General features: G+C 64.1%; 203 protein-coding genes, 6 tRNA genes, 3 rRNA genes, 3 pseudogenes and 2 riboswitches (2 of these 217 cut by a window edge). Of the genes and pseudogenes, 86 read left to right on the top strand and 129 right to left on the bottom strand.

The window, feature by feature from the left end:
- The 4 genes from groL to ACUYMZ_RS05695 all read right to left on the bottom strand — a co-directional run.
- Positions 1–447, bottom strand: the start of a protein-coding gene (gene groL, locus ACUYMZ_RS05710) for a chaperonin GroEL (RefSeq protein ID WP_426006159.1). Its footprint begins 1,179 nt before the window's first position; the window shows 447 of its 1,626 coding nt (coding positions 1–447); the start codon lies at positions 445–447; the stop codon falls past the left edge of the window.
- Positions 448–754: 307 nt separating this feature from the next.
- Positions 755–958 carry a cold-shock protein gene (locus tag ACUYMZ_RS05705; RefSeq protein ID WP_426006158.1) on the bottom strand — a complete coding sequence of 68 codons (204 nt, stop codon included), beginning with the start codon at positions 956–958 and terminating at the stop codon, positions 755–757.
- Positions 959–1,113: 155 nt separating this feature from the next.
- Positions 1,114–1,734, bottom strand: coding sequence for a LytR C-terminal domain-containing protein (locus tag ACUYMZ_RS05700; protein ID WP_481602388.1), 621 nt, complete (start codon positions 1,732–1,734; stop codon positions 1,114–1,116).
- Positions 1,735–1,782: 48 nt separating this feature from the next.
- Positions 1,783–2,118 (bottom strand): DUF3263 domain-containing protein, encoded by a 336-nt coding sequence (locus ACUYMZ_RS05695; RefSeq protein ID WP_426006156.1) that lies wholly within the window; start codon positions 2,116–2,118, stop codon positions 1,783–1,785.
- A 108-nt stretch (positions 2,119–2,226) separates the two neighbouring features.
- Here ACUYMZ_RS05695 and ACUYMZ_RS05690 point away from each other — a divergent pair, with 108 nt between their 5' ends.
- Both ACUYMZ_RS05690 and ACUYMZ_RS05685 read left to right on the top strand, forming a co-directional pair.
- Entirely contained in the window at positions 2,227–2,994 is a 768-nt protein-coding gene (locus ACUYMZ_RS05690) for a uracil-DNA glycosylase (protein WP_481602387.1), read from the top strand.
- Between the two features lie 486 nt (positions 2,995–3,480).
- Positions 3,481–4,320, top strand: coding sequence for a siderophore-interacting protein (locus ACUYMZ_RS05685; protein ID WP_481602386.1), 840 nt, complete (start codon positions 3,481–3,483; stop codon positions 4,318–4,320).
- A gap of 6 nt (positions 4,321–4,326) precedes the next feature.
- Here ACUYMZ_RS05685 and ACUYMZ_RS05680 read toward each other — a convergent pair whose 3' ends face one another.
- The 9 genes from ACUYMZ_RS05680 to ACUYMZ_RS05640 form a co-directional block, all read right to left on the bottom strand.
- Positions 4,327–5,814 carry a threonine/serine exporter family protein gene (locus tag ACUYMZ_RS05680; protein ID WP_481602385.1) on the bottom strand — a complete coding sequence of 496 codons (1,488 nt, stop codon included), beginning with the start codon at positions 5,812–5,814 and terminating at the stop codon, positions 4,327–4,329.
- A 19-nt stretch (positions 5,815–5,833) separates the two neighbouring features.
- Positions 5,834–7,153 (bottom strand): peptidoglycan bridge formation glycyltransferase FemA/FemB family protein, encoded by a 1,320-nt coding sequence (locus tag ACUYMZ_RS05675; protein ID WP_481602384.1) that lies wholly within the window; start codon positions 7,151–7,153, stop codon positions 5,834–5,836.
- A gap of 96 nt (positions 7,154–7,249) precedes the next feature.
- Positions 7,250–8,338 carry a lipid II:glycine glycyltransferase FemX gene (locus ACUYMZ_RS05670; protein WP_481602383.1) on the bottom strand — a complete coding sequence of 363 codons (1,089 nt, stop codon included), beginning with the start codon at positions 8,336–8,338 and terminating at the stop codon, positions 7,250–7,252.
- 169 nt (positions 8,339–8,507) lie between these two features.
- Positions 8,508–9,329 (bottom strand): DNA/RNA non-specific endonuclease, encoded by an 822-nt coding sequence (locus ACUYMZ_RS05665; RefSeq protein WP_442424758.1) that lies wholly within the window; start codon positions 9,327–9,329, stop codon positions 8,508–8,510.
- Between the two features lie 38 nt (positions 9,330–9,367).
- Complete coding sequence (locus ACUYMZ_RS05660) at positions 9,368–10,780, bottom strand: L-serine ammonia-lyase (RefSeq protein WP_481602382.1); 1,413 nt, start codon at positions 10,778–10,780, stop codon at positions 9,368–9,370.
- 202 nt (positions 10,781–10,982) lie between these two features.
- Positions 10,983–11,369: a glycine cleavage system protein GcvH gene (gene gcvH / locus ACUYMZ_RS05655; protein WP_426006148.1), complete on the bottom strand. Its 387-nt coding sequence runs from the start codon at positions 11,367–11,369 to the stop codon at positions 10,983–10,985.
- A gap of 54 nt (positions 11,370–11,423) precedes the next feature.
- Positions 11,424–12,557, bottom strand: a complete 1,134-nt coding sequence (gene gcvT, locus ACUYMZ_RS05650) for a glycine cleavage system aminomethyltransferase GcvT (RefSeq protein ID WP_481602381.1) — start codon at positions 12,555–12,557, stop codon at positions 11,424–11,426.
- A gap of 11 nt (positions 12,558–12,568) precedes the next feature.
- Complete coding sequence (gcvP, locus tag ACUYMZ_RS05645; protein WP_481602380.1) at positions 12,569–15,415, bottom strand: aminomethyl-transferring glycine dehydrogenase; 2,847 nt, start codon at positions 15,413–15,415, stop codon at positions 12,569–12,571.
- Positions 15,416–15,597: 182 nt separating this feature from the next.
- Positions 15,598–15,694: riboswitch (glycine riboswitch) on the bottom strand.
- Positions 15,695–15,788: 94 nt separating this feature from the next.
- Positions 15,789–16,328, bottom strand: coding sequence for a TetR/AcrR family transcriptional regulator (locus tag ACUYMZ_RS05640; protein ID WP_426006145.1), 540 nt, complete (start codon positions 16,326–16,328; stop codon positions 15,789–15,791).
- A 74-nt stretch (positions 16,329–16,402) separates the two neighbouring features.
- Here ACUYMZ_RS05640 and ACUYMZ_RS05635 point away from each other — a divergent pair, with 74 nt between their 5' ends.
- The gene (locus ACUYMZ_RS05635) at positions 16,403–17,953 is read left to right on the top strand and encodes an MFS transporter (protein WP_481602379.1); all 1,551 of its coding nucleotides are present in this window, start codon (positions 16,403–16,405) and stop codon (positions 17,951–17,953) included.
- A 69-nt stretch (positions 17,954–18,022) separates the two neighbouring features.
- On the opposite strand, the gene ACUYMZ_RS05630 is transcribed toward ACUYMZ_RS05635, so the two are convergent.
- Positions 18,023–18,838, bottom strand: a complete 816-nt coding sequence (locus ACUYMZ_RS05630) for a sigma-70 family RNA polymerase sigma factor (RefSeq protein WP_426006143.1) — start codon at positions 18,836–18,838, stop codon at positions 18,023–18,025.
- A 223-nt stretch (positions 18,839–19,061) separates the two neighbouring features.
- Between ACUYMZ_RS05630 and ACUYMZ_RS05625 the strand changes: the two genes are divergently transcribed.
- Positions 19,062–19,559: a flagellar protein FlgN gene (locus ACUYMZ_RS05625; protein ID WP_426006142.1), complete on the top strand. Its 498-nt coding sequence runs from the start codon at positions 19,062–19,064 to the stop codon at positions 19,557–19,559.
- Here the strand turns inward: ACUYMZ_RS05625 and csrA are convergent.
- The 26 genes from csrA to ACUYMZ_RS05495 all read right to left on the bottom strand — a co-directional run bounded on the left by csrA (position 19,530) and on the right by ACUYMZ_RS05495 (position 40,795).
- On the bottom strand, positions 19,530–19,805 hold the full coding sequence (gene csrA, locus ACUYMZ_RS05620) for a carbon storage regulator CsrA (protein WP_426006141.1): 276 nt from the start codon (positions 19,803–19,805) through the stop codon (positions 19,530–19,532). The genes ACUYMZ_RS05625 and csrA overlap by 30 nt on opposite strands.
- A 4-nt stretch (positions 19,806–19,809) precedes the next feature.
- Entirely contained in the window at positions 19,810–20,850 is a 1,041-nt protein-coding gene (locus ACUYMZ_RS05615) for a hypothetical protein (protein ID WP_481602378.1), read from the bottom strand.
- The gene (locus ACUYMZ_RS05610; RefSeq protein WP_481602377.1) at positions 20,828–22,876 is read right to left on the bottom strand and encodes a flagellar biosynthesis protein FlhA; all 2,049 of its coding nucleotides are present in this window, start codon (positions 22,874–22,876) and stop codon (positions 20,828–20,830) included. Before ACUYMZ_RS05610 ends, ACUYMZ_RS05615 begins: the two co-directional genes overlap by 23 nt.
- Positions 22,873–23,958, bottom strand: a complete 1,086-nt coding sequence (locus ACUYMZ_RS05605) for an EscU/YscU/HrcU family type III secretion system export apparatus switch protein (protein WP_481602376.1) — start codon at positions 23,956–23,958, stop codon at positions 22,873–22,875. Before ACUYMZ_RS05605 ends, ACUYMZ_RS05610 begins: the two co-directional genes overlap by 4 nt.
- A complete protein-coding gene (locus tag ACUYMZ_RS05600; RefSeq protein ID WP_481602375.1) occupies positions 23,958–24,716 on the bottom strand; it encodes a flagellar biosynthetic protein FliR in 759 nt (252 codons plus the stop codon). Before ACUYMZ_RS05600 ends, ACUYMZ_RS05605 begins: the two co-directional genes overlap by 1 nt.
- Before the next feature lies 1 nt (position 24,717).
- Complete coding sequence (fliQ, locus tag ACUYMZ_RS05595) at positions 24,718–24,993, bottom strand: flagellar biosynthesis protein FliQ (protein WP_387438055.1); 276 nt, start codon at positions 24,991–24,993, stop codon at positions 24,718–24,720.
- Positions 24,993–25,787: a flagellar type III secretion system pore protein FliP gene (fliP, locus tag ACUYMZ_RS05590; protein ID WP_481602374.1), complete on the bottom strand. Its 795-nt coding sequence runs from the start codon at positions 25,785–25,787 to the stop codon at positions 24,993–24,995. Before fliP ends, fliQ begins: the two co-directional genes overlap by 1 nt.
- Before the next feature lie 95 nt (positions 25,788–25,882).
- Positions 25,883–26,386 carry a flagellar biosynthetic protein FliO gene (gene fliO / locus ACUYMZ_RS05585; RefSeq protein ID WP_481602373.1) on the bottom strand — a complete coding sequence of 168 codons (504 nt, stop codon included), beginning with the start codon at positions 26,384–26,386 and terminating at the stop codon, positions 25,883–25,885.
- Complete coding sequence (gene fliN / locus ACUYMZ_RS05580) at positions 26,387–27,091, bottom strand: flagellar motor switch protein FliN (protein WP_481602372.1); 705 nt, start codon at positions 27,089–27,091, stop codon at positions 26,387–26,389. It abuts the gene before it with no gap.
- A complete protein-coding gene (locus ACUYMZ_RS05575; RefSeq protein WP_481602371.1) occupies positions 27,088–27,984 on the bottom strand; it encodes a flagellar motor switch protein FliM in 897 nt (298 codons plus the stop codon). Before ACUYMZ_RS05575 ends, fliN begins: the two co-directional genes overlap by 4 nt.
- Before the next feature lie 66 nt (positions 27,985–28,050).
- Positions 28,051–28,869, bottom strand: a complete 819-nt coding sequence (locus ACUYMZ_RS05570; RefSeq protein WP_426006133.1) for an OmpA/MotB family protein — start codon at positions 28,867–28,869, stop codon at positions 28,051–28,053.
- Complete coding sequence (locus ACUYMZ_RS05565; RefSeq protein ID WP_481605820.1) at positions 28,866–29,639, bottom strand: motility protein A; 774 nt, start codon at positions 29,637–29,639, stop codon at positions 28,866–28,868. The genes ACUYMZ_RS05570 and ACUYMZ_RS05565 overlap by 4 nt, the downstream gene beginning before the upstream one ends.
- Positions 29,640–29,688: 49 nt before the next feature.
- Positions 29,689–29,970 carry a flagellar FlbD family protein gene (locus tag ACUYMZ_RS05560; protein WP_481602370.1) on the bottom strand — a complete coding sequence of 94 codons (282 nt, stop codon included), beginning with the start codon at positions 29,968–29,970 and terminating at the stop codon, positions 29,689–29,691.
- Positions 29,971–30,102: 132 nt separating this feature from the next.
- Positions 30,103–31,275 (bottom strand): flagellar hook protein FlgE, encoded by a 1,173-nt coding sequence (locus ACUYMZ_RS05555; protein WP_442424744.1) that lies wholly within the window; start codon positions 31,273–31,275, stop codon positions 30,103–30,105.
- 39 nt (positions 31,276–31,314) lie between these two features.
- Positions 31,315–31,722, bottom strand: coding sequence for a flagellar hook assembly protein FlgD (locus ACUYMZ_RS05550; RefSeq protein ID WP_481602369.1), 408 nt, complete (start codon positions 31,720–31,722; stop codon positions 31,315–31,317).
- 18 nt (positions 31,723–31,740) lie between these two features.
- Positions 31,741–33,369, bottom strand: coding sequence for a flagellar hook-length control protein FliK (locus tag ACUYMZ_RS05545; protein WP_481602368.1), 1,629 nt, complete (start codon positions 33,367–33,369; stop codon positions 31,741–31,743).
- A complete protein-coding gene (locus tag ACUYMZ_RS05540; RefSeq protein ID WP_481602367.1) occupies positions 33,369–34,013 on the bottom strand; it encodes a C40 family peptidase in 645 nt (214 codons plus the stop codon). The genes ACUYMZ_RS05545 and ACUYMZ_RS05540 overlap by 1 nt, the downstream gene beginning before the upstream one ends.
- Positions 34,010–34,435, bottom strand: a complete 426-nt coding sequence (locus ACUYMZ_RS05535) for a flagellar FliJ family protein (protein ID WP_481602366.1) — start codon at positions 34,433–34,435, stop codon at positions 34,010–34,012. The genes ACUYMZ_RS05540 and ACUYMZ_RS05535 overlap by 4 nt, the downstream gene beginning before the upstream one ends.
- A complete protein-coding gene (locus ACUYMZ_RS05530) occupies positions 34,432–35,745 on the bottom strand; it encodes a FliI/YscN family ATPase (protein WP_481602365.1) in 1,314 nt (437 codons plus the stop codon). Before ACUYMZ_RS05530 ends, ACUYMZ_RS05535 begins: the two co-directional genes overlap by 4 nt.
- Positions 35,742–36,341 (bottom strand): FliH/SctL family protein, encoded by a 600-nt coding sequence (locus ACUYMZ_RS05525; RefSeq protein WP_481602364.1) that lies wholly within the window; start codon positions 36,339–36,341, stop codon positions 35,742–35,744. Before ACUYMZ_RS05525 ends, ACUYMZ_RS05530 begins: the two co-directional genes overlap by 4 nt.
- Entirely contained in the window at positions 36,331–37,353 is a 1,023-nt protein-coding gene (gene fliG, locus ACUYMZ_RS05520) for a flagellar motor switch protein FliG (RefSeq protein WP_481602363.1), read from the bottom strand. Before fliG ends, ACUYMZ_RS05525 begins: the two co-directional genes overlap by 11 nt.
- Positions 37,350–38,984 (bottom strand): flagellar basal-body MS-ring/collar protein FliF, encoded by a 1,635-nt coding sequence (gene fliF / locus ACUYMZ_RS05515; protein ID WP_481602362.1) that lies wholly within the window; start codon positions 38,982–38,984, stop codon positions 37,350–37,352. The genes fliG and fliF overlap by 4 nt, the downstream gene beginning before the upstream one ends.
- Positions 38,984–39,283, bottom strand: a complete 300-nt coding sequence (fliE, locus tag ACUYMZ_RS05510; RefSeq protein ID WP_426006123.1) for a flagellar hook-basal body complex protein FliE — start codon at positions 39,281–39,283, stop codon at positions 38,984–38,986. Before fliE ends, fliF begins: the two co-directional genes overlap by 1 nt.
- Complete coding sequence (locus ACUYMZ_RS05505; protein ID WP_426006122.1) at positions 39,283–39,675, bottom strand: flagellar basal body rod protein FlgC; 393 nt, start codon at positions 39,673–39,675, stop codon at positions 39,283–39,285. The genes fliE and ACUYMZ_RS05505 overlap by 1 nt, the downstream gene beginning before the upstream one ends.
- On the bottom strand, positions 39,675–40,016 hold the full coding sequence (locus ACUYMZ_RS05500; protein WP_426006121.1) for a flagellar basal body rod protein FlgB: 342 nt from the start codon (positions 40,014–40,016) through the stop codon (positions 39,675–39,677). The genes ACUYMZ_RS05505 and ACUYMZ_RS05500 overlap by 1 nt, the downstream gene beginning before the upstream one ends.
- A gap of 137 nt (positions 40,017–40,153) precedes the next feature.
- On the bottom strand, positions 40,154–40,795 hold the full coding sequence (locus ACUYMZ_RS05495) for a cyclodeaminase/cyclohydrolase family protein (protein ID WP_481602361.1): 642 nt from the start codon (positions 40,793–40,795) through the stop codon (positions 40,154–40,156).
- Between the two features lie 383 nt (positions 40,796–41,178).
- Here ACUYMZ_RS05495 and ACUYMZ_RS05490 point away from each other — a divergent pair, with 383 nt between their 5' ends.
- On the top strand, positions 41,179–42,417 hold the full coding sequence (locus tag ACUYMZ_RS05490) for an IS110 family RNA-guided transposase (protein ID WP_481602290.1): 1,239 nt from the start codon (positions 41,179–41,181) through the stop codon (positions 42,415–42,417).
- A gap of 45 nt (positions 42,418–42,462) precedes the next feature.
- On the opposite strand, the gene ACUYMZ_RS05485 is transcribed toward ACUYMZ_RS05490, so the two are convergent.
- From ACUYMZ_RS05485 to ACUYMZ_RS05470, 4 genes are all read right to left on the bottom strand, one after another.
- A complete protein-coding gene (locus ACUYMZ_RS05485; protein WP_442424736.1) occupies positions 42,463–42,744 on the bottom strand; it encodes a hypothetical protein in 282 nt (93 codons plus the stop codon).
- Positions 42,734–43,159 (bottom strand): flagellar export chaperone FliS, encoded by a 426-nt coding sequence (fliS, locus tag ACUYMZ_RS05480; RefSeq protein WP_442424735.1) that lies wholly within the window; start codon positions 43,157–43,159, stop codon positions 42,734–42,736. The genes ACUYMZ_RS05485 and fliS overlap by 11 nt, the downstream gene beginning before the upstream one ends.
- Before the next feature lie 2 nt (positions 43,160–43,161).
- On the bottom strand, positions 43,162–44,544 hold the full coding sequence (gene fliD, locus ACUYMZ_RS05475; RefSeq protein ID WP_481602360.1) for a flagellar filament capping protein FliD: 1,383 nt from the start codon (positions 44,542–44,544) through the stop codon (positions 43,162–43,164).
- 86 nt (positions 44,545–44,630) lie between these two features.
- On the bottom strand, positions 44,631–45,467 hold the full coding sequence (locus ACUYMZ_RS05470) for a flagellin N-terminal helical domain-containing protein (RefSeq protein ID WP_426006115.1): 837 nt from the start codon (positions 45,465–45,467) through the stop codon (positions 44,631–44,633).
- Positions 45,468–45,692: 225 nt separating this feature from the next.
- On the opposite strand from ACUYMZ_RS05470, the gene ACUYMZ_RS05465 reads away from it, so the two are divergent.
- From ACUYMZ_RS05465 to ACUYMZ_RS05450, 4 genes are read left to right on the top strand one after another with little or no spacing between them, the layout of a single operon-like run.
- On the top strand, positions 45,693–46,175 hold the full coding sequence (locus tag ACUYMZ_RS05465; RefSeq protein ID WP_481602359.1) for a flagellar protein FlgN: 483 nt from the start codon (positions 45,693–45,695) through the stop codon (positions 46,173–46,175).
- Positions 46,176–46,188: 13 nt separating this feature from the next.
- A complete protein-coding gene (gene flgK / locus ACUYMZ_RS05460) occupies positions 46,189–47,610 on the top strand; it encodes a flagellar hook-associated protein FlgK (RefSeq protein WP_481602358.1) in 1,422 nt (473 codons plus the stop codon).
- 3 nt (positions 47,611–47,613) lie between these two features.
- Positions 47,614–48,501: a flagellar hook-associated protein FlgL gene (flgL, locus tag ACUYMZ_RS05455; protein WP_481602357.1), complete on the top strand. Its 888-nt coding sequence runs from the start codon at positions 47,614–47,616 to the stop codon at positions 48,499–48,501.
- Positions 48,498–48,884: a flagellar assembly protein FliW gene (locus ACUYMZ_RS05450; protein ID WP_481602356.1), complete on the top strand. Its 387-nt coding sequence runs from the start codon at positions 48,498–48,500 to the stop codon at positions 48,882–48,884. The genes flgL and ACUYMZ_RS05450 overlap by 4 nt, the downstream gene beginning before the upstream one ends.
- A 76-nt stretch (positions 48,885–48,960) precedes the next feature.
- Here ACUYMZ_RS05450 and ACUYMZ_RS05445 read toward each other — a convergent pair whose 3' ends face one another.
- Together ACUYMZ_RS05445 and ACUYMZ_RS05440 are read right to left on the bottom strand one after the other, a co-directional pair.
- A complete protein-coding gene (locus tag ACUYMZ_RS05445) occupies positions 48,961–49,170 on the bottom strand; it encodes a hypothetical protein (protein ID WP_481602355.1) in 210 nt (69 codons plus the stop codon).
- A 61-nt stretch (positions 49,171–49,231) separates the two neighbouring features.
- Positions 49,232–50,212, bottom strand: a complete 981-nt coding sequence (locus tag ACUYMZ_RS05440) for an NAD(P)/FAD-dependent oxidoreductase (RefSeq protein ID WP_481602354.1) — start codon at positions 50,210–50,212, stop codon at positions 49,232–49,234.
- A gap of 86 nt (positions 50,213–50,298) precedes the next feature.
- On the opposite strand from ACUYMZ_RS05440, the gene ACUYMZ_RS05435 reads away from it, so the two are divergent.
- The 4 genes from ACUYMZ_RS05435 to ACUYMZ_RS05420 all read left to right on the top strand — a co-directional run bounded on the left by ACUYMZ_RS05435 (position 50,299) and on the right by ACUYMZ_RS05420 (position 54,711).
- Positions 50,299–50,880, top strand: coding sequence for a helix-turn-helix domain-containing protein (locus ACUYMZ_RS05435; RefSeq protein WP_481602353.1), 582 nt, complete (start codon positions 50,299–50,301; stop codon positions 50,878–50,880).
- A gap of 227 nt (positions 50,881–51,107) precedes the next feature.
- Positions 51,108–52,139, top strand: a complete 1,032-nt coding sequence (locus ACUYMZ_RS05430) for a nitrilase-related carbon-nitrogen hydrolase (RefSeq protein ID WP_442424728.1) — start codon at positions 51,108–51,110, stop codon at positions 52,137–52,139.
- Entirely contained in the window at positions 52,136–53,176 is a 1,041-nt protein-coding gene (locus tag ACUYMZ_RS05425; RefSeq protein ID WP_481602352.1) for an agmatine deiminase family protein, read from the top strand. Before ACUYMZ_RS05430 ends, ACUYMZ_RS05425 begins: the two co-directional genes overlap by 4 nt.
- The gene (locus ACUYMZ_RS05420) at positions 53,173–54,711 is read left to right on the top strand and encodes an APC family permease (protein ID WP_481602351.1); all 1,539 of its coding nucleotides are present in this window, start codon (positions 53,173–53,175) and stop codon (positions 54,709–54,711) included. The genes ACUYMZ_RS05425 and ACUYMZ_RS05420 overlap by 4 nt, the downstream gene beginning before the upstream one ends.
- 104 nt (positions 54,712–54,815) lie before the next feature.
- On the opposite strand, the gene ACUYMZ_RS05415 is transcribed toward ACUYMZ_RS05420, so the two are convergent.
- From ACUYMZ_RS05415 to ACUYMZ_RS05395, 5 genes are all read right to left on the bottom strand, one after another.
- Positions 54,816–55,361, bottom strand: a complete 546-nt coding sequence (locus ACUYMZ_RS05415; RefSeq protein ID WP_426006104.1) for an AMIN-like domain-containing (lipo)protein — start codon at positions 55,359–55,361, stop codon at positions 54,816–54,818.
- 296 nt (positions 55,362–55,657) lie between these two features.
- Positions 55,658–55,960: a DUF4193 domain-containing protein gene (locus ACUYMZ_RS05410; protein ID WP_426006103.1), complete on the bottom strand. Its 303-nt coding sequence runs from the start codon at positions 55,958–55,960 to the stop codon at positions 55,658–55,660.
- 401 nt (positions 55,961–56,361) lie between these two features.
- On the bottom strand, positions 56,362–57,564 hold the full coding sequence (gene lhgO, locus ACUYMZ_RS05405) for an L-2-hydroxyglutarate oxidase (protein WP_481602350.1): 1,203 nt from the start codon (positions 57,562–57,564) through the stop codon (positions 56,362–56,364).
- 142 nt (positions 57,565–57,706) lie between these two features.
- Positions 57,707–58,198, bottom strand: a complete 492-nt coding sequence (locus tag ACUYMZ_RS05400) for a DUF805 domain-containing protein (RefSeq protein WP_426006101.1) — start codon at positions 58,196–58,198, stop codon at positions 57,707–57,709.
- Between the two features lie 152 nt (positions 58,199–58,350).
- Positions 58,351–59,499 (bottom strand): MFS transporter, encoded by a 1,149-nt coding sequence (locus ACUYMZ_RS05395; protein ID WP_481602349.1) that lies wholly within the window; start codon positions 59,497–59,499, stop codon positions 58,351–58,353.
- 181 nt (positions 59,500–59,680) lie between these two features.
- Here ACUYMZ_RS05395 and ACUYMZ_RS05390 point away from each other — a divergent pair, with 181 nt between their 5' ends.
- The 3 genes from ACUYMZ_RS05390 to ACUYMZ_RS05380 all read left to right on the top strand — a co-directional run bounded on the left by ACUYMZ_RS05390 (position 59,681) and on the right by ACUYMZ_RS05380 (position 61,286).
- Positions 59,681–60,139 (top strand): MarR family winged helix-turn-helix transcriptional regulator, encoded by a 459-nt coding sequence (locus ACUYMZ_RS05390; RefSeq protein WP_481602348.1) that lies wholly within the window; start codon positions 59,681–59,683, stop codon positions 60,137–60,139.
- Between the two features lie 154 nt (positions 60,140–60,293).
- The gene (locus tag ACUYMZ_RS05385; protein WP_426006098.1) at positions 60,294–60,545 is read left to right on the top strand and encodes a hypothetical protein; all 252 of its coding nucleotides are present in this window, start codon (positions 60,294–60,296) and stop codon (positions 60,543–60,545) included.
- A 9-nt stretch (positions 60,546–60,554) separates the two neighbouring features.
- A complete protein-coding gene (locus ACUYMZ_RS05380) occupies positions 60,555–61,286 on the top strand; it encodes a DUF72 domain-containing protein (protein WP_481602347.1) in 732 nt (243 codons plus the stop codon).
- Positions 61,287–61,329: 43 nt separating this feature from the next.
- Here ACUYMZ_RS05380 and ACUYMZ_RS05375 read toward each other — a convergent pair whose 3' ends face one another.
- Positions 61,330–62,982: a RecQ family ATP-dependent DNA helicase gene (locus ACUYMZ_RS05375; RefSeq protein ID WP_481602346.1), complete on the bottom strand. Its 1,653-nt coding sequence runs from the start codon at positions 62,980–62,982 to the stop codon at positions 61,330–61,332.
- Positions 62,983–63,190: 208 nt separating this feature from the next.
- Here ACUYMZ_RS05375 and ACUYMZ_RS05370 point away from each other — a divergent pair, with 208 nt between their 5' ends.
- Both ACUYMZ_RS05370 and ACUYMZ_RS05365 read left to right on the top strand, forming a co-directional pair.
- Positions 63,191–64,402: a cation:proton antiporter gene (locus ACUYMZ_RS05370; RefSeq protein WP_481602345.1), complete on the top strand. Its 1,212-nt coding sequence runs from the start codon at positions 63,191–63,193 to the stop codon at positions 64,400–64,402.
- 92 nt (positions 64,403–64,494) lie between these two features.
- A complete protein-coding gene (locus tag ACUYMZ_RS05365) occupies positions 64,495–65,388 on the top strand; it encodes a glucose 1-dehydrogenase (protein ID WP_426006094.1) in 894 nt (297 codons plus the stop codon).
- Between the two features lie 58 nt (positions 65,389–65,446).
- Here the strand turns inward: ACUYMZ_RS05365 and ACUYMZ_RS05360 are convergent, their stop codons facing one another.
- Entirely contained in the window at positions 65,447–66,001 is a 555-nt protein-coding gene (locus ACUYMZ_RS05360) for a TOPRIM nucleotidyl transferase/hydrolase domain-containing protein (RefSeq protein WP_481602344.1), read from the bottom strand.
- Positions 66,002–66,126: 125 nt separating this feature from the next.
- Here ACUYMZ_RS05360 and ACUYMZ_RS05355 point away from each other — a divergent pair, with 125 nt between their 5' ends.
- A complete protein-coding gene (locus ACUYMZ_RS05355; protein ID WP_426006092.1) occupies positions 66,127–66,336 on the top strand; it encodes a hypothetical protein in 210 nt (69 codons plus the stop codon).
- A gap of 22 nt (positions 66,337–66,358) precedes the next feature.
- On the opposite strand, the gene ACUYMZ_RS05350 is transcribed toward ACUYMZ_RS05355, so the two are convergent.
- Together ACUYMZ_RS05350 and ACUYMZ_RS05345 are read right to left on the bottom strand one after the other, a co-directional pair.
- Positions 66,359–66,435: transfer RNA gene (locus tag ACUYMZ_RS05350), tRNA-Thr, on the bottom strand.
- Between the two features lie 215 nt (positions 66,436–66,650).
- A complete protein-coding gene (locus ACUYMZ_RS05345) occupies positions 66,651–67,529 on the bottom strand; it encodes a DsbA family protein (RefSeq protein WP_426006091.1) in 879 nt (292 codons plus the stop codon).
- A gap of 167 nt (positions 67,530–67,696) precedes the next feature.
- Here ACUYMZ_RS05345 and ACUYMZ_RS05340 point away from each other — a divergent pair, with 167 nt between their 5' ends.
- From ACUYMZ_RS05340 to ACUYMZ_RS05320, 5 genes are all read left to right on the top strand, one after another.
- Positions 67,697–69,178 (top strand): alpha,alpha-trehalose-phosphate synthase (UDP-forming), encoded by a 1,482-nt coding sequence (locus ACUYMZ_RS05340; protein ID WP_426006090.1) that lies wholly within the window; start codon positions 67,697–67,699, stop codon positions 69,176–69,178.
- Positions 69,168–69,989, top strand: a complete 822-nt coding sequence (otsB, locus tag ACUYMZ_RS05335; protein ID WP_426006089.1) for a trehalose-phosphatase — start codon at positions 69,168–69,170, stop codon at positions 69,987–69,989. Before ACUYMZ_RS05340 ends, otsB begins: the two co-directional genes overlap by 11 nt.
- Before the next feature lie 200 nt (positions 69,990–70,189).
- The gene (locus ACUYMZ_RS05330; protein WP_426006088.1) at positions 70,190–71,272 is read left to right on the top strand and encodes an ABC transporter ATP-binding protein; all 1,083 of its coding nucleotides are present in this window, start codon (positions 70,190–70,192) and stop codon (positions 71,270–71,272) included.
- Positions 71,273–71,355: 83 nt separating this feature from the next.
- The gene (locus ACUYMZ_RS05325; protein WP_481602343.1) at positions 71,356–72,957 is read left to right on the top strand and encodes a beta-N-acetylhexosaminidase; all 1,602 of its coding nucleotides are present in this window, start codon (positions 71,356–71,358) and stop codon (positions 72,955–72,957) included.
- Positions 72,954–74,369 carry a DUF4032 domain-containing protein gene (locus ACUYMZ_RS05320; protein ID WP_426006086.1) on the top strand — a complete coding sequence of 472 codons (1,416 nt, stop codon included), beginning with the start codon at positions 72,954–72,956 and terminating at the stop codon, positions 74,367–74,369. The genes ACUYMZ_RS05325 and ACUYMZ_RS05320 overlap by 4 nt, the downstream gene beginning before the upstream one ends.
- Before the next feature lies 1 nt (position 74,370).
- On the opposite strand, the gene ACUYMZ_RS05315 is transcribed toward ACUYMZ_RS05320, so the two are convergent.
- Complete coding sequence (locus ACUYMZ_RS05315) at positions 74,371–75,054, bottom strand: GntR family transcriptional regulator (protein ID WP_481602342.1); 684 nt, start codon at positions 75,052–75,054, stop codon at positions 74,371–74,373.
- Between the two features lie 245 nt (positions 75,055–75,299).
- Here ACUYMZ_RS05315 and ACUYMZ_RS05310 point away from each other — a divergent pair, with 245 nt between their 5' ends.
- Positions 75,300–76,529, top strand: a complete 1,230-nt coding sequence (locus tag ACUYMZ_RS05310; RefSeq protein ID WP_481602341.1) for an amidohydrolase family protein — start codon at positions 75,300–75,302, stop codon at positions 76,527–76,529.
- Positions 76,530–76,532: 3 nt separating this feature from the next.
- On the opposite strand, the gene ACUYMZ_RS05305 is transcribed toward ACUYMZ_RS05310, so the two are convergent.
- The 10 genes from ACUYMZ_RS05305 to ACUYMZ_RS05260 form a co-directional block, all read right to left on the bottom strand.
- The gene (locus ACUYMZ_RS05305) at positions 76,533–77,015 is read right to left on the bottom strand and encodes a pyridoxamine 5'-phosphate oxidase family protein (RefSeq protein ID WP_481602340.1); all 483 of its coding nucleotides are present in this window, start codon (positions 77,013–77,015) and stop codon (positions 76,533–76,535) included.
- Positions 77,016–77,096: 81 nt separating this feature from the next.
- Positions 77,097–78,542, bottom strand: coding sequence for an FAD-binding oxidoreductase (locus ACUYMZ_RS05300; RefSeq protein WP_481605818.1), 1,446 nt, complete (start codon positions 78,540–78,542; stop codon positions 77,097–77,099).
- Positions 78,543–78,679: 137 nt separating this feature from the next.
- Positions 78,680–79,210, bottom strand: a complete 531-nt coding sequence (locus tag ACUYMZ_RS05295; RefSeq protein WP_481602339.1) for a GNAT family N-acetyltransferase — start codon at positions 79,208–79,210, stop codon at positions 78,680–78,682.
- Entirely contained in the window at positions 79,194–79,688 is a 495-nt protein-coding gene (locus tag ACUYMZ_RS05290; RefSeq protein ID WP_481602338.1) for an SRPBCC domain-containing protein, read from the bottom strand. Before ACUYMZ_RS05290 ends, ACUYMZ_RS05295 begins: the two co-directional genes overlap by 17 nt.
- 88 nt (positions 79,689–79,776) lie before the next feature.
- Positions 79,777–79,893, bottom strand: a 5S ribosomal RNA gene (gene rrf, locus ACUYMZ_RS05285).
- Between the two features lie 142 nt (positions 79,894–80,035).
- Positions 80,036–83,183 (bottom strand): 23S ribosomal RNA (locus ACUYMZ_RS05280).
- 586 nt (positions 83,184–83,769) lie between these two features.
- Positions 83,770–85,295, bottom strand: a 16S ribosomal RNA gene (locus tag ACUYMZ_RS05275).
- The 16S, 23S and 5S rRNA genes sit together here, the layout of an rRNA operon.
- 470 nt (positions 85,296–85,765) lie before the next feature.
- Positions 85,766–89,431, bottom strand: a complete 3,666-nt coding sequence (locus ACUYMZ_RS05270; RefSeq protein WP_481602337.1) for a 1,4-alpha-glucan branching enzyme — start codon at positions 89,429–89,431, stop codon at positions 85,766–85,768.
- Between the two features lies 1 nt (position 89,432).
- Complete coding sequence (gene treS, locus ACUYMZ_RS05265) at positions 89,433–91,229, bottom strand: maltose alpha-D-glucosyltransferase (RefSeq protein ID WP_426006079.1); 1,797 nt, start codon at positions 91,227–91,229, stop codon at positions 89,433–89,435.
- Positions 91,229–93,316 carry an alpha-1,4-glucan--maltose-1-phosphate maltosyltransferase gene (locus ACUYMZ_RS05260; protein WP_481605816.1) on the bottom strand — a complete coding sequence of 696 codons (2,088 nt, stop codon included), beginning with the start codon at positions 93,314–93,316 and terminating at the stop codon, positions 91,229–91,231. The genes treS and ACUYMZ_RS05260 overlap by 1 nt, the downstream gene beginning before the upstream one ends.
- 125 nt (positions 93,317–93,441) lie before the next feature.
- Here ACUYMZ_RS05260 and glgP point away from each other — a divergent pair, with 125 nt between their 5' ends.
- Complete coding sequence (gene glgP / locus ACUYMZ_RS05255; RefSeq protein WP_481602336.1) at positions 93,442–96,069, top strand: alpha-glucan family phosphorylase; 2,628 nt, start codon at positions 93,442–93,444, stop codon at positions 96,067–96,069.
- Positions 96,070–96,145: 76 nt separating this feature from the next.
- Here glgP and ACUYMZ_RS05250 read toward each other — a convergent pair whose 3' ends face one another.
- The 3 genes from ACUYMZ_RS05250 to glgX are packed head-to-tail and all read right to left on the bottom strand — an operon-like array spanning position 96,146 to position 98,868.
- Positions 96,146–96,505, bottom strand: coding sequence for a barstar family protein (locus ACUYMZ_RS05250; RefSeq protein ID WP_481602335.1), 360 nt, complete (start codon positions 96,503–96,505; stop codon positions 96,146–96,148).
- Positions 96,506–96,511: 6 nt separating this feature from the next.
- On the bottom strand, positions 96,512–96,727 hold the full coding sequence (locus ACUYMZ_RS05245; RefSeq protein WP_481602334.1) for a hypothetical protein: 216 nt from the start codon (positions 96,725–96,727) through the stop codon (positions 96,512–96,514).
- Between the two features lie 26 nt (positions 96,728–96,753).
- Entirely contained in the window at positions 96,754–98,868 is a 2,115-nt protein-coding gene (gene glgX / locus ACUYMZ_RS05240; RefSeq protein WP_481602333.1) for a glycogen debranching protein GlgX, read from the bottom strand.
- A gap of 121 nt (positions 98,869–98,989) precedes the next feature.
- Here glgX and ACUYMZ_RS05235 point away from each other — a divergent pair, with 121 nt between their 5' ends.
- Positions 98,990–99,799, top strand: a complete 810-nt coding sequence (locus ACUYMZ_RS05235) for a carbon-nitrogen hydrolase family protein (RefSeq protein ID WP_481602332.1) — start codon at positions 98,990–98,992, stop codon at positions 99,797–99,799.
- A 335-nt stretch (positions 99,800–100,134) separates the two neighbouring features.
- Here ACUYMZ_RS05235 and rlmB read toward each other — a convergent pair whose 3' ends face one another.
- The 6 genes from rlmB to ACUYMZ_RS05205 form a co-directional block, all read right to left on the bottom strand.
- Positions 100,135–101,127 carry a 23S rRNA (guanosine(2251)-2'-O)-methyltransferase RlmB gene (gene rlmB / locus ACUYMZ_RS05230; protein ID WP_426006074.1) on the bottom strand — a complete coding sequence of 331 codons (993 nt, stop codon included), beginning with the start codon at positions 101,125–101,127 and terminating at the stop codon, positions 100,135–100,137.
- Between the two features lie 90 nt (positions 101,128–101,217).
- Entirely contained in the window at positions 101,218–102,696 is a 1,479-nt protein-coding gene (cysS, locus tag ACUYMZ_RS05225; RefSeq protein ID WP_481602331.1) for a cysteine--tRNA ligase, read from the bottom strand.
- 35 nt (positions 102,697–102,731) lie between these two features.
- Entirely contained in the window at positions 102,732–103,073 is a 342-nt protein-coding gene (locus ACUYMZ_RS05220) for a hypothetical protein (protein ID WP_481602330.1), read from the bottom strand.
- Positions 103,066–103,590 carry a 2-C-methyl-D-erythritol 2,4-cyclodiphosphate synthase gene (gene ispF, locus ACUYMZ_RS05215; protein ID WP_481602329.1) on the bottom strand — a complete coding sequence of 175 codons (525 nt, stop codon included), beginning with the start codon at positions 103,588–103,590 and terminating at the stop codon, positions 103,066–103,068. Before ispF ends, ACUYMZ_RS05220 begins: the two co-directional genes overlap by 8 nt.
- Complete coding sequence (gene ispD, locus ACUYMZ_RS05210) at positions 103,590–104,372, bottom strand: 2-C-methyl-D-erythritol 4-phosphate cytidylyltransferase (protein ID WP_481602328.1); 783 nt, start codon at positions 104,370–104,372, stop codon at positions 103,590–103,592. The genes ispF and ispD overlap by 1 nt, the downstream gene beginning before the upstream one ends.
- A gap of 66 nt (positions 104,373–104,438) precedes the next feature.
- On the bottom strand, positions 104,439–104,921 hold the full coding sequence (locus ACUYMZ_RS05205) for a CarD family transcriptional regulator (protein WP_237429851.1): 483 nt from the start codon (positions 104,919–104,921) through the stop codon (positions 104,439–104,441).
- Between the two features lie 293 nt (positions 104,922–105,214).
- Here ACUYMZ_RS05205 and ACUYMZ_RS05200 point away from each other — a divergent pair, with 293 nt between their 5' ends.
- A complete protein-coding gene (locus tag ACUYMZ_RS05200) occupies positions 105,215–105,751 on the top strand; it encodes a hypothetical protein (protein WP_426007485.1) in 537 nt (178 codons plus the stop codon).
- 81 nt (positions 105,752–105,832) lie between these two features.
- Here ACUYMZ_RS05200 and ACUYMZ_RS05195 read toward each other — a convergent pair whose 3' ends face one another.
- Positions 105,833–106,513 (bottom strand): winged helix-turn-helix domain-containing protein, encoded by a 681-nt coding sequence (locus ACUYMZ_RS05195; protein ID WP_481602327.1) that lies wholly within the window; start codon positions 106,511–106,513, stop codon positions 105,833–105,835.
- Positions 106,510–107,769, bottom strand: a complete 1,260-nt coding sequence (locus ACUYMZ_RS05190) for a sensor histidine kinase (RefSeq protein WP_481605814.1) — start codon at positions 107,767–107,769, stop codon at positions 106,510–106,512. Before ACUYMZ_RS05190 ends, ACUYMZ_RS05195 begins: the two co-directional genes overlap by 4 nt.
- A gap of 198 nt (positions 107,770–107,967) precedes the next feature.
- Here ACUYMZ_RS05190 and phoU point away from each other — a divergent pair, with 198 nt between their 5' ends.
- Positions 107,968–108,621, top strand: coding sequence for a phosphate signaling complex protein PhoU (gene phoU, locus ACUYMZ_RS05185; protein ID WP_481602326.1), 654 nt, complete (start codon positions 107,968–107,970; stop codon positions 108,619–108,621).
- A 64-nt stretch (positions 108,622–108,685) separates the two neighbouring features.
- Here the strand turns inward: phoU and ACUYMZ_RS05180 are convergent, their stop codons facing one another.
- Positions 108,686–109,432: a phosphoglyceromutase gene (locus ACUYMZ_RS05180; RefSeq protein ID WP_426006067.1), complete on the bottom strand. Its 747-nt coding sequence runs from the start codon at positions 109,430–109,432 to the stop codon at positions 108,686–108,688.
- A gap of 243 nt (positions 109,433–109,675) precedes the next feature.
- On the opposite strand from ACUYMZ_RS05180, the gene ACUYMZ_RS05175 reads away from it, so the two are divergent.
- The gene (locus ACUYMZ_RS05175; protein ID WP_481602325.1) at positions 109,676–110,509 is read left to right on the top strand and encodes a class I SAM-dependent methyltransferase; all 834 of its coding nucleotides are present in this window, start codon (positions 109,676–109,678) and stop codon (positions 110,507–110,509) included.
- Between the two features lie 53 nt (positions 110,510–110,562).
- On the opposite strand, the gene ACUYMZ_RS05170 is transcribed toward ACUYMZ_RS05175, so the two are convergent.
- Positions 110,563–110,904, bottom strand: a complete 342-nt coding sequence (locus ACUYMZ_RS05170; RefSeq protein ID WP_426006065.1) for a DUF2516 family protein — start codon at positions 110,902–110,904, stop codon at positions 110,563–110,565.
- A gap of 10 nt (positions 110,905–110,914) precedes the next feature.
- Positions 110,915–112,099, bottom strand: a complete 1,185-nt coding sequence (locus ACUYMZ_RS05165) for a trans-sulfuration enzyme family protein (protein ID WP_481602324.1) — start codon at positions 112,097–112,099, stop codon at positions 110,915–110,917.
- Between the two features lie 73 nt (positions 112,100–112,172).
- Between ACUYMZ_RS05165 and tmk the strand changes: the two genes are divergently transcribed.
- From tmk to ACUYMZ_RS05150, 3 genes and pseudogenes are all read left to right on the top strand, one after another.
- On the top strand, positions 112,173–112,829 hold the full coding sequence (tmk, locus tag ACUYMZ_RS05160) for a dTMP kinase (protein WP_426006063.1): 657 nt from the start codon (positions 112,173–112,175) through the stop codon (positions 112,827–112,829).
- On the top strand, positions 112,826–113,977 hold the full coding sequence (locus tag ACUYMZ_RS05155; protein WP_426006062.1) for a DNA polymerase III subunit delta': 1,152 nt from the start codon (positions 112,826–112,828) through the stop codon (positions 113,975–113,977). The genes tmk and ACUYMZ_RS05155 overlap by 4 nt, the downstream gene beginning before the upstream one ends.
- A gap of 8 nt (positions 113,978–113,985) precedes the next feature.
- Positions 113,986–115,612, top strand: a pseudogene (locus tag ACUYMZ_RS05150) (alpha/beta hydrolase).
- A 15-nt stretch (positions 115,613–115,627) separates the two neighbouring features.
- Here the strand turns inward: ACUYMZ_RS05150 and ACUYMZ_RS05145 are convergent.
- A complete protein-coding gene (locus ACUYMZ_RS05145) occupies positions 115,628–116,359 on the bottom strand; it encodes an HAD family hydrolase (protein WP_481602323.1) in 732 nt (243 codons plus the stop codon).
- Positions 116,360–116,572: 213 nt separating this feature from the next.
- On the opposite strand from ACUYMZ_RS05145, the gene ACUYMZ_RS05140 reads away from it, so the two are divergent.
- From ACUYMZ_RS05140 to ACUYMZ_RS05130, 3 genes are all read left to right on the top strand, one after another.
- Positions 116,573–116,645: transfer RNA gene (locus tag ACUYMZ_RS05140), tRNA-Thr, on the top strand.
- A 255-nt stretch (positions 116,646–116,900) separates the two neighbouring features.
- Complete coding sequence (locus tag ACUYMZ_RS05135) at positions 116,901–118,259, top strand: hemolysin family protein (RefSeq protein WP_481602322.1); 1,359 nt, start codon at positions 116,901–116,903, stop codon at positions 118,257–118,259.
- Positions 118,252–119,292, top strand: coding sequence for a hemolysin family protein (locus tag ACUYMZ_RS05130; RefSeq protein ID WP_481602321.1), 1,041 nt, complete (start codon positions 118,252–118,254; stop codon positions 119,290–119,292). Before ACUYMZ_RS05135 ends, ACUYMZ_RS05130 begins: the two co-directional genes overlap by 8 nt.
- A 24-nt stretch (positions 119,293–119,316) precedes the next feature.
- Here ACUYMZ_RS05130 and ACUYMZ_RS05125 read toward each other — a convergent pair whose 3' ends face one another.
- From ACUYMZ_RS05125 to ACUYMZ_RS05105, 5 genes are all read right to left on the bottom strand, one after another.
- Entirely contained in the window at positions 119,317–120,834 is a 1,518-nt protein-coding gene (locus tag ACUYMZ_RS05125; RefSeq protein WP_481602320.1) for a carboxyl transferase domain-containing protein, read from the bottom strand.
- On the bottom strand, positions 120,835–122,064 hold the full coding sequence (locus ACUYMZ_RS05120) for a CaiB/BaiF CoA transferase family protein (RefSeq protein ID WP_481602319.1): 1,230 nt from the start codon (positions 122,062–122,064) through the stop codon (positions 120,835–120,837).
- A gap of 15 nt (positions 122,065–122,079) precedes the next feature.
- Entirely contained in the window at positions 122,080–123,306 is a 1,227-nt protein-coding gene (locus tag ACUYMZ_RS05115; protein WP_481602318.1) for an amidohydrolase, read from the bottom strand.
- Positions 123,307–123,351: 45 nt separating this feature from the next.
- The gene (locus tag ACUYMZ_RS05110; RefSeq protein ID WP_426006054.1) at positions 123,352–124,086 is read right to left on the bottom strand and encodes a hypothetical protein; all 735 of its coding nucleotides are present in this window, start codon (positions 124,084–124,086) and stop codon (positions 123,352–123,354) included.
- A 61-nt stretch (positions 124,087–124,147) separates the two neighbouring features.
- The gene (locus tag ACUYMZ_RS05105; protein WP_426006053.1) at positions 124,148–124,906 is read right to left on the bottom strand and encodes a DUF5058 family protein; all 759 of its coding nucleotides are present in this window, start codon (positions 124,904–124,906) and stop codon (positions 124,148–124,150) included.
- Positions 124,907–125,189: 283 nt separating this feature from the next.
- On the opposite strand from ACUYMZ_RS05105, the gene ACUYMZ_RS05100 reads away from it, so the two are divergent.
- A complete protein-coding gene (locus tag ACUYMZ_RS05100) occupies positions 125,190–126,644 on the top strand; it encodes an amidase (RefSeq protein ID WP_481602317.1) in 1,455 nt (484 codons plus the stop codon).
- On the opposite strand, the gene ACUYMZ_RS05095 is transcribed toward ACUYMZ_RS05100, so the two are convergent.
- A complete protein-coding gene (locus ACUYMZ_RS05095) occupies positions 126,631–127,578 on the bottom strand; it encodes an AsnC family transcriptional regulator (protein WP_481602316.1) in 948 nt (315 codons plus the stop codon). The genes ACUYMZ_RS05100 and ACUYMZ_RS05095 overlap by 14 nt on opposite strands.
- 165 nt (positions 127,579–127,743) lie before the next feature.
- Between ACUYMZ_RS05095 and ACUYMZ_RS05090 the strand changes: the two genes are divergently transcribed.
- The 4 genes from ACUYMZ_RS05090 (at position 127,744) to ACUYMZ_RS05075 (ending at position 133,541) form a co-directional block, all read left to right on the top strand.
- Positions 127,744–128,343 carry a TetR/AcrR family transcriptional regulator gene (locus ACUYMZ_RS05090; RefSeq protein ID WP_481602315.1) on the top strand — a complete coding sequence of 200 codons (600 nt, stop codon included), beginning with the start codon at positions 127,744–127,746 and terminating at the stop codon, positions 128,341–128,343.
- A 334-nt stretch (positions 128,344–128,677) separates the two neighbouring features.
- Positions 128,678–130,174 carry an aldehyde dehydrogenase family protein gene (locus ACUYMZ_RS05085; protein ID WP_481602314.1) on the top strand — a complete coding sequence of 499 codons (1,497 nt, stop codon included), beginning with the start codon at positions 128,678–128,680 and terminating at the stop codon, positions 130,172–130,174.
- Entirely contained in the window at positions 130,175–131,827 is a 1,653-nt protein-coding gene (locus ACUYMZ_RS05080; protein ID WP_481602313.1) for a GMC family oxidoreductase, read from the top strand.
- A gap of 145 nt (positions 131,828–131,972) precedes the next feature.
- A complete protein-coding gene (locus tag ACUYMZ_RS05075; RefSeq protein WP_426007483.1) occupies positions 131,973–133,541 on the top strand; it encodes an APC family permease in 1,569 nt (522 codons plus the stop codon).
- 120 nt (positions 133,542–133,661) lie between these two features.
- Here ACUYMZ_RS05075 and ACUYMZ_RS05070 read toward each other — a convergent pair whose 3' ends face one another.
- The 7 genes from ACUYMZ_RS05070 to ACUYMZ_RS05040 all read right to left on the bottom strand — a co-directional run bounded on the left by ACUYMZ_RS05070 (position 133,662) and on the right by ACUYMZ_RS05040 (position 140,006).
- Positions 133,662–134,501 (bottom strand): aldo/keto reductase, encoded by an 840-nt coding sequence (locus ACUYMZ_RS05070; RefSeq protein WP_481602312.1) that lies wholly within the window; start codon positions 134,499–134,501, stop codon positions 133,662–133,664.
- A 137-nt stretch (positions 134,502–134,638) separates the two neighbouring features.
- The gene (locus tag ACUYMZ_RS05065; RefSeq protein WP_426006034.1) at positions 134,639–135,079 is read right to left on the bottom strand and encodes a hypothetical protein; all 441 of its coding nucleotides are present in this window, start codon (positions 135,077–135,079) and stop codon (positions 134,639–134,641) included.
- Between the two features lie 8 nt (positions 135,080–135,087).
- The gene (locus ACUYMZ_RS05060) at positions 135,088–135,732 is read right to left on the bottom strand and encodes a bacterial proteasome activator family protein (protein WP_442424850.1); all 645 of its coding nucleotides are present in this window, start codon (positions 135,730–135,732) and stop codon (positions 135,088–135,090) included.
- A gap of 90 nt (positions 135,733–135,822) precedes the next feature.
- Positions 135,823–136,014: a YbdD/YjiX family protein gene (locus ACUYMZ_RS05055; protein ID WP_426006032.1), complete on the bottom strand. Its 192-nt coding sequence runs from the start codon at positions 136,012–136,014 to the stop codon at positions 135,823–135,825.
- Positions 136,014–138,284, bottom strand: a complete 2,271-nt coding sequence (locus ACUYMZ_RS05050; protein WP_481602311.1) for a carbon starvation CstA family protein — start codon at positions 138,282–138,284, stop codon at positions 136,014–136,016. The genes ACUYMZ_RS05055 and ACUYMZ_RS05050 overlap by 1 nt, the downstream gene beginning before the upstream one ends.
- Positions 138,285–138,460: 176 nt before the next feature.
- Positions 138,461–138,994: a PadR family transcriptional regulator gene (locus ACUYMZ_RS05045; protein ID WP_426006030.1), complete on the bottom strand. Its 534-nt coding sequence runs from the start codon at positions 138,992–138,994 to the stop codon at positions 138,461–138,463.
- A gap of 28 nt (positions 138,995–139,022) precedes the next feature.
- The gene (locus tag ACUYMZ_RS05040; RefSeq protein ID WP_426006029.1) at positions 139,023–140,006 is read right to left on the bottom strand and encodes an NAD(P)H-quinone oxidoreductase; all 984 of its coding nucleotides are present in this window, start codon (positions 140,004–140,006) and stop codon (positions 139,023–139,025) included.
- 101 nt (positions 140,007–140,107) lie between these two features.
- Here ACUYMZ_RS05040 and ACUYMZ_RS05035 point away from each other — a divergent pair.
- The 4 genes from ACUYMZ_RS05035 to ACUYMZ_RS05020 all read left to right on the top strand — a co-directional run bounded on the left by ACUYMZ_RS05035 (position 140,108) and on the right by ACUYMZ_RS05020 (position 146,542).
- Positions 140,108–140,198 (top strand) — tRNA-Ser (locus ACUYMZ_RS05035).
- Positions 140,199–140,335: 137 nt separating this feature from the next.
- Positions 140,336–141,121, top strand: a complete 786-nt coding sequence (locus ACUYMZ_RS05030; protein WP_481602310.1) for a VOC family protein — start codon at positions 140,336–140,338, stop codon at positions 141,119–141,121.
- Between the two features lie 181 nt (positions 141,122–141,302).
- Complete coding sequence (locus tag ACUYMZ_RS05025) at positions 141,303–141,794, top strand: septum formation family protein (RefSeq protein ID WP_426006027.1); 492 nt, start codon at positions 141,303–141,305, stop codon at positions 141,792–141,794.
- 221 nt (positions 141,795–142,015) lie between these two features.
- Positions 142,016–146,542 carry an ExeM/NucH family extracellular endonuclease gene (locus tag ACUYMZ_RS05020; protein ID WP_481602309.1) on the top strand — a complete coding sequence of 1,509 codons (4,527 nt, stop codon included), beginning with the start codon at positions 142,016–142,018 and terminating at the stop codon, positions 146,540–146,542.
- A 53-nt stretch (positions 146,543–146,595) separates the two neighbouring features.
- Here ACUYMZ_RS05020 and ACUYMZ_RS05015 read toward each other — a convergent pair whose 3' ends face one another.
- Positions 146,596–148,533, bottom strand: coding sequence for an FAD/NAD(P)-binding protein (locus ACUYMZ_RS05015; RefSeq protein ID WP_481602308.1), 1,938 nt, complete (start codon positions 148,531–148,533; stop codon positions 146,596–146,598).
- A 60-nt stretch (positions 148,534–148,593) separates the two neighbouring features.
- Here ACUYMZ_RS05015 and ACUYMZ_RS05010 point away from each other — a divergent pair, with 60 nt between their 5' ends.
- Together ACUYMZ_RS05010 and ACUYMZ_RS05005 are read left to right on the top strand one after the other, a co-directional pair.
- A complete protein-coding gene (locus tag ACUYMZ_RS05010) occupies positions 148,594–150,792 on the top strand; it encodes a prolyl oligopeptidase family serine peptidase (RefSeq protein ID WP_481602307.1) in 2,199 nt (732 codons plus the stop codon).
- 70 nt (positions 150,793–150,862) lie between these two features.
- A tRNA-Ser gene (locus ACUYMZ_RS05005) sits at positions 150,863–150,951 on the top strand.
- Positions 150,952–151,030: 79 nt separating this feature from the next.
- On the opposite strand, the gene ACUYMZ_RS05000 is transcribed toward ACUYMZ_RS05005, so the two are convergent.
- Both ACUYMZ_RS05000 and ACUYMZ_RS04995 read right to left on the bottom strand, forming a co-directional pair.
- Positions 151,031–152,464, bottom strand: coding sequence for an MFS transporter (locus ACUYMZ_RS05000; protein ID WP_481602306.1), 1,434 nt, complete (start codon positions 152,462–152,464; stop codon positions 151,031–151,033).
- 180 nt (positions 152,465–152,644) lie between these two features.
- Positions 152,645–154,810, bottom strand: a complete 2,166-nt coding sequence (locus ACUYMZ_RS04995; protein ID WP_481602305.1) for a RecQ family ATP-dependent DNA helicase — start codon at positions 154,808–154,810, stop codon at positions 152,645–152,647.
- 125 nt (positions 154,811–154,935) lie between these two features.
- Between ACUYMZ_RS04995 and ACUYMZ_RS04990 the strand changes: the two genes are divergently transcribed.
- The 4 genes from ACUYMZ_RS04990 to ACUYMZ_RS04975 all read left to right on the top strand — a co-directional run bounded on the left by ACUYMZ_RS04990 (position 154,936) and on the right by ACUYMZ_RS04975 (position 158,729).
- Entirely contained in the window at positions 154,936–156,354 is a 1,419-nt protein-coding gene (locus tag ACUYMZ_RS04990; protein ID WP_481602304.1) for a phosphomannomutase/phosphoglucomutase, read from the top strand.
- Between the two features lie 12 nt (positions 156,355–156,366).
- Positions 156,367–156,864: a hypothetical protein gene (locus ACUYMZ_RS04985; RefSeq protein ID WP_481602303.1), complete on the top strand. Its 498-nt coding sequence runs from the start codon at positions 156,367–156,369 to the stop codon at positions 156,862–156,864.
- 23 nt (positions 156,865–156,887) lie between these two features.
- Entirely contained in the window at positions 156,888–157,397 is a 510-nt protein-coding gene (locus ACUYMZ_RS04980; RefSeq protein ID WP_426006019.1) for an RrF2 family transcriptional regulator, read from the top strand.
- A gap of 174 nt (positions 157,398–157,571) precedes the next feature.
- On the top strand, positions 157,572–158,729 hold the full coding sequence (locus ACUYMZ_RS04975) for a globin domain-containing protein (protein WP_481602302.1): 1,158 nt from the start codon (positions 157,572–157,574) through the stop codon (positions 158,727–158,729).
- 89 nt (positions 158,730–158,818) lie between these two features.
- Here the strand turns inward: ACUYMZ_RS04975 and ACUYMZ_RS04970 are convergent, their stop codons facing one another.
- The gene (locus ACUYMZ_RS04970) at positions 158,819–160,645 is read right to left on the bottom strand and encodes a phosphoenolpyruvate carboxykinase (GTP) (RefSeq protein WP_426006017.1); all 1,827 of its coding nucleotides are present in this window, start codon (positions 160,643–160,645) and stop codon (positions 158,819–158,821) included.
- A gap of 284 nt (positions 160,646–160,929) precedes the next feature.
- On the opposite strand from ACUYMZ_RS04970, the gene ACUYMZ_RS04965 reads away from it, so the two are divergent.
- Positions 160,930–161,003: transfer RNA gene (locus ACUYMZ_RS04965), tRNA-Arg, on the top strand.
- A gap of 135 nt (positions 161,004–161,138) precedes the next feature.
- On the opposite strand, the pseudogene ACUYMZ_RS04960 reads toward ACUYMZ_RS04965, so the two are convergent.
- The 4 genes and pseudogenes from ACUYMZ_RS04960 to ACUYMZ_RS04945 form a co-directional block, all read right to left on the bottom strand.
- A pseudogene (locus ACUYMZ_RS04960) lies at positions 161,139–162,304 on the bottom strand (IS30 family transposase).
- 225 nt (positions 162,305–162,529) lie between these two features.
- Entirely contained in the window at positions 162,530–163,480 is a 951-nt protein-coding gene (locus tag ACUYMZ_RS04955) for a fumarylacetoacetate hydrolase family protein (RefSeq protein ID WP_481602301.1), read from the bottom strand.
- On the bottom strand, positions 163,477–164,262 hold the full coding sequence (locus ACUYMZ_RS04950; RefSeq protein ID WP_481602300.1) for a cyclase family protein: 786 nt from the start codon (positions 164,260–164,262) through the stop codon (positions 163,477–163,479). Before ACUYMZ_RS04950 ends, ACUYMZ_RS04955 begins: the two co-directional genes overlap by 4 nt.
- Positions 164,255–165,493 carry an MFS transporter gene (locus ACUYMZ_RS04945; RefSeq protein WP_481602299.1) on the bottom strand — a complete coding sequence of 413 codons (1,239 nt, stop codon included), beginning with the start codon at positions 165,491–165,493 and terminating at the stop codon, positions 164,255–164,257. Before ACUYMZ_RS04945 ends, ACUYMZ_RS04950 begins: the two co-directional genes overlap by 8 nt.
- A gap of 144 nt (positions 165,494–165,637) precedes the next feature.
- Here ACUYMZ_RS04945 and ACUYMZ_RS04940 point away from each other — a divergent pair, with 144 nt between their 5' ends.
- Entirely contained in the window at positions 165,638–166,270 is a 633-nt protein-coding gene (locus ACUYMZ_RS04940) for a TetR/AcrR family transcriptional regulator (RefSeq protein WP_426006013.1), read from the top strand.
- Between the two features lie 152 nt (positions 166,271–166,422).
- Here the strand turns inward: ACUYMZ_RS04940 and ACUYMZ_RS04935 are convergent, their stop codons facing one another.
- Positions 166,423–167,151, bottom strand: coding sequence for a FadR/GntR family transcriptional regulator (locus tag ACUYMZ_RS04935; RefSeq protein WP_426006012.1), 729 nt, complete (start codon positions 167,149–167,151; stop codon positions 166,423–166,425).
- Between the two features lie 323 nt (positions 167,152–167,474).
- On the opposite strand from ACUYMZ_RS04935, the gene ACUYMZ_RS04930 reads away from it, so the two are divergent.
- From ACUYMZ_RS04930 to ACUYMZ_RS04870, 13 genes and pseudogenes are all read left to right on the top strand, one after another.
- Positions 167,475–169,097 carry an ABC transporter substrate-binding protein gene (locus ACUYMZ_RS04930; RefSeq protein WP_481602298.1) on the top strand — a complete coding sequence of 541 codons (1,623 nt, stop codon included), beginning with the start codon at positions 167,475–167,477 and terminating at the stop codon, positions 169,095–169,097.
- 98 nt (positions 169,098–169,195) lie between these two features.
- A complete protein-coding gene (locus ACUYMZ_RS04925) occupies positions 169,196–170,152 on the top strand; it encodes an ABC transporter permease (protein WP_481602297.1) in 957 nt (318 codons plus the stop codon).
- 3 nt (positions 170,153–170,155) lie between these two features.
- Entirely contained in the window at positions 170,156–172,267 is a 2,112-nt protein-coding gene (locus tag ACUYMZ_RS04920; protein WP_481602296.1) for a dipeptide/oligopeptide/nickel ABC transporter permease/ATP-binding protein, read from the top strand.
- On the top strand, positions 172,264–173,061 hold the full coding sequence (locus ACUYMZ_RS04915; protein WP_426006009.1) for an ATP-binding cassette domain-containing protein: 798 nt from the start codon (positions 172,264–172,266) through the stop codon (positions 173,059–173,061). The genes ACUYMZ_RS04920 and ACUYMZ_RS04915 overlap by 4 nt, the downstream gene beginning before the upstream one ends.
- A 37-nt stretch (positions 173,062–173,098) precedes the next feature.
- On the top strand, positions 173,099–174,016 hold the full coding sequence (locus ACUYMZ_RS04910) for a dihydrodipicolinate synthase family protein (RefSeq protein WP_481602295.1): 918 nt from the start codon (positions 173,099–173,101) through the stop codon (positions 174,014–174,016).
- A 6-nt stretch (positions 174,017–174,022) separates the two neighbouring features.
- A pseudogene (locus ACUYMZ_RS04905) lies at positions 174,023–175,013 on the top strand (ROK family protein).
- A gap of 10 nt (positions 175,014–175,023) precedes the next feature.
- The gene (locus ACUYMZ_RS04900) at positions 175,024–175,710 is read left to right on the top strand and encodes an N-acetylmannosamine-6-phosphate 2-epimerase (RefSeq protein WP_426006006.1); all 687 of its coding nucleotides are present in this window, start codon (positions 175,024–175,026) and stop codon (positions 175,708–175,710) included.
- 120 nt (positions 175,711–175,830) lie between these two features.
- Positions 175,831–177,288, top strand: a complete 1,458-nt coding sequence (locus tag ACUYMZ_RS04895) for a dihydrolipoyl dehydrogenase family protein (protein WP_481602294.1) — start codon at positions 175,831–175,833, stop codon at positions 177,286–177,288.
- A gap of 70 nt (positions 177,289–177,358) precedes the next feature.
- Positions 177,359–178,120 (top strand): ABC transporter ATP-binding protein, encoded by a 762-nt coding sequence (locus ACUYMZ_RS04890; protein ID WP_481602293.1) that lies wholly within the window; start codon positions 177,359–177,361, stop codon positions 178,118–178,120.
- Positions 178,117–180,153, top strand: coding sequence for a YhgE/Pip family protein (locus tag ACUYMZ_RS04885; protein ID WP_481602292.1), 2,037 nt, complete (start codon positions 178,117–178,119; stop codon positions 180,151–180,153). The genes ACUYMZ_RS04890 and ACUYMZ_RS04885 overlap by 4 nt, the downstream gene beginning before the upstream one ends.
- Entirely contained in the window at positions 180,150–180,785 is a 636-nt protein-coding gene (locus ACUYMZ_RS04880) for a TetR/AcrR family transcriptional regulator (protein ID WP_442424674.1), read from the top strand. The genes ACUYMZ_RS04885 and ACUYMZ_RS04880 overlap by 4 nt, the downstream gene beginning before the upstream one ends.
- A 90-nt stretch (positions 180,786–180,875) precedes the next feature.
- On the top strand, positions 180,876–181,484 hold the full coding sequence (locus tag ACUYMZ_RS04875) for a hypothetical protein (protein WP_481602291.1): 609 nt from the start codon (positions 180,876–180,878) through the stop codon (positions 181,482–181,484).
- Positions 181,485–181,824: 340 nt separating this feature from the next.
- Positions 181,825–183,063, top strand: coding sequence for an IS110 family RNA-guided transposase (locus tag ACUYMZ_RS04870; protein ID WP_481602290.1), 1,239 nt, complete (start codon positions 181,825–181,827; stop codon positions 183,061–183,063).
- 7 nt (positions 183,064–183,070) lie between these two features.
- On the opposite strand, the gene ACUYMZ_RS04865 is transcribed toward ACUYMZ_RS04870, so the two are convergent.
- The gene (locus ACUYMZ_RS04865; protein WP_481602289.1) at positions 183,071–184,018 is read right to left on the bottom strand and encodes an EamA family transporter; all 948 of its coding nucleotides are present in this window, start codon (positions 184,016–184,018) and stop codon (positions 183,071–183,073) included.
- A gap of 72 nt (positions 184,019–184,090) precedes the next feature.
- On the opposite strand from ACUYMZ_RS04865, the gene ACUYMZ_RS04860 reads away from it, so the two are divergent.
- The 3 genes from ACUYMZ_RS04860 (at position 184,091) to ACUYMZ_RS04850 (ending at position 186,676) form a co-directional block, all read left to right on the top strand.
- A complete protein-coding gene (locus ACUYMZ_RS04860) occupies positions 184,091–185,011 on the top strand; it encodes a LysR family transcriptional regulator (RefSeq protein ID WP_481602288.1) in 921 nt (306 codons plus the stop codon).
- A gap of 115 nt (positions 185,012–185,126) precedes the next feature.
- The gene (locus tag ACUYMZ_RS04855; RefSeq protein ID WP_426007482.1) at positions 185,127–185,450 is read left to right on the top strand and encodes a hypothetical protein; all 324 of its coding nucleotides are present in this window, start codon (positions 185,127–185,129) and stop codon (positions 185,448–185,450) included.
- Between the two features lie 68 nt (positions 185,451–185,518).
- Positions 185,519–186,676 (top strand): IS30 family transposase, encoded by a 1,158-nt coding sequence (locus ACUYMZ_RS04850; RefSeq protein ID WP_481602287.1) that lies wholly within the window; start codon positions 185,519–185,521, stop codon positions 186,674–186,676.
- A gap of 49 nt (positions 186,677–186,725) precedes the next feature.
- Here the strand turns inward: ACUYMZ_RS04850 and ACUYMZ_RS04845 are convergent, their stop codons facing one another.
- Positions 186,726–187,250 (bottom strand): SixA phosphatase family protein, encoded by a 525-nt coding sequence (locus ACUYMZ_RS04845; RefSeq protein ID WP_426005995.1) that lies wholly within the window; start codon positions 187,248–187,250, stop codon positions 186,726–186,728.
- An 86-nt stretch (positions 187,251–187,336) separates the two neighbouring features.
- Positions 187,337–188,200: a winged helix-turn-helix domain-containing protein gene (locus ACUYMZ_RS04840; protein WP_426005994.1), complete on the bottom strand. Its 864-nt coding sequence runs from the start codon at positions 188,198–188,200 to the stop codon at positions 187,337–187,339.
- 647 nt (positions 188,201–188,847) lie between these two features.
- Between ACUYMZ_RS04840 and ACUYMZ_RS04835 the strand changes: the two genes are divergently transcribed.
- The 3 genes from ACUYMZ_RS04835 (at position 188,848) to ACUYMZ_RS04825 (ending at position 192,234) form a co-directional block, all read left to right on the top strand.
- On the top strand, positions 188,848–189,588 hold the full coding sequence (locus ACUYMZ_RS04835) for a response regulator transcription factor (protein ID WP_481602286.1): 741 nt from the start codon (positions 188,848–188,850) through the stop codon (positions 189,586–189,588).
- Between the two features lie 96 nt (positions 189,589–189,684).
- Positions 189,685–191,091, top strand: coding sequence for a sensor histidine kinase (locus ACUYMZ_RS04830; protein ID WP_481602285.1), 1,407 nt, complete (start codon positions 189,685–189,687; stop codon positions 191,089–191,091).
- Positions 191,092–191,224: 133 nt separating this feature from the next.
- Positions 191,225–191,386: riboswitch (cyclic di-AMP (ydaO/yuaA leader) on the top strand.
- Positions 191,387–191,391: 5 nt separating this feature from the next.
- On the top strand, positions 191,392–192,234 hold the full coding sequence (locus tag ACUYMZ_RS04825) for an aggregation-promoting factor C-terminal-like domain-containing protein (protein ID WP_481602284.1): 843 nt from the start codon (positions 191,392–191,394) through the stop codon (positions 192,232–192,234).
- 112 nt (positions 192,235–192,346) lie between these two features.
- Here the strand turns inward: ACUYMZ_RS04825 and ACUYMZ_RS04820 are convergent, their stop codons facing one another.
- From ACUYMZ_RS04820 to upp, 4 genes are all read right to left on the bottom strand, one after another.
- Positions 192,347–193,732 (bottom strand): pyridoxal phosphate-dependent decarboxylase family protein, encoded by a 1,386-nt coding sequence (locus tag ACUYMZ_RS04820; RefSeq protein WP_481602283.1) that lies wholly within the window; start codon positions 193,730–193,732, stop codon positions 192,347–192,349.
- A gap of 38 nt (positions 193,733–193,770) precedes the next feature.
- Positions 193,771–194,460 carry an HAD-IA family hydrolase gene (locus ACUYMZ_RS04815; protein WP_481602282.1) on the bottom strand — a complete coding sequence of 230 codons (690 nt, stop codon included), beginning with the start codon at positions 194,458–194,460 and terminating at the stop codon, positions 193,771–193,773.
- A gap of 45 nt (positions 194,461–194,505) precedes the next feature.
- A complete protein-coding gene (locus ACUYMZ_RS04810) occupies positions 194,506–194,883 on the bottom strand; it encodes a glyoxalase superfamily protein (protein WP_481602281.1) in 378 nt (125 codons plus the stop codon).
- Positions 194,884–195,455: 572 nt separating this feature from the next.
- Positions 195,456–196,091 (bottom strand): uracil phosphoribosyltransferase, encoded by a 636-nt coding sequence (gene upp / locus ACUYMZ_RS04805; protein ID WP_400335806.1) that lies wholly within the window; start codon positions 196,089–196,091, stop codon positions 195,456–195,458.
- Positions 196,092–196,113: 22 nt separating this feature from the next.
- On the opposite strand from upp, the gene tadA reads away from it, so the two are divergent.
- The gene (tadA, locus tag ACUYMZ_RS04800; RefSeq protein WP_481602280.1) at positions 196,114–196,674 is read left to right on the top strand and encodes a tRNA adenosine(34) deaminase TadA; all 561 of its coding nucleotides are present in this window, start codon (positions 196,114–196,116) and stop codon (positions 196,672–196,674) included.
- A gap of 3 nt (positions 196,675–196,677) precedes the next feature.
- On the opposite strand, the gene ACUYMZ_RS04795 is transcribed toward tadA, so the two are convergent.
- The 3 genes from ACUYMZ_RS04795 to ACUYMZ_RS04785 are packed head-to-tail and all read right to left on the bottom strand — an operon-like array spanning position 196,678 to position 199,095.
- Entirely contained in the window at positions 196,678–197,679 is a 1,002-nt protein-coding gene (locus ACUYMZ_RS04795) for a glycosyltransferase (RefSeq protein WP_481602279.1), read from the bottom strand.
- A complete protein-coding gene (locus ACUYMZ_RS04790; RefSeq protein ID WP_481602278.1) occupies positions 197,680–198,078 on the bottom strand; it encodes a 6-pyruvoyl trahydropterin synthase family protein in 399 nt (132 codons plus the stop codon).
- 3 nt (positions 198,079–198,081) lie between these two features.
- On the bottom strand, positions 198,082–199,095 hold the full coding sequence (locus ACUYMZ_RS04785) for a zinc-dependent alcohol dehydrogenase (protein WP_481602277.1): 1,014 nt from the start codon (positions 199,093–199,095) through the stop codon (positions 198,082–198,084).
- Positions 199,096–199,210: 115 nt separating this feature from the next.
- Between ACUYMZ_RS04785 and ACUYMZ_RS04780 the strand changes: the two genes are divergently transcribed.
- Positions 199,211–199,300, top strand: a tRNA-Ser gene (locus tag ACUYMZ_RS04780).
- A gap of 56 nt (positions 199,301–199,356) precedes the next feature.
- Here the strand turns inward: ACUYMZ_RS04780 and ACUYMZ_RS04775 are convergent.
- Together ACUYMZ_RS04775 and ACUYMZ_RS04770 are read right to left on the bottom strand one after the other, a co-directional pair.
- Positions 199,357–199,767 (bottom strand): peptidoglycan-binding domain-containing protein, encoded by a 411-nt coding sequence (locus ACUYMZ_RS04775; RefSeq protein WP_442424663.1) that lies wholly within the window; start codon positions 199,765–199,767, stop codon positions 199,357–199,359.
- A 119-nt stretch (positions 199,768–199,886) separates the two neighbouring features.
- Positions 199,887–200,237: a hypothetical protein gene (locus ACUYMZ_RS04770; RefSeq protein WP_481602276.1), complete on the bottom strand. Its 351-nt coding sequence runs from the start codon at positions 200,235–200,237 to the stop codon at positions 199,887–199,889.
- Between the two features lie 133 nt (positions 200,238–200,370).
- Here ACUYMZ_RS04770 and ACUYMZ_RS04765 point away from each other — a divergent pair, with 133 nt between their 5' ends.
- The 6 genes from ACUYMZ_RS04765 to ACUYMZ_RS04740 all read left to right on the top strand — a co-directional run bounded on the left by ACUYMZ_RS04765 (position 200,371) and on the right by ACUYMZ_RS04740 (position 208,976).
- Entirely contained in the window at positions 200,371–200,838 is a 468-nt protein-coding gene (locus ACUYMZ_RS04765; RefSeq protein WP_481602275.1) for a hypothetical protein, read from the top strand.
- A gap of 97 nt (positions 200,839–200,935) precedes the next feature.
- Positions 200,936–201,553, top strand: a complete 618-nt coding sequence (locus ACUYMZ_RS04760; RefSeq protein ID WP_481602274.1) for a hypothetical protein — start codon at positions 200,936–200,938, stop codon at positions 201,551–201,553.
- 84 nt (positions 201,554–201,637) lie between these two features.
- Positions 201,638–202,357: a YcnI family copper-binding membrane protein gene (locus tag ACUYMZ_RS04755; protein WP_481602273.1), complete on the top strand. Its 720-nt coding sequence runs from the start codon at positions 201,638–201,640 to the stop codon at positions 202,355–202,357.
- A 107-nt stretch (positions 202,358–202,464) separates the two neighbouring features.
- Entirely contained in the window at positions 202,465–203,100 is a 636-nt protein-coding gene (locus ACUYMZ_RS04750; RefSeq protein WP_481602272.1) for a DUF4232 domain-containing protein, read from the top strand.
- Between the two features lie 55 nt (positions 203,101–203,155).
- The gene (locus tag ACUYMZ_RS04745; protein ID WP_481602271.1) at positions 203,156–208,135 is read left to right on the top strand and encodes an Lhr family helicase; all 4,980 of its coding nucleotides are present in this window, start codon (positions 203,156–203,158) and stop codon (positions 208,133–208,135) included.
- Positions 208,128–208,976, top strand: coding sequence for a DNA-formamidopyrimidine glycosylase family protein (locus ACUYMZ_RS04740; protein WP_481602270.1), 849 nt, complete (start codon positions 208,128–208,130; stop codon positions 208,974–208,976). The genes ACUYMZ_RS04745 and ACUYMZ_RS04740 overlap by 8 nt, the downstream gene beginning before the upstream one ends.
- Here the strand turns inward: ACUYMZ_RS04740 and yczE are convergent.
- Positions 208,973–209,602, bottom strand: coding sequence for a membrane protein YczE (gene yczE, locus ACUYMZ_RS04735; protein WP_481602269.1), 630 nt, complete (start codon positions 209,600–209,602; stop codon positions 208,973–208,975). The genes ACUYMZ_RS04740 and yczE overlap by 4 nt on opposite strands.
- Before the next feature lie 60 nt (positions 209,603–209,662).
- On the opposite strand from yczE, the gene yczR reads away from it, so the two are divergent.
- The gene (gene yczR, locus ACUYMZ_RS04730; RefSeq protein WP_481602268.1) at positions 209,663–211,120 is read left to right on the top strand and encodes a MocR-like transcription factor YczR; all 1,458 of its coding nucleotides are present in this window, start codon (positions 209,663–209,665) and stop codon (positions 211,118–211,120) included.
- A 126-nt stretch (positions 211,121–211,246) separates the two neighbouring features.
- On the opposite strand, the gene ACUYMZ_RS04725 is transcribed toward yczR, so the two are convergent.
- Positions 211,247–211,936: an SRPBCC family protein gene (locus ACUYMZ_RS04725; RefSeq protein ID WP_481602267.1), complete on the bottom strand. Its 690-nt coding sequence runs from the start codon at positions 211,934–211,936 to the stop codon at positions 211,247–211,249.
- Complete coding sequence (locus ACUYMZ_RS04720) at positions 211,926–212,561, bottom strand: ArsR/SmtB family transcription factor (RefSeq protein ID WP_481602266.1); 636 nt, start codon at positions 212,559–212,561, stop codon at positions 211,926–211,928. The genes ACUYMZ_RS04725 and ACUYMZ_RS04720 overlap by 11 nt, the downstream gene beginning before the upstream one ends.
- A gap of 151 nt (positions 212,562–212,712) precedes the next feature.
- Between ACUYMZ_RS04720 and ACUYMZ_RS04715 the strand changes: the two genes are divergently transcribed.
- Entirely contained in the window at positions 212,713–213,642 is a 930-nt protein-coding gene (locus ACUYMZ_RS04715) for an RluA family pseudouridine synthase (RefSeq protein WP_481605811.1), read from the top strand.
- 27 nt (positions 213,643–213,669) lie between these two features.
- On the opposite strand, the gene ACUYMZ_RS04710 is transcribed toward ACUYMZ_RS04715, so the two are convergent.
- Positions 213,670–214,209, bottom strand: a complete 540-nt coding sequence (locus ACUYMZ_RS04710) for an O-acetyl-ADP-ribose deacetylase (protein WP_481602265.1) — start codon at positions 214,207–214,209, stop codon at positions 213,670–213,672.
- Between the two features lie 53 nt (positions 214,210–214,262).
- Between ACUYMZ_RS04710 and ACUYMZ_RS04705 the strand changes: the two genes are divergently transcribed.
- Positions 214,263–214,922, top strand: coding sequence for a DedA family protein (locus ACUYMZ_RS04705; RefSeq protein ID WP_426005959.1), 660 nt, complete (start codon positions 214,263–214,265; stop codon positions 214,920–214,922).
- Here the strand turns inward: ACUYMZ_RS04705 and ACUYMZ_RS04700 are convergent.
- The 8 genes from ACUYMZ_RS04700 to ACUYMZ_RS04665 all read right to left on the bottom strand — a co-directional run bounded on the left by ACUYMZ_RS04700 (position 214,919) and on the right by ACUYMZ_RS04665 (position 224,401).
- A complete protein-coding gene (locus tag ACUYMZ_RS04700; RefSeq protein WP_481602264.1) occupies positions 214,919–215,224 on the bottom strand; it encodes a hypothetical protein in 306 nt (101 codons plus the stop codon). The genes ACUYMZ_RS04705 and ACUYMZ_RS04700 overlap by 4 nt on opposite strands.
- Before the next feature lie 29 nt (positions 215,225–215,253).
- A complete protein-coding gene (gene ppc / locus ACUYMZ_RS04695; RefSeq protein WP_481602263.1) occupies positions 215,254–218,052 on the bottom strand; it encodes a phosphoenolpyruvate carboxylase in 2,799 nt (932 codons plus the stop codon).
- Between the two features lie 116 nt (positions 218,053–218,168).
- Positions 218,169–218,456, bottom strand: a complete 288-nt coding sequence (locus ACUYMZ_RS04690; RefSeq protein WP_481602262.1) for a hypothetical protein — start codon at positions 218,454–218,456, stop codon at positions 218,169–218,171.
- Between the two features lie 22 nt (positions 218,457–218,478).
- A complete protein-coding gene (locus ACUYMZ_RS04685; RefSeq protein WP_481602261.1) occupies positions 218,479–219,603 on the bottom strand; it encodes a hypothetical protein in 1,125 nt (374 codons plus the stop codon).
- Positions 219,600–220,874, bottom strand: coding sequence for a glycosyltransferase family 2 protein (locus tag ACUYMZ_RS04680; RefSeq protein WP_426005952.1), 1,275 nt, complete (start codon positions 220,872–220,874; stop codon positions 219,600–219,602). The genes ACUYMZ_RS04685 and ACUYMZ_RS04680 overlap by 4 nt, the downstream gene beginning before the upstream one ends.
- Positions 220,871–221,785, bottom strand: a complete 915-nt coding sequence (locus tag ACUYMZ_RS04675; protein WP_481602260.1) for an ATP-grasp domain-containing protein — start codon at positions 221,783–221,785, stop codon at positions 220,871–220,873. Before ACUYMZ_RS04675 ends, ACUYMZ_RS04680 begins: the two co-directional genes overlap by 4 nt.
- On the bottom strand, positions 221,785–222,699 hold the full coding sequence (locus tag ACUYMZ_RS04670; protein ID WP_426005950.1) for a PIG-L deacetylase family protein: 915 nt from the start codon (positions 222,697–222,699) through the stop codon (positions 221,785–221,787). The genes ACUYMZ_RS04675 and ACUYMZ_RS04670 overlap by 1 nt, the downstream gene beginning before the upstream one ends.
- Before the next feature lie 106 nt (positions 222,700–222,805).
- Positions 222,806–224,401 (bottom strand): sigma-70 family RNA polymerase sigma factor, encoded by a 1,596-nt coding sequence (locus ACUYMZ_RS04665; protein WP_481602259.1) that lies wholly within the window; start codon positions 224,399–224,401, stop codon positions 222,806–222,808.
- A 367-nt stretch (positions 224,402–224,768) separates the two neighbouring features.
- On the opposite strand from ACUYMZ_RS04665, the gene ACUYMZ_RS04660 reads away from it, so the two are divergent.
- From ACUYMZ_RS04660 to ACUYMZ_RS04650, 3 genes are all read left to right on the top strand, one after another.
- Positions 224,769–225,305 carry a hypothetical protein gene (locus ACUYMZ_RS04660; protein WP_481602258.1) on the top strand — a complete coding sequence of 179 codons (537 nt, stop codon included), beginning with the start codon at positions 224,769–224,771 and terminating at the stop codon, positions 225,303–225,305.
- Between the two features lie 86 nt (positions 225,306–225,391).
- Positions 225,392–226,732, top strand: coding sequence for an Ig-like domain-containing protein (locus tag ACUYMZ_RS04655; RefSeq protein ID WP_481602257.1), 1,341 nt, complete (start codon positions 225,392–225,394; stop codon positions 226,730–226,732).
- 193 nt (positions 226,733–226,925) lie between these two features.
- Entirely contained in the window at positions 226,926–227,762 is an 837-nt protein-coding gene (locus tag ACUYMZ_RS04650) for a DUF1684 domain-containing protein (RefSeq protein ID WP_442424646.1), read from the top strand.
- A gap of 4 nt (positions 227,763–227,766) precedes the next feature.
- On the opposite strand, the gene ACUYMZ_RS04645 is transcribed toward ACUYMZ_RS04650, so the two are convergent.
- Positions 227,767–229,053, bottom strand: a complete 1,287-nt coding sequence (locus tag ACUYMZ_RS04645) for an acyl-CoA dehydrogenase family protein (protein WP_481602256.1) — start codon at positions 229,051–229,053, stop codon at positions 227,767–227,769.
- Positions 229,050–229,501 carry the 3' portion of an SDR family NAD(P)-dependent oxidoreductase gene (locus tag ACUYMZ_RS04640; protein ID WP_481602255.1) on the bottom strand. Its footprint extends 346 nt past the window's final position, so only the last 452 of its 798 coding nucleotides appear in the window; its start codon lies beyond the right edge, outside the window — the gene reads right to left on this strand; it ends in the stop codon at positions 229,050–229,052. The genes ACUYMZ_RS04645 and ACUYMZ_RS04640 overlap by 4 nt, the downstream gene beginning before the upstream one ends.

The following is a 229,501-nucleotide window of genomic DNA, read 5'->3' as shown; positions in this document are numbered from 1 at the left end:
GATGGAAGCCGTGGCTGCGATCTCTTCCTTGGTCTCGATTTCCTTGGCGGAGGCCAGGAGTTCGCTGATGACGGCGTCAACAGCCTTCTCGATGCCGCGCTTGAGGGACAGCGGGTCGGCGCCGGCTGCAACGTTGCGCAGGCCTTCCTTGACCAGTGCCTGGGCGAGGACGGTTGCGGTGGTGGTACCGTCGCCAGCGACGTCGTCCGTCTTCTTGGCAACTTCCTTGACCAGTTCCGCACCGATCTTCTCGTAAGGATCGTCCAGCTCGATCTCCTTGGCGATGGAAACGCCATCGTTGGTGATCGTGGGGGCGCCCCACTTCTTTTCGAGGACGACGTTGCGTCCACGCGGGCCGAGGGTAACCTTGACGGCGTCAGCAAGGGTGTTCAGACCCCGCTCGAGGCCGCGGCGTGCCTCTTCATCAAATGCAATGATCTTGGCCATAACGGCGGTAGTCCTTTCGGGACAGTCGTTAAGAAGGTACCTGTCGGATGGGATGCCCGCGACGGACGGTCCTTTGCTTACGGCCTCTGTATGCCCCGCGCGCCGGACCTCATCCCACCAAGGTGTTTCTTGGTCCTCCCCCGCACCAACTGGAGGGAGCGCCGGCCGAAGCCGGTACACCGTTAGCAGTCAGTACCAAGGAGTGCTAAATCAATAATTAGCACTCGACCGTGGAGAGTGCAAGCAGGGGCGCCATCCAGAGCCGCAAAATTCCGTGTATTCAGCCAAGAGCGGAGGCGCGGTACTGTCAGGCGACGCGGACACTTTCTGCTTGGGGGCCCTTTTGTCCTTCTCCGAGCTCGAACTCCACCCGCTGGCCTTCCTCGAGGGCCCGGTAGCCTTCCATCTGGATAGCGGACCAATGTACAAAGACGTCGTCCCCGGAATCATCAACAGTGATGAAGCCGTACCCTTTTTCGGCGTTGAACCATTTCACGGTTCCCAAAGCCATGATGCCCACACTTTCACAGTAGCCAAGACCGGCGGCCGGGATCTCCGGACCGGAATCAATCCACTGTAACCACAGTCACTGTCGTGGCGCTGCGCTGCCGGCCGGGGGCTGCTGTTTTGTTATTGAGGCTTAACCGGAACGATGGGCAGCAAGTGCTACTGGTAGCCCGGGCCTACAACAACCACCAGGGGCTGCTGGACGTCCGGGGACTCCACCACGTTAGTGATTCCCAGGAGCGTGGCCAACGCGTCAGCATTGGCCTTTTGCCCGGGAGCGTTGTAGAAGATCACTGATGCCTGCTGCGGAATGCCGCCCCAGTTGCCCACCGTGCCAAGTGCCCAACCGTCACCTTGCACCAAACCGGCCACGCGGCCGGCAAGGCCGGCCGTGGAGGTGCCGTTGTACACAGCAACGGCCGTGGTCTTGTCCAGGGGCGCACCGGACGGGGTCGCGGAGGGAGTGTCGGACGGTGTTTCGTTGGGCGTGGGTTCTCCGGAAGCCACGGGAGCACTGCCAGACTCAGTCGGCGAAGCGGAAGGTGCGGCAGAAGTTTCCTGGGGTGCCGGCGTCGAAACGCTGGACGAAGCGCCGGGTGCCACCAGTCCCAGGCGCGGAAGGATGAGGAACGCAACCAGGCCGAGCACCAAGGCCACGGCGCCGACGGTCAGGATCGGCCAGAGCGAAGGGCGGGACGTTTCCTGGGATTCGCGGTGCACGCCTTGCCGGGTGCTGTTTTGCGGAACCCGGTCGAATTCATCCTTGGCAAATTTGGTCATGGTGAAGCGTTGTCCTTGCTGGTTGCTGCTGACGGTCAGCCTGGCGGTTTACGCGTCGGACCCCAAACGGCGCGCTGTCCGCGCGCGTTGGCGGGACGTACGTAGTCTACGCAGTCTCTTGACCAGCATGGGATCGTGGGCCAGCGCTTCCTCGGTATCGATCAGCGCATTAAGGATCTGGTAGTAATGGGTGGCGGACAGGTCGAACAGCTCCCTGACCGCTTGTTCCTTGGCCCCGGCGTACTTCCACCACTGGCGCTCCAAGGCCAGCATCTGCTGGTCCCGCTCACTGAGGGGCGAATCGCTGCGGACGCCCACCGATAGGTCATCAAGAGCAAAACCGGTGGTCTGCTGCGCCATTGGTTCCTGTGCTGGTTCTGCCATGGCACACTCCTTGGACGCTGGTTGGCGAAAATGTCTCACCCCCATGTTACGGGTGAATAACAACGGTGTCATTCACAGCCCCCGGGCACAGCGATGGACAATGGCTGGATGACTGGCGAGCATGCACTCTTCGACCTTGAACCTGCAGGCACCTCCGGGCCGGGTTTCGGTGCCCTGCCGGACCTGCCGCTGGAAAGCCTGGTGGCTGCCGATTGGGCCTACGCCCTGCGCCCCGTGGAGCAGGAGCTCCGCAGCGCGCTGGCGTTCGTTGCAGGGCAGGCAGCCGGCGGGGTCCAGGTCCTTCCGGCCGCCAGCAACCTCCTTCGGGCCTTCCGCACCCCTTTGGCGGACGTCAAGGTTTTGATTCTGGGCCAGGACCCGTACCCGACGCCAGGTCACGCCGTCGGGCTTTCCTTCTCGGTGTCGCGCCAGACGAGGCCCATCCCCCGCAGCCTCGCCAACATCTACCGCGAACTCCACGACGACCTCGGCCTGCCGCCCCGGATCCACGGCGACCTCACCGCCTGGAGCGAGCAAGGCGTGCTGCTGCTGAACCGTGTCCTCAGCGTCGCCGCCGGCAGCGCAGGCTCGCATCGGGGCAAGGGCTGGGAGGCCATTACGACGGCGGCAGTCACCGCAGTCGCCAACCGCACCGACACGGCGGGCCGCCGGAGCCCCCTGGTGGCCGTCCTCTGGGGGAAGGACGCCGAGGGTGTCGCGCCGTTGCTGAACGGTGCGCCCATTGTGGCGTCCGCGCACCCCAGTCCGTTGTCTGCTTCGCGGGGATTTTTCGGCTCCAAGCCCTTCAGCAGGGTCAATCAACTGCTGAAGGAACAGGGCGCCGAACCAGTCGATTGGGAACTCCCGGTCCTTTAAGCCCCTGGCGGCTCCTCTCTCACATCCCATCAGTGTCCGTCTAACGGTGGATTCGGGTGGTGGCGAATGAGTGAGACAGCGGGTGAAAGCCAACCAAAGGTAGAGGTTCGACGACGCCACCGACGCAATTCTCGGACCGCGCCCTTCTCCGCCGCGTGCACCCGTAACGACTTCGGGCCGCGCCCTTTTCCGCCGCGTGCACCCGTAACGACTTCGGGCCGCGCCCTTTTCCGCCGCGTGCACCCCAGACGACTTCGGGCCGCGCCCTTTTCCGCCGCGTGCACCCCTAACACCGGACGCGTGAGGCGGAAATGGGTGCGGCGGCGCGGGACGGGGAGGTGAGGTGAGAGAGCATCCCCGGAAACCGGTGTTTAGGTGAGAGAGCATCCGCAGAAATCGGTGTTTAGGTGAGAGAGGGTCGGGTGGGGATGTAACGTTCGACTCATACCCAGCCCGCCTCCAGCTGATTAGCTTAGGCTGACCTATATGACTGCCCTTCCCGTCACATCGTCAGCCAACCGAAACACGCGTCCGCAGGTCAATCTGACCGTCCTGCGAACAGAACGGCTTTCGCCCCACATGGTGCGGATCGTAGCGGGAGGTCCGGGCTTCAGCGATTACACGAACAACGCGTTCGTGGACCGTTACGTCAAGATCGTCTTTCCCCAGCCGGGCGTGGACTACCAGCTTCCCCTGGACCTCTGGGAAATCCGCGACTCCATGCCGCGTGAGCAGTGGCCGCACACCCGCACCTACACGATCCGCTGGGTTGATCCCGAGGCGCAGGAGTTGGCGATCGACTTCGTGGTTCACGGCGATGAAGGCCTTGCCGGACCGTGGGCTGCGGCTGCGAAGCCGGGCGACTCACTGGTTTTTACCGGTCCCGGTGGTGCCTACAATCCGGCACCCGAGGCGGACTGGTACCTGTTCGCCGGCGACGACGCCGCCATCCCCGCCATCGCAGCGTCCATTGAGGCCCTGGCTCCGACGGCACGTGGCTACGCTTTCCTGGAGGTGGACAGCACGGATGACGTTCTCCCCATCCAGGCACCGGCCGGTGTGGAGGTGCACTGGCTGCTACGCAACGGGGTACAGGCCGGATCCAGCGACCTCCTCCTCAATGCCCTGCGTACGCTTGAGTGGCTGCCCGGACGGGTGGATGTGTTCGCACATGGCGAGCGTGGCTACATGAAGGGCCTGCGCGAGGTCCTCTTTGTGCAGCACGGCCTGGAACGCTCCCAGGTTTCCCTGTCCGGTTATTGGGCGCAGGGTCGCGTGGAGGAAGTGTTCCAGGCCGAGAAGAAGCTTGCCATCGGCAAGATCTAGCAGTATCTAGCGGCGCCGTACGCGTCGCCGCTCGTTGCTGGACAGGCCCTTGGTCAGGGGCCGGGCGAGGTTGTCGCCCAGGACAATGCCGGCGGCAACGCCCAGGACTATGGCCGTGGCATTCAGCATGCCGCCGGCACCCAGGAGGATATCCGACTCCTCGGTGGTCAGAAGGTACATCGAGCGGAAAATGGTCAGCCCGGGCAGCAGGATCAGGGCGGCAGGAACGGCGACCACCAATTGCGGGGCACCCAGCTTCAGGGCGACCACCCTGCCCAGCAGTCCAATGACGACAGCTGAGATGGCAGGCGCCAAACGGTCGCCGAGGCCGAGCTCGCCTGCCCCCCACAAGACGAAGAAGCCCACCAAGCCGACTGCTGCCGTCGGGAGTAAAAGCCGCATCTGGGTTTGTTCGGTGATACCGATCGCGGCAACCGCCACGGCGATCAGGATCGCCTGTCCCCACAATGGATAGGCGGGCGGGAATGTATTGGTGACATCCAGAACTTCGCTGCCCATCAGCGTTCCGGTCACGACAGCGACGGCGATGCCCGCCACGATCGCACCGAACGTCAGCAGCGTGGAGAGGAATCGTCCGGCCGCGGTGACCGGGAAGCCGTTGATGGCGTCCTGGACCGAGGAGACGAGTCGTCCGGTTGGAAGCAACAGCAGGATGCCGCCGGCTACGACGATTGATGGGGCAATGTCAGCACCTGCCCACCTCAGCATCAAGGCAATGAACGTGACCAGGAACGAGCACGACATGGTGACGAAGAAGTCCGGGGTGCGCCAGCGTCCCAACTGCCGGGCCACCAGACTGATCAGAAGATTGGAGGCGAAAGCGAGGGCAGAGGCTCCCGGGCCGCCACCCAACACACCGACGAAGACGGCGGCGAAGACGCCGAAAGCCACCGTGACCATCCAGCGCGGGAACGGCTTGGCACTGCGGGTGATCTCGTTGAGGCGACGCACGGCTTCATCGCGCCCCACTCCCCCGGCCACGATGTCCGTGACCAGTTGGTGGACCTGCGCCAGGCCGGCGTAGTTGTTGGTCCAGGACCGCACCACCCGGATCAAGGTGATGGGCGTCTGGTCCTTTGGCGCATAGTTGATGGCCACCGACTGGTTGGTGATGTCCACTTCAACGTTCTTCAGCCCCAAGGCGGCCGTCACGGCGATCATGCTGGTTTCGACTTCGAGCGCGCCTGCGCCGTAGCGGAACATCGCCTCCGCCAGGTGCAGGGCGAAGTCGATCGTTTTGCGGGCAGAGGCATCGACTCCGGCCGCCTGGATGGTGGGGTTGGCGTAGGGGCTGCCTGCCAGCCGGTCCACGATGTTCATGGGCGCGGTAGGCGGGCTGTCCCCCTGGACCAGCCGCATCAGCATGCGCTTGGCGTTGGCGTTCTGCCGAACCTGCGATGGGCGCAGCGGTTGGGTCTTGGGCAAGCCGTCCGTGTGAGGCCTGCCGCCGTTGCCCTCCGGGCGTTCAGTCACGCAGCATTCCTCCTTTGCATCAGTTCTTCCTGAGGAACTTTCCAATCACCGGCAATTGCTCCGGCTTCCGCAAGTTTCCCAGAACGGTCTGGGCGGCTCCTGCGAGCTTCCTGACCGTGCGGTACGCGGTGTATTTGACCGGGCTTACCGGCATAACAAAGTCGCCGATCAACTGGACGACTTCGCCGCCGAAGCCCTTCTTGAACTCGTACCCACCATGGCCGGTTTCATCCTGCCCCTGGATACCAAAGGTTCCATAGAAGTTGTAGCGCGAGTAGCCGTTGTTGAGGGCGTGCAGCATCATTCCCCAATAAAGGGACGTTGCCCCGTTGAAGTAGATGTAATCCTGGACCGTGCCGCCGATGACGCACGTGAGCTCATCGCCGGAGCACGCGAAGTGGATCGCGGCCACCGTTGCCACGCCCACGGAGTCCGGGAAGCGTTCGATGTCCTTGAGGCTGCGTTCATAGCTGTCCACCAGGTCCTGGACGACCTTGACCCGGTTGGCTTTCTTCTTGCTGCCGGTTTCCTCGACCTCCCGTTTTAGGTCCGCCAGCGTCTTGGACTCCGCGTCGAGGCGCTCGGTGATGGAACGGCGGTATTCCGGGATGTTGATCTTGGCCATCATGAGCTTGGTGAACTCATCGGAAGTGTTGCGGAGCAGTTGCTCGTAGTACCCGCGTTCCCGGTAGGTGAAGCCCTTTTCGTCACCGGCCGTCTTGAGTGCATTGTAGAAATCGTCCAGCGTTTCCAGCGTGGCCTGTTCCAGGTAGACGCCGTTCTTCTCCGCTTTTCGGATGGCCTTCCGGGTGCGGTAGTTCATGCCCATGATGAGCTCTTCGGAGTCCGCAACCCCGTCCAGGGTCTTAATGAACATCCAGTTGATGTTGGCGAAGTTCATGTCGAAGCCCTGGTGCTTGAACCCGAGACCTTCAAGTTCCTTAAGAAGCGGCCGGTTGTCTTCGACCTCCGGGTGCTCCGCGCCGTCCTCGTCGCGTGCGAGGTACTTGACGTTGGGCGAGATGCGCAGCTCCGCCGCTTTTTTCTCTGCCGCGTGCTTCTTAAGGAGCTCGACGACGGGCCTCACCGCTGCGGCGTCGCTGTAGTCCATCAGTGGTCCCTTGGCGCACTCAGCAACCTTGTAGCCGAGACGGTTGGCGGTGTAGACGAGCTTTCCGGCGGCAATGAGGCTGCCGCCGCGGGTGACGCCGAAGAGCTCCACTTCCTGACCGCGCGCTCTCTGGAAACGGGTGAGGTCCATGGATTGGATGAAGCTCGCTTGTGGGTGTCCCTTGGCGAAGGTCTCGAAATCAGCGTCACTGAGAATTACGAATTCCATGTCGGTTCCAGCCTCGATCGGAGTCAAAGAAAATACCTCATCTTGTTGGATGTGCACCCGTTGGTGGCCGGGGCGGGCCGTGCTTCGGGTTGCGGTCTAGTAGAACTGTCCACCGGTGCGCATGGTTTCGAGTCGGCGGAAGACTTTCTCCGCACCTTTGAGCCACAGTTTGTACCGGACAGGTCCCAGAACGAGGTCGTAGCAGCCCACGAAGTCCGTGACGGTCTTGGTGAAGCTGGTTTTAAAGGATCCCAGTCCGTACAACGGATGGGACTTGTCCTTGATGCTTGCAGAAGGGGGTGTGCCGCAGAAGTCGTACTCCACGCAACCCAGTTCCTGCATGCGCTGGATGGCGGCCCACTGGACCAAGTGCGAGTCACCGTATTGCTTGCGGTTCTGGGTGGAGCCGCCGTCTTTGTAGGTGGCCTTGGAGCCGTAGTTGATCACGAACGCACCGACGCTGGGCTGGCCATCCTCGTAGACAAAAAAGAACTGACCTTGGCCCCTGCTGCTGAATCCGCCCCAGAACGCGGCGTAGTACTCGTAGCTCCGCAGAGGCATGGCGCCTTTGGCATTCACCGTGTTCTGCATGAGGGCATAGAGCTTGCGGTAACTGTCCTCGCCGGCTTCTTCCTGGACTACCTCGCAGCCCTCGCGCTCCGCGCGGCGAACTGCGTTGCGGGCGCGCGATGAGATGCTCCGCAGAACCTCGTTGGCGGGCGCAGAGATGTCCAGAACAGCTGTGAAGTCGTTCGACTGGATGTTGGGGGCCTTAACCAGGCCGGAAGCCTTTAGTTGCGCAGTCACTTCAGGTGACTCCACGACGTCGGGCTCTATCTTGATGGTGAAGACGTTCAGTTTATGTTCTTTCGCCAAACGGGCGACGGCGTCCAGCATCGGCTTGATGTCCTCGACGGACTCGGCATCGGGGCCCTTGATCAGGTACCAGAGGCGTCCCAGGACAGGAAACTTCTTCTCCAGCAGCAGGTTGTAGCTGGAGTATCCGGCGGTCTCGATGACGAGCCGGCGGACCAGCCAACCGTTCCCGTCCTTCACTGCAGCATAGGCGTCCGACTGCAGCATGTTGCCGCCGTTCGGGTTGGCAGTGACGTGCTTGTCCCAGTTATCGATTTCCTCGGCGGTGGCAAAGCGGGCAGTAAATTCTCGCAAGGTGGCCGTGTCCAATCTCAGGGTTCAGTGCAGGGTTCAAGCGGTGTTCAGGCATAGTGCGCATGCGGACATGCAGAATCAAGTCTATCGGGCATGGGTATATGACCCGATTCCCGGGTAGCGGCGCTCCGGCGCACATCAGTGATGCTTCTTGGGAGAGCCCAGAGCCAGGCGATCATCCGGGTCAGAGCCGGATCTGTTCCATGCTCTCCAATTGGATGGCCTTGGGGGCTTTCCCCAATTCCCGCTGGCCGCTGGCGAGCCGATCGGCGTTGGTCAGCCGGCTCAGGCTCAGCCCGGTCAGGTCTGCGATCTCACCGACAGGAACCTGGAAAGTCCTGAACGGACCAAGGGGTGGCGGTTCTCCCTCCAGGAGGCGCTGCGTCAGAGCCTTTTTCAACTCAACCTTGCCCAACAGTGGCGACTGGTCCAGCACGAAGCCGGCAGCGCCGAGCGTTCCATCGTTGGTCCAAGCTGCGATTTTCCAGAATCTTTTGGGGATCTTCACGCCCCTGTATTCGGAATCGTCGTCGGCAAAGACCGGCCCGGTGAACACGCTGAGCTTGGCGTCGTGCGCGTCGGCGTGGCCCAGCACATGGTCTTCCAGCCCTACCCAAAGTTCCTTGCCTTGGTTGAAGTCATCCACTTGGGGTGCTGCATTGGTGAATGCGAAAGTGTCCTGATTCGCTTTCTTGGCCGTAGCAGCATCGCCCCACACCGGATCGAGCCGCCGCACCAGGTGTCCCCGATCGAAGGCGTTGTTCTTGTAGACGTCCGGCCCCGCCTGCTGCTCCCGGGGTATGCGCTCGTCAAAATGCCACGTGCCCTCCCGGGCCAAAGGATTCAGTTCCCTGCCGCTGATGTTGACTCCAACAATCGCCGCGAGCTTCCGGGCAGCCCGGAAGCGCACGGAGAAGTGCGTGTAGTCCAACAAAGTAGTCGTTGCCGACGGACTGGGCAGCTCCAGGCGTGCCCGCAAGAAATCCCGGTCATATCCCCCGCTCATGCATACAGCATGGCACTAGGCACCGACAGCGAACAGACTCAGCATTCGACGACGTTGACGGCGAGGCCGCCCATCGCGGTTTCCTTGTACTTGTGGGACATGTCCTTGCCGGTCTCGCGCATCGTGACGATGACCTCGTCCAGGGAGACCCGGTGCGTGCCATCACCCCACAACGCCATCTTGGCGGCGTTGATCGCCTTCGCCGCAGCAATCGCGTTCCGCTCAATACACGGAATCTGCACCAACCCGCCAATCGGATCACACGTCAAACCCAGGTTATGTTCCATCGCGATCTCCGCCGCGTTCTCCACCTGAGCCGGAGAACCACCCATCACCTCAGCCAACCCCGCAGCAGCCATCGACGACGCCGACCCCACCTCACCCTGGCACCCCACCTCGGCACCGGAAATCGAAGCCTGCTCCTTGTACAACACCCCCACCGCACCAGCAGCAAGCAGGAACCGCACCACCACATCATCCCGGTCAGCCTGCGAGGCCTGATCCATCCCCGGGGCGTAATGCAACGCGTAATACAGCACCGCCGGGATAATCCCCGCCGCACCATTGGTCGGAGCCGTCACCACCCGCCCACCGGAAGCGTTCTCCTCATTCACCGCCAGGGCGATCAGGTTCACCCACTCCTGCCAATACTTCGGATCATTGCGGTCCTTGTCCTCCTTCAACAACCGCTCCAACCAATCAGGCGCACGACGCTTCACCCGCAAACCGCCCGGCAACACACCCTCACGCTTCAGACTGGTCTCAACGCAGGCCTCCATCACAGACCAGATATGCAAGAGCCCTTCCCGGATCTCCTCCTCCGACCGGGACGCCCGCTCATTGATCAACATGATGTCGCTGATCCGCAAGCCCTTGGACGAGCACCGCCCCAGCAACTCCGCCGCCGTCCGGAACGGCAACGGCAACTCAGCCTTGGACTCCTCCAACTCAGCCCGCGCCGTGTCTTCCTCGCCCTCACGGACAATGAACCCACCACCCACCGAGAAAAACGTCGCCTCCCTCAGCACGTTCCCCTCAGCATCAGAAACAGCGAACTTCATCCCGTTCGTATGCCGCGGCAACACCGTCAACGGATGCAACACCATATCCTCCACCGCATACGGCAACTGGACACCGTCACCGGAAGCACCGGCCAGATTTAAAACACCCGTCTCAGCGATCGCGGCAAGCCGCTCCTCCACTTCCTCGGGGAGGATCAGCTCAGGGTGGTAACCCTCCAAACCCAGCAACGTTGCTGTCATGGTTCCGTGGCCACGCCCGGTCGCCGCCAACGAACCATACAAATCAACCCGCAACGAAGCCACCGAGCCGAGAACCCCCTCGTCCTTCAACTCGCCGGCGAACACCGCCCCGGCACGCATCGGCCCCACAGTATGCGAGCTCGACGGGCCAATGCCCACGGAGAACAGATCGAAAACACCAACAGCCATAGCCGGGATCCCTTTTATACAGCTTGAAAACGGTCCGGCAGATGGTCCTGCCGGATGGCCGCTACCGCTTGTGGCGGAAGACGACCGAAGTACGACGCCGGATGGCCCCCAAAGGCGGCAATCCGGCGTCGCAATTTTATTGAGTTACTACAAGTCCACGCTACGCCTGCCAGCGACGGTGGTGCCCTTCGGAACGGGCGGCTTAACCCAGGTCTCCGCCGTTCTTGGAGGCGTATTCCTCTGCCGACAGCAGCGGGCCGTCAGACTCGGCAGCGACCTTGAACAGCCATCCCTGGCCGTAGGGGTCGTTGTTGATGAGTGCGGGGTCGGACACAACGGCGTCGTTGATCTCCGTGACCTCACCGGTGACGGGCGAGTACAAGTCCGAGACGGACTTGGTGGACTCAACCTCGCCACACGTCTCGCCTGCAGTCACGGTGGAACCGACCTCGGGCAGGTCGACGTACACGATGTCACCCAGCGCGTCGGTGGCAACCTCGGAGATGCCAACAGACACCGAGTTTCCCTCCCCACGCAGGACCCACTCGTGTTCGTCGGAGTACTGAAGTTCAGGCGCTACTTTGGGCATTCTGTTTCCTAACTGTGGTTGATCAAAAACTATGACAGGCTCGGGCCTGCCTAACTACTTTTGGCGCTTGTAGAAAGGCAGTGCGACTACTTCGAACGGCTCGGGCTTCCCGCGAAGGTCTACATCCACAGCAGTCCCGGGCTCGGCCAAAGCAACGTCCACATAAGCGAGGACCACAGGGTACCCGAGCGTCGGGCTCGGCTGGCCGGAGGTCACTTCGCCAACAACGGCTCCGTCCTTCACTACGGGGTAGTGCGAGCGGCCGGCACGTCGACCCAGGCCCTTGAGGCCCACGAGCTTGCGACCAGTAGAGGAACCCGCGCCGGAGGCCTTTAAGGCAGCGAGTGCTTCCTTGCCAACAAAGTCGCCTTCCTTGGACAGCGCCACAACGGGCCCAAGTCCGGCAGCGAACGGATTACCTTCGCGGGAGAGCTCGTTGCCGTACAGGGGCATGCCGGCCTCGAGGCGCAGGGAGTCGCGCGATGCAAGGCCTGCCGGAACCAGTTCACCATCCTCCGCAACAGCCGAAATCGCCTGCCACAGCGCGGCGGCGGATTCGTTGGGGACGAAGATCTCGAAGCCGTCTTCGCCGGTGTAGCCGGTGCGTGCCAGCAGCAGGTCCTGTCCGGAGCCGGCCACCAGGAAAGTCACCTCGACTGCGGCGTAGTACTTCAGTTCCGTGACCAGCGGGTGCTGCTCGGCCGGAACCAGGCGCAGCAGGATCGCTTCCGCAAGCGGCCCCTGAACGGCGATCAACGACGTCGACGATGAAGCATCCTCGACCACGACATCAAAGCCCGCGGCGCGCTGCAGCAGTTCAGATGCGACCACAAAGGCATTGCCGGCGTTCGGCACCACCAGGAATTTATCGGCACCACGACGGTACACAATCAGGTCGTCGATGATCCCGCCGTCTTCCTGGCAGATCAGGGAGTACTTGGCTTTTCCGTCGGCCATGGCGGAGATCTTGCCCACCAAGGCGTAATCCAAAAACTCCGCTGCCTGCGGTCCGGTGACCCAAACTTCGCCCATGTGGGAGAGGTCGAACAGGCCGGCGGACTTCCGGACGGCGTGGTGTTCAGCCAGCTCGGAGGTGTACTTAAGCGGCATCTGCCACCCACCGAAGTCCGTGAAAGACGCGCCGAGCTTCTTGTGCTCCTCGTAGAGGGCTGTGTGCTTCTCAGTCATTGCCATTTCCCTTAGTTCTCGAACGCTTCGATTGGCGGGCAGGAGCACACCAGGTTGCGGTCGCCCGCTGCACCGTCGATGCGTCCCACCGGCGGGAAATACTTGTCCTGCTTCAGGTGGTGGACGGGGAAGGCGGCCTGCTCACGCGGGTACGCGCGGTCCCAATCGGAACTTACGACGGCGGCTGCCGTGTGGGGTGCGCGGCGAAGCGGGGAATCCTGCACGGAGAAGTCGCCGTGGGCCACCTGGTCGATTTCCTTGCGGATGGTGATCATGGCTTCGATGAAGCGGTCGATCTCCACGAGGTCCTCGGACTCCGTGGGCTCCACCATGAGGGTGCCGGCAACCGGGAAGGCCAGCGTGGGCGCGTGGAAACCGAAATCGATGAGGCGCTTGGCCACATCTTCCGCGGTAACGCCGGTCTTGGCCGTCAGTTCGCGCAGGTCCAGGATGCACTCGTGGGCCACCAGGCCGGCTTCGCCGGTGTAGAGGACCGGGAAGTAATCGTTGAGGCGTGCTGCGATGTAGTTCGCCGCCAGCAGTGCGGACTTGGTTGCTTCAGTGAGGCCCTGGCCCCCCATGAGCTTAACGTACGCCCAGGAAATCGGGAGCACACCGGCCGAGCCGAAGCGCGACGCCGAGATCGGGACATCGTTACCTTCGGTCCAGGAGGCAGCATCCCCCGGCATGAACGGCGCGAGGTGTGCCTTGGCAGCAACCGGGCCAACGCCGGGTCCGCCGCCGCCGTGCGGGATGCAGAAGGTCTTGTGCAGGTTCAGGTGGGACACGTCGCCGCCGAACTTGCCCGGCTGTGCCAGGCCAACGAGTGCGTTGAGGTTGGCGCCGTCGATGTAGACCTGTCCTCCGGCCTCGTGGACGGCGTCGCAAACCTCGCGAACGTCGGCGTCGTAAACACCGTGGGTGGACGGGTAGGTGATCATGATCGCCGAGAGAACGTCGCGGTTGGCTTCGATCTTCGCCTTGAGGTCAGCGTGGTCGATGGTGCCGTCAGATGCGGTAGCGACAACAACGACCTTCATGCCGGCGAGCACAGCCGAGGCGGCGTTGGTGCCGTGGGCCGAAGCCGGGATCAGGCAGACGTTGCGCTGCTGGTCACCCCGGGAGTGGTGGTAGCCACGGATCGCGAGGAGGCCCGCGAGCTCACCCTGCGAGCCGGCGTTCGGCTGGATGGAGACCTGGTCGTAACCCGTGATCTCGGTGAGCTGGGCTTCGAGGTCTGTGATCAACTCGCGCCAGCCAGCGGTCTGGGAGTCCGGGGCGAACGGGTGGATCGAGGCGAACTCGGGCCAGGAAATGGCTTCCATCTCAGCGGTGGCGTTGAGCTTCATGGTGCACGAACCGAGCGGGATCATGGTCCGGTCCAGCGCGAGGTCGCGGTCGGAGAGCTTGCGGATGTAGCGCAGGAGCTGGGTCTCGGAACGGTGCGTGTTGAACACCGGGTGCTGCAGGTAATCGCTGGAGCGCTCAACGGAAGCTTCGAGCGCGAAACCCTCCACGGATTCCAGTACCGGGGCGCCGAACACTTCAAGGACACCGCCGACGATGTCGGCTGTAGTGGTTTCATCAACCGAGATACCCACAGTGTCCGCGTCGACGCCGCGCAGGTTGATGCCGCTGGCCTCTGCGGCAGCGACGAGCTCGGCGCTGCGGCCCGGTACGCGGACCGTGATGGTGTCGAAGAACGAACCGTGCAGGACCTCGACGCCGGCGGCCCTCAGGGAGGCGGCAAGGGTGCGGGCGTGCTGGTGCGCCGTCTCGGCGATTGCCTTCAGTCCCTCGGGACCGTGGTAGACCGCGTACATCGAAGCGACGATCGCGAGCAATGCCTGCGCGGTACAGATGTTGGACGTGGCCTTCTCGCGGCGGATGTGCTGCTCACGGGTCTGCAGCGCCAGGCGGTAGGCGGGGACACCGGCGTCGTCCTTGGAAACGCCCACCAGACGGCCCGGCATGGAACGCTCCAAGCCCTTCTGGACGGCCATGTAGGCGGCGTGCGGGCCGCCGAAGAACAGCGGCACGCCCAGTCGCTGGGCGGAACCCACGGCGATATCGGCGCCCTGCTCGCCGGGAGGAGTGATGAGGGTGAGCGAGAGAAGATCGGCTGCGACGGTGACCAACGCGCCCCGCTCTTTCGCCGCGGCGATCACGGCGGAGTGGTCGAAGACTCGGCCGGAAACGCCCGGCTGCTGGAGGACGACGCCGTTGATGGCACCTTCCGGGAGGCCGAGGGAAAGATCAGCGACCTCAACCTCGAAACCGAGGGCCTCGGCACGGCCCTTCACGATCGCGATGGTCTGCGGCAGGCAGTCGGCGTCCAGGACGGTCTTGCCATCCTGGGCAGCCTTGTTCTTGTTGGCCCTGCGCATCATGAGGACGGCTTCGGCCACGGCGGTGGCTTCATCCAACAAGGACGCGTTGGCGATCGGCAGGCCAACAAGGTCCTGGACCATGGTCTGGAAGTTCAGAAGTGCCTCAAGACGGCCCTGGGAGATCTCGGGCTGGTACGGGGTGTAAGCGGTGTACCAGGCAGGGGACTCGAGGATATTGCGGCGGATCACCGGCGGGGTAATGGTGTCGTAGTAGCCCTGGCCGATCATCTGTACGGCCGTCTTGTTCTTTGCGGCCAGCTTGCGGAGTTCCGCCAGGACCTCAACCTCGGAAAGGGCGTTCTGGAGGGTCAGCGCCACGTCCTGGCGGATGTCGTTGGGAACCGCGGTGTCAACGAGCGAATCGACGGAGTCGTATCCGACGGACTTCAGCATGGTTTCAACGTCGGCCTGGCGGCGGGCACCGATATGCCGGTCAACGAAGGTGGTGGAGGCAGAACTAACCGTCACGAAGGAACTCCAATACTTGGGCGGCGCGTGGGTACGCCGCAGCTACTCGGGTTCCTCCCCGCTCTGTATTGGACCTGAGAGTTTCCGCGCGTTGTCTGCACAACGATCGCTTGCACCGTCGGTGAGCACGGTAGGCCCGCGCCGGTGGTGACGCGTTCCTGCCTGCTGCTTTCCAGAGTTGCCTCGCCGCGGCGGTGCATGGGCCTGAGAGATTCCTGGGGAGGGTTTGCTCCTACGGCGCCTGCATCACGTACTGCAGGACTCTCCCGCCGCAGATCAAAGGCTTGTTCAGTTGTCTGTGGGCGCTGGGAAGGCGCGCCACAAGGCTTAATTGTCCTACGCGGCGGGCGCCGCCGCAAATGGTGCAGGCGGCCTATGCCCGCAGGCGCTCCAGCACCTTCAGGAGAATCCCGACGTCGGCCTCCCGCCTGCCGTCGCCCGTCTCCTGGCCGCCCTCGAACATCGCGTTAAAGTACAGCCCATCCCCCATGTAGCTGACAGCCTTGGCCACGTCGGGCCCCACATCCTCAGCCAGGACATCCAGCCACTGTTGCTGGATACCGGCGAACCGCCGTCGTGTTTCCTCATGGGCGACCTCCGCCAACCGGGTCGCCGCCACGAAGGCCCGGTCCATGGGCGTCCCCGCCCACAACGAAGAGCGGATGAAGTAGGCAGCCGCTCCATCGGGAGCAGCTTTCATCTGTTCAATGTCTTCCTGCGCGAGGTTGTCGAGGCGTTCCAACAGCGCCGCGATCAGCGCCTCCTTGTTAGGAAAGTGGTAGAGCAGCCCGCCCTTGGAGACACCGGCGCGCTTGGCTACGGCGTCGAGCGTGGCGGCCCGTTCGCCGACCTCGATCAGGAGGGCTTCGAAGGCATCCAGGACCGAGTCCTTGGCTACTGGTTTTCGTGGCATGGGTTCCATCATCCCCTATTGCTGTGGGCATTCCGAAGTTGAAACTATACCGTCCAGACGGTACAGTTATTGCCATGTTCACCCAGTCTTCGACCCCAGCAACCCCTGTCCGCCAGCAGTCCGCGCAGGACCGGGCACCGTGGCGCGACTGGGCAGCACTGGCCCTGCTGATGGTCCCGGTGCTGCTGGTCGCCGTCGACAACACCGCCCTCACCTTTGCTCTTCCGGAAATCGCCCGGTCCCTGGAAGTTGGCGGTGTCCAGTTGCTCTGGATCGTGGACTCCTACCCGCTGGTCCTGGCCGCCCTGTTGGTCTCCATGGGCAACCTCGGCGACAGGGTCGGACGACGGCGGCTGCTCATGATCGGCAGCACGGGCTTCGCGGCGGTGTCGGCTGCTACAGCGTTCGCGCCGTCCGCCGAGTGGCTGATTGCCGGCCGCGCCGCCCTGGGCGTCTTCGGCGCCATGCTGATGCCCTCCACCCTCTCCTTGATCCGGAACATCTTCACGGATCCCAACCGTCGCAGGCTCGCCATCGCGGTGTGGGCCGCCGGCTTCTCCGGAGGCGCTGCGCTGGGCCCCATCTTTGGTGGCTGGCTGGTGGAGCACTTCTGGTGGGGTGCCGTGTTCCTCGTGGCGACCTTCCTGCTGCTTCCCTTGCTCGCTCTCGGCACCACGCTCATCCCCGAGTCCAAGGACGCCAATCCCGGCCGGGTGGACGTGCCCAGCATTGCGCTGTCCATCCTGACCATGGCGCCGTTCGTCTATGGCATCAAGGAATCCGCCGTCCATGGCTTCGGGGCGACCGCCCTGGCATTCATGGTGTTTGGCCTGGTCATGGGCACAGTGTTCGTCCGGAGGCAGCGCCTGTTGGAGAACCCCATGCTGGATGTCCGCCTCTTCGGCAACAAGGTGTTCAGCACGGCGATCGTGGCCAACGTCCTGTCACTGTTCTCCATGACCGGGTTCATCTACTTCTTCGCCCAGCACCTGCAGTTGGTGGAGGGGCAGTCCCCCATGGAAGCGGGCATCGCCATGATTCCGGCCCTGCTCGCCACGATTGTTGCCGGACTGTTGGTGGTGCCGCTGGTCAAACGGATCAGGCCTGGATTCGTGGTCGCCGCCGGCCTGAGTTTCAGTGCCGTGGGCTACCTGGTGGTTGTGGTGGGAGACCACGGACACGGGCCGGTGTTCCTGCTGTCCGCCCTGACCATCCTTGCCGTTGGCGTGGGAGCAGCGGAAACAATCTCCAATGACCTGATCCTGTCCTCCGTCCCGGCCGACAAATCCGGAGCCGCATCCGCCATCTCCGAAACGGGCTATGAACTCGGATCCCTGCTGGGCACCGCAGTGCTCGGTTCCATCCTGACGGCGTCTTACCAGCACAACCTCGTCCTGCCCGAAGGCCTGTCCAGCCAAGCCGCCGGAAACTCCGGGGAGACACTGGCCGGAGCCGTGGATGCAGCCGCGGCTCTCCCTGCACCCTTGTCTGATGCCCTCACCTTGGCCGCCCGGGTCGCCTTCGAATCCGGCGTCCACATCACGGCGGCGATCGGGCTGGTACTGATGGCTGGAGCGGCAGTGCTTGCCGCCGTCGTACTCCGCAGGGTGCCCAAGGCGCACTAACGGCGCGTCCAGGCAGTCGCAGCAGGAAGCCCGGGCCATCCCACGGCCCGGGCTTCCGGCTGCCTGCTGCTAGACGGCTTGATTGAGCGAGGACCCAAGGCCCAGGCCCCGGGTGATCCCTCCGGTGGTCGCCGTGGCCAGCGCAGCCAAGTAGTCATTGCGTCGCCGGGCGGTGATTCGGGATTCAGGTTCAAAGGGCTGGTCGGGGTTGTCCGCGTAATGGGCTGCCAGGCCGTCGCGCATGAGGCGGATGCCCTCGGCCCGCTGCTGCGACACTGCGGCGTGGGTCGAACCGAGTTCCTCGGCAAGGTCCTTCACGGAACGGCCGGCAAGGTAGATCTCCTGGATCACGAAGCGCATCTTCTCCGGAAGGGAGTCGACGGCGGCCCGCAGATACTTGATGCGCTCGTCCGCGAGGACAGAGTGTTCAGGGGACGGAGCGCCGGAGGCCACGGTATCTGCCACCACCTCGTCCAGCGAACTGAGCGTCCGGGCGGCATCGGCCAGGGCAGCTTCCACATGGCTGCGTTCCACGCCCAAGGCAGAGGCCAACTCCGGCACCGTGGGAGTACGCCCCAGCACGCCGGTGAGGGTTTCCTGGACGGCCATGGTTTCCTTGATGCGCTTCCGGGCCGAACGGGTGGCCCAGTCGCTGGCCCGCATCTCGTCAGCAAAGGCACCGATGATCCGACGGCGCGCAAAGGCACCAAAAGGAACACCGAGATCCGGATCAAAAGAATCAGCGGACGCAATAAGGGCCAACGACCCCACGGAAGCAAAATCGTCGCGCGATAAATGTGACGCACGCGCGCAAAGGTCAGAGACCAGGTAACCAACGAGCGGAAGGTGCTGCAACACCAGCTCGTTGCGCTGTTCGCGATTCAAATGTAAGTCCCCCCATGAGACCGGATTATTGAGTTGCAACGGACCCTGAACAGCTGTTCCACCGGCGCCGGGAGACCAATCACGGCGACGTTTCAGGACTTCGTCCAGGTACGTGTTCAGTGAACATATCACCTGAAAACGACTCTGCGTGTACGCTCGACACAAGAAACCAAAAAGCCTGCTAAATCGTCATTCAGGCTTTGCAATAAATGATTGGGGAACCGTGGGGGCGGACGAACTGTCGGCAACGCTGTGGCGTGAGCGAAGGCAACTGGATTTCCTGCTTTTTCTCCTGGAAACACAGCTCCTGCATCTCCGGGCAGGCAACTGGCACCGGTTGAATTTCACTGCCACCGAACTTGAAAAGGTTCTGGAAAACCTCCGTTTCGAGTCCCTTGCCCGCGGCGTGGAGGCCGCCTCTTTGTCGGCCGAATGGAAGGCTCCCCACCACACCACTTTGCCCGGCCTGGTATCTGCAGCGCCGCCTGGACCGTGGCCGGGACTTTTGGGCGAGCATCTGCAGGGCATGGCGGAATTACAGGCAAAGATCGACAACGCGGCCTCGGATAATGCGGCAGCCCTTCAGGCCGGGCCGCCGCCCGGGGCTCCCGGCCCGGACGAACTCGCGGACCTTGCCGTGCAGGCCAATGTTGGCCGGGCGCTTGCGGCGGTTAGCGCGGCATCTCTTCCGTCACTGCGCGATTTCCTCGGGCCTGCCTGACGGGACGTCCTTGCGGGCGGCTGGGGGTTGGAGGCCGGCCAGGAGCTGTTCGGCGTCGGGTCCCGCCTGGGCTGCGGCGAGGTTGGCGGCCGCGATCGCCTCCACCACCTCGCTGCGCTGGATGGAAACACCCCGGGGCGCCTCGATGCCGATGCGCACGCCATCACCCCGGCCCTCCATGACGGTGATGACAATGTCGTCGCCGATCATGATTTTCTCGCCCGGCTTGCGCGTCAGTACCAACATGCTCTCAATGTACCTTTCCCAGCGTGGCTGCTGCTGCGGGCCTGCCATCGACCCATCCCACCGGAAGGCCGAGTTCGTTGACGGTTTCGGGCGTGCCGGTCTGCGCGGCTCCAATGACCGCGAGCGCGTCGACGGCGATTGACTCACCGGCCAGGCCGGCGCGCAACGCGCCCGACCACCCTGCGGTGTCCTCTGCCTTCATCCGGGCGTCGGCCACGACCCACACCTGATCGGGCGCCAGCAGTGCAATGCGTGACGCCTGGCCGGGCGCATCCTCGGCAATCCCCAGCCCGTAAGCAACCACAACGGTATGGCCGGTCAGAACGGCCTGTGCGCGTGCCGCCGTCGCGCTGTGCCGTCCGTCCACGTGGAGGTGGCCGAACGCGGTGAGCTCCCCTGCCGTCCTCACGTCGGCGCCGCCTGCGGCCTGTGACATCTGCAGCGCAACGTCCAGGGCGTCGTCACCCAGGCCCAGGAGCAGGACCAGATCGCCGTCGCCGGCCAGGAGTTCGGGCACCTTGGCAAACGCAGCGCTCGACGGCGGCAGCGTCACCACCGAGGCCGGCGGCACCGCCGGGGGCAGGGCCGGCGGGGGCTCGGCCGGCGGCGCGGATGTCCGTTCCAGTTCCTTGCCCAGTTGTTCCAGCAGCCCGGCGAAATCCGGCGAGGCCGTCGACACGGGGGCAGCCGCAGCGCCGGCGGAGGGCCTGGCCCGGTGCAGGTGAAGCTCCTCGGCGTCGGCCCGTTCCAGCAGCGCTGCAATGGCGGTGCCGTCCAGGTCATGGGCAGAACCGGGGTCGCGTGGGTGCTGGGCAGCCTTGACCGTCATGGCAGGCGCCCCGGGGACCTCCGCCGCAGCCTGCCCTGCAGGCTTGTCGCTGACTTCCACTGTGGCCTCGATCCGGTTGGCCGCGAACAGTCCCACGATTCCCGGATTGGTGACTTTTTCGGCAGCCACAATCCGGGCACCGGGCCCGTAGTGCTGCAGCGCCTTGGCCCGGATCGCTTCCAGGGAGGACCCCTTAAGCGTGTAGCGCTTCGGCATAGCGCACCACCCCCACGGTCTCGATGCGCAAATGGGCCGAGGTGACTTCCCGATACGACAGGACGGGGACACCGCCGTCGGGGGCCGCCACCAGGCGACGCACGGCGGGGCGCAAGGCAGGCGCGCACACCAGCACCGCTTGGCGGCCCGCCGCCGCGGCTTCCTCCACTGCGGTTTTGAGGGACGCCAGGACGCCGTCCAGTTTGGCTTGCCCCATGACGATCTGGGCTCCACCTTCCGCGGGTCTCATGTCCTCCAACATGGACTGCTCCAGGAGGGGGTCGATCATCACCACATTGAGCACCCCTCCGTCCAGGTACTTGGCCGCCAGTGCAGGCCCCAAGGCGTTCCGGGCCGACTCGATCAGGGCCTCCGGGTCGGTTGATACCTTGGCGCGCAGGGCCAGGGCTTCGTAAATCCGGGGAAGGTCGTTGATGGGCACTTGTTCTTCCAGGAGGCCTTCGAGGACACGCTGGATTTCGGCCAGGGAGAGCAGCCCCGGCGTGAGTTCCTCCACTGCGGAGGGACTCTGCTTGCGGACGCCTTCGGTGAGGACGCGTACGTCTTCGCGGGTCAGGAGCCGGGCGGCGTTGGCCGTGATGATTGACGACAAGTGGGTGACCAGCACGGAGACACGGTCAATGACGGTGGCACCGGTCATCTCGGCACTGTGCCTCATCTCCGTGGGCACCCACTTGCCGCTCAGGCCGAACACCGGTTCCACGGTTGCGCTCCCGGGAAGGGCGTCCAGGAATTCGCCGAGGGCCAGGAGCTTGCCCGACGGCGCCACTCCCCTTCCAGCCTCAACGCCGGCGATGCGGATGGCATAGGTGGAAGGTGGCAGGTCCAGGGCGTCCCGGGTCCGGACGGGCGGGACCACGAGGCCCAGTTCCATGGCGATCTTGTGGCGGAGGGAGCGCACCCGGGCCAGGAGGTCGTCGGAAGCGCCGGAGACGATATCCACCAGATCCGGGGCGAGCAGGATCTCCACGGGGTGGATCCGCATCTCTTCCATGAGCCTCTCGTTCGGGTCTTCCGCAGCTTCCACAGCGGCGTCCTCGGCCTCCTGCGCACTGGCACGTGACTTCTGCAGGGCGGTCGCCCGGCGTGAGGCAAACACCAGCAACGCACCCACCAGGAGGAACGGCAGGATGGGCATGCCGGGGATGAAGGCCATGCTGGCTGCGGCCAGGCCTGCGATCAGCAGCGCGTTGGGCGACTGCATCAGCTGGGAGGACGCCGTCCGCCCCATGTCTTCCTCGGCGTTGGACCGGGTAACGATCATGCCGGTGGAGACGGCCATGAGGAGGGCGGGGATCTGGGTGACCAGGCCGTCCCCCATGGTGAGCAAGCCGTACGTGTTCAGGGCATCGCCGGCTTCCATGCCACGCTGGAGCACACCAATGGCGATACCGCCCACGAAGTTGATGATGATAATGATGATGCCCGCGATCGCATCACCTTTGACGAACTTGGAGGCACCGTCCATGGCACCGTAGAAGTCGGCCTCGGCGGAGACCTCGGCGCGGCGTTTCCGGGCTTCGGCGTCCGTGATGAGCCCCGCGTTCAGGTCGGCGTCGATGGCCATCTGCTTGCCCGGCATGGCGTCCAGGGTGAAGCGCGCCCCGACTTCGGCCACACGCTCGGCACCCTTGGTGACCACCACGAACTGGATGACCACCAGGATGAGGAACACCACGGCACCGATGATGAGGGAACCGCCCACGGTGACCTTGCCAAAGGCCTCGATGACCTGGCCGGCGAATCCCTGCCCCAGCACCAGTCGGGTCGAGGCGACGTTGATCCCCAGGCGGAAGAGGGTGGCCACCAGCAGCAGCGAGGGAAACACCGAGAAGTCCAGGGGCTTCTTCACGAACATGCTGGTCAACAGGATCAGCAACGCCAGCAGGATATTGCACACGATCAGGAAGTCGAGCAACGGCGCCGGCAGCGGAACCACCAGGAGCAGCACGATCCCTACGATCCCCACGGGGACGGACAGCCGGGCGAACCTGTTGTTGTTCATGGCTGGAAACTCTCCTTCATGCGATGGATTCCCCGTGCTGCTCCCCGGGTCTTGAGCGACATCACGAACGCAAGAACAGCAGCCACGGCGCGGTAGAGTTCCACGGGAATCTCCTGCCCCAGCCCGCATGCCGCATGGACAGCCCGTGCCAAGGGAATGTCCTGGACCATCGGCACCCCTTTGCTTTCGGCTTCCTCCCTGATGCGGGCGGCGATGATTCCCGCACCTTTCGCCACGACGCGCGGTGCCGAGGTGCCGGCGTCGTACTTCAACGCAACTGCCACGTGCGTCGGGTTCACCAAGACCACATCAGCCTCCCCGATCGCAGCGATCATGCGGTTCCGGCTCATGCTGAGCTGCCGTGAGCGGCGCTGGGACTTCACCAGCGGATCGCCGTCGGTGTTTTTGTTCTCGTCCTGGACTTCCTTCCTGGACATCCGGGTCTTCTTCCGGTTGCGCCGCATCACCACGAAGATATCGGCGGCTGCCAGCACCAGCCCTGCAGCCACGGCGAACTGGATGAGAGCCCCGATCCCGCCCGCGGCAGCGGCGAGCACGCCCGCCACCGGCAAGCCGCCGGCCGTCAGGAGCACGGGCATCAAGCCCTGGATCACGGTGTACAGGACAAGACCCACGACGGCGGTCTTCAGCAGCGCCTTCACCCCGCCCCACAGCGCCTCGGCACCGAACATCCGCTTGAAACCGGCAAGCAAGTTGAAGTGCTCGAACTCCGCACGGAACTTCTTGAAGCGGATACCGCCCTGCAGTGCGGAACCGGCCAGGACCACCACAGTGACCACCAGCAGCAAGGGGCCAAGGATCCCGGCAAGGGACCCCAATCCCGCTTCGAGGGCAGCCACGGCCTTTCCGGGGTCGGGATCGTTCATGACGCTCTTGACCGTGAAGAGTTGGTCCACTGCGGCGTTTGACGCGTGGTCGATGGTGGCCGGAAGCATCGCCGCAGCGCCGCCAACGGCGAGCCAGGCCAGCAGGTCCTGCGACCTTGAGAGCTGGCCCTTTTCGCGGACCTCGCGCATGCGTTTGTCCGTGGCTTGTTCGGTTTTCTCCTGGGAGTCCGCCACTAGCCCACCCCCAGGACAGTTCTTGCGGCCAATTCGGCCAGCGATGCGACCAGGCGCGGCAGGGCCAGGAAGAGGAACCCTGCCAGCGCCAGCGTAATGAAGACTTTCAACGGGAAGCCGAGGGCGAAGGCATTCAGTGCCGGAGCCACGCGCGTGAGGAGACCGAGTCCGACGTCGGCCAGCACCAGGACAACCAGCAAGGGACCGGCGATCTGGACGGCGGAGATGAACATTCCGGTGACGGCACCAACCATGGCGTCCACGGGTTTGCTGAGGTCGATGCCGCCGGCGAGCGGCAAGGCGTTGAAGCTGCCGGTGAGCCCTCCGATGACCAGCTGGTAACCGTCCGAAGCGAAGAGGAGGGCCAGCGCGGCCATCTGCAGCAAACGGGTGAACTGGGCCCCGTTGACCATCATTTGTGGATCGAAGGCCTGGGCCATCTGGAATCCGCTGAAAAGGTCGATCAAGCTTCCCGCGGACTGGATGGCGGCGAACACGGCCATCACCAGGAAGCCAAGGACCAGGCCGGTGACAAGTTCCAGGACTATTGCGGTGATGAATCCCGCGGTGTCTTTGGGGATGGCATCGGCGGAAAGACGCTGCGAGACGGCCAGGCCCAGACCTATGCCGAGCATGGCTTTGATTCGCGCGGGGATGGCGTGGTGGGCGAAGGGAGGCGCCACCACCAGGAAGGCCGTCATGCGTACCGAGGCCAGCAGCAGGACCTGGATCCACGACTGGTCGATGGGAATGTCCACCTCACGCGCCACCGATCAGTCCGGGGATGCGGGTGAAGAGCTCGTTGGTAAAGGTGACCATTTCCGAGATCATCCAATGCCCGCAGACCACCAAGGCGATGGCCACGGCGACAGCCTTGGGCACAAAGGACAGCGTTGCCTCCTGCAACTGGGTGATGGACTGCAGGAGGGAAATGGCCAAACCCACCACCAGGGCGGTGACGAGCGTGGGCGCGGCCAGCTTGGCGGCGACAATCATGGCCTGGAGGCAGATGTCCAGGACTGCGTTGGTATCCATCAGCCGCTCGAATAGCTCTGGATCAGGGACGTGATCACCAGGCCCCAACCGTCAACCAGGACGAACAAAAGGATCTTGAAGGGCAGGGAAATCATCACCGGCGGAAGCATCATCATGCCCATGGACATCAACGCTGCCGAGACCACGAGGTCAATGACCAGGAAAGGAATGAAAATCACGAAGCCGATGATGAAGGCAGCCCGCAGTTCGGAGATCATGAACGCCGGGACCAGGGTCTGCAACGGGACGGCTTCGGGGTTGGCCGGGTTCTCCATGTTTGCAGCCCGCGTCATGAGGGCGATGTCCTCTTCCCGGGTATGGGCCAGCATGAAGTGCTGCAGCGGCGTCCAACCCGCGGACATGGCTCCGTTGAAGTCCAGGCCGCCATTCAAATATGGCTGCACCGCCACCGTGTTGATGTCCGAAACGACCGGCCACATGACGAACAAGGACAGGAAGAGGGCCAGGCCGGCCAGGACCTGGTTGGGCGGGATCGCCGGGAGAGACAAGGCATTGCGGGTCATGGCCAGCACCACGAAGATCTTGGTGAAGGACGTCATCATCAAAAGCAGCGCCGGAGCCACGGACAACAGCGTGATGCCGATCAGGGTGACCACGGCCGAGGAAGGCGTTCCGTCCAGGCCGTTGATGTTGATGCTGACGTTACCGCCGGATCCCGGGTCCGCCGGAGAGGTTGGCGGAGTGGGCTGCGTGGGGTCGATGGGCGCAGCGTTCGCCGCAGTCGTTCCAAGCCACAGCAAAACCGCAGTGAAGAGGACGGCCGACAGCGCCACAAGCCACACCCGGTTGGTCAGCCAGGGCCGTGCTGTCGCTCCCGGCCGCGCTGTTGCCCGGCCGGCGCCGGGGACCCCGGAACAAGCGGAACGGATCAATTGCGGCGTCCCCTGAAGGCATCGGAGGCCTGGCGCCACGTGGAGGCAGAAAGGATGGAGCCGTGCAGCGGATGGGTCTGAGCAGGCGTGCCACGATGCAGTTCAGCCCGACGGCGGACCACGGGAATCTGTCCGGTCACCAGTTCAGTGCGGGGCACCTGGTCCCCGGACGCCTGCCGGAAAAGCTGGGCGAAGCTTTGTTCCCCGATGACCTTCGGCTGGACGGGTTCGATGTCGTCCGCGGGCACTGCCGGAGCATCGCTGCTGTGCAGCACCGTGACATTGTGCTCGGTCACGCCCAACAGGAATCGTTTGTCCCCGGCATCGACCACCACCACGGAAGCCTTCTGGCCCACAGCCTGGCGGCTCACCACGGACAGCGTGGAATCGGCACGACGCCGTCCCTTGCCTTTACCGAGCCTGCGCTGCAGGAGCCAGATCACTGCCAGCACGGCACCGAGGGCCACCACCACCCGCAGCCCGAGGATGAATGAATCCATCTACAGCGTTCCCTCTGCCCCGTCCAGGATGCGGGTGATCCGGACAGCGTAGTCCTGGTCCACCACAACTACTTCCCCATGGGCAATCAGGCGTCCGTTGAGCAGGACATCGGCAGGTGCGCCCGCGGATCGGTCCAGTTCGATCACCTTGCCCGGTTCCAGCGCAAGGGCGTCCCGCACCGACATCCGGGTCCGGCCGATCTCCACGGTCAGCGCCATTTCCACGTTGCTGATGAGGCCCAGGCGGGCACCCAGGTCATCCTGCCCGCCCCGGGAGGAACCGCCGTCGTTATCCCGCACGCGGACAGCGAACCAGCCGAATGCCGTTCCCCCGTCACTGAGCTCGAACACCACCGTGGACGGGTCCTGCAGCAGCCCGGCGGCATCTTCCTCCCGCAACTCCCCCAGCACGCCGGCGTCGAACGCTGATGCGGCCTGTTCCAGAGCGGGACGCAGGACGTCGCCGGCTGAAATCTGCGCGCCCGCAACGGCGCCCCCGGCAGGGGCGAGGAACGAGTTGTCCACGAGCAGGAGAGCAAAATCGGCCGTGGAAGCTCCCACGAATGTTGCAGTCACCGCCGGTGACGCATACGGAGCGGCAACGTCGGCAGGAACGATGCCCGCCACGGTCAGCAGCGAGGAAGCCGGCAAGTGCTGCGCCAGTCGTTCCGCTGCCGCTTCCTGCAGGGTCAAGGTAATGCTCATCGTTGGTGCTCCTCGGTAGTGACAATGACAGCGGCGGCCCGCGACCCGTGGCGGGCAGCGGCCGCGGTGGCCAGGCGGGTGCCGTTGATGGCGACGTCGAACGGCCGGTTCTCCAGGTGCGGCAGCGGCAGGACATCGCCGACGGCGAGGGCCAGGATCTGCGCGGGAGTCACCTGCGCTGGGGTCAACTGGATGGCGACATCCACCGGCACCTGGGCGAGTTGGGCCCGGACGAGGGCCTCGTTGTCGAGGCTGTGGACCGTGGGATTGACATCGCCCAGCCTGGAGAGGAGGACATCTGCCGGAACAGCCAGCGTGGACGCGCACTGGGTCCCGCCCACGTTCACGCTGAATCCGGCAACGATCATCAGCTCGGACGGCGCGGCAGCCTGGGCGAACTGGGAGTTGTACTGGATGCCATCCATGGTCACGGACTGCGTCAAGAGGTTGCCGAGGGAGTACTTCAGGTCCTCAAGGACTTCCTCCACCATGCGGCTGAGAAGGGCGTGCTCGATCTGCGTGAACTTGCGTTCCGGGACGGCCGAGTCCGTGGAACCACCCAGCATCCGGCTGAGCCAGGTCAACGCCGCGGTTGCCGGGAACTGGATGACGAGCCGGGAATCGGTGTCCTCGATCCGGCACAACACCATGGACGTGACCGAGGGCAACGAAGCAGAGTACTCGTCGTAGCTCTGCATGCTGAGGTGTTCCAGGGTCGCCGTGGACTTGAGCCGGACCTTGGCCGTCAGCTGGGTTCCCCACTGGCGGGCGAACGTCTCGAACGCGACTTCCAGGACACGGCTGTGCTGGCGTGGCAAGGTGGTGGGCCTGCGGAAGTCATAGACGTCCACAGTGCGCTGCCGGTCCGCCGCGCGATCTTCCTGTTCTCCCACGGACGGCACTATCGGCCCTTAAGTTGCGGACGTAAGGCGATTTTTCTGCCGGTTTCAGACGGGCGGCTACTTGGCCTTTGCCGCCGCGGCTGAATCCTTGGTCTGTTCTTCCAGTGCGTTGGGAATCAATGCACGGATGTCCTCCGGACGGTCGGAGACGAGCACAATGTCAACGCGACGATTGAGTTCCATGAGCTCTTCCGTGGAGTCGTCCGTGACCTGCCTGGCTGCACCGAAAGCCACCGCCCCTATCCTGCCCGGTGGCATGCCGGATTGGTCCACGAAATATCGCAGGACATTCACCGACCTCGCCGCTGAAAGTTCCCAGGTGGAGGCATAGGCGGTATAGCCCTTGGCTGCGTGGCCCTCAATCATTACTTCCAAGCCGGACCCAACTACGGTAGGTGCAATGGCCTTCAGGATCTGGAGGGCTTTGGGTGTCAGGTCCGGCATGTCCGGTTGGAAGAACGTCTGCGAGCCAACGAGCTTGACCGTGAGTCCGCGCTCCCCCACTACGAACTCCACGTTCTTATCCAGCCCCTGCGACTGAAGCTGGGCCTGCATGGTCCCTTGGAGGGCGGTGAGCTTGGTGACTTCCTGGGTCGCCAGGTCCAGCGGCGAGAAACCCTCTCCGTTGGCCGTAGTCAGTTCGCCGGGAACCACCACGCCACTGGCGGTATCCACTTTCTGGCTGATCTCCGTACCGAAACCCGTGGCCAGGGAATTGCGGAGCTTCTCGAACTTGATCTGGTCCACCGACGACATGGCAAAGAGCACGATGAACATGCACATGAGCACCGTGACCATATCCATGTAGGAGGCCATCCAGCGTTCGTCGACGTGGTGCTCTTCGGGTTGCGCCCCACGTTTCCTGCGCGACCTCATGCGGCCCTGGAGGCTGTCAGCTTGCCGGTCTTGCCGCCGTCGTTGGTTTTGTTGTTCGCGTCCTTGGCCTTGCCCTTGGGGTCGGCCGGAACCATGGCGCGCAGGCGTTCGGCGAGCAGCAGCGGCTGGGTGCCGTTTTGTACCGCGAGGAGGCCTTCCATGAGGAGGTTCATCCGCTCCACCTCAAGCTCGGACAGGCGCTTGAGCTTGGAACTGATCGGGAGCCAGATGAAGTTGGCAGACAGGAGGCCCCACAGGGTGGCAACGAAGGCTGCCGCGATCATCGGTCCAAGATGGTCCGGCGAGGAGAGGTTTTCGAGCACATGCGTCAGCGAGACCACGGTTCCGATAATGCCGATGGTTGGCGCATACCCGCCCAAGGCCGCGAAGAACTTGGAGGCCACATGGTCCGCGCGCATGCGGGTGTCGATCTCGTCTTCCATGAGGAGCCGGAGTTCCTCGGCGTCGGTTCCGTCCGCAATGTTCTGGAGCGAGCGCGCCAGAAACGGATCCTTGGCACTGTTGGCTTCCTCCTCCAGGGACAGGAGTCCATCGCTGCGGGCCTTTTCCGCGAGGCGGACCAGCTCATCGATGCTCGCACCGGCCTTGGCGGGCTTGCCCACGAAGACCTTGGGGACCTGCTTGAACGACTGGATGACATCGGGGAGGGTGTTCCCGGCCAGCCCCACGGCAATGGTTGCGCCGAACACCAACACCATGGGCGCAGGGAGGAGCAGGGACATCAGGTTGGCATGTTCCAGGGTGACCATGACCACCACGGAGGCAAAGGCGAGCAGCAGGCCGATGATTGTCACAGGGCTACCTTCCGTTTCGGGGAGTGGTCGGGTTTTCCGGTTCCGTGGACGCCGGTGGCACCAGGCTGAGCGGGTAGCCGACGGTCCGCGGCAGGTCCTGCGCCCGCCGCAGCACACCCGCACGGTATTCCGCGATCAGTTCCACCACCTCAACCAGCGATTCGCGCACCACGTAAGCGGCGCCGTCGAGCGTCACCAAATGGGTGTCCGGGCTTTCATGGATGCGCTCCAGGATGTCCGGATTGACGGCGAAACGTGTGCCGTTGAGGCGGGTGACAACGATCATGTGCTGTTCTGCTTTGGCTTGGGGTGGGTGTACTTCCTACCATCGGCCGGTCGCGGCGCAGCGTTAGGGCCTGTTAACGAAACCTGCCCCTGCCCTCCCTGATGGAGAGGACAAGGGCAGGAATCCAAGGATCTAGCGCTTCAGGTTGCTCAGTTCCTGGAGAACTTCATCCGAGGTGGTGATGATGCGGGCGTTGGCCTGGAAGCCGCGCTGGGCCACGATCAGGTTGGTGAACTCCTGGGACAGGTCCACGTTGGACATCTCCAAGGAACCCGAGCTGAGGGAACCCAGGCCTGCGTCGCCGGGAACACCCAGCTGGGCTGCACCCGAATTGGCCGTGGCAACGTAGGACGACCCGCCGGCCTTCTCAAGGCCCTCGGCGTTGGTGAAGCGGGCCAAGGCAACGCGGGCCAGGACCTGCGTGCTGCCGTTGCTGAAGGCACCCACCAAGGATCCGTCGGCAGCAAGGGTGAACGACTCAAGTTTGCCGGCCTCCGCCCCGTTGTGGCCTGTGACCGTGAGGGTGCTCATCTGCGCAAACCCGGTGACAGCGCCGAGATCCACGGTGATCCCGCCAACGGTCAAGGATCCACCGGAGGTCAGTGCACCGTTGGCGAAAGTGAGGTTGCCCGAACCCGTCGCACCGTTGGCGTCGGCGCCCGCCACGCTCCATCCGGTGTTCGTGCGGCTGAAGGTGAGGGTGAGGGCACGTTCTGCACCGTTGCCGTCAAATACCTTGACCTGCCGCTCCAACGACGTGCCCACGGCTGCGTCGGACGGCAGGTTCCCGCCCAGGGCTGCCGTTGTGGTTGCCACCGCCGGAGCCGTCGTGTTCGGGGACAACGTGATCGGCCCCGTGAGTCCTCCAACGTTCAACGCGCCGTTGGCGGCGGACCAGCCCTGGAGGATGCCGCCGTCGGGCGCGGTCAAGCGGCCCGCAGCATCCAGCTGGAAGTTGCCCGCACGCGTGTAGAACTGCTGGGTTCCCTTCGCGGTGACGAAGAAGCCCTCACCCGAAATCATCAGGTCGGTCCCACGGCCCGTGCTCTGCGATGAGCCCTGGCCAAAATTTGTGCTGATACCGGCCACCCTGACTCCCAGGCCCACCTGTGCGGGGTTGGAGCCACCGGCCTCGGGCTGCGGCGCTGCAGCACCCTGGGTCAGCTGGGACAAGGTGTCCTGGAACTGCGCTGAGGAGGACTTGAAGCCCGTGGTGTTGACGTTGGCAATGTTGTTGCCGGTGACGTCGAGCATGGTCTGGTGGGCGCGGAGGCCGGAAATTCCGGAGTACAGCGAACGGAGCATGGTGTTGCCTTTCTTCGGGGGTCTGGGTGTTGTCTGTGCTTAGGCGGTGATGCCGGTAATGCTGTCCAAGGGCACCTTTTGGTCGCCGACGCTGACCAGCGGAACCCCGTCAGCGAAGGACACGGAGCTTGCTTTTCCCGAGCCTGTGGTTCCGTCAGCGAGCGCGTAGTCCACGGTGGTGCCGATAATCTGCGCGGCGGCCATGCGCATCTGCAGGGAGAAGCTCTCCTTGGACCCCGCGGTGAGTTCGGTCATTTTCTCCATCATGGACAGCTGTACCGACTGGCTCATCATCTGGTTGGTGTCCATGGGGGCGCTGGGATCCTGGTACCTCAGCTGCGTCACGAGGAGCTTCATGAAAACCTCGGAGTCCATCGTCTGGACGGGCTTGCGGACGGTTTGGCCGCTGTTGGCCTGGACAGCACTGGGGATGGCTTCGATGGTCATGCTGTTCTCTCCTTCACATCAGACGAGGATGTCCAGTTGGTTGGGGCTCTGTGCTTGTTGCGGGTCAGGTGCTGTTTCCACTGCCTCTGTTGGACCGGAACGCAAGGTGCCGTGGTACCCGGCGTGCCCATGCTGCCTGCTGCCCGCTCCCGTGTCCTTGGGGGCGTCCTGTGGGCTGTTCTGCGACGACAGGCTCAGGCTCGCCCCGGAATCCTCCAGGCCGCGGCGCAATTCCGGCAGCACGTGGCGAACGGCTTCCCGGCCTGCGTCCCCGGCGGCGAACAACTCGATCCGCACACCCGTGCTGTCGATGTGCGCCCTCACCGTCAGCGGACCCAGCTCCTCGGGTGAGACCTGCAGCGTCATCACGTGCTCCCCCGGATTGCCCGATGCCAGCGTAAACAGGGGTTGGGCGAGCTGGTGGGTCAGGGGCTGGTGCGGGGTCGGTGGTTGCGGCTGCATGCCTGGGTGCGGTTGGGCATGAAGTACGACGCCGGGAGCTGCCTGCGTGGGTGCGGGGACTCCCGGTGTGGCTGGCTGGGGGACGCCGGGGGCTGGCTGGATTGAAGCAGCATCGGCTGGCTCAATGCCGGGCTGCCGGGTGTGGTGCGCGCCGAACATCGGGACCAAGTTGTGGGCTTTGCTTTCCGGTTCGGTTGCTTCGGCGGCTATTGCGTCCGTGGCTGCGGGTGCGTAGCCGGAGAGCGGCGATCCGGCTCCCCTGCCGGCAGGCGTGCTTTCCTGCGGGAAGGCACTCCCTTGGGCCCCGTCAGGCATGGCACTGGCTGTTCCGGGCCCCGGCATTCCGGTGGCACCGGCCTTGCCCCCTTCGACGGACACTTGCGCACCGGCGGGCCGGAGTCGTCGTGCGGGAAGGGAGTCGTCCACGTCCGGCGTTGCTGCGACGCCGGTGTCTCCTACCGCAATACCCTGGCCCGCCTCGATGCCCGGCTGCTGCAGGTCATGCCGCGCGAGCGGCACACCCGGCAGTGAACCCACGAATTGGTCATGCGTGGCCTCGGCTGAGCCGGTGCGAGCGGACGTTACGCCAGCCGTTCCCCCGGGCGTTGCCCCGACTGAAGCCAAGGGTACGTCTGCGAAAACTCCCGCCGGTTCGATGCCTTGCTGCGGGCTGGACGCCAGGAGTCGCCTAACGGGCAGGGACTCATCGAAACGGCCAGGAATTCCGAGGCCGGGATCTCCTGCCAAGGACTCCCCTGCAGCAACACCCTGACCCGATTCGCTGCCCGGCTGCAGGTCATGCGGTATGCCTGGGCCCAGGGCGGTCGGTGCCGTTGGGGCTAAGACAGGTACCGCCGGAATCGCAGGGGCGGACACAGGTGCGGCCCCGGCCTGTAGTGGACCCGCCGCATATGCCGCTGTGGCAGCACCGGTGGCCGTGGCTTCCCGTGCATCGGAGGGCAGGAGTCGCTTGACGGGCAAGGATTCGTCCAAACGGCCAGGCACTTCACCGGCGGGCGCTCCAACCGACGAATCGCCCTCCACAGATGCCGGTCTGAGCAAGGCCCCGAGGATCGCATCGAAAGCCGCAGCATCCGAAGGTCCGGAAGCTCCAGCCGCTCCGGGACCCGCGGGAGCGCCGGAACCGGCTTGAACGCCACCGGCAAAGAAGGAAGCCACCTGCATCAAGCACCCCCGGCCGGGACGATCCTGCGAATGGACGTGAGGTTGGAGTACTTCTCCCAGGCATCCCGGATCTGGATGGTCTGCCCGGGCACGGGAGCATCGATAGCCTTGCCGTTGCCCAGGTAGATGGAGATGTGCTCGCCCCCGTAGCTGACCAGGAGATCCCCTGGCTTGGCCTCGGCAAGGGACGCAACCGGTGTGCCTTTCTGCATCTGGTCGCTCACCACGCGGGGCAGCTCCACGCCGAGGTCCTTGAACACGCGCTGTACAAAGCCGGAGCAATCCATGCCCACGGACGGGTTGGTCCCACCCCACACGTAGGGCACCCCGATGTACTTCTTGGCCGCAGCAACCACGGCGTCGCCCGTGGCTCCCCCGCCTCCGGAGACGGTGGCAGCGGAGCCCTGGACCGGCGTCGTACTTCCCACGGCGGACAGGACGGAGGCGGCGCCGGACGTCCCCATCGCCGAACTGAGCGCCGCAGCGAACGGAGCAGCGCCTGCCGATGCCGCCAGGGACGACGAGGACGCTGAAGACGCCGAAGCCGCCGCAGCTGATGAGGCAGCGGCCGAAGACCGCTCCGCCAACTGCTGCAGCGAGGCCTCGATGCTCTGGATCCGGCCCAGTGCTTCAACCATGCTCATGAGCCGGCCTTCCTGTGCCACGCTGTGGAGGCGATCTCGTCCAGGGCACCCTGTTCTGCCCGGAGCTCTGAAGCAACCAGGGCCGTGTCGTGCCGGGTTTCCAGTTTCTCGAGCCCAACAGCCCGGCGGCGCGCCTCAGTGTAGTCAGCCTGCGCAGCGGCAGCCTCGAGATCCGCGGCAGCAGCCAGGGCGTCAAGCTCCGCGAGCATGCTCTGCGCGGAGGCACGTGCTGCAGCAACCCCTATAAGTGAGGTGGAATCAACCACGGTCCCGGCCGAATCTGCAATCGCTGACCGCGCCTCCGCCCGGCGCTCGCGCAGTGAGGAAGACCGCGAGTTCGCCGCAGCCACCCCTGATTCCGCGGCCTTCTGCTCGGCCTGCCGAAGCCTCAACAACCCGGCCAGGGAGAACTGTCGGTTCACGCTGCTCCTTCCAAAGCAAAGTGGGTGGAGAGTCGGGAAAGCCAGGCCCACGACTCGCCGAACAGGGAGGACGTGTCCATGCCCTGGCGCAGGAACTGGTTGATGGCAGCCTCGTTGTCCAGGGCCGCGTCCACCAGCGGGTTGCTGCCGTGCCGGTACGCTCCGACGTCGATCAGGTCCTGGGCGGAACGCCGTGCGGCGAGGACCCGGCGCAACGCGACGGCGAGCGCGGTGTGCGCGGGATCGTTGACTTTGGACGCCACGCGGGACACCGATCCCAGTACGTCGATGGACGGGAAGTGCCCTGTGACCGCGAGTTTCCGGTCCAGGACCACATGTCCGTCCAGGATCGAGCGGGCGGCGTCGGCAATGGGCTCGTTGTGGTCGTCGCCGTCCACCAGCACCGTGTAGATCCCGGTGATGGAGCCGGCTTCCGCGGTTCCGGCCCGTTCCAGGAGCCTCGCCAGGACGGAAAAGGTCGACGGCGGGTAGCCGCGTGTCGCGGGCGGCTCACCTGCTGAGAGTCCGATCTCCCGCTGGGCCATGGCCACGCGGGTCAGGGAATCCATCATGAGCACCACGTCCTGCCCGGCTTCACGGAACGACTCCGCGATCCGGGTTGCGGTGACCGCGGCGCGAAGGCGCATGAGGGCAGGCTCGTCGGAGGTCGCAACCACCACCACGGACCGGGCGAGCCCTTCAGCACCCAGATCGTCTTCCAGGAACTCCCGCACTTCGCGTCCGCGCTCGCCCACCAGCGCAATCACGGACACTTGGGCATCGGTTCCGCGGGCCACCATGGACAGCAACGAGGACTTGCCGACGCCCGAGCCGGCGAACAGGCCCATGCGCTGCCCGCGCCCCAGGGTACAGAGCGTGTCCAGCACACGGACCCCGGTCTGCAGGGGCGTATCGATGCGGGCACGGAGCATGGCATTGGGTGCCTCCTGGTCCGACGGCACCCGGTTGGCGACGGACAGCGGCCCTTTCCCGTCGATCGGCCGGCCCAGCGCATCAAGGACCCGCCCCAACAACCCTTCGCCGGTGGGAACCAGCACAGGGCTCCCGGCAGCCCGTGCAGGAGCCCCCGCGGCGACACCTGTCAGCCGGCCCAGGGGCATGCACCGCACTCCCCCGCGCACGGAGGCGACCACCTCGGCGTCGAGCGTTCCGGCTCCCGAGCCAACCGTGACCAGCTCGCCCACGGCACAGTCCAGCCCGGCAACCTCCAGGCCCAGGCCCAGCACCGAAGTCACGGTGCCAACCCTCCGCGGCGCGGCAGCAGCCAGTGCCGCAGGCAGGCCCCTCATGCCCGGTCTCCCAACAGCGCCTGGCGTGCACGGTCCAGCGCCGCGCCGAGCCGTGCGTCGATCCACCCCTGTTGATAGTCGCCGATCGCGTCGCCCGGGTTGAGTGCGGCATCGGCTTTGAGTTCGACACCGGGAGGAAGCACGACGCCGGCAGCCTCCAACGCGGCCACGTCGCCCGGGTGCAGGCGAACCACGGTCACGGTTGCGTCAGGCTGCCCGAGGGCACGGTTGAGTGCGGCGCGGGCTGTCCGGTGGCCGTCGGCAAGCTCGTAGCCGAGGATTGCTTCCGCGAGATCCAGCGCACCGGCGGCCAGCACGTCCTCTGCCGCGGCCACGGAAACCTCCTGCCGACGCTGCGCCGCCTCAGCTGCGGCCCCCAAAACGGCCACGGCGTGCGCCACAGCCGAGCGTCCGGCGTCGAGCATGTCCCGATGCTCAGCCAGCAGCTGTTCCCGCAACCGGCGCTGTTCTGCCGCGGCGGCCTGCATTCCGGCGGCGTATCCGGCCGCGTGGCCCTGGGTGAAGCCGCGGTCCGCGGCGGGTTGCCCGGCGCTCAGGACCGGAAACGTGACGCGTGTGTAGGGCTCAGTAGACAAAGTCGTCCTCATCCCCGCGCCGGACTACGATTGCGCCCTCGGCCTCGAGTTCACGGATGGACCGCACGATGTCAGCCCGGGCTTCCTCAACCTGCGAGGCACGGACGGGACCGGAGGCGTTCATCTCCGATTCCAGGATTTCCAGGTTGCGGCCGGACATGTTGGCGCGAATCGTGTCCAGGACAACCGGCGGAGCGCCCTTCATGGCAACGGCCAGGACGCTGGCACTGACGCCACGGAGGATCTGCTGGATATCCCTCGGTTCCAGTTTCACGATGTCCACGAACGTGAGCATCCGGGCCCGTACTTCGGTGGCCAGGTCCGGATCGAGCGTGCCCAGGCCATCGAGCACGGACCGCTCGGTGTTGACGTCGGAGCGGTTGATGATGTCCACCAGGGGCTGGATTCCGCCGACAACCTCGTTGGTCTTCCGCTGGGACATCACTGCGCCGGCACGGAGCTTGAGTGTTTCGGCTACGATTCCCACGGCTTCCGGCGAGGCCGAACCCATGGTCGCGATGCTCCGGGCAACCTCGATGCGTTGGGCGTCCCCCAGCCCCGACATGACCGCGGAGGCCTTCCCCGGACGCAGGTGGGCGAGGATCAGCGCAATGGTCTGCGGCAGCTCGCCGTCGATCAAGGCCAGGATTTGCCCGGGGTCCATCATTTCCAGGAACTCGAAGGATTTCCCGGCCATGGTGGAGGCGAGGCGGTCCATGAAACCTGCGGCTTTGTCGGCGCCGAAGGACGCTTCCAGGAGTCCGACGGCGAATTCCTGGCCACCACGGGCCGTGCGGCGGCCGCTGACGGCCAGTCCGTGGAACTCGTTGATCACATGGTCCGCAACAACGGAGGAAACGCGGCGAAGACGGACGATCTCGGCGGCAATGTCCTCCGCCTCGGATTCGGAGAACTGGGCCATGACCGCAGCGGCACTGGCCGGACTCATTTGCATCAACACCACGGCCACCTTCTGCACGCCGCTCAGTGCTGAGGCTTCCGGGAGGCTCACACCGACTGCCTTTCATCCATAAGCCCTCGGAGGTACTCAGCCGTCCGGGCCGGGTTGTCCGCCACCATGGCCTCGATTTGGGCACGCTTGAGGTCGCCGTCCAGGGCCTCGGACGCCGGGGGCGGGAGGGCCGGGGTAGGTTCCAGTGGAGCCACGGGTTGGATGGAGGTGAGTTCGATCGCCGTCGTGGGCGGACCTGCGATCGCCGGAGCGGGGATGGCCTCGGGCAGGGCGTCGAAGTCGGGGCGTTCACCAAGGTCCACGGGTTCCCTGCGTTGGCGGCGCTTGAGCATGATCAACACGGTCACGATCAGGGCAATGGCTGCGAGCATGATGCTTCCGGCCATGATGAGCGTGTTCATGAGCGCTGCGTCCTTGGCCGCTTCGGCGTCCGCCTGGGCAGCTCCGAGCGCTTCGGCAGCTTTGTCTGCCGCCGCGGTGCTGAAGGGAAGGACTTCCACGGTCACCACGTCCCCGCGTGCGGCGTCGATTCCGGCGGCCGATGTCACCAGGGCGCGCACCGAGTCTACGTTGACTCCCCCGGCGGCGGACTGGTTGATGGCCACGGAAATGGTCTGGCGCTTGACTGCGCCCTGCGGGATGGTCCGGTCTTCGGTGACCTTGTTGACCGCGTTGTTCCTGGTGGTGTCGCTGGATTCGTAGGAACCGTTGGCAGCCGTTCCTCCCGGGACCGCGATGTTGTCCGGCCCCAGGACACCGGCAGCACCGCCGCCTGTGCCCGTGTAGTTCTCGGTCTTGGTGGACTCACTCAGTGCCGGCGTATTGGCAGCAGGAGTGAAAGTTTCACTGCGCTGCTGGGCCGACTCGGCGGTGACATCGGCAGCCACCGCCACGGTCGAGTTGCCCGGGCCAACCACGCTGTCGAGCACCGTGCGGACCGCCTCCGACGTGCGCTGCTGATAGTCCGTTGCCTGCTTGGACGAGGACCCCGTGGCTCCCCCGCCAACCGTGGAGAGGACATTGCCCTGTGAATCCACCACCGACACATTGGTGGGCTTCAGGTTTTCAATGGCGGCGGAGGTCAGGTGCACAATCGCCTGGACCTTGTCCGAGGACAGCGTGGTACCCGGCTGGGTCTCGACGAACACCGAGGCCGTGGCCTCCGGAGTGGTGGAAACAAACACCGACTTTTCCGGAACAGCGAGCTGCACGGCTGCGGACTTCACGCCGTCCATGGCCTGGATCGTGGTGCTGAGCTCCCCTTCAAGGGCCCGTTTGTACGTCACTGACTGCTGGAACTCCGACGACGTCACGCCCAGTTTGTCCAGCAACGAATAACCCGTGGCCGCGGCGGTCGGCAAGCCGGCAGCTGCGGCCTTCAAGCGCTCGTCGTACACCTTGTCCTCGGGGACGAGGATGGTGGAACCGCCGTTGCTCAACTCGTAGGGGACGTTGTCCTTGCGGAGCTGCTCCACGATGCTGTTGGCGTCCGTGTCCTTCAAACCGGAGAACAACGGAGAATAGGCGGGCTTTCCCAGCCACGCAGCCAGTGCCACCCCGCCGAGGGCCAGCACGGCAACACCCAGGATGGCCAGCGTTCGTTGGGCAGGGCTGAACGCCTGCACACCGCTGCCGAGTTTACGGAAAAACCGTGAAATCGCCGGTGGCATCAGGCCTGCATCCTCATGATCTCGTTGAACGCGTCAACACCCTTGTTCCGCACGGCTGCCACCAGTTCGAACGTCACCTGGGCTCGCGTGGCAGCGAGGGTTGCTTTGTGGATATCGTCAAGGTTCCCTGTCACAGCAGACACGGCCAGTTCCTTCGAGGCCGACTGCAGGGACTGCAAATCGTCGACGGCGCCAGTCAGGGCGGTGCCGAAGTCACCCCCGGCGCTGGTCGGCTTGGCGGTCCCGGCGTACCCTGTGCCGCTGACACCCTGGACGCTCTCAATGGGCCCTAAGGACATCAGGATTTTCCGATCTCGAGCGCTGCCAGGTACGTTTCGCGGGCGCGATCAACCACCTGGGCGTTGGCTTGGTAGCCGCGCTGGGCGATGATCAGGGTTCCCATTTGTTCGGAGAGGTCGATCTCCGGGTACTTCACGTTCCCGTTCGCGTCCGCCAGAGGGTGGTCCGGCTGGTAGACGATCCTTCCCGTGGCGTCGCCCAGGGGCGTGCTCTTCACATAAACGCCCTGGCCGTCGTTGCCCTCGGCGGCCTCGATGTAGCGGGCGCGGAAGACCTCGCCGTCCGTACTGGCAGCGTTGTTCATGTTGGCCAGGTTGTCGGACACAGCATCGAGCCACTTTCGGTGGACAGTCAGCGCCGAGCCCGCAATGCCAATTGCGTCAAAAGTCATCAGTTTGTCCTCAACGCCGTGCGAAGGGACGTGAACTCACCGGCAACTGCCCGCGCAGCGAACTGGTAGCGCAGCACGGTATCGATGTTGGACATGGTCTCGGTGTCCAGGTTGACGTTGTTGCCATCAGTGCGGGTCGGCTCATCCGACGGGGAAATCGTGGCGTTGACGCTGCCGTCCCCGGACTGCACGGAGGCCGCGAGCTGGTCCTCGAAAGAGACCCTCTTGGCCGTGTAATTGGGGGTGTTGATGTTCGCGATGTTGTTCGCGATGGTCCGCTGGCGCAACGACAGCGCATCCATGGCGCTGGCCAAGGCGACGGAAGTCACGGATTCAAGCACAAAGTCCTCACCTGGTGGTGTTCGTAAGGCCAATCCGTGGCCAAGCATCGAGCGATCCCTGCTCAGCAACAGTTATCGACACCGCTCTATCGGACGTTAGGAGAATCCCCAATAAATTTTGTAACCCGGCGCAGGCTTCACAACGCGTCGGTCGGGGCTGCTCTGGTGTCCACGTGGGCGGTCAATTCGTCGATCTGTTCCATCGCCCCACTCAACCGGCCCACCGTCTCCCACAGCCCAGGGTGCTCCGCACGTACTTCCTCCAGCGAGGTCCCACCCTTCGCCAGGGCAGCAAGGTCGAAGCTGACATTGGTCCGGGCTCCGGCAATCGCGGCCCTGAGGGCACCAAAGGCTACGACGACATCGGCAATCAACGCGGGATTCCCGTGCTCTGCCAGCCAGCCCAGGTCCCCAATAGCTGCGATGGCGTGGTCACCCAGCACTGCAGAAGCCTTGGCCGCTTCCACGGACGCCTGGCGGATGGCCTCCTCACGCTCCGGTCCTGGATCCAGGCGGAACGCCGCCCCGAAAGCCTTGGACGCCACCGCGTCCTCGTCCGCCAAACGAAGGGCAGTCTCCCGCAAGGTGCGTGCCCGTTCCAGCAGGTCACCCCCGGCATTATCGGAGTACCCCGCAACCATGGACGTCAAGGAGGCTGCGATGCCGAGCATCACGCCGGTCCCGGCTCCACCGCCGGGTGAGCCGCTGGACTCTGCCAGGGCCCTGGTCCAAGCCTCCACAGAGGAGCGTTGCGTGGTGATCTCTTCGGAAACAGCCATGCAACCCAGTCTGCCATCAGGCTTCCTCGCCACCCCCGCCTAGCACCCAACTGGGTCGCATTTGTGCGCGTTTTGAGCGCTCAAAACGCGCACAAATGCGACCCAGCGTGTGAGTGCCTTCGGCGCGCCGTGATCCGGGAAAGTATGCGGTTGGCTCGCCTGGGCTCTGGTGGGCTCTGCCCATACGGGTTGATCATGGGATTGTTCGTCTCGGTGAACGCCGGCCCAACTTGGTGCCTTGAGTCCGTGACCCAGCGTGGCGTGGAGGACTTCCACGGGAACCGTGGATTGTTGCTTTCAAGCACGGGTACTAGATTCCTGAATATTCTCCCTGTCCTCCCCGAGACGACGCCGGTAACTGGATGTATTGAAGGGAAGCTGGAATGGACATTGTTCATGAACGGGCCGCGGGAATGGATATTTCCAAACGCGACGCGAAGGTCTGCGTGCGGGTCCCCGGAGAACGGGCAGGGACCTACACCTCAAAGGTCACAACCTGGGGCGCGACCACGCACGCGATCCTGGAACTTCGGGAGTTCCTCGAACGCGAACACGTCACTGTTGTGGTGATGGAAGCGACCAGCGATTACTGGAAACCGTTCTTCTACCTGTTCGAAGAAACCCTGCCGGTGATGCTGGTCAACGCCAAAGTCGCCCGGAACATCCCGGGACGCAAAACCGATGTCTCCGACGCCGCGTGGCTGGCCCAACTGGCCGCGCACGGGCTGCTGCGGGCATCATTCGTGCCGCCCGAACCCATCCGCGAACTGCGGGACCTCACCCGGGCCCGCGCCATCGCCACCCGCGACCGGGCCCGGGAAATCCAAAGGCTGGAGAAGTTCCTGGAAAGCTCCGGGATCAAACTCTCTTCCGTGGTTTCAGACCTGACCGGGGTCTCTTCCCGGGACATGCTCGAAGCCCTCATCAACGGCGAACGGAACCCCGAGGTGCTGGCCGGGATGGCCCGTGGAATGCTGCGCTCGAAAATCCCGGCACTGGTCGACGCCCTCACCGGCAGGTTCAAACCCCACCACGCCTTCATGGCACGACTGCACCTGGACCAGATCGACGCCCGCACCCGCACCATCGATACCCTCACGGCACGGATTGAGGAGGCGATGGAACCCTTTCGTGAGGCCAGGGAAGCCCTGGCCACCATCCCCGGAGTATCCCAACGAGTCGCCGAAGTGATCATCGCCGAAACCGGAGCTGACATGAGCGTGTTCGAAACCCCGGGCCGGCTCGCGTCCTGGGCCGGGGTCTGCCCCAGCGCCAACGAATCCGCCGGCAGGATCAAATCCAGCCACATCATGCCCGGCAACAAATACCTCAAAGCAGCACTCGGCACCGCGGCCATGTCCGCGACCCGATCCAAAAACACCTACCTCGCCGCGAGATACCGCCGCATCACCGCCCGTTCCGGAACCAACAAAGCCCTCGTCGCCATCGAACACTCCATCCTCACAGCGGCCTGGCACATGCTCCGCAACGGCGAGTGCTACACCGACCCCGGCGCCGACCACTTCAACAGGATCAACCCAACCAGAGCCAAGAACAACGCCATCAAACAACTCAACAACCTCGGCTACAACGTCACCATCACCCCGGTCACCGCAGCCTAACCCACCACTACTTTCGTACTAGTTGGGTGGGGGCGCGGGGGGAGGTTAGCCGCGCACGTCGAGCAGCAGCGGCCGGGAGGAACCCGGGGCGGGCGATACTGCAGCGAGGGCCGCGAGGTGCGTCCCGGCGTCGTGCTTCATCGCCGCCACCATGTCAAGGGCGTCGGCCTGCGCCTCCAGGACCTGCAGGGCGCGCGGCAGCAATCCGGCAGGCAGCGGTCCGGCATCAACGGGCGGCTCCCATGGAGGAGGGAAACCGCCGGAAACTGCCAAGGCGATGTCCGCTTCCAGCCTGTCCAGGATGTCAGGCCAGGAATCAGGCGACACCGAGCGCCGATCCGGAAGCAACCGGTCCCGCCGTCAATTGCGCCGACGCCTCATGCCAGCCCTGCCGCAGCGGCTCCAGGAGCTCGATGCATTCCTTGGTCCGTTCCACGTCACGGTAGATGTTGGCACCGATGAGGGCCTGCATGGCGTACTCGTAGATGCCGGCAAGCGAAGCCGCCCCGTCCCACAGCTCCACCCGCAGGCTGGACTGCAGCTCGGCCACAATCGCCTGGGCGTGCAGCAGGTTCTCACGGGCAACGTCCCAGTTGGTGTTTTCCTGCGCCAACCTGGCACGCTTCAAGTCCAGCAGCAACCGGTCGTAGAGCATGGTGAGCAGGCGGGCGGGCGGCGCGGAGAGGACGGCGTCGTCGTTGTAGCGCGAGAGCTGCTGCGCTCGGAGTGCACTGTAGGTCATGGCTATTCTCCTGTGGACTGCTTCGGGAGGCTGGAAATCTGCCCGGACAACCAGGTGGACTGCGACTGGAGGCCGCCGAGCAGGACCTCCATGTTGGTATAGACGGCCTGGAGCGTGGCGCGGCGGGTTGCCAGGCGCTGGTCCCAGTCGGCGATCCGGGTGCCGAGGTCCCGGGCTTCGGATTCCCGGCCTTTGATGAGGCTGGAGATGGAACCGCTGTAGGGGTCGGCAGCGGCCGTCGCGGCTTCAGCCACGCGCCCGGCCAAAGCCTGTACCGCGGCTTGCGTGGCGGCCGGGTCCGCGGCCAGCGCCGCGGAGAACTTGGCGGAATCGAACGTGAAGTTTCCGTCCTTGGTGATGTCGATGCCGTATTCGGCCGGTGACTTCTCGTCAACCGGCCGCGACAGTGCCGCGAGGACCTGGTCGTTGACGGCGCGCACGCTGCTGTTGCCGGTCAGGATCCCTGCCTTGGGGACGGTCGCGCCGCTGGAGTTGGTGGTTTTGGACACCGCGCTGTACATGGCAACGAAGCTGAGGACATCGTTGACGGAGGTCACCAGGTCTCCGGCCTTCTTGGTGATGCCGGGAACGTCACTGGAGACGGTCACGGTCACCGGACCGGTGCTCACTGCCGACGCCGTCACGGAAACACCGGGCAGGATATCGGCAAAGGTGTTCGTTCCGGAGGTCAGCACCTGTTCGGCGGCCGTGCCCGCGTACAGCGTCGCTTTGGCATCCTGCGCGGACTTCACGACGGCGGCAGCCGGGTCAGCCATGAGGTCCACCGCAGTGCCGCCCGCCACTTGGGCGGCCGTGCCCTGGTAGGCGGTAAAGGCTCCGGCGGCACCGGACGTGGTAGCCGTCAGCTGCAGGCGGTATGTGCCGTTGCCCGCCGGAACCTTCACCGCGTGGGCGCCACCGGACGCCGCGTTGATGGCCGAAACCACGTCATCCAAAGAAGTACCCGTGGGAGCTATCTCGGTCGTCTTGCCCGTGGAATCAACGATCGTCAGTCGTGCCGGGGCGCCGCCATCGGTGGGCCAGGAGGCCATGGCCGCAGTGACGTTTACCTGCGTCCGGGCCAGCTGCGTTACGGTCAGGTCGATCGATCCCGCAGTGGCCGCCGTCGTGGTTTTTGCCGTGACGGAAGGTTGACTGCTGGTGGCAGTGAACAGGTTCAGCGCGCCGGTGGTGGACCCTGCGACGGCAAGGTCCTTGAGCGCGGTGAGCTTGGTGTTGAGGGACTGCAGGGTGGAAATGACGGTCTGGTTGGAGGCCAGCTTGGTCTTGAGCTGGGTCTGCGGCAGCGCCTCGACCGACATCAGCGAGTTGATGATCGCGGTGGTGTTCAGGCCACTGGCGAGCCCGTCGATAGCGGTTGTCACAGGTTCTCCTTCCCGGTCCGGTCAATCCCTTGCCAGCGACGGCCGGCCAGGATGGGGCCTGGCCGGCCGTCTGTCCATGACGAGCCTTAGCGCAGGAGCGAAAGGACGCCCTGGCCGGACTGGTTGGCCTGTGCCAGCATGGCGGTACCTGCCTGGGACAGGATGTTCGCCTTGGTGTACTTGACCATTTCCGCAGCCATGTCCGTGTCGGCGATGCGGGACTGGGCAGCCTGCAGGTTTTCGCCGGCGACGTTCAGCGACTTGATGGCGTGGTCCAGGCGGTTCTGGCTTGCACCGAGGTCCGAACGCTGGGTGGACACTGCCTTGATGGCTGTGTCGATCGCCGTGATCGTGGTCTGGGCGGTAGCGTTGTCCGTCACCACGAAGTCCGTTGAGCCGGTTGCCGAAGCCAGTGCGCCAACGGCGGTGGCGACATCGCCGAGGTTGACGGAGATGACGTCGTTGGCCGAACCTGCGGTACCCACCTGGATGTTCTTGGCGCCGCCCTTGAGGAGGTCGATGCCGTTGAAGTTGGTGGATTCGGTGATGCGGTTCAGTTCCTTGCCGAGGGAGTCGGCTTCCTTCTTGATGGCCGCACGTGCGTCGGCGTTGTTCGTGTCGGAAGCACCCTGGACTGCGAGGTCGCGCATGCGCTGCAGAACGGAGTGGACTTCGGTGAGGGCACCTTCCGTGGTCTGGATGATGCTGATGCCGTCCTGGGCGTTGCGGGCGGCAACTGCCGAACCGCTCACCTGGGACTTGAGGCCCTCCGAGATGGCAAGGCCGGCCGCGTCGTCAGCCGCACGGTTGATGCGCAGGCCGCTGGAGAGCTTCTCCATCGACTTGGACAGGGTGTCCTGCGTGGCGTTCAAGCTGCGGTAAGCGTTGTTTGCCATCAGGTTGTTGTTGATCTGCATGCCCATGATTTTTCCTCCGTGATCTGGACTTACTGTGTGGCGGCCCATCCGTGGGCCGTCACAGACCACAGTCGGCGGGCAGCAGAACGCCGTTAGCAAAAATCCGCAAGAGCTTTTGGCCCACGGGGCCGCCTAACGCCTGGCCATCCGCGGCCGATAGCTAAGGGGGAGCTACCGGGGACGCACCCCGTCCCCCAAACCATCCCCCACTCAGAACTGGAGTCGACCGCAGTGGCCATCCATGAACTGTCAGCCCTCCTGTGGCGCGAACGTGAGCTCCTGGATCTCCTGACATTCAAGCTCGAAGAAGAGCAACTGCTGCTGACGGCCGGCAAATCCCGTTGGTTGCCGCATGGCACCCGGGAAGTGGAGCAGGTCCTGGAGCGGGTTTCAAAGGCCGGTCTTGCCCGGGCCGTGGAGATAGCAGCCGTGGCGGAACAATGGGGCCTGTCCCCGGACTGCTCATTGGCTGAACTGGCCGCTGCTGCCCCCGACCCTGCCTGGGCCGAGGTGCTGATGTCCCACCTGGGCGCCATGCGGCAGCAAACTGCCTCCATCAAGGAGCTCCGGGACGCCAACGAGCAGTTCCTGCGCGCAGCGGTCCGTTCCACCCAGGAAACGCTCGCCGATTTGAAACCCGCAGCCGGCACCTATGACTCCCACGGCCGCACGGGCGATTCCGCGTCGGCCCACCTCGTCGACCGGAAACTCTGAGAGGCTACGCACAGTGAGCACATTCGGCGGACTCAACACTGCCTACCGGGGCCTCACCGCGGCCCAACAGGCCATCAACCTGGCCGGCCAGAACATCGCCAATTCCTCCACTCCCGGCTACACCCGCCAGCGGATCGAACAGTCAGCGATCGGAACTCCGCTGCCCGTGGGCCTGCATTCCAGCGTGGGCCAGGCGGGCCAGGGCGTCCGGGTGGACGGCATCGCGCGCTTGGGCAACAGCTTCCTGGACGCCGGCGTTCGCAACAGTGCTGCGGCCTCGGGATACGCCGGCCTGCGGTCAACGGAACTCCAGCGGCTTGAGGACTCGCTGCAGGAGCCTGGTGCGCACGGCATCTCGACGGCGTTGCACACCTTCTGGGCATCCTGGCAGGGAGTAGCGAACCACCCGGGCGAGTCCGCGCCGGCGTCGGTCCTGCTTGAAGCCGCCGCTACCGTGACGGAAACCGTCGCCGCAGGCTACAAGGCTTTGGACGCCCAGTGGAGTCGTATCCGTGGCGAAGCCGCTGCAACGGTGGTGGAACTCAACGCAGCAGCAGGACGGGTGGCGAGCCTCAACTCGCAGATCCGCTCGACCGTGGCGGCCGGAGGATCGGCGAACGAACTCATCGATGCCCGGAACCAGTTGACCGAATCCATTGCCTCCTTGGCCGGTGGCACGGTCCGCGAGAACCCCGACGGCACCGCGGACGTTTTCATCGGCGGCAACGCCTTGGTGTCCGGCACCTCGGTACGCCAGCTCCGCTTGGCCGGCCCCACGGGCATGGACGCGGCCACCACGCCGGTCCAGTTGGAGTGGGCAGACCGCCCGGGTGCCGCAGTAAACCTCGACGGCGGCAAGCTCGCCGGAGCTCTCTCGCTGCTGGCACCGGCCGCAGGCGATGGCACCGGAGGCGCGATCGCCCAGGCAGCGGCGTCGTACAACGCCTTCGCAACCCAGCTCCTGAACGAGGTCAATGCCATCCACAGGACCGGCCAGTCCAGTACCGGCGCGGGCAACCTCGACTTCTTCGCCAGCACGCCCGGCGTTCCCGTGGCCCTGTCACTCCGGGTGGTCCCAAGCAGCCCGGCCGGGATTGCCACGGGCGCGGCAGGTGCGGGCGCACTCGATGGAAGCCTGGCCGACAGACTGTCCCAAACCGGCTCCTCGGCCGCATCGCCGGACGTTTTCTGGAGCGGAGTAGTGTCCGGAATCGGCATGGCCTCGCGCTCAGCACAACAGCATGCGCACCTTGCGGATGCGGCGGGAGTTGCCGCCGTCGGCCAGCGCAACTCCGGTGCCGGGGTCAGCCTGGACGAGGAAAACATCAGCCTCCTCGCCGGCCAGCACGCATACCAGGCCGCTGCCAGGGTGATGACGGCCATCGATGAGGCCCTGGATGTCCTGATCAACCGCACCGGACTGGTAGGAAGGTAAGCCGTGCTCAACCGCGTCACCACCCACATGATGGCCGCTTCATCGCAGCGGAGCCTGCAGTCGACGCAAACCCGGCTGGCCGAACTGCAGGACCGTGCGCTCACGCTCAAGAACATCAGCCGTCCTTCCGACGATCCGGCAGGCGCCGCGCAGGCCATCGCCCTGCGGGGCCAGCTGAATGCGGCCAACCAATACGGCAGCAACATCAGCGACGGAAACGGCTGGCTTGCGGCTGCCGACACGGCCTTGGGACAGTCCACCAACATCCTCAACCGGGTGCGGGACTTGGTGGTCCAGGTGGCCAACGGCACCCTGAACGATTCCGCGAAGGAGGCGATCGCCGTCGAAATCGAAGGCCTGGGCAAGGACCTCCTGGCCCAAGCCAACACCAGGTACCTGGGCCGGAACGTCTTCGCCGGCAGCGCGGACACGGACGGCGCCTTCACCAACGGCTCTCCCCCGGTATTCAACGGCACCGCCAACAGTTCGGTGGAACGCCGCGTTGACGCCTCGCGGACCGTGCGGGTGGATTCCGACGGCGGCGCGATCTTCGGTAGCGGCGCGAGCTCGGTCTTCGCAGTGGTGAGCGACGTCGTCGCGGACATCCGGGCCGGCATCAACCCCAACGGGCGCTTGGCCGCGATCGGTGAGCGCATCCAGTCGGTCATCGACGGGCGGGCCGACGTCGGGATGCGGCAGACACGCCTGGGGCAGGCACAGGATTCCCTGGAAGGGATGAAGGCTACGCTGGAAACCCAGAGGTCGCGGGTGGAAGACCTGGATTTGGGAAAGGCAGTCATGGATTTGAAGGTGCAGGAGACCAACTACCAAGTGGCCCTCGCAGTGACCGCCAAGGTCCTGCAGCCGACGCTCATGGACTTCCTGCGATGAGCACGGCACTGGCCTTCGAGTCGTTGACGTTTGCCGCGCCCATGCCCGGACTGGAGGGTGCCGGCGGGTTCTCCTTGCGCGGTATCCCGGGGGCCGTGGGCCTGTTTGCCCTGGAAGCGGAGGAGCCGCAGGTGCGCATGTTCCTTGCCGATGCCTCCGTGTATGTTCCGGATTACGCTCCCACCATCCCGGCATTCGCTCTGGAGTCCGTGGGACTCCCTGCAGCCGGGGAAGGAACCCTTTTGGTGGTGGTGAACCCCTCGCCGGAGAAGACCACGGTGAACCTGATGGCTCCGCTCCTGCTGAACCCTGCCACGGGGGTGTGCCTCCAGGTCATTCTCGACGGCGGCATGTACCCCTTGCGCGCGGAACTCGCCAGCTGATTTTCGCAACTGACTGGCACCAGCGGTTGTTCTGAGGCGTCAGAACAACCGCTAATGCCAGTCAGATGGATACCGATCAGACCTTCTCGCGGATGCGTTCGGTTGTCGGTTCGGTGACGTCAAATTCCCGACGCCGGCGGGCCAGGAACGTCCACAGCGTGCCTTCCGTGGGTGGACGCTTCCCGGCGGGCTGATCCGGAGTTTCCTCTGTGGTGTGCGTTTCGGGTTTGCGCGCGGAGTCCTTCTTCGTGCGCCTCTCGAAGTCCTCATAGTACGAGTAACACATACCCAACCTCCTTAACTGGCTGCCCTTTAATCGTCCTCGCCCCAGCGTCACAAGTCGACCGTTATTTGCTGGGAACCGCCATCCTGGCCTGCTCCACGGCACGCCGGGTTTCTGCCATCATGAGGTCCGCGTTGATCACCGCACCGGCCATGTTTCCTGCGGCGGCCGCGGCCACCACCTGACCGGTCAGATCCGTGACGTTGCCGGCCACCCACACCCCGGGAACGGAAGTTGCACCGCCAAGGGCCGTACTTTCCACATGATGGCCAACGCCCATCGGATGTTCCGCAGGTTCGATGCCAAGCGACTCGAGCACCTGCGAACGGGCCTCCATGCGCGGACCCACTACCGCAGCTTCCACGGGAATGACCGTCCCGGATTCCAGGGCTACACCGGCCAAGGCGTCACCTGTTACCTCCAGGGACTTCACCTTTCCTTCCACCACGGCGATGGAACGGGCCGCGAGTTGTTCCCATTCCTCTTCCGTCGGCTCCACCAGGTCATTCAGGAACAGCGTGATGCTGGGGCTCCACTGCCGGAAGAGCAATGCCTGGTGCATGGAAAGGGGTCCTGTTCCAAGGATCCCGATGGAGGCATTCCTTACCTCCCAGCCATGGCAGTACGGGCAATGAATCACGTCCTTGCCCCAGCGTTCCTGGATTCTTTTGATGCCGGGGAGGACGTCGCTCAACCCGGTGGCCACGAGCAATCGCCGCGCTCCAACCACCTGCCCACCGGCGAGTTCCACCTCGAAGGCGGGGTCCGTGCCCAGGCCAGGCTCCGCCGTCGAACGTGCCGCCACGGCCGTGCCGGCCAGCACTTCGCCGCCATACTTGCGGACCTCGTCCCGTCCCACAGCCAGCAGTTCCCGGGGGCTCATGCCGTCCCTCGAGAGGAATCCGTGCACCCCTTTCGCCGGCGCATTCCGCGGCTCGCCGGCATCAATAACGAGCACCGAGCGCAAGGCCCTGCCCAGTGTGACGGCTGCACTTAACCCAGCTGCGCCACCACCCACAACTACGACGTCGTACTGCTTTTCCATGTTTCCCTTCCTTCCCTTCGTATCCAATGCTTCCGCGGCAGCATGCATACCGGCAAGATAGTTTGCTGCTATGGCAAAATGTGAGCATGGATTCCGATGTCAACAAGCTCCTCCATTCCGTCGGCCCACGGCTGCGAACCCTCCGCACCCAAAAGAACCTGACCCTCGCTGAAGCCTCGGAAGCCACCGGCATCTCCGTCAGTACGCTCTCCAGGCTTGAGTCCGGCCAGCGGAAGCCCACCCTTGAACTGCTGCTGCCCATTGCCCGGCTCCACCAGGTGCCGCTCGAAGAACTCATCGACGCGCCGGAAACAGGAGATCCGCGGATCCATTTGAAGCCGCACGTCCACGAATGGGGAACGGCACTGCCCCTGACCAAGCGGCCGGGCGGCATCCAGGCTTTCAAGATGGTCCTTCCGGGCTCCACCGGCAAAGAAATCCCCAACCCCCAATCCCACGAGGGGTACGACTGGATGTACATCCTCAACGGCAAGCTGCGGCTGATCCTCGGGGACAACGACTTCATCCTCAAAGCAGGCGAAGCCGCCGAGTTCGACACCCGCACCCCGCACTGGTTCGCCAGCGCCGGCAAGGACCCGGTGGAACTCCTGACCCTGTTCGGCCAGCAGGGCGAGCGCATGCACGTAAGGGCCAGACCCAAACGCTGATCCCACACCCCCGCACCCCCCCCCCCCCCCCCGCACCCCACCCCACGCCCCGCGAGATGGCATTTGATGACAGTCCCGCCGCCCCACATTGTCATCAAATGCCACATCGCGAGCGGGTCATAAACGAACGGCATTCATTTCACCCCTTGCGCTCCGGCGTGACTGCCGCCATACTAAATGAACGCTATTCATTTAGTGACAGTCGTCTCACCGGAGTACATGCCATCATGATTGAAATTACCCGCCTCGAAGCCCCCACTTCCCTGGCACGCACCGAACCGTCCACCCGCACCCCCTTGCGGGTCGGCGTCGTCCAGCACCAGTGGCACGCTGATGAAGCCGTCCTGCGCGCGGAACTGAATGAGGGCATCGAGCGTGCGGCCAAGCTCGGCGCAACGGTTGTCTTCCTGCCGGAATTGACGCTCTCCCGCTACCCCGCAGACACGCGGCCCGAGAACAAGCCCGACGCCGGTGTCCGCCCCTCGGACATCGCCGAGGACCTGCTCACAGGTCCCACGTTCACCTTCGCCTCCGAGGCCGCCCGCAAGTTCGGCGTCTCAGTCCACGCTTCCCTGTACCAGCGTGCAGAGAATCCGGACGGCACCGATGACGGCCTGGGCCTCAACACCGCGATCCTGGTCTCCCCTGCCGGCGAACTCGTCGCCCGCACGCACAAGCTCCATATCCCCGTCACTGCCGGCTACTACGAGGACAAGTTCTTCCGCCAGGGCCCGGACGCCGACGACGCCTACGCCGTCCACGCGCCGGCCGAACTCGGAGGCGCACGCCTGGGCATGCCCACTTGCTGGGATGAATGGTTCCCCGAGCTCGCCCGCATGTACTCCCTGGGCGGCGCCGAAATCCTGGTCTACCCCACGGCCATCGGTTCCGAACCGGACCACCCGGACTTCGACACGCAGCCGTTGTGGCAGCAGGTCATCGTGGGCAACGGCATCGCCAACGGTCTCTTCATGATCGCCCCCAACCGCCACGGCAGCGAGGGAACACTGAACTTCTACGGCTCCTCGTTCATCTCCGACCCCTACGGCCGTGTCCTGGTCCAGGCTCCGCGCGACGAGTCCGCCGTGCTGGTGGCAGACCTGGATCTCGACCAGCGCAAGGACTGGCTGACCCTGTTCCCGTTCCTCGCCACCCGCCGCCCGGAGACCTACGCCCGCCTCACCGAGCCCGTGAACCCGGACGCTCCATTGGGCGCCAGCCCCGCATCAAGCCAGCAGCCACAGGCGGTTTCGGCGTGAGCGCCTGGCGCATGCCGTCCGAGACGGCGCCCCAGGACCGCGTCTGGATGGCCTTCCCCACGGGCGGCTACACCTTGGGCGATACGGAGGAAGAAGCGCACGCTGCCCGCACCACCTGGGCCGCCGTCGCGAACGCCATCCTCGAGTTCGAGCCGGTCACCATGGTGGTATCCCCCGACGACGTCGAAATGGCCGCGCGCTACCTGGACCCCCGTGTCGAGGTACTGACGGCGGAGCTCAACGACGCCTGGATGCGGGACATCGGACCGTCCTTCGTGCTCGATGCCAACAAGCAGCTTGGTGCCGTGGACTGGATCTTCAACGGATGGGGCGGTCAGGACTGGGCCGCTTGGGACAAGGACTCCCTCATCGCGGAGTTCGTGAGCGGCAAGGCCAAGGCACAGCACGTCCCCTCGGGGATCGTCAACGAGGGCGGCGGCATACAGGTGGACGGCGAAGGCACCGTCCTGGTCACGGAGACAGTGCAGCTGGACCAGGGCCGCAACCCGGGCCTGACCAAGGCCGACATTGAGCAGGAGCTGGCCCGCACCATCGGAGCAACCCACGTTGTGTGGCTCCCCCGCGGTTTGACCCGTGACTCGGAAAAGTACGGCACGCGCGGCCACGTGGACATCGTCGCCGCCATCTCCAGCCCCGGAACGCTGCTGGTGCATTCCCAGCAGAACCCGGAACACCCGGATTACAAGGTCTCCCGCGAAATCATCGACTTCCTGCGTACCACCCACGACGCAGCAGGCCGGGAATGGAACATCATCGAAGTTCCGGCCCCGGAAACACTGACCGACGACGAGGGGTATGTGGATTACAGCTACATCAACCACCTCGTGGTCAACGGCGGGGTCATCGCCTGCAGCTTCAATGACCCCATGGACGAGAAAGCACTCCGCATTCTCGCCGATGCCTACCCCGGCCGACGCGTGGTCAGTGTTGACGCGCGCGAACTCTTCGCGCGGGGCGGCGGCATCCACTGCATCACGCAGCAGCAGCCTACGGCCATCCAGAAAGGGCCCTCATGAGCCAGACAATCCACCGCGGCGGCAGTGAAGCCGCATCGTCGCATGACATCAGCGGCAAGGGACTGAAGACGGGGCAGTTGGGGCTCCTCGCCGTCGTCGTTCTTGGCATCTCCACCATTGCACCCGCCTACACCCTGACCGGGGCCCTGGGCCCCACCATCAGCACTGTCGGTCTACAGCTTCCGGCAATCTTCCTCATCGGGTTCATTCCGATGATCCTCGTGTCCTTGGCTTACCGGGAACTCAACTCCGATTCCCCGGACAGCGGCACCACGTTCACCTGGGTCACCAAAGCGTTCGGTCCCTGGGTGGGCTGGATGGGTGGCTGGGGCCTGCTCGCTGCCAACATCATCGTCCTGTCCAACCTGGCAGGCGTGGCAGTGGACTTCTTCTACCTGTTCCTGTCCCAGCTCGCGGGCAATCCGGACATCGCCGACCTCGCCTCCAACAAACTCCTCAACGTGGTGACGTGCCTGGTGTTCGTTGCCTTGGCCGTGTGGGTCAGCTACCGGGGCCTGCACACCACCAAGATCGTCCAGTACGGACTGGTTGGCTTCCAGCTGGTGGCCCTTGGCCTGTTCGTGGTCATGGCCTTCGCCAACTGGTCTTCCTCCCCCACCGCCATCCCCTTCAGCTGGGACTGGTTCGATGTCACCAAGGTGGAAACATTCGGCCAGATCGCGGCGGGAATCTCCTTGTCGATCTTCGTCTACTGGGGCTGGGACGTGTGCCTCACCGTCAATGAGGAAACTGCCAACGGCAAGAAAACCGCAGGCCTCGCCGGCACACTGACTGCCGTGGCCGTCCTGGGCATCTACCTGCTGGTCACCATCGCCACGATGATGTTTGCCGGCGTCGGCGATTCCGGGGTGGGCCTGAACAACGAGGAAAACCATGCCAACATCTTCACTGCGCTCGCTTCGCCGGTGATGGGCCCGTTCGCCATCCTGATGTCGCTTGCCGTGCTGTCCAGCTCGGCTGCTTCGCTGCAGTCCACCTTTACGTCACCGTCGCGGAGCCTCCTGGCGATGTCGCACTACGGCGCCCTGCCGGAGCGCTACAGCCGGATGAGCAGGAAATTCTCGACGCCGGGCTACGCCACCATCGCGGCAGGCGTCCTGTCCGCGGGCTTCTACGCGGTGATGCACGTGATCAGCGAAAACGTCCTGAACGACACCATCCTGGCCCTGGGCCTGATGATCTGCTTCTACTACGGACTCACCGCGATTGCCTGCGTATGGTATTTCCGCAACAGCCTGTTCTCCAGCGTACGCAACGTGGTCCTGCGGTTCCTGTGCCCGTTGCTGGGCGGTGTTGGCCTCTTCGTGGTGTTCATCCAGACCGCCGTGGACAGTTGGGCGCCGGAGTTCGGCAGCGGTTCGGAGATCTTCGGCGTGGGTCTGGTGTTCGTACTCGGCGTGGGCATCCTTGCACTGGGTGTGGTGGTCATGCTGGTCATGTCACGCCTCAAGCCCGGATTCTTCCGGGGCGAAACCATCCGCAAGGACACCCCCGCGCTGGTGGTCCCGGAGTAGCCCCTGGAACCACGGTTTCGCTGGAAAGCTGCCGGTTCGTGCGGAAGATTCCGTACGAACCGGCAGCTTTCCCGTTGTTTGGCGGTGTCACCGATGAGGGAGGCCTACCAGCGGTGTGCCACGTCCACCACCAGGCGCGAACCGCCGCCGGGTCCGTCCAGGATGAAGACCCGGAACGGAAGGCGGGCACGGACCCCCAGCCCGATGCTGGTCTGTCCCTCGAAGCTTCCCGCGTAGACCACTTGCCGGAACGTTTGGTATCCGGAAACGTTGGACAGCTCAGCCTTGGCCGCAGGTGCATAGCTAAGGTTTCCGTACTGGTCGTAGGACGGAGCCGTCACCACCACCTGCAGGTCCGCGTCCCCCGCCACGGGAATTTGGAACCCGGAGCCGTCCTGGGTCACTACGGGAACGTAGTGCACTGAATAACCGGCCACTTTGCCGGCAAGATCGACCACCATGCGGTCGTAGCAGGGCTGCTGCCCCGTACGGACATTGGTGACGTGCGCGGAACTCATGTCGGGATCGGCCTTGGCCAGCGAACCCCACGTAATTCCGCAATAGGGTGACGCAGCCGCCGGCCCCGCTCCCATCAGTCCGGGTACGGCAGCCACTGCCAGTGCCGCCAGACCCGCACCTAACTTCCTCATTTTTTGCCCCCTTCAAGGCGGGATGGATACCTCCAGATTAGGAGCGGATCCGCCGCTTTGTTCCGCCCGTGTCCTCTTCGGCGCACAACCGTTAGAGGGGCTTGTTGCCGGTCACGGGCAGGTTATGCAAGGCGCCATTTTCTGGCTTTCAGGACACTTTCAGCGGGGCTGCGTGCATACGGCCGTAACCGAAGATAACGACACCGCGGCGTTATAAAACCGGCGCAGATATGCGAAAACCCCGCCAAGCTGTTTCTTCGCTTGTCGGGGTCCACGAGGTTTGTGCTGCAGGCGGTTCAGCCTTCGCAGTCCTTGCAGTACTTCAGGCCATTCTTTTCCAGTGCAACCTGTGAGCGGTGGCGGACCAGGAAACAGGAAGAACACGTAAATTCGTCGGACTGCTCCGGGACCACTACAACGGTCAGTTCTTCATTGGAAAGATCGGCTCCCGGAAGGTCAATGCCTTCGGCAGTGTCGTTGTCGTCGACGTCGATGACCGCGGTCTGGGCAGCGGCACCACGCGACGCCTGAAGGGCCTCAAGCGATTCAGCGGGAGACTCTTCTTCTGTCTTGCGCGGAGCGTCGTAATCAGTAGCCATTGAGGGTTCGCTTTCGTTGCTGCACAGTGCCGATCCGGCACCTCAGTGCAGCAGTTTAGGGCATAGTTCCCGCTATCAACTAATAGTGTGCCCAACGCGACACCCGGCCACCTTTTACCTTGTGCCTACAAGGAAGGACGCGTGTTTTCCGCGTGCGACTGAATGGAATGAGCGGCAGCTACGGTCACCCCGCTCAGTGCCGGCAACCACGCCAAATCACTGCACCCCGATCCCGCCCCGCGCCCATCCTGCCCAGCGCATTCCAGTACGTAGGCGGCCTCGATCCATCGGGCGATGGCCGAGCCGATTCTTCTGCATCCGGCAGCTAATGAAGTAGTCATGACGGGAAACTACCGGGCCGTGATTCGCCGGGGATTTCCAGTGCGTCACCGTCTTGTAAATTACTCCTGCAATGCCTGCTGGACGATGTACTCCGCGATCGCCATCGACGAAGTAGCCCCCGGAGACGGCGCATTCCGAACCAGAACCATGTTCCGGCGTCGGGCAATGACAAAATCATCCACCAGCGTGCCGTCAGCATTCATTGCCTGGGCGCGGACGCCCCGGGTTCCGGGCCGCACTGTAGCCTCTTCCAGGGCCGGCACAAAGCGCACGGCTTCCCTGACGAATTTCCTGCGGCTCACCACCGTGCTGAACTCGCGGACCGCAGAGGGAATGTTCTGGCGGGCGAAATTCCAGAAACCAGGGAAGGCGGCGTAATTCATGACGTCCCGCGGGTTAATGTCCTGCCATGAATAGGATTCACGGCCAAAGGAGATGAATGCGTTGGGACCAAGCATCATTTCGCCATCGATCCTTTTGGTCAGGTGCACGCCAAGGAAAGGGTGCCTGGGGTCCGGCACAGGGTAGATCAGCCCTTTGACCGATTCGCGTGCTTCCTGGCCCAGCAGGAAGTATTGCCCGAAGAACGGAACGATGCGTGGTGCAGCAGGTTCCCCTGTGGCCGCGGCGAGGCGGTCGGACTGCAGGCCCGCGCACGCCACCACCAGGTCGTAGTGGTCACGTCCGTCGCGGGTGCCCACCACTACACCCTGCGCGTGCTGCTCCAGCGAGGTCACTTCCTGCCCCAAGCGGATATCCCCGCCGGCGGCGCGGACATCATCGGCGAGCGCGGCGGTGATGGCCGCGTAGTCCACAATGGCGGTTTCCGGTGAGTGCAGTGCGGACAGCCCGACGGCGTTCGGCTCCACCTCGCGTATCTGCCCGCCGGTCAGCATCCGTGCACCGGGGACCCCGTTGGCCTGCGCCCGGATGAAGATCTTGTCCAGCCGGGCTGATTCTTCCGGGGTCTGGGCGATGACGAGCTTGCCGCACGCCTCATAGGGCAGGCCCCGGTCAGCGCAGAACTCCTTGAGCAGGTGGACACCCCTGCGGCACAGTGTTGCTTTCAGCCCGCCGGGCTCATAATAGAGGCCTGCGTGCACCACTCCCGAGTTGTGGCCGGTCTGGTGGGCCGCAAGGCGGTCTTCCTTTTCATACACCGTCACCTGGACTTCAGGGAGCTTCCTGGTAAGTTCCCGCGCTACGGCCACCCCGATGATGCCCCCGCCAATAACTGCGCAGCGCTTGATGGTGCTGGTCATGTCACTCCTGGTCGGGGAAGGTGTCCGAAGCTTTCAGCATGCCATGGCTCCGTCCGGGCAGGACGCAACCCGGGCCTGGCGGGTACGCAAAAGGGGCGGCACACCAGGTGCCGCCCCTTGATGGCGTCAGGAACCGGATTCCCTAGGCGGTGGGAACGTCAAAGCGCTGGCCGGCCGGGTTGGACGGCAGGAGCGCGAAGACGAGGATGGCAAGACCGCCGACGAACGGGATGAGGCCCAGCAGCGCAAGCCAGCCGCTGAAGTTGCCGTCGTGGAGGCGGCGGACCAACAGGGCGATGGAGGGAACCAGCACCGCCAAGTAGAACACCAGCAGGAGGATGAGGCCAACGGTTGCACCGGGGCCGGGAGTCGCGGTGCCGTTGGCGGAAACAGTAGCGCCGGCGCTGCCAAGCAGGCCGGTCAGGAGCTGGAGAACGAAGCCGATGACGCCCAGGGCAAGGGCAACCCACCAGTACTCGCTGCGGCTCGCACGGCCGGTAAAGGTGGCGTACTTCTTGAAGAAACGCTGGATGGCTGCACCGATCGGCGCGCCGTAGTAAGGAGCCCAGAGCGGCGGCTCGCCGCCCTGTGCTGCGTAAGGCTGGGTCTGCTGCGGTTGCTGCGGATAGCTCATTGGTAGATCCCCCGAACTTAAAGTGTGAATGATGCGTACTCGGTGACGAGTCGTTGATCATCGTAGTGCCCCGGCGGCAATTTAGGCAGTTCGATGGACAAAATTAACCGCGATTTAGCCGATTGACGGAATGTTTCCTGCCGTGAAAAAGGTCACGAACCTGCGTTTTTGGGATAGGCGGCCATCATCAGCCCGGAGACGATCCAGATGCTTCCCATGGCGATGACCAGCCCGGCACCGCCCAGTCCGGCCGCGGAGGCAGCCAGGGCTGCACCGGCTGCCGAAGCACTTGCCCGGAACCCGGCGCTGACCGTGAAGATCTGCGACTTCAACGGCGCCGGGCTGTGCTGGTTGCGCAGGAACAGCATGGACGCGGCGGTCGGCGCCGTGAAGACGCCTGACAGTCCGATCAGGATGACCGCCCACACCATGCCCAGGTCAATGGCAGCCATAACCGTCAGTCCACCAGTGGCCAGGAATCCTGCCAGCATGACCCAGTGGGGCTGCCGGCGGGTTGGGCGCGCCGTCTCGTAGAGTGCGCCGGCAAGGCTGCCGACAGCGAATGACGTCACGACGGCCGCGCCCTCGGCCGGGGAGCCGATCCGTTCGATCGACAAGGCGATCGCGGCCACCGCCAGTCCGCCCTGCCCCAACTGGGTGAACGTTGACGATGCCGTCACCACCGCTAAAGGGCGATGCCCGAAGATCCTGCGCAATCCCGAGGTGATGGCCTGCCAGGGTGAGCCGGCACTGCGACCGTGCGGACGCAGCTTCAAGATCCCCACGGCCAGGGCTCCAGCCACAGCGGCCAGCGCCAACACCGCCAGCGCCGCCCGGGCGGGAAGGAAAGCAGCGATCGCCGCAACCAGGGCCGGCCCTGCTACGGCCGAAACGTTGTAGGACAGGGCGTCGTAGGCGAAAGCCCGCCTCCCATCTGGGATGGCACCTGCCACGAAACTGGACAAGCCACCCAGGTAGAACGGCGACACAGCGCCTGCCACTACCAGGATCACAAAGACCAGCGGCAAGGGCACCTGGCCCAGGAACGCCGCGGCAACGAACGAGCCAGCCGTCAGCAGCCCGGCGCCAGCGATCAGCGCCCCCGGCCGGGCCGCGCGGTCCAGCGCCGTACCCGCCAAAGGGGCCGCCAGAACGCTCGGTCCCAGCGATGCTGCGACCAGGAGACCCCCGACGGCGACATCCCCCACCTGCTCGACCGCCGCGAGGGGCAGGGCTACTGCGGCTCCCGCGCTTGCCATTCGTGGCGGAACGGAAGCTGCGAGGTATCCGGGCGCGCCCATATGCAGATGATGCCCCTTGTCAGGTTTGTGGGAATGAGTCTTCCCTGCACCATAGCCCACGGTCTTCCCGCGGCTGGGCGATGACGTTCAGCGGCGTCATGGGAACCTTATCGTGGCCGGTTCGGCGGGATATCTCTGAAAGAATGCAAAGGTTGGTCGTTACTTACTATCTGGGGTTGTCATGGGTCCGCTGAGCGCCGAAGTACAGATTCCACGCCTGGCCGCTGCGGAGATCGGGAATGATGCGAGCCTCCTGCTCGGCAAGGTCCATGCAGGCGTTTTGTCCCTCAACAAGCGTGTCCTGAGCGATTTCAGGCTGAGGGAACGCTCTTTCGCTGTGCTGACCCTCGCCTGCAGCGGACTTGAAGCCACGCAACGTGAGCTTGCCGAATTCCTGAGCCTTGATATGAACCAGGTGGCCGGGCTGATCGATGACCTGGAACACCGCGGCCTGGTGGAGCGCGTTCCGGGGCAACGGAACAGACGGTCCCGGGCCATCGTCTCCACGGACGAGGGGCGCCGTATCCACACCAAACTGCGGGCAGAGCTGCAGGCCTGCGAGCAGCAGCAGCTCGCCCACCTGAGCGACCAAGAGACTGAGCAACTCAAAGTTCTCCTCCGAAAGGCGCTCTGGGGTTAGCTCCTCGGTGCCGTGGACATCTGCACAACTAAACCCGCGATCGATATGCATCCGTCCATATCAGAGGCTTTTGAGTTATGCAAGGATCAAAGTTCATCTCCTGTCGAGCGTTTACGGGTCTGCTGAGGCAATCCGTACTAACCGGAATGGACCCATGAATCTCCCGCTTTTCCACGACCCCCTGCAGGGCACCGTCACCGTCGACGCCCCCGTACGTGATCCCAGGATCGGACGCGACGCCGCGTTCAGCCGGAACGCGCAGTCCCGCAGCACGCAACCACGCCCCACCACCACAAGGGCCCCTCGCACGGAGCACAGAACGCCCGTTCCGACGCGCAGCGCCCGCCAGCGCAAGGTCGCCGAAGACCTCCAGGCGCTCATGGCACGGACCGCGAACAGCCACTAGCATCCCACCATGGGCATCCACATCGGCACGTCGGGTTGGAGTTACGACCACTGGAACGGCGTGCTCTACCCGCCGGGCCTCCCCACGGCCAAGCGGTTGGATGCCTACGTCGCCAGGTTCAGCACCGTTGAGCTGAACGCGAGCTTCTACCGATGGCCACGGGATACCACCTTCGCGGGCTGGCGCAACCGCCTGCCCCCCGGCTTCGCCATGTCCGTCAAAGCGCCTCGCGGCCTGTCGCACGGCAAGAAGCTTTACGCTCCGGAGGTCTGGTTGGAGCGGATCAGCCGCTGCTGGCACGAACTGGGCGACAAGCGGGCGGTCCTTCTGGTCCAGCTCCCGCCGGACTTTGCCCGTGACGACGCCCGGCTCGACTACTTCCTGGGAGCCATTCCCCAGTGGATCAGGGTCTCGGTGGAGTTCAGGCATGACAGCTGGGACCACCCCGATGTCTACTCGATCCTGGAGCGCCATCAGACTGCCTACTGCGTCATGAGCGGAGCAAACCTGCCCTGCATCCTGCGGGCAACGGCTCCGTTCGTGTACGTCAGGCTGCACGGCCCGGACCGGCAGCACCTCTACGGCGGCTCCTACCCGGACGAGGACCTGCGGTGGTGGGCGGACAGGATCCGCGAGTGGAGCGGCTCAGGCAGGGATGTGTACGCGTACTTCAATAACGACGGCGGCGGGAACGCCGTGCGGAATGCGGACACGCTGCGGGCACTGCTCGGCGTCAATTGACGTGCCGCGGCACTGCTCGCCGCAGCTGTAACCGGGTGTCGCTTTATGCCGGTTTCAGGAGGCCGTGTTCCTCCACAGCGCTACGGGACAGCGTCTTGTAACCCTCTTGCTCGAACAGCACCGTGATGACGTCGTCTTCGTGCCGCATGACCAGCCCGGGGCCCCATTCCTTGTGGATAACCGTGGACTGCAGCGGGAAAGGCTCCTGGACTCCCGCGCCGTCGGACACTGCGGCGGCTTCGGCAGGAGCCTCGGCGCAGATGTCACAGTTGCCACACGGCTCCGGCAGGTCCTCGCCGAAGTAGCCCAGGAGGAATTGCCGCCTGCACGCGTCAGTTTCGGCGTAGGCGCGCATCATGGTCAGGCGGGACTGGTCGATGCGCTGCCTGGCCTCGGCCTTCTCCACGGCCCGCGAGACAAGGGTGGGAAGCTTGGCCTGCGATGCCAGCCGGACGCCCCGCTTTACGGTAGCAACAGCACCTGCGTCCTCCAGCTGATTGACCAGTGCCGTCACACGGCGGGCGGGATAGTCGGTGAGTTCCGAGACGGCACCTTTGGGAACCGCTGAGTCCGAAGACTTCAGGACCTTGAGGACAGCATGCAGGGCATCGGGGTCGGGGGTATGTGTCCCAAAGAACTTCCTGAGACCCAGGTCTTCCTCGCGGTAGTGGAGTACCGCCACAGCATCGGCGCCGTCACGGCCGGCCCTGCCAATCTCCTGATAGTAGGCATCCAGCGACTCGGGGATGTCCGCGTGGATCACGAACCGCACGTTGGGCTTATCAATGCCCATGCCGAATGCCGTGGTGGCAACCACGACGTCCAAAGTGTCGTCCAGGAACTCTTCATGGATGCGCTCCCTGTCAGAGGCGGAGCGACCGGCGTGATAGGCCTCGGCCCTGAGTCCGTCCTCGACGAGTTCCGCCGCGTATTTCTCCGTGTCCTTGCGCGTTGCGGCGTACAGCAGTCCATGGCCTGACTGCGCCAGTTCGGCCACCTGCCGGTGGACGGCCTTGCGCTTGTCCTTGTCCGTCTGGTGCCGCACCACGTCCAGGCCGATGTTGGGCCGGTCGAAGCCACGCACCAGCAGCAGCGGGTCTTCCATGCCCAAACGCTCCACGATTTCATCCCGGACAGGCGGGGAAGCCGTGGCTGTGAGGGCGGCCACCGGCGGGTTGCCCAGGTTACGGCGTACGTTTCCAAGTTCCAGGTAGTCCGGCCGGAAGTCGTGGCCCCATGATGAAACGCAGTGGGCCTCATCCACGACCAACATGGTGATGTCCAGCCGGGCGATCCGTTCCACGGTTTCCTGTTTGGCCAGTTGTTCAGGTGCCAGGAACAGGAAGGCCGCCTTGCCCGATTCCACGGCATGCCAGGCAGCCTCCACTTCGGCGTCGCTGCGGGAAGAGTTGACGGCGACGGCGGCCGACTCACCCAGCTGCCCGGCCAGCCCGTCCAGCTGGTCCTCCTGCAGGGCAATGAGCGGTGAAACAACGACGGCGGACCGCCCCGTTTGGAGGTGGAGGTACCGGGCTGCCACCTGGTAAGTGGCAGATTTCCCGTAGCCGGTGGGCATGACTGCGAGGACATCGCGACCGGAGGCGAGCGCATTCATGGCGGCAAGCTGGCCGTCGCGCAAATCAGGCAAAGCGAAGGTCGACGCCGCGAGGGCACGCAGCTCTTGATCGAGGGACATTGGTATGCGGCTCCACACGGTGGGTGTTGCGGCCGCTTGCTTCAGCCGAGGTAACCAGCCTAGCGCGCGGCGCCGTCCGCCGTCGCCACCGCCCGAAACACCTGTGGACAACTGTTCTTTCCCGTCGCGGGCCACAGTCCATGGCGCCGCCCGAAGGGTGGCGGTAGCTTTGGACTACTCCTCGTTCCCGGCAGGTGAGGCACCGCTGATGAATGATCTGTCTACGTCATTGCTCCTGATCGCCGCGCTGGCCATCGCCGCCCCCTTGGCTGCCCGCTCGCTGGACCGCTGGCTACGGATTCCCATCATTGTGTTCGAGATCCTGATGGGCATGCTGCTTGGCCCAAGCCTTCTGGGGTGGATCCAGTCCTCATCGTTCACGGATACGCTGGCGGATTTCGGCCTGGCAATGTTGTTTTTCGTGGCCGGGAACGAGATCGACTTCGCGGCCATCCGCGGGCGTCCCGCCTACCGCGCAACGGCTGGGTGGCTGATCTCGTTGGCCCTTGGAGTTGGCGCCGGATTCCTGCTCGCACCTGGTTTCGAGGCCGCCGTGATCATTGGTGTGGCACTGTCCTCAACTGCCCTGGGGACGTTGATGCCGATTCTTCGTGACGCCGGTGAAGCGAGGACTCCGCTGGGCACCGCGGTCACCGCCCTGGGTGCGGTGGGAGAATTCGGCCCCTTGATCGCGGTCTCGCTGTTTTTCAGCGGCCGGGAGGTTGGCCCTGCCACCCTGGTGCTGCTGGGCTTCGTGCTTCTGACGGGGCTGGCAATCTTCCTGGCTTCACGGTCGCAGCACACCTTCCTTCACTTCCAGGTGACCAGCACGCTGCACACGAGTGGCCAGTTTGCCGTGCGTTCGATCATGTTCATCCTGACTGCCCTGGTGGTGCTCAGCATGGTGCTGGGCCTCGACATGCTGCTGGGCGCTTTTGCGGCGGGCGTCCTGTGGCAGGTGGTGATGGCCCGCGCCCCGGAGACCGACCGCCAAGTGATTGAGACCAAGATCGATGCCGTGGCGTTCGGTTTCCTGGTCCCGGTCTTCTTCATCGATACGGGCATTGATTTCGACCTTAAGGCCCTCGTTGCCAGCCCCCTGACCCTGGCGACGGTTCCGCTGTTCCTGCTCCTGCTGCTGCTCGCCAGGGGCGTGCCGTCGCTGCTGGCTGCACCGCACAGGTCGTCGTTTGCGGATAAGCGCGCGGTGGCGCTCTTTGCTGCCACAGGCTTGCCCATCATCGTCGCCGTCACCGGTATCGGCAAGGACGAAGGGCTGATTTCCAGTGGTACCGCTGCTGCCCTGGTTGGTGCGGGAATGCTGTCGGTGCTGCTCTTCCCGCTCCTGGCCCTGCACAGGCGCAAGGCAACGCCGGTGGATCCGGCCGCCGGGTTGGCAACCCACCCTCCCCATGCTTAGGCTGGAATGGTAAGGCTGCTTAGTAACTGTGCGGCATGTCCACGGCGGGACGGCGCAAGCAACCGCCCGCCTGCAACAGATGGAGGACTTCCATGACTGACCAGTACACCTTCCGAAACCCCGTCACCGCCTACGAGCACATCTCTCCCCCTGAACAGCACCAGCCCGAGCCCGGCCTCGATGCCGAGCTGACACCCAAGGCCGACCTCGGAGAGGACACCTACCGGGGTACAGGCCGGCTGGAAGGCCGGAAGGCGATCGTCACGGGCGCGGATTCAGGCATCGGGGCGGCCACGGCCATCGCGTTCGCCCGGGAAGGCGCCGACGTCGTCCTTTCCTACCTGCCCGAAGAGGAAGAAGATGCTGCGCGGATAGCGGGGATCATTGAGGCCGCCGGCCGCAAGGCCGTCAAGGTACCGGGCGACCTCAAGGATTCTGCCGTATGCCGCGAACTGGTCGATACCGCGGTGGAAACGCTCGGCGGCATCGACATTCTGGTCAACAACGCCGGCAAGCAGGTGGCCCAGGAAGAGCTGGGGCAGATCAGCGACGAGCAGTTCGACCACACCCAGAAGACCAACGTCTACGCCATGTTCTGGTTGACCAAGGCCGCCCTGCCGCACATGCCGGCAGGCTCCACCATTATCAACACCACGTCAATCCAGGCCTACAACCCCTCGCCCACACTGGTGGATTACGCCACCACCAAGGCCAGCATCAACAACTTCACCAAGGGACTCGCCCAGCAGCTGGCCCCCAAGGGGATCCGGGTCAACGCCGTGGCGCCAGGCCCCATTTGGACCCCGCTGCAGGTCAGCAGCGGACAGCCGAAGGAAGAATTGCCCGAATTCGGACAGTCCACTCCCTTGGGCCGTGCCGGCCAGCCAGCGGAACTGGCGCCGGCGTACGTCTTCCTGGCCTCCCCCGAGTCCAGCTACGTGGTGGGTGAGACGCTGAACGTCAACGGCGGCAGCCCCACGCCTTAGCGGTTGATCCACGACGGCGGCACTCGCCACAAAGGCCCGCGCCGCCGTCGTGGGTGGCCTAGGTGGCCGCCGCGAAGGACGCTACCAGCAGTTCCAGCGGCGGTGGCGCCTGGCCTTCCGGCAGGGCATTGACCAGCAGCGGAGCGTACCGGATCTTGTTTCCACTGCGTCCGCCGAAGAACCGCCGCAGCTGCGCCGGGACCGTCTTTTCGCGCAAGGAGGGCTGGTTCTGCAGCAACCGGAATGAGGCCAGCTCACCTTGCTCGTCGATGACGTCAAGGACGCCATCCACACCCAGGGCGCGGATCAGCTCGTCTTCCAGGTCCACATGGCAGACGTGGAAACCAAGCTCCTCCAGGTCGCCCGGACCGATCCCCGCCCGGGCCAGTGCGCGGGCTATGCCCGGCGATTCCCGTGCATCGCACAAACCCAGGAGCCGGTGGCCTTCTCCCCGGGGCCCATAACGGTCAAGGAAACGGATGATGCTGGTGGCACCGCCCATGGGAACGATCGACACCCCCAGGGCAGCAAGATCGTGGCCCCTGCGCAGGGCGAGCGCCCGGACCGCGGCACGGTCACTTTCACCCTCGACCAACACTGTTGTGGGCTGCATCCTCCCAGTATGCGGGACACCCTCCTGATGGTCTTGGCTCAACGAAAGCCGAGGTGTAGATTCCAATACTAAGGAGGCTGAGTATCGAGGTGCACGACGACAGTCGACAGTTACGGAAAGCACTCATGGATGATCCACGGCAGACAGCCCGGAAGTACTTGGAACAGCACGTCATCACGCTGGACAGCTTGTGGGCAAGGTACTGGGCCAACGGCGGCAGCGCCAAACCGCTGGAGCTGGAGGCTTACCTCTACCAAGCCAGGGAACCCTCGCCCTTCGATCTTGAAGTTCTCACGTGGGCTTTGGAAGACCTCGACGCAGAGTCACGGCAATAAGCCTGCAGCGGGGTAATTTTGCTGGAGCCCCCTGCCGGATTCGAACCGGCGACCCCCTGTTTACAAGACAGGTGCTCTGGCCAACTGAGCTAAGGAGGCGGACCCGGCGTTCCGGGACCAGCCCCGGCGAACCGGAGCAAGCGTATTTCAGCGCTAGATAAGGGTAGCCCAGACGATCCCCCGCACGGAAATCAGCCGGGCAGGACAACGGCGGCCGGCGCAGGACAACGGCGGCCGGCACAGGACAACGGCGGCCGGCGCGCCGGGGAACATGCCCCCGACGGCGACCTGCCGCCGTCGTCCGTGTCGCTAACCTAGCCCTTTGCGTCGATCGCGGTCTGGATCTCAGCGTTCAGGTCCGTGGTGCCGTCCCACTGCTTGCCGTCAATGAAGACCGTAGGCGTGCCGGTGACGCCGATTGCGGCGGCTTCCTGGGTGGCGACCTTGACGTAGGGGCGGAACTGCTTGTTCTCGATGCAGGAGTCGATGTTGGCTGCGCCCACCTCAGTGGCCATGGCCTTGAGGTCGTTATCGGAGATACCCGCGCCGCCTTCGGCCGGCTGGCGCTCGAAGAGCAGGTTGAAGAATTCCGCGTACTTCTCCGGCGAGGAGTTCACCACGCAGGCAGCGGCATTGGCCGCACGGGAGGAGTAGTTGGTGGTGGACTGGCGGTCCAGGAACCCGAGCGGGCGGTACTCCAGGGAAATTTTGCCCTCGTTGCGCAGGTTGGTCAGCGACTCCCCGTAGGTGGTCTCGAAGCGCTTGCAGACGGGGCAGATGAAGTCGATGTACGCGATGACCTTGACCGGCTTGCCGGCCTCGGCTTCGCCGCCGGGTACGGTCACGCTGGCGGGCTTGGTGGCCGGAGGCGACGGGACGTCCGCCACGTTGACGGTCGCCGGCTCCGATTTGGCGACCTCGGTGTTGGCGAGCAGCGTCACACCGCCGTGCACGTTGCCGTTGGCGGGCGTGGGACCGCTGTCCGCGACGGGCGCACTGTTCTGCATGTTCTGCACCACCACCAGGGCGATGATCACGAGGATCGCTACGACGGCAACCACGATGCCCCACAGGACCAGCATCTTGTTGCGCTTGTCCTTCTTCAGCTGTTCTTCGCGGATCCTGCGCGCTTGTTCCCGGGCCTGGGCGGTCTTCTCGGCCTTGGACAGGCGCGGTTCGTTTGCGGGGCTCATCAAATCCTCGTGGTTACTCGGGGTCGTAGTGGCAACGGGGTCAGTTTACGGGAGCAAACCTGAAGATTCGCCGCGTGTGCAGTGACCCGGTTGTTGAACGATCAACAGTGGTACATGATTCCGCCGGTAGGCTGGGAGGTGAGTCACAGCAACCCCAGGGAGCAGTAATGCAGGATTTGGCAAGCGAAAAACTCACTACGGAAGAGGGCGTCAGGGCATCTCCCACGGGGAAGCCGACGGCGAGCACCTTCGACTTCATGGTGGTGTCCAACCGCCTGCCCGTGGACCGATGCGAAGACAACGGCTGGCGCCGCTCGCCCGGCGGCCTCGTGACCGCCCTCGCCCCAATGATGACCAAGACAGACGGCGCCTGGGTGGGCTGGCACGGGGCACCGGATGAAACCGTGCGTCCGTTCAGCCATGAGGGCATGGACCTTGTGCCTGTCCAGCTCAGCAGCCACGACGTGGAGCTGTACTACGAGGGCTTCTCCAACGCGACCATCTGGCCGCTTTACCATGACGTGATCGCGCCGCCGGAGTTCCACCGTACGTGGTGGGATTCCTACCGCCAGGTCAACAAGAAGTTCGCCGACGCCGTCATCCGCCACGCGTCGGACGGGGCCACCGTGTGGGTGCAGGATTACCAGCTCCAGCTGGTCCCCCGCATGCTGCGGGAGGCACGCCCGGACCTGAAAATCGGCTTCTTCAACCACATTCCCTTCCCGCCACCGGAAATCTTTGCGCAGCTTCCGTGGCGCCGGGAGATTATCGACGGCCTGTTGGGCGCCGACCTGCTGGGCTTCCAGCGGCCCAGCGACGCCGGCAACTTCATGCGCTCGGCCCGCCGGTTCCTGGGCGCCAGCGTCAAGCAGCAACAGGTCCACGTCAAGGGACCGGACGGCAGCATCACCCACATTGCCCGCGCGCAGTCCTTCCCCATTTCGATTGATGTGGACCAGATCAGGGAACTGGCAGCCCGGCCTGACATCATCGAGCGCGCCCGGCAGATCCGCAAGGACCTGGGCGACCCCAAGACCATTCTTTTGGGCGTCGACCGGCTGGATTACACCAAGGGCATCGGCCACCGGCTCAAGGCTTTCGAAGAACTCCTGGCCGACGGCCACATCAAGGTCGAGGACGCCACGCTGATCCAGGTCGCCAGTCCCAGCCGCGAGCGCGTGGAGCAGTACCGCCTCCTCCGCGAGGAGATCGAGGGCACCGTGGGCCGCATCAACGGCACCTACGACACCATCCAGAACACCGCGGTCCGCTACCTCCACCACAGCTATCCCGTGGAGGAGATGGTGGCCCTGTACCTTGCAGCGGACGTCATGCTGGTGACCGCCCTGCGGGACGGCATGAACCTGGTGGCCAAGGAGTACGTCACGGCTCGTTCAAATGACGACGGCGCGTTGGTCCTGAGCGAGTTCGCCGGGGCAGCCGACCAGCTGAAGCAGGCCTTCCTGATCAACCCGCACGACATCGACGGCCTGAAGTCGGCGATCCTGGGCGCGGTCAATCTTTCGCCCAAGGAAGCCCGCCGGCGCATGAAACTCATGCGCAAGCAGATCCTGGACCACGACGTCGACCACTGGTCCGCGGAGTTCCTCGCCGCCCTCGACGAGAAAGTGGTCCGCGATGACAGCTGAGCGGCCAGCCCTGACCCTGTCGCCCGAGCTTCTGGATGCGGTGCGCCGGATCGCGGGAACCGAGCACCTCCTGGTGGCCCTGGACTTCGACGGGACGCTCGCCCCGATCGTGGACCACGCCGAGGACGCCCGCCCCCTGCCGCGTTCGGCCGCGGCTTTGGAGAGCCTCGCCACCCTCCCCCGCACGACGACGGCACTCATCTCGGGCCGCGCACTGGACAGTTTGCGGCTGGTCGCCTCGCCGCCTGCCGGCTCGCTCCTGATCGGCAGCCACGGCGCCGAAGTGTGGCTCGGCGAAGGTTCACTGGGGCTTGAGCTGGACGAAGCCCAGCGGGCCCGGCTGGCCGGAGTCCGCGATGTCCTGGCCGGAATCGTCAACGTCGCGCCGGGGACTTTGTTGGAGGACAAGCCGGCTGGAGTTGTCCTCCACACCAGGCTTGCTGACGACGACGTCGCGGAAGACGCCGTCGAGGCTGCCCTCCGCGAGTTGCGGGACCAGCCGGGCGTGTACCTGAAAACCGGCAAGCGGGTGCTGGAAACCTCCGTGGTCAAGGCCTCCAAAGGCGAAGCCGTGGAGTTCCTGCGCCAAGCCACCGGTGCCACGGCGATCCTGTTCGCCGGCGACGACGTAACGGATGAAGACGCCCTGGGCAGGCTCATGGGAGATGACGTGGGGATCAAGGTGGGCTTGGATTTCACGCAGGCCCAGTACCGCGTGGAGGCCCCGGTCCACGTCGCCGAGCTCCTCGAAGCGCTGCTGAAGGAGCGCCGCCGCGCCGTCCAGGAGGCAGCAGGCCAGACCGGGCAGTGACCAAAGCAACATGTGACGTTCGTAACATTTCGACAGGAAGTCAAAAAGTCTGACATACTCTTGGATGTGACGTGACGCACAGTACCGTGCGGCGTCGCACTGATCCTCCCCGGTCTTCGGCCGGGGAGTTCAACTGAACAACAAGAACCATTCACTACGGATCGTCCGGCACGTACCTGCCGGTGAAGGGATTGATAACTGTGGCAACAGTTACTTTTGACAACGCTACGCGTCTGTACCCGGGCACTGATAAGCCCGCTGTCGACAAGCTCAACATCGACATCGCCGATGGCGAATTCCTGGTCCTCGTTGGACCCTCCGGTTGCGGTAAGTCCACCTCCCTGCGCATGCTCGCAGGTCTTGAGGACGTGAACGCCGGCCGCATCCTGATCGGTGACCGTGACGTCACGGATGTTCCGCCGAAGGACCGCGACATCGCAATGGTCTTCCAGAACTACGCTCTCTACCCGCACATGACTGTTGCCGACAACATGGGCTTCGCCCTGAAGATCGCCGGCGTCTCCAAGGAAGAGCGCGCCGAGCGTGTCCGCGAAGCCGCCAAGCTCCTGGACCTCGAGCAGTACCTGGACCGCAAGCCGAAGGCGCTCTCCGGTGGTCAGCGCCAGCGTGTTGCCATGGGCCGTGCAATCGTCCGTAACCCGCAGGTCTTCCTCATGGACGAGCCGCTGTCCAACCTCGACGCCAAGCTCCGTGTCCAGACCCGTACGCAGATCGCATCCCTGACCCGCCGCCTCGGCGTCACCACGGTTTACGTGACGCACGACCAGGTTGAGGCCATGACCATGGGTGACCGCGTTGCAGTCCTCAAGGACGGCCTCCTCCAGCAGGTCGACACCCCGCGCAACCTCTACGACCGCCCGCAGAACGTGTTCGTGGCAGGCTTCATCGGCTCCCCCGCCATGAACCTGCTGGAACTGCCGGTTGTTGACGGCGGCGTCCAGTTCGGCGGCACCGTTTACCCGGTCAAGCACGACGTCCTGGACGACGCATCCGGCAAGACCGTCACCGTTGGTACCCGTCCGGAAGACCTGGAGACCGTCGGCAACGGCGAAGGCCTCCAGGTTGAGGTCGATGTCGTTGAAGAACTCGGCGCCGACGCCTACGTCTACGGCCACACCATCCTTGATGGCAAGAGCCACGACATCGTGGCCCGCGTCGACGGCCGCCGTCCTCCGATGAAGGGCGAGTCCATCTTTGTCCGTCCCCAGCAGGGCCACGTGCACCTGTTCGACACCAAGACCGGTCTCCGCCTGGGCGACTAGTCGCATTCTGCAGTGCTGACAGCGGCCCGACCCTCAACGGTCGGGCCGCTCTCTCGTTAACCCATCTCCGGCGAAAGAACGGCATGAACACGCTCGACAACCTGATCCCCTTGCCCCGGCACGTCACGCCTCTGGACGGCCAGGTTTTCACGCTCCAGCCCACGGCACGGATCATCGCTGAGGGCGCTGCCCGGACCGCTGCCGGGCAGCTGCAGCTCCTGCTGCAGCGCAGCACCGGCTTCGAACTGCCGATTGCCACCCATTCCTCTTCGGGTGACATTTCGCTGGAGTTGGTGGAAACGCTCGACGGCGGCCCCGAGGCTTACGGGCTCACCGTCACTGATGACGCCATCAAGCTGACAGCGCAAGCACCGGCCGGGTTCTTCAACGCAGTCCAGACCCTGCGCCAACTCTTCCCGGCCTCCGTGGAGCAGCCCCTGACGCCCCACGGTGCCCCACGCGCCACGCCGGACGCGGGCACGTGGGTGATTCCCGGCGTCGTTATTCATGACGCCCCCCGCTTCCAGTACCGCGGGCTCATGCTGGACGTCGCCAGAAACTTCTTCACGGTTGAAGAAGTGAAGGAGCAGATCGATGTCATGGGCCAGTTCAAGCTCAACGCCCTGCACCTTCACCTCACGGACGACCAAGCCTGGCGCATCGAAATCCAGCCGCCGGCGGACAACCCTTCCGGCCTGGACTACGGGAACCTCACAGCCGTGGGCGGCGCCGTCAACCACCCCGGAACCGGACTGGGACCGGGCCGCACCGGTTTCTATACGCAGGAAGACTTCAAGGACATCCAACGCTATGCGGCGGCGAGGAACGTCCTGGTGGTTCCGGAGATCGATCTTCCCGGCCACGTCAATGCAGCCCTGGCCGCTATCCCGCAGCTGAACCCTGACGGCCGGCCCCAACCCATGAACACCACGGGCGACGTCGGCTACTCGACCTTGGACGCCGGTCTTCCCGTTACCTATGAGTTTGTCCGTGAAGTCCTCGGCCAACTGGCTTCCATCACCACAGGTCCCTACCTCCACATTGGAGGCGACGAAGCCCTGGTGACCGGCCACGACAACTACGTCACCATGGTCCGCGAATTCGCCCGTATCGGGGCCGAAACCGGCAAGACGGTGATGGGCTGGAACGAGTACGCCGAGGTTGACCTGCCGGATGGCGCTGTAGTGCAGTACTGGCACGGCGGCTTCGACCCCGTGGTGGAGAAGGCCGGCGCCGGCTCACCGGTGCTCATGTCACCTGCAGCCACCACCTACCTCGACCAAAAGTACGATCCCGGCTCGCCCATCGGTCTGTCCTGGGTGGAAGGCGGACCGTTCACGTGGGCCGAGTACTACGACTGGGACCCGGTGCAGAGCGGACTGGCGGAGCACCAGGTGCTTGGCGTCGAGGGTCCGCTGTGGACGGAAACGGTACGTGGCAACCAACAGGCGTACTGGCTTCAGTACCCGCGTGCGGTTTCCCTCGCCGAAGTCGCATGGTCCAGCCGGCCGGCCCGGGACCTTGATGATTTCCGACGCCGGTTGGGCACCTTGGGTGAAAGGCTCAGCAGGCAGGGTGTCCCGTTCCAGGAGGCGACCGGGGTCCAGTGGTCGGCACGGCCGTCCGACCCCTTCGCGGACACGATGGGAACCAACAGCGACGAGTACGGAACAATTGAGGCATGAGCGAGACGAACGAAGCCCAGTGGCACGACGAACCGACGGACTACGGGCAGATCGGCAAGCTCCCGCGCACCGAGGCAGCGAGCGCCCAGGACTCCACGCCCCCGGCCGGTGTCATCGGTTCGCTCAACATCACCGCTGCCGCGGCTGACCCGGAACTGCTGGACCTGCCGTGGCACATTGCCCTGGAGGACTGGCCGGCGGAATACCTGGCCGCGCTCCCCCGGGGAATCTCACGCCATATTGTCCGTTTCGCCCACCTTGGTGGCTCTGTCATCGCCATCAAGGAAACCTCCGAACACGTAGCCCGCCATGAGTACCACATGCTGCGGAAGCTCGCCCGGCTGGACGTCCCCTGTGTTGAGCCCGTCGCGGTCATCACGGGCCGGACCACGGCCGATGGCAAGCCGCTGAACCCGGTCCTCGTCACCCGGCACCTGAAGTTCTCCATGCCGTACCGCGCACTGTTCTCGCAGATGCTGCGCAAGGACACCCTGACCCGCCTCATCGACGCCCAGGCCCTGTTGCTGGTCAGGCTGCACCTCATCGGCTTCTATTGGGGCGACGTTTCCCTGTCCAACACCCTTTTCCGCCGTGACGCCGGAGCCTTTGCCGCCTACCTGGTGGACGCTGAAACGGGCGAGCTGTACCCGGACCTTTCCATGGGCCAGCGGGAGTACGACCTTGAAATCGCCCGGGTCAACATCGCCGGTGAGCTGATGGACCTCCTGGACGGAGGCCTCATCGAAGAGAAGGTGGATCCGGTGGCCACCAGTGAGCTGATCATGGACAGCTACCGGCGGCTGTGGGCCGAGCTGACCGGGAAAGAGTCCTTTGAGCTCGGCGAGCGTTGGCGCGTAGGTGCCCGTATCCGCCGCCTGAATGAGCTCGGCTTCGACGTCGAGGAATACGCCATCAAGACCACCGCGGACGGATCCACCATCCAACTGCAGCCCAAAGTCGTCGACGCCGGCCACCACCAGAGGCGTTTGCTTCGCCTTACCGGCCTGGATGCCCAGGAGAACCAGGCCCGCAGGCTGCTGAACGACATGGACCAGTTCCGGGCCGACAACAATCCCGAACTGGATGAGGAAATCAGTGCCCACGCCTGGGTGAGCCAGATCTTCGAACCCATCGTCCGCTCCATCCCCCGCCACCTCGCCGGGAAACTGGAACCGGCCGAGGTTGTCCACGAAGTTTTGGAACACCGGTGGTACATGAGCCAGAAGCAGGACAGGTATGTTCCCCTTGCCGAGACCGTGCAGTCCTACCTGGACTCCGTGTTGCAGCACCGCCGTGACGAAGCCGCCATCATGCTGAATCCTGATACGGAACTGCTGAAGATCCTCGAGGTGGAAGTGGAGGAATCGAGCCGCTACGACGAGGTCGACGAATACCCGGACGCCGACGACTGACTCAGGGTTCCAGGGTCTCTGCGAGTCCGGCGAGCACGGGTTCGCGGCCCAGTTCAATGTGTGAGTAGGCCAGCGAGTACGCCAGTTCGGGGCGTCCCTGAAGGATGGCGCTGCAGAGCTGGGTGTGCTCGTCCCGTTGAAGCTCATGGCTGCGGTTGTGGGCCAGGCCGAAAATCCAGCGCATGCGTCCGAACAGGGGTTTCACGGACTCCATCAGGAGCCTGTTGCCGGAGAGGCGCACTATCTCGGTATGCAGTTGTGCGCTGATCAGCGTGACGTCGTCCATGCGTCCGTCGTCGATCGCCGCATTGGAAGCCTCCATCAGCTCCTCCAGACGGGCGCCTGATGCGCCTTGAGCAACCCGGGTGGCAGCCATCCTTGCGGCAAAGGTTTCCAGGCAGAGGCGGACATCAAAGAGCTCGTTGACGTCGGTCAGGGTCAGCTGGCGCACCACGGCGCCACGGCGCGGGAACGTTGCAACGAACCCGTCTTGTTCCAGGCGCTGGATGGCCTCACGCACCGGGATCCTGGACACACTGTACAGGTCGGACAGTTCCCTCTCGCGCAGACGCGAACCCCGGGCGAAAGTACCCGTGACGATGCCTTCGAGCACCAGTTGGTAGACCTGTTCCGCGCGGGCCTCATCGTCGCGGCCATTGGCAGGTTCCGGCGTCGCCTGGGCCACAGCACATCTTCCCTTCAGTCCGGCATCACGATCTGAAGCCGGCTCAACACGCCAGCTTCTTCCCGAGCTTACACGTGCTGGGAGATCCTGCAGGGCAGGCCTCGGCAGCTTACAGCTGGTATTCCAAGTGGGTATCTTTCTTGGTCTATTTCCCTCCATTTGTGGGAATTAAGCTATTTTGGTATTCAATGCGGCGCCCTCCCAGCTTCGGGTCCGCAGAGCCCAACGGACACAAGGAGCCACGTTTGAATACCCTGATCCGCGCCGTCCGCCCTTGGGGACAGGCCCTCAGCGACGTCAGTATTGTTGCCGACCACGCAGGCGGGAAGATCACTGCCGTCGAGCCCCACGATCCTCAACGCGCAGTCCCGGAAGGCACCGACATCGTCCAAGGCCGCAACCGGATATTGGTTCCATCCTTCTCGGACGTCCACGTTCATTTGGACTCCACGCGGATCGGACTGCCGTTCAGGGAGCACACCGGAGGGCCGGGGGTGTGGAACATGATGATGAACGACCGCATGAACTGGCGCAACGCCGAGGTCCCGCTGCAGGAACGGGTCAACACCACCCTGGGCCGCATGATTGCCCGCGGCACCACACGCGTGCGCTCGTACGCGCAAGTGGACGTCGACTGCAGGCTTGAGCGCTTCGAAGCCGTGGCCGGGGCCAAGGAGAAGTTCTCCGACAAGGCCGGGGTGGACATCATCGCGTTTCCACAGGCAGGTTTGTTGAGGGAAGAAGGCACCGTGGAACTCATGGAAGAGGCCCTGAAAGCGGGCGCCGACGTCGTGGGCGGCATCGATCCGTGCTCATTGGACCGTGATCCTGCACGGCATCTGGACATCGTCTTCGGGCTGGCTGAGAAGTACCAGGTACCGATCGACATCCATCTGCACGAACCCGGTGAGCTCGGTGTCTTCAGCACGGACCTGGTGCTGGAACGGACACGCGCCCTGGGCATGCAGGGTAAGGTGACCATGTCCCACGCCTACCAACTGGGCAGCGTCAGTGAGGCCACCACACGGCGGCTCATCGAGGCCTTCGCCGACCTCGATGTGTCCCTTGCCTCGGTTGCCCCGGCTGCGTCAGGTCAACTGCCCATCCCCCTGCTCACGGAAGCCGGCGTCCGTCTGGGCCTGGGCGAGGACGGCCAGCGGGATTACTGGTCCCCCTACGGCAACACCGACATGCTGGACCGGACGTGGCAGTTGGCTTTCACCCACGGCTTCCGTCAGGACGAACTCATTGAGCACTGCCTGGCTATCGCCACCATCGGCGGGGCCAGCATCCTGGATCCGGACGCAAGGCGGCTTCAGGGCGTAAGGCACCGTCCCGGCGTCGAGGTCGGCGACCCGGCCGAGCTCCTGCTGGTGGACGGTGAGACGGTGGCTTCCACCGTGATGGACCGCGGCCAGGATCGCACGGTGATTCATGCCGGCAAGGTGGTGGCCGACCGGCTGGAACTGGTCTAGGGACTATTCGCCCCGGGCTGTCGGAGCATCATCCAGGGGTGTCCACCACGTCACCGGCGGGGTGACCTTGAAGCGCCTGCCCGTCACGGTGTCAGGGGTGATGCGGATGAATTGGTCCTTCTGCCCCGCTTCCCAGGGAAACAAAAGGAGGCCAATGGTATCCAGCACCTCCTGTGTCAGCGTCACTGCCGACGCCTGCCCCTTCGCCACAACGCTCCAGGCAACGCCCGTTTCAGCGTTAACGCCGTCAGCCTCGATGGCCACAGGGGCATCGCTCAACGCTGCGTGGAGCTTGGTCCCTTCGCCCGTACGGAAAACCATGCTGCCGTGATCCACTTTGTAGTTCACGGGAAAGATGTCGGGGTGGCCATCCACCAGGACTGCCAGGCGTCCTACGGAAACGCTGCGCAGAAGCTCCCAGCACTCGTTGGCCGGCAGGATCTCCGTAGCAGGGGTGTCTTGTTCATGGGTGCCCGATGAGTTCATACCGCTGAGGATACGCCGCGTGGCCCCTGCCCGGACAGGGCAGGGACCGTGCCTGACGGGCGAGGGGCCACGCGAACTGTCCTAGATGGCTTTGCCAGGGTTCAAAATGCCTGCAGGATCGAACAGTTCCTTGATGCGGCGCTGCAGCTCCCGCACGGGCTCGGGCTGCTCAAGCCCCAGCCACCTGAGCTTGTACTGCCCAACGCCGTGTTCGCCAGTGATGGTCCCGCCCATTGCCAGGCCAACGCGGATGGATTCATCCAAGGCAGCATTGAGCCGGATCAGGGCATCAGAGTCCGTTGCAGGGTCCACCCGGTCCAGCCAGAACGTGGGGTGCAGGTTGCCGTCCCCGGCGTGCGCCACCACCTTGAGTTTGACGTTGAAGCGGATCGCCATGGCCTCGAGTTCGGCCACGAAGTCCACCAGGCGGGACCTGGGCACGGCAATGTCCTCACCCACCCGGAACTCGTCGTCCACTTCCACGCCGCGGCTGTTCCGGCGTAGCTCCACCAGCATTTCCGCTTCGGCGCTGGGCTCCATGGTCACGGTGGCGCCGGTGTCCGCAAGCACCCGCCTGACGACGTCAGCTTCGGCCGCGGCACCAAAACCGTCCGTCTGCACCAGCAACAACGATCTGCCGCGCTTCTGGAGATCGGAGCCGTTGATATCGTCCAGCTGCTCCAGCGTCCCGTTGTCCAGGAGCTCCATGATGGCGGGTTGAACCCGTGCCTTGCCTACCGCCAACACCCCTGCGGCGGCACTGCGGAAGTCCTGGTAGAACGCAGCGATGGTGTGGATCTCCCGGGGCAGGTACTTCAACCGGACGGTGATTCCCACCACAATCCCGAGCGTTCCTTCCGAACCCACCAAAAGCGCCGTCAGGTCGTAGCCGGCCACCCCCTTGAACGTCTGGTGCCCCGTGTGCAGAAGCGATCCATCGGCCATGACCACATCCAATGCGAGCACGGAATCCCTGGTGACGCCGTACTTGGCACACCGCAATCCGCCGGCATTGGTTGCTACGTTGCCGCCGATCGTCGACATCTTGTAGCTCGCAGGATCCGGCGCGTACATCAGGCCATGGACAGCGGCGGCAGCATTAAGGTCGGCATTAATGACGCCAGGTTCGACCACGGCAGTTTCGTCATCAGGGTTGAGGTCCAGGATGCGGGTCATCCGTTCCAGGCTGAGCACGATACAGCCGGCGGTTGCGTGCGCACCTCCGGATACACCGGTACCCGCCCCGCGGGGGACAATCGGCACATCATGGGCAGCGCACGTGCGGACGATGAGCTGTACGTCGCCTACCGATTCCGCCCATACGACGGCGAGGGGCAGGTGCCGCTCGGGCAGCGGCCCTTGGTCTGCCGAGTAGGTGGTGCGGGTGGAATGACCTTCGTCCACCTGACCCCGCCCCAGTCCCTGGACAAGTTCGTCCAGGAACGCACGCTCCGCAGCGGTGGGGCTGCCGCCGTCCACGTTGACGAGCGTCCGCTCCTTGATGTTTTCCTCTGTTGTTCCGGCCATGACCGTTTCGTCTGACAAGGTGGTTCCTCCACATGAGCACCGCGGACACGCCAAACCGGCAGTCTTCGCAGTGTTTTCAGTCATCACAGTCTAGCCACCGCGACCTCACAAGGGAGAAAGCCTTTCCACGGATGCAGCTAGCGCAACCGCCGCTCCATGATGAGCTCCCTTTTGCTGGTGTCCTGTGGGTAGGGTTTGCTCGCCCCTGTTGGAGTAAACCCGTGCCGCGCATAGAAAGCCAGTGCCCGTGCGTTGTCTTGGTGCACTCCAAGCTCCAGGATGGCGGCATCCAATTCCTCGCGGGCCGCCGCGCAAGCCTGGTCAAGGAGCTCGTCGGCAAGACCAAGGCCACGGTGTTGCGGCGCTACGTACACGCTGATCAGGACAGCCTGAAGCGGCCTGTCCGGTTGTTGAGGCTCTTTGACCACCACCCTCATCAACCCGGACAGCGGACCGCCGTCCGAGCCGGTATCCGCCACCAAGGTGACACTGCTGTCTCCTGCCATCGCGGCCGCGCGTTCCTGCCATTGGGTATCGGTTTGGCGCCGCGCCGAGTCCAGGCTCTCCACGTAGGCCATGGGAGTATCGGCAAGCATCTCGAGGCGGACCTTTTTCAGCAGGGGCCAGTCTTCAGCCGTGAGCCTGCGGACCCTAAGCAACCGCCCCACCCATGAACCTCACGTATCGATCCAGGACGCGGGGCCACCCTTCGGCATATGACTCCCGGCTGGCGGCCGGGTCCTCGGCACCTTCCCAGCCGTCGTGGACCAGGCGCACTTCGGTTCCGCCGTCCACGGCACGGAAAGACACCCGCAGCTCCGTGGACCACAGGGCCGTGCTTGCGGGATGCCAACTGGCATGGAAAGACAGCGGAGGCTGCCAGTCATCAATGGTCCCCCACAAAGATGTGCGGCCGTCTTCGGCTGTTTCCAGGATCATGTTCTCTTCGAACTCGACGTGGGAGCCGGCGCCAAAGACACTCTCGTCTTCAAGCGGCCACCAGAGATGCGGGTGGTCTGTGAAGCCCATGAAAGCGTGGGGTACATCGGCGGGAACCACCACCGTGACCACAAGCGGCTCCAGGTCGAAGGCCTCCGGGGAAGGTGGGGCCGGGTCCGGCTCGGGATGGCTAAAAAGACTGTCCATGAGCAACAACTCTACCTGTGGGGATGTTTGCCGGGCTTAAATGGGTGGAGCCCCGACCGTCGTGGTCGAGGCTCCTCCGTTGAAGTGTGTCCGGCGGTGTCCTACTCTCCCACACCCTCCCGGGTGCAGTACCATCGGCGCTGTGGGTCTTAGCTTCCGGGTTCGGAATGGGACCGGGCGTTTCCCCCACGCTATGACCGCCGTAACCTTGTTACCCGTCCCCCCGTGTTGGGGGGGTGGGAAGTTTGTGTGGTTACAACTGTGGTGTTGTTATTTGGTTGTGGTTGGTTTTCCTGAACGGGTTGTTGTTCGGGAACCACATAGTGGACGCGTGCATGCAAGTGTGTGTGGTGTTAGTTGTTGGCCTATTAGTACCGGTCAGCTTCACGAGTCTTTGGTCCTCGCTTCCACGTCCGGCCTATCAACCCAGTGGTCTGGCTGGGGGCCTCTCACACGCTAGGTGTGTGGAAATCTCATCTTGAAGCGAGCTTCCCGCTTAGATGCTTTCAGCGGTTATCCCATCCGAACGTAGCTAATCAGCGGTGCACTTGGCAGTACAACTGACACACCAGAGGTTCGTCCGTCCCGGTCCTCTCGTACTAAGGACAGCCCTTCTCAAATTTCCTGCGCGCGCAGCGGATAGGGACCGAACTGTCTCACGACGTTCTAAACCCAGCTCGCGTACCGCTTTAATGGGCGAACAGCCCAACCCTTGGGACCTACTCCAGCCCCAGGATGCGACGAGCCGACATCGAGGTGCCAAACCATGCCGTCGATATGGACTCTTGGGCAAGATCAGCCTGTTATCCCCGAGGTACCTTTTATCCGTTGAGCGACGGCCATTCCACAATGTACCGCCGGATCACTAGTCCCGACTTTCGTCCCTGCTTGAGATGTCTCTCTCACAGTCAAGCTCCCTTGTGCACTTACACTCGACACCTGATTGCCAACCAGGCTGAGGGAACCTTTGGGCGCCTCCGTTACTCTTTAGGAGGCAACCGCCCCAGTTAAACTACCCATCAGGCACTGTCCCTGACCCGGATCACGGGCCGAAGTTAGATGTCCAAAGTGACCAGAGTGGTATTTCAACGATGACTCCACCCGAACTGGCGTCCGGGCTTCAACGTCTCCCACCTATCCTACACAAGCCACTCCGAACACCAATACCAAACTATAGTAAAGGTCTCGGGGTCTTTCCGTCCTGCTGCGCGTAACGAGCATCTTTACTCGTACTGCAATTTCGCCGAGTTTATGGTTGAGACAGCGGGGAAGTCGTTACTCCATTCGTGCAGGTCGGAACTTACCCGACAAGGAATTTCGCTACCTTAGGATGGTTATAGTTACCACCGCCGTTTACTGGGGCTTAAATTCTCAGCTTCGCCACGCGAGGTGGCTAACCGGTCCTCTTAACCTTCCAGCACCGGGCAGGAGTCAGTCCGTATACATCGTCTTGCGACTTCGCACGGACCTGTGTTTTTAGTAAACAGTCGCTTCCCCCTGGTCTCTGCGGCCCACACCCGCTCCACAACGCAAGGTCGTTTCACGGGGCAGGCCCCCCTTCTCCCGAAGTTACGGGGGCATTTTGCCGAGTTCCTTAACCATAATTCTCTCGATCGCCTTGGTATTCTCTACCTGATCACCTGTGTCGGTTTGGGGTACGGGCAGCTAAAACCTCGCGTCGATGCTTTTCTAGGCAGCATAGGATCACCGGATCCCCCCGAACGGGGGTCCCATCAGATCTCAGGAGCGTGCTCGAAGCACACAGGAACGGATTTGCCTATCCCTGACCCTACATCCTTGGACCGGGGCTACCATCGCCCGGCCCGGCTACCTTCCTGCGTCACACCTGTTAATACGCTTACCTCCCGGGATCAGGTCCCAGCCACCACCACAACCATCACACCACAAGTGGTGATCCGGCCAGGTGGGGGGTGGTTAGTATCCCCCGCTCAGTATTGGCGGTTTTTCGCCGGTACGGGAATATCAACCCGTTGTCCATCGACTACGCCTGTCGGCCTCGCCTTAGGTCCCGACTTACCCAGGGCAGATTAGCTTGACCCTGGAACCCTTGATCATTCGGCGGACGGGTTTCCCACCCGTCTTTCGCTACTCATGCCTGCATTCTCACTCGTGTAGGCTCCACCGCTGGTTTCCACCGCGACTTCACCGCCCACACGACGCTCCCCTACCCATCCACACCCCTGAACCACAAAGGGCTGAGGTATATGTGTGAATGCCACAACTTCGGCGGTGTACTTGAGCCCCGCTACATTGTCGGCGCGGAATCACTTGACCAGTGAGCTATTACGCACTCTTTCAAGGATGGCTGCTTCTAAGCCAACCTCCTGGTTGTCTAAGCAACTCCACATCCTTTCCCACTTAGCACACGCTTAGGGGCCTTAGTTGGTGGTCTGGGCTGTTTCCCTCTCGACTATGAAGCTTATCCCCCACAGTCTCACTGCTGCGCTCTGACTTACCGGCATTCGGAGTTTGGCTGACGTCAGTAACCTTGTAGGGCCCATCGGCCATCCAGTAGCTCTACCTCCGGCAAGAAACACGCAACGCTGCACCTAAATGCATTTCGGGGAGAACCAGCTATCACGGAGTTTGATTGGCCTTTCACCCCTACCCACAGCTCATCCCCTCCATTTTCAACTGAAGTGGGTTCGGTCCTCCACGACGTCTTACCGTCGCTTCAACCTGGCCATGGGTAGATCACTCCGCTTCGGGTCTAGATCACGCCACTCAAACGCCCTGTTCAGACTCGCTTTCGCTACGGCTGCCCCACACGGGTTAACCTCGCGACGTAACACTAACTCGCAGGCTCATTCTTCAAAAGGCACGCCATCACAACAACAAGGCTGCTCTGACGGATTGTAAGCACACGGTTTCAGGTACTGTTTCACTCCCCTCCCGGGGTACTTTTCACCTTTCCCTCACGGTACTGGTCCGCTATCGGTCATCAGGAAGTATTTAGGCTTATCAGGTGGTCCTGACAGATTCACACGGGATTTCTCGGGCCCCGTGCTACTTGGGATCCTCACCAAAGGCGGTGCACAACATTACGGTTACGGGACTCACACCCTCTCTGGCCGGCCTTTCAAGACCGTTCACCTATACCTGCACTCTCACCCCACCGGTCCGGCAGAACCAGTACAGCAAGTCCCACAACCCCGCCCACGCAACGCCCGCCGGCTATCACACATGGGTCGGTTTAGCCTCATCCGCGTTCGCTCGCCACTACTAACGGAATCACTCTTGTTTTCTCTTCCTACGGGTACTGAGATGTTTCACTTCCCCGCGTTCCCCCCACGCACCCTATGAGTTCAGGTACGGGTCACACAATCACCTTGCAGCGTTATGCGGGGTTTCCCCATTCGGACATCCTGGGATCACCGCTCGGTTATCAACTCCCCCAGGCTTATCGCAGATTCCTACGTCCTTCTTCGGCTCCTGATGCCAAGGCATCCACCGTGCGCCCTTAAAAACTAGACCACACACACCAAACCCCACCAAGGGGCCTGGCTGATGCTTGAATCCATTCGAGAGAACCACAGGAAAACCACCACCCACCCAACAGGCAGGCAGCAGTCCCAGGTTCTAAATCAAAGAAATTGCTACGAACACACACACCCAACAGGTGCATGCGTCCAGATGCTCGCGTCCACTATGTAGTTCTCAAACAACAACCCCAACAACCACCCCCACCACACAACCCCACAAAAAAGAGGGGCACCCGTGTGACAAGGAAACGGCCGCAGGAAAACAAAGAAACACCAGAAACGTGTCTCCCCGCAAAAAGCTGCGTGAAGGTCCTGTTGCCTCAGGACCCAACAGTGCGCCAAACACAACCCCCACCACCAACACCCCGGCACCTTCCAAACAACCCCACCACAAAAGGGCAGGACCGCCGTACTAACACCAGAACACCAGCAGCAAAAACCATGCCACCACAAAAAATGATTCGTTGATATTCCACCCATGAGCACCCACCGCAGAACATCCGCCTGCGCAATGGGCAACACTGACAACCACCAACACCCCCTACAGGGGCACCGGCAAGTTGTTAGCAGCTCCTTAGAAAGGAGGTGATCCAGCCGCACCTTCCGGTACGGCTACCTTGTTACGACTTAGTCCCAATCGCCGGTCCCACCTTCGACGGCTCCCCCCACAAGGGTTAGGCCACCGGCTTCGGGTGTTACCAACTTTCGTGACTTGACGGGCGGTGTGTACAAGGCCCGGGAACGTATTCACCGCAGCGTTGCTGATCTGCGATTACTAGCGACTCCGACTTCATGGGGTCGAGTTGCAGACCCCAATCCGAACTGAGACCGGCTTTTTGGGATTAGCTCCACCTCACAGTATCGCAACCCTTTGTACCGGCCATTGTAGCATGCGTGAAGCCCAAGACATAAGGGGCATGATGATTTGACGTCGTCCCCACCTTCCTCCGAGTTGACCCCGGCAGTCTCCTATGAGTCCCCGGCCGAACCGCTGGCAACATAGAACGAGGGTTGCGCTCGTTGCGGGACTTAACCCAACATCTCACGACACGAGCTGACGACAACCATGCACCACCTGTAAACCGGCCGCAAGCGGGGCACCTGTCTCCAGGTCTTTCCGGTCCATGTCAAGCCTTGGTAAGGTTCTTCGCGTTGCATCGAATTAATCCGCATGCTCCGCCGCTTGTGCGGGCCCCCGTCAATTCCTTTGAGTTTTAGCCTTGCGGCCGTACTCCCCAGGCGGGGCACTTAATGCGTTAGCTACGGCGCGGAAAACGTGGAATGTCCCCCACACCTAGTGCCCAACGTTTACGGCATGGACTACCAGGGTATCTAATCCTGTTCGCTCCCCATGCTTTCGCTCCTCAGCGTCAGTTACAGCCCAGAGACCTGCCTTCGCCATCGGTGTTCCTCCTGATATCTGCGCATTTCACCGCTACACCAGGAATTCCAGTCTCCCCTACTGCACTCTAGTCTGCCCGTACCCACTGCAGAACCGGAGTTGAGCCCCGGTCTTTCACAGCAGACGCGACAAACCGCCTACGAGCTCTTTACGCCCAATAATTCCGGATAACGCTTGCGCCCTACGTATTACCGCGGCTGCTGGCACGTAGTTAGCCGGCGCTTCTTCTGCAAGTACCGTCACCCCGAAAGGCTTCTTCCCTACTGAAAGAGGTTTACAACCCGAAGGCCGTCATCCCTCACGCGGCGTCGCTGCATCAGGCTTGCGCCCATTGTGCAATATTCCCCACTGCTGCCTCCCGTAGGAGTCTGGGCCGTGTCTCAGTCCCAGTGTGGCCGGTCACCCTCTCAGGCCGGCTACCCGTCGTCGCCTTGGTAGGCCATTACCCCACCAACAAGCTGATAGGCCGCGAGTCCATCCAAAACCACAAAAGCTTTCCACCACCATGACATGCGCCAGATGGTCATATCCGGTATTAGACCCAGTTTCCCAGGCTTATCCCAGAGTCAAGGGCAGGTTACTCACGTGTTACTCACCCGTTCGCCACTAATCCCCCCAGCAAGCTGGAGATCATCGTTCGACTTGCATGTGTTAAGCACGCCGCCAGCGTTCATCCTGAGCCAGGATCAAACTCTCCGTCAAAGTAAAACAAAAACGAAAACACAACAACCCCCACCGGAAAAAGACAGGAGAAGCCATGCAAAAATCTGAAACCAGCTGAAAACCAAACCACCACACACGGGGGTGCACGGCGGCCCGGCAAAATCCAACCAATCAAAAAACAATCGGTATCAACAAACTTGGCACACTATTGAGTTCTCAAACAACAGGTCACAAACCAGCACCACCACCAACCACACAGGCCAGCAGATCGCTCCGGAGCAACTTTTCAAACTTACCCGCTGGATTCCTCCGAGTCAAATCAACAAGCTCAACCTGATTTCCTTGCGGTTTTCGTGTTGGGCTGTGCGATCTCTCGTGGGGATCAGCGCGGGTACTAACTCTACCACCGCCTCAGCCGAATCGCAAAGTCACCCTGAACAAGGGAAAGACCCGGCCCCCGCGGAGTTCATCACCCCCGGGACCGGGCCCCTCAGACAGCCCGCGGCGGACTAGGAGTCCAGCGTGAACCAGGCCGCACCCAACGGAGGCAGCGTCACGGTCAACGCTGCAGGCTGTCCGTCCGTACCTGGAGTGGCGGCCACCAGCGAACCGTTGTTCACCACGCCCGAGCCACCGTATACCTCGGAGTCGGTGTTGAGGACTTCCTTCCACTTCCCTGCTTCCGGAACTCCAAGAATGTAGTCGCGGTGGGGACCGCCGGAGAAGTTAACCGCGCATACCAGCGCTTTCCCGTCGTGATCCCAGCGGATGAAGGACAGGACGTTGTGGTCCGCGTCCCCGCCATTGATCCACTGGAAGCCGCCGGCCTCGTTGTCCCTGACGTGGAGCGCCGGCGTGGACGAATACAGGCCGTTGAGGTCCTTGACCAACAGCTGCAATCCACGGTGGGCAGGGATATCGGCCAGGAACCAGTCGAGTCCGTACTGCTCCGACCACTCTGCTTCCTGCCCGAATTCGGTGCCCATGAAGATGAGCTGCTTGCCGGGGTGCGCCCACTGGTAGGCAAAGAATGAGCGCAGGTTGGCCAATTGCTGCCACCGGTCACCGGGCATCTTCCGCAACATGGAGCCCTTGCCGTGCACTACCTCGTCATGGCTGATGGGCAGCAGGAAGTTCTCGGAGAACGCGTACACCATGGAGAAGGTGATGGTTCCGTGGTGCCACTTGCGGTTGATGGGGTCCTCGGAGATGTACTTGAGCGAGTCATGCATCCAGCCCATGTTCCACTTCAGCCCAAAGCCAAGGCCGCCATGGTTGGTGGGAGCAGTAACTCCGGGGAACGCGGTGGATTCCTCCGCGATGGTCACAGCTCCGGGGTGTGTCTTGTAGACCGTGGCATTCACTTCCTGCATGAAGGAGATGGCCTCCAGGTTCTCACGCCCGCCAAACTTGTTCGGCTGCCACTGTCCTTCCTGCCGCGAGTAGTCCAGGTAGATCATGGACGCCACGGCATCAACGCGCAATCCGTCGATGTGGAATTCATCAAGCCAGTAGAGGGCGTTGGCCACCAGGAAGTTCCGCACTTCCCGCCTGCCGAAGTCGAAGATCAGCGTGCCCCAGTCCGGGTGCTCGCCGAGGTTCGGGTCCGAGTGCTCGTAGAGTGGCTCACCGTCAAAACGGGCCAGGGCCCAGGAGTCCTTGGGGAAGTGCGCAGGTACCCAGTCCAACAGCACGCCGATGCCGGCCTGGTGAAGGGAATCGACCAGGAAGCGGAACTCGTCCGGGTGGCCGAACCGCGAGGTAGGCGCAAAGTAGGAGGTGACCTGGTAACCCCAGGAGCCGCCGAAGGGGTGCTCCGCCACCGGCATGAACTCCACGTGGGTGAAGCCGAGCCACTTCACGTAGTCCACCAGTTCCTTGGCCAATTCCTTATAGCCAAGGCCAAGGCGCCAGGAGCCAAGGTGGACCTCGTAGACGCTCATGGGCGAGTTGTGCGGGTCCTTCCGCGCCCGTGCTTCCATCCACTCGGAGTCCTTGAACCGGTAGTTGGAGTCGATGACGCGGGAGGCCGTGAGCGGCGGAACTTCAGTGCCGAAGGCCAACGGGTCGGCCTTTTCCACCCAGTGACCGGCCCGCGTGAGGATCTCGTATTTGTAGCACGCCCCTGCTGCAACGCCGGGAATGAAGACCTCCCAGACACCCGAGGATCCCAGCGAACGGAGGGCATGGTGGCGGCCGTCCCAGCCATTGAAATCGCCCTTGACGCGAACAGCCTGCGCGTTGGGCGCCCAGACGGCAAAGGAGGTGCCGTTCACGTCGCCCAGTGACGTCCGGTAGCTCTGCAGGTGCGCTCCCAGCACGTCCCACAGCCGTTCGTGGCGGCCTTCACCGATCAGGTGCAAGTCCATTTCGCCCACGGTCGGCAAGTAGTGGTAGGGGTCATCAATGGTGACGGGATCGGCGTCGTACACCACCTCCAAACGGTAGTCGGGCACGTGCCCGTGCTGAAGCGGTTCCACGACAGCCACCCAGATGCCGTGTGCCTCATGCTCCATGGGGGTCCGGCCGGCTTCGGTAACCACCGTGGCTGAGGTGGCGAGGTGCTTCACCGTCCGTATGGTGACGTGGCCGTGGTCGTCCAGGTGTGCGCCCAGGATGGAGTGCGGGGCGTGGTGTGCCCCGGCTGCCACACGGGCCAAGGTCTCAGGGTCCACGTGGAGGGGAACCCGGGGCCGTTCGGTGCGTGCAGAGCCTGTCATGTCATTACCTTCCGCTGTAGCTGCCGCGTTTCCGCCGCTGCTCGTGTTGTCGAGGATCCGCCGGGATGCGTTGACCGGAATGGACAGCCAGTCCGGTCTGTTCCGCAGCTCGTAGACCACCTCGTATAAGGCCTTGTCCAGCCACAATGCCACAAAGAGCGGCGAGCGGCGGTCTATGGTTCCCGGGTTAACCTCTCCGTACCCAGCCAGGAACGCTTCCGCACAGTCATCCACCCACGAATCGGGCACTGACGCTGCCGGGTTTTCTCGGACGGCCGCTCCTGCGGCGTAGTCGAACGAGCGGAGCATGCCCACGACGTCCCGCAGCGGCAGGTCGGGAGTATTGCGCTCGTCAATGGTGCGCAGGGGTTCGCCCTCAAAGTCCAGGATGGCCCAACGGTCCGGTGTCCCGCCGGTTCCGGGCACCTTGAGGATCTGGCCCAGGTGCAGGTCGCCGTGGACCCGTTGCAGGCGTTCGACCGCTGTGGCGTCGACGTCACCGAGCAGGGATTCCAGGCTTGAGTCGTAAGGCCCGACGGCGGCAGCAGCTTCCGCCCATGAGGCACGGATGCGTCGGGTCAACTCGGCGACAACGGCGTTCCCCTGGCCCTCGCCGGCATCGGCTCCGGAAGTTCCGAAGGTCTCCGCAAGCCTGGCATGGACGGTCGCGGTAGCGGCACCAAGTCCGTGGGCCTCTTCGGTGAAATCCTTGCCCGAAGACGCAGCCTCAACAGCCAGGCGCCACGCATCCTGCCCGCCGGCAAGGAATTCGTGTGCCACAGTCAGTTCGCCGGCAGCAGGGCCGTTGCTGTCCGAAGCGTCCCAGGACCCCGTGATCCACCCGAGCGTTGCCGGGACCTCGCTGGTCCCGGCCGCGGTAAGGGCTGCTCCCAGTTCCACCTCCGGGTTCCTGCCCGCAGCCAGCACACGGAAGATCTTGACGATCGCTGCCGAACCGCCGTCGTCCACGATGACTGAGGTGTTGGACTGCTCGCCGGAGAGGACCCGTACGGAGGTCGGCTGAGCGGGAAGGGTGACACGTCCGCGGGTCAGGTGCCCCTGCACCAGACCGTTGCCCACCGCGGATTCCAACCGCATGAGCCCAAGCCATGCGGTCACGAAGCCGGCATCGAAGACCGCGTCGTACACCAGGCGGAGCCCCAGCTTCGGATCGGTGAACTCCCCCAGCAAGGCTGTGGGGGCATCTGCCAGGGGCTGGGTCCGGAAGCTCAGCGGCACCTGGACCACATCGGTGCGGGGGCCGCCGTCGGACGTTTTGTACGTCACGGCCAGCAGCAGGACCTCCAACCCGGCAGCGCCGCCCGGGTCCTGCAGCGTGAACCCACCCACGCGCTCCAGCCCAAAGTCCGGGCTTTTTACCGGAAACCACCGCTTAGTGGGAAGCCAGCTCCGGAGAAGACTTTCAATCGAGGGGTTAAGCGTTCCCTTGCTCATCTCATCCTTTCGTCGACACCACTGGGATCGCCTGCGTCATAGGCGACGAGGGATTGGAAAAAGCTGAACGAAGCCGCAGCCAGTAAAAGGCGTGGCTCCCCAGCATGACGGTCAGGTGTCCGTTGTCCCCTACAGCGGGAAACGGCTGGCCGCCGAAAATATCGCGGAAACCCCTGCCGGCAAACTCCGGCAGGTCCAGGGTGGCGGCTACAGGGTGCTGGGACAGGTTGAAGACGCACAGGATGGTCTCCGGGTCCTCCCCCTCCGGGTTGCCCGGCACAAGCTCCCGCACGTACGCGAGCACTACCTCGTGGTCCGCCTCGATGTTCCGGTAAGACCCCAGGCCGAAGGCCGGGTGGTTCCTGCGTACGCTCAGGATCTGCCGGGTCCACCGCAGCAGCGACCCGGAATGGGCAGCCTGCGCCTCCACGTTGGCCATGCCGTAGTTGTAGACCAGGGACTGGATGACCGGCAGGTACAACTTGCCCGGATCCGCGGCGGAGAAGCCCGCGTTGCGGTCCGGGTTCCACTGCATGGGCGTGCGCACGGCGTCGCGGTCGTCCAGCCAGATGTTGTCCCCCATGCCGATCTCGTCGCCGTAGTACAGGAACGGGCTGCCGGGCATGGACAGCAGCAAGGCGTTGATGAGCTCGATCTCGGCGCGGGAATTGTCCAGCAACGGCGCCAGCCGCCGGCGGATGCCGATGTTGGCACGCATGCGCGGGTCCGGTGCGTACCAGCCGAGCATCGCGGCACGCTCGTCGGCAGTGACCATTTCCAGGGTGAGTTCATCGTGGTTGCGCAGGAAGGTTCCCCACTGGGCGCCGCGCGGAATTTCCGGGGTCTCCCTCAGCGTCTGGATGATCGGGGCGGCTTTCTGGTCCCGCAAGGCGTAGTACAGCCGGGGCATGATCGGGAAGTGGAAGGCCATGTGGCATTCCGGATCATCGTCCGTGCCGAAGTATTCCACCACCTCATGCGGGGGCTGGTTGGCCTCTGCGATGATCACACGGCCGGGGTAGTTGGCATCCACCATGCGCCGCAGGTCCCTGAGGAAGGCGTGCGTGGCAGGCAGGTTTTCGCAGTTGGTTCCCTCTTCTTCGAACAGATACGGAACCGCGTCGGCCCGGAACCCATCGATGCCCTGGTCGAGCCAGAAGCGGACGACGTCATAGAGCGCCTCGATGACGGCGGGGTTTTCGAAGTTCAGGTCAGGCTGGTGGCTGAAGAACCGGTGCCAGAAGAACTGGCGACGGATGGGATCGAACGTCCAGTTGGACTCTTCCGTGTCCACAAAAATGATGCGTGCGTCCTGGTATTTCTCGTCAGTATCGCTCCACACGTAGAAGTCGCCGTACGGACCCGTGGGGTCTTTCCTGGATTCCTGGAACCAGGGGTGCTGGTCCGAGGTGTGGTTCAGTGGCAGGTCGATGATGACCCGGACGCCCCTGGCGTGGGCTTCTGCCACCAGACGCTTGAAGTCGCTGATGGTACCGAATTCATCCAGCACGGACGTGTAGTCGGCGATGTCGTAACCGCCGTCGCGCAGCGGCGAATGGAAGAACGGCGGCAACCACAGGCAATCGACACCCAGCCATTGGAGATAGTCGAGTTTGTCGATCAACCCGTGGAAGTCCCCGGACCCATCCCCGTTGGTGTCCGCAAAAGCCCGGACCAGTACTTCGTAGAAAACTGCCTTGCGGTACCAGTGCGGATCATGCTGGAGACCTGGGGCGTTCAACTCGAAGGTGTTCTTCGGAGTGAAGTACTGGCTCGGGTTCTGCGGGGAAAAACTCACTAAGGCTGCCTCCTGATGTGGAGGATGTGTGCGGGCTCGTGGTGGGCGTCAAGCCGGACGTAGTTGTGTTCTCCCCATTCCCAGCTTTGGCCGCTGATGAGGTCGTCCACCCTGAACCGGCCGTCCTCGTTGTAGTCTCCCGGGTCCAGCTGCAGCGCCGCCAGGTCCAGGGAGACCGTGCTCTCGCGGACGCTGTGCGGATCCACATTGACCACGATGATCAAGGTGTCCTTGGTGCCGTCCGGCAGCGTCTTGTGCTTGGAGTACACCACCGTGGCGTCATCCGTACTGCTGTGCAGGGTGAGGTTCTGCAGGTCGCCCAGCGCCACATGCCCCTTGCGGATCGCGTTGAGCCGGGTGATGAAGGGAGCCAGGCTGTGGCCGGACGCCGCCGCGCCTTCCCAGTCGCGGGCCTTGTACTCGTACTTTTCGTTGTCGATGTACTCTTCCGCGCCTGGCCTGGCCACATGCTCATACAATTCGTAGCCCGCATAGACACCCCAAAGCGGGCTGGCAGTGGAGGCGAGGACCGCCCGGATTTTGAACGCCGCCGGGCCGCCGTACTGGAGGTACTCGGTCAGAATGTCCGGGGTGTTCACAAAGAAGTTGGGCCGGAAGAACGGTGCGCTTTCGTGGCTGACCTCGTGGAAGTACTCCTCAAGTTCAGTCTTGGTGTTCCGCCACGTGAAGTACGTGTACGACTGCTGGAAGCCCGCCCGACCCAGGGCGTGCATCATGGCCGGCCGTGTGAAGGCTTCGGCAAGGAAGACAACTTCGGGGTTCTTTTTGTTGATCTTGCCAATCAGCCATTCCCAGAACCACACCGGCTTTGTGTGCGGGTTGTCCACCCGGAAAATCTTGACGCCATGGCTGATCCACAGCTGGACGATCCTCAGGATTTCCTTGGAAAGGCCTGCCGGATCATTGTCGAAATTCAGCGGATAAATGTCCTGGTATTTCTTGGGCGGGTTTTCCGCGTAGGCAATGGTTCCGTCCACCCGCGTGGTGAACCACTCAGGATTCGAGGTGACCCAGGGGTGGTCCGGAGCAGCCTGCAAGGCCAGGTCCAAGGCCACTTCCAGGCCCAGTTCGTTGGCGCGGGCCACGAATGCGTCGAAGTCCTCGAAAGTGCCCAGGTCCGGGTGGATGGCGTCATGGCCGCCGTCCTTGGAACCGATCGCCCACGGAGAACCGGGGTCCTGCGGGCCCGGAGTCAGGGTATTGTTGCGGCCCTTGCGGTGCTGGAAACCGATCGGGTGGATCGGGGGCATGTAGATGACGTCGAAGCCCATCCCGGCCACGGCATCCAGCCGCTTAGCGGCAGTCCGGAAGGTGCCCGAGGTCCACACGCCGGTGGCGTGGTCCAGGACTGCGCCCTCCGAGCGCGGGAAGAACTCATACCAGGCGCCGCGGCCCGCCAGGTCACGTTCCACCTGCAGGGGGAACCGCTCCGAGACCGTCACCAGTTCGCGGATGGGAACACGCCCGACGGCGGCCAGCACCTCGGGGCTGAAACCGGCACCAAGGCGCTCCTCGGCAGACCGGGTGGTGTCGGCGAGCGCAACTGACGCGGCGCGGAAGGTGCGCTTGTCCGCAGCGCTGCGTCCGGCGTCGTCATCTGCCGCTTCCGACAGGAGGGCTGCGCCCTCGGCGAGCATCAACTCAACATCGATTCCCGCAGCGACCTTGACCTCGGCGTTGTGGTGCCAGGTGCCGTAGCGGTCGTGCCAGGCCTCGATCACGAAGGACCAGGCACCGGTGCCTGCCGGGGTCAGCTGGCCCACCCAGCGGTCACGGCCCTTCCAGCGTTCCTCCTGGGAAGGTGAAAGGCGGACACGCTGGCGTTCCCGGCCGCGGGGGTCGAGCAGCACTGCCGACACGCCGAGCTGGTCATGGCCTTCGCGGAACACCGTGGCACTGACGGCGATGTCCTCGCCCGGGAGTGCCTTGGCGGGAAAGCGGCCACCCTCTACCACCGGCTGAACTGCCGTGATGGGGAACCGGCCGAAGCGAAGTCCGTCGGTGATGTCCGTTTTTGTCTTGGATTTCAGGGCGGTCAAGGTTCGCGAGGTAGTCGTCACAACCACGACGTTAGCGACAAAAATCACAGAATGCTAAGCACACGACCTATCTTCTTGACGCAAGGTGTCTTTTACCTAAAAGAAACCCAAAGCAGTTCCGACTGCCATGTGAGTCCGTTAGTGTGGCGCTCGTGAAGGCAATTCGAAGGTTTACAGTCCGTACCGTCCTCCCTGAGCCCATCCGGCCTTTGGCCCGGTTGGCCACCAACCTGCGTTGGTCCTGGCACCGGCCCACGAGGGAACTTTTTGCGAGCCTCAACCCGGCTCTCTGGGAGGCAGCGCAGCACGATCCGATCGCCCTGCTTGGCTCCATCAGCCGCGAGCAGCTGCAGGACCTTGCCAACGACGGCGGGATCGTCAACCGCATACAGGAAGCGGCTTCGGACCTTGACCGCTACCTCAGCGAACCGCGCTGGTACCAGGGGCTTGGGGAGGAAGCACCCAGGTGCATTGCCTACTTCTCCCCCGAATTCGGAATCACCGAGGTCCTGCCCCAGTACTCCGGCGGCCTGGGCATCCTCGCCGGTGACCACCTCAAGGCAGCTTCCGACCTCGGCGTGCCGCTGATCGGCGTGGGCCTCCTGTACCAGGCCGGGTATTTCAAGCAGTCCCTGTCCCGGGATGCCTGGCAGCAGGAAACCTACCCCGTGCTGGACCCGGACGGCCTGCCGCTGACGCTGCTGCGCTGGCCTTCCAAGGAAGACGGCACTCCCGGCAAGCCGGTCCACATCTCCCTGCCGCTGCCCAACGGCCGTGAGCTCCACGCGCATGTCTGGCGTGCCGACGTCGGACGCGTTCCCCTGCTGCTGCTGGACTCAAACGTGCCGTCCAACGACGAAGCCGCGCGCGGCATCACGGACCGCTTGTACGGCGGCGGCGGCGACCACCGCCTGCAGCAGGAGCTCCTCCTGGGGATGGGCGGCGTCAAGGCCCTGCGCGTCTACCAGGAACTGACCGGCACTCCTGCGCCGGAGGTCTTCCACACCAATGAGGGCCATGCAGGTTTCCTGGGCATTGAACGTATCCAGGAAGCCATGGCCGACCCCACCGCTCCCCTGACGTGGGAGGAAGCCCTGGCAGCCGGCAGGTCGTCCACGGTGTTCACTACGCACACGCCCGTGCCGGCCGGCATCGACCGGTTCGAGGCAGTGCAGATCAAGCATTTCTTCGACGCCGGACTGGCACCCGACGTGCCCGTGGACCGGATCCTGGAACTCGGCCGCGAGAACTTCGACGGCGGCAACCCGGCGGTCTTCAACATGGCGGTCATGGGTCTGCGGCTGGCGCAGCGCGCGAATGGTGTGGCCAAGCTGCACGGCGTGGTGTCCCGCGAGATGTTCTCCGGCTTGTGGCCGGGATTCGACCACTCGGAAATTCCGATTACGTCCGTGACCAACGGCGTGCACGTGCCCACCTGGGTGGATCCGCGGATCTCTTCCCTGGCCCGGCAGCAGTTCGGTGCCGAGGCCGAGGCCCTGGGCCGGTGGGACCTGGCGTACAACGTCAGCGACGAGGACGTTTGGGCGCTCCGCCGCGAACTGCGCGTCCAGCTGATCGAGGATGTCCGGCGCCGCCTGCGTGCCTCCTGGAAGAAGCGCGGCGCCGCGGACGCGGAGCTCGGCTGGACGGAGAAGGTGCTCGATCCCGATGTCCTGACCATCGGCTTCGCCCGCCGTGTCCCCACGTACAAGCGGCTCACGCTCATGCTGCGCGACCCCAAGCGGCTCAAGGCGCTCCTGCTTGACCCCAAGCACCCCATCCAGCTGGTGATCGCCGGCAAGTCCCACCCTGCGGACGACGCCGGCAAAAAGATGATCCAGGACCTGGTCCGGTTCACCGACGACCCCGAGGTCCGCCACAGGATCGTGTTCCTGCCGAACTATGACATTGCGATGGCCCGTACCCTCTTCCCGGGCTGCGATGTGTGGCTGAACAACCCGCTGCGGCCCTTGGAAGCGTGCGGTACGTCCGGTATGAAGGCAGCCATCAACGGCTCCCTCAACCTGTCCGTGCTGGACGGCTGGTGGGACGAGATGTACGACGGCGAGAACGGCTGGGCCATCCCCACGGCCAACAACGGCGCTTCCGCCGATGAGCGCGACACGATCGAAGCCGCCGCGCTCTACGAACTGCTGGAGACCCAGGTGGCACCGCGCTTCTACGGCACCACGGTGGCGCAGGGCGCGGGGGCGGCAGGACCCTCCGAATCCGGTGTGGAAAAGGTGCCTACCCACTGGGTGTCCATGATCAAGCACACCCTGGCCCACCTGGGACCTGCCGTATCTGCGGAGCGGATGCTGCAGGACTACGTCAACAAGCTCTACTGCCCGGCCGCCGTCTCCGGACGCCGGGCAACGGCAGGGTCTTACAAGGAAGCCAAGGAGCTGGCCGCCTGGATCTCCAAGGTGCGCAGCGCCTGGCCGGAGATCGTGGTGGAGCACGTGGACTCCGTGGGCCTGTCCGAGGAACCCCAGGTCGGCGACACGCTGCAGGTCAATGCCTACGTGGCCCTGAACAGCCTCACACCGGACGACGTCTCCGTGGAGGTCGCGTTCGGACGCGCTGAGGAATCCGACGAGCTCGAAGACGTGGTGGTAGCCGAGCTCGCTCCGCTGGAGGACCTCGGCAACGGGCGCCACCTGTTCCGCGGCGACCTGGTCATCAACCGCTCCGGTTCCTTTGGATACACCGTCCGCGTGTTCCCGAAGCACAGCGCCCTGGCGTCGAAGGCCGAGTTGGGCCTGATCGCGAACGCGTAAGCCCGCACCACGTAGCCGGCCCGCGTTTTTCGTTGTTGAGAAACAACGAAAAACGCGGGCCGGTGGCATCTGGAACCTATTGCTGGAACACCGCAATCAACGTGAGGTCACGGCCGGCGTAGCGTTCGGCGTCCTGAAGTATTTCGCACACTACGCCAAAGGATCTGTCCGTGCGGTAGGCCGCCGGAACCTGCCAGATCATGGTGACCGGACCGTCGCCGTCGTCGGACAGGGAATCGGCGAAGTCGTGCAGGGAGTCGTTCAGGGCATCCAGGTTGACGCCGTAATACTCGGGGAAATCGAGCACCTGGCCGAACACTTCCAGGACCGCCTTCTTGGTTTCTGCTGGCGGCACCAGGATGGTCCTGCGTCCGGCGTCGGCCACCTGTGCCTGCAGTTCCTCCAGGGTCCAGGTGTCTGCTGAGTAGATCTTCATGGGCTCCTACCTGCCTTCGACGATGAACGAGAACGACTCGTAGTGGTCCGGTGTGTAGTACTTGGCGCCGTGCTTGCCGGCCACGATCCGCCGGGCTTCCTTGGGGCTCTGGCTGGTGGTGCCGGACGCCAGCAGGCCGCCACCCACCATCGAGACAACAAGCACGACGGCGGCAATCACCAAAGCGGCGAAAGCCACCACTTTGCTTCCGCTGCTTTTCATGGGTCCCTTCCTGCTGCTCCGGGTGGTCAGGTGCGGTAGATGTTGATGGTGTTGGCGTGAAGGATGTCCCGCTCCCCTGCAGCCACCAAGGCACCCTTCCGGCGTTCATGCAGCACGGAGGTGGTAAAGCGAAGCTCAAACATGCGTTTGCCGGTTCCCCTGTCGCTGGGGATGTCCGGCAGCACCATCCGAAGATCCTGGTTGCTTCCGTTGACTACCACCAGGCCCCGGACCTCACTGTCTTCATGGCCCATCAGGAGCTGCACGGTGCGGACGTTGGGATCATTCCAGTGCACCGGCGTCATCCGCTTGCCCTTGTCGTCGAACCACTGGAGGCTGGAATTGTTGGCTGTCTCCGGGAAGTCCTCCGGCTGGTGACGCAGGAACCACCGGCGCAGGCGCACCAACTCCCGGGTGGTCCTGAACATGGACACGGCCTCCTGTGGCCAACTCCAGTCCAGCCAGGCAGTGGGATTGTCCTGGCAGTAGGCGTTGTTGTTCCCGTGCTGGGTCCGGCCAAGTTCGTCACCCGCGGTCATCATGGGCACGCCAATGGATAACAGCAGGGTGGCCATGAGGTTGCGCACGGACAGCGCACGGGCAGCTACGATCGTTTCGTTTTCGCTGCGGCCCTCAACGCCGTGGTTATAGCTGCGGTTGTCGCCGTGGCCGTCACGGTTCTGTTCGCCGTTGGCCTCATTGTGCTTTCGGTCGTAGCTGACCAGGTCCTTCAACGTGAAGCCGTCGTGGGCGGTGACGAAGTTGACCGATGCCAAACGGGTCCGCCCGGACGGGGCGAACAGCCCCTGCGACCCTGCCATGAGTTCAGCAAGGGATGCGATGGAGCCACCCTGCCCGCCGGCCTCGATCGCTGCGCGGTCCGATAGCCAGAAACGCCGCACGCCGTCCCGAAAGTGGTCGTTCCAATCTGCCCAGCCCTCCGGGAAACGGCCTGTCTGCCAGCCACCGTACCCCACGTCCCACGGCTCGGCGATCAGCTTGACCCTGGAAAGCACGGGGTCCTCGGCAATGGCCGTCAGGAACGGGTGGTGCGGGTCGAACTGGTTTCCGGAATCCCGGCACAGCGTGACAGCGAGGTCGAAGCGGAAGCCATCCACGTGGAAGTCGTTGACCCAGTACCGCAGGGAGTCGAGGGCAAGGTCGACCACCACGGGATCGCTGAAGTCCAAGGTATTGCCGCAACCAGTGGTGTCCAGGTAGCGGCCGTGGGCGTCGTGCCGGTAGTACCGCTTTTCCGCGAGGCCCCGGAAGCTGGTGGGCGGACCGTCGGGACCGGCTTCGGCGGTGTGGTTGTAGACCACGTCCAGGAGGACTTCGATGCCCGCTGCGTGCAGCAGCTTGATCATGCCCTTGAGTTCGTCCTGCACCGCGTGCGGCCCGGCATTGCGGGCAGCCTCCGTTGCGTAGTCGGAGTGCGGGGCAAAGAATGCCGCGGTGTTGTAGCCCCAGTAGTTGGTCAGGCCGAGGTCCTGGAGGTGGGCTTCGTCCTGGTGGAAATGGATCGGCAGCAGCTGCACTGCGGTGATGCCAAGCTCGGTGAGATGCTGGATCATCACCGGGTGGGCCATGCCTGCATACGTTCCCCGCAAGTGCTGGGGGATGTCCGGATGGAGCATTGTCTGGCCGCGGACGTGGGCCTCATAGATGACGGTGCTCCGCATCGGAGTGCGCGGGGGTTGGTCGTCGCCCCAATCGAATCCGGTAGCCACGTGCACACTGGTCAGGAATTCGCCCCGCTGGTCCACGGCGCGTCCGTATGGATCGAGCAGGAGGGGTTGTCCGCCGTCGTCGTCAAAATCCAGGGAGGGGACCGAGAGGGGAAGGCCCCCCTCAGAGGGAGCCGCGCGGAAGCCGTAGCGTGTGCCGGGCGGCATGCCGCCGACGATGCCGAAATGGACGCCGTCCTCCACGTTGGGAAGAGTGTGGACGCGCCAACCATCACCGGGCGCCTGGTACGCAACCTCAACACGGTCCAGGTCGGGTGCGAATACCGCGACGTTGACCTGGCCGTCCCGGGCGTTGGGCTCACCGAACTGCCCGGGCCGGGGTGCGCTCAGTCCGAGGGGCCCGGGACGCGAGGCATCCGTGGTGGCCGCTGTGTCCAAAATAGGCATAACCATTGCTTGCAAGTTTAGTTCCACGACGAGTAAGTGCGGCCACAGTGCGCCGTGTGACGACATACACGGTGTCTCTTTTGGACAACGTGCCCTAGGTTGGAGTGGAACAACAGGAGGAACAACCGTGCGCGTGGCACTTGCTCAAGTCATTACCGGCCGGGACCTGCAGGAAAACCTGCGGATCCTTGAGGAATACGCCCGGAAAGCCAAAGAGGGCGGAGCGGCGCTGGTGGTTTTCCCGGAGGCGATGATGCGCGCTTTCGGCAACTCCCTGGTGGACATCGCCGAACCGTTGGACGGCCCATGGGCCTCCCGCGTGCGGGACTTGGCTGCCGAACTGGACCTCGTGATCGTAACCGGCATGTTCACGCCGGGTACTGCCTCCGAATCCGGCAAGCCGCGCGTGCGCAACACGCTCCTGGCCACCGGTCCCGGCGTCGAGGCCAGCTATGACAAGATCCACCTTTTCGACGCGTTCGGCTTTGCGGAATCGGACACCGTTGAAGCCGGTACAGCGCCGGTAACGTTCGACGCCGGTGGCCTCACCTTCGGTTTGGCCACGTGTTACGACATCCGTTTCCCGGCCCTGTTCACGGCCAACGCCCAACGTGGTGCCGTGGTCAATATCGTGTCCGCTTCCTGGGGCGCCGGCCCGGGGAAAGCCGATCAGTGGCAGCTCCTGGCCCGTGCCCGCGCCGTTGATACCACCACGTTCGTCCTGGCGTGCGGGCAAGGTGATCCGGCCAGCCAGGGCATCGAAGCCAAAGGCGCGGCGCCCACGGGAGTCGGGTACTCCGCCGTCGTGTCCCCCTTTGGCCAGGTTATGGAAGGACTCCAAGGTGAGCCCGGGCTGATCTTCGCGGACCTCGACGCCTCTGTGGTGGATGATGCCCGCCAGAAGCTCCCGGTCCTTGCCAACCGCCGCGACTTCTAGTCCCTCCCCCGACGCTCTCTCACCAAAAACCACCTTCCGGCCGACGCTCTCTCACCAAAAACCACCTTCCGGCCGACGCTCTCTCACCTAAATCCCCTTTCCTGCCGACGCTCTCTCACCTAAATCCCCTTTCCTGCCGACGCTCTCTCACCTCCCGGGAGGAAGTGAGAGAGCGTTCGCCAAAAGCCGGGGTTATGTGAGAGAGCGTTCGCCAAAAGCCGGGTTTATGTGAGAGAGCGTTCGCCAAAAGCCGGGTTTATGTGAGAGAGCGTTCGCCACAAGCCGGGTTTATGTGAGAGAGCGTTCGCCAGGCGACCGCGGAGCGTTAGCGAGGACTACTGTGCAACGCGCTGGCGCGACACTTCGTACAGGGAAATGCCCACGGCCATGGAGGCGTTAAGCGATTCCATGGCCGAGTCGATGGGAATCGACACAATCTGGTCGCAGTTCTCGCGGACCAGGCGGCTCAGGCCCTTGCCTTCGGAACCCACCACGATGCATACGGGTTCCGTGGCCACAGTGAGGTCCGGCAGTGAGACGTCGCCGCCGCCATCGAGGCCGAGCACAAAGATACCCATGTCCTTGAACTGCTTGAGCGCGTTGTTGAGGTTCGATGCACGGGCCACCGGGACACGGACGGCCGCACCGGCGCTGGTCTTCCAGGCCGCGGCCGTAACGCCCACTGAGCGGCGCTCGGGAACGATGACGCCATGGCCGCTGAAGGCGGAGACAGAGCGAATGATCGCACCGAGGTTGCGGGGGTCGGTGATGCCGTCGAGCGCGACGAAGAGCGGGGCGTTGCCGATGTGCCCCTTCTTCCACTTGGCTACGGTTTCCTCGGCGAGGTCGTAGGCGTCCTGGTACTCATACGGCGGGATCTGCAGGACGAGACCCTGGTGGACAGCGTCTTCGGTCATGCGGTCCAGCTCGGGCTTACCGGTTTCGAGCAGCGGGATGCCGCGCTCGGTCGCGATCTTCAGCGATTCCTTGACGCGGTCGTCCATCTCGATGCGGATGGCAACGTGCAGGGCCTTGGCGGGCACACCGGCGCGCAGCGCTTCAACGACCGAGTTGCGGCCGGTGACGAACTCTTCGGTGGCGCGGCCCTTGGGACCGGAACTGCGGCCCGCGGCGAGGCGGCCGGTACCGCGCTTGGCGGCCGAGCGCTCAGCGAGCTGCTTGTTCTTGTGGGCCTTGTGGTAGACGCGGTCCTCCGCCTTGGGCGTGGGTCCCTTGCCTTCCAGTGCCTTGCGGCCGTGGCCTCCGGTACCGACGGTGGCACCCTTCTTTTTCTTGCGGATTGCACCCGGGCGACCGTGGTTGGCCATTGTTTCCACCTTGCTTGAAGTTGATGAGTCTGCAATCCAGTCTACTGACCCCATGCAATTCGGCTGGCGGGCCGGGGATTCACGCAGGAATCAGTCGCGTTTCAGGCTCCACGTGGCGCCCTCTGCACCGTCCTCCACCACGACCCCCGCAGCCGCCAGGGTATCCCGGATGGCGTCGGATGCGGCCCAGTCCTTGGCCGCCCTGGCAGCAGCGCGGGCCTCGAGCTGGGACTCCACCAGGACTTCCAGCGCGGCATGCTCGCGACCCTGGACTGCTTCGGGCTGCCTCACGGAGTCGAGGCCCAGGACGCTGGTCATGGCGTTCACGCTGTACAACGCCTGCTTGGCTGCCTCAAGGTCGCCGGAAGCCAGGGCGGTGTTGCCCGCCCGGACCGTTTCGTGCAACACACCGAGGGCCTGGGGGACGTTGAGGTCATCGTCCATGGCCGCGGCAAATGCAGCCGGCATGTTCGCCTGCGGGGCCACTGCGTATGCCGCGGGACCCCCCATATCGTGCTTCACTTTGGCCGCGGCCTTGGCGATGAAGCCATCGATGCGGGCAACGGCGGCGGCAGCCTCCTGCAGGGACGTGGGCCGGTAATCGAGCACTGAGCGGTAGTGTGCCTGGCCGAGGTAATACCGGACCACCCGCGGCGACGCCAGTTCCAGCATCTCGGCTGGGCTGACGGTGTTGCCTACGGATTTGGACATCTTTTCGCCCTCGTACGTGACCATGCCGTTGTGCATCCAGAAGTTGGCGAAGTCGTCGCCGGCTGCCTGGGACTGGGCCATCTCATTTTCGTGATGCGGGAAGCGGAGATCCAGTCCCCCACCGTGGATGTCGAATTTTGAGCCCAGGTATTTGGTGACCATGGCGGAGCACTCCAGGTGCCATCCAGGCCTGCCGGCACCCCAGGGCGAGTCCCACTTGGCGGTTTCCGGTTCCCCGTCCTTGTAGCCCTTCCAGAGCGCGAAGTCCCGGGGATCGCGCTTCCTGCTGATGAATTGGGCTTCGACGTCCGTGGCACCCTGCATGTCGTCAATGTTTTGGCGCGTCAGCGAGCCGTACTTGCTCCACGAGCGGACGTCGAAGTAGACATCCCCGGAACCATCGGGGGCGGGGTAGGCGTGGCCCCGGTCAATGAGTCGCTGGATCAGGCCGTGCATCTCGGGGATGTGTCCTGTGGCGCGGGGTTCGTAGGTTGGCCGCTGGACCCCAAGGGACCCGTAGGCTTTCTGGAATTCCTGCTCGTAACGGTAGGCCAAGGCCCACCACTCTTCGTCCTGCCGGGCGTTCGGCTCCGAGGCCCAGTCCGGCCCGAAGGACTGCTCCGACTTGGCCAGGATTTTGTCGTCGATATCCGTGACATTGCGGACCACCGTGACCTTCAGCCCACGGAATTCGAGCCACCGGGTGAGCTGGTCGAAAGCGATGGCGGAACGGACGTGCCCCACGTGCGGCATGCCCTGCACGGTGGCCCCGCAGTAGTACACGCTCGCTTTCCCTTGTTCGAGGGGAACGAAGTCGCGGACTTCAGCGGAGGCGGTGTCATAAAAGCGCAGGGTCACCGCTCCAGATTAGCCGATGACGCGGCATGGACTGCCTACTTGCAGTACTCCCCCACTTTGTTGAACTGCACGGTGAGTCTTTGCTGCTGGTCCTTGGTGGCCGCACCCAGGGACGACGCCGCCGCCTCGTCCATGATGGCTGCCATCTCCTTGATGGGGTCCCCGATTTCCGGGGCCAGATTGCCGGCGATCCCGTGGTAGTGCGCCGCGAGTTGCTTGGACTGCTGCTGCTGGTTGCCGTCGGGCTTGAAGTCGTCCTGGTCCAGGAACGCGCAACTGGCCTCGACGTCCATCCTCTGCTGGCTTGAGCAACCGCCCAGCAGGAGCGCGGCGGCCACCGCTGCGGCAAGGACGACGCCGGCACCCGGCTTACGCATCCGGCGCGCCTTCACGGGAAGGAACCGGATAGACCAAAGCCGTCGCCACAGCGGAAATTCCTTCGCCACGTCCGGTGAATCCCAGTCCGTCGCTGGTGGTTGCCGTGACGCTGACCTGCGCTCCCGCGGCTTCGGACAGCACCCGCTGCGATTCCTCCCGCCGGGGTCCGAACTTGGGCCTGTTGGCCACGAACTGCACGGCAACGTTGCCGATCTCAAAACCGGCGTCACGGACGATCCTTGCCGCTGCCCGAAGAAGCGTCACACCGGAGGCGCCTGCGTACTCAGGGCGGTCCGTTCCGAAGTGCGTGCCAAGATCACCGATTCCGCACGCTGAAAAGAGGGCGTCGGCCGCCGCATGGGCCACGCAGTCGCCGTCGGAGTGTCCGGAAAGTCCCTGTTCGCCTTCCCACAACAGGCCGCCCAACCACAGCGGACAAGGGTCGTCCGCCGGCGCGAAAGCGTGCACATCCACCCCGATGCCGGTCCGCGGAAGAATCATTCCGGCTCCAGCCATCAGCCTTCCACCCACCTGATGCCCAGGGGACCTTCGAGCAGCCCTTCGGCAATGATCAGGTCAAGCGGCGTGGTGATCTTCAGGGACTGGCTGGCACCGCGCACAACATGGACCGGCACCCCCTGGAGTTCCACCAGCATGGCGTCGTCGGTGACCGCCGCGGACTGCTTGTCGTCGAACATGCCGGCGGCGTCATGGGCGCGGCGCAGGGTAGCCACATCAAAACCCTGTGGAGTCTGGACAGCCCGGAGCTCTTCCCTGGGCGCAGTTCCCGTGACGACTTCAGGGGCGATCCGGGTGTCGGAATCGTCGGTGGCCTTCACGGTTTTGATGGTGTCCACTACGGGCATGGCTGGAATGACGGCTTTCGCACCGGAAGCGAGGGCTTCGGAGACGCGCTGGAACACGCGCTCCGGAGTGAGCGCACGTGCAGCATCATGGACCAGCACGGCCTCCGTTCCGTCCTCCAGGGCAGCCAGTGCGGCCCGGACGGAATCCGCACGGGTGCGTCCGCCGTCGACCACCGTCACCTCAGGTCCGCCGTCCACCAACTCGACGGTGAAATCGGCTATGAGCTCGCGCAGTTCCGTATCGCCCATAGGCACGGCGATGCAGATCTGGCGGGCGACATCCGCCGCGACCACTCCGCGCAGGGCGTGCATCAGGATGGCTTCGCCACCCAAAGGGACCAAGGCCTTGGGCTTGCCATAGCCGAGGCGTTCACCGGAACCGGCGGCGACAATGACCACAGCCGTGACGGAACGCTGCGTAGGGTTACTCATGCTGACAAGCGTACTTTGTGGCAAAAAGAAACCCGGCGGCGCTTTCGCACCGCCGGGGATCAATTCTTAGGAAGCCAAGACTTCGTCGAGAACGCTCGCTGCCTTCTCTTCATCTGTCTTTTCAGCCAGGGCAAGTTCCGAAATCAGAATCTGCCGTGCCTTGGCCAGCATGCGCTTCTCGCCTGCGGAAAGGCCGCGATCGTGATCACGGCGCCAAAGATCGCGGACGACCTCCGCCACCTTGATGACATCGCCCGAAGCAAGCTTCTCCAGATTTGCCTTGTAACGACGTGACCAGTTGGTGGGTTCTTCAGTGAACTCGGCGCGGAGTACGTCAAATACGTGCTCCAGGCCTTCCTTGCCCACTACGTCCCTGACCCCAACAAGGTCAACGTTCTCTGCTGGAACTTCAATGGTCAGATCACCCTGAGCCACCTTGAGCTTGAGATACATCTTCTCTTCGCCCTTGATGATGCGCATCTTGATTTCCTCAATTTTTGCTGCACCGTGGTGAGGGTAAACTACTGTCTCGCCGACCTCAAAAACCATGTGGACTTTCCCCTTTCCCGCAGACTAGTCTATCACGATTAAGGCATACGACTGGCATCGAGGGGCCACTCCTGCCGCGTAAATAAAGGGAAACAGGCCTCATGGGGTCACAAACCACCCCTTGACGAAAACCCTGAAAGATGCTTGGAGCAACCACCTGACAGGCTGGTCCTCCCTCGTTGCGTCCGCCACAAAGGCTTCCCGAATCCTTGTTTCGGCCTCTTTGCCGATAGGCTATGGCTGAAAAGTTTTCCAATGACTCTTGAGGAGTAGGTGTCGTGCGCAATTCTGCGATGAACACTGTCCAGCGCGGCAAGCTGGCGATTGCGGCGGCTGCAATCGGCGTCGGCCTTCTGTCCGTTACCGGCTGTGGCTTCGTCAACGCCCAGCAGACCAACCACCAGTACTCGGCTTCGGACGGGATCAAGGCAGATCTCGGCCAGCTGCAGCTGCGCAACATCCTGATCGTCGCTTCGGGAGAGAACGAGCCCGGCCGCGTCATCGGCGCCGTGTTCAACAACGGCAGCTCCGACGCCACGCTGACCATCAACGGCGCGAACGGCGCACAGACCGAGATCCCGGTCAAGGCCAACTCCGAGACCTACCTGAACACCGGCGCCGACGCCGCGATCCTCAGCACGGCAGGCACCATCCCCGGCGGTCTCACCCCGGTGACCATCCGCAGCGGATCGGATTCCGCCACGGTCAACGTCCCCGTTGTTGACGGCACGCTTCCCGAATACCAGGAATACCTGCCTACCACCCCGAGCCCGACGGCCACGCCGTCCTCCACCGCAACCTCCACGGAGTCCGCGGCAGCCGGCCACTAAGGACCGGCCCCACCAGGCACACCAACAAAAGGAAGGGTTCCGCCGCGGCGGAACCCTTCCTTTTGTTGTAGCTTGGGACGCCTACGGCTCGAACTTGTAGCCCAGGCCGCGCACGGTCACCAGGTAACGGGGGGCCGAGGGATCGGGCTCCACCTTGCTGCGCAGCCGCTTGACATGAACGTCCAAAGTCTTGGTGTCGCCCACGTAATCGGAGCCCCAAACCCGGTCGATCAGCTGGCCCTTGGTCAGGACCCGGCCAGAGTTGCGCAGCAGCATTTCCAGCAGCTCGAACTCCTTCAGGGGCAGGGACACCTGTTCACCGTTAACGCTGACCACATGGCGCTCGATGTCCATCCGCACGGGACCGGCCTGCACGGTCGAGGTGATCAGTTCCTCCGGCTCACCCTGCCGGCGCAGGACTGCCCGCACCCGGGCAACCAGTTCGCGGGACGAGTACGGCTTGGTGACGTAGTCGTCGGCGCCGAGCTCCAGGCCTACCACCTTGTCGATTTCGGAATCCTTGGCCGTCAGCATGATCACCGGCACACTGGAACGCTGGCGCAACTGGCGGCACACCTCAGTGCCCGGGGTTCCCGGCAACTGGAGGTCCAGCAGCACGAGGTCGGCCCCGTTGCGGTCAAACTCCACCAGTGCGTCGCTGCCGTTGTCCACTACCTCGACGTCAAAACCCTCTTTGCCCAGGAGGTAGGACAGGGGGTCGCTGAAGGACTCTTCGTCCTCCACTATCAAAATCCGGCTCAAGCGCTGGCTCCTTGTTCTTGGGCGCCCGGTGCGCCCTTGGTGTGAATCGCATGGGGTTCATTGGCGGCCGGGGCCGCCGAAAGTTCTGAGGCGGTCGGTGCGGTGTGGGCCGAAGCCGGCGTCCCGCCGTCGTCATCCTGCCCCTCCATCTCCGGCAAGCGGAGGGTGAACGTAGATCCCTGGCCCGGCTGCGACCAGACGGTCACCTCGCCGCCATGGTTGGAGACCACGTGCTTGACGATGCTCAGGCCCAGCCCGGTTCCGCCGGTGTGCCTGGACCGGGCAGCATCCACCCTGTAGAAGCGCTCAAAGACGCGTTCCTGGTCTTCGGGAGTGAGGCCCTCGCCCTGGTCGGTGACCGAGATAGCCACCACGCCCTCTTTGCTGCGGACACCCACCCCTACGCGGGTATTGTCCGGCGAGTACCGGATGGCGTTGTCGATCAGGTTGCGCAAGGCGGTGACCAGGAGATCCCGGTCCCCGAACACCATGGCCTCCGAGTGTCCTCCCACCACGATCTGGATGTTCTTGCTTTCGGCCGGAAGCTGGGAGCGGTCCACGGCCTCCGTGATGACTCCGTTGATGTCCACGGGCAGGCCCTGCTGTGCCACGTTGGCGCCCTGCAACCGGGAAAGTTCGATGATGTCCTGCACCAGCGCAGCAAGGCGGCCGGACTCCTTGTGCATGCGCTTGGCGAATCTCCGGACGGCGTCCTCGTCGTCGGGAGATGCCTCCAGCGCCTCGGCCAGCAGGGAAATCGCCCCCACAGGCGTCTTGAGTTCATGGGAGACGTTGGCGACGAAGTCGTTACGGATTTCCTCGGTACGGGTAATCTCCGTGCGGTCGTCTGCCAGCAGCACGATGTATTCCTGGCCGAGCATCGCCGCCCTGACCTGGACCACAATGGCGCCCTTGCCCAAGGGTCCGCGAGGCAGCTCATACTGTTCTTCCAGGATCACGCCATCGCGGCGGACCTTAGCTGTCATGTCCAGAAGCTGTTTGTGGACAACGGTGTGGCCACGCACCAGGCCATACGCATAGGCGGCAGGGCTGGCCCGCACGACGCCGTCAATGGCATCCACCACCACGAACGCCCTGCCTACCACGGACAGGACTTCGGCCGCGCCCTCGGGAAGCAGCGGTTCGGTGACATCCAGGTCAACGATCCGGCGCTGCCGTTCACTGATGCGGAACGCGAGCATGCCAAAGACGCCAAGGGACAGGCCAACCAGGCCTGCCACGACACCTATGAGCAATGGATCCACCTGTCCAGCTTATGCTCTGGAAACAGGACAAAGCATGGATTCCATGCCAAACGCGGGCGGTTCAACTAACGTTCATCTAAAGATGCGCAACCGTTCACGGTTGGCTGTCAAAGTTACTGGTTGGATTGCCAATGGTCTGAAATCCACCGCCCGCCGCGGGAACCGGATTTCCAAAGAAAGGACGCCTTAGTGCGCAAGGTTTTTCAAGAGGAGCTCACCCAGGTAGGTGACGACCTCATCGAGATCTCCAAGCTCGTCCACGAAGCCATCACGAAGGCCACCACTGCCTTCGAGGGCGCCGATGTCGATCTTGCCCAGGACGTCATCGCTGCCGACGCCCGCATCGATTTCCTCCAGAACAGCCTGGACGAGCGCGCCATCGATATCCTGGCGCTCCAGGGTCCGGTAGCCAGCGACCTCCGCATGATCGTCGGTTCGCTCCGGATGAGCGCTTCGCTGGAGCGCATGGGTGACCTGGCCCGCCACGTGGCGCAGCTGGCCCGCCTCCGCTACCCCGCCACCGTCATTCCAACGTCGCTGACCCAGACCTTCAAGGCCATGGCCCAGCACGACATCGACATCACAGCCAAGGTGATCGAGCTCCTGGAGACCCGCAACCTTGAGGTCGCGCGGGACATCCTGAAAATCAACATCGCCGTGGACGACCTCCACCTCAGCGTCTTCAAGGCCATTGCCGCCCCGGAGTGGAACGAATCCGCCTCCACCACCGTGGACGTAGCCCTTGCCAGCCGCTACTTCGAGCGTTTCGCCGACCACGGCGTCTCCGTAGCGCGCAAGGTCACCTACCTGGTGACCGGCGAATGGCAGCCCGAGGGTTTCTAACCCAAGCAAGTTAAATACGACGGCGGCCGGGTCACGTAAGGTGACCCGGCCGCCGTCGTTGGTGCTACTTTTTGCCCTGATTGGCGACGGCGAGGATGGCTTCGGCCGCGGCGTCGGGGTCCAGGTAGGTTCCACCGGCGGTGACGGGCTTGAAGTCCTCGTCCAGTTCATAAACCAGCGGGATGCCCGTGGGAATGTTCAGCGAAGCGATGGCGTCGTCGCTGATGCCGTCAAGGTGCTTCACCAGTGCCCGCAGCGAGTTGCCGTGGGCGGTGACCAGGACGGTCTTGCCGGCCTTGAGGTCTTCCTTGATGTCCGATTCCCAGTACGGGAGCAGGCGGACCAGGACGTCCTTGAGGCATTCGGTGCGGGGCAGGGCGTCGCCGAGGTCCTTGTAGCGGACGTCGTTGGCCTGGGAGAACTCGCTGTCGTCGGACAGGGGCGGCGGCGGGGTGTCGTAGCTGCGGCGCCATTCCATGAACTGCTCTTCGCCGAATTCGGCGAGCGTCTGGGCCTTGTCCTTGCCCTGGAGCGCCCCGTAGTGGCGTTCGTTGAGGCGCCAGTCGCGCTTGACCGGGATCCAGCCGCGGTCGGCCTTGTCCAAGGCGATGTTGGCCGTGTTGATGGCCCGCTTGAGGAGCGAGGTGTAGAGGACATCCGGGAGGATGTTGTTCTCCACCAGGAGCTCACCGCCGCGTACTGCTTCCTTGCGGCCTTGGTCGTTCAGGTCAACGTCCACCCAGCCGGTGAACAGGTTCTTTGCGTTCCATTCGCTGTGGCCATGGCGCAGCAGAATCAGCTTGTAAGTCATGGTTTTCATCCTAGCCGAGGGGTCCGATTCCCTGCCGGGCGTTACGTTTGCCGACGTACTCGGCCGGGGCGGTTACGCGGGCCGCGCCCGTTCCCGCTGAGCGCACCCCGTGTGCACACACACCGCACCCGTTCCCGCTAAGCGCACCCGTAATCGCGGGGGCGGAAGGCGGCAAAGGGTGCGCCGGCCCCGCTGAGCGTACACACGCCGCACCCGTAACCGCTGCAGGATAAGGTTGGGGCCGTGGTACAGAAAGCTGAACGGGTAAGCCCGGCCCGCAGTCGAAGCGGCAAACCGGTCGGCAACATCACCCGCGGCACCACGAATCCCAACCGCATGCGACGTCTGGACAGGTGGCTTGCAGGTCCGCAGGCGTGGCGGCTCCGCACCGCCGTCGAGCCCTTGGTAGTGGACCTTGGCTACGGCGCGTCGCCGGCCACTGCGGTCGAACTCTTTGAACGGCTCCAGGCGGTGCGCCCCGACGTGCGCGTGTGCGGCATCGAGATCGAGCCGGAACGGGTCCGCAATGCCAAAGCCCTGGAGCGTCCTGGCTTGAGCTTCCACGTGGGCGGATTCGAGATTCCGATTGCCGGGCAACCCGTACTGGTCAGGGCTTTCAACGTGCTGCGCCAGTATGAGGAGACGGACGTCGCCGCGATCTGGCAACTGGTCCAGTCCCGGTTGGCACCGGGCGGGCTGTTCATCGACGGCACCTGCGACGAGATCGGACGCCGCGTCACCTGGGTAGCCTTGGACCACGAACGGCCGCTGAGCCTCAGCTTGTCCGTCCGCTTCGGAAGTTTCGATGTTCCCTCCGATGTAGCGGAGCGGCTTCCCAAGGCGTTGATCCATCGCAACGTTCCCGGTGAGCCCATCCACACTTTCCTTCAGGCCATGGACAAGGCCTGGCTGGAGGCGGCGCCACTGGCGTCTTTCGGCAACCGGCAGCGGTGGACGGCCATGTGCCGTTCACTGCGCGACGCCGGATGGCCGCTTCAGAACGGGCCGTCGCGGTGGCGTTTGGGTGAAGTGACAGTGGCCTGGGACGCGGTGGCACCGGGCCAGGCCGCGGGTTGACGGTCCAGCGGCCGGAAACGCGGTTTACCAGGGCCACCGGCCCGAAACGCGGTTTACCAGGGGCCGTAGGGACCCACGTTGCGGTTGCCGCCACTGCCGGCCTCCCGGAGTGCGGGGCGGACGTCAGCCAGGTAGACACACGCTGCCGTGACTGCGGCGATGCCGAACAACCCAAGACCGCTGCCGCCGGTCAGGACCGTCAAGGCACCGATCGCGAAAGCGATGCCGGTGAGGGCCAGCCAGAACGTCTTGGTGCGCTTGGACGCGGCGACGAAAAGCGAAGGCCTGTGCCGCAGGCAGTCAGCGAAGGCCCAGATCTCCAGCGCGAGGGCCACCAAGCCAAGGATGAAGTAGACCGCGTTGGTGACAATCGCGATCAAGAATTTTCCGTCCACGCCCTTTAGCCTAACCGTCCAACTGCTTGAGCGCTTGCTCCAGGTCCGACCAAAGGTCCTCGACATTCTCGATGCCGACGCTCAGGCGGACCAGATTCTCCGGAACGCTGAGCGGCTCGGCCGTGTGCCGCCGTCGGCGTTCAATCAGGGACTCCACGCCGCCCAGGGACGTTGCGGGCAGCCACAGCCGCAACGCGGCCACCAGTTGATCGGCCGCTTCGGCGCCAGTGCGGGCGTCGTCCCCCGCAATCTGGATGCAGAGGATGGAGCCGAAGCCCTTCATCTGGACCTTCGCGCGCTCGTGGCCGGGGTCCGATGCCAGGCCCGGGTAACGGATGGCTTCCACGCGCGGATGGGTGCCCAGGCGCTCGGCAAGGACAGCGGCAGAAGCCTGCGACCGCTCAATCCTCAGCGCCAAGGTCCGCAGCCCACGCAGCGCCAGCCACGATTCGAACGGTCCCGCAATACCACCGTGGATGATCCGGTGATGAAGCAGGCTGGCCCGCAGGTCCGGATTGGAGGTAACCAGGGCGCCGAGGACGACGTCTGAATGTCCGGCCAGGTACTTGGTCACCGAGTGAAGAACGACGTCGGAGCCCAGGTTCAGGGGCTGCTGCACCAACGGCGTGGAGAACGTATTGTCCGTCACCACGACTGCGCCCACGGCGTGTGCGGCGTCGGTGAGTGCGCGGACGTCGGCGATCCCGAGCATGGGGTTCGTGGGGCTCTCCAGCCACAGCATGTCCGCGGGCTTGCCGCCGTCCGGGGAAATGAGCGCCTTCACCGCTTCCGTGTCCGTGATGTCCACAGTGCGGAGCTCCAGGAAGCCCTTATCCGCCAGCTCGGTGGCCATCACCAGCGAACCCGCGTAACTGTGCGACGGCATGACCACGACACCACCGGCAGGCACCAGGGACAGGGCCGAACTGACCGCGGCCAGGCCCGAGGCATAGAGCAACCCAGGGAGCGTGGCACCTTCGAGCTTGGCCAGGGCGTCCTCGAACGGATCCCACGTGGGGTTCGCGTATCGTCCGTAGCCGCGGTCGCCGTCGCCGAGGGGTCCCGTTCCGAAGTATGTGGAGGACAGGACGATCGGCGGATTGACCGGTTCATCATGTGCGCGCTCGGGGCGGCCTGCAGCCACCACAACGGTTTCAGGGGACAGATCCGCAGCATGCTGGTCCGGGAGGCTCATGGTTTCAGCGTAGCCGCGCTGCGGGTTGTGGAAGAAAGAGATGACGTGGGCACGTGATCGGTAGGCTAGTCAGGTGAGTATTCAGAGCCCAGGTCTTTTCATCGCTTTTGAAGGCGGGGACGGAGCAGGCAAGTCCACCCAGGCCGCCCGGCTCTTCGACGCCCTGGAGGCACGCGGGCTTTCCGTGCTGCGGACCCGGGAACCCGGCGGCACGCCTATCGGCGAAAAGCTGCGATCCCTTGTCCTGGACCATGGCCACGGAACCATCGACGCACGCACCGAAGCCCTCATGTTCGCAGCTGCCCGTGCAGCCCACGCCAGCCAGGTCATCCGGCCCTCGCTGGCTGCCGGAACTATTGTCATCACCGACCGTTACATCGACTCGTCCGTGGCGTACCAGGGCGCGGGACGGGGCCTGGGGGCCGCTGAAGTTCTTTCCCTTAACCAGTGGGCCACCGAAGGCCTGCGTCCTGACCTCACGGTGCTGCTCGACGTCGAACCTTCACACGGCCGCCAGCGCCGCACGGCGGGCGACGCCACCGAAGACCGGTTGGAATCGGAGCCTGACGATTTCCACCTTGCCATCCGCAAAGCGTTCCTCGACCTCGCAGACCAGGAACCGGCACGCTACCTGGTGCTGCCGGCCAACCAAGGGATCGACGCCCTGGCCACCCGGATCCTGGAGCGGGTGGAGTCGCTGCTGAACCAACCCGTGGGCGATCGCCGGTGACTGTTTGGGACGACCTCCAGGGCCAGGCTCCCGTGGTGGCGCAGCTCCAGCAGGCGGCGCAAGGGGAAACCGGGCTGACGCATGCGTGGCTGTTCACGGGTCCGCCCGGGTCCGGCCGCTCCAACGCTGCCAAAGCATTCGCGGCTGCGTTGAACTGCGAACAGGACGACGTCACCCTGCGCGGCTGCGGTGAGTGCGCAGCCTGCCACACCATCCTTGGTGAAACCCACTCCGACGTGACCTTCGTGCGGACGGAAAAGGTCACCATCACCATCGACGAAGCCCGCGAACTCGTGTCCAAAGCCGGTGACCGGCCCTCCACGGGCCGTTGGAGGATCATCGTCGTCGAAGATGCGGACCGTATGGCCGAGCGCACCACCAACGTGCTGCTCAAAGCCATCGAAGAACCCACGCCCCGGACCATCTGGATGCTGTGCGCCCCCTCCCCCGCGGATGTGCTGGTCACCATCCGGTCCCGGTGCCGGCCCGTCAGTTTGCGCCTTCCGCCGGCCTCTGACGTCGCAGCCCTGCTGGTGCGGCGCGACGGCGTGGACCCCCAACTGGCCGACCGGGCAGCAAGGGCAGCCCAAAGCCACATCGGGATCGCCCGCCGGCTTGCCCGGGACGCCGATGCCAGGGAGCGACGCCTGGAGACTGTGCGCATCCCGTTGGGACTCCGGGGTGTCACCGCTGCCGTCATGATGGCGGAGAAACTGGTGAAAATCGCCACCGATGAGGCCAACAGCTCCAACGAGGAACGCGACGCCGCAGAGAAAGCAGCCCTGCTGGCCAGTTTGGGGGCTCCCGATTCCGGGACGCTTCCCCCGTCAATGCGCAGCCAGGTCAAACAGCTTGAGGACGACCAAAAGCGCCGCGCCAAGCGTTCCATCACGGACTCGCTGGACAGGACGCTGACCGATCTGTTGTCGTTCTACAGGGACGTGCTGATCATCCAGCTGGGGAACGCCGTGGAACTGGTCAACGTTGAGCTCAAGAGTGAGCTCGAAGAGTTCGCCGGTCGTTCCACGCCGGAAACCACCCTGGCGCGGATGGATGCCATCAACACAGCCCGTGTCCGAATCACTACCAGCAACGTGGCGCCGCTCCTGGCGGTCGAGTCCATGGCAACCAGCCTGATCCAGCAATAGGAGAACGCATGATGTCCGCACCCCGCCGGCCTGCCGGTGCCCCGTCAAGGGACCGGTCCGACCAGCAGCTCGCGGGCTCCGACGCCGCCGGCAGAAGGGGCACACGGCGGGGGTTCGCGGCGCTGTGCCTTGCCAGCGCTTCCATGCTGGTCCTGAGTGCCTGCTCGTTGCCGTTCCTTCCGCAGCCCACAGCCAAACCCACCACCAGCACGGTGGACCCGTCCATCGCGGCATCGGCGCCTGAAGGCCTGGAGAAGTACTACTCCCAGACCGTGGAATGGAGCTCCTGCGAAGGCGGCATGCAATGCGCCACCATCCAGGTACCCATGGACTACGACGACCCCGACTCCGCGGACATCGAGCTCGCCGCCATCAAGATGACCAGCACAGGGACCAAGAAGGGGTCCGTACTGGTCAATCCCGGCGGACCGGGCGGGTCCGGCGTTGATTTCGTCAAGGACGCCGGCAACACCCACTTCACGCAGAAACTGCGCACCAACTTCGACGTAGTGGGCTTCGACCCACGGGGCGTCAAGCGCTCGTCCCCCGTCACGTGCCTGACCGACGCGGAAAGGGACGCCGCCCGCGAGATGGTTTTCCGCAAGGAAACGGACGCCGGCCTGGCCGATGCCCTGGCCTTCAACAAGTCCGTGGCGGATAAATGTGCGGAAAAGACCGGCCCGGTGCTGGGCGAAATCGACACCGTGAGCGCAGCCAAGGACCTGGACATTCTGCGGGCCGTGGTCAACGACGCCAAACTCAATTACCTGGGCTACTCCTACGGCACGTTCCTGGGATCGACCTACGCGACCCTCTTCCCGGACAACGTAGGCCGGCTGGTGCTGGACGGTGCCGTGGATCCCTCCATCAGCAACGAGGAACTCACTGCCGGGCAGGCACGGGCCTTCGAGAAGGCACTGCGCGCCTACGTCGCCAGCTGCCAAAGCCAGAACCAGTGCCCGCTCAGCGGTTCCGTGGACAACGGCATCCAGGAAATCCGGGAACTGATCAACGCCGTGGAGCAGAATCCTCAAACGGCCAAGGACGGCCGCCTGGTCACAGGGTCGGAGTTCGTCAACGGCATGTACTTGCCGCTCTACGACGACCAGAGCTGGCCTGCCCTCACCCAGGCGCTGGAGAGTGCCTTCTCCGGTGACGTCTCCCAGATGCTGCGCATCGCCGACCTCGGAGCCGACCGCGACCAGTCCGGCAAGTACACCTCCAACTCGGCCTTCGCATTCAACGCCATCAACTGCCTGGACTACCCGATGGTGTCGGACACAGCAGCGATGCGGGCCGAAGAAGCCCGGCTGAAGCAGGAGTCGCCCACGTTTGGCTCCTACTTCGCCTACGGCGGCATCAATTGCCAGGATTGGCCGTACCAGCCCAAGCGGACGCCCGCACCCGTGGAGTACACGGGTTCGGAACCGATCGTGGTCATCGGCACCACGGGCGACCCAGCGACCCCCCTCGAATGGTCGCAGTCGCTCCGGAAGCAGCTGGACAACGCCGCCCTGGTCGACCTGGGAGGGTGAGGGGCACACAGCCTACGGGCGCTCCAACACCTGCGTCAGCACCGCCGTCGACGATTACTTTGTTGACGGCAAGCTGCCGCAGGACGGGCTGCAGTGCTAGCCGCTTAGCGGCAACTCAGAAGTGCCGGGCCTCGTGCTTCTCCAGCAGGAGCGGGAGCTGCTTGATGGAATCCACGACGGCGGTGGCGCCTGCAGCGCGGAGCGTCGCCTCCGAGTGGGAACCAGTGAGGACACCGGCCATCAGTGAGGCCCCGGAACGGACGCCGGACAGCATGTCCGAACTCGTATCGCCCACCACTGCAACTTCGCGGACATCGTCGAGGTCCAGGGCCAGGACAGCGGTAAGGATCATGTCCGGGTACGGCCTCCCCCGGCCGGCGTCAGCAGGGCAAAGGCTAAGGTCGGCCAGGCCCATCCACCCCAGAGACTCAAGCACCATGTTCTGCGTGTGGCGGCCGAAACCAGTGGCCAGGCAGACCTGCATCCCGGATTCGCGCATCCACACGATCGCTTCTTCGGCGCCAGGAATGGGCCGGACGCCACCATCATCGATCATCTCGTCGTAGGCCGCCTCGAAGACCTTGTTGGCGCTGGCAGCTGTTACTGGGTCCTCAAAAAGATGGCCGAATACCGTCAGTTTGGAGAACCCCATGGTGTCCCGGGCATAGCCGAGCATGCTTTCAAAACGGGTGCTTCCGGGCTCGATGCCATGTTCCACGAGCGCGCGTGACATGGCCCGTTCCGTTCGGCCGTCGTCGGTGATGGTGGTGCCTACCATGTCCACGACTGCCAGCCTCAACCGGTTCGGCCCTGTAATGGTGTCCCTGATCGATGCTTCCCCGGTCATTGCGCGGCCCCTTTGAGTGTGTGCCGGCTACCCGGCGACGGTTTGATTCCCCACAGCTTGCGGCGGCAGGGAGAAGCCGGCCTGAACCCGGCCCGACAACCGGGTGAACATCCCCGCAACGGCCGCCTTCGCCGTCGTTTTGACCGCGGCGCAGTGCCTCCATTACAGTTATGTCTTGCGTGATCGCCCGGGAAACCGGTAGATGGACGCGGTGCTTCCTTAGCTCAGTCGGTAGAGCGTTTCACTCGTAATGAAAAGGTCATCAGTTCGATTCTGATAGGAAGCTCGGTGAAGAACCCCCGGAAATCAAGGATTTCCGGGGGTTCTGCTTTTCCTGCCGTCGCGCTTTGACGCCGCAGTCCGGCGCACAACGTTCAGCCTTGCCGGCAGGTTCCGGTTTCAGCCTCAGGCGCACAAGCATCCGACGGCGGACGGTCACCCGGTAGACTGGGCCACACTATGGATGACCCTCCTTCACATATGCCCAGGCCCCTCTGCTCACTGACCGGATTGCCGGTTTCCACGGGAGAGGGGCGCCCGAATGTATGAGTGGATCATGCTCGGCACAGGCCTTGTCCTCACTGTCGGCACCGGATTCTTTGTTGCTTCCGAGTTCGCGCTGGTCAATCTTGACCGCGCTGAATTGGAGGCCCGCCAAGCCCGCGGCGAAAAGCGGCTGGGGCCAACCATCAAGGCCCTGAAAATCACCTCCACGCACCTCTCCGGCGCGCAGCTCGGTATCACTTTGACCACGTTGCTCACCGGATACACCTTCGAGCCAGCCATCAGCAGCATGCTCAGCGGACCCTTGCAATCGCTGGGCCTTCCCGCAGCCTTGGTTCCCGGGGTCGGTGCCGTGGTGGGCATCTTCGTCGCAACCGTGTTCTCCATGGTGATCGGCGAGCTGGTTCCCAAGAACTTTGCGCTGGCACTGCCTTTGGCAACTGCCAAGGTTGTAGTTCCCTTCCAGGCTCTGTTCACCGCGGTGTTCAAGCCTGCGATCCTGCTGTTCAACAACACTGCCAACAAGATCATCCGTTCCTTCGGCATTGAGCCGAAGGAAGAGCTTTCCGGCGCCCGCTCGGCAGAAGAACTGTCATCGCTGGTACGCCGTTCTGCGACTGAAGGCCTGCTGGACCAGGACCACGCCGAACTGCTGAACAGGACCCTCCGTTTCTCTGAGCACACTGCCGGTGACGTCATGACACCGCGTGTCCGGATGGTTGCCGTGGACGCTGATGACACGGCGGCGGAGATCGTAGCCCTCGCATCAGCCACTGGGTTCTCGAGGTTCCCGGTGATTGGCAGGGACCGGGACGAGGTGCTGGGTGTCCTGCACGTGAAGCAGGCCTTCGCCGTTCCGTTGGACCGGCGTGAAGCAGTGACCGCCACGGACCTGATGACCGAACCGCTGTATGTACCTGAGTCAAAGGACGTGGACGCTTTGCTGGTTCTGCTGCGCAAGCAGGGCCTGCAGGTGGCCATCGTCTCGGACGAGCACGGCGGAACCGCGGGAATTGTCACCCTCGAAGACCTGGTGGAAGAAATCGTGGGCGAACTCGAAGACGAACACGACCGTGCCCGCGCCGGTGTGGTCCGTGTTGGCCGATCCATTACCTTTGATGCCTCGTTGAGGCCCGATGAACTGCTCGACCGGACGGGCATTGTGGTTCCGGAAGGCGATGAGTACGACACCGTCGCCGGTTTCATGTCCGACCAGTTGGACCGCGTGCCGGAGCTCGGCGACGAAGTTGCCATCTCCGGAGGCGTCCTTCGCGTGGAACGCGTAGCGGGCGCCCAGTTGGGACGAATCCGTTTCACGCCGGATCCCGACGCGGTAGAAACCAGCAGACACGACCAGATCGTTGACAAGATCTCCGAGGAGCTCGGCCATGAGTGAGTACCTTCCCGGCATCATCTGGCTGGTGATCCTGCTGGTGGTCAACGGCTTCTTTGTTGGCGCCGAGTTCGCTGTGATCTCGGCCCGTCGTTCACAGATCGAGCCCAAGGCCGAGGCCGGCAGCAAGGCCGCAAAGACGACCCTGTGGGCCATGGAACACGCCACCCTCATGCTGGCAACCAGCCAGCTGGGCATTACCGTGTGTTCACTGGTGATCCTTAACGTCTCCGAACCTGCCATCCATCACCTGTTGGAGATCCCGCTTGGGCTGACGTCACTTCCGGCGGAGGCCATTGGCATCATCGCATTCGTGGTGGCCTTGCTGCTGGTGACGTTCCTGCACGTGGTCGTGGGAGAAATGGTCCCGAAGAACATTTCCTTCTCCGTGCCGACCCGGGCAGCCCTGATCCTCGCTCCCCCGCTGGTCCTCGTGGCCAGGATCTTCAAGCCCGTGATCTGGACCCTGAACGGGATCGCCAACTCGGTGCTCCGCCTCTTCCGGGTGGAACCGAAGGACGAGGCCACCAGCGCCTACACGCTGGACGAAGTGGCCAACATCGTTGAGCAGTCCACGCGCGTAGGTACGTTGAATGACACCAGTGGAACGTTGACCGCGGCATTCGAGTTCACGGCCAAGACCGTAGGTGACGTCGAGGTGCCGATCGCCAAGATGGTGCTCCTTCCCGCCACGTCTACACCGGCAGACATCCAGAGGACGGTGGCGGAGCACGGCTACTCCCGCTACATCCTCACCGATGCTGACGGCGAGCCATCGGGATATCTCCATTTGAAGGACGTCATGGACCTGACGACACCGGAGAAGTTCAACCGGCCGGTACCCGAGAAACGGATCCGTCGCCTTGCGTCGGTGTACGTGGGCAGTGAACTTGAGGACGCACTGGCTTCCATGCGCCGCACCGGTTCGCACGTGGCCCGCGTTTTCAACTCCGAAGGTGCCACCACCGGCATGCTGTTCCTTGAGGACATCATCGAAGAGCTGGTCGGTGAAGTCCAGGACGTGACGAGCGCCTGATAACGCATTACAGCCCGGAAGACGTCAGCAGACCAGGGCGCGGTACTTTGCCCGGCGGGCCTGTAGTCCGGGCGTCCCGGCACGGAGCCCGTGAAGTTCGACGGCGATCGCCTCACCCACGCGGCGGCAGAAGGAAACGGGTTCCTGCGCGGCATCCGGCACTTCGGAAACCACCACATCCACCACGCCCGCGGCGGCCAGCGCACCAGACGTGATGCCCTGGCTTTCGGCGAGCGCCGGGGCGTGGGATGTGGTCCGGTGAACGATGGCGGACGCCCCTTCGGGAGGCAGCGGAGCCAGCCAGGCATTCCGGGCCGCAATGGTCCGGTCTGCAGGCAGGAGCGCGAGGGCCCCTCCTCCTGTTCCCTGCCCAAGGAGGACGGACAGGGTGGGTGTTGCGAGGCTGATCAGGTCGTGGAGGGACCGGGCGATTTCTGCGGCGAGCCCGCCCTCCTCGGCTTCCTTGGACAGCGTGGCGCCTGGAGTGTCGATGACGGTGACCAGCGGAAGCCCGAGTTCCCGGGCCAGCCGCATGCCCCGCCGGGCGTCACGGAGGGAGGCAGGGCCCATGGCCTTCCCGGACACCCCGTGGCGTCCATGCCCGACCACCACGCAGGAGCTGCCGCCGAACCGGGCCAGGGCAATCTCCATGCCGTTCTCCTTGGCCCCATCCCCTGCGCCCCGCAACAGCACCACACCGTGGGCAGCTTCGCGCAGCAACTCGGCGGTGGACGGCCGGAGCGGATCCCGTGAGGCCACAACGGAATCCCAGGCTGGGCGGTCCTCAACGCACAGGGGTGTGGCAGTGGCTTCCAAACCCGCGGTCGTATCCGCTCCGGAGGCAGGAGTGCACAGCACCTCCAGCACCCGGCCAAAGTAGCTCCCAAGTTCCTCCGGGGGAACCACGGCATCCACCAGCCCATGATCGAACAGATTTTCCGCGGTCTGAACGCCTGCGGGGAACACCTCACCGTGCAGCGCCTCATAGACCCGGGGACCGAGGAAGCCCAGCAGGGCACCTGGTTCGGCTGCGGTCACGTGGCCCAGGGACCCCCAGGAGGCCATGACCCCGCCAGTGGTTGGGTGCCGCAGGTACACCAGATACGGCAGGCCCGCTGACCGGTGGGCCTGGACCGCCGCGACAATCTCCACCATCGCAAGGAAGGCGGTGGTTCCCTCCTGCATGCGGGTACCGCCGGACGCCGGCATGGCCACCAGCGGCAGGCCACGCTCCGTTGCGCGTTCGACGGCGGCCACCAGCCTTTGTGCCGCATCGCGCCCGATGGAGCCGGCCAGGAAAGCGAAATCGGAAACCACCACGGCAACGCGATGGTTCCGGATGAGGCCTTCGCCGGTGAGGACCGATTCGTCGCTGCCGGACTTCTGCGCAGCGGCTGCAAGGTCGGCAGCGTACCCCGCCGCGGAGTCAAATCCGGCCGCCCCCCGAACGGGACGGTCCCACGACACGTATGTCCCGGCGTCGAGCATGACATCAAGCAGTTCCCGGGCCCCGAGGCGGCGGGCGGTAGCGGTGGCGGTCATTCAGTGCTCCTCCCCCGCAGCGAGCCATTCCCGGATGCCGTCATTGTGCTGGTTGAGCAGCGGCGGCGCGGTATGGGTGCGGCGGGTGGACTCGGCCCCAACCACGTTGTCAAAGAAGCGCAACGGCGATCCGGGCAAGGTCACGGGGCCCAGCACCGGATGGTCAACCTCCGCCAGCAGGCCCTGGGATGCTACCTGCGGCCATTCGTAGACTTCCTTCAGGGAGCGGACCTTCCCCGCCGGAATCCCGGCAGAAGCGAGTTTGACGAGGAGCGGTTCGGCGTCGTGTCCAGCGAAAGCCGATTCCACGAGCTCAATGACCTGCGTACGGTTCCGCACCCGGTCGGCGTTGGTGGCCAGGCCATCGGCGGCTGGATCCAGCCCGAAGGCCGCGGTGAAGGCGCTCCACAGCTTCTCGCTGCCCACGCTGATCTGGACACTCCCGTTCCGGCAACGGAAGAGCCCGTAGGGGGCGATGGACGGGTGGTGGTTGCCCTGGGCTTCCGGCGCTTCTCCAGCGACGGTGACCTTGGTTCCCTGAAACGCGTGCACCCCCACGAGCGATGCCAGCAGCGATGTCCGCACCACTTGTCCCTGGCCCGTCCGTTCGCGTTCCAGCAGGGCGGCGACCACCCCGTAGGCTCCGTACATTCCGGACAGGAGGTCGGCTATCGGCACGCCAACGCGTTGCGGATCGTCGGGACCGGAACCCGTGAGCGACATGAGCCCGGCTTCGCCCTGGAGGATTTGGTCGTAACCGCTGCGATGGGATTCAGGGCCGTCATGGCCAAACCCTGTGATGGACAGGATCACCAGTCCCGGATTGATGGCGTGCATGGCTTCCGTGCCGAATCCGAGCCGGTCAAGGACACCTGGCCGGAAGTTTTCCACCACCACGTCGGCGCGCTCCAGGAGCTTCCGCAGGATGGTCCGTCCGTCATCACTCTTGAGGTCAAGGGCAAGGGACTCCTTGTTGCGGTTGCAGGACAGGAAGTAGGTTGCCTGCGGGTCGTCCCCGGGGCCGACAAAGGGTGGCCCCCAGCCCCGGGTGTCGTCACCTGTGCCGGGATTTTCGATCTTGATGACCCGGGCGCCGAGGTCGCCCATCATCATGGCCGCGTGGGGTCCTGCGAGCGCACGGCTCAGGTCCACGACGAGCCGGCCGGCAAGCGGGCCGCCCGTCGCCTGCCGGACGGGTGCAGTTTCCAGGGTTTCGGTTGGTGCAGTCACGGGAATCCTTGATGTTCAGTTGCCCAGGCGGGACAGGAGGACAGCGACGGCGGCAGAGACTCCGCCGGCCAGGGAGCCTTCCAGCTCCGGGGCAAAGAACGGCGAATGGTTGACGGGGACCGGTCCCGGGCCATCGAAGGCCGAGGCGGGTGTACCGCCGAACATCCAGAACACGGACGGCACGCCGATGGCTGTCCCCAGGTGCCCGAAGTCCTCGCTGCCCATCATGGGCGGCGTCACCTCGACCGAGCCGTCCCCGAGCTCGAGGCGCAGTGCGTCGAGAACCGCAGGGACGGCGTCGGGATCGTTGTAGCACTGAGGGAAGCGGTACAGCTCCTCGATGTCCGGCGAGGGCGCGCCCGAGGCGGTTGCCTCTGCCTCGATGATCCGGCGGACTGCGGACAGGACCTGCCCGCGCACGTCTTGGTCGAAGGTGCGGATGTTGAGTGTGAACTCGGCTGCCGCAGGGATGATGTTCTCCTTGAGGCCCGCGTGGAAGGTGCCCACGGTGACGACGGCGGACTTCCGCGGATCCACTTCCCGGGACACGATCGTCTGAAGCCGGGTGACCATGTGTGCGGCCATGACGATCGGATCGATGGAATCCTGCGGCTGGGATCCGTGGGACTGTTGGCCGTGCACCGTCACGCGCAGCGAATCAGCCATGGCAGCTACCGGGCCGCTGGAGATGGAGATGGTCCCCACAGGCCGGGGCATGACGTGCTGCCCGAACACCACCTCCGGGCGCGGCGCCTTGTCCCACAGCCCGTCCTCCAGCATGGCCAGGGCACCTGCTGCGGTCTCTTCGCCAGGTTGGAAGATCAGCACCAACGTCCCGGACCAGGCGTCCGGGTTTCCGGCCAGGACTTCCGCTGCACCCAACAGGCTCGCTACGTGGGTGTCGTGGCCGCAGCCGTGCATCACCGGAACGGCAGCTCCGTCCAGCACACCGGTGTCCGTGCTGGCGTAGTCCAGACCCGTGGCTTCTTGGATGGGCAGCCCGTCCGTGTCTGCCCGGAAAGCGACCACCGGCCCCTCGCCGTTGCGCAGGATGCCCACCACGCCTGTGCCGCCGCAGCGGAAGTGGTCGATGCCGAGCCGGTCCAGTTGCTCTTCGATCAGAGCTGCCGTGGCATGTTCCTGCATGGAAAGTTCCGGATGCGCATGGAGCCGTCGATACAGGGCGTGAAGGGCCTGGGTCTGGACTGCGTCCAGGTGGAGAGCGGTTGCTGTGCTGGTCATGTGGTTTTCCTTCCGGTGCGTGCGGGGTCTGATCGGGGCGGCGCTCTACTCGATGTGGATCGGTTTGGCCTCGCTGACCTGCTTGCCGCGGAAGAACCACGCCAGCAGGATGGTGCCGAGAACCGCGATGGCCGTGGACACCATGGCGAGCGATGGCACCAGCGGCAGGACCACGAACACCACGACGGCGGATACGAGCAGGGCGAATACGGTGGTGCGCGGCTGCTTCATGGACACGATCGCCTGCACCAGGACCGCACCCAGGACCGTGGGCAGGACATACAGGCGGGTGACCGTCAGGACTGACGGCGGAATAACGCTGATCAGCCAGCTGCCCAGCAGTCCCACGAAGATCGCCAGCGAGACCAGGTGCACCACGGCGGCACCGCAGATGGCAACGACGGCGGCGAGTTCGGCCCGCTTGCTGCCTGGCTTTGCACCGATGTTGGTTTGGGCGATCAATGCCGCCGGAAGGAGCTTGTTGGAGATGTTGCCGATCATGAACGCCTGGTACATGGCCGCCGGCCCCAGGATCGGGTAGTACGTCAGGGGTTCGACGATCCAGATGATGCCGAAGGTGGCCGCCACTGCGGCGAAGGCGATCCACAACTGGGCGGGACCAATGTCCAGCCCGGTGCCGAAGACCAGGTACAGCGGTCCTGCCACGGAGACCAGCAGGCCGCCGATCATGGTGATTTGTCCCCAGCGGGAGGTGGTCCGGTTGAAGTCGGCCATCGCCGTGCCGGTTGTTGTTGCGGGTGTGGAAGTCAGGGAAGACATGGGAGGTGTTCCTTTCAGTGCCTGGGTTTTCTCGAGTGAAGGACGACGGCGGCTGGTTGCCTTAGGCGCCCACGGCAGGACCGGCGGCGGCAAAGGCAGCACCCAGGCCGATCACGATCGAGAAGCCCAGGCCCCACTCACGCAGCCAGCTTTTGCCGAGCTTCCTGGCCAGGAAAAGGCACAGGCCCATGACGGCTGCTGAGACTGCGAAGGACAGGACGTGGATGGTGGACTTGGGCAGCTCAGTGAGGCCGAGGCAGGAAAAGGCACCGATCAACGCAGCGGCCGGAACGATGGCCATGGCTGCGGGATTCACGGACCGGATCTTGGCATCGCCCTTGCGCAGGATTGGGGTAAGGATCAACGTGGCCAGCATCCACATGGCACCGCCGATGCTCATCGCGAAGAACGCCACCGCGAAAACGCTCTGGGTGTAGCTCGCGTCGCCGAGCTTGGCGCCCATCGAACCGGCTGCGATGCCCGCGGCGGAAACGTCGTACGCCGCGGAGCCGATCAAGCCGATGCGGGAGAGCACTGCCGGGGCTCCGAAGAGGCCCAGGAGGGCGATCGCCACCAGGGAGACCGCCAGGGAGGGTCCGATCGCGGACACGGCACCGGAGCGGAACGACGTCCTGATGTCCTGGGTGCTCATGTCCACGGAAGGGGCGGCTTTGCGGGCCGCTTTCATGAAGATGACGGATTGGATGATGATGACGCCGAAGACGCCGGCCACGCAGATCCAGAGGACAGGATTGTTGGCGATGGCCAGGATATCGGCGGAGTCGGCAGCGAGCGGCTGTGGTGCGAAGGGTTGGTGCATGGGAACCTCCCGGTGAAGCCCAGAAGCAGGCATTTTTTCGAACCTCGTTGTACGGCGTGTGCTGAACAGCACGGCATGCGTCTGGGGAATCCTGCCCGAGGACCGAATCGGCCATCGGGTTGAGAACAGCTTTGACTATGAGCCTGATCACAAACAATGGTTGACGGAATCAGCCAACTCCGTGGCCGAATCAGTCAAACTGCGACTTTGCCCGGCCGCATGCTTCCACCCGTGTTGTGTGACCGGGCACACTTTCACGCAGTACACCCAGCAAAGGAGCACCATGCCTGACACCATTGGCGGGCTGTCCGCCGTCGAACTCACCGCCGCCATCCGCGCGAAGCGGATTTCAGCGCGGGAGGCCCTGGCCGCCCATCTGGACCGCATCTCGGAAGTCAACCCGGTCATCAACGCCGTGGTGACGCTGGATCCGGAAGGTGCCCAGGCGTTGGCGCACCATGCAGACCAACTGACTGCCTCCGGAGCGGACCTGCCCCCGCTGCACGGACTGCCCATGACCCACAAGGACACCAACAACACCGCAGGTATGCGTACCACGCAGGGGTCCCTGGCCCTGCGGGACTTCGTGCCCGGCACGGACGACCTCATCATTGCGCGCCTGAAGTCAGCCGGCGTGGTGACCACGGGCAAGTCCAACGTCCCCGAGTTCGGCGCCGGTTCGCACACTTTCAACGACCTCTTCGGAACCACCACCAACCCCTATGCGCCCACGTTGAGCGCCGGCGGCAGCAGCGGCGGGGTTGCCGCCGTCGTTGCTTCCCGCATCCAAAGCATCGGCGACGGCAGCGACATGGGCGGCAGCCTCCGCATCCCGGCCTCCTTCTGCAACGTGGTGGGCTTCAGGCCGTCGACGGCGGTCATCCCCATGCCGTCCGACGTCAACGCCTACGCGTGGCTGGGCCGGACCGGGCCGATGGCGCGCACAGTGGAGGACATCGCGCTGTTCATGTCCGTCACCGCAGGGCCGGATGCCAGGGTTCCGCACCCCGCAGGCCTGGACCCCGAGGTTTTCCGGTCCTCATTGGACACGGACATGCGTGGCGTGCGGATTGGCTGGTCCCGGGATTTTGGGATCGGCATTCCCGTGGAACCCGAAATCCTGGAACATCTGGAACGGCAACTGGCGGTATTTGAGGACCTTGGGGCGATCGTGGAAGAAGCTTCACCGGATTTCAGTGAGGCAGACCTCGTCTTCGGGAACACCCGGGCCATGGATTTCGCCGCCGGGCTGGGCCCGATCCTGGAGCGTGCCGGGGACGTCATCAAGCCCGAAGTCCACTGGAACGTGAACAAGGGCCTGGCATTGACGGCCAAGGACCTGATTGAAACAGCCGCTGCCAGGACCCGGCTGGAGCTCGGTGTGCAGGAGTTCTTTGGACGCTATGACATGTTCGCGAGCCCCTGTGCACAGGTACTGCCGTTCGATGCCGCCCTGCGGTACCCGGCCTCGGTGGCAGGGGTGGAGTCGGAGACCTACCTCGACTGGATGCGTTCGGCCTGCGTCCTTTCTGCCACCGGCCTTCCCGTGCTGAGCGTTCCCGCCGGATTCAGCTCCGCCGGACTGCCGATCGGACTGCAGTTGGCCGGCAACCACTACTCGGACATGCAGCTGCTTCGCTGGGGCCGGGCGTTCGAGCAGCAGACGGGGTACGCCGCCGTCGAACCTGCTGTTGACGCTACCGGTTCCACCACGACGGTGGCACTTACGACCGCGTGATCCGCCCGCCGCGCTTGCGGGCATCGAGGAGGATGGACACGTCCACCCCGGCAGCGAACTGTGCCCAATCCGAGGCGGTAATGAAGCGGTACAGGGCTGACATGTCCCCCACGGTGACGTCCGCAACGATCTGGTAATCACCGGCGATGGCCGCGGCATAACGGACCGTGGGCAGCTCGGCCAGGCTTTTTCCGAGCTGCTCCACGTGCTGCGGCGAGGCCCGGATCCACAACAACGCCTCAACAGCCAGCCCAAAGGCAGCCGGTTCAACCACTGCCCTCAACTGGACCTGGTTGTTGGACAGAAGCCATTCACTGCGGCGCCGGGCAGTAGCCTCGGACACCCCCACCCGCCGGCCCAGGGCCTCGAAGCTCATCCGGCCGTCCACGCACAGGGCATCGACCAGTTCGGTATCCTGGCGGTTCAGTTGCTGTTGGGCTTCCAGGATGCCGGCGTCCTGGGTCAGGACCGAACGGAGCGCTTCTGCCCGCTCCGCGCTAAGGACCTCCGGACGCCAACCGCGGATCGTACGAAAGTACCGCAGGACGGGGTAGCTCGTGGAATCCCGCAAGCCGATGGTGGAGGGAAGTTCGTCGGACAGCACGTCGCCCATCCGGTTCGGATCGGTGAGGATCTCCGCCACGCAGTCCCCCGTGCCGGTGGTGGTGTAGACGAACGTCGTGTCGTGGCGCTGCGCCAAAGCCTGGGCCGCGGCACGGACCGTTCCCGGGTTGCAGCGCATTTCCACGAGCACCGCGGCCGGGCGCGGCCTCACCCCGACCACCGCCACGGCGCCGGACTCAAGGAGCTGGGCACCGCGACGGGCAACAGTCCGCTCGGCTTCCCCCAGGACAGCTGCCATCTTGCGCCACGGGCAGCGCGGATCCAGCTGCAGGGCCGCAACGATTTGCCGCTCCAAGGGGTCAAACAGCACTGCTCGCGCTCCGTTCGGTTGGCCCTGGCCACTGGATCAGGGGTCTCAGGACAGACTATAGGCGCGGCTGGGTCGGTTGTGGTCCCGGGGCGAGACCCGGCAAACGCGGTGAATAGCCGGTAACCCAAAGTGCACCTCCCACCCCTTTGGCAATAGGGTTGCCACATGGGGACGAATACGTTGAACTCCGGTGGTCAGCTCGACAAGCAGTCCCGCATCCTTGACGCGGCGATGGAGCTGCTCTCCCGGCACGGCATTTCAGGCGTGAGCATGCGTGCTGTGGCGCGTGAAGCCGGCGTCGCGTTGGGTCTGGTCAACTACTACTTTGACGACAAAACGACCCTGATCCGGGCCGCGCTCCGACGCGTTGACGAGCACGATCTCCTGCTGGTGGCCGTGGACCCGGCCACCGACCCCCAGGAACAACTCCGCCGGGCCCTCCGCCGCGTGGCCGGCGCGGATCTGCTGACCACCGGATACTTGTCCCTGCGTCTACACCTGTGGGCCTTGGCGCAGGCTGACGAAGGCTACGCCGAAATCAACGCAGCCGCGTTCGACCGGTACATCGACGGCCTCGCCACCCTGGTCTCCAATGCCAATCCAAAACTTTCCTGGGAAGAGTGCCGGGATCGCGGTGCGGACATTGTCGTGATCCAGAACGGCATGTGGTTGACGTCCCTCCTGGGCATCGACAAGGCCGCCATCCAGCGAAGCATCGCCCGCACGGAAGAAATCGCCTTCGCTCCGGCCCGGGACGCCCAGTAGCACCAGCAAGCCCCGCAGGTCACAAACCGGCAGATTGATATATCTCGCTTCAAAACCCTTGAACGATCGTTCAAAGTGCTCTACTGTCTTTCTATGACCTACGACACACTCGTTCCTGGCTCTTAGCGAAAGCACCACCCACCTCCCGGCAACGTTTCACTACGCAGGCCGGGATCGCGCCGCACCACACGACGGCCGCGCAGCAATACCCGCCCCACAGCAACGGCCCCACCAGGCGCAGCTGTGCCGTGCCCACATTCAGGGACGCGCGGGACGTCAACACCCCAGCCCACGCTCTCAGCCGGGCATTGGCACCCACTACCGAGGGAGAACCATGTCAACAACAGCATCCACGCTCTTCATCAACGGCTCATGGGAGGCGGCCGCCTCCGGTGCCGCACGGGAGATCCGCAATCCGGCAGACGGTGAAGTGGTCGCCACAGTGTCAGAAGGTGGCAAGGAAGACGCCGAACGCGCCATTGCCGCGGCCCGCGCCGCGTTCGACTCCGGAGTCTGGTCCGGAACACCTGCCCCGGAGCGCGGGACGTTCCTCTTGAAAGTCGCAGCCGGACTTCGCGAACACCGCGAAAAGTTCGCCCGCGCCGAGTCGCTGGACACGGGAAAGCGGATCGTGGAGAGCCGCATCGACATCGACGACATCGCAGCCTGCTTCGAGTACTTTGGCCGGCTCGCGGGCCAGCAACCGGGCCGCGTGGTTGACGCCGGGAATCCCGATATCGTCAGCAGGATTGCCTATGAACCCGTAGGCGTGTGCGGCCTCATCACGCCGTGGAACTACCCCCTGCTCCAGGCCGCATGGAAGATCGCCCCGGCCTTGGCGGCCGGCTGCACCTTCGTCCTCAAGCCGGCCGAATTGACTCCGTCCACCAGCATCCTGTGCATGCAGCTCATGAAGGACCTGGGCCTGCCCGACGGCGTCGCGAACCTCGTCACCGGACCCGGACGCAAGGTGGGCGCACCGCTGACGGAACATCCCGACGTCGACCTCGTCTCCTTCACCGGTGGCCTGGAAACCGGCAAGAGCATCGCCGCTGCCGCCGCCGCAACTGTCAAGAAGGTCGCGCTGGAACTCGGCGGCAAGAACCCCAACGTTGTCTTCGCTGACGCGGACTTCGATGCCGCCGTCGACAACGCCCTCAACGGCGCCTTCCTCCACTCAGGCCAGGTCTGCTCGGCAGGTGCCCGGCTGGTGGTGGAGGAGTCCATCGCCGAACGCTTTGTGGACGAGCTGGTGCGCCGCGCCCAGGCGATCCGCTTGGGCGGCCCGTTCGACGAGGACGCCGAAACCGGCCCGCTGATCTCCGCCGAACACCGGGACAAAGTGCACGAGTACGTCCAGCGCGGGATCGCAGAAGGCGCGCGGCTGAGGACCGGCGGTTCCGCACCTGAAGGCGGAAAGTACGACGCCGGGTTCTACTACCAGCCGACCATCCTGGACCGCGTCACCCGGGGAATGTCCGTGGTCACCGATGAGGCGTTCGGCCCGGTGGTGACGGTGGAGACCTTCAACACCGAGGACGAGGCCGTGGCCATCGCCAACGACACCATCTACGGACTGGCCGGAGCAGTCTGGACGCAGGATGCCGGAAAGGCACAGCGCGTGGCAGGCAGGCTGCGCCACGGCACGATCTGGATCAACGACTACCACCCCTACCTCCCCCAGGCGGAGTGGGGCGGGTTCGGCGCATCGGGAGTGGGCCGGGAGCTCGGCCCCACCGGACTGGCCGAGTATCAGGAAGCCAAGCACATCTACCAGAACACCAACCCCCAGGTCACTGGTTGGTTCGCTGACCACGGCAAGGAGAACTAGATGCACTTCGACAACATCGAGAACCTCGGCGAGCGCTCTTTCGACTACATCGTGATCGGCGGCGGGTCCGCCGGGGCAGCGGTAGCCGCCCGGCTGAGCGAGGATCCGGAGGTCACGGTCGCGCTCGTTGAAGCGGGCCCGGACGACCGCAACCTGCCCGAAATCCTGCAGCTGGACCGCTGGATGGAACTCCTTGAATCGGGCTATGACTGGGACTACCCGATCGAACCGCAGGAAAACGGCAATTCCTTCATGCGCCACGCCCGTGCCAAGGTCATGGGCGGCTGCTCCAGCCACAACTCCTGCATCGCCTTCTGGGCTCCCCGCGAGGACCTGGATGAATGGGAATCCAAGTACGGGGCAACGGGATGGAACGCCGATGCCGCCTGGCCGCTGTACAAGCGGTTGGAAACCAACGAAGACGCCGGTCCGGATGCCCCGCACCACGGCAACTCGGGTCCTGTACACCTCATGAACGTCCCTCCAGCCGATCCTGCCGGCGTAGCGTTGCTGGACGCCTGCGAACAGTCGGGCATACCCCGCGCGAAGTTCAACACGGGCGCCACGGTCATCAATGGAGCGAACTTCTTCCAGATCAACCGCCGGGCGGACGGCACGCGCTCCTCCAGCTCAGTGTCCTACATCCACCCGATTATCGACCGGCCCAACTTCACCCTCCTGACCGGTTTGAGGGCCCGGCAACTGGCGTTCGACGCGGACAAGCGCTGCACCGGCGTCGATGTTGTGGACTCCGCTTTTGGCCGCACGCACCGGCTCTCCGTGAACCACGAGGTGATCCTGTCCACCGGCGCAATCGACTCCCCCAAGCTGCTCATGCTGTCCGGTATCGGCCCGGCCGCACACCTTGCCGAACACGGTATTGAAGCACTGGTGGACTCCCCCGGCGTGGGCGAAAACCTGCAGGACCACCCCGAGGGCCTGGTGCAGTTCGAGGCCAAGCGGCCCATGGTGGAAACCTCCACCCAGTGGTGGGAAATCGGTATCTTCACGCCCACGGAGGATGGACTGGACCGCCCCGACCTCATGATGCATTACGGCTCGGTGCCGTTCGACATGAACACCCTCCGCCACGGCTACCCCACCACCGAGAACGGCTTCAGCCTCACCCCGAACGTCACGCACGCCCGCTCCCGCGGCACCGTGCGGCTGCGCAGCCGGGACTTCCGCGACAAGCCCATGGTGGATCCTCGCTACTTCACTGACCCTGAGGGCCACGACATGCGCGTAATGGTTGCCGGCATCCGCAAGGCCCGCGAGATCGCCGCCCAGCCAGCCATGGCTGAGTGGACGGGACGGGAACTCTCACCCGGCATCGATGCGCAAACCGACGAGGAGCTGCAGGACTACATCCGCAAGACCCACAACACGGTCTACCACCCGGTGGGGACCGTTCGGATGGGAGCGTACGACGACGACATGTCACCTTTGGATCCTGCGTTGCGGGTCAAGGGGGTCACCGGACTCCGGGTCGCCGATGCGTCCGTCATGCCGGAGCACGTGACCGTCAACCCCAACATCACCGTCATGATGATCGGCGAGCGCTGCGCCGATTTGATCAAGGCTGCACGTGGCGAGGCCAACGCTGCCGCCGCTACTACCGAAGAGGAGGAATTCACGCCGTCGTACGCCTGAGAAGGGCGCCCTCCGGGGCCCCTTCCATTGGGGGAAACCACCACAGCAAATCCTGATTCGCCGCGCCCCAGGGCGGCCGATCCCATCTTGCTTTTCTGATAAGGAGTCCATAGTGGAACCCAGCAAGAGTAATGATTCAAGCGGCATGGATGAGTTTGGCTATACGCAGACCCTGGACCGCAGCATTGGCAAGTTCGCCAGCTTTGCTGCCGGCGTCAGCTACATCTCCATCCTCACCGGTGTTTTTCAACTGTTCTATTTCGGCTTCTCCATGGCCGGCCCTGCCTATGCGTGGTCCTGGCCAATCGTCTTTGTCGGCCAGCTCATGGTGGCCCTCTGTTTTGCCGAGCTTGCGGGCCGATATCCCGTGGCCGGATCTGTCTATAACTGGGCCAAGCGGCTCGCCTCGGGGACGTCGTCGTGGCTTGCCGGGTGGCTGTTGCTTCTCTCCTCCATCATGGCCCTGGGTTCTGTAGCACTGGCGCTGCAGATCACCCTCCCGCAACTCTGGTCCGGGTTCCAGATCGTGGGGGACGGAACCGGGCCGTTCGACTTCGCCATGAACGGTGTGGTTCTGGCGACGATCATGATCACCATCTCAACGCTGATCAACGCCTTCGGCGTGAAGCTCATGACGCGCATCAACAGCATCGGTGTCTTCGTTGAGCTGATTGCGGCCGTGCTGTTGATCCTTGCGCTTGGCTGGCATGTGGTGCGCGGTCCCGAGGTATTCTTCGATACCGCCGGCTTTGGAGAAGGCACCGACCTGGGCTTCTTCGGTGCCTTCCTTATCGCCGCCATGGCCTCCGGCTACGTGATGTACGGATTCGATACGGCCAGTTCCCTGGGCGAGGAGACGAAGGACCCCAAGAAGACGGCCCCCAAGGCCATCATCCGGGCCGTGACCGCTTCCTTCCTCCTGGGTGGGTTGATCCTGTTCTTCGGCATCCTTGCCGCACCGGACCTCACTGACCCCAAGGTTGGTGCGGCCGATGGCGGGCTCCAGTACATCGTCCTCAGCGTCCTGGGCGGTCCTTTTGGCAAGGCGTTCCTGGCGTGCATTGTGGTCGCTGTGATCGTCTGCACCCTGGCCGTCCATGCAGCGGCGATCCGCATGATGTTCGCCATGGCCCGGGACAACAACCTGCCCTTCAGCCGGCAGCTCAGCAAGGTTGATCCCGTCCGCCGCACCCCCACCGTGGCCGCAATCGTCATTGGAGTGCTTGCCATACTCCCGTTGCTCATCAACGTCATGCAGCCCGCGATCTTCACCATCCTGTCCAGCATCAGCATCGTGCTGATCTATCTGTCCTACCTGCTGGTGACAGTGCCCCTGCTGCGCAAACGGTTCCTGAAGAAGTGGCCCCTTGCCACTGCGGACGGCTCGGAGCCCGGGTTCAGCATGGGCAAGTGGGGGCTGCCGGTGAATATCCTGGCCGTGCTCTGGGGCGGCGCCATGACAATCAACTTGATCTGGCCGCGGCAGGAGATCTACAACTCCGTCCCGCCCTTCGAGTGGTACCTGCAGTGGGGCGGAGTGATCTTCGTGGCCGCCGTGACCGTGGGAGGCGCGCTGCTGTACCTGCTGAAGATCAGGCACCAGACGGGCGTTCTCGCCGAGCACGCCGCAGCGGTCGCGGCCCATCCCTCATCGGGTGAGGAGCCGCAGCCCGCAGGCCAGTCAGCAAACCCGCCCGCCGCCGTCGTGCCTTAACCGGTGGCGCCCTAACAACAAGTGCCCCGCCCCCAACTAGGTCGCAGAAGTGCGCGTTATGAGCCCTCATAACGCGCACAAATGCTACTTAGTTGGGGCGGGGCACTTGCGTGCTGCGGCCTAGGCGAAGTCGGAGACAGCCGGGTCCGGGCCGATACGGCCTTCGGCGCCACGGTCCAGGCCGTTGATGGCCTGGACGTCAGCGTCGTCCAGCTTCACGGAGAGGGCCGCGAAGTTTTCCTGGATACGGGATTCGGTGACGGACTTGGGGATCACCACGTTGCCGATGGCCAGGTGCCAGGCGATAACCACCTGGGCAGGGGTGGCGTGATGCTTTGCGGCAATCTCGGCGACCGTAGCGTTCTCGAGCAGCTCGCCGCCCTGGCCCAGCGGGGACCATGCCTGGGTCAGGATGCCCTTGGAAGCATTGAACTCACGCAGCTCGGACTGGTTGAAGAACGGGTGCAGCTCGATCTGGTTGATGGCCGGGACAACGCCGGTCTCATCGATGATGCGCTGCAGGCCTTCGATGGTGAAGTTGGAAACACCAATGGACTTGACGCGACCGCGCTTCTGCAGCTCGATCAGGGCCTTCCAGGTGTCCACGTATTTGTCCTGCTTGGGCTGCTGCCAGTGGATCAGGTACAGGTCCAGGGTCTCCAGGCCGAGGCGGTCCAGGGATTCCTCGAAGGCAGCAAGAGTGGACTCGTAGCCCTGGTCTGCGTTCCACAGCTTGGTGGTGATGAAGATGTCCTCAGCCGAGAGACCGGAGGAAGCAATGGCACGGCCGACGCCGGCCTCGTTGCCGTAGATCTTGGCGGTGTCGATGTGGCGGAAGCCGGCCTCGAATGCCTGGCGGACAACCTTTTCGGCTACATCGTCTTCAACCTGCCACACCCCGTAGCCGAGCTGGGGAATGGTGTTGCCGTCGATGAAAGTAAGTGTTGGTGAGGAAGTCATGTCTGCCATCCTGCCAGCATGAAGTTGCTCAAAGCACCAAATATTACGAGAATCAGCTATCCGCTTAACTTATTGCTATAGGGGAATAACGGCGCACGCTGGTAGTTGCTTACGCGCCATACCTTGAGGGCGAAGGGTTAGGGGTTGAGTTGACGCTCGGCATCCGACACTTGCTCGAAAACCGACTCCGCACGCCGTCGGACGGACAACGCTCCTACCGGCACGGGGCCAACTGCCAGCCTGAGCATCGCAGCGGCTTCTGCCGTGGTGGCCAGTGAATTACCGGCCTTGGACAACGCGCGATGCACCCCTGCCAAGGAGCCGGGCACATCCAGGCCATCGCTGGGAGCGCGTTTCTGGGCCTCCACACAGACAGCCCTGACCCGCGGCAGCAGTTCGGCCAGCTGGTTGGCGACGTCCACAAGTTCTCCGTAGAGCTGGTCGTCATCCACGCCTTCAAGTACCTGGTGGTACCGGTCCAGGCCACGGTGAAAGCGGTCATGGGCCCGGCGCCAAAGCCCCTTGCCGAGCTCGAGATCGTCCTTCCGCCCTTGCCGGACGGCCCCAAAGAAACCCACGGATCAGCTCAGAGGTACTGGCCCGGACCGTGGTCGGGGTCCTCCGGGCGGGCCTGCTGTGCAGCCCCAGGTGCCGGAGCACGCTGGGGCTGGCCGTTCTCGCCGATGACAATGCCAGGGGCTATCACCGTGCCGGGCGGAAGCTGGCGCAGCTGCATTTGTGCGGCCGCGTGGCTCTGGGCCGCCTGCTGGGCGGCGATAGCCGCCTGGATGCCGTGGAACAAGCCTTCCAGCCAACCAACCAACTGTGCCTGGGCGATGCGCAGTTCCGCGTCGGACGGAGCCTTCTCCTCAGGGAAGGGAAGGCTGATGCGCTCAAGCTCCTCGATGAGCTCGGGAGCCAGCCCGTCCTCGAGTTCCTTGATGGAGCGTTCGTGAATTTCAGCCAGCCGGCCACGCGCGGCATCATCCAATGGCGCGCTTTTGACCTCTTCCAGCAACTGTCGGACCATGGTGCCGATCCGCATGACCTTCGCGGGCTCGTCAACAAGTTCCTGAAGCTTGGTTCCCCTGGGCTTGGTTTCTTCCACCGAAGTTTCCTGCGGGGCCGGGCCGGCGCCGGAGGTGGCAGTGTCCTGGTCCAGGGTTGTCCCCTCTACAGGCGTGTCGTCCGAAGCCGCAACCTCAGGCTGGGTGTTGTTCAGATCGCTCATGCGTTTCATACTCTCACGTGGTTCACGCCGGCCGGCCGCCGGGGCCGGATTTTGGACTTCGTTCGTAGCGAAACCCGCATCCGGACCCGGTCAGCAGCACCTGCCCTGCGGATTGGTGTCCTGGCGGTCCATCCGGTCCCGCCAGAACTCGCGTTCAGTCATGGCAGGACCGGAATGTCCGGTGTTCTCGAAATGCTCCAAGTACTTCTGGTAGGCGTCCGCACCCATCAAGGCGCGCATGTACGCGGAGAAGTCCTTCAAGCCCTTCGTGATTGCGTTCATCAGTGGTGTGCTGCCTTCTGGAGGCGCTTTTCCGGCGGCAGGGCGTTCCACTGGGCCAGCAGTTCTTTCTCCGCCGGGCTGGCAATCAAACCTGCGGGTGCATAGACCTTGGATGGCACTGCCGGGTCTTCGTGGTCGTGGCCTCCACCTGTACGGAAAGCCCGCACGGTGGCCAGGATGGCAGTCACAATCACGATGATGCTCAGGGTCACGAAGATGACCGAGAGGACGCCCTGGATCATGGTGTTGCGGACCACGGCTTCCATGGCAGCCACGGTCTTCGCGGTTCCGAACTCGGTCTTCCCTTCTGCCAGTGCCTTGCTGAACGCGGCGTTGTTGGCGAAGTAGCCTACAGCTGGAACGGAGGAGAAGATCTTGTGGAAACTCGCCGTAATGGTCACTACGGCTGCAAAAGCCAGCGGGACTGCCGGGATCCACAGGTAACGGAACGCTCCGCGCTTGGCCGCGATGGCCAGGCATACTGCCAGGGCAATGGCTGCCAGCAACTGGTTGGCAATACCAAACAGCGGGAACAGCGTATTGATGCCGCCCAGGGGGTCCGTGACGCCCATGAGCAGTACCGCTCCCCAGGCACCGACCATGATGGCGGTGCACAGCCAGGCACCCGGGCGCCAGGAGGCTTCCTTGAACTTGGGGATGAAGTTGCCGATCGAGTCCTGCAGCATGAAGCGCGCAACGCGTGTGCCGGCGTCCACTGCGGTCAGGATAAACAGTGCCTCGAACATGATCGCGAAGTGGTACCAGAACGCCATCATGCCCGGGCCGCCGATGAACTGCTGCATGATGTGCGCCAGGCCGACAGCCAGGGTCGGGGCACCGCCTGAGCGGGAGATGATGCTTTCCTCCCCTACGTCCGTGGCAGTCTGGGCCAGGACATCGGGAGTGATGTTGACGTTGGCCAGCCCGAGGCTGTTCACCCACTGGGCAGCCGATTCCACGGTGCCGCCCGTGAGGGCCAGTGGTGCGTTCACGGCGAAGTAGATGCCTCGGTCAATCGAGATCGCCGCAACCAGCGCCATGATGGCCACGAAGGACTCCATGAGCATGCCGCCATACCCGATGAACCGAGTCTGCCGTTCCTTCTCGATCAGCTTGGGCGTGGTGCCGGAGGAAATCAGGGCGTGGAAGCCGGACAACGCACCACACGCGATGGTCACGAAAAGGAACGGGAACAGTGCACCGGAGAAGACGGGACCGTTCTCCCGGCTGGCAAACTCACTGAACGCAGGAACGTTGATCTCCGGGCGGACCACGATGATGGCCACTGCCAGCATCACGATCACGCCGATCTTCATGAACGTGGACAGGTAGTCACGCGGAGCAAGGAGCAGCCAGACGGGCAGGATCGCGGCGATGAAACCGTAGACGATGATGCCCCACGCGATCGTGACCTTATCCAGGTGGAAGAACGCCGCACCCCATTCCGTCCCGGCCACGGCACCGCCGCCGATGATGGCTGCCATCAGCAGGACGAAGCCGATGATGGAAACCTCCATCACCTTGCCCGGACGAATGAAGCGCAGGTACACACCCATGAACAGCGCAATCGGAATGGTCATGCCCACGGAGAACACACCCCACGGGCTCTCACCCAGGGCGTTGACAACCACCAGGGCCAGGATGGCCACGATGATGATCATGATCAGCAAGGTGGCGATCAGGGCGGCGGTGCCGCCAATGACGCCAAGTTCCTCGCGGGCCATCTGGCCCAGCGACCGGCCGCCGCGCCGCATCGAGAAGAACATCACCAGATAGTCCTGCACGGCACCGGCAAGAACGACGCCGATAATGATCCAGATAGTGCCCGGGAGGTAGCCCATCTGGGCCGCGATAACCGGACCCACCAGCGGACCCGCCCCTGCAATGGCCGCGAAATGATGGCCAAAGAGGACGTTCCGGTCCGTGCGGACATAGTCCTTGCCGTCGGCCTTGTACTCGGCCGGGGTGGCCCTGCGGTCATCGGGCTTGAGGAGGTACCGCTCAATCACCTTGGAGTAGAACCGGTAGCCGATCAGGTACGTACAGACGGCCGCGAAAACGAACCAAATGGCATTGACCGTCTCTCCCCGGACCAGGGCCAGCATGACCCACGCAACGCCGCCCAGCAGGGCAATTGCTATCCAGAGTCCGATCTTGGCCGGGGTCCATTTGCGGTCCTCGGCCTCAAGGACGGAATCGTCCACGGCCGGTGGCGGCAGGCTTGGGTCCAGCCCTTCCGCCGTGATGGCCTTGCCAGGGATCTTGTCCATGTCTCCTCCTTGAGAGCTGCGGGTGGGTGCTTCAAGCACCCTAGCAACGCGCACGGACAGGAAAGAAGGACCCACGCCAACCACCGCCTAACACGCGGTAAACGGTTGCTCCCGTGCGGCAGGCGTGTGCGGCAGGCGTGTGCGGCAGCGGTATCCCGGGCCACGGTCACGGGAAGTCAGGACTGGGCCCGAGCCTGCACCATCCGTGCTTCGCACAGGTCAAGCCAGCGGACTTCCGCCTCTGCCTGGAAGATCAGAGAATCAAGGACCAAAAGCATCGCGGTATCTGCGGTTTTGGGGTGTGTGGACAAGCTCTTCCGTGCCAGCGTGTGCTCCTGGAGGGCCCGGACGGAAACCTCACGCTGGGACTGGATCACGGCCGACGCATCCACCCCCGGCAAGGTAACGGCGAGCGCCAGCTTGATCGCGATTTCGTTCCGGGGCGGATTGCCCCGCTCCACGGCCCCCGCAAACCAGTCCCCGACTGCCTCAACCCCCGCGTCGGTGATGCTGTAGACCACGTGCCCGCCGCCGTCGTCGCCGTCCTTGCTGACCAGGCCGTCGCGCTCGAGCCGGTCCAGTGTCGTATAGACCTGGCCGATGTTCAGTGGCCAGGCCGCGCCAGTACGGTCCTCGAATTCCACGCGCAACTCATAGCCATACCGGGGCCGGTCCTGCAGCAGGGCCAGCAAACTGTGCCGGATGGACATGAGCCTCCTTCCTCCTGGGCGTGCGCGGTCAGGCGAGCAGCAGGACCTTCCCTACGTGCTCGCCGGAGTCGAAGTATTCATGGGCTTCCCGTACCTGGTCCAGGGGAAAGGTCCTGGCTACCAGCGGCTTGATCCGGCCATCGGCGAGCATGGGCCACACGGACTCCCGCACTGCGGACATGATGATGCCCTTTTCCGCGACGGGACGCGGACGCAGCGCCGTTCCGATAACTGCGGCGCGCTTGCTGAGCAGTTGACCAAGGTTGATCTCCGCAGTGGTGCCGCCCTGCAGCCCGATGACGATCAGCCTGCCGTAGTCGGCGAGCGCATCAAGGTTCTGCTGGAGGTACTTGGCGCCCACGACGTCGAGGATCACGTCGGCGCCCCGCCCGCCGTTTTGTGCCTTGAGGCTCTCCGGAAAGTTCTCCTCGGAGTAGTTGATCGCGATGTCGGCACCGAGGAAGGCCTTGGCGGTGCCTGCCTTCTCGTCAGTGCCCGCAGTGGCGGCAACGTTGGCGCCGTAGGCCTTGGCGAGTTGGATGGCCATGGTTCCGATGCCGCCCGTGGCTCCGTGGACCAGGACGGTCTCACCGGGCTGCAGTTGCGCAGTCATGATGAGGTTGGAGTACACGGTTGCCGCGGTCTCGGGCAGGGACGCGGCCGTGATGAGGTCGACGCCTTCGGGCAGGCGAAGCACCTGTTCGGCGGGAACAGCCACTTGCTGTGCGTAGCCGCCTCCGGCGAGCAGCGCTACGACTTTGTCGCCGAGGGAGAATGCCTTGGTCACGCCGGGCCCGAACGCCGCGATGCGCCCGGAGACTTCCAGCCCCGGAATGTCGGACGCGCCGGGAGGCGGCGGGTAGAAGCCGCGGCGTTGCTGCACGTCAGCGCGGTTCAGGCCGGCAGCTACGACGTCGATCAGCACCTCGCCCTCGCCGGGCACCGGAGCCGGTACGTCCCGGACCTCAAGGACCTCAGGTCCGCCCGGTTCTGAGATGTAGACGGCTTTCATGACGAACTCCCGGTTTCTTGCTGGTCCTGCAGGGCCGGGGCGGGGCCTGCGGGACGTGATGTTTTGGTAGAGCCAACTCCCTATGAAACACTACTAGGCAGGGAAGGTTGTCCGAGCGGCCTAAGGAGCTGGTCTTGAAAACCAGTGTGCGGTAACCCCGTACCAAGGGTTCAAATCCCTTACCTTCCGCCAGGCAAATGCCCGGGTCCATGGACCCGGGCATTTTTTGTTGAAAAAGTGTCAGAGCCCCCGCATAGTGTTCTTCGTGTCTCCACCACTACACCATCAGCCGCGGAGTAAGCCGCGGCCTGACTACAGGAGCTCTGCACATGCCTACGCCTGATATCACTGCCGGTTCACCGTGTTGGATCGATCTGATGACGTCCGATCCTGAGAAAGCGAAATCGTTCTACAACGCGCTCTTCGGCTGGACCTACGAGACTGGAGACCAGGAAAAGTACGGCGGCTACATCACGGCTTCCAAGGACGGAAAGCTCGTAGCCGGAATCATGCAGAAGCAGGAAGACATGGGCGCCATGCCGGACCTCTGGTCCACCTACCTGCGTACGGATGACATCAAGGCCACCACCGAGGCCGCCGCCGCGAACGGGGGCCAGGTCTTCCTGGAGCCGATGGAGGTTCCGGAGCAGGGCAGCATGGCCATGTATGGAGACTCTTCAGGAGCCTCCGTCGGAGCCTGGCAATTCGGAGAGATGAAGGGCTATGAGATCGCAGCGGAGCCCGGCACGCCGGCCTGGCACGAACTGTTGTCCAAGGACTACGAGTCCGCGGTGTCGTTCTACCAGAACGTCTTCGGCTGGCAAACGGAGGTCATGAGTGACACCCCGGAATTCCGGTACACGACGCTGGGGGCCGGAGACAATGCCAAGGCCGGCATCATGGACGCCTCCGGTTTCCTCCCGGAGCAGGTCCCGTCCATGTGGAGCGTCTATTTCGCTGTCGAGGACACGGACGCCACCGTGGAGAAGGCACTGGCTTTGGGCGCCACGGTCACCCAAGCTGCCGAGGACACACCGTTCGGACGTTTGGCCACGCTGACGGACCCGACGGGTGCCGTGTTCAAGGTGATCCAGGACCTGGGTCCCACGCCTTAGACTTTGATTTTCGGGTCGCGTCGGCCGCCCCCTACCCAAGGGCGGCCGGCACGGTCTGCCCGTTGCCGATCCTGGGGGATCGTTCGGCACGGGTGCCTGTATCCGGTCCCTCATCGACCGACCACGTGTGCCGGATCTCAGTCCGGACCGATGTGGTCCTTCTGGGGAACGAGGACCGGAAATGCTCCACCTTTCACAAACCATCAAAGCCGCAGCCGTGCTGGGCGCTGCCGCTTTGGCGCTGGCAGGCTGTGCCTTCATCAGCAGCGGGGATGCCAAAAGAGACGAGTCGGGCCGGCCGACGGAGACCTCGATTGCGGACGCTTTCAAGGTCAAGGTGGGCGATTGCATCGCCGAGCCCGACGGCACCGAAGTCAAGGACGTAGCCGTCATCCCCTGCGGACAGAGCCACGATCTTGAGGCTTACGCCGCCAAGAACATCGTGGCCGACGCCTATCCCGGCCAGTCCGAGGTGGAGGCTCAGTCCGAGGATTTCTGTGGAGCCGAGTTCGCCACGTTCGTAGGCCTGCCCTTCGACCAATCGTCCCTGGAACTGACGTACTTCTACCCCACCAGTGAGACCTGGAAGGCCAACGACCGCGAGATCGTCTGCCTCATCGGTGGTGCCGCAGGGGAACCAACCACTGGTTCCTTGAAGGGGGCCGCCAAGTAAGTTTCACTTGGCCGCCTGTCAGGCGGTGACCAGCCGGTGGCCTGCCGGTGACCGGAGCAACCCCCCGGCCACCGGCGCGCCATCCCCTATTCATCCGTTCGTGTTCAGCTATGCCCGAGGCAGCTTTACCCGGGAGTAACTTCCGGTACATCGTCCACTTCACAAGACAGTGGGCGCCGTCCATGGAGCCCCACAGGGCTCACTAATGAAAGTTAGAGCGGATGCACCAAAAGCACTGGAAACTATTGGCAGGGACCATCCTGTCAGCGGGATTGATAGCGGCCCCGCTGACGGCGGTCCCGGCCATCGCAGCCGATGAACCGGCGGCCGGCACGTCGCCGGTGGTCATCAACGAGGCCTACTTGAGCGGAGGCAGCAGCGGGGCCGCGTTCAAGAACAAGTTCGTAGAGCTCTACAACTCCTCGGATACGCCGGTCAGCCTGGCCGGCTGGTCCCTGCAATACCGATCGGCAACGGGAACGGGAGCCCCCACCGGCATCACCGCCCTGGCTGGCACGATCCCGGCCAAGGGCCACTTCCTGATCCAGGGCGCTACGAACAGCGGCACGTCCACTGCTCCTGCCCTGCCCGCGGCGGACGTCCAGGCCAGCGGCACCCTGAACCCGAGTGGCACGGCGGGAACCTTGATCCTCGCCAAGCAGCCAACAGCCGTCTCTCCGCTGGCCGCAGGCTCCGTGGCGGGCGACGCCGCCATCGCGGACCTCCTCGGCTACGGTACGTCCAATACGTTCGAAGCGGCGCCGGCCCAGGCTCCGTCCGGGAACACGGACGTGCGGAGCCTTAACCGCACCAACGGCGTGGATACCGACTCCAACGCCGCCGATTTCAGCCTGAACGCCACCATCACGCCCACGGCGGCTGGAGGCAGCGGAACGCCCTCGGATCCGCAGCCCGAACCTGGCACCAGGACCATCGCGGAAATCCAGGGCACGGGCCCAGCCAGCCCCTTCGTCGGTGCCACGGTGACCACCCGTGGCAAGGTCACCGCGGTCTACGCCACCGGCGGTTTCAACGGCTACTACGTCCAGACCCCCGGAACCGGCGGCGACGGCAGCGGGGCGGCCAGGACGGCGTCGGACGCTTTGTTCGTCTACTCCCCCACGACTGCGGGTTCCGTCCAGCAGGGCGAGTATCTGGAACTGACGGGGCCCGTGAGCGAATTCGCCAACCAGACCCAGATCACGGTGGAAGCTGCCGGGTTGAAGAAGCTCACGGAAGCCGCACCCGAAGTGAAAGCCACGCCGTTCGCGCTGCCGGCCAATGACGCCGCGCGCGAGGCTTTCGAAGGCATGCTCGTGGCGCCCGAAGGCAATTTCACGGTCACCGACAACTACTCGTTGAACCAGTACGGCGAAATCGGCCTCGCTGCCGGGACGTCACCTTTGGTACAGCCGACGGCGGTAGCCGCCTACGGTTCGGCGGAATATGCGGCGGTGGTGGCCGACAACGCGATGCGCGGGATCAAGCTCGACGACGGCGCGTCCACCAACTTCCTCAAGGACGCCACCACCAAGGCCCAGCAGCTCCCGTACCTCACCACCACGGATCCTGTCCGGGTGGGCTCACCGGCAAACTTCACCACCAACGTGATCCTGGGCTACGGCAACAACGCCTGGAAGTTTCAGCCGCTCACTGCGCTGACTCCGGCCAACGCCGACACAGTCCAACCGGCGACGTTCACCGCCAGCCGCCCCGAGGGTCCGGCAGATGTTGGCGGCACGCTGAAGTTGGCGTCCTTCAACGTGTTGAACTACTTCCCCACCACCGGCGACCAGCTCAGTGGCTGCGTGTTCTACACCGACCGCGACGGAAACCCGATCACCGTCAAGGAAGGCTGCAACGCACGCGGTGCTGCCAACGCGGAGAACTTCGAGCGCCAGCAGGCCAAGATCGTCGCAGCCATCGCCAAGTCCGGCGCCGACGTCGTGTCCCTCGAAGAGATCGAGAATTCTGCGCAGTTCGGCAAGAACCGCGATGATGCCCTGTCCAAGCTGGTGGACGCCCTCAACGCCCAAACGCCGGGAATCTGGGACTACGTGCGGACACCGGCCAACGCCCCGCCACTCAGCGACGAAGACATGATCCGCACGGCGTTCATCTACAAGAAGGCCAACGCCGAACCTGTGGGCGAATCCATTATCCACAATGACACTGTGGCTTTCGCGAGCGCCCGCAAGCCCCTGGCACAGGTCTTCAAGCCGGTGGGTGCAGCCGATGACAGGAAGTTCATCGCAATCGTCAACCACTTCAAATCCAAGGGATCAGCGGCCACTCCGGACGACACCGACAAGGGCCAGGGTGCGTCCAACATTGCCCGCACCAAGCAAGCCGAATCGCTGCTCGCTTTCTCCAAGGACCTCCAGGCTTCCAAAGGCACAGACAAGGTGTTCCTGATCGGCGACTTCAACGCCTACGCCAAGGAAGACCCCATCAACGTCCTCACTGGTGCCGGTTACGTGGACCTGGAGGCGGGAACTAACAAACACTCCTACTTGTTCGGCGGAATGGTCGGTTCCCTGGACCACATCCTGGCTTCCCCCGCTGCGTACAAGACCGTGACGGGAACCGACATTTGGAACATCAACTCCGTGGAGTCCGTGGCGCTGGAGTACAGCCGGTATAACAACAATGTGACCAACTATTATGCTCCGGACGAGTTCCGGGCCAGCGACCACGATCCTGTGGTGGTGGGCCTCAACCTGGCTCCGGACGCACCGGCAACCGTTGACCTGCAGTTCCTGGGCATCAACGATTTCCACGGCCGGATCGACACCAACACCGTGCTGTTCGCGGGGACCGTTGAGAAACTCCGTGCTGCGGCAGCTCCTGGCGCCACGGCCTTTATCTCGGCAGGTGACAACATCGGGGCGTCCCTCTTCGCCTCCTCGGTCGCCAAGGACCAGCCCACCATCGATGTCCTGAACGCGCTTGAACTCCAGGCCTCAGCAGTGGGCAACCACGAGTTCGACGGCGGCTGGGCTGATCTGCGCGACCGCGTTGCCGCAGGGGGCAACAACGCCACGTTCGCCTACCTGGGTGCCAACGTCTACCAAAAGGGCACCACCACCCCGGTCCTGCCGGAGTACAAGGTCCTGGACATGAACGGCCTCCGGGTGGCCGTCATTGGCACGGTCACCCCGGAGGTGCCCACCCTTGTCACGCCCGCAGGCATCGCGGATCTGGATTTCGGTGATCCGGTGGACGCCATCAACCGCGTTGCGGCCAGGATCAAGGCTGACAACGCGGCCGACCTGATCATCGTCGAAAACCACGACGGCGCAGCCTCCGGAACACCGGAAGGCGCCACCCTGGAACAGGAAGTCGAGGCCGGCGGACCATTTGCCAAGCTGGTCAACGAGACCACTCCAGACGTTGCCGCGATCTTCACCGGGCACACGCACAAGGAATACGCCTGGGATGCTCCCGTCCTGGACAGCAACGGCCAGCCAACCGGAAAGACCCGTCCGATCGTCCAGACCGGAAACTACGGCGAAAACGTTGGCACCGTGACCCTGACGGTGGACACTGCATCCAAGTCCGTGACGGCTTATAAGGCAGCCATTGTGGACAGGACAACCGAAACGGCAGAAAGCCTCGTCGCCGCCTACCCGCGCGTCGCCGCGGTCAAGACGATTGTTGACAAGGCATTGGCCAATGCTGCAGAAATCGGCAACCAGCCCGTGGGTGCAGTGACCGCCGATATCACCACAGCCTTCACCCCTGATCCGGCCGGCGGTGCCCCCAAGCGCGACGACCGCGCGAACGAATCCACCCTTGGCAACCTCGTGGCGGACTCCCTGGTGGACACGCTCAAAGCACCGGAACTGGGCGGGGCGGAGATCGGCGTCGTCAATCCGGGCGGTCTCCGGAACGAGCTCTACTACGCACCCGACGGCACCATCACGTACGCAGAGGCCAACGCCGTGCTGCCGTTCGTGAACAACCTCTGGACCACGTCACTGACCGGTGCCCAGTTCAAGACCCTGCTGGAACAGCAATGGCAGACCAACCCGGACGGCACCATCCCCAGCCGCCCCTACCAGCAGTTGGGCCTCTCCAAGAACGTCAACTACACCTACGACGCTTCCCGCCCTGCCGGTGACCGCATTACCGGCATCCGGATCGACGGCGAGGTCATTGATCCGGCCAGGCAGTACAGGATCGGGACGTTCAGTTTCCTCGCCACCGGCGGTGACAACTTCCGGATCTTCAAGGAAGGCAGCAACACGAAAGACACCGGACTGGTGGACCGCGACGCCTGGATCAAGTACCTCCAGGGGAACAATCCGGTCTCTCCGGACTTCGCGCGACGTTCCGTGGCCGTGGCCAACTCCACCGCGGCGGAAGTCAAGGCCGGCGGCGCCATCGCCCTGGCCGTCTCCAAGCTGGACCTGACCTCCATCGGCAGCCCGGCCAACAAGACCCTCAAGGCTGTCTTCATCGACGCGAAGGGCGCCAACACAGCCCTCGGCGATGTGCCGGTAACCGGGGGTGCCGCGGCGGTCGACCTCAAGGTTCCCGCCTCAGCAGCTGCAGGACCGGGCACGCTGGTGCTGACCGCCGTCGAGTCCGGGACCGTAGTGAAAACGCCGGTCACGGTGGCTGACAGCGGACCCACCCAGCCCCAGTGCACGGCTCCGGTCAAGCCCACCAAGTGGTACGACGTCGTGGGATGGCTGAAGTACGCCATCGCGTGGCTTGAATACCAGCGGTGCCTGAGGGGCTAGCCGCTCCCCCGCCGTCGTCATGCCCCCAAGCCCGGCTTGGGGGCATGACGCGCTTAAATGCCGAGGATGCTCCGCGCGATTTCGTCGGCATCGCGCAGGGTCCGCTGGCCGCTGGCGTAAACCCTGCCGGTGCGCGGACGCGCTTCGGCGGCGATGGCGGTCCCCCACTGGGAGGCCGACAGCTGCAGCCCCAGGACATACATGCCCTTCGTGACGGAACCGTTGGCAGCCACTGGACGGTACGGGTGCGGCTGGACGTCCAGGCCCGTGGTCTGCATCGGTGTGCCTTCCACGCTCATCATGATCCTGGTGCGCACCAGGCCGTCAGCCATCAATTGCTCCAACAGCGGCGAAACGTTGAAATTGACCCGGTTGGCCGGCGACATCGCCTCGATCAGCGTGCGGGCTTCCGCGGGAGCATCGTGTACCCAGGGTGAATCGGCCCGGAAGACTCTCGCGGTCCTGTCTACGCTGAACTTGGGGTCGGGTCCTACGAAGCTCACGACGCCGGCCCGCGCCAAGGCGGCCAGCTGTTCCGATCGCAGGGCGGGAGGACCGCTCGCCAGCCCCTCCACGAACGACTCAAACCATCCGCGGAGTCCGGCAAGCCAGGACTCGTCGGTGATCCCCCCGTCCGCGACCACGGACTTCAAAATCGCACGGCCGGTATGAAGGGCGCCGATCGCCATCTTCACCGGGTCCGACTCCCCCAGGGCTGACCGCCGCGCGTCATCATCCAGGTATGCAGTGATCGCCGCATCCAGCTCACGGCGGGAACTGAAAGACCTGCCGGCTAATGGCGCGGCAAGCGCGCGCAGATTGAGGCGGCGCGAGGCTACGACATGCTTCTCCACGAGCTCGCCAACGTCGCTCTCCCAGTTCGCCGTGGAGTGGGCGTGCGGCTGCATCGCGTCCCCCAGGTCCGCCAGGAACTGTTTCGGGTCGCGGATGGCTGCCGGTTGGGACCTCGCCAGCGTCGAGTAGTAAGCCCACAAGGCATCCCGGTGGAGCAGCGGCCACAGATCGTGGTCAAACGCCGGCTGGATTCCTGCCGCCCGAAAACGGTCCATGGCCGCCTCCGTCAGGTACCGCATGGTGACGCTGCTGGGGTAATACCCGGTCAGGCCGGCTTTCGCGCGGTACGGCGTCCCCCGCCGGGAGGCAGCAATGATCTTCGGTTCGCGGCCCGACGGCCGGTACTCAAGAGCGGCGGCTCCGGGTGAGCCGGCGTCCACAAACTTGCCCCCACGCCCTTCGGTGAGCTGCCCCATCACATCGAAGAAATTCAAACCCATGCCCCGGACCAGCACGGGCTCATTGTCCGGCACGCGCTGCCAGTCAACATCGGCAGGAGGCGCAGGAGGGAAATAGAGCAGGCCATGTTCGGCTGCCGCCTGGTCGAAGGAACGCTGCTCCGGGTTCAGCCGCGAGTCGACATGGCCCAGCGCCAGGACCACCGAACCGACGGTGAGGACCGCGCCGTCCGCAAGTTCGACGTCGAACTGGTCGCCTGACGGACGCGCAGCAACAGCCTCCGTCTGGTGGAAGGTGACCTCAACGGCGTCGGGCTTGCGCTGCAGCACCTCCGCGAGCGTCTGCCGCAGATAACGCCCGTACAGCGCCCTGCTCGGGAAATCATGGGACTCAAGGGTGGAAAGCTCCGCCTTTTCGGCCTCGTCCAGTCCGCGGCCATCACGACGGCGGGACTCCCGCCACTGGTCGAACGAACCACCCGCGAGCGGCGGCGCAAGTTCGGGATCCTCAGGAATCAGCGTGGGATAGAACGATTGGGTGTTCATCAGGAACAGCCGCGACTGCTCCGGCTGCCAGACATGCCCTGAACCCGCGGGGTAAGGGTCTACGACGTGGATATGGAGCGACTGGAGGGCTGTCGGGGTCGCCGTCCAGTTGGCGAGCAGTCGCTCAAGGACACTGGTCCCGCGGGGACCGGCCCCGATCAGGGCGACACTGCGTGTTTGCTTTTTATCCACGCTCCAGCTTAACTTCCGTGTGACTTGCTTCCCGTTGACGGGAGTTGCTTGGATGGGGCGATGACCACCACAGCAGAGACCGGTCAGGGACCGGCCGAACCGATCGCACCTGAACCCACGGACGAGAACGCGTGGCTGGAAGACATCCACGGCGAGGAGCAGCTGGCCTGGGTCCGGGAACAGAACGCGCGTACCGAAGACCTGCTCGATGGTGACGACTACGCTGCCGTGGAGGCCGGAATCCTGGAAGTCCTCGACTCCACGGACCGCATCGCCATGGTGGGCAAACGGGGCGGGTACTACTACAACTTCTGGAAAGACCAGGAACACCCCAAAGGCCTATGGCGCCGCACCACCTGGGACAGCTACAAGGCTGACGCGCCTGAGTGGGATGTCCTGCTCGATATCGACGCGCTGGCCGCCGCAGAAGGTCAGGAGTGGGTTTTCCACGGAGCCAGTTTCCTGCGCCCCCGGGACGGCGACGACTACCGGCACGCCATGATCGCGCTGTCGCCCGACGGCGGAGACGCCAACCGCTACCGCGAATTCGACGTAGCCACCCGACGTTTCGTGGATCCTGTTGGCGGTGGCTTTGATATTCCCACGGCCAAGGGCAATATCAGCTGGCTCGACGCCGACACCCTGCTCGTCTCCAGCACGGCCGCCGGACTCCCTGCCACGTCCTCTTCGTATGCCCGGACCGGCGTGAAGCTTCGCCGGGGCCAACTGCTGGACGATGCCGAACGGCTTTTCGAGATCCCCGAGGACCACATGCTGGCCATGGTGGTCCACGACGCCACTCCGGGCTTCGAACGGACCTTCGCCGTTGACTACATCGATTTCTACAACCGCCAGACCTGGTTGATGCAGGACGGCCGGTGGCTGGCCATCGATGTGCCCACGGACGTCAACATCAGCGCCCACCGCGGCTGGCTCCTGTTCCGCCCCCGGAACGACTGGGAACCGGCCGGCACCGTGCATCCCGCCGGATCCCTGCTGGCCGCCAGGTTCGATGACTGGCTGGCGGGTTCCCGGGAGCTCACCGTCCTGTTCACCCCGGATGAACGAACGTCACTGCAATCCTGGAGCTGGACCCGCGACTACCTCCTGCTGAACCTCCTCCGGGACGTTTCATCCGAAATCCGGGTACTGGATCCTTCCCAGGCCGGCCCGGACGGTTCCTGGGCGTCCACCCTGCTGGATGCCTGCCCGCCCCTGCATGATGTCAATGCCTACGCCGTGGACGACGAAGACTCTCTCCCCGGGCCGGGCGACGATGCGTCTGTGGACGCCGCCGGCAACGACTTCTGGCTGGTGGCCACCGGTTTCACGACGCCTACCACCCTGATGCGCGGAACCCTGACGGCCGCTTCCGGAACCCCAACCGTGGTGAGCAGCCACGCCGTCGTCAAGCAGTCGCCGTCGTTCTTCAACGACGAGCTCTACGAGGTGCAACAGCACTTTGCCACCTCCGCCGACGGCACCAAAGTTCCGTATTTCCAAGTCGCCGCCAAGGACCTGGTGCTGGATGGCCGGAACCCCACCCAGCTGTCCGGATACGGCGGGTTCGAAGTCTCACGCACTCCTGCCTACAGCGGAACCATTGGACGCGCCTGGCTGGAACGGCGCTTGACCGGTCCCGATGCACGCGGCGGTGTGTACGTGGTGGCGAACATCCGTGGCGGCGGCGAGTACGGACCGTCCTGGCACCGGGCGGCCCTGCAGGAGAACAGGCACCGCGCCTATGAAGACTTTGCAGCCGTGGCCAAGGACCTGGTCACCCGCGGCGTCACCAGCCGCCGGCATTTGGGCTGCGTGGGCGGCTCCAACGGCGGACTCCTGGTGGGGAACATGCTGACCCGTTACCCGGAGCTGTTCGGTGCTGTGTCCTGCGGCGTACCCCTGCTGGACATGCGCCGGTACACCAAGTTGTCCGCCGGATACTCCTGGATCGCCGAGTACGGCGACCCCGACGTGCCCTCGCAGTGGGAATTCATCAAGACTTTCTCCCCCTATCACCTGCTCAGGGACGGCGTGGACTACCCGGAGACGTTCATCTGGACGGCAACCTCGGATGACCGCGTCGGGCCTGTCCAGGCACGCAAAATGGCCGCCCGCATGCAGGCCATGGGCATACCGAACGTGTGGTTCCACGAAGCATTGGAGGGCGGACACGCGGGAGCCTCGGACAACCGGCAGGCCGCAGCATTGCAGGCCCGCAGCAATCACTTCCTCTGGCAGGCCCTGGCCGGAGCCTGAGTGACTGGGCGGCTGTTTTGCACTGGGCCGCACGTTCTGCGTATCCTTGGTGGGCTAGCAATAGCGGATTGGAGACGTGCCAGAGCGGCCGAATGGACTTCACTGCTAATGAAGGGTCGGGGTTAAACTCGACCGGGGGTTCAAATCCCCCCGTCTCCGCGAATTGGTCCCGGTTCTTTTGAACCGGGACCTTTTGCGTTCCAGGTGTCCGCTGAGGGCTTCAGCCGGACGCCGCAAGCTACCTCCGGGCCGACCCGGCGCTGACCTCAGCACCTGCATCGCGGTGGAGGGCGAGGCTGTCGGCGGCGCTCACCAGCATCAGGACCGCCATGGCAATGAACGCGCCCTGGTAGGCGGCAATCTGGTCTGCGCCGAAGACCGGGGCGGTATCGAACAACCGCAGGAACAGGGCGCCCACCGCAATGCCTGCCCCTGCGGCCAGTTGGACCAGCGTGGCGGAAATGGCGTTGGCGGAGGGCAGCTCGTCCGGGATGATGTCCGCGTACTGCACTGAGGCGTAGGCGGAGAATCCTATGGAGCGGAACGCCCCGCTGAACAGAAGCAACGCAAAGATGATGGGTTCCGGTGTCTGCGGGGTCAGGAACGCGCAGAGGGCAAAGGTTGCCGCCGACGCAAGCGAGGCAAACACGAGCACCGGCTTGAAGCCAAAACGCCGAATGATGGGCGTGGTGGCTGGCTTGATGCCGATATTGCCGATGAACACGGCGGCCACCATCACCCCGGCCTTCAGGGGATCCCACCCGAACCCGTCCTGGAACATCAAGGGCAGCAGGAACGGGACGGAACTGATGGTCAGGCGGTAAATGAAACCACCCGTGGACGTCGCCCTGAACGTCCGGGTCCGGAAGACGCCGAGGTTGAACAGCGGCACGCGGGTCCTGCGCATCCACCAGACTGCACCTCCCAGCGAGAGGACTCCGGCGGCAACCACGACGGCGGCCAGCAGCCCGGGCGCGTGGCCGCCCAGGGTTTCCAGGCCCACCACCAAGGCACCAACGCCCAGCGTGGTCAGCAGCAGGCCAAACCAGTCCAGCTTGCGCTTGCCCTGAGGTTTAGTGCCCGGTACCAACCGGAGGGCTGCGATAAACGCCGCGATGCCCAGCGGCAGGTTGATGAGGAAGATCCAATGCCAGGACAGGAACGTGGTCAGGGCTCCGCCCACCATCGGAGCGAGGACGGGCGCAAGCAGGCCAGGCCACACCAGATAGGCGGTGGCACGCAGGAGCTCGGACTTGGGCGTGCCGCGGAGGACCACCAGGGTCCCGACCGGCACCATCATCGCCCCACCGGCTCCTTGGGCCACGCGGCTCAGCGTCAGCATGGTCAAGTCCTGGCTGAGTGCGCATAGCAAGGATGCGACCGTGAACACCGCGATGGCCGTGCAGAACACCGTTCGGGCGCCCATCCGCTCGGCCAGCCAACTGCTGAGCGGAATACCCATGGCCACGGTCACCAGGTATGCCGTCATGGTGATGTTGACATCCGCCGCAGCTACGGTGAAGTCTGAGGCGATACTGGGAATGGCCGTGGTCAGGACTGTGCCATCCAGGAACTCCATGAAAAACGTCGCCGCCACCAGCAAAGCCAGGCGTGGCTGCCAGGTGCCTTCCTGTCCTGCTGTGACGTCCGTGCTGCTGGAAGGTGTACTCATGACTTCCGTCCGGGATCTCTGGGGTGGTCCGCTCCGCTCATGCGGGTTTGCCTAGATCCTATAGAGGCAGAGTGGGAGCGATCACAACATGACGTTCATCGCAGGGGTTTCATTGCAGTTGGACGTTCATATCGGGCGTCCATACCGGGCACCCCGCAGCATCCCCGCGCTATTTCGGCGCTATCCCGCCTGCGCCAGGGCCAGTGGAAGCACCGCGCCGGCCCCAGCATGCCGAAGCGCTCCTCCCGCCACTGTCATGGTCCACCGTGAGTCGATCAGGTCATCCACCAGGAGGACAGGCTGTCCTTGCAACGCTGTCAATGCGTGGGCCAGCTCCGGGCCTACGACCAACCGGTCCCAGACTCCCGCGAGCCTGAAGGCACTGTTGCCGCCACGTGATCCCGTGGGTCCACCGAACTGGGGCTGGAGCTGACCCAGATACGGCATACGGCCGATGCCTGCGATTCCTTCAGCCAACGTCGCCACCAACTGCGGCTTGCTTCTTGAGGGAATACTGATTACAGCGGCGGGGCGCCCGGCTCCGCTCCACGGCGTTCCGCCTTCGGCCCCGGACCATTCGCGCAGCACCTGGACGCAGCCCTGCAACATGGCGGGGTCAACAGCGCGGTCTGTCGCTCCTGCTGCAAACAGCTCCCGCAGCGGACCTCCCCAGCCCAGATCAGTCAACCGCGCAAGGACGCGTCCTTCCGAAACGCTTGTGTCCGGCTTGATCTTTCCCTTCACCGCGACCCCCAGCCGGTCCATGCCACTGGGCCACTGCAGCCGGGGCTCCACTGCGACTCCTGCCCGGCGCAGCGTCTGGCCGGCTGTATCCATGGCGGAGTCGGCGATATCCGACGGGAACCAGCGGCCGGCGCAGTTGTCGCAACGGCCGCAGGGAGCAGCCGTAGGATCATCCAGCACCGACGTGATGAACTCCATGCGGCAACCGGCGGTGTCCTGGTAGATCACCATCGAGTCCTGCTCATCCACGCGGGCCTCCGCGATTCGGGCGTACCGCTCAGCATCGTAGCTCCAGGGGTGTCCTGTTGAGCGCCAGCCGCCTCCTACGCGTTCCACTGCTCCGTCCACGGCCAAAACCTTGAGGAGGAGTTCCAACGGGGTACGGCGAAGGTCCACCCTGGCTTCCAGTGCCACCGTGGACATGGCCGCACCTGCTTCCGACAGGACGTGCAGGACATCCGAGGCCTTTTCTTCGGAGGGCATGGACGCTGTCGCAAAGTACTGCCAGATCTCACGGTCCTCGGGTCCCGGAAGCAGGAGGACGTCAGCGTTTGCTGCGCCACGACCGGCGCGACCCACCTGCTGGTAGTACGCAACCGGGGACGACGGGGCGCCAAGGTGGACGACGAAGCCCAGATCCGGTTTGTCGAATCCCATTCCCAAAGCGGACGTGGCCACCAGTGCCTTGACCTGGTTGTCCTTAAGCAGTTGTTCGGCCCGCTCACGGTCCGCAGGATCAGTTCGGCCCGTATACGGAAGCACGTTGTGGCCGGCCTCGGACAACAGGCGGGCGGTATCCTCTGCAGCCGAAACCGTGAGCGCATAGATGATGCCGCTTCCCGGAAGGTCGCCCAAGTGCGTCAGAAGCCACCCAAGGCGGTCCCTGGAGTTGGCCAGCTTGAGGACGCCAAGCCGCAGGGACTCCCGCCCCAAGGCCCCGCGAATGGTCAGCACTCCTGCTCCGAGCTGTTCTTCAATATCGTGCACCACACGCGAGTTGGCTGTGGCGGTGGTTGCCAGCACGGGGACAGACCCCGGAAGTTGGGCGATGAGGTCCGCGATCCGGCGGTAGTCGGGCCGGAAGTCATGTCCCCAGTCCGAGATACAGTGGGCTTCATCAATGACCAGCAACCCCGTCCGGCGGATTAACTCCGGCAACTGGTTTTCCCTGAAGGCAGGGTTGGTCAGACGCTCCGGGGAGACAAGGAGTACGTCTACCTCGTCAGCGGCCAGCTGTGCCCTGACTGTGTCCCATTCAAGGGCGTTCGCGGAGTTGATTGCAACCGCACGGACCCCCGCCCGCGCCGCCGCCGCGACCTGGTCCCGCATCAGGGCCAGCAATGGCGAGACGATCAGCGTTGGACCTGCACCACGGCGACGCAGGAGCAGCGACGAGACGAAGTAGACCGCAGACTTCCCCCAGCCGGTCCTCTGCACCACCAGGGTCCTTCGCCCGGCATCAACCAGGGCTTCGACGGCCTCGAACTGCCCCTCGTGGAAGTCCGCCTCTGGATGTCCCACCAGCTCCCGGAGGCAGGCCAGGGCGTCCTGACGGGTAGATGTTTGCACGGAAGCGGCGGCGTTCGCGGGGTTATTGGCCATGGATTCCAGTATTCCAGCCAGCCCCGACAGCCATCACCCCGCAACCTGCCTATGTGGAAAACGGGTTTCCACAAGCACTCCTCCCGGTTCCTGCCGAGTTGCCCTCCCGCAGTAGGATTGAGCGCGTGACTAGCGAGCAGAACCAGAATTTTGACCTCTCGGCTTCCTTCAAGGCGTATGACGTCCGGGGAATCGTGGGGGAATCCATCACGGCTGAAATCGTTGAGGCCGTGGGTGCTGCCTTCGTTGATGTCCTTGGCATGGAAGGCCAAACCGTCCTGGTGGGCGGGGACATGCGCCCTTCCTCCCCGGAGTTCAGCCGGGCGTTTGCCAATGGTGCTGCCACCCGTGGGGCGGACGTGCAGCTGCTGGACCTTATTTCCACGGATGAGCTCTACTACGCCAGCGGCGCGCTCAACGCCGCCGGGGTCACGTTCACCGCAAGCCACAACCCGGCGGAGTACAACGGGATCAAGATGGCCAAGGCCGGTGCGGTGCCGATCTCCTCGGAAACGGGCTTGAAGGAGATCCAGGCCCTGGCAGAGGAATACTTGAACAGTGGTTCCATTCCTGCCGCTGCCGTGCGCGGGCAGATCGGTGTCCAGGATGTCTTGAAGGGTTATGCCGAGTACCTGCGCAAGCTGGTGGACCTGTCCGGTTCGCGCCGGTTGAAGGTCGTGGTGGATGCCGGCAACGGCATGGCCGGGCTGACCACTCCCGCGGTGCTCGGTGACAAGCTGTTGCCTGCCCTGCCCTTCGAGATCGTCCCGCTGTACTTCGAGCTTGATGGCTCTTTCCCCAACCACCCGGCCAACCCTTTGGAGCCGGAGAACCTCCGGGACCTGCAGGCAGCGGTGATCGAGCACGGCGCGGATATCGGCCTGGCCTTTGACGGCGACGCCGACCGTTGTTTCGTGATTGATGAGACCGGCCAGCCGGTGTCCCCGTCCGCGATCACCGCATTGGTGGCCCGGCGGGAGATCGCCCGGGCCAAGGCAGCCGGTGAAGAAACCCCGGTGATCATCCACAATCTGCTCACGTCCAAGGCTGTGCCCGAGCTTGTCGCCGCTGATGGCGGCCGCGCAGTCAGGACCCGTGTGGGCCACTCGTTCATCAAGGCCGTCATGGCCGAAGAAGGCGCAGTTTTCGGTGGCGAACATTCGGCCCACTTCTACTTCCGCGATTTCTGGAACGCCGACACCGGGATGCTTGCCGCGATGCACGTCCTCGCAGCGTTGGGTGAGCAGGACGGGCCACTGTCGGAGCTGGGCCGGCAGTATGAGCCCTATGTCTCCTCCGGTGAGATCAACTCCGAGATCGAAGACAAGGCCGCCGCGATCGCGCGCGTACGTGAAGACTTCGCCGCAGAAGACATCGACGTCGACACCATGGACGGGTCCACCTTCACCGCCAGGAACGGATCCTGGTGGTTCAACCTGCGCCCGTCAAACACCGAACCGTTCCTGCGCCTGAACGCCGAAGCCAAAGACCAGCCCACCATGGAAAAGATCCGCGACCGCGTCCTCGCCATCGTCAGGGGATAAGGAACACAGACCATGAGCCAAACACCTCAAGCAGCGGGGAATCCGGCCGAAGACCACACGCAAACCTCCACGCCCGGCGCGGAAGACGCCGGGATCGTCCAGGAGCGTGAACTCCGGGAGACCCTTGGGACAGCCCTGGGCACCGCGCAGGAACACCTGCTCCAGAACGGTGGGTTCCTTCCCTTCGGCATCACACTGTCCCATGACGGTGAACTCAGGATCGTCATGGTGACGCCCAACGAACCGGACGAGAACGGCGAGCTCGATGCCGGGCAGATGCTGGACGACGTTCAGCACCTCCTCCGCCAAGGCCGGGACGACTACCGCGCGGTAGCCATTGCCTACGACGTCACCCTGCCGGAACATGGATCGGACGGGATTACGGGAGCAGCGGAGCACCGCGACGGTGGCGTGCTGGCAGCGATAGTTCCCTATAGTGAAACAGAAGACGGGTTCACTTTTGGAGCAATGGAGCCCGACACCCACGAGCCGACGATCTGGGTGGACTAGACCTCGTCACGTAAGGGAAAGCCATGAAAATCAATGCTTTCGCGGATGTGAGCCTCCGCGCTGTCATGGTGCTTGCCGCCGCTCCGGACGGCACGTTGTTGACCACCCAGGCTGTGGCCAATGCCGTAGGCACTCCTTACAACCACGTCAGCAAAGCCATGGTCCGGCTGCGCGAGATGGGCTTGATTGATGTTGAGAGGGGCAGGCTCGGCGGCTCACGCTTGAACACCGCCGGCCGCCGGGCCACCGTCGGCCAGATCCTGAGGCAGCTTGACAGCCGCCAGGACCCGGCCGAGTGCCAGTCCCCCAATGGCGATTGCCCCCTCCTGACCGAGTGCGGGCTCCGCCATGCCATGAAACGTGCACGAGAAGCCTTCTACCGCGAGCTCGATGCCGTAGTCATTTCCTCTTTGCCCCATGCGCGCCAGATGGCTCCGGTCTTTCAAACCATCGGCCTGCGTCCCGAATTCCAACACGCGTCTGCAGGAGAACCGGCAACCTCACCACAGGCAGCCCCGGCCCTCCCGTCCTGATCGTCCCGCGCCGTCCTGATCGGCCGACCCCCTCCTGATCGGACCGCGCTTGGCGGACTCAACTTGCATAACCCTTCTACAGGGCGTAGAAATTGAGCTGTGAATACAAGCATTCCAAATACTTGTATTCGGATGGTCCGGACAACCCGGCCGGATACCAACGTCAGGAGAACCATGCTCTCGGAAAAATCCCGCCCCATCATTGAAGCCACTCTCCCACTGGTCGGATCACGGATAGGTGCCATCACCACAGACTTCTACAACCGCCTCTTCTCCGCGCATCCCGAGCTGCTGGACGGCCTGTTCAGCCGATCCAACCAGCGCTCCGGCGAGCAGCAGAAAGCGCTGGCGGGAAGCATCGCGGCGTTCGCCTCCCACCTGGTCAACAATCCAGGCACCCTTCCGGAGAGGGTTCTTTCGCGGATCGCCCACAAGCACGCATCCCTGGGTATCGTCGAGGAACAGTACGGGGTAGTTTACGAGCACCTTTTCGCAGCCATCGCGGCCGACCTCGCTGACGTCATCACGCCGGAAATCGCCGAAGCCTGGACCGAGGTTTACTGGCTCATGGCCGACGCCCTCATCAAGCTGGAAAAGGACCTCTATGCGTCCCAGGCCAACACCCACCTGTGGATGCCGTGGCGGGTGGTATCCAAGGAGGTGGCCGGCAAGGATTGCATGACATTCATCCTTGAACCTGCTGATGACACGCCGGTTACCGAAGCCAAGCCCGGCCAATACATCAGCGTCAAGGTGGCACTGCCGGACGGCCTCCGCCAGGTCCGCCAGTACTCACTCACCGGCGGCGCGGGAACCAGCCGGATCTTCACCACCAAACTCAACGACGGCGGCGAGGTGTCCACCGCCCTGCACACCGCCGTCGAACCTGGTGACGTCCTCGAGATTTCCAACCCGTATGGCGAAATCACGCTCAAGGACGGGGAGGGACCGGTTGTCCTTGCCTCGGCGGGAATCGGATGCACCCCGACGGCGTCGATCCTGCGCTCGCTCGCAGACGCCGGATCGGACCGCGACATCCTGGTCCTCCACGCCGAGCGGTCCATGGACAGTTGGGCCCTGAGCGGCCAGATGACTGCGGACGCCGCGAAGATCGATGCCCGGTTGCACCTCTGGCTGGAGTCCCCGGAACCCGGAGCCAACGCCGGCTTCATGTCGCTGCGCGAGGTGGACCTGCCGGCCGGCGCCTCGCTCTACTTGTGCGGGCCGCTGCCTTTCATGAAGAAGATCCGCGACGAAGCGATTGAAGCCGGCATCCCCGCCACCCGCATCCATTACGAGGTTTTCGGACCGGACGTCTGGCTTGCCAACTAGAAAAACCAACGACGGCGGCCTGTCACCTTTCCAGCGAAAGGTGACAGGCCGCCGTCGTTCACTTAGGGACGCCGTTGTCCCTAAGAGGTCTAGGCCAGACGCTTCTTGAGGCCGTCCAGTTCAGACTGCAGTGCTGCCGGGAGCGAACCGCCGAAGTTGGCGAACCATTCCTCGATGGAAGCCAGCTCTGCAGCCCACTCGTCAGCGTCAACGCGGACCGCTGACTCAACCTCGGCCGGGGTCATGTCCAGGCCCTCAAGGTCGATCGAGTCTCCGGTCGGGACGAAGCCGATCGGGGTCTCCACGGCGTCGGCCTTCCCTTCAAGGCGCTCGATGGCCCACTTGAGCACGCGTGCGTTGTCACCGAATCCGGGCCAGGCGAAGCCACCCTCGGCCGTGCGCCGGAACCAGTTGACCAGGAAGATCTTCGGCAGTCGCCCGGGGTTGCCCTTGGCCGACAGGTTGACCCAGTGGTTCAGGTAGTCGCCCGCGTCGTAACCGATGAACGGGAGCATGGCCATGGGGTCGCGGCGGACAACGCCAACGGCGCCGGCGGCAGCAGCAGTGGTCTCCGACGAAAGGGTGGAGCCCATGAAGATGCCGTTGGACCAGTCGCGGGCCTCGGTGACCAGCGGGATGGTGGTCTTGCGGCGGCCACCGAACAGGATTGCCGAGAGCTCCACACCGTCGGGGCTGTAGTACTCGTCCGCCAGCATATCGATCTGGTCGATCGGCGTGCAGAAGCGTGAGTTCGGGTGCGCAGCCGGGGTTTCCGAATCCGGAGTCCAGGAGTTGCCCTGCCAGTCGGTCAGGTGCGCCGGGGTCTCCTCGGTCATGCCTTCCCACCAGACTCCACCGTCGTCGGTCAGCGCGACGTTGGTGAAGATGCTGTTGCCCTTGGCGATGGCGCGCATGGCGTTGGGGTTGGTGCCCCAGCCGGTGCCCGGAGCGACGCCAAACAGGCCGGCTTCAGGGTTGACGGCCCGGAGTTCGCCTTCCTTGCCGAAGCGCATCCACGTGATGTCGTCGCCAAGGGTCTCCACCTTCCAGCCCTTGATGGTGGGATCGAGGAGCGCAAGGTTGGTCTTGCCGCAGGCGGACGGGAACGCAGCGGAGACGTAGTACGTCTTCTGTTCCGGGGAGGTCAGCTTGAGGATCAGCATGTGCTCTGCCAGCCATCCCTCATCGCGGGCCATCACGGAGGCGATGCGGAGTGCGTAGCACTTCTTGCCCAGCAGGGCGTTTCCGCCGTAGCCGGAACCGAAGGACCAGATGGAGCGCTCTTCAGGGAAGTGCACGATCCACTTCTCCGGGTTGCAGGGCCAGGCAACATCGGCCTGGCCGGGCTCCAGCGGAGCGCCAAGGGAGTGCAGGGCCGGCACGAAGAAGGCGTCGGTCTGTGTGATGCGCTCGAGGACATCCGAGCCGATGCGGGCCATGATGCGCATGGAGGCCACCACGTAGGCGGAGTCGGTGATCTCAACGCCGAACTTGGGGTCTTCGGCATCCAGGTGGCCCATGACGAATGGAATGACGTACATGGTGCGGCCGCGCATGGAGCCGGCGAACAGGCCGCGAAGCTTCTTCTTCATCTCCTCCGGCGCCATCCAGTTGTTGGTGAAGCCGGCATCGCGCTCGTTTTCGGAGCAGATGAAGGTCTGCTCTTCAACACGGGCAACGTCTGCGGGATCGGAGAACGCGGCAAAGGAGTTGGGGAACGTCTCGGGGTTCAGGCGCTTCAGAGTTCCAGCCTCGACGAGCTCGTCGGTCAGCTTCTTGTTCTCTGCTTCGCTGCCGTCAACCCAGTGGATGCGGTCCGGCTGGGTCAGTTCAGCAACTTCCTCAACCCAAGCCAGCAGGCGTGCATGCGTAGTAGGTGCCTTCTCAAGCAGCGGCAGTCGCGCCAGATCGCCCATTGCGGTTCCCTTCCTCGGGTTCAGTGGTGTGTCCTAAACGATAGGGGCCGCGGACCAGACCATTGGGCTTGTCAGACATCTGATCTGCAAAGGAGCGAAGAGCAAAACCCCGGGAATTCAAGGATCTTGGCTTCGAGGAAGCGCATTTAAGTGACAAAGGTCACGTAGACCGGTCTAGTTGCGCAGATTACAGCTTCTCGATTTGGAACTTCACATGAACTTCTGTAAAGTTTATTGAGGTTCGAGGGGGTCAGAGAAACAGACCGCCGCGAATCACGCGAAATGCGCCCATAGCTCAGCTGGATAGAGCGTCTGTCTACGGAACAGAAGGTCAGGGGTTCGAATCCCTTTGGGCGCACAAATGAAGACCCGCACCGGTTCGCCGGTGCGGGTCTTTTTCTTTCCCCTGCGTACTAACCCGAGCACCCAACCAGGTCGCAGTTGTGCGCGTTTTGAGCCCGGCAAAGTCAAGTGGTGGGAGCAACGCTGGGGTTTAGGCCGCTGTTTGTAGCAGCTGGTTGAGTTGGTTCGCTGGGGTACTGAGGTTGAGAGTGGGTCTGGGTCTGCGGTTCAGTTTTGCCGCGACGAGCCGTAGGTCTTCGGCGGTGTGGACTGAAAGGTCTGTGCCTTTTTCGAACCAGAACCGCAGGAGCCGGTTGGTGTTTTCGTTGGTGCCCCGCTGCCAGGGCGAGTGCGGGTCGCAGAAATACAGGGTCGTTTCGAGGGCCGTCTGGATTTTTGCGTAGTCGGCCAGTTCGGTGCCGCGGTCCCAAGTTATCGATCGGCGCAGGTGATCCGGGAGGGAAGCCATTTCCCGGATCATCGCCGCAGCAACGGTTTCTGCGGTGTGGTCCCCTGGCAGGTGCAGCAGGATCGTGAACCGGGTTGAGCGTTCCACCAGGGTTCCGATAGCGGTGCCGTTCGTTCCGATGATCAGATCACCTTCCCAATGCCCGGGTACTGCCCGGTCTTGGACCTCGGCGGGGCGTTCACTGATCTTGAAGGCCTCTTTGTACGGGCTGTTGGCGCGGCGGTCAGTGGTGTGGGGGACGCGTTGTTTGCGTTTGAGGCTGAGCTTTTCGGCCAGGTCCGCCCGCAGGTTCCCGCGGGTTTGGACGTAGAGGGCCTGATAGATCGTCTCGTGGCTCACTTGCATAGTCTGATCGTCGCTGAAGTAATACGCCAACATCGAGGAGATCAGCTTCGGGCTCCACCCGTCATCCATCCAGAGGGCAATCAGCCGGCACAAATCCTCTTCCTCAACCAGCTTCAAGGGCTTGGGTCGGCGCCTGTTCTGATGCGCTTTGGCGTGAGCGGCCGAAGCGTAGTACCTCCCGTCCGCGGACGTGTGTCGCTTGACCTCCCGCCAGACCACGGACTTGTCACGACCGATAGCCGCACCGATCTTGGCGTAACTGAGCCCCATCCCCACACCCATCTGGATCATGCCCCGCTCTTCCAGGTTCAAAGCCCGGCCAGGACCCGTAGCTGACGGCGCAGGATCGGCAAGACCCCCAACAGCACCTCTGTTCACACTCATCATCAGGCCAGACTGCGCCCACCAATTCGCCCCGGACTTATGAACCGCGCCGACACGCCGTGCAGCACTGCGAACAGGCCACCCGGCACACACCAAATCAACAAACTCCCTGCAGGCATTCAGAGAAAACACTTTGACCACGAGACGCTCCATCAATCAGAGCGTTGCAACGACCCTATGACTTTGCCCCCGCTAAACGCGCACAAATGCGACCTGGTTGGGTGCTGACGGCGTAGGTAAAGGCACGACGGCGGCGCCCGGGTCAGGTGCCTTGCCTTGCCGTCGGCGGTCCGCGGGGTTAGGGCCCGTCGCTCCGCGGGGTTAGGGCCCGGCTCTCCACGAGGTCAGGGCTCGAAAGGCGTTGGCGGCGTATATCCCCGGCGGCGTGCCCCGGGGACCGGCTGGACCGGCGGAGCTTCTCCCACAACGTTCGTCAGCGTCCCAAGTCGCTCCACGGTCAAGCTCACAACATCCCCAGGCACAAGCGCGGGCGGCGTCAGGGAACCCTGCCAGCCCCAGAATTCCGCCAGACACCCGCCACCACTGGTTCCAGAGCCCAGGATGTCCCCGCGCCGGACCCAGGTTCCCCTGCTGGCGTAGGCCACCAGCTCGGGGAATGACCACGCCATGTTGGCCAAGGAATCGGCAGCCAGGACCTCCCCGTTGATGGCCACTGACATGGCCAGCTTCAAGAAGCCATCCGAAACAACATCCGCCAACTCATCCTTGGTCACAAAGAGCGGCCCCAAGGACGTCGCCGTGTCCTTGCCCTTCGCCGGACCCAGCCCAACCGTCATCTCGGCACGCTGGAGGTCCCGGGCTGACCAGTCATTGAGGATCATGTACCCGGCGATGTGCTCCTCTGCTTCCTCCACGGACAGGTTGAACCCGTCTTTTCCGATGACTGCCGCCACCTCAAGTTCACAGTCGAACTGCTGCGATCCCGGCGCCACCGGAACCACACCGTTGTGACCTATTGCGGCATGCGGGTTGGTGAAATAGAACGCCGGAGCCTCAAACCACGCCGGAGGAACGCCCTTGTCCAACGCCACGGAACGCAATGCGCCAACCGTATGCTGCTCGAACGTGATGAAGTCCCTGATGGAGGTCACATCAAAGGGCGGCAGGAGTTCGGACCCCAAATCCACAGCATCACCGGACGGGACAGTCCAAGGCCGTTCCAGGACGTCGAAAACGTTCAGCCCCTCCTCCTCAAAAAGCCGCCCCGCAACCAAGGTGTCGTCTGCCAGCCCGAGGCGCGGAACGCCGTCGTGCATTAACCGGAAGAACTTCACGCCACGGCCTCGTCATCGAGAATCGCTACCGCCCGGGTCCAGCCGGCGGAGGCACCGTGGATTTTTACGGGGAAGCAGGAGATCCGGAATCCGGTACTGGGCAGGACCTCCAGATTGTGCAGTTTCTCGATGTGGCAGTAGCCGATCTCCATACCGGCCTTGTGGCCTTCCCAGATGAGGGAGCTGTCGCCGGTCTCGATGTACCGCTTGGCCGTGTGGATGAAAGGAGCGTCCCAGCTCCAGGCGTCGGTGCCCGTAACCCTGACGCCACGGCTGGTGAGGAAGAGTGTCGCCTCCCGACCCATGCCACAGCCTGTGGAGAGGTAGTCGTCCATGCCGTACCTCGAGCCTGCGGCCGTGTTGACCACCACGATATCCCCGGGTGCCAACTCGTGGCCGATCCTTGCAAGTTCAGTCTCGACATCTGCCGCAGTGGCGACGTATCCGTCGTCCAACGCGCGGAAGTCGAGCTTCACTCCCCGGCCGAAGCACCATTCCAAGGGGACTTCATCGATGGTGATGGCCCGGGCTCCGCCATCCATTGTGGAGGCGTAGTGGTATGGGGCGTCCAGATGGGTACCCGTATGGGTGGTTGCCGTTACCCGCTCGATGGCCCAGCCTTCTTCGCCGGGCAGATCGGCCTCGCCCATGCCGGGAAAGTAGGAAACAAGATCCTTCGCAGTTTGCCTGTGCGTGAAGTACTGGATTTCCGGAGTGAGTCCCGGCGGGTCGGAGGCGATGTTCGCCTTAAGGCTGACGGAAAGATCTATGAGCTTAGGCATGGTGCGCCGGTTCCTTCTGTTCGTTGTGGATAGCTTGCGGAGCAGCGCCCGTCCGCGGCAGGAAGAACATGAGCGCCCCGCCTGCAAGGAACACCGCGCCGGAAAGGATGAGCCCTGATGAAAAGCCCCAGGAAGCGGCGATTCCTCCCATCGCCAACGGCGCGAACGCTGCGATGCCACGGCCGATGTTGAAGCAGAATCCGGCCCCCGTCGTACGGATCCTGGTGGGGTACAGCTCGCCGAGATAGGACCCGAAAAGGCCCGCGAAGGTCATGAAGAACGCGTACAGCGGCCCCATCCAGAGCAGGACTGATTGGTTGGTGACCAGTCCGTAGAGGGGAATCAGGAGTCCGGTGCCTGTGAGGGAGAGGATGATCGCGTTGCGGCGCCCGATCCTGTCCGCCACCCAGCCGAAGGCGAGATAGCCAAGGAACATCCCCAGGTTCAGGATGGTCATGAACACGCTCACTTGCCGGGGATCCAGACCGCGCTCCGTTGACAAGTAGCTCGGCATCCACGTCGACGCACCGTAGAACCCCACAAAGGCGCAAACAGCCACGAGGGTGGCGATGATGGTGCGTCGCCGGTACGGACCCGTGAACAATTCCCTGGTGGTCACGTTGCCGGATTCGCCCTCGACGGCGGAAAGCCGCACCGCGCGCTCGTCCAGCCAAGCCTTCGACTCGGGAAAGAAGAACACCACCATGAGCAGCGGCAGCAACGCGGACAGGCCCGTCACCAGGAACAACAGCCTCCAGTCCGGCATGAATACACCGGCGACCAAGGCTGCAGTGGCTCCGCCGAGAGGGTACGCCGCCAGGACGAACGCAACAGCCCGGCCACGCTGCGATGGAGGCCATGACTCCACGATGTAGGTCGACAGTACGGACCATACGCCGCCGAGCCCGATGCCGGCCAGGAAGCGGAGGGCCACGAAAACCCCGTAGTTGGGCACGACGAACAGGGCGGAGGTCAGTGCCACAAACACCGTCATGGACACGATGAGGGCAAGCCGACGGCCCCGGTTATCGGCCAGCCATCCCGTAATGACGCTGGAGCAACCCATGCCCAGGAGTGTTGCGGTTGCCAGCAGTCCCCCGGCTTGGGGCGTCAGGCCCAGCTCTTTGGTAATGGCCGGGAGGGCGAAGGAGAGCACAGCGATTTCGAGGGCATCGAAGAGGTAGATCACGAATGACCCAAGGAGGATGAACCATTTGGTTCCACGTCTCATGGTGGAAATCCCTTCTGAAGCGGGCAACGGTGCCCGACGCGAAACAGAACTTATACACCCGTTCAGTTTCTGTTGGGATAGAATTTATACATCCATTCAACTTGTGTCAATGGATGCCGGGCAAGGCGAGATAGGGTGGAGCGCATGTCCACAGAAGTGCAGGGAAACACCGCGGGAACGCGCAGGCGGGAGCAGATCCTGGATATCGCCGTCAGGATGTTTGCGGACCGCGGCTTCGAGGCGACTACCATGCGCGCCGTCGCGGAAGAGATCGGAACGACCGCTCCGCTGGTGATCTACCACTTCGCCACCAAACTGGATCTCTACAGGGCCGTGTTCGCCCGCTACCAACACCTCAACGAGGAGCGCCGCAGGGAGGTCCTCGGGGTGGACACCTCAGCCCCGGATGCCCTTGAGAAAATCGTCGAAGCCTTCCTCCTGCCAACGTTGAAGGCCCAGGAGACCCCGGACGGCAAGCTTTTCGCGCGTCTGGTCCTTCGCGAGGCTTCGGATCCCGCTGCCTACGAGCGCGGCATCCTTGCCGATTACTTCGACCCCATGGCCCGCGACTTCATCAAAGTGATGCGCCAGGTCCTCCCTGACAAGCCCGCAGGGTTCCACGAGTGGGCCTACCTGTTCGGCGTCGGTGCATTGACGGGCACGGCCCTCCCCCATCGGATCGCCGCGCTCTCTGACATCGGAAACATCAACGATTTCCGGTACGACTACCTTCGCGCGGTCCTCGTGGCCGGTTGGCGCGGCACCCCACCCAAGTAGGTCGCATTAGTGCGCGTTTTGACGGCTCAAAACGCGCTTAACTGCGACCCAGTTGGGTGACGGGGGCGGGAAGGTGACGGGCGCGCAGAAACGGAAGCGGCCGCCGTCGCACTTTGGTGAAAAGTACGACGGCGGCCCTTGTGTTGGGTGCGTTACTCGCCCACGGCTTCGCTGATGCGGCGGCGGATGCCGTCGAAGTGGCGGTTGAGGAGTTCAGCAGCCAGGACCTTGTCTCCCTTGGCGACGGCCGCGTAGATGTTGCGGTGGATCGCCGCAGTTTTCACCAAGTCCTCATTACCGGCACCGATCTCCACGTGGATCTTCCGGTAGACCTTCCAGAAAACGCCCATGAGGTTGATGAGCAGTTCGTTGTTGAGGGGTTCGAAGAGGCGGCGGTGGAACTCTGCGTCGGCTGCCACGAAGTTCTCCCCGGCGGCGGCAAGCTCTTCCATTTGCTTGACGGATTCCTCGATGGAGGACAGCTGCCCGGGGGTCATGACGTCGATGGAGGAACCAATCAGGCCGGATTCCAGTGCCTGGCGGACGTCCACGAGTTGCAGTGCTTCGAGGCCCTGGTGGCGAAGGGACAAACGGCCGCGGAAGGTGAGTCCGTCGGCGAGCGCATCGAAGTTACTGGGGGCGACGAACATGCCAAAACCATGCCGGATCTCAATGACGCCAAGCGCCTGCAGAACCTTGAGGGACTCGCGCAGGGTGTTCCGGCCAACGCCAAGGGCTACTGACAGTTCGCTCTCCGTCGGCAAAGGATCGCCCGCCTCAAGCTCGCGCTCAAGGATCAGCTCCATAATGTCCGACTGCAACGCACGCAGCCGGGCCTGTGCGCTGAACCGCGCCTGCGGAACCACACCGGAAGTTGTCATGGCGCTCTCCTTGCCAAGGCACCCGTGAGCCGGCGGTGCCGGGCAGGTGCGGTGTTAATATTGAGGCGAGCTTAGTGCCCACCACAGAATGACTGACTCGCAACATACAATATCGGATGTCCCATGTCCTTGATAAGTATGTCGCGGGAATTCGCAGGAATTCCCGCCAATGCTGCCTTTGGCCATTGATCGCTGACCAGGGGCACGCCCTCCTTGCACCGAATCTCGCTTGACGTTCCGTTGTGACCGCCCTTACAGTTTCACTACGAGCATCGGACGTCCTACATCCGATAACCCACATAACTCGAATGGTGAGGCACCCTATGAGCAAGACGATCAACAGCCTGCCGCTGGTCAACGACGCCAGCCGCCGGAACTTCCTGAAGCTAAGCGGCGCAGTTGGTGCAGCGGCCGCCTTCACGGCAACCCTTTCTGCGTGCGGCGGTGCTGCCAGCACCACCACGAGCAACCAGAACAACACTGCAGCAGTCAACAAGGACCTCATCATCGAGGCGGGCATCTCCTACGCCCTCTCCACGGGTTTCGATCCGCTGAGCTCCTCCGGCGCAACGCCCATGGCAGCCAACCTGCACATCTTCGAAGGCCTCATCGAACTGCACCCGGCTACGCGTGAGCCGTACAACGCACTGGCCGCGGCCGACCCCAAGAAGCTCAACGACACCACCTACCAGGTGACCATCCGCGACGGCGCCAAGTTCCACGACGGCTCCCCCGTCACCACAGAGGACGTAGCCTTCTCCTTCACCCGAGTGATGGACCCGGCCAACAAGTCCCTGTTCTCCCAGTTCATCCCGTTCATCCAGGACGTCAAGCCGGTGGACGCCAAGACGGTGGAATTCACCCTCAAGTACGCCTTCCCGGGCTTCGGGCCGCGCATCTCCGTGGTCAAGATTGTCCCCAAGGCTCTTGCCACGGACCTCAAGGCCTTCGACGCCAAGCCGGTGGGTTCCGGCCCGTACAAGCTGGTCTCCGCGGTCAAGGACGACAAGATCGTGTTCGAGGCTTTCGCCGACTACAACGGCCCCAAGCCTGCGTTGGCCAAGGGGATGACCTGGCTGCTCCTTTCGGACGCCGCAGCCCGCGTCACCGCCGTCCAGTCCGGCCGGGTCCAGGCCATCGAGGACGTTCCCTACCTTGATGTCGACGGACTGAAGTCCAAGGTCAAGGTTGAGTCGGTCCAGTCTTTCGGCCTGCTGTTCCTGATGTTCAACTGCGCCAAGGCTCCGTTCGACAACAAGCTGGTCCGCCAGGCCCTGCACTACGGCCTGGACAAGGAAGCCATCATCAAGAAAGCCCTGTTCGGCAATGCGAAGGCCGCCAGCTCCTACTTCCAGGAAGGCCACCCGGACTACGTCAAGGCCAAGAACGTCTACGGCTACGATGCTTCCAAGGCCGCGGACCTGCTGAAGCAGGCCGGCGTCACCAACCTCGAATTCGAACTCCTGACCACGGACACGGCATGGGTCAAGGACGTTGCGCCGCTGATCCTCGAATCCTGGAACAAGATTCCCGGCGTCAAGGTCACCGTCAAGAGCCTCCAGTCCGGCGCCCTGTACAGCGACCGCGTGGGCAAGGGCGACTACTCGGTCGTGGCCGCCCCCGGCGATCCTTCTGTCTTCGGCAATGACGCGGACCTGCTCCTGAGCTGGTTCTACTCCGGCTCCACCTGGATGGGAAAGCGCGCCTTCTGGACCGCTCCGGAGCGCACCAAGCTGCAGGACCTCATGAACAAGGGTTCACAGGCGTCAGGCGACGACGCCAAGAAGACGGTGGGCGAGATCGTGGACCTGGTTTCCGAAGAAGTTCCGCTCTACCCGATCTTCCACCGCCAGCTGCCCAGCGCCTGGGACGAGAAGAAGCTCAACGGCTTCAAGCCGCTGCCCACCACGGGCCTGTCGTTCGTCGACGTCGGACGTACCGCCTAGGCGGTCCCCCAGACCTTTGCGGGGCCCGCTGAACGCGCTAAAACCCCCACATAACGCGCACAGCGGGCCACGCAAACCCCTATCAACCGGAGAACAAATTGGTCACGATATTGCGTCTGCTCGGCCGCAGACTTGCAGCATTGCCATTGATGATCCTGGGCATCACGTTGCTCGTCTTCCTCGTCCTGCAGGCCGCACCCGGCGACCAGGCCAGCTCGGCCCTCGGTGACGGCGCCAGCGAAGAAGCCAAGCAGCAGTACCGCCAGGACAACGGCCTCAACGATCCGCTCATCCTGCAGTACTTCCGCTTCCTCGGAAAGCTGCTCCAGTTCGACCTCGGTGTCACCACTCCCCCGGCAAAGTCGGTCGCTTCCATGATCGGCTCGGCCTTCCCGCTGACGCTGCAGCTCACGTTTCTGGGTGTCCTGATCGCCATAGTGGTATCGCTCGCGTTCGGCATCGTCGGCGCTCTCTACCGGGACAAGTGGCAGGACCAGCTGGTGCGTGTCTTCTCGATCGCCGCAATCGCTACGCCGTCGTTCTGGCTCGGCATCCTCCTTATCCAGTGGTTCGCACTCGGCGAGAACCCGATGTTCCCCTCGGGCGGCATTGCGACGCCGGAATCCGGCTTCGGCGGTTGGCTTAACTCGATGGCCCTGCCGGCCCTGGCACTCGGCATTCCGGTGTCAGCCTCGCTGATCCGCGTTGTCCGGACATCCATGGTGGAAGAACTCGACCGCGACTACGTCCGTACCGCCATCGGCAACGGAGTGCCTTACCGGGAGGTCGTCTCCAAGAACGTGCTCCGCAACGCCCTCGTCACTCCGGTGACCGTGCTGGGACTTCGCGTCGGCTACCTGCTGGGTGGCGCCGTCGTGATTGAAATGATCTTCGCCCTGCCCGGCATGGGCCAGCTGATCCTCAACGGCATCACCAACCTGGACGTCAACCTGGTCCAGGGTGTGGTGCTCACCATCTCGGTCACCTTTGTTCTGGTGAACATCGTGGTGGACCTTCTTTACCTGCTCATCAACCCCCGAATCAGGACGGTATAGCTCATGCGCAGCAAGCTCGCAGAACGGCTAAGCGCCCCGGGCCTTCGTTTCAAGGCCTTGCCTTGGGGATCCCGTATCGCCCTGCTCTTCCTCATCATCATCACCCTCGCGGCCATTTTTGCGCCGGTCCTTGCACCGCACGACCCGCTGGAGACCTTCATCCCGGCAACTCCCCCGGGCGCCGAACACTTCTTCGGAACGGACCGCCTGGGCCGCGACATCTTCTCGCGCCTCCTCTTCGGCGCACAGTCCTCGCTCATGATCGGCCTGGGCGCTGTTGGCCTGGCGATCCTGGTGGGCGCCCTCCTGGGCTCCTTCGCCGCGACGTCCAGCAAGTCGGTCAACGAGATCATCATGCGGATCATGGACATCCTCATGGCCTTCCCGGGTATCGCCCTGGCCGCCGTGCTGCTGGCTGCCTTCGGCAACTCGGTCCCGACCATCATCATCGCGATCGCCATCATCTACACGCCGCAGCTTGCCCGGGTGGTCCGTGCCAACGTCCTGGCCCAGTACGGCGAAGACTACGTCCGTGCCGAGCGCGTGATCGGTGCCGGCCGGTTCTACATCCTGGTCAAGCACATCGTCCGCAACACGGCGGCTCCGGTGCTCGTGTTCGCCACGGTCATGGTGGCCGACGCCATCATCCTGGAAGCCTCCCTGTCCTTCCTGGGCGCCGGCGTGCAGGATCCCGCTCCGTCCTGGGGCAACGTGATTTCCTATGGCCGCAACCTCGTGTTGTCCGGTGGCTGGTGGGCCACCACGTTCGCCGGCCTGACGATCCTGTTGACCGTCTTGTCCCTGAATATCCTCGCCGAGGGCCTCACCGACGCCATGGTCAACCCGAAGCTGCGCAAGGCTCCGGTAGTGAAGGACGACGACGGCTCCTCCGCTTCCGTGGCCGTGGACACCGAGGTTGCCACATCAGTCGCGCAGCCTTCCGTAGTTGAGGAGCACGAGCTCGACGGCGTCCGCGCGGCTTCCGGACTCAGCGACGCCGATGATCGTGGCCAGGCAGCGGTGCTCACCGATGTGCGCCTGGCCGCCACCAACCCGCACGCACTCCTGGACCGTGAACTGGAACTCCTGGCCTCGATCGAAGCGAAGCGCACCGACCGCCTTCCGCAGGTCCCGGCAGGCGCACGCACTGTCCTTGAGGTGAAGAACCTGTCCATCCGTTTCCCCGGACGATTCGGCGACATCCCGATCGTGGACAACGTCTCCTTCACGGTCCGGGAGGGCGAGACCATGGGTCTGGTTGGCGAGTCCGGCTGCGGCAAGTCCATTACCTCCCTCGCCGTCATGGGTCTGCTGCCGAAGACTGCCCAGGTGACTGGCTCCATCGTCTTTGACGGCAAGGAATTGCTGGATCCCAAGTCGCAGCACAGCAACCCTAAGGCCTACGTGGGCCTCCGCGGTGAGCAGATCGCCATGGTCTACCAGGATGCGCTGAGCTCCCTGAATCCCTCCATGAAGATCAAGGAGCAAATGGAGCAGCTCACCAAACGCGGCGGTCGGAAGACTCCCGCCGAGCTGCTGGAAATGGTCAAGCTGGACCCCGTCCGGACGCTTGCGAGCTATCCCCACGAGCTCTCCGGTGGCCAGCGCCAACGCGTGCTCATTGCCATGGCTTTGTCCCGTTCACCAAAGATCGTCGTTGCCGACGAACCCACAACCGCGCTGGATGTCACGGTCCAGAAGCAAGTGGTGGACCTGCTCAATGAACTCCGCGAACAACTCGGCTTCGCCATGGTTTTCGTCAGCCACGACCTCGCATTGGTGGCCTCCCTGGCCCACCGCATCACGGTCATGTACGCCGGACAGGTAGTGGAGTCCGCCCAGGCATCGGAGCTGCTGCAGAACCCCAAGCACGAGTACACCCGGGGCCTCTTGGGCGCAGTACTCTCCATCGAAGCCGATGCTGCCAGGCTGCACCAGATCCCCGGCACGGTACCCTCCCCGCGCGACTTCGCCTCCGGGGACCGCTTCGCCGCCCGCTCTTTGCGGGCGGACGCCGACCCCAACCAGAAGCTGGTCCTCACATCGGTTGCCTCCGCGAACGGGAACGATGCCGACCACTACTGGGCGAGCCACCTGAAGGAGGACGCGAAGTGAGTTCCACACCAGTCATAGAGCTCAAGGACGTCAAGGTCTACCACAGGGCACGTACCGGCGGATTGTTCCGTCCCAACATCGTCAAAGCCGTCGACGGCGTGGACTTCACTGTCAGCCGTGGCGAAACGATCGGCATCGTCGGTGAGTCCGGCTGCGGCAAGTCCACCCTGGCGTCAGTGCTCGTGGGACTCCAGCCGCCGACGTCGGGACAGGTCTTGTTCCACGGCAAGCCGGCCATCAAGCGCAACGCAGCCATGCGACGGGACTTTGGCCGCTCGGTATCGGTGGTGTTCCAGGACCCGTCAACTGCCCTGAACCCCCGCATGACCATCCAGGACATCCTCACCGATCCACTCCAGATCCACGGCATCGGAACGGCCGCAAGCCGGGCCGCCAAGGTCAAGGAACTGTTGGCGCTGGTTGGTTTGCCGCAATCGGCGGCGGAAGTGACGCCGTCGCAGGTTTCCGGCGGCCAGCGCCAGCGTGTGGCGATCGCCCGTGCCCTGGCGCTGGACCCGGACATCATCGTGGCGGATGAACCGACGTCGGCCCTGGACGTTTCGGTACGCGCTCAGGTGCTGAACCTGCTCTCCGACCTGAAGACCCAGCTGAACCTCGGCATGGTCTTCATCTCGCACGACATCCAGACCGTCCGGTACGTCTCGGACCGCATCTGCGTCATGTACTTCGGCAAGATCGTCGAGCAAGGTTCAGCCGCGCAGGTCTTCGACAACCCCGGCAACGACTACACCAAGAAGCTGCTTGGCGCCGCGCCCAGCCTGCTCCACATCTAGCTTTTCCTTTCACCAGTTACCAACAACGGAGATTTCTGTGTCCACTCAGTTCCAGGGCGTCATTCCCCCGGTCATCACCCCCCGCCACGCCGACGGCAGCCTCGACACCGCGTCGTTGAAGAACGTCACCAAGCACCTGATCGACGGCGGTGTGTCCGGACTTTTCGTGCTGGGATCCTCCGGCGAAGTCCCCTACCTCACCAATGAAGAACGCGAGCTGGTGGTCACCACCATCGCCGACGCAAACGCCGGGGCCGTCCCGCTGATCGTGGGCGCCAACGAGCAGACCACCAACCGCGTGATCGAGGAAGCCCGCAAAGTGGTGGACCTCGGCGCGGACGCGATCGTGGTCACGTCCATGTACTACGCGATCGGCAACGTCGCGGAAACCGAGACGCACTTCCGCAATATCCACGAAGCCATCCAGAAACCGATCTTCGCCTACGATGTGCCCGTCCGCACCCACTTTAAGCTGCCCACCGACCTCCTGGTCCGCCTTGGCCGCGATGGCGTGATTGCCGGCGTCAAGGACTCCTCCGGTGACGACGTGTCCTTCCGCCAACTGCTCCTTGCAGCCCGGGAAATCCCGAACTTCGACATCTTCACTGGCCACGAAGTGGTGGTGGACGGCGCGCTCCTGGGCGGGGCGCAGGGCGTAGTTCCCGGCCTGGGCAACGTGGACCCGGCGGGCTACCGTCGTCTCTTCGACGCCGCGCAGGCCGGCGACTGGGCTCTCGCGGCAAGGGAACAGGACCGGCTGGCCGACGTCTTCGAGATCGTCTACACCCCGGGCGGCCGCGTCTCCGGTGGTGCCGCCGGCCTGGGAGCTTTCAAGACGGCGCTGCAGGTGATGGGCGTTATCGAGTCCAACACCATGAGCTCGCCGATGCTGTCCCTGAACGAGTCCGAGACTGCCGCGATCCGCGAAATCCTGGAACGCAACGGACTGGTCTGACCTCTCGTGACCGCTCTCCTGGCCCAAGCGACCCACGTGATCGGCGTTGACCTCGGCGGCACCAAAACTGCCGCCGGGGTTGTCTCCCCATCAGGTGACGTGCTGGCCTCGGACACCATTCCGACGCTCAACCGTGCCGGTGGCGAAGCGATCCTTGATGCCACCGCAACGCTGATTATGGGCTTGGTGGAACGCGCCGCCGACGCCGGACTGACCGTGTCCGGCGTCGGCGTCGGTTCCGCAGGGGTCATCGACGCTGCTGCCGGAACCGTTGTCTCGGCGACCGACGCCATTCGCGGCTGGGCCGGGACGGTGCTCGCCGGTGGCTTGTCCTCGCGGCTCGGGCTGAACGTCCGCGCCGTCAACGATGTCCACGCCCACGCCCTGGGCGAAGCCCTGGCTCGGTGCCGCAGCCGGTACCTCGAGTTCGCTCATGGTGGCGTTCGGGACGGGCGTTGGCGGGAGCTTTGTCCTGCACGGTTCACCCGTACTGGGGCACCGCTTCGTCGGCGGGCACGTGGGGCATTTCGCTTCACCCTATGCCGTAGTCAACGGGCAGCCCCTGCCCTGCGTGTGCGGCTCGGCCGGGCATGTTGAGGCCATCGCTTCCGGACCCGCCATCCATGAGTCGTTCCTGCGCTTCGGCGGTTCGGCTTCGGCTGCGCCCGATACGCGGGCGGTGTTTGGGCTCGTTTCCGGAATCCACGACGCCGGTGCTGCCGCCGCCTCCGAGGAAGACGTCGCCGCCGCGCGGGCGGCCGTCGAACTCGGTGCCCTGGCCGCTGGCCAAGCGGTGGGTGGACTCACCAACATCCTCGACCCCGAAACTGTGGTCATCTCCGGCGGGCTCGCCGACGCCGGGGAGCTGTGGTGGAAACCGATGGAGACCGCCCTCCGCCAGGAATTGCTGTCGCCTCTGGTTGGCGTACCCGTGGTACCGGCAGCCCTCGGCAACACCGCAGCCATTGTGGGTGCCGCGAAACTCGTTCTCAGCTAAGGAAAAACCCTTGATCCTCACGCCAGGTGGCCTCGAAGCCCTCCGCTCCCAGCTCATCGTCTCCTGCCAGGCATACCCTGGCGAACCGATGCGCGATCCCCGGACCACCGGCCAGGTCGCGGCATCGGCGGTGATCGGCGGGGCTGCGGCAGTCCGCGTGCAGGGGCTGGCCGACGTGCAGTTCACTCGCACCGCCGTCGAAGTTCCTGTCATTGGCCTCTGGAAAGACGGGCACGACGGCGTTTTTATCACTCCGACCCTCCGGCATGCCCTGGCCGTGGCGAATGCCGGAGCGCACGTGGTGGCGATTGATGGCACGCGGCGTCCACGGCCGGATGGCTTGTCTTTGGCCGAGACTGTGGCCGGAATCCACGCGGAGTCGCATGCACTGGTCATGGCGGACTGCGGTTCTCTCGATGACGCCGTGGCCGCCGTCGAAGCCGGAGCGGACCTGATTGGCACCACGTTGTCCGGCTATACCGGCGAGCGCCCCAAGACCGATGGTCCGGATCTGGCTTTGTTGGAACAGATCGCAGCAGCCGATCTGGCCAAGCCGTTGATCGCCGAGGGCCGCATCCACACTCCGGCCCAGGCCCGCCAGGCCCTCGACGCCGGCGCCTACGCGGTAGTCGTGGGCACAGCCATCACCCATCCCGCCACGATCACGGGCTGGTTCAAGGGCGCGATGCACGCCTAGCTTCATTTTTCACTGGCCTGCCCAATGCATGTCTGTACTGCGTGCTCTGTGCGCCAAAACAGACACCCAGCCCGCAGAACGGGCCTCACAAGGGGAGGGTTCCCGGCGTAGGCTTTCCCCATGAGTGCCGAGACCTCCCGCGAGTACGACGTCATTGTGATCGGCGCAGGTGCCGTGGGTGAAAACGTGGCAGACCGGGTGGTGCGCGGCGGGCTGTCGGCGGTCATCATCGAAAGCGAACTGGTTGGCGGCGAGTGCTCCTACTGGGCTTGCATTCCCTCCAAGGCACTCCTTCGCCCTGGCAGTGTCCTTCACGCGGCCCAAGGAATTCCGGGGGCCACGGAAGCCATCACGGGAACCTTGGACGCCGCGGCCGCACTGAAGCACAGGGACTGGTTCACCAACAACTGGCAGGACGGCAGCCAAGTGGAGTGGCTGGACAGCGCCGGGATCGACCTGCTCCGTGGACGCGGCCGGATCACAGGCCCCCGCGAGGTCCACGTGGATGGACTCGACGGCAACGGCTACACCCTCAGGGCCAGGCACGCGGTAGTAGTCGCCACCGGATCAACACCGACCATTCCGGGCATCGACGGCTTGGGGGACGTACCCTTTTGGACTACCCGGGAAGCCACGGCGGCCAAGGACATTCCAAAGCGGTTGGCGGTTCTCGGCGGCGGCGTGGCAGGCGTGGAGTTGGCCCAGGCCTTCGCCCGGCTCGGCTCCGATGTCACAGTAGTCGCCCGTGGTCGGTTATTGAGCAGCTACGCGGAGGAAGCGGCGAATCTGGTCCTGGCCGGGCTTCGCGCCGATGGCGTTACGGTCCACCTCCACGCGGACGTCCACAAGGTGGAGAAAAACGACGACGGCGCCGTCACCGTGACGCTCGACGGCAAAACACTCCATGCCGACCAACTCCTGGTGGCGTCCGGCCGGCATCCCGCCGTTGCCAACATGGGCCTGGAAAGCGTGGGTATCCGGGGCGGGGACGGCAAAGCTCCGCGGCTCACAACAGATGCCAGCGGGCTCGTCGAAAGACAGACCGAGGACGCCAGCAGCGATTCCTGGCTGTACGCCGCCGGGGATGCAGCGGGGAAGGTTCTCCTGACGCATCAGGGCAAATACGAGGCCCGCGCCACTGGCGACGCCATCGTGGCCCGCGCCAAGGGTGAACTCAAAGGCAGCCCGCAGCCGTGGAGCCCTTGGGCGCACACCGCCAACGAGCATGCCGTCCCCAGCGTCGTGTTCACGGACCCTGAGGTGGCATCAGTTGGCCAAGGACTCGAGCAGGCACTCCTGCAAGGAAAGAACGTGACCGGGGTTGAACTTCCCATCAACGTCAGCGGCTCCCAGCTGTACTCTCCCGACTACAAAGGGTGGGCACAGATAGTGGTGGACGAGGACCGGAGGGTGATCATCGGCGCCACCTTTGCGGGCCCGGGCGTTTCCGAACTCCTTCATTCGGCGACTATTGCGATCGTCGGCGAGGTACCCCTGGACCGGCTCTGGCATGCGGTGCCGTCCTATCCGACCATCAGCGAGGTATGGCTCCGGCTTATGGAAAAGTACGGGCTCTAATTCCTATTTGAACTGACTAGTCAGTTTAGTTAGACTTGTCGCAGACACCAGTTCTGCGAAAGGCTTCATTGTGCTGTCCGCACAGCAACTCCAGATCAACGGCCGCCGGACCGACCTCCTGCCGCCAACCTCGCTCGAAGCCAAGCGCGGCGAACTCATCCTCGTCACCGGCGATGGCCAGGATCAACGCACCGCGCTGGCACTTGCCCTGAGCGGCCGAATGAAGCCCAGCGATGGCATCCTGAGCTGGGACAACACCGCCAAGGCCAAGAGGATCCGGCTTGCGAGCGCCTTGGTCGACTCCCCCGGCGTCAACGAACCGGAACAGCACCTGAGCGTGCGCGACCTCGTCACCGAGGACCTGTCCCTCATCCCCCGTCGCTACCGGGGCGCCTTGCTCGCCAAGCCTTGGTTGAAGGTCAACGCCTTCGAGGACATTGCGGACCTGTGGATCGAGCAGCTTCCGGCCAAACGCCGGCTCGAGCTCCTGACATCCCTCGCCCTGGCCGATCCCGCGATTGACCTCCTGGTGGTCGACTCCCCGGACCGGCACAGCGCCGACCCCGCCGAGTGGTTGCCACGGCTTCAGGCATTGGCGTCCGACGCCGGGCGGCCCCTTGCCGTCGTCGCGACCGTCAGCGGTCTCCCGGACGGATGGGACGGACCCGCGGCTGTGATCGGCAACTCGGCTATCCCTACAGCAGAAAACGGGCCGGACCACAGCCAGGAAGATGCCGCAGCCGGGCCCGGAACCGAAACAGCACCCGCCGCCGTCGAGCCTGATGCGGATGAAACCCAAGAAGACCACAACCTCCAAAGGACTGCACAGTGACTGTTCTGCGGCTTGCCCGCTCCGAACTCAAGCGCATGACCGGCGGGCTCCTGCCCAAATTGACCATCCTGGCCTTGACCATGGTGCCCCTGCTGTACGGTGCCGTGTATCTCTACGCGAACTGGGATCCATACGGCAACCTGGACCGCATCGATGCCGCGCTGGTGGTGGAAGACACCGGGGCTACGTCGAAGGACGGCACGCAACTGGAGGCCGGCAAGAAGGTCGCTGACAGCCTGGTGGAAGGCCACGTCTTCAACTGGAAGCAGGTTCCCAGTGCTGAGGAAGCCGATGCCGGCGTGAAGACCGGCGAATATGCGTTCGCCCTGCGCATCCCGCAGGACTTCTCCGCCAACCTGGTTTCTCCGGGAAGCTTCGACGCCGCCAACCAGGCCATGCTGCACGTCACCACCAACGACGCGAACAACTATCTGCTGAGCACGATCGTGGACAAGCTCACCACGGCCGTGCACTCCACCGTTGCCAAGGAGGTCGGCGAGGAAACCGCCAACCAGTTGCTCACAGGCTTTGGAACCATCCACGCGTCCATCGTCAAAGCCGCCGACGGTGCCGGGCAGTTGGCGGACGGCGTGGGCAAGCTCAGCGACGGCGCGGCCACGCTGCACCAGGGCACTTCCCAGCTGGTTACCGGCGCCGACCAACTGGTGGCCGGGCAGACCCAACTGCGCGACGGCGCCGACCAGCTCAACTCAGGCGCTGGCCAGTTGAGTTCCGGGCTTTCCGAGTTGAAGAACAAGACCGCCACTTTGCCCACCGACTCGCAAAAGCTCGCCGACGGCGCTGCGCAAGTAGCCGCCGGAAATGCCGAGCTGAACGCGAAAGTCCAGAACGTCGTCGGGCAGTTGGACGCCGCGGACAAGGGACTGCGAAACCGCGTGGTCGAATCCAACGCGAAGCTCGTAGCCTCGGGCGTCTTGACCCAGGAGCAGGCAGACAAAGTCCTGGCCGACTTCGACTCGGCCGCAGCGTCGAGCCCCGTCACGGATGCCAAGGCCAAGATCGCCGGAGACGCGGCAAAGATCCAGCAGCTCTCCGACGGCTCGGCGGCAGTGAGTGCCGGCGCCGCGAAACTCGCTGGCGCGACTCCGGCCCTCGCCGATGCCATCTCCAAGGCTTCCGCCGGAGCGGGCCAGCTCAGCAAGGGTGCATCGACCCTGGCGGTGGGCCAACAGGCCGCCCTCGACGGCGCCACTAAGCTCGACGGCGGCGCCCGCCAACTGGACGACGGTGCGGGGCAGCTTGCCGGCGGCGCAGTGACCGCTTCCGACGGAGCGCAAACCTTGGCCTCGGAGTTGGCGAAGGGGGCCGGCGACATCCCGAACCCCAACGATGAACAGAAGAGCAACGTCTCGAAGGTGATTGCGGACCCCGTCGCAGTGGAGAACGTCTCGCAAGCCAAAGCGAACTCCTACGGTGCGGGCCTGGCGCCGTTCTTCCTGACGCTCGCCCTCTGGATCGGTGTATTCATGCTGGTCCAGGCCATGCGGCCCATCACCCAGCGGGCTCTGGCCTCGAATGCCCCTGCATGGAAGATCGCAGTGGGCGGCTGGCTTCCGTTCTTTGTGGTCTCGGTGCTGCAGGCCACCATCCTCACGGTGGTGGTGAACCTGGGCCTCGGGCTGGACCCTGCCCACCCGATCGGAATGTGGCTTTTCATGCTCGCTGCGGTCATGGCGTTCAGCGCCATCATCCAGGGCATCGTGGCCCTGCTGGGAACTCCCGGTAAGTTTGTTGTGCTGATTCTGCTGGTCCTGCAGCTCGTGTCATCGGGCGGCACGTTCCCGTGGCAGACCACCCCCGAGCCATTGCACGTAGTGCATGAGGTCCTGCCCATGGGTTACGTGGTCACCGGAATGCGGCACCTGATCTACGGCGGCGACCTGTCCATGATCTGGCCCACCGTGCTGGGCCTCCTTGGATACACTGTGCTGGGAGCGGCCATGTCAACGCTCGCCGTCCGCAAGCACAAGATGTGGACCCTTAAAACGCTGAAGCCGGAGATCGCAGTATGAGTACGCCCGAGCCCGCTGGTCCTGCGGTTGCCAACGGAAAAAAGCTCCGTCCCGAACGCACCAACGCCACCAAACAGCGCTTGTTCGAGGCGTCCATGGAACTCATCGGAGAACGCGGAGCGGCCGGGGTGACCGTTGACGAGATTGCCGCCGCAGCGGGAGTCTCCAAGGGAACGGTGTACTACAACTTCGGCAGTAAATCGGACCTCATAGCCCAGCTGCTGCGGCATGGCGTGGACATCATGCTCGCGCGGCTCCAGGCTATCGAAGGGCAAACTGCCGACCCCTTGGACGCCATGAAGGACATGGTGGGGCAGGCCATGGAATTCATGGACGACTACCCCTCTTTTGCGCGGCTCTGGGTCAGCGAAAACTGGCGCACCCCCGGGGAATGGAGCGCCGTCTTCGCCGAACTCCGGGGCGAACTGCTGGCCGTGATCGGCTCAGCGGTGGAGGGCGTGGCTTCCGGCTATACCGTGGATACGTCCATCGCCCGGGGAAGCCTGGAAGCGGCAATCTTCGGGGCGATCTTTGTGGTGGGGCTGGACCGGCAGACCTACAACCCCGAACGCACGCGCGAACAAAGCGTCGCCGCGGTCATGACCATCATGCATGGCTACGTCATCAAGTAGCTTCCGCTTCCGCCGCGAACGGTATCCAACTGCAATGTACGACGGCGTGGCGCGGCGGCCTGGTCGGCGATGATTAACCTCATGCGTCGCATGGGGAACAGTGGAAAGCTCGCGATCGTGGCAGCTTTTGTGTCACTCGGACTCTTGGTCTTGGCAGCTGTGGTGCTCGAAGAAGTGGTCCTGTACCTGTTCCTGGGCGCTGTCCTTGTCTGCTATCTGTCCTCCGTGGTCCAGGTCTTCAACCGGCGCAGGTACCTGGTGGTCCTCCTCGGCGCGGCCGGGACCAGCCTGTTCATCGGGTTCAGCATCGCCTTCCTGCGGATGTGGGGGCTGGCCTTCAACCAGGATGCGAACGCCCTGGGAAGCGCAGTCAGCAGCCAGGATTCGGATATCTACTTCTACCTTGCCGTGGTGGCCGGTGTGGGCACCCTCCTGGTGTTGTTCCTCGGCGCAGTGATGCCCGGGTTCGGTGTCCGTGCAGAACCCCCGGCCAAGCGCCCCGCAGCCAAGCGACCGGCCGGACCTGCAGCGGTGAAACGTCCAGCCGGTACCCGCCAGGCGGCACCGCGCCCTCCGGCAAGCCGCACCCCCGCAAGGACCCCGGCAAAGCGCCCCGCAACCGCCGGAAAGGCAGCAGCGTCTGCCAAGCGACCGCCGTCGAGCATTTCCACCCAGCGCAAGCCTGCCCCCAAGCGCTAGCCCCCAACTAAGTCGCAGTTAAGCGCGTTTTGGGCGCTCAAAACGCGCTTAACTGCGACCCAGCGTGTGAGTGCCTTCGGCGCGCCGTGATCCGGGAAAGTATGCGGTTGGCTCGCCTGGGCTCTGGTGGGCTCTGCCCATACGGGTTGATCATGGGATTGTTCGTCTCGGTGAACGCCGGCCCAACTTGGTGCCTTGAGTCCGTGACCCAGCGTGGCGTGGAGGACTTCCACGGGAACCGTGGATTGTTGCTTTCAAGCACGGGTACTAGATTCCTGAATATTCTCCCTGTCCTCCCCGAGACGACGCCGGTAACTGGATGTATTGAAGGGAAGCTGGAATGGACATTGTTCATGAACGGGCCGCGGGAATGGATATTTCCAAACGCGACGCGAAGGTCTGCGTGCGGGTCCCCGGAGAACGGGCAGGGACCTACACCTCAAAGGTCACAACCTGGGGCGCGACCACGCACGCGATCCTGGAACTTCGGGAGTTCCTCGAACGCGAACACGTCACTGTTGTGGTGATGGAAGCGACCAGCGATTACTGGAAACCGTTCTTCTACCTGTTCGAAGAAACCCTGCCGGTGATGCTGGTCAACGCCAAAGTCGCCCGGAACATCCCGGGACGCAAAACCGATGTCTCCGACGCCGCGTGGCTGGCCCAACTGGCCGCGCACGGGCTGCTGCGGGCATCATTCGTGCCGCCCGAACCCATCCGCGAACTGCGGGACCTCACCCGGGCCCGCGCCATCGCCACCCGCGACCGGGCCCGGGAAATCCAAAGGCTGGAGAAGTTCCTGGAAAGCTCCGGGATCAAACTCTCTTCCGTGGTTTCAGACCTGACCGGGGTCTCTTCCCGGGACATGCTCGAAGCCCTCATCAACGGCGAACGGAACCCCGAGGTGCTGGCCGGGATGGCCCGTGGAATGCTGCGCTCGAAAATCCCGGCACTGGTCGACGCCCTCACCGGCAGGTTCAAACCCCACCACGCCTTCATGGCACGACTGCACCTGGACCAGATCGACGCCCGCACCCGCACCATCGATACCCTCACGGCACGGATTGAGGAGGCGATGGAACCCTTTCGTGAGGCCAGGGAAGCCCTGGCCACCATCCCCGGAGTATCCCAACGAGTCGCCGAAGTGATCATCGCCGAAACCGGAGCTGACATGAGCGTGTTCGAAACCCCGGGCCGGCTCGCGTCCTGGGCCGGGGTCTGCCCCAGCGCCAACGAATCCGCCGGCAGGATCAAATCCAGCCACATCATGCCCGGCAACAAATACCTCAAAGCAGCACTCGGCACCGCGGCCATGTCCGCGACCCGATCCAAAAACACCTACCTCGCCGCGAGATACCGCCGCATCACCGCCCGTTCCGGAACCAACAAAGCCCTCGTCGCCATCGAACACTCCATCCTCACAGCGGCCTGGCACATGCTCCGCAACGGCGAGTGCTACACCGACCCCGGCGCCGACCACTTCAACAGGATCAACCCAACCAGAGCCAAGAACAACGCCATCAAACAACTCAACAACCTCGGCTACAACGTCACCATCACCCCGGTCACCGCAGCCTAACCCACCACTACTTTCGTACTAGTTGGGCGTGGGAAGACCGGGCCTGGACGCGCTGGGCAGGCCCCGCCACGGGTGTTCCCGGTCGCTTTCGTGAGACACCCAGCACCGCCGTCGCCACTCCAAGGAGGAGTATCAGGCCACCGAGGATTTCAGTGGGAGTGGGGACCTCGTTCAGGACCAGCCAGGCGGCCGTCATGCCCACCACGGGGACCAGCAGCGTGAACGGCACGACGTCGGACCCCGGGTACAGTGCAAGCAGGCGGTTCCAGATTCCGTAGCCAACCAGTGAAGCGAATACTGCCGTGTAGACCGCGCTCAGGATGGTGGCCGGCTGTAGATCGGCCAGGGTCCCGATGACGGCGTCCGGGCCATCCACCACCAGGGACAAAGCCGCCAGCGGCAGGGGAACCACAGCACCGGACCACACCACCAGGCCCAGGCCCGATTTCGCTTTCGAGTGCCTGGCCACCACGTTTCCCACAGCCCACGAAAGGGCCGCCGCCAGGACGATCATGAGGGGCAACACCGGAGCCACGGCACTGCGCCCCAGGGCCACAACGCCCAGCCCGGCTACGCCCAGAATCACGCCGATCAACTGCTTGCGCGTGGCCTTCTCACCAAGAAAGCGCGAGGCGAGCAGGATGGTGAACAGAACCTGCGCCTGCAGCACCAATGACGCCAATCCCGCCGGCATTCCCAAGGCCATGCCCAGGTACAGGAGGCCGAATTGGCCGGCACTCATGAAAAGCCCGACGCCGATGATCGCCTTCCAGCCCACATCCGGCTTGCGGATGAAGAAGATGAAAGGGAAGACAACCAAGAGGAAGCGAAGTGCGACGAAAAGGAGAGGCGGGACATCGTGTCCGGCAGGATGCAGTCCAAGATCGATGGCGACAAAGTTGATACCCCAGAGCACGGCTACGAGGACGGCCAGGAGGGAATGACGAAGATTCACAAGTCCACTTTGGCCTGAATGTGAATGAAGCACCAGCGTTGAATTCTTCACCTCATCACGTAGATTTGCTTCATGATTGATCTTCCTGCGCTGCGCGCCCTTGTTGCGGTCGAGCAGCACGGTTCGGTGGTGGCCGCTGCGGACATCCTTGGATACAGCCCTTCCGCCGTCTCGCAGCAAATCAAGAAACTGGAGCGCCAGGCCGGGGTTGCGGTCCTGGAACGCAACGGCCGCGGCGTCCTCCTCACGGAACGCGGGATCGCCTTGGCCGGGTATGGACGGCGGATCATCGGCGAACTCGAAGAACTGCAAGCAACCCTGCTGTCCGACCCGTCCAGCCCTTCGGGCACCCTGCGGCTGGTCGCGTTCTCCACGGCATGCCGCGGATTGGTGGGGCCACTCCTGGGCAGGATTGCCGCAACAAGCCCGCAGTTGAAGGTCAGCGTCCTGGCGGAGGACCCCCGGGAGGCAGTGCAGCGCGTGACAACGGGTGAGGCGGAACTCGCGGTGGTCCACAACTGGAACTCGGTACCCTTGGCCATCCCGGAGAACCTGGCCCTCGAAGACCTGTGCCTGGACCAGGCCGACGTCCTGCTGAACAGCAGCCATCCCCTTGCGGCGAGGACCGCCGTCGAACGGGAAGACCTCCTGGACGAGTCGTGGGTCAGTACGCCCGCTGGAGCCATTTGCAATGAGGCGCTGCTTCAGATTTTCGCCGGGCTGGGGAGGGTGCCTGACATCCGGATCTACGACCCCGATTTCTCCACCCACATCGCCATGGTGGAACAGGGCGTGGCCGTGGCCCTCGTTCCCCGCCTCGGCCGGCCGCCCCTGCCGGACAATGTGGCGGCAGTTCCGGTAGTTAACCCGGCGCAGCAGCGGGCCGTGGGCGTCGTCTACCGCAAGACCATGAGCGCGAGCCCCAACATCCGTCACACCGTGGGCCTCCTTCGCGAGGTTGCAGCCGCACAGCAACTGCCCACGCCTGGTTGACCAAGGTCACACAAGGGAACATTCGACACGCCAGTCGCACTTAGGTTAGCTTAACCTTACCTAACGCCCGCTACAGCAGAACGCGGGCGCCGAGCGTCTGGAGTGGCCATTGGCAGTGGAAGCGATCCTCTTTCCGACCGACATGAACAACCACCACATGTACGGCCTCGCCAGCTATCTCATGGTGGATGACGAACTCTTTCCAAGCACCCACAATCGCCGGGACATCTATGCCCTTCCCGCGTTCGACATCCGCGGGCAATGGGTCTATCCCAGCCGCTACAACGAACACCTGGCACCGCAACTGCCGGTCTACATGTTTGACGGCGAGTACCTGGTGGCCACCGGCCACGGTGAAGAGCCGGCGGGAGTTCCTGCATTCGAGATCCGGTGCATGTGCCTTCCGCAGTTGTCAGAGGGCCCAACCAACTCGCACTAGTGGTTGTTCTGAGTCCTTCGAATCATGCGGTGATCGCAACGCCTGATTATTGAAGGGTGTCGATTGCCATGGTGAAGTTCTCAAGTCGTTTGGTTGCTGAGGTTGTTCAGTCGTTCTGGCAGCAGGTAGCGGAAGGCTCCCGTTTTGAGGAAGCGGGAGAGTCCGTTGGCTGGTCCATCACGACCGTTCGGCGTGAACTGAGGTCCTCGGGAGGGGTCCGGCCCCGCAGGGGTCGGACCCTTACCGGGCGTTCGCTGTCCTTTGATGAACGCGAGCAGATCGCTTTGCTCAGGGGCAAGGAATCCATCCGTGAGATCGCCAAGCGGTTGGGCCGGTCGCCCTCGACGATATCTCGGGAACTACGTCGTAACGCTGATGAGGTCTACTACTACCGGGCCACTACTGCCCATGCCCGGGCCCACACCCGGGCAGCCAGGCCCAAGACCGCTAAGCTCAACAGCAACAAACCCTTGCGCCTGGAAGTCGAAAAGCGACTCGAAAAGAAAGACTCACCGGTCCAGATCGCCGGCAGACTCCGCAAGGACCACCCGAACAACCCGGAGATGTGGGTGTCACACGAGACCATCTACCAGTCCCTCTATCTCGAGTCCCGGGGCGGACTGAAGCGGGAACTGGTCAAGAACCTGCGCACCGGCCGGACCCTGCGCAAACCCCAACGCCGCCCCGACGAACGCCGCGGCAGAATCCCAGGCATGGTCATGATCGCCGACCGCCCCGCCGAAGTCGAAGACCGTGCCGTGCCAGGGCATTGGGAAGGGGACCTGATCGTCGGCAAGGACGGAAAAACCGCCATCGGCACCGTTGTGGAGCGCACCACCGGGTTCGTGATGCTCGTCCATATCCCAACAGATCAGAACCGTGCCGAGGCCGTCCGGGATGGGCTGATCCGCAAAATGGGCGCCCTTCCCGACGAACTGAGGCTCTCACTGACCTGGGACCAAGGCACTGAAATGCACAGGCACAAGGAAGTGAAGATCGCAGCCGACATCGACATCTACTTCTGCGATCCCCACTCACCTTGGCAACGCGGCTCGAACGAGAACACCAACGGGCTCCTGCGCCAGTACTTCCCCAAAGGTGCAGACCTAAGCATCTACAGCCAAACCGACCTCGACTACGTCGCCCACGAACTCAACGACAGACCCCGCCAACGATTCGACTTCTGCACCCCAAATGAGATGATCAGAACCTTCCTGTTGCGATAACCGCTAGAAACCACCTCCACAAAACAACCACTACTGCCAGCCAGTTGGGTCAGTGACGCGGAACCTTGAAATGGGTCAACCTGGCATCCTGCCCGTCCAGCTCCGCCCATGGCTTCCCGGTCTCCAGTACCGTCAACGCACTCGTTGGGTACCGCGTGGCCGCATCCATGTAGGCGTCATGGTCTGAGTCGCGGGATGCCAGGTGCATTGCCAAATCCTGCACGCCCGGCATGTGGGAGATGACCATCAGGGTCGTCACGGTATCCGGGACGTGGTTGATGACGGCCAGCATGCGCGTGGCCGAGGCAGCATAGAGCCCATCCTCGAGCTTGGGGGTGGGAGCCTTCTCACCCAGCTCGTCGCAGACCCACGTGCAGGTCTGCCGCGTCCGCACTGCCGAGGAGCACAGGATGAAGTCCGGCACGATGTTGTGCTTCAGCAACCACTTGCCGGCCAGGGGCGCCTCGCGGTGTCCGCGCTCCTCCAAGGGACGTTCATGATCGGGAACACCCAAGGGCCAGTCGGCTTTGGCATGCCGCATGATTACAAGCCGCTTGATGTGGTGGTCGCTCATTCAACAACCATATAGCCGCGGAGCGCCGGCGGCCTTGAACGCAAAAGACGCCCGCCTCCTGAACGGAGACGGGCGTCCGGTGCTTGCTAGATGGAGTATTCCGGAGCGGCCCAGACAATGACTTCCGGGTGCTCGTAAAAACGGTAGCCCTGGCCACGGACGGTGCGGACCGTGTTGGCCAGGCGACCCAGCTTGGAGCGGAGCCGACGGATGTGGACGTCGATGGTGCGCTCGTTGGGGACTTCCTCGGCGTTGCGCCACAGCCCCTCAAGGAGCTCGTCGCGACCGACGGTACGGGTGCCGTTCTCCACGAGGTAGTTGAGGAGCTCGAACTCCTTGAACGTCAGGTTCAGCGATTCACCGTCGAGGTGGACTTCGCGGCGGGCCAAGTCGATCAACACGCCGGAGGGGCGGGCTTCCTGCTGCGGCGCCGGACGGGCGGCTTCAGTGCGCTGGCGTGCAGCGACCGTGGGGTCACCGAAGGTGGAGCGCACGACGTCGAGTGCGGACCCGGGTGCCCCGGCCGGCGCAACAGCGACGGCGGCATAGCTTTCGGCTCCGGTGACGAGGGACTGTGCGTAGGCCCGGATTTCCTGGGCCAGCTTGGCGATGGAGGTTCCGGCCGCGGCGGCTGTTTCCTCGTCAATGCCCATGTAGAGCACAAAGCCACGGGCCACATTGTCATTGGCCACAGGACGCAGGCGCTCCGACTGGGCCACCACTGGCGTGGGGGCAGTGATGGGAGCAGGCTCTGCAGCGGGGACGGCCCGGAGCTGGCCGTATGAGTTGGGGTTGTAGCCCTGGGGAACGTATCCGGGTGCCTGCTGGGCGCCCTGTGCGGCGGGAGCATAGCCGGGACGGTTGCCGAACCCGGGGCGGAGTCCGGCGTTGGCGGCGGCCTTGTTGGCGTTTCGGACGGAGATGTGGACGTATCCGGATGCAACTGACATGGAGTGCTTACCTCAATAGTGAATAGCCGTCATCGCGGCTTCGAATGCTTGGTGTCCCCGCAATGAGTTGGGGAGGGGCGCCCGACGGTGGGCAAGGGGGCGAATGCCTGAAACTTCTTGGGGTGGAAAGTTAGGCTTGCATTCGACAACAGCGGGTCTCGGGAGCAGCGGGTGCGCTGATCCGGATTGCTGCGGCTGCAGGTGCTGTTGAGTTCTTGTTCACATTGGAAGTGTGCAACGTAACAATGCCAACACGCAAGTAACAAAGCCCGGAACCGTCCACATTTTGAGACATGAGGGACTATTGTGTCGCAAATCACAATTCAGTGGTCCTTGTAAATGAACGCCATTTCATTCGCGAAAGCCGTGAAATATGGCCTCATAAATGAACTTAATTCGGCACAGGGTGAGAAGATGCGCCACTTGATGTCGGAGGCCCCACGGCCGGCGGAATCTCACGATCTGAAACAGTTGCTGTCCAATTGCAAAGTGGTTCCGTGTCGATCTTCAGCCCCCGGTCTGGTAGCTGGCCCGGCTCTTTGTCCCCATGCCCCTCGCGGTGGCCGGCATCTCGCTAGTGTTGACTTCACAGCGTCCTCACAGGGCAGGCTCAGCAGCGGCAAACGCACAGAACGGAGAGTTGTCCCATGGCATCCCCGCACTCCATGACCAACAACCTTCCCCAGCTGTCCCACCCGGATGGCTCCCCCATCCGCGCCCTGGTGGTGGACGACGAACCAAGCCTCGCCGAACTCATGAGCATGGGCCTGAGAATGGCCGGCTGGTCTGTTGCCATAGCCGGCGACGGACCGCAGGCAGTCAAGCTGGCCAAGGAGTTCCGCCCGGACGTCCTGGTGCTGGATGTCATGATTCCCGGCTTTGACGGCGTGGAAGTCCTCACCAGGATCCGCGCCTTTGCCCCCGAAGTTCCCGCCCTCTTCCTCACGGCCAAGGATGCCGTGGAGGACCGCATCGTCGGTCTCGCCGCCGGGGGCGACGACTACGTCACCAAGCCCTTCAGCATGGAAGAAGTACTGCTCCGCCTGCACCGTTTGGTCCAGCGATCCGGCGTTGCCGCCATGGATACGGCGGAGCTCGTAGTGGGCGACCTGACGTTGAACGTCGATACCCGTGAAGTGACCCGGGCCGGGGAGGACATCCAGCTCACCGCCACCCAGTTCGAACTGCTGCGGTACCTCATGGAGAATCCCAAGCGCGTGGTCAGCAAGGCCCAGATCCTGGACCGGGTCTGGGACTACGACTTCGGCGGACAGGCAAACATTGTGGAGCTCTACATTTCCTACCTCCGCAAGAAAATCGAAGCCAACCACCCGCCGATGATCCACACCATCCGTGGTGCCGGATACGTCATCAAGCCAGCGGACTGAGCTTTGGCTGCGCTTACCGGTACCGCCAGCAGTGGCAAGCCCAACTTGCTCAGACCTTCAACGTGGCATCTGCGCACCCGTTTGATCCTGGTGGCGATGGCCTTGCTCATCGCCATCTGTGGCGCCGTGGGAATAGTCAGCTACGCCTCCATGGACGTGGTGTTCAACCGCCAGCTCGACAAGCAGCTGGAGGAAGCGTCCAACCGCGCAGCAGACTTCGGCAGACCGCCGTCGGGCTTTCCGTCCACGCCGTCCCGCAAGCCGGACCCCTTGGAGGCGCGGGGCCAGGCCGCTGGAACCTTGAATGCGCGGATCAACGGTTCAACGGTCAACAGCTCGGGACTGATCGACGCGGAGGGAAACCGCGTCTCCTTGTCCCAGGACGACCAACAGGTACTGCTCTCCCTGCCCAAGGACAGCACCCCCGTGGACCGCTCCCTCTCCAACGGCGACTACCGCTTGGTGGCAGTGGAAACGGCATACGGAGATGTCATTGTCACCGGCCTGCCGCTGGCGGACAAGCAAAGCGCGGAGGCGTCGCTGGTGTGGACCATGGTGTTCGTGTCGCTGGGAGGACTGGCGTTGATCGGACTGGCCGGTACCGTCATCATCCGCAGGACCATGCGGCCCTTGGAGCAATTGTCCGACGTCGCCACCAAGGTCTCCCGCCTGCCCCTCGACGCCGGCGAGGTGGCTTTGGCGGTACGGGTACCTCCGGGAGCGGCCCACCCCGGCACGGAAGTGGGCAGCGTGGGCCATGCCCTGAACCAGATGCTCGACAACGTTGCCAGTGCCTTGGAAGCGCGGCAGGCAAGCGAAACCAAGGTGCGCCAGTTCGTGGCGGACGCCTCACACGAACTCCGCACACCGCTCACCGCAATCCGCGGATACACCGAGTTGCTCCGCATGACCGAGAACTTCACCGAGGACGGCCGGAAGTCCCTGGCCCGCGTCCAGAGCCAGTCGGAACGCATGACAGCCTTGGTCGAAGACCTGCTCCTGCTCGCCAGGCTGGATGAAGGACAGGCGTTGAAGGTCTCGGATGTCGACCTCACCCAGTTGGTGATCGAAACGGTCAGCGACGAGAAAGTGATGGCGCCGGACCACCACTGGAAGCTGCGGCTGCCCGACGAACCAGTCACCGTGCGCGGGGACGCGACACAGCTCCACCAAGTGCTGGCCAACCTGCTCTCCAATGCACGCAAGCACACGGATGCCGGGACAACGGTGGAAACCGGCGTCATGCTGTCCAACGACGGCAACGCTGTGGTGACCGTGACAGACAACGGGCCTGGTATTCCGGGGGATTTCCAGGCGCGCATCTTCTCCCGTTTTGCCAGGGCAGACGCCGCGAGGTCAGGCTCCGAAGGTACCTCCGGGCTGGGCCTTTCCATCGTAGAGTCCATCGTGCGCGCACACGGCGGTACCGTGGACGTCACATCCCGGCCCGGGCGCACCGAGTTCGCCCTCCGCCTCCCTCTGGGGAGCGCCGCACGCCTGTAACAAAATGGCAAGGCGACGCACCAGCGTCGTGATCTCTGTTACCCAAATGTGACTTAAGCCGATTCGTCCTGTACCGTCGAAAGGGTGGGTCGCCCCAACCTGACCCACACCCGGGATGCGCCGAGCTCTGCCACTTCCCGGAGTTCCGTTCTCACCCAAAGGCAGAGACGGGGGACCCAGAGTCTCCGGGCCCGTGCATTGATTGCCGGCCCTTGGGGTGAAGCCGCTGCTGCGCGCGCGGCCGGATGACCTCATCCGAACCCGACAGCTAACTCCGCAGGCGCTGAGAGGTAATCACACATGTCTGAATTGAACGATCAGACGCGCCCTTCCGCGCGTCACCGTGACGATCACAACGCTCCGCTGACCAAATCGCAGGCTGTCCTGAAGGACGCTGCCCGCCGTGGCAAGACCGGTCAGCGCATGTCCGTAGTAGCCGGCGTCGTGGCTGCCGCGCTGGGTGTTGCATCGCTGGGCACCGCCGCAAACGCTGCCTTCAACCTCCCGGAACTGAGCCAGGCCGCCGAAACCCAGGCCAACGCCCAGGTCAGCACCAACAAGGCTGCCGAGATCGCTGCTTCGATGGACGCTGCTGCCGCCCAGGGCGCAGCTGACCGTGCAGTTGCAGACAAGGCCGCTGCCGAACAGGCTGCCGCAGAGAAGGCCGCCGCCGACAAGGCCGCGGCTGAAAAAGCTGCTGCGGAGCAGGCCGCTGCTGTCCAGGCCGCAGCCGAGAAAGCCGCCGCTGATGCTGCCGCCAAGCAGGCCGCCGATGCCGCAGCCGCCGAGAAAGCCGCTGCAGCTGCCGCAGCCGCTGCCGCTCCCAAGGCCATCGACGACCCCGCCGCCGCAAAAGCCTACGCTGCCAGCATCCTGGCAAACTACGGTTGGGGCGCCGGCGAGATGGTCGCCCTGAACACGCTGTGGGAGAAGGAATCGAACTGGCGAACCACAGCCACCAACCCTTCCAGTGGCGCCTATGGGATCGTCCAGTCACTGCCGGCAAGCAAGATGGCCACTGCGGGCGCCGATTGGCAGACCAACTACCAGACCCAGATCAAGTGGGGCCTGAACTACATCAAGGAACGCTACGGCTCGCCTTCCGCAGCCCTCGCCTTCCACTTGGCCAACAACTGGTACTAAGCCAGGCCTGAGCCAGAGCGTCGGTCCGCACCATTCCTTCTGAAAGGAACGGTGCGGACCGGCGCTTTTTCATCCCCTTGAATCTGTGCCCGGCAGGTTTATGCCCCGGCAGCTAGGCTTCAGCCTCCGCAGCGCGTCTGACGGCAGCGACGGATGCGGCGACATCGTCCGCATCCGTGGACCAGTTGCTCACGGAGATGCGCAGGATGTCACGGCCATGCCACACCGAACCGGACATCCACACCACCCCTTCGGCCATGACTCTCTGCGTGACCCGGCGGGTACGTTCATCGCTGCCGAAACTGACCGACACCTGGGTGAACACCACGTCGTTCAGGATCTCGACCCCGGGGATCGCAGCCAGCCCCTCGGCCAAGGCCCTGGCGTTTGCCGCCAGCTTCTCCACCATTGCGATCGTCCCGGACCGCCCCAACGAGCGGAGTGCAGCCCACACCGGGATGCCCCTGGCACGGCGGGAAAGCTCCGGCACTTTCTCGTGCGGGTCGCCGGGGCCGTGGTCATCTGCGGGCAGGTAGCTGGCATGTACACCGAAAGTCCGGCGCATGACATCCGGCCGGGACACGATGGCCAGGCCTGAATCGTAGGGGACATTCAAGGTCTTGTGAGCATCGGTAGCCCAGGAATCCGCGGTTTCCAGCCCCGGCAGGTACTTGCCCAGCTCCGGGCTGACTGCCGCCCACAATCCGAAGGCACCGTCAACGTGGACCCAGGCGCCTTTCCCGTGGGCCAAGCGCACCGCCTCCTGGACGGGGTCGAAGGCACCTGAATGGATGTTTCCCGCTTGCAAGCACACGATCGCCGGGCCTGGCTGCCCGTCCATGGCGGCTGCCAATGCCTCCGGGATGATGCGTCCCTGGTCATCCACGTCCACCGGCGTGCAGTTTCCCAAGCCAAGATAACGGACCACCAGGTCGATGACCTCGTGCCGTTCCCGGCCAACAAACACCGTGACGCGCGGTCCTCCTGCGAGCCCCAAAGTGGCCAGGTCCCACCCCGCCTGCTCCAACACGTACTGGCGCCCTGCTGCCAGCCCCACGAAGTTGGCCATCGTCGCCCCGGTGGTGAAGCCGACGTCGGAGTTTTCGGGAAGGTGCAGCAAGTCCAGCAACCAGGCCGCCGCAGCCTCCTCAATGGCCGCAGCAGATGGCGTCGCGAACCGCAGTCCGGTGTTTTGGTCCCATGCGCTGACCATCCAGTCGGCTGCGAGGGCTGCCGGTAGGGTCCCGCCGATCACCCAGCCGAAGAACCTGCCTGACTGCATGGCCATCAGGCCCGGCTCCGCCACCGCAACCAGCTCATCGATCACCGCTGCCGGGTCGGTGGGGCCCTCCGGGAGCGGGGAACCAAGCTTGGCCGCAACCTGGTCGGCATCCATGGTGGGGCGGACTGAACGCGTGGGCACTGATGCCAGCCACTGCTTGGCGTGCGCCATCGCCCGCTCCAGTGCTGCATCGTACGCCTCCGGCAACGCAGACATGGGCACAGCCTACGCCGGACGCCCCGATTGGAACAGAGCTATAGCGTCAGGGTGATCAGGTGTCCGCCGTCGATGTCCTTGACGGCCTTGACCGTCACCGCCGAGTAGTTGGGAATCCGCCACATTCCGGGCTCCAGCGCCCCGCCGGCATCACCAACCACGACCGTCCGCATGCCTGCTGCGCGGGCTGCGGCAATGCCTGCGGGCGCGTCTTCGAAAACCACGACGTCGGCCGGTTCCGCGCCCAGCAGCTCCGCGGCTTTGAGGTATCCCTCCGGGTGCGGTTTGCCGCGCGTGACAGCCTCGGCGGTCACCGCCGTCGTGGGCATGGTCAGCCCGGCGGCCTGCATGCGGATGTCGGCCAGTACCCGATCGGCGGACGTCACCAGGGCGATCGCGTCGTCTGGCAGGGCTTTCAGGAGGGTCTCGGCGCCGGGCAGGGCAATGATGCCGTCCGTGCGGTTGCGTTCCATCTCGCCCAATTCCGCTGTGAGGGCCACGACGTCGGCCCCTTCCGGTGCGTAGCGTCTGATGGTGTCACCGGCCTGGACGCCATGGGACGTCCGCAGAATCTCGTTGTAATCCAGCCGGTAACGCTCCGCGAATTCAAGCCAGACCTGCTCCACGATTGCCGTGGAATCAACCAGTGTTCCGTCCATGTCGAAGAGGACTGCGCGGACGGCAAGGCTCTGTTGTGAATGTGATGGCTGCGCGGCAGGAAGGCTCATACGTCCATCCTGCCGCACAGCGGGCTTGCGGTGCTTGGCGTCGGCTCAGCCGTTCGGGCGCTGGGGTAAGTACTGGACCGCCCACCTGTTGCCGTCAGGATCGGCGAAATAGACAAAGTGCCCCCAGTCCTGGATGTCGATGTCGCTGACATCCACACCGTTTCCCTTGAGCTGCGCATGTGCCTTGTTGATGTCGGCCACCACAACTTGCAGATTCGGTGCGGAGCCTGGAGGGGCGTCAGTGAGGCCTTCTCCGATGGCGATGGAGCAGGCCGATCCGGGCGGGGTGAGTTGGACAAAGCGGATGCCGTCGGTGGGACGCTCATCGAAATCGGCGTTGAAACCGACTTTGTTGACGTAGAAATCCTTCGCGCGATCGACGTCGGACACAGGGACAAACACCAGTTCAAGTTTCCAGTCCATGCGCCACAGGCTAACGGGGCAGGGTGGAAAGCGGTAGGGGGCAATCGCTCCTAGCGGCCTGAGGTGGGCGCTGGTCGATGTCGTTCTCGAATACTGATCGCAAGGGATAGCAGTGCGGCACAGACCACAGCTACTCCCCCGCTGATCACAAGGACCTCCACGACCGAAGAGTGAGGCGCCGTACTGTCTGTGAACGCCCTGACGTGGGAGACCGCAAAACTCATTGCCGCATCAGGAAACACCAAGAGCGTGGCCGGAGTACCGTAGCCGTACAGCGTATGGGACACCGCCCGCACGGCTCCGGGGCCGGCCTTTCGGACCAGAATCCAACAAGCCACGGCTGAGGCTCCCGTCCAGAGGAGGAACCACAAGACGTTGCCGAGGTTGGAGCCTGCCCCGAATGCCGCGTAGGACTCGGCAACGCCCCGACCGGAGAATTGCGCCGAAGTGACGTAGACGGCGTAGCCGCCAAGAGCCCATGAGAGCAAAGCGGCCCCCGGCAGAATCCATTTCACCTAAGTTTCCTCCCCAATTACATGTGGCTATCAGGAGAGGTCCGTGACGGAGGAGACTCAGCCCGCGATGCCGTACAGTCGGTCGCCCGCGTCGCCGAGGCCCGGGACGATGTAGGACTTCTCGTTGAGCTTCTCATCGATCGAGGCGAGCACGATCTTCACGTTCTTGTCCGCGAGTTCCTCTTCGAGCTTGGACAGGCCCTCGGGGGCGGCCAGAAGGCAAATGCACGTGACGTCGGAGGCGCCGCGCTTGAACAGGAATTTGATGGCTTCGCGCAGCGTGCCACCCGTAGCGAGCATCGGATCCAGGACGAACACTTGGCGGCCGGTGAGGTCCTCGGGGAGGCGCTCGGCGTAGGTGATGATGTCCAGGGTTTCCTCGTCGCGCGCCATGCCCAGGAAGCCAACCTCGGCGGTGGGAACCAGTTTGGTCATGCCCTCGAGCATCCCCAGGCCTGCACGGAGGATCGGAACCACCAAGGGCGTGGGCTTGGTGAAAGCCGTACCGATGGTCTTGGTGACCGGGGTCTCGATTTCCACGGGCTGTGTCTTGACCTCACGGGTGGCCTCGTAGGCCAGCAAGGTGACGAGTTCTTCGGTAAGTTGCCGGAAGACCGGTGAAGGGGTGTTCTTGTCCCGCAGTACGGTGAGCTTGTGAGCGACCAGCGGGTGGTCCACGACGAGTGTGCGCATCCCCCAAAACTATCATTGAGACATGAGCCCTACCGAGCCGTATCACGCAGAACACAGTGCTTGGATGGGCCTTGCCTTGGATGAGGCCCGGCTGGCGTTGGAAACGGACGACGTGCCCATTGGGGCTGTGGTTTTAGGGCCCGACGGCGGCGTGCTGGGTTCGGGGTGCAACGAACGGGAAGCGCACGGCGACCCGACCGCGCACGCCGAGATCGTCGCTATCCGTCAGGCAGCCGCTGCGCTGCAACGGCACGCGTTGGAGCTGGGCGAAGGTGGTGACGGGTGGCGCTTGGAAGACTGCACCTTGGTTGTCACCTTGGAACCGTGCGCCATGTGTGCCGGTGCGATCGTCCTGGCCCGGATCCCGCGCGTCGTGTTCGGTGCGTGGGACGAGAAAGCCGGAGCCGTTGGTTCCGTGTTCGATATCCTTCGCGAGCGCCGCCTCAACCACTGGGTAGAGGTCTATGCGGGCGTTCGTGAGGACGAATGCGCTGCGCTGCTGAAAGAGTTCTTCGCCGCGCACCGCTCTACCCCCCGCGAGATGGCAGTTAATGGCAATCCGACGCCGCGGGATCGCCATTAACTGTCATCTCGGCGGACGAGCGAGGGCTGCCAGCACTGTCGCCGCCGTGTGCTCCCAGCCCGGGAGATCGTTTCGGGCGTAGACGGCTGCCCGGCGCCAGGACTCCCGGGTCGCAGGGTCAGTGAGCCAGGCGCGGAGGGCGTTTGCCAGGTCGCTGGGCCCTTCGACGGCCACGGTCCGTCCAGCACCGGAGGTTCCCAGCGCTTCTACGGCCCCTGTCCCCTCCCGCACGATGACGGGTACGCCATGAGCCAGCGACTCGATCACGACCATTCCGAACGCCTCCGACTTCGAGATAAGGATGCTCAGGTCAGCGGCGTGCCATTGATCCGCAAGGTCTTGCCCGCTGAGCTCGCCGGTGAGGGTGATGCGGCGTTCCAGTCCGTAATGTTCGACGGCGGCACGCACCTCTGCCGCGTACGCCGGGTCTGCGTCGGGCGAGCCAATTATGGCCGCACTCCATGCCAGGTCTTTGCGTTGACTCAGCGCTTCCACGAGCAGCGTTTGCTGCTTATTCGGCAGCAGTGCCGCAACAGCCAAGATGCGCGGGGGCTCGGAACCAGTGGCTACGTCGGCGGCTTCCGCTCCGGGCCGTGCCACCACAACGTCGAGTGGGCCGTGCTTGGCTTGCAATTCCGCTGCCGCATGGTTGCTCGGGCAGATCACGCCCGCAGCCGCGGCCAGCGCCTTACCCTCCAGCAGTGGGTGATCCGCGAGCGCCATGTGCGAGAGGATCCACACCTTCGCTCCGCCACCAACGGCGGCCGCCACCTCCTCCGGCGCCCCGCTCGCAACCAAACCGTCGGCAATCACCGTGGTTCCGCCGTCGAGCGCGTCCGCGAACCGCTGCCGGTCAGCCGGGCTGCCCACGGGCCAATCGCCGTCGACGGTTACTGTCTCAACCTCGGCGCCCAAGGCCGCCAAATGCTCAGCGAGTGCCGCGTTGTACTTGTTGCCGCCCGAGCCATGGCGGACGTTGCCGGGGACGATGAAGCGGATGTCCACTTACTTGGCCGGGAGCTCCAGTGAGTAGCCGGCCCAGGCGTCGGGGTTTTCGCGGAGGACGACGTCGATGCCCACGAGCGCTTTACCATCGGCGGTGTCGGTGATCTGTCCCGCTACAGCCTCGGCGATGTGTTTGGCGAGCGCCTCGGTGGTGGAGAGCTTGCCCTTGAAGGCCGGGTGCTCGTCCAGGTTCTTGTAGTTCAGGTCCGCCAGCACATCCTCAAGGATGCCTCCGGCGGCGCCGATGTCCAGGACGATCGCGTCATCGTTGAGATCACGACGGCGGAAGCTGACTTCCGCCACAAACGTTGCCCCGTGAAGTCCTTGGGCTGGGCCGAAGGCTTCGCGGGGAAGGCTGTGGGCGATCATGAAGTGGCGTCGGACGGTCAGGCTGAACATGTCTTATTCCTCCGGCTTGGGATAGGCGACCACGTGGCAAAAACCACCGGGCCGTTCGAACAACTTAACAAGGGTGTCGGGCAGGTTCCGGAACAGGCACTCGCTGGTGAGGAACGTGTCGAACAATGGATCCTTCAGGGCAGCCGCAGCCGTTTCAAGGCGTTGCGCGTTGCTGCGCCGGTGCCTTCTGGGGAGGGCGACGGCGCCCACTTGGCTGGAGCGGATGTTCAGCCGGCGGGCGTGAAAGTCCTCACCGAGCGGCAGGGTTACTTCCTTGTCCGCGAACCACGAGAGCTCGATGATGTCCGAGTCGTCCCCAGCCAGCTGGAGGCTCAGTTTGAGGCCTTCGTTGGAGGCTGAGCAATGGAAAACGATGTCGCAGTCATCCTTGGCGTTTTCCGGGAGGGCAAAGTCGATGCCGAGTGTTTGGGCGAGCTTTTCCTTCTCCGGATCAGCGTCCACAAGCTGCAGGCGACCCAGCGGGTACTTCCGCAGGAGCGTCGCCAAGGCGCCACCCACCAAGCCACCACCGACGACGGCGACCCGGTCACCCAACCGCGGCCCGGCTTCCCAGAGCGCGTTGACTGCCACCTCGACGATGCCGGTCAGGACCGCGCGCCGTGCCGGAACGTCCTCCGGGATCGGTGTGAGCTGGCTCGTTGGGACCACGTAGTAGTCCTGGTGTGGGTGCAGGCTGAATACCGTTTTACCCAGCCACTCCTGCGGCCCTTGTTCCACGACGCCAACGTTCAGGTAACCGTACTTGACCGGCCCTGGGAATTCCCCCTCCTGGTGCGGCGCCTGCATGAGGTCTGCGACGCGTTCAGGGACACGCCCTTCGTGGACAACGCGTTCGGTACCCCGGCTGACCCCGGAGTACAGCGTCCTGACCAGGGCTTCTTTGTTTTCCAAGGCAGGAAGGTCTTCGGAACGTAGCTCACCTTGGCCGGACTCGGTGACCCAATACGCCTCGGCTCTAATGGGTTCCTGGGCGCCCTGTTCTTGAGAGATCGTCATGATACTTATGAATCTATCGTCGGGGTGCTCCGGACGGAAGTTGGCACTTGTTTCGGCACCTTGATGATGCCTCGTTTTGGGGAACTACGCCCATCTCCGGTACCCTATTTCAGTTGGTGACGTGTCCGAGCGGCCGAAGGTGCAACACTCGAAATGTTGTTTGGTGTAAAAGCCAACGTGGGTTCAAATCCCACCGTCACCGCCATGTAGAAAGGCCCCGGCTCCCGTTGTTTATAAGGGAACCGGGGCCTTTTGCTTCGCTCAGATGTTGCAGCCCGATGCACGGGCAGTCGAATACGGGTACCAGCTGACCGGGCCGGGCCCCATCTGAGGAGCGCAAAGAATGTTCCACGTCCGTGGGCCGACGATACCGTCAGCCTGCAGGCCCCAGTAGCGCTGGAATCCGATCACAGCGTTGCGTGTAGCAGGTCCGAAGGAGTTGTCGACAGCCAGAGTTCCGTACGGCGATCCTATGCGCGTCCGGAAGGCGTTGAGCAGGATCTGAATGTTGCCTACGCAACTGGAGTAGCCGCCGTAGCTGTAGTTGTAATCGACGCAGCGTCCAGCCGCCTCAGCCGGTGCCGGAGCGGCGACGCTGAGCGTGCCGCCGAGGACAAGGCTGGCCGCCACTGATGTGAGCGCCAGACTAACGCGTCGGGTTGATTTGCGCACGGTAAATCCTTTCGATGGAGAATTTCGGTCCATGCTAACCCGTGCGCTCGGGTAGTGGGCATGGGCAGCACTGCCCATGGTCTGGCGCTCGCCCCAAGCTCGATCAAATTCACCCGCTTTTATTCGCCCCTCAGCCGCGTCGCTTGGGCCACTTCATCTGTTCGCCATTCCGGACCAAAGGATGACGCCATGGGGTTGTTGAAGAAATCGGCCATGGCCCGTTCAACGGCGTTCACGTCATGAACCAGATACGGCAGGATTAGCCCCCTCGTACCACCCATAGCAATGGCCACAGACTTGTCCGTTCGCCCAGAAGGATGCGCCAACACCGCCCACGAACCGAAATCCATGTCTATCCACCGCCCAAGCAGCCGCCGGACCTCTTGCGCGGCTCCCGGCAGCCCGGCGGCCATCAGCACCACACAGCTGACTATCAGGGAGCCCTTCCGAAAAACCACGCTCCTGGTCATAACGATCCAATCTGCCGTCGGATACTTCAGAGCCGCTTATCTCCTACTAGAGGAAGCGCAAATCCTGGGCTTCTGGGCCGCCTACCCAATTCCAGCCAGCTAGAGTCTTTGCCCCCTGAGTTTCAAAGAACCCATGGTGACGGCCGACATCGCGGACCAGAAGGCAATGGACGAGTGGCTGCGCGCCGGAGCCACGGCCACCACAGCCGCACTGCAGGATCCTGCCGTGAAGGGAACAGCCTATCCCGTGCAACGCCTGAAGAACGTGGAGGTGCGAACGGCAGCGCGTGTAGTGACTCCCAGCCCGCTCAACATCACCTTGGTCCCGGTGTGGGCTGGTGGAGCCGATGAACTCAACCCGCTCTATGTCAGTCCCGCATCCGGCAAACCGTCCCGGATGTTCGAGGCTGTGACCGGCGGGGAGAAAGGCCTGCGCTTCGCCGACGGCTGTGGCGGCGCGTTGGCGGTGGACAGCTCGGGGCTTACGGTTACAGCACTGCAGATCACGCCCCAATGCACGGTGCGGGCCAGCGTTGGGAACTTTACTGAGTTGCAGTCGCCACCGTTCGCCATTACCTCCCGGGAAAACGCAGGCCAATAGGCGGCTTCCCATCCAAGGAGGGGCCGGCAACGAAGTCCGGATAGAATCGAAGCCGCAGCCAAGCCAAAACGCCAGGCCAAAACCAAGGGAGGACTCCGTGCGGACATCGCAGCCCCGGTCGCCCTTCCATGCCCTGCGGTCGGTAGCCATGGCGCTGGTGATCGTCCTTTTGGCGGCCGGTGCACACGTCCTCGGCGGAGGCTCCCTGCCAACGGCGCCCGTACTCGCGGCACTTATCGCGCTGACCGGTCTTGCGGCAACGCTCGCAACGCGGTTCAAACTGAACTTCGCGGGCATGGCGGCCCTGCTGGGCACCGGGCAACTCTTGCTGCACGAGGCCTTCACCGCCTTGGCTCCACTTGACACCACCGTGCGCACCGGCAGCCACCATGCCGGCACTGAATTGTTGACTCCGGCGTTGGACCCGGCAACCCACCTCCACGAACTGGGCGCCACAGCGGGTGCCCTGATGTTCGCGGCACACGTGGTTGCCACCATCGTTTCGGCAGCGGCGCTGGCAAAGGGCGAGGACGCGCTGTGGCAGCTGGCAGCGTGGTTGCGTCCTTTGGTCACGCTGCCGTCGTTGCTGTTCAGGCCCGACGCCGGTGCCACGCCTGTCTCGGTCGGTGCACCTGACGTTTTCCTCCCCCGCCCCTGGCGGAACCTAAGGCAAGACAGCCGCCGCGGCCCGCCCGCCGCCGTCGTACTTCCTTAATTCCGCCCGGCACCGCCTCTTCCTGGTGACGGGCTCCAAACCCGTACCCGCGCCCGTCTTTGGCGCACCTTGAAAGGCAATCCCATGAAGAACTCCGCCCTCCGCCGTACCCTGTCCGCAACCGCCGTCGCGGGTGGAACCGCCGCCCTGATGATGGCCGGCCTTGCCGGAGCATCAGCCCACGTCGGCGCCGACCCCAACAAGACCGCAGCCAACTCCTACGCGCTGGTGACCTTCGGCATCCCGCACGGTTGCGACACCTTCGGGACCACCAAGGTTGCCATCACGCTGCCGGAGGAACTCAACGATGCGCAGCCCACAGTCAACCCCAACTGGACGGTGGAAAAGGTGACGGAAACGCTGGCCGAGCCCAAGAAACTGGACGACGGCACGAGCATCACCAAGCGCACCAGCCAGATCGTCTACACGGCCAAGGCACCGCTGGATCCGCACCTGCGCGACGCCCTGGTCCTGTCGGTCAAGCTGCCCGACGCCGCCGGTAAGACCATCTACTTCCCCACCCTCCAGACGTGCGAGCAGGGCCAGACCGACTGGGCTGAGATCCCCAAGGACGGCCAGAATGAGCACGACCTGAAGTCCCCGGCGCCGTCGGTGACCATCACGGCGGCCGAGGCTGAAGGCGACCACCACGCCGCCGCCATGGTGTCCACGGAACAGGCCTCGTCGGTGAGCGACGACGGATCCCAGGCCATGGGTTGGGCAGGTCTGGTTGCCGGGCTTGCCGGCTTGGTTCTGGGCGGCGTGGCATTCTTCCGCAGCCGTCCGGCCAAGTCCGCCAAGTAGGTCTGTCACGGTGATGGCGTCCGGAACATCACGATCCGGACGCCATTTCCGTAGTGGACGCCGTGGCTCGATTGACTCGCGCCACGGCCGCCGCAAGGCTGGTGCCCATGTGGACTCAGCGCATCAAAACCGGACTTGTACTGACGACGACGGCGGCCACCACGGCGCTCCTTCTTGCCGGCTGCGGGCCAAGCCCCAGCCCCTCGGGCACCACCAGCGCCTCACCCACCCAGTCGCAGTCGCCAAGTACGACGTCGGCATCGCCCACGGTTTCCCCCTCGCCTTCTGCGACGGGCTCAGCAACGTCCGCCGCTCCCGCGGGGCCCGCCTTGTGCAAAGCGGCTTCGCTGACGGCCTCAACAGACTCCACCGGCGGCGGTGCTGCGGGCAGCATCTACGAAAAACTGATTCTGACCAACTCCGGCACGGCCCCCTGTGTCCTGGAAGGCTTCGCCGGTGTCTCACTGACGGCCGATGCCAACGGCGAGCCTATCGGGGAGCCCGCCACCCGCGAAACCACCACGCCTGTTACGCGGATCGAACTTGCCCCTGGAAAGGCTGCCTGGGCTGAGCTGAGGTACACGCAGGCCGGCAACTACGGGGACTGCACGCGGGTTCCTGCCGCCGGGTTCCGTATCTATCCACCGGAGGACACGGCCTCGCTCTTCGTCGCAGAACCGCACGATGCCTGCAGCAATCCGGGCATCAAACTCCTGACAATCACAGCTTTCCAGGCCGTCTGAGGCCGACCCCGCGGCCCCGGCTTATTCTGTCGGGGCCGTGGGGCATGATGGAGGAATGCAGGAGCAGCAGGCGTCCGCAGGCGCCATCAGCCGTTTCAGCCAGGCAACCAGGGAATGGTTCCTCGGCGCATTTTCCGTGCCTACGCCTGCCCAGGATGGCGCGTGGAATGCCATTTCCTCCGGTTCGCATGCCTTGGTGGTGGCTCCGACGGGCTCCGGAAAAACGCTTGCTGCCTTCCTGTGGGCCCTGGACCGATTGCATTCCTCGCCAACGGACACCCTGCCCGGCCTTGAAGACGCAGCCCCGGGCAAGCGTGCCAAAAAACCCAAGACCAAAACCCGGGTCCTCTATATTTCGCCGTTGAAGGCCCTCGGCGTAGACGTGGAACGCAACCTTCGCTCGCCGCTGATCGGAATCACGCAGACCGCCAAACGTTTGGGGCTCCCCGCGCCGCTGGTGACGGTCGGCGTCCGCTCCGGGGATACGACGGCGGCGGACCGCCGTTCGCTGTTGTCCAACCCTCCGGATATCCTCATCACCACTCCGGAATCCCTGTTCCTCATGCTGACCTCCCGGGCACGGGAGACACTCAGCGAAGTCGATACGGTGATCATCGACGAAGTCCATGCCGTTGCGGGGACCAAGCGCGGCGCCCACCTGGCTGTGTCCTTGGAGCGGCTCGATGCCCTCCTGCCAAAACCTGCCCAGCGCATTGGCCTCTCGGCCACGGTGCAGCCGCGCGAGCTAGTGGCACAATTCCTGGCAGGGCAGGCTCCGGTGGAGATTGTCGCTCCGCCGTCCAAGAAGAATTGGAACCTCACAGTCACCGTCCCTGTTGAGGACATGTCCGACCTCCAAGGTGCTTCCGGAGCCTTCGACTCCGGCCCTGCCTCCGGACTGCAGCCGCAGGCCTCCATCTGGCCCCATGTGGAGGAAAAGATCGTGGATCTTGTCCTCTCCAAGCAATCCACCATCGTGTTCGCCAACTCCCGCCGTTTGGCCGAACGCCTGACCGCCCGGCTCAACGAGATCTACGCGGAACGCCAGCTGATGGCTGACGCCGGGTCGGTTTGGGAGGCGCCTGTCCAAGCCGAAGGTGCCGGCAACCGGGGTACAGGGCCCGCGCCCTCCGCACCTTCTGATACTGGTGGCGGTGGCGCGGCCACTACGGCCAAGGTACCCGTCTCCACTGCGACTCCGGCCCACATGATGGCCCAGGCCGGAAGCACCACAGGCGCTGATCCTGTCCTTGCCCGCGCCCATCACGGCTCCGTGTCCAAGGACCAACGTGCGCTGATCGAGGACGACTTGAAGTCGGGCCGGCTTCGGTGCGTTGTGGCTACGTCTTCGCTGGAGCTTGGCATCGACATGGGTGCCGTGGACTTGGTCATCCAAGTGGAATCACCCCCGTCGGTGGCCAGTGGCCTGCAGCGCGTGGGCCGTGCGGGCCACCAGGTGGGCGAGATCTCCGAGGGCGTGCTCTTTCCCAAGCACCGCGCGGACCTGCTCCACACCAGCGTCACTGTGGAGCGCATGCTCAATGGCCAGATCGAGCGGCTCAGCATCCCCGCCAACCCGTTGGACATCCTCGCCCAGCAGACGGTGGCAGCCACGGCGTTGGGCAGCATCGATGTGGAGGAATGGTTCAGCACGGTCCGGCGCTCAGCGCCCTTCGCCAGCCTCCCCCGATCGGCTTTCGAGGCGACCCTGGACTTGTTGGCAGGCCGGTACCCCTCCGATGAGTTCGCCGAGCTCCGACCACGCATTGTCTGGGACCGGCATGCAGGAACCATCGAAGGCAGGCCCGGCTCCCAGCGCCTGGCGGTGACCTCGGGCGGAACCATTCCGGACCGGGGCCTGTTCGGCGTCTACATCATCGGTACTGAAGTTGAAGGAACCGGTTCTTCCGGCGAGGGTGACGGTTCCGGCGCTTCAGCGCGGGCAGCGAAAGGCGGCCGCCGCGTCGGCGAACTCGACGAGGAAATGGTCTACGAATCACGGGTGGGAGACATCTTCGCACTGGGGGCCACCAGCTGGAAGATCGAAGACATCACCCACGACCGTGTGCTGGTATCCCCCGCGTTCGGCCAACCTGGAAAGCTGCCCTTCTGGAAGGGTGATTCACTGGGCCGCCCGGTGGATCTGGGCCGCGCCCTCGGCGCCTTCATCCGGGAACTCTCCGCGGCCGATCCCGAGCCAGCCATGGAACGCTGCCAGGCAAGCGGCCTGGATGCATTTGCCGCCAGTAACCTGCTGCAGTATCTGGACGAGCAGAAACAGGCCACGGAAGTCGTTCCGAGTGACCGGACCCTGGTAGTGGAACGATTCCATGATGAGCTGGGCGACTGGCGGGTGGTGTTGCACAGCCCGTTCGGCATGCCCGTCCACGCTCCCTGGGCCCTGGCAGTCGGACAAAGGCTGCAGCAACGCTATGGCCTGGACGGTTCGGCGATGGCGGCAGACGACGGCATAGTCCTGCGCGTCCCCATGATGGAGGATGAGCCGCCGGGCGCTGAGCTTTTCCTCTTCGACCCCGAGGAACTCGAGCAGATCGTCACCGCCGAGGTCGGTGGCAGCGCCCTCTTCGCTTCGCGTTTCAGGGAGTGCGCAGCCCGCGCCCTGCTCTTGCCACGCCAAAATCCCACCAAGCGCCAACCCTTGTGGCAGCAGCGCCAGCGTTCTGCCCAATTGCTGGACGTCGCCAAGAAGTACCCTGCTTTTCCCATCGTGCTCGAAACAGTCCGGGAGTGCCTGCAGGACGTCTACGACCTCCCTGCTTTGAAGGACATCGCGGCATCGGTTGAGCGCCGGGAACTGCGCATTGTCCAAACCACCACGCAGCAGCCGTCTCCCTTCGCCAAGTCGTTGTTGTTCGGGTACGTGGCGCAATTCCTCTACGAGGGCGACTCTCCCCTGGCCGAGCGTCGTGCCGCCGCCCTTGCGTTGGACTCCACGCTCCTCAACGAACTCCTGGGCCGGGTGGAGCTGCGCGAGCTCCTGGACGCCAAGGTTATCGACACCACGGAGCACGAGCTGCAACGGCTGGTGCCGGATCGGCGCGTACGCGGCATGGAAGGGGTTGCAGACCTGCTGCGGTTGCTGGGTCCGCTGGCGGTGGAGGAAGTGGCCGAACGTTTGCAAGGCCCGGACAACCTGGCCACGCCCGGGACGGACGACGTATCCGAGCAAATCAGCGCGCCACCGGCCACGCCGGCTGAGGCTGAATTGCATCTCCTGGCACTCCAGAAAGCCAACCGTGCGCTCAAGGTGACCATTGGCGGCGTCGAACGTTTCGCTGCGGTGGAAGATGCCGCCCGTCTGCGCGACGCCATCGGTGTCCCCCTGCCCATGGGCGTTCCGCTGGCCTTCATCGAACCGGTCAACGATCCCCTTGGCGACCTCGTCTCGAGGTATGCCAGGACTCATGGGCCTTTCACGGCCGCAGAAGCGGCCACCCGGCTGGGACTGGGCGTCGCGGTCGTCACTACGGCCCTGAAACGGTTGGCGGGTGACGGCCGTGTTGTCGAGGGGGAGTTCCGGCCGCACGCTGTGGCCACCACGCCCGACGCAGGCACGGAGTCCCTCGAAGCCCCGCCTTCCAGCGAATGGTGCGATGCCGAGGTCCTGCGAAAGCTCCGGCGCCGTTCCCTTGCGGCGTTGCGGGCAGAAGTGGAGCCGGTCGACGCCGCGGCGTATGGCCGTTTCCTTCCGGCGTGGCAGAACGTCGCTGCTCCCGGTAAGTCGCGCAGCCAGGCACTGCGCGGGCTGGACGGCATCATCACCGCTGTTGATCAGCTATCGGGGGTTCCGGTTCCGGCGTCAGCGTGGGAGCCCTTGGTCCTCGCGAGCCGCGTTGCCGACTACAAACCCGCCATGCTGGACGAACTCATGGCAGCGGGCGAACTTCTCTGGTCCGGTGCCGGGTCCCTGCCGGGAAACGACGGATGGATCAGCCTCCACGTGGCTGATTCCGCCGAGCTCACCCTCAACCCGTCCCCGGAGTTCGAACCCGGTGACGCCCAGCAACGCCTGCTCGAATACCTGGGCGCGGGAGGCGGCTACTTCTTCCGGCAGCTCACCGACGTCGCCGGCGGCATGGACTCCGTACTCAGCGACGACGCCGTGGTTTCCGCCCTGTGGGATCTCGTATGGGCGGGCCGGGTCACAGGAGACACCTTCGCCCCGGTGCGGGCCATGATCGCGGGCGGACGAACGGCACACCGCCAGGTCGCCAAGGCACCACGGGCGCGGGCACCGCGGATGAGCAGGCTCGGCCGGCACGGCGCCGGACTCCTGGGAACACCCGGCCTGACCGGAGGCCGCTACGGATCCGTGGCCGCACAGGCACCTACGCCGCCACTCGCCGTCGGGCGCTGGTCAGCGCTGCCCCTGCCGGAACTGGACCCGACCATCCATGCGCGCGGCACCGCCGAACTCCTCCTGGACCGCTACGGAGTGGTCACCCGCGGTTCTGTGATGGCCGAAAACATCCTGGGCGGGTTCGGCCTTATGTACAAAGTGCTCGCACGGCTTGAGGAAGCCGGACGCTGCCGCCGCGGATACTTCATAGAGCACCTCGGTGCTGCCCAGTTCGCCGTACCCGCCACTGTTGACCGGCTGCGGTCCTTCACCGAGGACGCGCGGATCGCTGCAGCGGAACCGTCGGCGCTGGCCTTGGCCGCCACCGACCCCGCCAATCCATACGGAGCGGCCCTCCCCTGGCCGTCAGTAGCCGGCGACGCGGGTTCGGGGCACCGTCCGGGCAGGAAGGCCGGCGCCTTGGTGGTAATGGTCGACGGCGCGTTGGTCCTTTACGTAGAACGCGGCGGGAAGACGTTGCTGACGTTCAGCCACGACGAGGCCGTCCTGGCAGTCGCCGCAGAGGCGCTGGTGGGAGTGGTCCGGCGGGGCGCCGTAGACAAGCTGTTCATGGAAAAGGTCAACGGACACGACCTCCTGGAAACCCCGGTTGCCGTGGCCCTTGCCGCTGCGGGAGCTTACTCTACGCCGAAGGGATTGCGGATCCGTGCCTGAAGGGGACTCCATTTGGCGGGCCGCCCACAAACTGAACCAGGCGCTGGCCGGCCAGGTGATCACGGCGTCGGACTTCCGCGTACCCCGCTTCGCAACGCTGAACCTGGCAGGGTGGACCATGACCGAGGTGGTGGCGCGGGGAAAGCACCTGCTGATGCGCCTTGTGGGCCCTGAAGACAAGGAACCCGGAGCCAGCCGGACACCCCGCGCCCTGACCATCCACTCGCATTTGAAGATGGAGGGGGCCTGGATGGTCTACGCCCCCGGTGGGCGCTGGACCAAGCCAGGCCACACAGCCCGGTGCGTGCTGCGGACCGCCGTGGCGGACGCCGTCGGATTCTCGCTTGGCATCCTTGAGGTGATACCCACCGAAGAGGAAGACAAGGTGGTTGGACACCTTGGCCCGGACCTCCTGGGGCCGGACTGGGATGAGGAAGAAGCCCTGCGGAGGCTCCGGGCCGAACCCGAGGTTCCTGTGGGCTACGCGTTGCTGGACCAGCGCAAGCTTGCCGGGATCGGCAACATCTATCGCTGCGACTCCTGCTTTTTGTCAGGCATCCACCCGGCGGTACCGGTCGGCCAGGTCCCGGACCTTGCAAAGATCGTCAATGACGCAAAGCGCCTCCTGGGCGAAAACCTCGGTCCGGGGCGGCGATCAACCTTGGGCCCCCGCGCCATGCGTCCCGGCTACTGGGTGTACGGAAGGACCCGGCAGCCGTGCCGGCGGTGCGGTACTCCTGTGCAGCACGGCCTCCTTGCCGCCCCTGATGGCACCGAGGAAAGGGACATCTACTTCTGTCCGCGATGCCAGCCGGCTCCTAGTGCCCAGGCAAGCTTCTAGGCAGCCCGGGCGGCCTCCACGGATTCCGTGGGGGCCGTCGCAATGCCGCGCTCGGGCACCGTGAACCTTGGCAGCAGCAACTGCACGATCGGCCCGATGGCCAGCGCGTAAACCACCGTTCCCACGCCCACGGACCCACCCAGCAACCAGCCCACAGCCAGCACCACAACCTCGATGCCTGTGCGGACCAACCGAACCGACCACCCGGTACGGCGCACGAGTCCGGTCATCAGGCCGTCACGTGCACCGGGGCCAAGCCGCGCCCCGATATAGCAGGCGGATGCGATGCCGTTGAGGATCACGGCCCCGGCCAGCATGGCGATCTGGCCGCCAAGGTGTGAGAACGCGGGAATCAGCCATAAACCCAGGTCCGCGAAAAGACCTACCAGCACTGCGTTCGCGAGCGTTCCAATCCCGGGCATCTGCCGCAGTGGGATCCAGAGGAGCAGGACCAGGAAACTAACGGCGATGACCACCACTCCAATGCTGAAGCCGGTCTTTTGGGACACGCCTTGGTGGAACACGTCCCAGGGATCCAAGCCAAGTCCGGCGCGGATGAACATGGCCAGTGATATGCCGTACATCGCGAGGCCGATCAGGAGCTGGGTGATTCTTCGGGTCATCATGAACCCATCTTTGCGAGAAACTGGCCTTGTTTTCCATAGCCAGTTTGGAATACTGGCCTGATGTCAGGCTTACTGAACCCGATCGCATTGACCCGTCTTCTTGGCTCCTGGAATTCCGGTACCCTGCCCGCATACCGCGAGCTTGCCGACGTCGTACGTTTGCTGGTGATGGACGGACGCATTCCGCTTGACGTCGCGCTCCCCAGCGAAAGGGCGCTGGCCCAGACGCTGGGACTGAGCCGGACCACGGTCACCGCCGCGTATTCAAGCCTGCGCGAGCAGGGCTTCCTGACCACCGGCCAGGGCAGCCGGGGACGGACCTGCATTCCGCAACGCACCTCTCCGGTGACCATGCCGGGGCTGGCGGCGCCGGAGGGATTGCTGGACCTGGCCTACGCATCCCTGCCGGCAGCGGGCGAGGTGGTCCACCGCGCGTTCGCCGATGCCCTGACCGAACTCCCGGCCCTCCTGCCCGGATTTGGCTACGACGCGGTGGGTGTCCCCGCACTGCGGCAGGCCATAGCGGACAAATACACAGCCGACGGCGTCCCCACGAACGCCCAACAGATCCTGGTGACCTCCGGAGCGCAGCACGCGTTGAACATCGTCCTGAAGACCCTGGCCGGAAAGCAGGACAAAGTGCTGGTGGAACACCCCTCCTACCCGAACGCCCTCGACGCCATCCGGGCCGCCGGTTGCCGGCCCTTTCCCGTCGCACTCCCTGCCGCGGGGTCCGTGCCGGCCTGGGATATTGACGCGATGGAGGCCGCGATGCACCATCATCGACCTGCCATGGCCTACCTTGTTCCGGACTTCCATAACCCCACGGGCCGTATCATGTCCGGGCTGCAGCGCCGGCGACTGGCGCGGGCAGCAGCGTCCGCGGGGACGGTCCTGGTGGTGGATGAGACACTCCGGGGGTTGAACCTCGACGGCGTCAGTGCAGCACCGATGGCGGCGTTCAGTCCCGCCGTGGTTTCCATCGGCTCGCTCAGCAAGTCCCACTGGGCCGGCCTCCGCACCGGCTGGATCCGGGCCGACGAAGCCTTGGTCAACCGCATGGTCACCACACGGACCACCATGGATCTGGGCGGCCCCATGGTGGAGCAACTGGCTGCTGCCCGGCTGGTCAGCGCCTACTCCGAGCCCCTCGATGCACGGCTGGCAGAACTCCGCAACAACCGGGATTCGTTGATGGAATTGCTGGCTGAACATTTGCCGTCGTGGGATCCTGAGCGACCCCAGGGCGGGCTCACAGTGTGGTGCAGACTGCCCAGCCCCTGCAGCACGGCCCTGACGGTGCTCGCTCCGGAATTTGGAGTCCGGCTGGCCGCCGGGCCGAGGTTCGGGGTGGGCGGTGCCTTTGAGCACTTCATGCGTGTCCCTTACACCTTGCCACCTGCCCAACTGGAGGTGGCCGTCCGGGCACTGCGGGCCGCCCAGGACAAGCTCGACGCCTCGCCCCAACTCCGCCGCAGCCTCAAGACCGAGCGGCCGGCCGCCGTCGGAGTCGCCTAAGTGCCGCCCGCCGGGTCCACCCGGGCACCCCAACTAGGTCGCAGTTAAGCGCGTTTTGAGGCTTCAAAACGCGCACAAGTGCGACCCAGTTGGGTCCCGGGCGCCGTGCAGGGGCGGGGCGGGTGGCTACGCGTAGACCTTCTCCAGGAAGGCACCCCACGTCTTGGCCGTCAGCTCGGAATCACCCGCGCCAAATTGGTGGACGGTCATACCTACCGGCGCCCCAAAGGCATTGCGCCCAAAGAACCGGTACAAAGCATCGCCGGTGCGCAGTCCCAGGAAGTTCTCATTGGCGAAGTCCACCTCACCGCTCAGCCGCCCCACGCCGTCGACGTCTACCTCGAAAGCCGAGCCCGCGGCGAGGTCCTCCACTCCGAGCGCCTTCTTGAGCTGCACAAATCCATCGGGCGATTGCGAAGACGCCGGAGCCTGAACGTCCGTAAACACCACCGGCTGTCCGTCGAAGTACTTCAGGTACTGCCCCAGGGTGTGCAGGTAGAACTCGGTGTGCTTGCTGGCACCGTCGTACTGCTCATCCCAGTTGTCGGCGAAGATTCCGCTGTGGACGTAGTGCAGCCTGGCCCGGCCGCCCTCCACCGGCTCCAGGACGTGCTCCAACTGGTTGAACCAACCATCGGGACCGTCCATCCGCGTGACGAGGTGGCCTGGGTATTCATCCACGGTCCGGACGGCCGGCCACTGGTCCGTGGGGAACATCCAGGCGGAGGTGTCCGCTGTGACCGCCTGCCAGACCCGCTCGGGGGTTCCCGGCAGTTCGGTATCGGCCACGATTTCAAATTCACGGTTACTGGTCATTGTCCTGGTCCTTTTCTACTGTGACTTCTGTTGAGGGGGTCTTGAGTGCGGGATGAAGTACGACGACGAGGCGATGCTTGCGTCCGCCGCCCGCCACCGCGGTACCGCCGTCGTGGTATTTGTCGACGAGCCGTGTGACCGCAACGCCGAGCTCTTCCGCGAAGGCCGCGCGATCGGCGGCGGAACGGAAGGTAATCTCGCCGTCGATGGCGAAGCTGGCGAGCTTCTTCCTGGCAGCGGCTGCCCCGGAAATGAGCTTGCCCATTTCCTGTACGGTGCGGGAGGCGAGCGACAACAGCCAGAACGCCGAGAACCTGTCCGCGAAGCGCCGAGGGTCCGGCGCCACGGAGGCCAACGCCACCGGCGAGATCAGGTAGGAGCCCGCGGTGGCCCTCAGGACGCGCTCGGTGACGTTGCCTTTGCGCCGTTCCTCGACCAGCTCCACCAAACCGTGGTGCTCAAGTGCTTTGAGGTGGTAGTTGACCTTCTGGCGCGGCATTCCCACCTTGACCGCGAGCTGCGTGGCCGAGGCGGGCTCGGCCAGTTCCCGCAGGATACGGGTCCGGATCGGGTCCAGCGATACTTCCGCTGCCGCCGGGTCCTCGATCACTTCGATGTCCAACATGGTTCCAGTATGCTTACCGACAACTTTTTTTGTCAAGAACTTTTTTATGTTCGGAACCTGAGTCCGTGGTGGAGCCCTCTGAACAAGCCAAACCAGTCCCCGAGCACGCAAAGCGGGCCGCACAGCTCAGGCAAAGTAGAATTGTCCGGTGATGCAATCCCCCCTCCCTGTGCGCGATGGCGTGAACGCAACCCGCCTCCGCCTGCCGGACGAGGGCCCATGGGACACCGCGATGGACTACATGATGCATCGATGGGGACACATTGACCCCCAGGGCATCGAGGACCGCTTCGACGCCGGGGAGATCGTAGGCGAGGGCGGGGTGCCTTTGGACCGCAGTACCAAACTGGAGGACCACACCTTCATTTGGTACTACAGGACCCTCCCGCCGGAGACGCGACTGCCCGTGGAAATCAACATTCTGCACCAGGACGAGCACATCCTGGTGGTGGACAAGCCGCACTTCCTCCCGACCACTCCCGGGGGCACATACATCCAGGAATCGGCGCTGGTCCGGCTTCGGAACCTGCTCGATCTCCCGGATCTCATTCCCATGCACCGGCTGGACCGCATGACTGCCGGCATCCTGCTGCTCTCCACCAACCCGGAAACCCGGGGCAGGTACCAGGTCCTGTTCGAGAAGCGACAGGTCCAAAAAGAATACGAGTGCGTGTCCGCCGCGGCACCCGCCGCCGGCTATCCCGCCGTCGAATTCCCCACGGTGGTCCGCAACCGCATGACCAAGTCGCGCAGCTACCTGTTGGCCGAAGTGGTGGACGGCGAGCCGAACGCCGAGACGCGCATCGAGCCGGTAAGGACGTTCGACGCCGGGACGCACCAGCGCGCGCTGTACCGGCTGGAACCGCACACCGGAAAAACGCATCAGCTCCGCGTGCATATGGCCTCGCTGGGCCTGGGGATTGTGAACGATGCGTTTTATCCTGACCTCCTGGACAAGGCGCCGGACGACTACGGCAAACCGCTGCAACTCCTGGCGCGTGGCATCCGCTTCGTGGACCCCATCAGCAAACAACCGGTCGAATACCGCAGCGGCCTGGAGCTCAGCGAAGCCCGGCCCTGAGCATTCCGTTCGCGCTTTGAGTGTGGGTCACGCGCCGAACACAGTGCGGAAGACCGCCGTCGTCTCCTCGGAGAAGAGCACGAACTCAACCACCTCAAGGCTGGTGACCCCGGAACCGCTTCCGGCAGCAACTGCTGCCAACTCATTCACGGCGTCGCGGGCTGTCTCCGCCACTTGGCGGGCGTCCCACCCGTAGATTCCCGCACTGACGGCGGGGAACGCCACGCTGCGTGCACCGACCTCCCCGGCCACACGAAGGCTTTCCCTGAAACAGGACGTAAGAAGGTCCGGGTCGGTCTGGCCCGCATGCCGGTTGGGTCCGACGGTGTGGATCACCCACTGCGCAGGAAGCCTGAAACCCGGCGTTGCTACGGCACTACCTGTCGGGAGCCCGTCGGGAAGCCGGGTACGCCGCAGTTCACGGCAGGCTGCCAGCAACTCCGGCCCCGCAGCCCGGTGGATGGCACCATCCACTCCCCCTCCACCGAGCAGTGAGGAATTCGCGGCGTTCACAATCGCATCGACGCGGCGGGTGGTGATGTCTCCGTGCAGGATCTCAGTGCGCATGGGGACAGTCTTCCGCCGTGCTGTGACCGCAGCAAGTGCGGTACGTTGTGCCCATGGACTTCATCGCCCCGGAGTTGTGGGGATCGGCAATCTACCTCTGGATTGTGCCGATCGTGCTGGGCGATGCCATCTTCCCGCCCATTCCGTCCGAGATGGTGGTCATCACCGGAGGTGCGCTGGCGGCGGACGGACATGCGAACTTCTGGCTGGTCCTGATGTTGGCCGCTTCCGCTTCCTGGCTGGGTGACGTGGCGGTCTACCTGCTCTTCAAACGCAGGATCAGCCATGTGCTGGACCGCTGGGCCTGGGGCAGGAAAGTGCACAAAGGCATCCACGAAGCCATCGCCAAAGCCGGGCGTTCCTCCACCTACGGGACGATCATCGGAGCACGATTCATTCCCGGCGGCCGGCTCGCCACGTCCGCTGCTGCCGGCATTGCCAATGTCTCCGTCCGGGGATTCAGTCTCTGCGCCGGTTTAGGAGCAGTCTTGTGGGCAGTATGGCAGGTGGGCCTGGGCTATTTCACAGGCTCCACCACCAAACTGCCCTTCTGGGCGAGCTCGCTGATAGGCGTCGGGGTCGGGCTTGTCATCGGCGTGGTGGTCGGGTTCATCGTGACCCGGCGCCGGGGCGACCCTTCCCCGGTGGACGAACCCTACGACGGCGACGAACCGTACGACGGCGGGCCCGGCGCAGTCCCGCAACCCGACTAAACCGGCGACCAGCGTCCCCGGCTGCGCCGCAGGACATACAGGCTCCCTGTCAGGGCAACGCGTTCGACGGCGTCACGCATCATGGCTGCCGACGTGCGGGCTTCGTCGTTCTCACCCGCGTAGTCGCGGGCGTCCACCATGAACCGCAGGCTGATCTGGGGAACGCCGCCCACGATATCCAGCTGGTTGGACTCCACGTGATGCCGGGTTTCCAAGGCTTCGACAGCGGCGGCCATCACGGACTCAGGCGGATTCCCCGGCTTGAGTCCGGTGATCTTCAACTTGGTCTGGAACGACGGCATCCCACCACCCTAACGTCCCCCATCCGATGCTATCCGGTGTTGCGCAGCCCTGCGGCTACACCATTGACCGTGATCAGCATGGCACGCTGGAGGCGCTCGTCGATCTCCGCTCCGGAAACCGAAGCTTCCCGGACACGACGCAGCAACTCCACCTGCAGGTAGCTGATGGGGTCAAGGTACTGGTCGCGGATCTCAAGGGACCTCTTGAGCGTGGGCTGGGCATCCAGAAGCTCGATCTCACCGGTCAGCCGCTCAATCTCGGCCACGGTGAGCTCATACTCATCACGGATCATGTGGAACAGGCGGTGCAGTTCTTCAGGTACCAGCGATGAGACGTAGTGGCCGGCGATTTCCATGTCCGTCTTGGCCAGCGTCATTTCGACGTTGGAGATCACCGAACGGAAGAAGTGCCAGCGGTCCATCATTTCCATGAGCTGGTCCGTGTTGCCGGCCTCGCGGGCTGCCTTCAAACCCGAACCCACACCAAACCAACCAGGCACGATCTGCCGTGACTGCGTCCACCCGAAAACCCAGGGAATGGCGCGCAAGCCGCCGAGCCCGGCCCCCGAATCGGGACGTTTGGACGGACGGGAGCCGATGTTCAGCGAGCCCAGTTGTTCCACTGGCGTGGAGGCCAAGAAGTACGCCGGAAGATCGGGATCGTCAATCAGCGAACGGTAGCGGGCGAAAGCCCCGTCGGAGATGATCTCCATGACGTTGGCATAGCGTTCCCGCTCGTCCTCCGACGTTCGCGGCGTCCGGTGCAACGCCGAGCCCTGCATGACTGCGGCCAGCGACAGCTCCAGGTTTTCCCGCGCAAGGTCGGGCAGCGAGTACTTGTCGGAGATGACCTCGCCCTGCTCCGTGAACTTGATTTCACCTTCAAGGACGCCGTTGGGCTGGGCCATGATCGCGTCATACGTGGGCCCGCCGCCACGGCCCACGGAACCGCCACGACCGTGGAACAAACGGACGCGGACGCCGTGCTTGGCAGCAACATCGCGCAGCTTGCGCTGGGTCTTGTGAATCTCCCATTGACTGGTCATCACGCCGGACTCCTTGTTGGAGTCGGAGTAGCCCAGCATGATTTCCTGGATGTCGCCCCGCAGGCGAACCAGTTCGCGGTAGGACGGATCGGAAAGCAACTGGTCCACGATTTCGGCGGAAGCCCTCAGTTCCTCCACGGTTTCCAACAGCGGGGCAAAACCGATCTTGGCGTGCGGCTTGGAACCGTACAGGTCGATCAAGCCGGCTTCCCGCGCAAGAACTGCGGCGGCAAGGACATCGTCCGCGCCACGCGTCATGGAGATGATGTACGTCTCCACAACGTCAGGGCCGTAAGTGTGCAGGGCCTGGCGGATGCTGCGGAAGACATCGTAGGTGCCGTCGGCGGTTCCCTCGAGCTTGATCGGGTGCCCGGACAGCGGGCGGCGCGATGCCAGCTCGGCCCCCAGGAATTCGAAGCGCTCCGCGCGCGTCAGGGAACCGTACGGCTTCTCGGTGCCCAGGCGGTCAACCAACTGACCCACGGCATCGTGGTGGTAATCGGCGTGCTCCCGGATGTCCAGGGTTGCCAGATGCAACCCGAACGCTGCAATGGCGCGGCGTACCCGGGCAAGTGCTCCATCGGCCACCAGTGCTGCCGAGTGGTTCCGGAGGGAGGACTCCAGCAAACCGAATTCGGCCAGCAATTCGGAGGTGGTGGCGTAGTCGCGTCCGGGCTCATGGTAGGACGAAGCGGCGACCCTGCGGCCTGTGTTGATGAGCTTCGCCTTGATGCAGGTCAGCTTGAGGCGGTACGGCTCCTGCGCGTTGAGTTCAAGGATCCGCTTGTCCAAACCGGGAAGGTTCTTAAGGTCCACGTCGATTGAGTCAAGCAACTCCTTGTCCGCCCCAAAGAGTGCGGTCGAGTTGGAAAGCACGGAGATCAACTCGTCAATCAGGGCAATGCTGATGCGCACGGCGTTCTGGTTCTGCAACTGCAGGATTTCCCTCGTGACACCTGCCGTGACATTCGGGTTGCCATCGCGGTCGCCGCCGATCCATGAACCAAACCTCAAGGGAGCCCCGCCGGACGGAAGGGCAACGCCGTGCTCGGCGAGGAGCTCGGAAAGCTCCGTCAGCATCTCCGGCATGGCATCGGTGAGGATGCTGTTCAGGTAGTAGATGGCATTCCGGGCCTCGTCCACGGGTGTGGGGCGCACCTGGCGCAGCTCATCCGTTTGCCACATCTGGTCGATGATTTCGGCCAGCTGGCGGTCCTGCCTGCGGCGGGCGGACGTGCCTTCCTCGGTGGGCTGGGCCAGGACATCCGAAAGCTTCCGGATCTTGTCCAGCACCGAACGACGGGAAGCCTCAGTGGGGTGCGCCGTGAAAATCGGGCGGACATCGAGTTCGTTGACGACGTCCTGCAATACCTCCGGACCTGCCTGGCCGGCAATCTCGGCGACGGCCTTCGCCAGCCACCCGTCCTTTTCCTGCCGCGTGCGGAGTCCACGGACGCGGTGCACCTGTTCGGCCGCGTTGCTGAGGTGGAAGTAGAACGCAAAAGCCCGCACCAGGTCGGTCGCCTGGTCGAGGGGCAGGGAGGCGAGCAACTCGCGGACCTGGGCTACGACGTCGTGCGCGCTCCAAGGGCCGGTCGCATCGGCGCCGCCGCGCGCGGCTTCCTTGGATTCCTTGGTCAGCAGGCGGACCTGTTCCACCAGTTCCAGCAATTCCGGGCCGTGCTGCCGCACGAGGGATTCGCCCAGGAGAGTGGAGACGCGGCGCACGTCGGCGCGCAGCTCGGCGGCGAGATCGGTGTCTTGATGGGCAGTGTGAACCATAGATACTTACCTTCGGGATCTGGTGTGGCCCGTACACTGCGCTGGATACTGTGAGCCGGATTACTTATGTTTCCCAAGGATCTTACCCGCCCCAAAGTTAACCGCGGGAATGTGTCTCAGATCCTGGCGTCACCTGGATCGGAACGTGCAGAATCGATACCCGGGGTCCGTGGCCCGGCTGCATAGCGTTCATGCCGGCGTTGGCGCAGTTCCTCTGCCGCCGCCGCTGATTCCTGCTTGGTGGGCGCACCTGTGGCGGGATCGATCATGGACAACACGCTGCCCAGGGTGCCGGTAGCGCCCTTGCCGGGCACACCCCGCTGGATCACCCGCGTACCGCCCCAGACTGCGGCAACGATCAGACCGATGCTGACCAGCGCCGAAAACAACCCGTCCATCCCCATGCGCTCAGGGTACGCCCGCCAGTCAGGGCGGGGAACCCTGGTCCGCCCACGCGGCCTCCAGCACGTCCCAGTGGTCCTCCGTCATCAGGCTTGCCGGCGTCACGGACACCGAGGTTGCGCCACCGCGGACTGCGTCCTCAAGCGCAGCGGCGAACGTCTCTGCGGAGATGATGCCGTCCTGTGACCACAACCCCAGCGACAGCGACATGCGTGGCCCCGCCCGGCGGTCCATGGCGCTGGCAAGCTCTTCGGTCCGTGGTGCCCGCTCGTCGTTGAGTCCCACATACTGCCAGACGTGGAGCCGGTCCAACTGCTTGAGCAGGAGGTCATAATCATGGCCGCTGTCTGCACGGTCACCGGTGGCTGACTTCTTTGGCGACCGCACGTCCATCTCTGCCCTGACGCCAAAGGGCTCGACGGCGGCAGCCACCTTGCGGACGATGTCCGCCACTGCCTCGCTGCGCCAGGTCTTGATGTAGGGGTTGGTTTGGTCGATTGCACCGTTGGACTTGCGGGGCCAATCCTGTTGCCCCGTTGTCGCCGTAAAGTCCCGGAGGTCTTCACTGCCGAACGTGAAGCCGTCAAACATCAGCTCCGTAAGATCCACGGCGTCCGGCCGGTACCTTTCCGCGACGAAGGCTGCAAGCCTGACCAACCGAGTCCCGGCCCCGCCGTGACGCAGGGCGGACACGCTGGCAAACGCAGTGGAATTGGTGCCGGTGACATCGCGCCCCGCCAAGGAGGGTGTTTCCTGAAGGGCCCGGTCCAGCAGGACATCCACGGTCAGGACGACGTCCCGCTTGGTGCCATCGCCTGCCGTACCCAGCGCCGCCATGGCCTCAGCGACGTAATCCCGGCCGGTGTCCGCAACGCTGCTGCTGGCAGCACCAAGGTCGCCGGGCCACGGAAAAGCTGTCCAATCAGTCCGGCCCACGGAGATGGACACCGCAGTGGCGTCCACGGCATCGATCCGTGCGGCCAGGCTATCCAGATACTCCGGAGCGGTGCCGACGATGTCCTCGAAGCCGAGGTTGACCATGCGATCGGAGGGCCGGTCGCGTTCCTCTGCGGAGGAGGCGGTCACCACTACGGTGGATGCCAAGGCGGTGGCCAGCATCAGGATCATTGAACGCACAGTCCGCTTCATGCCGGGTTCCCCGCTGCGTCGCCTTCCAGGGCCGTCACGGACACCACGCCGGTCCGTTGCAGTTTGTTCCACCGCGCCGGGCTCCCCCGCAGTTCCTTGACGATGGCGTTTGCCAGGGCAAGGCCCACAAAAACGGAGTAGAACGGCCAGAGCGGAACGGTCCAGACATACCGCAGATCGCGCCAGGAGTGGTTCAGCCCGAGGGAAAACACGATCAGCAGAACCGAGATGAAGAGGCCCAGCCATCCCAGGATGGCCAGGATCTCCCCGGGGATGGGGCCCTTGCCCGCCACATAGAGGAACGGCAGTATCGCCAGGACCGCCAGTTGCAGGATGGGGATCACCACCATGGTGATCGCATTGAAGACCAGGAACAGCCCGAACGGTCCATACCGGGCCCTGCCCAGCATGCCCAAATGCAGGCGGAGTGTCTGCAGGAGCCCACGCGACCAACGCACCCGTTGCCGCCACAGTCCGCCGATCGTGGAGGGCGATTCCGCATACACCAGGGCCTTTGGCTGGAACCGTACCCGGTACCCGGCCGCGTAGACCCTCCAAGTGAGCTCCAGGTCCTCCCCCAAGGTGTCCTCGTGGAAACCCCCGACGCTGCGGACCAGGTCTGCCCGGAAGGCACCGATATTGCCCGAAACTATCGGAAGGCAGTGGGTCAGCGAGAGCGCCCTGCGCACCAATCCGGTGCCCACGTGGCTGAGGACCGCCAGCATCATGGTTTGTATCCGGTTGAGGTTAACCGGACGGTCGTCGCCGCATACGGCTCCGATTTTCGGATGATCGAAACCCTCCAGCATGTGTATCAAAGTGTCCGGGGCGAAGATGCCGTCGGCGTCGACGAACATCAGGATCTCGCCTTGTGCCGCCGCGATGCCGGTGTTAAGGGCGGCTCCTTTGCCGGCATTGGCCTGTGAGAGAAACCTGACGCGATCGTACTGGGCTGCGAGACCGGCCATGATCTCCGCCGTCGAGTCGGTAGAGCCATCGTCCACCAACAAGACTTCGAGCAGCAGATAGCGGCTCCTGAGGATCGACTCCACGCAGTTGGTGATCACCACGGCCTCGTTGTAGGCAGGAACGATCACCGAGACCAAGGGTTTTCCACTGATGACGGAGTACCTGTGCTTGACCGTCGGTGGCCGGTGCACGCGGTTGAAGTACAGGGCCAATGGGACATACACGATCTTGATTGCTCCGAAGCCCAGGATGATGGTCCCGCAAATCTGCACAAACGCGAGCGCGGCATCGATGATGATCAACCTGGCCGTCCCACCATGGCGTCCGGGGCCAATCGTCCAAGGACGGTGTCCACGAGTTCCGGGGCGTGGACGCTGTTTGCCCCGAACCTTGCGTTGACCTCAAGGACCACGGGGCTGCCGTCGGCCATCCGCCTGATGTCAATATCCACGGGCCCCGTCAGTCCGAGGGCTTCCACCGTTGACAGGGCCAGCTCTGCCACGTCCCGGTCGGCAGGAGGTTCGCTCCGGCGCACGGACACAGCGTTTCCGAGGTTGCCGTCCTTGAGCGCCGTCTTCTCAAGGACCACCACGATATCCTGCGAATGGCTGCTTCTGTGGACGACCGGCGCGTACTCGGTTCCCGGGGCGAACCGCTGCACGATCCACCTGTCATTCAGCGTGGCCCAGATGCGGTTTGCGTTCCGTCCACGATCGGACAGGCGTTCCAGCAGCTGAACGTTCCGCCCGCCGCGCGATACCCGTGGTTTCACCACCACGGGGCCGCCCAGAAGATCCATGGCTTCTTCGGCCGAGCCGAAGGTGCCCGGGAGGCCGAAGTCCGGAACACCGAGACCCGCGGTATCGAGGCATCGCATGGTGTGGAATTTGTCGTTGGCTATGCGCACCGGGGCAGGGTCAGCCACCAGCACCTCCACTCCCGGAGCAAAATCAAGCCGTGCGTCAGCCATCAAAACCAGTTCGTCGCTGACCGTAGGCACCACCAGTTCGATTCCATGCTTGGCAGCCAGCCCCCTTAGCTCCCAAAGGTAAGCGGGGGCGTCTGAGCTGGACACCCGGGCAACGGCGTCTGCCGTGCGGGGATTGACGTCCCGCATGTCCACACCCAGGACCCAGTGCCCCCGCAGTCGCAGTTGCGTGGCGAGGGAAGCACCTGCCGGCCCGCCCACGCCGGTCACCATAATCCGCGCCATCAGAACTCCCCTACGGCCGAGCCCAGCAGACGGACTGGTTCAAAGCCTTCCGCGTAGGCGGTCTTCACCTGCGAACCCCGGAAGGCCGCGAGACTGCGGACCCTTTCGGCGCTCATGTACGGCTTGCCTTTTTGGTTCCGGTGCATGGAAACCGCATGGATCTTGACGTCGACATATCCGGCGATGTCCACAAAGACGCTGGGGTTGAACTGCCGGGTGGAAGACGGGCTCTCAAAGCACAGAATGGACGAGTGCTTGCGGGCGGCCCTCATGGTGGCGCTGTGAACAGCCTGATGGTCCTGGTGGTAGTCGTTTCCGGAGTGGGTCATCACGACGTCGGGCTTGAAGTCATTGATGTATGCCTCGATGGCCTGGACCATCTCCTGGCCATGGTCGGACAGCAGGGTATCCCTGAAGTCGTGCACCTGGACGGCGGAAGCTCCCATGAATCCGGACCCTGACTGGGCCTCGCCGGCGCGGACGGCGCTGTCGCCGCCTTTGCATCCCGAACTCATCACCATGGTCCGCACCTCGTGTCCGGCATCTGCCAGCTTCGCCAGCGTTGCCCCACAGGCGAGTTCAAGGTCATCCGGATGTGCCCCGATAGCCAACACCTTTCGGGGTTCGGTGGCCGTTGCGTGATCGATCCTGAGCGCCGGCGCCACCAGGAAGCCAACCACGAGCCCCGTGGCCGCCAGGAGGATCACGATTTCCATCCAAGGACGCAACTCCGGGACCATTGCCCACCCTGCCACGGCAACCATCAGCAAGCCACCCAGCACCGCAGTGATCCAGCGCAGCCGGTGCGGTGTGCTGAATCTGCGAACGTACCAGCCTTGGCTTGCGGGAAGCAGGGCTCCCACGAGGGCCACTGCCCCTAAAACGCCGGCAACGGCAAACAACGTTGCTCTCATTCTTCCCCTATGTTCCCTCGATACATGCGCAGTACCGGTCCGTGGATACTGCCGATGAATCAGTGGCGGAGGGCGAATTTTCGTGACGCTGTTGGGTGGGACAAGGTCAGTACTTGTAGGCAAACTCACCTGTGGCCAGGCCGGTCCCGCTCAGCGAGTACGTCAGGACTTCCGGGTCCCTTTGCCGCTTCGATTCGGCCGTCACATGGAAATGAAGCTCGCCACGCTCAACCCACTTGGTGACGCACCTCAGCACCCGTCGTCCTTCCTGCAGCGAACAGGACCAGCCTTCCGGAGCTTTCAGTGAGCTTTCCTGAATCTTGGAGCCCTGTTCCACGGCGAAGACGGCCATGCCGGGGCCCAACGGCTCGGTGCCGTCGGCAGCAAAGTCAACCTGCATGGCAGTAAGACCCGCCTCACGGTCCTTCGCCGACCAAACGTAGGTGGTGACTGCTGCAGGGGCATCCACTCGCGTTGGTTCTGCAGGTGGAACCGAAGGTGAAGGAGGAACTGGTGGCGGGGTTTCAACGGCGGGCTGTTCGGGAACGGCGGACTGTTCCGGAACGGCGGGCTGCGCTGAAACGGCGGGCTGCGCTGGTTCAGGGACCGGCGGAGCCGGATCCGAGGCCTGCGGAGGCACGGAAGGGAGGGGGCTGGGTATTGCAGCGGGTGAGGTGGAAGGCGACGGGGCCTGCACGGTCACCTGGGGATCGGCCATGGTCTGGACGGACCGCCGCTCCGGCAGGGGACCCTGGTCCAGGTGATCCATCAATCCCAGTCCACCAAGCACCAGGCCCAGTCCAGCAGCCGACACAACAGCCATGACGGCAGGCTGGGCCAAAACCGGCATGCCCAAAACAACCTTGGCCGGAACAACGCCTCCGAGGACTCCCAGTCCGGCTCCCTTTCCAGCCCAGGCAGCCAGCGGAACCCCAGTGATCAGGGGAAGGAGGACACTCCTCATGGTTCCCTGGACGTCCTTGAGTTCGGCCAGGGCCACGGTGCACCCAGTGCACCCATTGAGGTGCTCCCGGACCTTACGCTCAGCTCCACTGGATAGCCCGCCGCGAAGATAACTGCCCAGTTTGGACGCGAAATCGGCACAGCCCTTGTCCGGGTGCTCAGCGACATGGGCTTGAAGGTACTGCCTGCGCAGGCCCTCCCGTGCCCGCAATGCCAGGGCTGACACGGCATTCGGCGACAAGCCCAGGATCGGAGCAACGGCCGCGGGCTTCATCCGTTCAACATCCAGATACCAGAGCACAGCCTGCCACCTTTCCGGCAGGGAACGGAATGCTTTGGTGACAGTTTGGGACTCGAACGCTGCGACAGCTGAATCGGGCTCGGCAAGCGGAGTGTCGAGAACCGCTTCGTCCCCGCTGGGCACGGTTTTGCCGGCACGGCGGTTCCTGTGGTGCGACAACCTGGTCACCGTGGAAAGGAGGTATGCCCGGAAGAAGTTGTCCGGCCCGCGCCCCGCCACCAGGCTTTGCAGAACGGACTGGAATGCCTCTGCCACAACGTCCTCGGCATCGCTGGGGTTATCCACGTTGCGGCGCGCAACAGCGGAGGCTATGGATACGTGGCGCTCGTACAAGCCGGCGAAGGCCGACACGTCTCCACCACGGACCAGCTTCACCAGGTCGCCATCGCTCTCCACACTGTTGTGGGAGTTGCTGCCCGACGATGTTCCTTGTGCCACTTTAAGGCACCCCCATGACCAATAAATTCGTGCCCATATAGTCGAAGTGGCTCGAGGGCACGAGTCATGACGCCAATAAGTACAAAGCTTTGAACAATTCGCGACGAGTGGTACAACGTCACGAATGCTGCTCCGCCCGCACTGTTGGGATATGACATCGTTCCGGACAAAGACCACCGCCGAGTGCACGTTCTCGCGGCATCTCTTGCTGCGCAGATGGCAGACAGCCAGCTATCAGAGGGGTTGGCGGTTCAGAGCGGACTGGTTTCTCCCTGAGGTCCGGACGGTGGTGACATCCCTTGCCACCCGTTCCACGGTTCCCGCTCCCACGGCCAAGTCACTCGGCGCGGCCCGCGCAAGGAACGGGGTGAGCATCACCGAAACCATCAGCGACTTCCGGGCACTCTTCGTGGCCGCGGAACAGCGGGTGGATATCGACGCGCTCCAGTCACTGGCAGAGGGATGGGCGGAAGTGGCGGAAACTGCCCCGCCCATCTCGTGCACCGATGTCTATACAGGACTGGCCACACGCGCTCACTTCCAGCGCCGGATCCACGAACTTTCAGCGGAAGTGCCCGACGCTTCCGGCGGGCATGCCCTGGCAGTCATCTCGTTGCCGCCTCCCCGGGAGGGTCGCAGCCACCGGTGGACTCTCCTGGCCCTGGTGGGCGATACCGTTCAGCGGACGCTGAAGGGAACCGGTGCCATGGCGATGTATCAGAACTCCGCGATCCATGTCCTGTTTCCCGTTAACGACGGAAACCTCCTGCGCCTCATTGACTGCAGGAAGTCCGTAGAGGCCCTGGCCCTGGAAGCGCTGAGCCCCGCGAGGCTGAAGTTCTATCCGCTCTCGATGTCGGTGTCCCTGACCGCACTGCAGGAAGGCCCAACCGACACGTGTTGAACCACCACGTGGGCGTCACGAAAACACTGCTGCAATCACTCAGTCCTTGACGAACAATTCCAATCGGCCAAAGGACCATCCCGTACATGATTAAGCAGATCCACCTCACCACCACTTCGCTGGTGGCCGCCATCCTGGCTGCGGCCATGACCCTTATAGGGCTGAGCTGGTCGGCCCTCCCGGCCTCCGCCGCGGACATACCGGAAGCCCGCGTTGCGCTTCACACAGAGTCAGTGGTCAACTCACAGTGGGACCAGGTCGACCTGACCTGTGAGTGGTCCGTACCCGACCATTCCCAGCCTGGAGACACTTTCAGCCTTCAGCTTCCTTCCGAACTGCGATGGTTCGGTACCGCTTCCTTCGACCTGAAGAACGACGACGGCGAAACTGTCGCCACTGCCGTGGCCGACGATGAAGGCCGGGTGGTGTTCACGCTCACCGACTTTGTGGCGTCCCACCCGCTGAACGTTGGCGGCACCTGTAACTTCACCACACAGTATGCTCTGGATCCGGGCAACGGCAGCGTGGACGAACTGGTCTTCACCGTGGGCTCCAGTGTTGTTCGGGTTCCGCTTCCCGATGCCGGCGAGTGCACCTCCGATTGCGAACCCACTCCGCCAACCTCCGCCGGGAAGGGCATGTGGTGGGCTGATTCTGCACAGACGCAGCTCGAGTCCATTTTCTACATGCCACCCATGGCTTCCGACAGCAATGACGTAGTGGTCACTGACGTTCCTGCCGAGGGCATGGAAATTGATTGCAGTGCTGTGACACCCCGGGTTGGACGATCCGTTAACGACGACGGCAACCTCGTTGAACCGCTGGACAACGAGCTTTACCCGGCAGTCATCGATTGCAGCCCCGAGCGCTTGACCGCCTCCTGGACGGGCTTGCCGGAAGGGGAAAGGGTTGAGTTGTTCGTGGTCACCAAGGTCACGGACCCGGCGCTGGATGTCTACCAGAACAATGGAACCGTGGTCATTTCCGGCGAAGAAACCACTGTGGGTGCGGAGACCAAAAGGACCAGCGCCGGTGGGACGGGCAACGGCACGGCGACTCCGTCTCCCACACCCAGCGCCACCGCGACCCCAACGCCGAGCGCAACGCCCACCCCCTCCGCCAGCGTGACGCCGAGCGCAACGCCCACGGCAACCCCCTCCGCCAGCGTGACGCCGAGCGCAACGCTTACGGCAACCCCCTCCGCCAGCGTGACGCCGAGCGCAACGCCCACCGCGGAGCAAAGCCCCAGTACCACCTCCCCGGGCATCGGCATCGTGCCCTCCGACGCCCCACCGGCTTCGGGCACACCGGAACCGCTGGCCACGACCGGCGCCCACAGCGCGGCGTTCATCTTCGCGGCTGCCGCCCTGCTGGCTGTGGGATCGGTGCTGGCCTTCCTGGGTGCACGCCGGGCGCGCAGGCACTAACCCACCCGGGCCATGAGACCCGGCTCGCGCTGGCATGTATTGGGGGCCAGCGCGAGCCGCTTCCAGCGGGACGACCACAGGATGCGCCAGGCTGCCGCATCCTGTGGTTATGCTCGGGAATGCCGGCACTCCACCCGGGGTTGAGGTGATTGCGGGCCGCGCCACCCGTGCGGCCAACCAGCGGAGGAGAACCATGAACGCCCCAGCCACGTCCATTGACGCCCAACGTGCCCGGTGGGAACGGTTCCGTACAGGGAGGAACGCTGCCCTGGCAGCGGACCACGGCTGGCTGACGTTGACATCCTTCCAATGGCTGGAGAAGGAGCCCAGCGAACTGGAACTCGTTCCGGGGCTCTGGTCTGTTGAAGGTGACACGGCACGCCTGACTGCCACCGCGGCGGACGGGTTGACCTTGATTGACGGCGGGCATCCGGTGGAAGGCACCGTGACGGCGGTGTTGCAGGACGAAGAATCGCTTATGTGGGTTCAGTACGGCGGACCGGCAGGCAACCAAGTGGTGGTCGAACTCGCGATGCGTGCCAACAGGTACGCAATCAGGACCAGGGATGCCGGCTCGCCCGTCTTCACCGGGTTCCATGGCGTGCCCACATTTGAGTACAACCCAGCCTGGGTCATCGAAGGCCGGTACGAGGCCTATCCCGAGCCTGTGGACGTCCCGATCGGAACGGCAAACCCGCTGGTGGACGGCGTTCACCGCTCCGTGGGCGAGATTGTGTTCCGTATTCCCGGTGTGGACCACGAGATCCGGCTCCACGCCGAGGCGGAAAAGCTGGGCGCCCTGAATGTCACGTTCCATGATGAAACCAACGGCGACACCACGGACGAATGGCGGAAGGTGTTCATTCCCCGGCCACGCCCTGACGGTTCAGTGGTGATCGACTTCAACCGTGCCATCAACTATCCCAGCGCTTTTACTCCTTATGGGACCTGCCCCATGCCCGTGCGTGGCAACTCGGTCGATGTAAAAGTGGAGGCCGGCGAGAAGCTCCCGGAGGAAGACCTGGACTGACCGGCTAGACGATCGCGGACACCCCGGTCACTGCCCGTCCCACGATCAACGAATTGATTTCATATGATCCCTCGTAGGTGAAGATGGCTTCGGCATCGGCGAAGATCTTGGCCATCCTGTAGTCCGTGACAATTCCGTTCCCGCCCAGGATGGACCGGCCACGTGCCACCGTTTCCCGCATCCGGGCAGAGCAGTACGCCTTGGCCAGTGCCACTTGCGCCATGTCCGCGCCACCGTGGCGGACGCCCTGTGCATCTGTGTAGGTGTCCTCTTGGAGTTGGGCGATCCTCACCATCATTCCCATGCTGGCCACGGCGTTGCCCAGCATCTCCACCAAGTGCTGTTGGATGAGCTGGAACCGGGCCAGTGGTTTGCCGAATTGCAGGCGCTCCACAGCGTATTGCCGCGCCACGTCAAAGGCAGCCAACTGCTGGCCAACAGCCTGCCAGGCCACCATGATCCTGGAGCCGCGCAAGAGGTGGTTGGTGTCGACAAAGCTGCCGATGCCGGCAAACCTGTCGGACTCGGCCACATGCACGTCCTCAAACAGGATGTCGGCATTCTGTACAGTTCGGAGCGCGATCTTGTTTTCGATGCGTGTCCTGGTGATTCCGGGCAAAGAAGCGTCCACGATGAAGCCCCGGACCGATCCGTCGGCCTCATCTTTGGCCCAGACCAGCATGTAGTCACAGAACGTCCCGTTGCCTATCCAGCGTTTGGCGCCGTTGATCACCCAGTACGTGCCGCCGTCGACGTCGTCCCTGTCCACCCTGCGGGCGGTGGTTTGCATGCCTCCGGCGACATCGGACCCATGGGCCGGTTCAGTGAGTGCGAACGCGCCAGTGGTCCGAAGGTTGGAAGCGTCGTCGAGGTATTTGTCCTGCTGGGCGTCGCTGCCGAAGTCGTAAAGGGACTCGACAAAGAGATCGTGGTGGACCATGAAGAACGTTGCGATCGATGTGTCCACCCGCGTCATTTCCGCGATGACGAGTCCCGCGAACAGGTGCGTATAGCCGCGTTGGGCCGGAGCGCTGAGGCGTAATGCGGCGAGCTTTGGGAGGATGTGTGCGGGGAATTCGGCCTTCTCCCACCACTCACCGGCGTACGGGGCGATTTCGGTGGCCAGGAATGCCCGCAGTTCGTTGAGTTTCCGCTGCTCCTGCACGCTCAGGAGCGACTCGAAATCGAAGAAGTCGGCGGTGGGCAACCCGCTGACTGCTGCGTCGGTGACGTTCGACGGCGGCCCTGACGCGGGTGCCGGGAGTGGACTTGCGGTGTAGTCACCCATCATTTAAGCCCCATCCTGATGGCCCCGTCCAGGCGGATGGTCTCGCCGTTGAGCATGGCGTTTTCCACGATATGCGCGGCGAGGTTTGCGTATTCCGCGGCCCTGCCCAGCCGGGCGGGGTGGGGTACCTGCTGGCCGAGGGAGTCCTGGGCCGCTTGGGGCAGACCCGCCATCATAGGGGTCTCGAAGATGCCCGGCGCGATGGTCACCACACGGATCAGTGAACGGGCGAATTCACGGGCCAAGGGCAAGGTCATGGCCGCCACTGCGCCTTTGGATGCTGCATACGCTGGCTGGCCGATCTGCCCTTCGAAGGCAGCCACGGATGCCGTGTTGATGATGACTCCACGCTCCGGGCCGCCCAGTTCGGTGGCAACGGGTTCCGTCCCGGCCATGGCTGCGGCAGCCAATCTGACCACATTGAAGGTTCCCACCAGGTTGATCTGGATGA

It is taken from the genome of Arthrobacter sp. T572 (assembly GCF_056780115.1).
The sequence above is the reverse complement of the archived record's forward strand: the minus strand, read 5'-3'. Positions and strand labels throughout refer to the sequence as shown.

Excerpts from the sequence above, each read along its gene's own strand:
- ACUYMZ_RS04845 (WP_426005995.1), bottom strand. The coding sequence starts at position 187,250 with ATGAGCGACCACCACATCAAGCGGCTTGTAATCATGCGGCATGCCAAA.
- ACUYMZ_RS05055 (WP_426006032.1), bottom strand. The coding sequence starts at position 136,014 with ATGAACGCAATCACGAAGGGCTTGAAGGACTTCTCCGCGTACATGCGC.
- ACUYMZ_RS04945 (WP_481602299.1), bottom strand. The coding sequence starts at position 165,493 with ATGAGACGTGGAACCAAATGGTTCATCCTCCTTGGGTCATTCGTGATC.
- ACUYMZ_RS04820 (WP_481602283.1), bottom strand. The coding sequence starts at position 193,732 with ATGTCTGCGTTGCCGGAGGCGTACGATGCAGCACTGGAGCGGGCGATG.
- ACUYMZ_RS05610 (WP_481602377.1), bottom strand. The coding sequence starts at position 22,876 with ATGAACAACAACAGGTTCGCCCGGCTGTCCGTCCCCGTGGGGATCGTA.
- ACUYMZ_RS05420 (WP_481602351.1), top strand. The coding sequence starts at position 53,173 with ATGAGCCAGACAATCCACCGCGGCGGCAGTGAAGCCGCATCGTCGCAT.
- ACUYMZ_RS04705 (WP_426005959.1), top strand. The coding sequence starts at position 214,263 with ATGGACTTCATCGCCCCGGAGTTGTGGGGATCGGCAATCTACCTCTGG.
- ACUYMZ_RS05060 (WP_442424850.1), bottom strand. The coding sequence starts at position 135,732 with ATGAGCGATCTGAACAACACCCAGCCTGAGGTTGCGGCTTCGGACGAC.
- ACUYMZ_RS04690 (WP_481602262.1), bottom strand. The coding sequence starts at position 218,456 with ATGGGGATGGACGGGTTGTTTTCGGCGCTGGTCAGCATCGGTCTGATC.
- ACUYMZ_RS04770 (WP_481602276.1), bottom strand. The coding sequence starts at position 200,237 with ATGACCAGGAGCGTGGTTTTTCGGAAGGGCTCCCTGATAGTCAGCTGT.
- ACUYMZ_RS04675 (WP_481602260.1), bottom strand. The coding sequence starts at position 221,785 with ATGGCGCGGATTATGGTGACCGGCGTGGGCGGGCCGGCAGGTGCTTCC.
- ACUYMZ_RS05415 (WP_426006104.1), bottom strand. The coding sequence starts at position 55,361 with ATGAGGAAGTTAGGTGCGGGTCTGGCGGCACTGGCAGTGGCTGCCGTA.
- ACUYMZ_RS05125 (WP_481602320.1), bottom strand. The coding sequence starts at position 120,834 with ATGACCGCCACCGCTACCGCCCGCCGCCTCGGGGCCCGGGAACTGCTT.
- ACUYMZ_RS04790 (WP_481602278.1), bottom strand. The coding sequence starts at position 198,078 with ATGTTCAGCCTGACCGTCCGACGCCACTTCATGATCGCCCACAGCCTT.
- ACUYMZ_RS05385 (WP_426006098.1), top strand. The coding sequence starts at position 60,294 with ATGAATCTCCCGCTTTTCCACGACCCCCTGCAGGGCACCGTCACCGTC.
- ACUYMZ_RS04685 (WP_481602261.1), bottom strand. The coding sequence starts at position 219,603 with ATGAAGCGGACTGTGCGTTCAATGATCCTGATGCTGGCCACCGCCTTG.
- ACUYMZ_RS05070 (WP_481602312.1), bottom strand. The coding sequence starts at position 134,501 with ATGACTTCCTCACCAACACTTACTTTCATCGACGGCAACACCATTCCC.
- ACUYMZ_RS05370 (WP_481602345.1), top strand. The coding sequence starts at position 63,191 with ATGAATGATCTGTCTACGTCATTGCTCCTGATCGCCGCGCTGGCCATC.
- ACUYMZ_RS04935 (WP_426006012.1), bottom strand. The coding sequence starts at position 167,151 with ATGACAACTTCCGGTGTGGTTCCGCAGGCGCGGTTCAGCGCACAGGCC.
- ACUYMZ_RS05570 (WP_426006133.1), bottom strand. The coding sequence starts at position 28,869 with ATGAGGTCGCGCAGGAAACGTGGGGCGCAACCCGAAGAGCACCACGTC.
- tadA (WP_481602280.1), top strand. The coding sequence starts at position 196,114 with ATGAGCCCTACCGAGCCGTATCACGCAGAACACAGTGCTTGGATGGGC.
- ACUYMZ_RS05395 (WP_481602349.1), bottom strand. The coding sequence starts at position 59,499 with ATGGGCGCGCCCGGATACCTCGCAGCTTCCGTTCCGCCACGAATGGCA.
- ACUYMZ_RS04880 (WP_442424674.1), top strand. The coding sequence starts at position 180,150 with ATGAGTACGCCCGAGCCCGCTGGTCCTGCGGTTGCCAACGGAAAAAAG.
- ACUYMZ_RS05325 (WP_481602343.1), top strand. The coding sequence starts at position 71,356 with ATGAACACGCTCGACAACCTGATCCCCTTGCCCCGGCACGTCACGCCT.
- ACUYMZ_RS05205 (WP_237429851.1), bottom strand. The coding sequence starts at position 104,921 with ATGGTTTTTGAGGTCGGCGAGACAGTAGTTTACCCTCACCACGGTGCA.
- ACUYMZ_RS05430 (WP_442424728.1), top strand. The coding sequence starts at position 51,108 with ATGATTGAAATTACCCGCCTCGAAGCCCCCACTTCCCTGGCACGCACC.
- ACUYMZ_RS05450 (WP_481602356.1), top strand. The coding sequence starts at position 48,498 with ATGAGCACGGCACTGGCCTTCGAGTCGTTGACGTTTGCCGCGCCCATG.
- ACUYMZ_RS05505 (WP_426006122.1), bottom strand. The coding sequence starts at position 39,675 with ATGACTTTTGACGCAATTGGCATTGCGGGCTCGGCGCTGACTGTCCAC.
- ACUYMZ_RS04810 (WP_481602281.1), bottom strand. The coding sequence starts at position 194,883 with ATGGACTGGAAACTTGAACTGGTGTTTGTCCCTGTGTCCGACGTCGAT.
- ACUYMZ_RS05635 (WP_481602379.1), top strand. The coding sequence starts at position 16,403 with ATGTTCACCCAGTCTTCGACCCCAGCAACCCCTGTCCGCCAGCAGTCC.
- ACUYMZ_RS04920 (WP_481602296.1), top strand. The coding sequence starts at position 170,156 with ATGCGCAGCAAGCTCGCAGAACGGCTAAGCGCCCCGGGCCTTCGTTTC.
- ACUYMZ_RS05690 (WP_481602387.1), top strand. The coding sequence starts at position 2,227 with ATGACTGGCGAGCATGCACTCTTCGACCTTGAACCTGCAGGCACCTCC.
- ACUYMZ_RS04670 (WP_426005950.1), bottom strand. The coding sequence starts at position 222,699 with ATGAGAGCAACGTTGTTTGCCGTTGCCGGCGTTTTAGGGGCAGTGGCC.
- ACUYMZ_RS04975 (WP_481602302.1), top strand. The coding sequence starts at position 157,572 with ATGCTCTCGGAAAAATCCCGCCCCATCATTGAAGCCACTCTCCCACTG.
- ACUYMZ_RS04650 (WP_442424646.1), top strand. The coding sequence starts at position 226,926 with ATGAACGCCCCAGCCACGTCCATTGACGCCCAACGTGCCCGGTGGGAA.
- ACUYMZ_RS05085 (WP_481602314.1), top strand. The coding sequence starts at position 128,678 with ATGTCAACAACAGCATCCACGCTCTTCATCAACGGCTCATGGGAGGCG.
- ispF (WP_481602329.1), bottom strand. The coding sequence starts at position 103,590 with ATGGCTGGAGCCGGAATGATTCTTCCGCGGACCGGCATCGGGGTGGAT.
- ACUYMZ_RS05435 (WP_481602353.1), top strand. The coding sequence starts at position 50,299 with ATGGATTCCGATGTCAACAAGCTCCTCCATTCCGTCGGCCCACGGCTG.
- ACUYMZ_RS05250 (WP_481602335.1), bottom strand. The coding sequence starts at position 96,505 with ATGAAGATCTACTCAGCAGACACCTGGACCCTGGAGGAACTGCAGGCA.
- ACUYMZ_RS04950 (WP_481602300.1), bottom strand. The coding sequence starts at position 164,262 with ATGCCTAAGCTCATAGATCTTTCCGTCAGCCTTAAGGCGAACATCGCC.
- fliQ (WP_387438055.1), bottom strand. The coding sequence starts at position 24,993 with ATGGATACCAACGCAGTCCTGGACATCTGCCTCCAGGCCATGATTGTC.
- ACUYMZ_RS05565 (WP_481605820.1), bottom strand. The coding sequence starts at position 29,639 with ATGGTCACCCTGGAACATGCCAACCTGATGTCCCTGCTCCTCCCTGCG.
- ACUYMZ_RS04830 (WP_481602285.1), top strand. The coding sequence starts at position 189,685 with ATGGCCTTGCTCATCGCCATCTGTGGCGCCGTGGGAATAGTCAGCTAC.
- ACUYMZ_RS05615 (WP_481602378.1), bottom strand. The coding sequence starts at position 20,850 with ATGCCGAAGCGCTACACGCTTAAGGGGTCCTCCCTGGAAGCGATCCGG.
- ACUYMZ_RS05050 (WP_481602311.1), bottom strand. The coding sequence starts at position 138,284 with ATGGACAAGATCCCTGGCAAGGCCATCACGGCGGAAGGGCTGGACCCA.
- ACUYMZ_RS04815 (WP_481602282.1), bottom strand. The coding sequence starts at position 194,460 with ATGAGCCTTCCTGCCGCGCAGCCATCACATTCACAACAGAGCCTTGCC.
- ACUYMZ_RS05390 (WP_481602348.1), top strand. The coding sequence starts at position 59,681 with ATGGGTCCGCTGAGCGCCGAAGTACAGATTCCACGCCTGGCCGCTGCG.
- ACUYMZ_RS04720 (WP_481602266.1), bottom strand. The coding sequence starts at position 212,561 with ATGTTGGACATCGAAGTGATCGAGGACCCGGCGGCAGCGGAAGTATCG.
- ACUYMZ_RS05200 (WP_426007485.1), top strand. The coding sequence starts at position 105,215 with ATGAACACTGTCCAGCGCGGCAAGCTGGCGATTGCGGCGGCTGCAATC.
- ACUYMZ_RS05445 (WP_481602355.1), bottom strand. The coding sequence starts at position 49,170 with ATGTGTTACTCGTACTATGAGGACTTCGAGAGGCGCACGAAGAAGGAC.
- ACUYMZ_RS04985 (WP_481602303.1), top strand. The coding sequence starts at position 156,367 with ATGAGCCAAACACCTCAAGCAGCGGGGAATCCGGCCGAAGACCACACG.
- ACUYMZ_RS04835 (WP_481602286.1), top strand. The coding sequence starts at position 188,848 with ATGGCATCCCCGCACTCCATGACCAACAACCTTCCCCAGCTGTCCCAC.
- ACUYMZ_RS05665 (WP_442424758.1), bottom strand. The coding sequence starts at position 9,329 with ATGAGCGGGGGATATGACCGGGATTTCTTGCGGGCACGCCTGGAGCTG.
- ACUYMZ_RS05410 (WP_426006103.1), bottom strand. The coding sequence starts at position 55,960 with ATGGCTACTGATTACGACGCTCCGCGCAAGACAGAAGAAGAGTCTCCC.
- ACUYMZ_RS05245 (WP_481602334.1), bottom strand. The coding sequence starts at position 96,727 with ATGAAAAGCAGCGGAAGCAAAGTGGTGGCTTTCGCCGCTTTGGTGATT.
- ACUYMZ_RS05045 (WP_426006030.1), bottom strand. The coding sequence starts at position 138,994 with ATGTCCATCCGGCACAGTTTGCTGGCCCTGCTGCAGGACCGGCCCCGG.
- ACUYMZ_RS05340 (WP_426006090.1), top strand. The coding sequence starts at position 67,697 with ATGCAGGATTTGGCAAGCGAAAAACTCACTACGGAAGAGGGCGTCAGG.
- fliF (WP_481602362.1), bottom strand. The coding sequence starts at position 38,984 with ATGCCACCGGCGATTTCACGGTTTTTCCGTAAACTCGGCAGCGGTGTG.
- ACUYMZ_RS05490 (WP_481602290.1), top strand. The coding sequence starts at position 41,179 with ATGGACATTGTTCATGAACGGGCCGCGGGAATGGATATTTCCAAACGC.
- ACUYMZ_RS05115 (WP_481602318.1), bottom strand. The coding sequence starts at position 123,306 with ATGACCAGCACAGCAACCGCTCTCCACCTGGACGCAGTCCAGACCCAG.
- ACUYMZ_RS05345 (WP_426006091.1), bottom strand. The coding sequence starts at position 67,529 with ATGAGCCCCGCAAACGAACCGCGCCTGTCCAAGGCCGAGAAGACCGCC.
- ACUYMZ_RS05105 (WP_426006053.1), bottom strand. The coding sequence starts at position 124,906 with ATGCACCAACCCTTCGCACCACAGCCGCTCGCTGCCGACTCCGCCGAT.
- ACUYMZ_RS04930 (WP_481602298.1), top strand. The coding sequence starts at position 167,475 with ATGAGCAAGACGATCAACAGCCTGCCGCTGGTCAACGACGCCAGCCGC.
- yczE (WP_481602269.1), bottom strand. The coding sequence starts at position 209,602 with ATGATGACCCGAAGAATCACCCAGCTCCTGATCGGCCTCGCGATGTAC.
- ACUYMZ_RS05135 (WP_481602322.1), top strand. The coding sequence starts at position 116,901 with ATGTATGAGTGGATCATGCTCGGCACAGGCCTTGTCCTCACTGTCGGC.
- ACUYMZ_RS04700 (WP_481602264.1), bottom strand. The coding sequence starts at position 215,224 with ATGCCGTCGTTCCAGACCAAGTTGAAGATCACCGGACTCAAGCCGGGG.
- ACUYMZ_RS04755 (WP_481602273.1), top strand. The coding sequence starts at position 201,638 with ATGAAGAACTCCGCCCTCCGCCGTACCCTGTCCGCAACCGCCGTCGCG.
- ACUYMZ_RS04825 (WP_481602284.1), top strand. The coding sequence starts at position 191,392 with ATGTCTGAATTGAACGATCAGACGCGCCCTTCCGCGCGTCACCGTGAC.
- csrA (WP_426006141.1), bottom strand. The coding sequence starts at position 19,805 with ATGTTGGTACTGACGCGCAAGCCGGGCGAGAAAATCATGATCGGCGAC.
- ACUYMZ_RS04895 (WP_481602294.1), top strand. The coding sequence starts at position 175,831 with ATGAGTGCCGAGACCTCCCGCGAGTACGACGTCATTGTGATCGGCGCA.
- ACUYMZ_RS05000 (WP_481602306.1), bottom strand. The coding sequence starts at position 152,464 with ATGAGTACACCTTCCAGCAGCACGGACGTCACAGCAGGACAGGAAGGC.
- ppc (WP_481602263.1), bottom strand. The coding sequence starts at position 218,052 with ATGGTTCACACTGCCCATCAAGACACCGATCTCGCCGCCGAGCTGCGC.
- ACUYMZ_RS05075 (WP_426007483.1), top strand. The coding sequence starts at position 131,973 with ATGGATGAGTTTGGCTATACGCAGACCCTGGACCGCAGCATTGGCAAG.
- ACUYMZ_RS04970 (WP_426006017.1), bottom strand. The coding sequence starts at position 160,645 with ATGGGCGATCTGGCGCGACTGCCGCTGCTTGAGAAGGCACCTACTACG.
- fliS (WP_442424735.1), bottom strand. The coding sequence starts at position 43,159 with ATGACCTACAGTGCACTCCGAGCGCAGCAGCTCTCGCGCTACAACGAC.
- ACUYMZ_RS05165 (WP_481602324.1), bottom strand. The coding sequence starts at position 112,099 with ATGAGCCTCCCGGACCAGCATGCTGCGGATCTGTCCCCTGAAACCGTT.
- ACUYMZ_RS05080 (WP_481602313.1), top strand. The coding sequence starts at position 130,175 with ATGCACTTCGACAACATCGAGAACCTCGGCGAGCGCTCTTTCGACTAC.
- ACUYMZ_RS04645 (WP_481602256.1), bottom strand. The coding sequence starts at position 229,053 with ATGATGGGTGACTACACCGCAAGTCCACTCCCGGCACCCGCGTCAGGG.
- ACUYMZ_RS05550 (WP_481602369.1), bottom strand. The coding sequence starts at position 31,722 with ATGACCATCGAAGCCATCCCCAGTGCTGTCCAGGCCAACAGCGGCCAA.
- ACUYMZ_RS04750 (WP_481602272.1), top strand. The coding sequence starts at position 202,465 with ATGTGGACTCAGCGCATCAAAACCGGACTTGTACTGACGACGACGGCG.
- ACUYMZ_RS04765 (WP_481602275.1), top strand. The coding sequence starts at position 200,371 with ATGGTGACGGCCGACATCGCGGACCAGAAGGCAATGGACGAGTGGCTG.
- ACUYMZ_RS05495 (WP_481602361.1), bottom strand. The coding sequence starts at position 40,795 with ATGGCTGTTTCCGAAGAGATCACCACGCAACGCTCCTCTGTGGAGGCT.
- gcvH (WP_426006148.1), bottom strand. The coding sequence starts at position 11,369 with ATGCCCAAAGTAGCGCCTGAACTTCAGTACTCCGACGAACACGAGTGG.
- ACUYMZ_RS05100 (WP_481602317.1), top strand. The coding sequence starts at position 125,190 with ATGCCTGACACCATTGGCGGGCTGTCCGCCGTCGAACTCACCGCCGCC.
- ACUYMZ_RS04745 (WP_481602271.1), top strand. The coding sequence starts at position 203,156 with ATGCAGGAGCAGCAGGCGTCCGCAGGCGCCATCAGCCGTTTCAGCCAG.
- ACUYMZ_RS05700 (WP_481602388.1), bottom strand. The coding sequence starts at position 1,734 with ATGACCAAATTTGCCAAGGATGAATTCGACCGGGTTCCGCAAAACAGC.
- fliN (WP_481602372.1), bottom strand. The coding sequence starts at position 27,091 with ATGAGCATTACCTTGACCCTGCAGGAAGCGGCAGCGGAACGACTGGCG.
- ACUYMZ_RS05030 (WP_481602310.1), top strand. The coding sequence starts at position 140,336 with ATGCCTACGCCTGATATCACTGCCGGTTCACCGTGTTGGATCGATCTG.
- ACUYMZ_RS05695 (WP_426006156.1), bottom strand. The coding sequence starts at position 2,118 with ATGGCAGAACCAGCACAGGAACCAATGGCGCAGCAGACCACCGGTTTT.
- ACUYMZ_RS05180 (WP_426006067.1), bottom strand. The coding sequence starts at position 109,432 with ATGACTTACAAGCTGATTCTGCTGCGCCATGGCCACAGCGAATGGAAC.
- fliO (WP_481602373.1), bottom strand. The coding sequence starts at position 26,386 with ATGGATTCATTCATCCTCGGGCTGCGGGTGGTGGTGGCCCTCGGTGCC.
- ACUYMZ_RS05400 (WP_426006101.1), bottom strand. The coding sequence starts at position 58,198 with ATGAGCTATCCGCAGCAACCGCAGCAGACCCAGCCTTACGCAGCACAG.
- ACUYMZ_RS05675 (WP_481602384.1), bottom strand. The coding sequence starts at position 7,153 with ATGGAATTCGTAATTCTCAGTGACGCTGATTTCGAGACCTTCGCCAAG.
- ACUYMZ_RS05010 (WP_481602307.1), top strand. The coding sequence starts at position 148,594 with ATGACCACCACAGCAGAGACCGGTCAGGGACCGGCCGAACCGATCGCA.
- ACUYMZ_RS05685 (WP_481602386.1), top strand. The coding sequence starts at position 3,481 with ATGACTGCCCTTCCCGTCACATCGTCAGCCAACCGAAACACGCGTCCG.
- gcvT (WP_481602381.1), bottom strand. The coding sequence starts at position 12,557 with ATGACTGAGAAGCACACAGCCCTCTACGAGGAGCACAAGAAGCTCGGC.
- ACUYMZ_RS05300 (WP_481605818.1), bottom strand. The coding sequence starts at position 78,542 with ATGGCCGGAACAACAGAGGAAAACATCAAGGAGCGGACGCTCGTCAAC.
- ACUYMZ_RS04850 (WP_481602287.1), top strand. The coding sequence starts at position 185,519 with ATGGTGAAGTTCTCAAGTCGTTTGGTTGCTGAGGTTGTTCAGTCGTTC.
- ACUYMZ_RS04980 (WP_426006019.1), top strand. The coding sequence starts at position 156,888 with ATGAAAATCAATGCTTTCGCGGATGTGAGCCTCCGCGCTGTCATGGTG.
- ACUYMZ_RS04995 (WP_481602305.1), bottom strand. The coding sequence starts at position 154,810 with ATGGCCAATAACCCCGCGAACGCCGCCGCTTCCGTGCAAACATCTACC.
- ACUYMZ_RS05470 (WP_426006115.1), bottom strand. The coding sequence starts at position 45,467 with ATGGGCATGCAGATCAACAACAACCTGATGGCAAACAACGCTTACCGC.
- glgX (WP_481602333.1), bottom strand. The coding sequence starts at position 98,868 with ATGGTTATGCCTATTTTGGACACAGCGGCCACCACGGATGCCTCGCGT.
- ACUYMZ_RS04725 (WP_481602267.1), bottom strand. The coding sequence starts at position 211,936 with ATGACCAGTAACCGTGAATTTGAAATCGTGGCCGATACCGAACTGCCG.
- ACUYMZ_RS05545 (WP_481602368.1), bottom strand. The coding sequence starts at position 33,369 with ATGCAGGTGGCTTCCTTCTTTGCCGGTGGCGTTCAAGCCGGTTCCGGC.
- ACUYMZ_RS04840 (WP_426005994.1), bottom strand. The coding sequence starts at position 188,200 with ATGTCAGTTGCATCCGGATACGTCCACATCTCCGTCCGAAACGCCAAC.
- ACUYMZ_RS05540 (WP_481602367.1), bottom strand. The coding sequence starts at position 34,013 with ATGAGCATGGTTGAAGCACTGGGCCGGATCCAGAGCATCGAGGCCTCG.
- ACUYMZ_RS04875 (WP_481602291.1), top strand. The coding sequence starts at position 180,876 with ATGGGGAACAGTGGAAAGCTCGCGATCGTGGCAGCTTTTGTGTCACTC.
- ACUYMZ_RS04710 (WP_481602265.1), bottom strand. The coding sequence starts at position 214,209 with ATGCGCACTGAGATCCTGCACGGAGACATCACCACCCGCCGCGTCGAT.
- ACUYMZ_RS05110 (WP_426006054.1), bottom strand. The coding sequence starts at position 124,086 with ATGTCTTCCCTGACTTCCACACCCGCAACAACAACCGGCACGGCGATG.
- ACUYMZ_RS05440 (WP_481602354.1), bottom strand. The coding sequence starts at position 50,212 with ATGGAAAAGCAGTACGACGTCGTAGTTGTGGGTGGTGGCGCAGCTGGG.
- ACUYMZ_RS05305 (WP_481602340.1), bottom strand. The coding sequence starts at position 77,015 with ATGAACTCATCGGGCACCCATGAACAAGACACCCCTGCTACGGAGATC.
- ACUYMZ_RS04940 (WP_426006013.1), top strand. The coding sequence starts at position 165,638 with ATGTCCACAGAAGTGCAGGGAAACACCGCGGGAACGCGCAGGCGGGAG.
- ACUYMZ_RS05705 (WP_426006158.1), bottom strand. The coding sequence starts at position 958 with ATGGCTTTGGGAACCGTGAAATGGTTCAACGCCGAAAAAGGGTACGGC.
- ACUYMZ_RS05040 (WP_426006029.1), bottom strand. The coding sequence starts at position 140,006 with ATGAAAGCCGTCTACATCTCAGAACCGGGCGGACCTGAGGTCCTTGAG.
- ACUYMZ_RS05020 (WP_481602309.1), top strand. The coding sequence starts at position 142,016 with ATGCACCAAAAGCACTGGAAACTATTGGCAGGGACCATCCTGTCAGCG.
- fliE (WP_426006123.1), bottom strand. The coding sequence starts at position 39,283 with ATGTCCTTAGGGCCCATTGAGAGCGTCCAGGGTGTCAGCGGCACAGGG.
- ACUYMZ_RS05360 (WP_481602344.1), bottom strand. The coding sequence starts at position 66,001 with ATGCAGCCCACAACAGTGTTGGTCGAGGGTGAAAGTGACCGTGCCGCG.
- ACUYMZ_RS05530 (WP_481602365.1), bottom strand. The coding sequence starts at position 35,745 with ATGAGGGGCCTGCCTGCGGCACTGGCTGCTGCCGCGCCGCGGAGGGTT.
- ACUYMZ_RS05025 (WP_426006027.1), top strand. The coding sequence starts at position 141,303 with ATGCTCCACCTTTCACAAACCATCAAAGCCGCAGCCGTGCTGGGCGCT.
- ACUYMZ_RS05355 (WP_426006092.1), top strand. The coding sequence starts at position 66,127 with ATGGATGATCCACGGCAGACAGCCCGGAAGTACTTGGAACAGCACGTC.
- rlmB (WP_426006074.1), bottom strand. The coding sequence starts at position 101,127 with ATGGCCAACCACGGTCGCCCGGGTGCAATCCGCAAGAAAAAGAAGGGT.
- ACUYMZ_RS05290 (WP_481602338.1), bottom strand. The coding sequence starts at position 79,688 with ATGGACAGTCTTTTTAGCCATCCCGAGCCGGACCCGGCCCCACCTTCC.
- ACUYMZ_RS05380 (WP_481602347.1), top strand. The coding sequence starts at position 60,555 with ATGGGCATCCACATCGGCACGTCGGGTTGGAGTTACGACCACTGGAAC.
- upp (WP_400335806.1), bottom strand. The coding sequence starts at position 196,091 with ATGCGCACACTCGTCGTGGACCACCCGCTGGTCGCTCACAAGCTCACC.
- ACUYMZ_RS05660 (WP_481602382.1), bottom strand. The coding sequence starts at position 10,780 with ATGGCTGTTGGTGTTTTCGATCTGTTCTCCGTGGGCATTGGCCCGTCG.
- yczR (WP_481602268.1), top strand. The coding sequence starts at position 209,663 with ATGTCAGGCTTACTGAACCCGATCGCATTGACCCGTCTTCTTGGCTCC.
- ACUYMZ_RS05145 (WP_481602323.1), bottom strand. The coding sequence starts at position 116,359 with ATGACCGGGGAAGCATCGATCAGGGACACCATTACAGGGCCGAACCGG.
- ACUYMZ_RS05320 (WP_426006086.1), top strand. The coding sequence starts at position 72,954 with ATGAGCGAGACGAACGAAGCCCAGTGGCACGACGAACCGACGGACTAC.
- ispD (WP_481602328.1), bottom strand. The coding sequence starts at position 104,372 with ATGAGTAACCCTACGCAGCGTTCCGTCACGGCTGTGGTCATTGTCGCC.
- ACUYMZ_RS05090 (WP_481602315.1), top strand. The coding sequence starts at position 127,744 with ATGGGGACGAATACGTTGAACTCCGGTGGTCAGCTCGACAAGCAGTCC.
- ACUYMZ_RS05560 (WP_481602370.1), bottom strand. The coding sequence starts at position 29,970 with ATGATCGTTGTCACCCGCCTCAACGGCACACGTTTCGCCGTCAATCCG.
- ACUYMZ_RS04715 (WP_481605811.1), top strand. The coding sequence starts at position 212,713 with ATGCAATCCCCCCTCCCTGTGCGCGATGGCGTGAACGCAACCCGCCTC.
- ACUYMZ_RS05555 (WP_442424744.1), bottom strand. The coding sequence starts at position 31,275 with ATGCTCCGTTCGCTGTACTCCGGAATTTCCGGCCTCCGCGCCCACCAG.
- otsB (WP_426006089.1), top strand. The coding sequence starts at position 69,168 with ATGACAGCTGAGCGGCCAGCCCTGACCCTGTCGCCCGAGCTTCTGGAT.
- ACUYMZ_RS04785 (WP_481602277.1), bottom strand. The coding sequence starts at position 199,095 with ATGACGATCTCTCAAGAACAGGGCGCCCAGGAACCCATTAGAGCCGAG.
- ACUYMZ_RS04870 (WP_481602290.1), top strand. The coding sequence starts at position 181,825 with ATGGACATTGTTCATGAACGGGCCGCGGGAATGGATATTTCCAAACGC.
- ACUYMZ_RS05130 (WP_481602321.1), top strand. The coding sequence starts at position 118,252 with ATGAGTGAGTACCTTCCCGGCATCATCTGGCTGGTGATCCTGCTGGTG.
- ACUYMZ_RS05365 (WP_426006094.1), top strand. The coding sequence starts at position 64,495 with ATGACTGACCAGTACACCTTCCGAAACCCCGTCACCGCCTACGAGCAC.
- ACUYMZ_RS05375 (WP_481602346.1), bottom strand. The coding sequence starts at position 62,982 with ATGTCCCTCGATCAAGAGCTGCGTGCCCTCGCGGCGTCGACCTTCGCT.
- ACUYMZ_RS05640 (WP_426006145.1), bottom strand. The coding sequence starts at position 16,328 with ATGCCACGAAAACCAGTAGCCAAGGACTCGGTCCTGGATGCCTTCGAA.
- ACUYMZ_RS05220 (WP_481602330.1), bottom strand. The coding sequence starts at position 103,073 with ATGCGTAAGCCGGGTGCCGGCGTCGTCCTTGCCGCAGCGGTGGCCGCC.
- lhgO (WP_481602350.1), bottom strand. The coding sequence starts at position 57,564 with ATGACCAGCACCATCAAGCGCTGCGCAGTTATTGGCGGGGGCATCATC.
- ACUYMZ_RS04655 (WP_481602257.1), top strand. The coding sequence starts at position 225,392 with ATGATTAAGCAGATCCACCTCACCACCACTTCGCTGGTGGCCGCCATC.
- ACUYMZ_RS05270 (WP_481602337.1), bottom strand. The coding sequence starts at position 89,431 with ATGAGCAAGGGAACGCTTAACCCCTCGATTGAAAGTCTTCTCCGGAGC.
- ACUYMZ_RS04860 (WP_481602288.1), top strand. The coding sequence starts at position 184,091 with ATGATTGATCTTCCTGCGCTGCGCGCCCTTGTTGCGGTCGAGCAGCAC.